This window comes from Escherichia sp. MAL-1 (assembly GCF_052948035.1).
Window position 1 is genome coordinate 3094257 of sequence record NZ_CM129609.1, and the last position, 230686, is coordinate 3324942.

General features: G+C 50.8%; 210 protein-coding genes, 2 tRNA genes and 11 pseudogenes (2 of these 223 only partly in view). 104 read left to right on the forward strand and 119 right to left on the reverse strand.

The annotated features are described in order from the left end of the window. On the reverse strand, positions 1-938 hold the 5' portion of the coding sequence (hyaA, locus tag ACU8XX_RS15505; protein WP_001058323.1) for a hydrogenase 1 small subunit. Its footprint begins 181 nt before the window's first position; the window shows 938 of its 1119 coding nt (coding positions 1-938); the start codon lies at positions 936-938; its stop codon lies beyond the left edge, outside the window. A gap of 426 nt (positions 939-1364) precedes the next feature. On the opposite strand from hyaA, the gene ACU8XX_RS15510 reads away from it, so the two are divergent. From ACU8XX_RS15510 to tusE, 3 genes are all read left to right on the forward strand, one after another. After that, positions 1365-1452: transfer RNA gene (locus ACU8XX_RS15510), tRNA-Ser, on the forward strand. Between the two features lie 206 nt (positions 1453-1658). Then, positions 1659-2318 carry an FtsH protease modulator YccA gene (yccA, locus tag ACU8XX_RS15515; RefSeq protein WP_000375136.1) on the forward strand — a complete coding sequence of 220 codons (660 nt, stop codon included), beginning with the start codon at positions 1659-1661 and terminating at the stop codon, positions 2316-2318. A gap of 90 nt (positions 2319-2408) precedes the next feature. Then, on the forward strand, positions 2409-2738 hold the full coding sequence (gene tusE, locus ACU8XX_RS15520) for a sulfurtransferase TusE (RefSeq protein ID WP_000904442.1): 330 nt from the start codon (positions 2409-2411) through the stop codon (positions 2736-2738). Here tusE and yccX read toward each other — a convergent pair. Then, on the reverse strand, positions 2735-3013 hold the full coding sequence (yccX, locus tag ACU8XX_RS15525) for an acylphosphatase (protein ID WP_000048252.1): 279 nt from the start codon (positions 3011-3013) through the stop codon (positions 2735-2737). The two genes, tusE and yccX, sit on opposite strands and share 4 nt — an antisense overlap. A gap of 94 nt (positions 3014-3107) precedes the next feature. Here yccX and rlmI point away from each other — a divergent pair, with 94 nt between their 5' ends. Continuing rightward, a complete protein-coding gene (gene rlmI / locus ACU8XX_RS15530) occupies positions 3108-4298 on the forward strand; it encodes a 23S rRNA (cytosine(1962)-C(5))-methyltransferase RlmI (RefSeq protein ID WP_000116297.1) in 1191 nt (396 codons plus the stop codon). A gap of 57 nt (positions 4299-4355) precedes the next feature. Continuing rightward, positions 4356-4673, forward strand: a complete 318-nt coding sequence (gene hspQ, locus ACU8XX_RS15535) for a heat shock protein HspQ (RefSeq protein ID WP_001295356.1) — start codon at positions 4356-4358, stop codon at positions 4671-4673. A 44-nt stretch (positions 4674-4717) separates the two neighbouring features. Here hspQ and ACU8XX_RS15540 read toward each other — a convergent pair whose 3' ends face one another. Continuing rightward, entirely contained in the window at positions 4718-5131 is a 414-nt protein-coding gene (locus ACU8XX_RS15540; protein ID WP_000665217.1) for a CoA-binding protein, read from the reverse strand. 172 nt (positions 5132-5303) lie between these two features. On the opposite strand from ACU8XX_RS15540, the gene ACU8XX_RS15545 reads away from it, so the two are divergent. After that, positions 5304-5966, forward strand: coding sequence for a DUF2057 family protein (locus ACU8XX_RS15545; RefSeq protein WP_000847785.1), 663 nt, complete (start codon positions 5304-5306; stop codon positions 5964-5966). Between the two features lie 95 nt (positions 5967-6061). Further along, the gene (mgsA, locus tag ACU8XX_RS15550) at positions 6062-6520 is read left to right on the forward strand and encodes a methylglyoxal synthase (RefSeq protein ID WP_000424181.1); all 459 of its coding nucleotides are present in this window, start codon (positions 6062-6064) and stop codon (positions 6518-6520) included. A 31-nt stretch (positions 6521-6551) separates the two neighbouring features. On the opposite strand, the gene helD is transcribed toward mgsA, so the two are convergent. Further along, positions 6552-8606: a DNA helicase IV gene (gene helD, locus ACU8XX_RS15555; protein ID WP_240765526.1), complete on the reverse strand. Its 2055-nt coding sequence runs from the start codon at positions 8604-8606 to the stop codon at positions 6552-6554. 122 nt (positions 8607-8728) lie between these two features. On the opposite strand from helD, the gene ACU8XX_RS15560 reads away from it, so the two are divergent. Continuing rightward, positions 8729-9175, forward strand: a complete 447-nt coding sequence (locus ACU8XX_RS15560) for a YccF domain-containing protein (RefSeq protein ID WP_001261235.1) — start codon at positions 8729-8731, stop codon at positions 9173-9175. 9 nt (positions 9176-9184) lie between these two features. Beyond that, the gene (gene yccS, locus ACU8XX_RS15565; protein ID WP_000875061.1) at positions 9185-11347 is read left to right on the forward strand and encodes a YccS family putative transporter; all 2163 of its coding nucleotides are present in this window, start codon (positions 9185-9187) and stop codon (positions 11345-11347) included. Here the strand turns inward: yccS and sxy are convergent. Further along, positions 11310-11939 (reverse strand): CRP-S regulon transcriptional coactivator Sxy, encoded by a 630-nt coding sequence (gene sxy, locus ACU8XX_RS15570; protein ID WP_000839153.1) that lies wholly within the window; start codon positions 11937-11939, stop codon positions 11310-11312. The two genes, yccS and sxy, sit on opposite strands and share 38 nt — an antisense overlap. Positions 11940-12157: 218 nt before the next feature. Here sxy and sulA point away from each other — a divergent pair, with 218 nt between their 5' ends. Next, on the forward strand, positions 12158-12667 hold the full coding sequence (gene sulA / locus ACU8XX_RS15575; protein ID WP_000288710.1) for an SOS-induced cell division inhibitor SulA: 510 nt from the start codon (positions 12158-12160) through the stop codon (positions 12665-12667). Positions 12668-13023: 356 nt separating this feature from the next. Further along, positions 13024-14064, forward strand: a complete 1041-nt coding sequence (ompA, locus tag ACU8XX_RS15580; protein WP_000750416.1) for a porin OmpA — start codon at positions 13024-13026, stop codon at positions 14062-14064. Between the two features lie 75 nt (positions 14065-14139). Here the strand turns inward: ompA and matP are convergent, their stop codons facing one another. Continuing rightward, positions 14140-14592 carry a macrodomain Ter protein MatP gene (matP, locus tag ACU8XX_RS15585; protein WP_000877161.1) on the reverse strand — a complete coding sequence of 151 codons (453 nt, stop codon included), beginning with the start codon at positions 14590-14592 and terminating at the stop codon, positions 14140-14142. Between the two features lie 185 nt (positions 14593-14777). Here matP and ACU8XX_RS15590 point away from each other — a divergent pair, with 185 nt between their 5' ends. After that, the gene (locus tag ACU8XX_RS15590; RefSeq protein WP_000156518.1) at positions 14778-16538 is read left to right on the forward strand and encodes an AAA family ATPase; all 1761 of its coding nucleotides are present in this window, start codon (positions 14778-14780) and stop codon (positions 16536-16538) included. A 68-nt stretch (positions 16539-16606) separates the two neighbouring features. Further along, positions 16607-17125, forward strand: a complete 519-nt coding sequence (gene fabA / locus ACU8XX_RS15595; protein WP_000227927.1) for a bifunctional 3-hydroxydecanoyl-ACP dehydratase/trans-2-decenoyl-ACP isomerase — start codon at positions 16607-16609, stop codon at positions 17123-17125. Positions 17126-17194: 69 nt separating this feature from the next. On the opposite strand, the gene rmf is transcribed toward fabA, so the two are convergent. From rmf to rlmKL, 6 genes are all read right to left on the reverse strand, one after another. Beyond that, a complete protein-coding gene (rmf, locus tag ACU8XX_RS15600) occupies positions 17195-17362 on the reverse strand; it encodes a ribosome modulation factor (RefSeq protein WP_000828648.1) in 168 nt (55 codons plus the stop codon). Between the two features lie 255 nt (positions 17363-17617). After that, positions 17618-18181, reverse strand: a complete 564-nt coding sequence (gene pqiC / locus ACU8XX_RS15605; RefSeq protein ID WP_032173938.1) for a membrane integrity-associated transporter subunit PqiC — start codon at positions 18179-18181, stop codon at positions 17618-17620. Further along, on the reverse strand, positions 18178-19818 hold the full coding sequence (pqiB, locus tag ACU8XX_RS15610) for an intermembrane transport protein PqiB (protein ID WP_000445533.1): 1641 nt from the start codon (positions 19816-19818) through the stop codon (positions 18178-18180). Before pqiB ends, pqiC begins: the two co-directional genes overlap by 4 nt. 4 nt (positions 19819-19822) lie before the next feature. Then, positions 19823-21076, reverse strand: a complete 1254-nt coding sequence (gene pqiA / locus ACU8XX_RS15615) for a membrane integrity-associated transporter subunit PqiA (protein ID WP_000333176.1) — start codon at positions 21074-21076, stop codon at positions 19823-19825. 129 nt (positions 21077-21205) lie between these two features. Continuing rightward, entirely contained in the window at positions 21206-23113 is a 1908-nt protein-coding gene (locus ACU8XX_RS15620; RefSeq protein ID WP_000053099.1) for an ABC transporter ATP-binding protein, read from the reverse strand. An 11-nt stretch (positions 23114-23124) separates the two neighbouring features. Further along, complete coding sequence (gene rlmKL / locus ACU8XX_RS15625; protein ID WP_001086539.1) at positions 23125-25233, reverse strand: bifunctional 23S rRNA (guanine(2069)-N(7))-methyltransferase RlmK/23S rRNA (guanine(2445)-N(2))-methyltransferase RlmL; 2109 nt, start codon at positions 25231-25233, stop codon at positions 23125-23127. Between the two features lie 243 nt (positions 25234-25476). Here rlmKL and ycbX point away from each other — a divergent pair, with 243 nt between their 5' ends. Then, positions 25477-26586 carry a 6-N-hydroxylaminopurine resistance protein YcbX gene (gene ycbX, locus ACU8XX_RS15630; RefSeq protein ID WP_000212426.1) on the forward strand — a complete coding sequence of 370 codons (1110 nt, stop codon included), beginning with the start codon at positions 25477-25479 and terminating at the stop codon, positions 26584-26586. On the opposite strand, the gene zapC is transcribed toward ycbX, so the two are convergent. From zapC to ACU8XX_RS15675, 9 genes and pseudogenes are all read right to left on the reverse strand, one after another. Next, positions 26583-27125, reverse strand: coding sequence for a cell division protein ZapC (gene zapC / locus ACU8XX_RS15635; protein ID WP_001295353.1), 543 nt, complete (start codon positions 27123-27125; stop codon positions 26583-26585). The two genes, ycbX and zapC, sit on opposite strands and share 4 nt — an antisense overlap. 173 nt (positions 27126-27298) lie before the next feature. Continuing rightward, a complete protein-coding gene (pyrD, locus tag ACU8XX_RS15640) occupies positions 27299-28309 on the reverse strand; it encodes a quinone-dependent dihydroorotate dehydrogenase (protein WP_001295352.1) in 1011 nt (336 codons plus the stop codon). A gap of 110 nt (positions 28310-28419) precedes the next feature. Beyond that, positions 28420-29157, reverse strand: coding sequence for a fimbrial chaperone (locus ACU8XX_RS15645; RefSeq protein WP_001111465.1), 738 nt, complete (start codon positions 29155-29157; stop codon positions 28420-28422). Next, a complete protein-coding gene (locus ACU8XX_RS15650) occupies positions 29123-29638 on the reverse strand; it encodes a fimbrial protein (protein WP_000919497.1) in 516 nt (171 codons plus the stop codon). Before ACU8XX_RS15650 ends, ACU8XX_RS15645 begins: the two co-directional genes overlap by 35 nt. Before the next feature lie 7 nt (positions 29639-29645). After that, positions 29646-30188: a fimbrial protein gene (locus tag ACU8XX_RS15655; protein ID WP_000730614.1), complete on the reverse strand. Its 543-nt coding sequence runs from the start codon at positions 30186-30188 to the stop codon at positions 29646-29648. 11 nt (positions 30189-30199) lie between these two features. Then, complete coding sequence (locus tag ACU8XX_RS15660) at positions 30200-31270, reverse strand: fimbrial protein (protein WP_016242025.1); 1071 nt, start codon at positions 31268-31270, stop codon at positions 30200-30202. Next, positions 31261-33861 carry a fimbrial biogenesis usher protein gene (locus tag ACU8XX_RS15665; RefSeq protein ID WP_016242024.1) on the reverse strand — a complete coding sequence of 867 codons (2601 nt, stop codon included), beginning with the start codon at positions 33859-33861 and terminating at the stop codon, positions 31261-31263. The genes ACU8XX_RS15660 and ACU8XX_RS15665 overlap by 10 nt, the downstream gene beginning before the upstream one ends. Before the next feature lie 24 nt (positions 33862-33885). Then, positions 33886-34587 carry a fimbrial biogenesis chaperone gene (locus ACU8XX_RS15670; protein ID WP_016242023.1) on the reverse strand — a complete coding sequence of 234 codons (702 nt, stop codon included), beginning with the start codon at positions 34585-34587 and terminating at the stop codon, positions 33886-33888. Positions 34588-34669: 82 nt separating this feature from the next. Further along, positions 34670-34942 (reverse strand): annotated as a pseudogene (locus ACU8XX_RS15675) (fimbrial protein); the annotation flags it as partial. Positions 34943-34995: 53 nt separating this feature from the next. On the opposite strand from ACU8XX_RS15675, the gene ACU8XX_RS15680 reads away from it, so the two are divergent. Then, the gene (locus tag ACU8XX_RS15680; protein ID WP_001254932.1) at positions 34996-36147 is read left to right on the forward strand and encodes an IS30-like element IS30 family transposase; all 1152 of its coding nucleotides are present in this window, start codon (positions 34996-34998) and stop codon (positions 36145-36147) included. 6 nt (positions 36148-36153) lie between these two features. Here the strand turns inward: ACU8XX_RS15680 and ACU8XX_RS15685 are convergent. Further along, positions 36154-36432 (reverse strand): annotated as a pseudogene (locus ACU8XX_RS15685) (fimbrial protein); the annotation flags it as partial. Between the two features lie 355 nt (positions 36433-36787). On the opposite strand from ACU8XX_RS15685, the gene ssuE reads away from it, so the two are divergent. From ssuE to ssuB, 5 genes are read left to right on the forward strand one after another with little or no spacing between them, the layout of a single operon-like run. Continuing rightward, positions 36788-37363, forward strand: coding sequence for an NADPH-dependent FMN reductase (gene ssuE, locus ACU8XX_RS15690; protein WP_446908306.1), 576 nt, complete (start codon positions 36788-36790; stop codon positions 37361-37363). After that, the gene (gene ssuA / locus ACU8XX_RS15695) at positions 37356-38315 is read left to right on the forward strand and encodes an aliphatic sulfonate ABC transporter substrate-binding protein SsuA (protein ID WP_001244342.1); all 960 of its coding nucleotides are present in this window, start codon (positions 37356-37358) and stop codon (positions 38313-38315) included. The genes ssuE and ssuA overlap by 8 nt, the downstream gene beginning before the upstream one ends. Beyond that, positions 38312-39457, forward strand: coding sequence for an FMNH2-dependent alkanesulfonate monooxygenase (gene ssuD / locus ACU8XX_RS15700; RefSeq protein WP_000056006.1), 1146 nt, complete (start codon positions 38312-38314; stop codon positions 39455-39457). Before ssuA ends, ssuD begins: the two co-directional genes overlap by 4 nt. Positions 39458-39467: 10 nt before the next feature. Then, on the forward strand, positions 39468-40259 hold the full coding sequence (gene ssuC, locus ACU8XX_RS15705) for an aliphatic sulfonate ABC transporter permease SsuC (RefSeq protein WP_000235203.1): 792 nt from the start codon (positions 39468-39470) through the stop codon (positions 40257-40259). After that, positions 40256-41023, forward strand: a complete 768-nt coding sequence (ssuB, locus tag ACU8XX_RS15710; protein WP_001090506.1) for an aliphatic sulfonates ABC transporter ATP-binding protein — start codon at positions 40256-40258, stop codon at positions 41021-41023. Before ssuC ends, ssuB begins: the two co-directional genes overlap by 4 nt. A 42-nt stretch (positions 41024-41065) precedes the next feature. Here ssuB and pepN read toward each other — a convergent pair whose 3' ends face one another. Further along, a complete protein-coding gene (pepN, locus tag ACU8XX_RS15715) occupies positions 41066-43678 on the reverse strand; it encodes an aminopeptidase N (protein WP_000193841.1) in 2613 nt (870 codons plus the stop codon). A 265-nt stretch (positions 43679-43943) separates the two neighbouring features. Between pepN and pncB the strand changes: the two genes are divergently transcribed. The 4 genes from pncB (at position 43944) to aspC (ending at position 49780) form a co-directional block, all read left to right on the forward strand. Beyond that, positions 43944-45146, forward strand: coding sequence for a nicotinate phosphoribosyltransferase (gene pncB, locus ACU8XX_RS15720; RefSeq protein ID WP_240765203.1), 1203 nt, complete (start codon positions 43944-43946; stop codon positions 45144-45146). 168 nt (positions 45147-45314) lie between these two features. Next, a complete protein-coding gene (gene asnS, locus ACU8XX_RS15725; protein WP_000117881.1) occupies positions 45315-46715 on the forward strand; it encodes an asparagine--tRNA ligase in 1401 nt (466 codons plus the stop codon). A gap of 601 nt (positions 46716-47316) precedes the next feature. Beyond that, positions 47317-48405 carry a porin OmpF gene (ompF, locus tag ACU8XX_RS15730; RefSeq protein ID WP_000977907.1) on the forward strand — a complete coding sequence of 363 codons (1089 nt, stop codon included), beginning with the start codon at positions 47317-47319 and terminating at the stop codon, positions 48403-48405. A 184-nt stretch (positions 48406-48589) separates the two neighbouring features. Then, positions 48590-49780: an aspartate transaminase gene (gene aspC, locus ACU8XX_RS15735; protein WP_000462687.1), complete on the forward strand. Its 1191-nt coding sequence runs from the start codon at positions 48590-48592 to the stop codon at positions 49778-49780. Positions 49781-50001: 221 nt separating this feature from the next. Here the strand turns inward: aspC and gloC are convergent, their stop codons facing one another. From gloC to cmoM, 7 genes are all read right to left on the reverse strand, one after another. Further along, a complete protein-coding gene (gloC, locus tag ACU8XX_RS15740) occupies positions 50002-50649 on the reverse strand; it encodes a hydroxyacylglutathione hydrolase GloC (RefSeq protein ID WP_001109486.1) in 648 nt (215 codons plus the stop codon). Positions 50650-50675: 26 nt separating this feature from the next. Continuing rightward, positions 50676-51224: a YcbK family protein gene (locus ACU8XX_RS15745; protein ID WP_001295932.1), complete on the reverse strand. Its 549-nt coding sequence runs from the start codon at positions 51222-51224 to the stop codon at positions 50676-50678. A gap of 180 nt (positions 51225-51404) precedes the next feature. Next, the gene (gene ldtD / locus ACU8XX_RS15750) at positions 51405-53252 is read right to left on the reverse strand and encodes a L,D-transpeptidase (protein ID WP_000925985.1); all 1848 of its coding nucleotides are present in this window, start codon (positions 53250-53252) and stop codon (positions 51405-51407) included. Positions 53253-53512: 260 nt separating this feature from the next. Then, complete coding sequence (gene mukB, locus ACU8XX_RS15755; RefSeq protein ID WP_000572670.1) at positions 53513-57973, reverse strand: chromosome partition protein MukB; 4461 nt, start codon at positions 57971-57973, stop codon at positions 53513-53515. Beyond that, positions 57973-58677 (reverse strand): chromosome partition protein MukE, encoded by a 705-nt coding sequence (gene mukE, locus ACU8XX_RS15760; protein WP_001295347.1) that lies wholly within the window; start codon positions 58675-58677, stop codon positions 57973-57975. Before mukE ends, mukB begins: the two co-directional genes overlap by 1 nt. Further along, entirely contained in the window at positions 58658-59980 is a 1323-nt protein-coding gene (mukF, locus tag ACU8XX_RS15765; protein WP_001288850.1) for a chromosome partition protein MukF, read from the reverse strand. The genes mukE and mukF overlap by 20 nt, the downstream gene beginning before the upstream one ends. Then, complete coding sequence (gene cmoM / locus ACU8XX_RS15770; protein ID WP_001298300.1) at positions 59977-60762, reverse strand: tRNA uridine 5-oxyacetic acid(34) methyltransferase CmoM; 786 nt, start codon at positions 60760-60762, stop codon at positions 59977-59979. Before cmoM ends, mukF begins: the two co-directional genes overlap by 4 nt. 135 nt (positions 60763-60897) lie before the next feature. Between cmoM and elyC the strand changes: the two genes are divergently transcribed. Next, positions 60898-61677, forward strand: a complete 780-nt coding sequence (gene elyC / locus ACU8XX_RS15775) for an envelope biogenesis factor ElyC (RefSeq protein ID WP_000899600.1) — start codon at positions 60898-60900, stop codon at positions 61675-61677. Here the strand turns inward: elyC and ACU8XX_RS15780 are convergent. The 14 genes from ACU8XX_RS15780 to ACU8XX_RS15845 form a co-directional block, all read right to left on the reverse strand. Then, on the reverse strand, positions 61654-62547 hold the full coding sequence (locus ACU8XX_RS15780) for a YcbJ family phosphotransferase (RefSeq protein WP_000436922.1): 894 nt from the start codon (positions 62545-62547) through the stop codon (positions 61654-61656). The two genes, elyC and ACU8XX_RS15780, sit on opposite strands and share 24 nt — an antisense overlap. Before the next feature lie 153 nt (positions 62548-62700). Next, the gene (kdsB, locus tag ACU8XX_RS15785; RefSeq protein WP_000011603.1) at positions 62701-63447 is read right to left on the reverse strand and encodes a 3-deoxy-manno-octulosonate cytidylyltransferase; all 747 of its coding nucleotides are present in this window, start codon (positions 63445-63447) and stop codon (positions 62701-62703) included. Beyond that, complete coding sequence (gene ycaR / locus ACU8XX_RS15790; protein WP_000350058.1) at positions 63444-63626, reverse strand: protein YcaR; 183 nt, start codon at positions 63624-63626, stop codon at positions 63444-63446. The genes kdsB and ycaR overlap by 4 nt, the downstream gene beginning before the upstream one ends. Positions 63627-63677: 51 nt before the next feature. Further along, positions 63678-64910: a crosslink repair DNA glycosylase YcaQ gene (ycaQ, locus tag ACU8XX_RS15795; protein ID WP_000056538.1), complete on the reverse strand. Its 1233-nt coding sequence runs from the start codon at positions 64908-64910 to the stop codon at positions 63678-63680. A 36-nt stretch (positions 64911-64946) separates the two neighbouring features. Continuing rightward, positions 64947-65933: a tetraacyldisaccharide 4'-kinase gene (lpxK, locus tag ACU8XX_RS15800; protein WP_000570540.1), complete on the reverse strand. Its 987-nt coding sequence runs from the start codon at positions 65931-65933 to the stop codon at positions 64947-64949. Continuing rightward, the gene (gene msbA / locus ACU8XX_RS15805) at positions 65930-67678 is read right to left on the reverse strand and encodes a lipid A ABC transporter ATP-binding protein/permease MsbA (protein ID WP_000551270.1); all 1749 of its coding nucleotides are present in this window, start codon (positions 67676-67678) and stop codon (positions 65930-65932) included. Before msbA ends, lpxK begins: the two co-directional genes overlap by 4 nt. A 36-nt stretch (positions 67679-67714) precedes the next feature. Continuing rightward, entirely contained in the window at positions 67715-69979 is a 2265-nt protein-coding gene (locus ACU8XX_RS15810; protein WP_000705764.1) for a ComEC family protein, read from the reverse strand. A gap of 207 nt (positions 69980-70186) precedes the next feature. After that, a complete protein-coding gene (gene ihfB, locus ACU8XX_RS15815; RefSeq protein ID WP_000167336.1) occupies positions 70187-70471 on the reverse strand; it encodes an integration host factor subunit beta in 285 nt (94 codons plus the stop codon). A 159-nt stretch (positions 70472-70630) separates the two neighbouring features. After that, positions 70631-72304 (reverse strand): 30S ribosomal protein S1, encoded by a 1674-nt coding sequence (rpsA, locus tag ACU8XX_RS15820; protein WP_000140327.1) that lies wholly within the window; start codon positions 72302-72304, stop codon positions 70631-70633. A gap of 110 nt (positions 72305-72414) precedes the next feature. Next, positions 72415-73098: a (d)CMP kinase gene (gene cmk, locus ACU8XX_RS15825; protein ID WP_000125016.1), complete on the reverse strand. Its 684-nt coding sequence runs from the start codon at positions 73096-73098 to the stop codon at positions 72415-72417. A gap of 172 nt (positions 73099-73270) precedes the next feature. After that, positions 73271-74035 carry a metallopeptidase YcaL gene (ycaL, locus tag ACU8XX_RS15830; protein ID WP_001295345.1) on the reverse strand — a complete coding sequence of 255 codons (765 nt, stop codon included), beginning with the start codon at positions 74033-74035 and terminating at the stop codon, positions 73271-73273. Between the two features lie 168 nt (positions 74036-74203). Next, positions 74204-75487: a 3-phosphoshikimate 1-carboxyvinyltransferase gene (gene aroA, locus ACU8XX_RS15835; protein WP_000445231.1), complete on the reverse strand. Its 1284-nt coding sequence runs from the start codon at positions 75485-75487 to the stop codon at positions 74204-74206. A gap of 70 nt (positions 75488-75557) precedes the next feature. Then, positions 75558-76646, reverse strand: a complete 1089-nt coding sequence (gene serC / locus ACU8XX_RS15840; protein WP_000057138.1) for a 3-phosphoserine/phosphohydroxythreonine transaminase — start codon at positions 76644-76646, stop codon at positions 75558-75560. Between the two features lie 198 nt (positions 76647-76844). Then, positions 76845-77537 carry a DUF421 domain-containing protein gene (locus ACU8XX_RS15845; RefSeq protein ID WP_016242021.1) on the reverse strand — a complete coding sequence of 231 codons (693 nt, stop codon included), beginning with the start codon at positions 77535-77537 and terminating at the stop codon, positions 76845-76847. 129 nt (positions 77538-77666) lie between these two features. Between ACU8XX_RS15845 and ycaO the strand changes: the two genes are divergently transcribed. The 4 genes from ycaO (at position 77667) to pflA (ending at position 83959) form a co-directional block, all read left to right on the forward strand. Continuing rightward, entirely contained in the window at positions 77667-79427 is a 1761-nt protein-coding gene (gene ycaO, locus ACU8XX_RS15850; protein WP_001295344.1) for a 30S ribosomal protein S12 methylthiotransferase accessory factor YcaO, read from the forward strand. 405 nt (positions 79428-79832) lie between these two features. Continuing rightward, positions 79833-80690, forward strand: coding sequence for a formate transporter FocA (focA, locus tag ACU8XX_RS15855; RefSeq protein ID WP_000642546.1), 858 nt, complete (start codon positions 79833-79835; stop codon positions 80688-80690). Positions 80691-80744: 54 nt separating this feature from the next. Continuing rightward, complete coding sequence (gene pflB / locus ACU8XX_RS15860) at positions 80745-83027, forward strand: formate C-acetyltransferase (RefSeq protein WP_001292822.1); 2283 nt, start codon at positions 80745-80747, stop codon at positions 83025-83027. A gap of 191 nt (positions 83028-83218) precedes the next feature. Then, positions 83219-83959, forward strand: coding sequence for a pyruvate formate lyase 1-activating protein (gene pflA, locus ACU8XX_RS15865; protein ID WP_000111043.1), 741 nt, complete (start codon positions 83219-83221; stop codon positions 83957-83959). Between the two features lie 81 nt (positions 83960-84040). On the opposite strand, the gene ACU8XX_RS15870 is transcribed toward pflA, so the two are convergent. Next, positions 84041-84631: an NAD(P)H oxidoreductase gene (locus ACU8XX_RS15870; RefSeq protein ID WP_001190363.1), complete on the reverse strand. Its 591-nt coding sequence runs from the start codon at positions 84629-84631 to the stop codon at positions 84041-84043. Between the two features lie 99 nt (positions 84632-84730). Between ACU8XX_RS15870 and ACU8XX_RS15875 the strand changes: the two genes are divergently transcribed. Then, complete coding sequence (locus ACU8XX_RS15875; protein ID WP_001242671.1) at positions 84731-85639, forward strand: LysR family transcriptional regulator; 909 nt, start codon at positions 84731-84733, stop codon at positions 85637-85639. On the opposite strand, the gene ACU8XX_RS15880 is transcribed toward ACU8XX_RS15875, so the two are convergent. Further along, positions 85640-87070 carry an APC family permease gene (locus ACU8XX_RS15880; protein ID WP_112033963.1) on the reverse strand — a complete coding sequence of 477 codons (1431 nt, stop codon included), beginning with the start codon at positions 87068-87070 and terminating at the stop codon, positions 85640-85642. 209 nt (positions 87071-87279) lie between these two features. Continuing rightward, positions 87280-88428, reverse strand: coding sequence for an MFS transporter (locus ACU8XX_RS15885; RefSeq protein ID WP_000109295.1), 1149 nt, complete (start codon positions 88426-88428; stop codon positions 87280-87282). Between the two features lie 313 nt (positions 88429-88741). Between ACU8XX_RS15885 and ycaC the strand changes: the two genes are divergently transcribed. Next, complete coding sequence (gene ycaC, locus ACU8XX_RS15890) at positions 88742-89368, forward strand: isochorismate family cysteine hydrolase YcaC (RefSeq protein WP_000165879.1); 627 nt, start codon at positions 88742-88744, stop codon at positions 89366-89368. Positions 89369-89402: 34 nt separating this feature from the next. On the opposite strand, the gene dmsC is transcribed toward ycaC, so the two are convergent. From dmsC to lrp, 8 genes are all read right to left on the reverse strand, one after another. After that, positions 89403-90266: a dimethyl sulfoxide reductase anchor subunit DmsC gene (gene dmsC / locus ACU8XX_RS15895; RefSeq protein WP_000534637.1), complete on the reverse strand. Its 864-nt coding sequence runs from the start codon at positions 90264-90266 to the stop codon at positions 89403-89405. Between the two features lies 1 nt (position 90267). Beyond that, positions 90268-90885 carry a dimethylsulfoxide reductase iron-sulfur subunit DmsB gene (dmsB, locus tag ACU8XX_RS15900; protein ID WP_000213098.1) on the reverse strand — a complete coding sequence of 206 codons (618 nt, stop codon included), beginning with the start codon at positions 90883-90885 and terminating at the stop codon, positions 90268-90270. 10 nt (positions 90886-90895) lie between these two features. After that, positions 90896-93340 carry a dimethylsulfoxide reductase subunit A gene (gene dmsA / locus ACU8XX_RS15905; protein WP_000850303.1) on the reverse strand — a complete coding sequence of 815 codons (2445 nt, stop codon included), beginning with the start codon at positions 93338-93340 and terminating at the stop codon, positions 90896-90898. A gap of 238 nt (positions 93341-93578) precedes the next feature. Next, a complete protein-coding gene (gene serS, locus ACU8XX_RS15910) occupies positions 93579-94871 on the reverse strand; it encodes a serine--tRNA ligase (RefSeq protein WP_000886683.1) in 1293 nt (430 codons plus the stop codon). 90 nt (positions 94872-94961) lie between these two features. Continuing rightward, entirely contained in the window at positions 94962-96305 is a 1344-nt protein-coding gene (gene rarA / locus ACU8XX_RS15915; RefSeq protein WP_000067755.1) for a replication-associated recombination protein RarA, read from the reverse strand. A 10-nt stretch (positions 96306-96315) separates the two neighbouring features. Then, positions 96316-96927: an outer membrane lipoprotein chaperone LolA gene (lolA, locus tag ACU8XX_RS15920; protein WP_001295343.1), complete on the reverse strand. Its 612-nt coding sequence runs from the start codon at positions 96925-96927 to the stop codon at positions 96316-96318. Positions 96928-97081: 154 nt separating this feature from the next. Continuing rightward, entirely contained in the window at positions 97082-101032 is a 3951-nt protein-coding gene (ftsK, locus tag ACU8XX_RS15925; protein WP_016241999.1) for a DNA translocase FtsK, read from the reverse strand. Between the two features lie 134 nt (positions 101033-101166). Further along, positions 101167-101661 carry a leucine-responsive transcriptional regulator Lrp gene (lrp, locus tag ACU8XX_RS15930; protein ID WP_000228473.1) on the reverse strand — a complete coding sequence of 165 codons (495 nt, stop codon included), beginning with the start codon at positions 101659-101661 and terminating at the stop codon, positions 101167-101169. Between the two features lie 544 nt (positions 101662-102205). Here lrp and trxB point away from each other — a divergent pair. The 6 genes from trxB to ACU8XX_RS15960 all read left to right on the forward strand — a co-directional run bounded on the left by trxB (position 102206) and on the right by ACU8XX_RS15960 (position 108372). Next, a complete protein-coding gene (trxB, locus tag ACU8XX_RS15935) occupies positions 102206-103171 on the forward strand; it encodes a thioredoxin-disulfide reductase (RefSeq protein ID WP_000537418.1) in 966 nt (321 codons plus the stop codon). Between the two features lie 122 nt (positions 103172-103293). Then, positions 103294-105060 (forward strand): heme ABC transporter permease/ATP-binding protein CydD, encoded by a 1767-nt coding sequence (cydD, locus tag ACU8XX_RS15940; protein WP_001043575.1) that lies wholly within the window; start codon positions 103294-103296, stop codon positions 105058-105060. Next, entirely contained in the window at positions 105061-106782 is a 1722-nt protein-coding gene (gene cydC, locus ACU8XX_RS15945) for a heme ABC transporter ATP-binding protein/permease CydC (RefSeq protein WP_016241998.1), read from the forward strand. A gap of 41 nt (positions 106783-106823) precedes the next feature. After that, a complete protein-coding gene (gene aat / locus ACU8XX_RS15950; RefSeq protein WP_001241678.1) occupies positions 106824-107528 on the forward strand; it encodes a leucyl/phenylalanyl-tRNA--protein transferase in 705 nt (234 codons plus the stop codon). A 284-nt stretch (positions 107529-107812) separates the two neighbouring features. Continuing rightward, on the forward strand, positions 107813-108031 hold the full coding sequence (gene infA, locus ACU8XX_RS15955; RefSeq protein ID WP_001040187.1) for a translation initiation factor IF-1: 219 nt from the start codon (positions 107813-107815) through the stop codon (positions 108029-108031). A 253-nt stretch (positions 108032-108284) separates the two neighbouring features. Beyond that, a tRNA-Ser gene (locus ACU8XX_RS15960) sits at positions 108285-108372 on the forward strand. A 399-nt stretch (positions 108373-108771) separates the two neighbouring features. Here the strand turns inward: ACU8XX_RS15960 and clpA are convergent. The 3 genes from clpA to yljB form a co-directional block, all read right to left on the reverse strand. Then, positions 108772-111048, reverse strand: a complete 2277-nt coding sequence (clpA, locus tag ACU8XX_RS15965) for an ATP-dependent Clp protease ATP-binding subunit ClpA (protein WP_000934040.1) — start codon at positions 111046-111048, stop codon at positions 108772-108774. Between the two features lie 30 nt (positions 111049-111078). Continuing rightward, positions 111079-111399: an ATP-dependent Clp protease adapter ClpS gene (gene clpS / locus ACU8XX_RS15970; RefSeq protein ID WP_000520792.1), complete on the reverse strand. Its 321-nt coding sequence runs from the start codon at positions 111397-111399 to the stop codon at positions 111079-111081. Between the two features lie 98 nt (positions 111400-111497). After that, the gene (gene yljB, locus ACU8XX_RS15975; RefSeq protein WP_001406719.1) at positions 111498-111572 is read right to left on the reverse strand and encodes a protein YljB; all 75 of its coding nucleotides are present in this window, start codon (positions 111570-111572) and stop codon (positions 111498-111500) included. Positions 111573-111721: 149 nt separating this feature from the next. Here yljB and cspD point away from each other — a divergent pair, with 149 nt between their 5' ends. Next, positions 111722-111946: a cold shock-like protein CspD gene (gene cspD / locus ACU8XX_RS15980; RefSeq protein WP_000410785.1), complete on the forward strand. Its 225-nt coding sequence runs from the start codon at positions 111722-111724 to the stop codon at positions 111944-111946. Between the two features lie 72 nt (positions 111947-112018). Here cspD and macB read toward each other — a convergent pair whose 3' ends face one another. Further along, positions 112019-113965, reverse strand: coding sequence for a macrolide ABC transporter ATP-binding protein/permease MacB (macB, locus tag ACU8XX_RS15985; RefSeq protein WP_000188180.1), 1947 nt, complete (start codon positions 113963-113965; stop codon positions 112019-112021). Next, positions 113962-115077: a macrolide transporter subunit MacA gene (macA, locus tag ACU8XX_RS15990; RefSeq protein WP_103745117.1), complete on the reverse strand. Its 1116-nt coding sequence runs from the start codon at positions 115075-115077 to the stop codon at positions 113962-113964. Before macA ends, macB begins: the two co-directional genes overlap by 4 nt. Before the next feature lie 150 nt (positions 115078-115227). On the opposite strand from macA, the gene ACU8XX_RS15995 reads away from it, so the two are divergent. Beyond that, positions 115228-116184: a VirK/YbjX family protein gene (locus tag ACU8XX_RS15995; protein ID WP_001355621.1), complete on the forward strand. Its 957-nt coding sequence runs from the start codon at positions 115228-115230 to the stop codon at positions 116182-116184. Here ACU8XX_RS15995 and ACU8XX_RS16000 read toward each other — a convergent pair. Continuing rightward, complete coding sequence (locus ACU8XX_RS16000) at positions 116181-117839, reverse strand: ATP-dependent endonuclease (protein ID WP_000599806.1); 1659 nt, start codon at positions 117837-117839, stop codon at positions 116181-116183. The genes ACU8XX_RS15995 and ACU8XX_RS16000 overlap by 4 nt on opposite strands. 425 nt (positions 117840-118264) lie before the next feature. Here ACU8XX_RS16000 and aqpZ point away from each other — a divergent pair, with 425 nt between their 5' ends. The 8 genes from aqpZ to ACU8XX_RS16040 all read left to right on the forward strand — a co-directional run bounded on the left by aqpZ (position 118265) and on the right by ACU8XX_RS16040 (position 128572). Next, positions 118265-118960 carry an aquaporin Z gene (aqpZ, locus tag ACU8XX_RS16005; RefSeq protein WP_001298299.1) on the forward strand — a complete coding sequence of 232 codons (696 nt, stop codon included), beginning with the start codon at positions 118265-118267 and terminating at the stop codon, positions 118958-118960. Positions 118961-119454: 494 nt separating this feature from the next. Next, positions 119455-120354 (forward strand): L-lysine exporter LysO, encoded by a 900-nt coding sequence (gene lysO, locus ACU8XX_RS16010; RefSeq protein ID WP_000491142.1) that lies wholly within the window; start codon positions 119455-119457, stop codon positions 120352-120354. A gap of 143 nt (positions 120355-120497) precedes the next feature. Continuing rightward, entirely contained in the window at positions 120498-122150 is a 1653-nt protein-coding gene (gene hcp, locus ACU8XX_RS16015) for a hydroxylamine reductase (RefSeq protein WP_000458809.1), read from the forward strand. 11 nt (positions 122151-122161) lie between these two features. Beyond that, positions 122162-123130 (forward strand): NADH oxidoreductase, encoded by a 969-nt coding sequence (hcr, locus tag ACU8XX_RS16020; protein ID WP_000178677.1) that lies wholly within the window; start codon positions 122162-122164, stop codon positions 123128-123130. A 132-nt stretch (positions 123131-123262) separates the two neighbouring features. After that, entirely contained in the window at positions 123263-124981 is a 1719-nt protein-coding gene (gene poxB, locus ACU8XX_RS16025) for a ubiquinone-dependent pyruvate dehydrogenase (RefSeq protein WP_000815362.1), read from the forward strand. A 36-nt stretch (positions 124982-125017) separates the two neighbouring features. Next, positions 125018-126019: a low-specificity L-threonine aldolase gene (ltaE, locus tag ACU8XX_RS16030; protein ID WP_000566372.1), complete on the forward strand. Its 1002-nt coding sequence runs from the start codon at positions 125018-125020 to the stop codon at positions 126017-126019. 10 nt (positions 126020-126029) lie between these two features. After that, positions 126030-127460, forward strand: a complete 1431-nt coding sequence (locus ACU8XX_RS16035) for an SDR family oxidoreductase (protein ID WP_001136559.1) — start codon at positions 126030-126032, stop codon at positions 127458-127460. Positions 127461-127558: 98 nt separating this feature from the next. Then, positions 127559-128572 carry an NAD-dependent epimerase/dehydratase family protein gene (locus tag ACU8XX_RS16040; protein WP_001338420.1) on the forward strand — a complete coding sequence of 338 codons (1014 nt, stop codon included), beginning with the start codon at positions 127559-127561 and terminating at the stop codon, positions 128570-128572. Here ACU8XX_RS16040 and amiD read toward each other — a convergent pair. Further along, on the reverse strand, positions 128569-129399 hold the full coding sequence (amiD, locus tag ACU8XX_RS16045; protein WP_001255167.1) for an N-acetylmuramoyl-L-alanine amidase AmiD: 831 nt from the start codon (positions 129397-129399) through the stop codon (positions 128569-128571). The genes ACU8XX_RS16040 and amiD overlap by 4 nt on opposite strands. Then, complete coding sequence (locus ACU8XX_RS16050; RefSeq protein WP_001160737.1) at positions 129396-129719, reverse strand: heavy metal-binding domain-containing protein; 324 nt, start codon at positions 129717-129719, stop codon at positions 129396-129398. Before ACU8XX_RS16050 ends, amiD begins: the two co-directional genes overlap by 4 nt. 125 nt (positions 129720-129844) lie before the next feature. Between ACU8XX_RS16050 and ACU8XX_RS16055 the strand changes: the two genes are divergently transcribed. The 6 genes from ACU8XX_RS16055 (at position 129845) to artJ (ending at position 134468) form a co-directional block, all read left to right on the forward strand. Next, positions 129845-130360 (forward strand): lipoprotein, encoded by a 516-nt coding sequence (locus ACU8XX_RS16055; protein ID WP_001270735.1) that lies wholly within the window; start codon positions 129845-129847, stop codon positions 130358-130360. A 217-nt stretch (positions 130361-130577) separates the two neighbouring features. Next, positions 130578-131306 carry an arginine ABC transporter ATP-binding protein ArtP gene (artP, locus tag ACU8XX_RS16060; RefSeq protein WP_000027205.1) on the forward strand — a complete coding sequence of 243 codons (729 nt, stop codon included), beginning with the start codon at positions 130578-130580 and terminating at the stop codon, positions 131304-131306. 17 nt (positions 131307-131323) lie between these two features. After that, on the forward strand, positions 131324-132055 hold the full coding sequence (gene artI, locus ACU8XX_RS16065) for an arginine ABC transporter substrate-binding protein ArtI (protein ID WP_000756569.1): 732 nt from the start codon (positions 131324-131326) through the stop codon (positions 132053-132055). Between the two features lie 6 nt (positions 132056-132061). Further along, entirely contained in the window at positions 132062-132778 is a 717-nt protein-coding gene (gene artQ / locus ACU8XX_RS16070) for an arginine ABC transporter permease ArtQ (RefSeq protein WP_001001691.1), read from the forward strand. Beyond that, a complete protein-coding gene (gene artM, locus ACU8XX_RS16075; protein ID WP_000464491.1) occupies positions 132778-133446 on the forward strand; it encodes an arginine ABC transporter permease ArtM in 669 nt (222 codons plus the stop codon). Before artQ ends, artM begins: the two co-directional genes overlap by 1 nt. A gap of 290 nt (positions 133447-133736) precedes the next feature. After that, entirely contained in the window at positions 133737-134468 is a 732-nt protein-coding gene (gene artJ, locus ACU8XX_RS16080) for an arginine ABC transporter substrate-binding protein ArtJ (protein ID WP_001295339.1), read from the forward strand. 198 nt (positions 134469-134666) lie between these two features. On the opposite strand, the gene rlmC is transcribed toward artJ, so the two are convergent. From rlmC to ACU8XX_RS16130, 10 genes are all read right to left on the reverse strand, one after another. Next, positions 134667-135794: a 23S rRNA (uracil(747)-C(5))-methyltransferase RlmC gene (rlmC, locus tag ACU8XX_RS16085; protein WP_016241995.1), complete on the reverse strand. Its 1128-nt coding sequence runs from the start codon at positions 135792-135794 to the stop codon at positions 134667-134669. Between the two features lie 40 nt (positions 135795-135834). Beyond that, positions 135835-136323: a YbjO family protein gene (locus ACU8XX_RS16090; protein ID WP_000389260.1), complete on the reverse strand. Its 489-nt coding sequence runs from the start codon at positions 136321-136323 to the stop codon at positions 135835-135837. A gap of 59 nt (positions 136324-136382) precedes the next feature. After that, on the reverse strand, positions 136383-137228 hold the full coding sequence (gene potI, locus ACU8XX_RS16095) for a putrescine ABC transporter permease PotI (RefSeq protein ID WP_001061665.1): 846 nt from the start codon (positions 137226-137228) through the stop codon (positions 136383-136385). Further along, positions 137225-138178, reverse strand: coding sequence for a putrescine ABC transporter permease PotH (potH, locus tag ACU8XX_RS16100; RefSeq protein WP_000105444.1), 954 nt, complete (start codon positions 138176-138178; stop codon positions 137225-137227). The genes potI and potH overlap by 4 nt, the downstream gene beginning before the upstream one ends. 9 nt (positions 138179-138187) lie before the next feature. Then, positions 138188-139321 (reverse strand): putrescine ABC transporter ATP-binding subunit PotG, encoded by a 1134-nt coding sequence (gene potG / locus ACU8XX_RS16105; RefSeq protein ID WP_240765206.1) that lies wholly within the window; start codon positions 139319-139321, stop codon positions 138188-138190. 94 nt (positions 139322-139415) lie between these two features. Beyond that, complete coding sequence (gene potF / locus ACU8XX_RS16110; RefSeq protein WP_000126069.1) at positions 139416-140528, reverse strand: spermidine/putrescine ABC transporter substrate-binding protein PotF; 1113 nt, start codon at positions 140526-140528, stop codon at positions 139416-139418. Between the two features lie 350 nt (positions 140529-140878). After that, entirely contained in the window at positions 140879-141355 is a 477-nt protein-coding gene (locus tag ACU8XX_RS16115) for a type III secretion system chaperone family protein (protein ID WP_000203025.1), read from the reverse strand. 87 nt (positions 141356-141442) lie between these two features. Beyond that, positions 141443-142345 (reverse strand): 30S ribosomal protein S6--L-glutamate ligase, encoded by a 903-nt coding sequence (rimK, locus tag ACU8XX_RS16120; protein ID WP_000684321.1) that lies wholly within the window; start codon positions 142343-142345, stop codon positions 141443-141445. A gap of 60 nt (positions 142346-142405) precedes the next feature. After that, positions 142406-143128, reverse strand: coding sequence for a nitroreductase NfsA (gene nfsA, locus ACU8XX_RS16125; RefSeq protein ID WP_000189162.1), 723 nt, complete (start codon positions 143126-143128; stop codon positions 142406-142408). Further along, a complete protein-coding gene (locus ACU8XX_RS16130; protein ID WP_001201560.1) occupies positions 143112-143399 on the reverse strand; it encodes a DUF1418 family protein in 288 nt (95 codons plus the stop codon). Before ACU8XX_RS16130 ends, nfsA begins: the two co-directional genes overlap by 17 nt. Positions 143400-143558: 159 nt before the next feature. On the opposite strand from ACU8XX_RS16130, the gene grxA reads away from it, so the two are divergent. Beyond that, positions 143559-143816 (forward strand): glutaredoxin 1, encoded by a 258-nt coding sequence (grxA, locus tag ACU8XX_RS16135; protein ID WP_001195225.1) that lies wholly within the window; start codon positions 143559-143561, stop codon positions 143814-143816. A 29-nt stretch (positions 143817-143845) separates the two neighbouring features. Here the strand turns inward: grxA and ACU8XX_RS16140 are convergent, their stop codons facing one another. After that, the gene (locus ACU8XX_RS16140) at positions 143846-144223 is read right to left on the reverse strand and encodes an inner membrane protein YbjM (RefSeq protein WP_000681108.1); all 378 of its coding nucleotides are present in this window, start codon (positions 144221-144223) and stop codon (positions 143846-143848) included. 269 nt (positions 144224-144492) lie between these two features. On the opposite strand from ACU8XX_RS16140, the gene ACU8XX_RS16145 reads away from it, so the two are divergent. Then, positions 144493-146178 (forward strand): aspartate:alanine antiporter, encoded by a 1686-nt coding sequence (locus ACU8XX_RS16145; RefSeq protein ID WP_001024876.1) that lies wholly within the window; start codon positions 144493-144495, stop codon positions 146176-146178. A gap of 235 nt (positions 146179-146413) precedes the next feature. Here ACU8XX_RS16145 and ACU8XX_RS16150 read toward each other — a convergent pair whose 3' ends face one another. The 4 genes and pseudogenes from ACU8XX_RS16150 to ACU8XX_RS16165 all read right to left on the reverse strand — a co-directional run. Further along, positions 146414-146632, reverse strand: a complete 219-nt coding sequence (locus ACU8XX_RS16150) for an ogr/Delta-like zinc finger family protein (protein ID WP_000972391.1) — start codon at positions 146630-146632, stop codon at positions 146414-146416. Positions 146633-146722: 90 nt separating this feature from the next. Further along, entirely contained in the window at positions 146723-147823 is a 1101-nt protein-coding gene (locus ACU8XX_RS16155) for a phage late control D family protein (protein WP_001593256.1), read from the reverse strand. Next, entirely contained in the window at positions 147820-148305 is a 486-nt protein-coding gene (locus ACU8XX_RS16160) for a phage tail protein (protein ID WP_001593255.1), read from the reverse strand. Before ACU8XX_RS16160 ends, ACU8XX_RS16155 begins: the two co-directional genes overlap by 4 nt. Next, positions 148302-148997, reverse strand: a pseudogene (locus ACU8XX_RS16165) (phage tail tape measure protein); the annotation flags it as partial. The gene ACU8XX_RS16160 and the pseudogene ACU8XX_RS16165, both read right to left, overlap by 4 nt. On the opposite strand from ACU8XX_RS16165, the pseudogene ACU8XX_RS16170 reads away from it, so the two are divergent. Together ACU8XX_RS16170 and ACU8XX_RS16175 are read left to right on the forward strand one after the other, a co-directional pair. Further along, positions 148993-150423: pseudogene (locus ACU8XX_RS16170) on the forward strand (terminase large subunit domain-containing protein); the annotation flags it as partial. The pseudogenes ACU8XX_RS16165 and ACU8XX_RS16170 overlap by 5 nt on opposite strands. Beyond that, entirely contained in the window at positions 150423-151448 is a 1026-nt protein-coding gene (locus tag ACU8XX_RS16175; RefSeq protein ID WP_089571426.1) for a phage portal protein, read from the forward strand. The pseudogene ACU8XX_RS16170 and the gene ACU8XX_RS16175, both read left to right, overlap by 1 nt. A gap of 84 nt (positions 151449-151532) precedes the next feature. On the opposite strand, the gene ACU8XX_RS16180 is transcribed toward ACU8XX_RS16175, so the two are convergent. Genes ACU8XX_RS16180 through ACU8XX_RS16190 form a run of 3 tightly spaced genes read right to left on the reverse strand, consistent with a single transcriptional unit; the run spans position 151533 to position 153411 of the window. Beyond that, complete coding sequence (locus ACU8XX_RS16180) at positions 151533-152021, reverse strand: hypothetical protein (protein WP_130723475.1); 489 nt, start codon at positions 152019-152021, stop codon at positions 151533-151535. 5 nt (positions 152022-152026) lie between these two features. Beyond that, complete coding sequence (locus tag ACU8XX_RS16185) at positions 152027-152347, reverse strand: STAS-like domain-containing protein (protein ID WP_042005410.1); 321 nt, start codon at positions 152345-152347, stop codon at positions 152027-152029. Then, positions 152344-153411, reverse strand: coding sequence for a hypothetical protein (locus ACU8XX_RS16190; protein ID WP_052928646.1), 1068 nt, complete (start codon positions 153409-153411; stop codon positions 152344-152346). The genes ACU8XX_RS16185 and ACU8XX_RS16190 overlap by 4 nt, the downstream gene beginning before the upstream one ends. A gap of 688 nt (positions 153412-154099) precedes the next feature. On the opposite strand from ACU8XX_RS16190, the gene ACU8XX_RS16195 reads away from it, so the two are divergent. Next, entirely contained in the window at positions 154100-154906 is an 807-nt protein-coding gene (locus ACU8XX_RS16195) for a DUF6694 family lipoprotein (RefSeq protein WP_001580535.1), read from the forward strand. Between the two features lie 108 nt (positions 154907-155014). Then, positions 155015-155314, forward strand: coding sequence for a hypothetical protein (locus ACU8XX_RS16200; RefSeq protein WP_001580534.1), 300 nt, complete (start codon positions 155015-155017; stop codon positions 155312-155314). Between the two features lie 67 nt (positions 155315-155381). On the opposite strand, the gene ACU8XX_RS16205 is transcribed toward ACU8XX_RS16200, so the two are convergent. The 9 genes from ACU8XX_RS16205 to ACU8XX_RS16245 form a co-directional block, all read right to left on the reverse strand. After that, positions 155382-155570 carry a hypothetical protein gene (locus ACU8XX_RS16205; protein WP_001580533.1) on the reverse strand — a complete coding sequence of 63 codons (189 nt, stop codon included), beginning with the start codon at positions 155568-155570 and terminating at the stop codon, positions 155382-155384. Between the two features lie 153 nt (positions 155571-155723). Then, positions 155724-158138: a replication endonuclease gene (locus tag ACU8XX_RS16210; RefSeq protein ID WP_240765208.1), complete on the reverse strand. Its 2415-nt coding sequence runs from the start codon at positions 158136-158138 to the stop codon at positions 155724-155726. Next, positions 158135-158992 carry a DNA adenine methylase gene (locus ACU8XX_RS16215; RefSeq protein ID WP_047204267.1) on the reverse strand — a complete coding sequence of 286 codons (858 nt, stop codon included), beginning with the start codon at positions 158990-158992 and terminating at the stop codon, positions 158135-158137. The genes ACU8XX_RS16210 and ACU8XX_RS16215 overlap by 4 nt, the downstream gene beginning before the upstream one ends. Next, on the reverse strand, positions 158989-159216 hold the full coding sequence (locus ACU8XX_RS16220; RefSeq protein ID WP_000752610.1) for a TraR/DksA family transcriptional regulator: 228 nt from the start codon (positions 159214-159216) through the stop codon (positions 158989-158991). The genes ACU8XX_RS16215 and ACU8XX_RS16220 overlap by 4 nt, the downstream gene beginning before the upstream one ends. Next, positions 159216-159449 (reverse strand): DUF2732 family protein, encoded by a 234-nt coding sequence (locus tag ACU8XX_RS16225; RefSeq protein WP_167775766.1) that lies wholly within the window; start codon positions 159447-159449, stop codon positions 159216-159218. The genes ACU8XX_RS16220 and ACU8XX_RS16225 overlap by 1 nt, the downstream gene beginning before the upstream one ends. A gap of 67 nt (positions 159450-159516) precedes the next feature. Then, complete coding sequence (locus ACU8XX_RS16230) at positions 159517-159858, reverse strand: DUF5347 domain-containing protein (RefSeq protein WP_001504055.1); 342 nt, start codon at positions 159856-159858, stop codon at positions 159517-159519. Next, the gene (locus ACU8XX_RS16235; RefSeq protein ID WP_001504054.1) at positions 159822-160022 is read right to left on the reverse strand and encodes a phage filamentation protein Fil family protein; all 201 of its coding nucleotides are present in this window, start codon (positions 160020-160022) and stop codon (positions 159822-159824) included. The genes ACU8XX_RS16230 and ACU8XX_RS16235 overlap by 37 nt, the downstream gene beginning before the upstream one ends. 7 nt (positions 160023-160029) lie before the next feature. Beyond that, positions 160030-160539 carry a phage regulatory CII family protein gene (locus tag ACU8XX_RS16240; RefSeq protein WP_000460891.1) on the reverse strand — a complete coding sequence of 170 codons (510 nt, stop codon included), beginning with the start codon at positions 160537-160539 and terminating at the stop codon, positions 160030-160032. 32 nt (positions 160540-160571) lie between these two features. After that, positions 160572-160793 (reverse strand): hypothetical protein, encoded by a 222-nt coding sequence (locus ACU8XX_RS16245; protein ID WP_001247707.1) that lies wholly within the window; start codon positions 160791-160793, stop codon positions 160572-160574. 125 nt (positions 160794-160918) lie between these two features. On the opposite strand from ACU8XX_RS16245, the gene ACU8XX_RS16250 reads away from it, so the two are divergent. The 3 genes from ACU8XX_RS16250 (at position 160919) to ACU8XX_RS16260 (ending at position 162936) form a co-directional block, all read left to right on the forward strand. Then, complete coding sequence (locus ACU8XX_RS16250) at positions 160919-161488, forward strand: phage repressor protein CI (protein ID WP_001047320.1); 570 nt, start codon at positions 160919-160921, stop codon at positions 161486-161488. 15 nt (positions 161489-161503) lie between these two features. Beyond that, positions 161504-161695: a hypothetical protein gene (locus ACU8XX_RS16255; RefSeq protein ID WP_001513672.1), complete on the forward strand. Its 192-nt coding sequence runs from the start codon at positions 161504-161506 to the stop codon at positions 161693-161695. A 188-nt stretch (positions 161696-161883) separates the two neighbouring features. Beyond that, positions 161884-162936, forward strand: a complete 1053-nt coding sequence (locus ACU8XX_RS16260; protein WP_000290937.1) for a phage integrase — start codon at positions 161884-161886, stop codon at positions 162934-162936. A 104-nt stretch (positions 162937-163040) separates the two neighbouring features. On the opposite strand, the gene rcdA is transcribed toward ACU8XX_RS16260, so the two are convergent. Beyond that, positions 163041-163577 carry a DNA-binding transcriptional regulator RcdA gene (gene rcdA, locus ACU8XX_RS16265; protein ID WP_001297003.1) on the reverse strand — a complete coding sequence of 179 codons (537 nt, stop codon included), beginning with the start codon at positions 163575-163577 and terminating at the stop codon, positions 163041-163043. Between the two features lie 83 nt (positions 163578-163660). Between rcdA and ACU8XX_RS16270 the strand changes: the two genes are divergently transcribed. From ACU8XX_RS16270 to ybjH, 5 genes and pseudogenes are all read left to right on the forward strand, one after another. Next, complete coding sequence (locus tag ACU8XX_RS16270; RefSeq protein ID WP_000217864.1) at positions 163661-164869, forward strand: MFS transporter; 1209 nt, start codon at positions 163661-163663, stop codon at positions 164867-164869. After that, positions 164869-165465: pseudogene (ybjI, locus tag ACU8XX_RS16275) on the forward strand (5-amino-6-(5-phospho-D-ribitylamino)uracil phosphatase); the annotation flags it as partial. The gene ACU8XX_RS16270 and the pseudogene ybjI (ACU8XX_RS16275), both read left to right, overlap by 1 nt. Before the next feature lie 55 nt (positions 165466-165520). Next, a protein-coding gene (locus ACU8XX_RS16280; RefSeq protein ID WP_103215986.1) for an IS1-like element IS1A family transposase occupies positions 165521-166218 on the forward strand; the annotation gives its coding sequence in 2 pieces (ribosomal slippage) (positions 165521-165770 and positions 165770-166218; 699 coding nt in all). Between the two features lie 15 nt (positions 166219-166233). Then, a pseudogene (gene ybjI / locus ACU8XX_RS16285) lies at positions 166234-166461 on the forward strand (5-amino-6-(5-phospho-D-ribitylamino)uracil phosphatase); the annotation flags it as partial. A gap of 85 nt (positions 166462-166546) precedes the next feature. Further along, positions 166547-166831 (forward strand): protein YbjH, encoded by a 285-nt coding sequence (gene ybjH / locus ACU8XX_RS16290; protein ID WP_000605478.1) that lies wholly within the window; start codon positions 166547-166549, stop codon positions 166829-166831. A 40-nt stretch (positions 166832-166871) separates the two neighbouring features. Here ybjH and mdfA read toward each other — a convergent pair whose 3' ends face one another. Beyond that, positions 166872-168104: a multidrug efflux MFS transporter MdfA gene (mdfA, locus tag ACU8XX_RS16295; RefSeq protein ID WP_001180090.1), complete on the reverse strand. Its 1233-nt coding sequence runs from the start codon at positions 168102-168104 to the stop codon at positions 166872-166874. A 284-nt stretch (positions 168105-168388) separates the two neighbouring features. Between mdfA and ybjG the strand changes: the two genes are divergently transcribed. Further along, positions 168389-168985 carry an undecaprenyl-diphosphate phosphatase gene (gene ybjG / locus ACU8XX_RS16300; RefSeq protein ID WP_001295291.1) on the forward strand — a complete coding sequence of 199 codons (597 nt, stop codon included), beginning with the start codon at positions 168389-168391 and terminating at the stop codon, positions 168983-168985. A gap of 57 nt (positions 168986-169042) precedes the next feature. Beyond that, positions 169043-169801: a DNA-binding transcriptional repressor DeoR gene (gene deoR, locus ACU8XX_RS16305; protein WP_000450121.1), complete on the forward strand. Its 759-nt coding sequence runs from the start codon at positions 169043-169045 to the stop codon at positions 169799-169801. A 46-nt stretch (positions 169802-169847) separates the two neighbouring features. Here the strand turns inward: deoR and dacC are convergent, their stop codons facing one another. Then, positions 169848-171050 (reverse strand): serine-type D-Ala-D-Ala carboxypeptidase, encoded by a 1203-nt coding sequence (gene dacC / locus ACU8XX_RS16310; protein WP_001300708.1) that lies wholly within the window; start codon positions 171048-171050, stop codon positions 169848-169850. A gap of 246 nt (positions 171051-171296) precedes the next feature. Between dacC and gstB the strand changes: the two genes are divergently transcribed. Further along, complete coding sequence (gene gstB / locus ACU8XX_RS16315; RefSeq protein ID WP_016241992.1) at positions 171297-171923, forward strand: glutathione S-transferase GstB; 627 nt, start codon at positions 171297-171299, stop codon at positions 171921-171923. Here gstB and yliI read toward each other — a convergent pair. Together yliI and bssR are read right to left on the reverse strand one after the other, a co-directional pair. Next, on the reverse strand, positions 171920-173035 hold the full coding sequence (gene yliI / locus ACU8XX_RS16320) for an aldose sugar dehydrogenase YliI (RefSeq protein WP_000555031.1): 1116 nt from the start codon (positions 173033-173035) through the stop codon (positions 171920-171922). The genes gstB and yliI overlap by 4 nt on opposite strands. Before the next feature lie 110 nt (positions 173036-173145). Next, positions 173146-173529 (reverse strand): biofilm formation regulator BssR, encoded by a 384-nt coding sequence (gene bssR, locus ACU8XX_RS16325; protein WP_000497137.1) that lies wholly within the window; start codon positions 173527-173529, stop codon positions 173146-173148. A 212-nt stretch (positions 173530-173741) separates the two neighbouring features. On the opposite strand from bssR, the gene rimO reads away from it, so the two are divergent. From rimO to ACU8XX_RS16340, 3 genes are all read left to right on the forward strand, one after another. Continuing rightward, positions 173742-175067 carry a 30S ribosomal protein S12 methylthiotransferase RimO gene (gene rimO, locus ACU8XX_RS16330; RefSeq protein WP_000049367.1) on the forward strand — a complete coding sequence of 442 codons (1326 nt, stop codon included), beginning with the start codon at positions 173742-173744 and terminating at the stop codon, positions 175065-175067. Positions 175068-175292: 225 nt separating this feature from the next. Then, the gene (locus ACU8XX_RS16335) at positions 175293-175679 is read left to right on the forward strand and encodes a type II toxin-antitoxin system RelE/ParE family toxin (RefSeq protein ID WP_000539521.1); all 387 of its coding nucleotides are present in this window, start codon (positions 175293-175295) and stop codon (positions 175677-175679) included. Continuing rightward, on the forward strand, positions 175669-175998 hold the full coding sequence (locus ACU8XX_RS16340; RefSeq protein WP_001280945.1) for a helix-turn-helix domain-containing protein: 330 nt from the start codon (positions 175669-175671) through the stop codon (positions 175996-175998). The genes ACU8XX_RS16335 and ACU8XX_RS16340 overlap by 11 nt, the downstream gene beginning before the upstream one ends. Before the next feature lie 69 nt (positions 175999-176067). Here ACU8XX_RS16340 and ACU8XX_RS16345 read toward each other — a convergent pair. The 4 genes and pseudogenes from ACU8XX_RS16345 to ACU8XX_RS16360 all read right to left on the reverse strand — a co-directional run. Then, a pseudogene (locus tag ACU8XX_RS16345) lies at positions 176068-177102 on the reverse strand (diguanylate cyclase); the annotation flags it as partial. A gap of 6 nt (positions 177103-177108) precedes the next feature. Then, a protein-coding gene (locus tag ACU8XX_RS16350; RefSeq protein ID WP_103215986.1) for an IS1-like element IS1A family transposase occupies positions 177109-177806 on the reverse strand; the annotation gives its coding sequence in 2 pieces (ribosomal slippage) (positions 177109-177557 and positions 177557-177806; 699 coding nt in all). A gap of 36 nt (positions 177807-177842) precedes the next feature. Next, a pseudogene (locus ACU8XX_RS16355) lies at positions 177843-178172 on the reverse strand (hypothetical protein); the annotation flags it as partial. A gap of 7 nt (positions 178173-178179) precedes the next feature. Next, a pseudogene (locus ACU8XX_RS16360) lies at positions 178180-179757 on the reverse strand (cyclic diguanylate phosphodiesterase); the annotation flags it as partial. Between the two features lie 54 nt (positions 179758-179811). On the opposite strand from ACU8XX_RS16360, the gene ACU8XX_RS16365 reads away from it, so the two are divergent. Then, positions 179812-180509 (forward strand): IS1-like element IS1A family transposase gene (locus ACU8XX_RS16365; RefSeq protein ID WP_240765212.1). Its coding sequence is split into 2 segments (ribosomal slippage): positions 179812-180061 and positions 180061-180509, totalling 699 coding nucleotides; the frame shifts between segments, so codons are not numbered across the junction. A 15-nt stretch (positions 180510-180524) separates the two neighbouring features. Here ACU8XX_RS16365 and ACU8XX_RS16370 read toward each other — a convergent pair. The 6 genes and pseudogenes from ACU8XX_RS16370 to iaaA form a co-directional block, all read right to left on the reverse strand. Then, a pseudogene (locus ACU8XX_RS16370) lies at positions 180525-180671 on the reverse strand (hypothetical protein); the annotation flags it as partial. A 171-nt stretch (positions 180672-180842) separates the two neighbouring features. After that, a complete protein-coding gene (gene gsiD, locus ACU8XX_RS16375) occupies positions 180843-181754 on the reverse strand; it encodes a glutathione ABC transporter permease GsiD (protein ID WP_052915802.1) in 912 nt (303 codons plus the stop codon). A gap of 2 nt (positions 181755-181756) precedes the next feature. Beyond that, complete coding sequence (gene gsiC, locus ACU8XX_RS16380; protein WP_240765214.1) at positions 181757-182677, reverse strand: glutathione ABC transporter permease GsiC; 921 nt, start codon at positions 182675-182677, stop codon at positions 181757-181759. Positions 182678-182694: 17 nt separating this feature from the next. After that, a complete protein-coding gene (gene gsiB, locus ACU8XX_RS16385) occupies positions 182695-184233 on the reverse strand; it encodes a glutathione ABC transporter substrate-binding protein GsiB (protein WP_032173922.1) in 1539 nt (512 codons plus the stop codon). A 19-nt stretch (positions 184234-184252) separates the two neighbouring features. Then, complete coding sequence (gene gsiA, locus ACU8XX_RS16390) at positions 184253-186124, reverse strand: glutathione ABC transporter ATP-binding protein GsiA (protein WP_012135848.1); 1872 nt, start codon at positions 186122-186124, stop codon at positions 184253-184255. Continuing rightward, complete coding sequence (iaaA, locus tag ACU8XX_RS16395) at positions 186111-187076, reverse strand: beta-aspartyl-peptidase (RefSeq protein WP_000513788.1); 966 nt, start codon at positions 187074-187076, stop codon at positions 186111-186113. Before iaaA ends, gsiA begins: the two co-directional genes overlap by 14 nt. 203 nt (positions 187077-187279) lie before the next feature. On the opposite strand from iaaA, the gene moeA reads away from it, so the two are divergent. Then, positions 187280-188515, forward strand: coding sequence for a molybdopterin molybdotransferase MoeA (moeA, locus tag ACU8XX_RS16400; RefSeq protein WP_000397372.1), 1236 nt, complete (start codon positions 187280-187282; stop codon positions 188513-188515). Beyond that, positions 188515-189264, forward strand: a complete 750-nt coding sequence (gene moeB, locus ACU8XX_RS16405) for a molybdopterin-synthase adenylyltransferase MoeB (RefSeq protein WP_000829242.1) — start codon at positions 188515-188517, stop codon at positions 189262-189264. Before moeA ends, moeB begins: the two co-directional genes overlap by 1 nt. A 75-nt stretch (positions 189265-189339) precedes the next feature. On the opposite strand, the gene fsa is transcribed toward moeB, so the two are convergent. Next, a complete protein-coding gene (fsa, locus tag ACU8XX_RS16410; RefSeq protein WP_001301278.1) occupies positions 189340-190002 on the reverse strand; it encodes a fructose-6-phosphate aldolase in 663 nt (220 codons plus the stop codon). 130 nt (positions 190003-190132) lie between these two features. Between fsa and ACU8XX_RS16415 the strand changes: the two genes are divergently transcribed. From ACU8XX_RS16415 to ybiV, 3 genes are all read left to right on the forward strand, one after another. Then, complete coding sequence (locus ACU8XX_RS16415; RefSeq protein WP_001338400.1) at positions 190133-191032, forward strand: glycyl-radical enzyme activating protein; 900 nt, start codon at positions 190133-190135, stop codon at positions 191030-191032. Positions 191033-191037: 5 nt separating this feature from the next. Beyond that, a complete protein-coding gene (locus tag ACU8XX_RS16420) occupies positions 191038-193470 on the forward strand; it encodes a glycyl radical protein (protein ID WP_000209325.1) in 2433 nt (810 codons plus the stop codon). A gap of 139 nt (positions 193471-193609) precedes the next feature. Continuing rightward, positions 193610-194425, forward strand: a complete 816-nt coding sequence (gene ybiV / locus ACU8XX_RS16425) for a sugar-phosphatase YbiV (protein WP_000114293.1) — start codon at positions 193610-193612, stop codon at positions 194423-194425. Positions 194426-194453: 28 nt separating this feature from the next. Here the strand turns inward: ybiV and ACU8XX_RS16430 are convergent. Further along, a pseudogene (locus ACU8XX_RS16430) lies at positions 194454-194579 on the reverse strand (hypothetical protein); the annotation flags it as partial. A 115-nt stretch (positions 194580-194694) separates the two neighbouring features. Between ACU8XX_RS16430 and ACU8XX_RS16435 the strand changes: the two are divergent. Both ACU8XX_RS16435 and ACU8XX_RS16440 read left to right on the forward strand, forming a co-directional pair. Then, the gene (locus ACU8XX_RS16435) at positions 194695-194976 is read left to right on the forward strand and encodes a hypothetical protein (RefSeq protein WP_000546456.1); all 282 of its coding nucleotides are present in this window, start codon (positions 194695-194697) and stop codon (positions 194974-194976) included. A 44-nt stretch (positions 194977-195020) separates the two neighbouring features. Beyond that, positions 195021-195410, forward strand: a complete 390-nt coding sequence (locus ACU8XX_RS16440; RefSeq protein ID WP_000402513.1) for a DUF6960 family protein — start codon at positions 195021-195023, stop codon at positions 195408-195410. 47 nt (positions 195411-195457) lie between these two features. Here ACU8XX_RS16440 and ACU8XX_RS16445 read toward each other — a convergent pair whose 3' ends face one another. After that, on the reverse strand, positions 195458-197050 hold the full coding sequence (locus tag ACU8XX_RS16445) for an ABC-F family ATPase (RefSeq protein WP_000961458.1): 1593 nt from the start codon (positions 197048-197050) through the stop codon (positions 195458-195460). Between the two features lie 218 nt (positions 197051-197268). On the opposite strand from ACU8XX_RS16445, the gene ldtB reads away from it, so the two are divergent. Then, on the forward strand, positions 197269-198189 hold the full coding sequence (ldtB, locus tag ACU8XX_RS16450) for a L,D-transpeptidase (protein WP_001056384.1): 921 nt from the start codon (positions 197269-197271) through the stop codon (positions 198187-198189). Between the two features lie 58 nt (positions 198190-198247). On the opposite strand, the gene ACU8XX_RS16455 is transcribed toward ldtB, so the two are convergent. Both ACU8XX_RS16455 and mntR read right to left on the reverse strand, forming a co-directional pair. Further along, positions 198248-199366, reverse strand: coding sequence for an anion transporter (locus tag ACU8XX_RS16455; RefSeq protein WP_000056442.1), 1119 nt, complete (start codon positions 199364-199366; stop codon positions 198248-198250). Continuing rightward, positions 199363-199830 carry a manganese-binding transcriptional regulator MntR gene (mntR, locus tag ACU8XX_RS16460; protein WP_000091016.1) on the reverse strand — a complete coding sequence of 156 codons (468 nt, stop codon included), beginning with the start codon at positions 199828-199830 and terminating at the stop codon, positions 199363-199365. Before mntR ends, ACU8XX_RS16455 begins: the two co-directional genes overlap by 4 nt. Positions 199831-200015: 185 nt before the next feature. Here mntR and mntS point away from each other — a divergent pair, with 185 nt between their 5' ends. Both mntS and opgE read left to right on the forward strand, forming a co-directional pair. Next, positions 200016-200144, forward strand: coding sequence for a manganase accumulation protein MntS (gene mntS, locus ACU8XX_RS16465; protein WP_001001761.1), 129 nt, complete (start codon positions 200016-200018; stop codon positions 200142-200144). A gap of 271 nt (positions 200145-200415) precedes the next feature. Further along, positions 200416-201999: a phosphoethanolamine transferase gene (opgE, locus tag ACU8XX_RS16470; RefSeq protein ID WP_001054678.1), complete on the forward strand. Its 1584-nt coding sequence runs from the start codon at positions 200416-200418 to the stop codon at positions 201997-201999. Positions 202000-202047: 48 nt separating this feature from the next. On the opposite strand, the gene ompX is transcribed toward opgE, so the two are convergent. Together ompX and ACU8XX_RS16480 are read right to left on the reverse strand one after the other, a co-directional pair. Next, on the reverse strand, positions 202048-202563 hold the full coding sequence (gene ompX / locus ACU8XX_RS16475; RefSeq protein ID WP_001295296.1) for an outer membrane protein OmpX: 516 nt from the start codon (positions 202561-202563) through the stop codon (positions 202048-202050). Positions 202564-202615: 52 nt separating this feature from the next. Further along, positions 202616-202681 carry a protein YliM gene (locus ACU8XX_RS16480; RefSeq protein WP_120795379.1) on the reverse strand — a complete coding sequence of 22 codons (66 nt, stop codon included), beginning with the start codon at positions 202679-202681 and terminating at the stop codon, positions 202616-202618. Between the two features lie 234 nt (positions 202682-202915). Between ACU8XX_RS16480 and rhtA the strand changes: the two genes are divergently transcribed. The 6 genes from rhtA to ybiO all read left to right on the forward strand — a co-directional run bounded on the left by rhtA (position 202916) and on the right by ybiO (position 209758). Next, on the forward strand, positions 202916-203803 hold the full coding sequence (rhtA, locus tag ACU8XX_RS16485; protein ID WP_001295297.1) for a threonine/homoserine exporter RhtA: 888 nt from the start codon (positions 202916-202918) through the stop codon (positions 203801-203803). Between the two features lie 298 nt (positions 203804-204101). Continuing rightward, the gene (gene dps / locus ACU8XX_RS16490; RefSeq protein ID WP_000100800.1) at positions 204102-204605 is read left to right on the forward strand and encodes a DNA starvation/stationary phase protection protein Dps; all 504 of its coding nucleotides are present in this window, start codon (positions 204102-204104) and stop codon (positions 204603-204605) included. A 403-nt stretch (positions 204606-205008) separates the two neighbouring features. Beyond that, positions 205009-205755, forward strand: a complete 747-nt coding sequence (gene glnH, locus ACU8XX_RS16495; RefSeq protein ID WP_000843866.1) for a glutamine ABC transporter substrate-binding protein GlnH — start codon at positions 205009-205011, stop codon at positions 205753-205755. A 138-nt stretch (positions 205756-205893) separates the two neighbouring features. Next, positions 205894-206553 (forward strand): glutamine ABC transporter permease GlnP, encoded by a 660-nt coding sequence (gene glnP / locus ACU8XX_RS16500; RefSeq protein ID WP_001159065.1) that lies wholly within the window; start codon positions 205894-205896, stop codon positions 206551-206553. Then, a complete protein-coding gene (gene glnQ, locus ACU8XX_RS16505; RefSeq protein WP_000569083.1) occupies positions 206550-207272 on the forward strand; it encodes a glutamine ABC transporter ATP-binding protein GlnQ in 723 nt (240 codons plus the stop codon). Before glnP ends, glnQ begins: the two co-directional genes overlap by 4 nt. A gap of 260 nt (positions 207273-207532) precedes the next feature. After that, complete coding sequence (gene ybiO / locus ACU8XX_RS16510) at positions 207533-209758, forward strand: mechanosensitive channel protein (protein ID WP_001267253.1); 2226 nt, start codon at positions 207533-207535, stop codon at positions 209756-209758. Here the strand turns inward: ybiO and rlmF are convergent. Then, positions 209755-210681, reverse strand: coding sequence for a 23S rRNA (adenine(1618)-N(6))-methyltransferase RlmF (gene rlmF / locus ACU8XX_RS16515; protein ID WP_001295299.1), 927 nt, complete (start codon positions 210679-210681; stop codon positions 209755-209757). The two genes, ybiO and rlmF, sit on opposite strands and share 4 nt — an antisense overlap. Before the next feature lie 275 nt (positions 210682-210956). Between rlmF and mcbA the strand changes: the two genes are divergently transcribed. The 6 genes from mcbA to ybiJ all read left to right on the forward strand — a co-directional run bounded on the left by mcbA (position 210957) and on the right by ybiJ (position 216697). Continuing rightward, positions 210957-211217, forward strand: a complete 261-nt coding sequence (mcbA, locus tag ACU8XX_RS16520) for a DUF1471 family periplasmic protein McbA (protein ID WP_000710619.1) — start codon at positions 210957-210959, stop codon at positions 211215-211217. A 264-nt stretch (positions 211218-211481) separates the two neighbouring features. Continuing rightward, a complete protein-coding gene (locus ACU8XX_RS16525; protein ID WP_000430057.1) occupies positions 211482-213764 on the forward strand; it encodes a catecholate siderophore receptor Fiu in 2283 nt (760 codons plus the stop codon). Between the two features lie 76 nt (positions 213765-213840). Beyond that, on the forward strand, positions 213841-214953 hold the full coding sequence (locus tag ACU8XX_RS16530; RefSeq protein WP_016232034.1) for an IS4-like element IS421 family transposase: 1113 nt from the start codon (positions 213841-213843) through the stop codon (positions 214951-214953). 201 nt (positions 214954-215154) lie between these two features. After that, positions 215155-215832, forward strand: a complete 678-nt coding sequence (gene ybiX, locus ACU8XX_RS16535; protein ID WP_000990177.1) for a PKHD-type hydroxylase YbiX — start codon at positions 215155-215157, stop codon at positions 215830-215832. A 73-nt stretch (positions 215833-215905) separates the two neighbouring features. Further along, positions 215906-216172 carry a C4-type zinc finger protein YbiI gene (ybiI, locus tag ACU8XX_RS16540; protein ID WP_000146343.1) on the forward strand — a complete coding sequence of 89 codons (267 nt, stop codon included), beginning with the start codon at positions 215906-215908 and terminating at the stop codon, positions 216170-216172. 264 nt (positions 216173-216436) lie between these two features. After that, positions 216437-216697 (forward strand): DUF1471 family protein YbiJ, encoded by a 261-nt coding sequence (ybiJ, locus tag ACU8XX_RS16545; RefSeq protein WP_000849301.1) that lies wholly within the window; start codon positions 216437-216439, stop codon positions 216695-216697. Positions 216698-216799: 102 nt separating this feature from the next. On the opposite strand, the gene ybiE is transcribed toward ybiJ, so the two are convergent. The 4 genes from ybiE to dinG all read right to left on the reverse strand — a co-directional run bounded on the left by ybiE (position 216800) and on the right by dinG (position 221292). Then, on the reverse strand, positions 216800-216859 hold the full coding sequence (ybiE, locus tag ACU8XX_RS16550) for a protein YbiE (RefSeq protein WP_211180490.1): 60 nt from the start codon (positions 216857-216859) through the stop codon (positions 216800-216802). Positions 216860-216925: 66 nt separating this feature from the next. Beyond that, positions 216926-218011, reverse strand: a complete 1086-nt coding sequence (gene hcxB, locus ACU8XX_RS16555) for a hydroxycarboxylate dehydrogenase HcXB (protein ID WP_000443530.1) — start codon at positions 218009-218011, stop codon at positions 216926-216928. A gap of 140 nt (positions 218012-218151) precedes the next feature. Beyond that, complete coding sequence (ybiB, locus tag ACU8XX_RS16560) at positions 218152-219114, reverse strand: DNA-binding protein YbiB (protein WP_000386551.1); 963 nt, start codon at positions 219112-219114, stop codon at positions 218152-218154. Positions 219115-219141: 27 nt separating this feature from the next. Continuing rightward, positions 219142-221292, reverse strand: a complete 2151-nt coding sequence (dinG, locus tag ACU8XX_RS16565) for an ATP-dependent DNA helicase DinG (protein WP_001300645.1) — start codon at positions 221290-221292, stop codon at positions 219142-219144. A 119-nt stretch (positions 221293-221411) separates the two neighbouring features. Between dinG and ybiA the strand changes: the two genes are divergently transcribed. Then, complete coding sequence (gene ybiA, locus ACU8XX_RS16570) at positions 221412-221894, forward strand: N-glycosidase YbiA (RefSeq protein WP_001145126.1); 483 nt, start codon at positions 221412-221414, stop codon at positions 221892-221894. A gap of 231 nt (positions 221895-222125) precedes the next feature. Here ybiA and rhlE read toward each other — a convergent pair whose 3' ends face one another. Beyond that, a complete protein-coding gene (gene rhlE, locus ACU8XX_RS16575) occupies positions 222126-223490 on the reverse strand; it encodes an ATP-dependent RNA helicase RhlE (protein WP_000007101.1) in 1365 nt (454 codons plus the stop codon). 228 nt (positions 223491-223718) lie between these two features. On the opposite strand from rhlE, the gene cecR reads away from it, so the two are divergent. Genes cecR through ACU8XX_RS16600 form a run of 5 tightly spaced genes read left to right on the forward strand, consistent with a single transcriptional unit; the run spans position 223719 to position 229360 of the window. Continuing rightward, on the forward strand, positions 223719-224390 hold the full coding sequence (gene cecR / locus ACU8XX_RS16580) for a DNA-binding transcriptional regulator CecR (RefSeq protein WP_096251882.1): 672 nt from the start codon (positions 223719-223721) through the stop codon (positions 224388-224390). Between the two features lie 2 nt (positions 224391-224392). Next, positions 224393-225388: a secretion protein HlyD gene (gene hlyD, locus ACU8XX_RS16585; protein WP_000743444.1), complete on the forward strand. Its 996-nt coding sequence runs from the start codon at positions 224393-224395 to the stop codon at positions 225386-225388. Further along, positions 225381-227117 carry an ATP-binding cassette domain-containing protein gene (locus ACU8XX_RS16590; protein ID WP_000996107.1) on the forward strand — a complete coding sequence of 579 codons (1737 nt, stop codon included), beginning with the start codon at positions 225381-225383 and terminating at the stop codon, positions 227115-227117. The genes hlyD and ACU8XX_RS16590 overlap by 8 nt, the downstream gene beginning before the upstream one ends. Next, positions 227110-228243: an ABC transporter permease gene (locus tag ACU8XX_RS16595; protein WP_000070131.1), complete on the forward strand. Its 1134-nt coding sequence runs from the start codon at positions 227110-227112 to the stop codon at positions 228241-228243. Before ACU8XX_RS16590 ends, ACU8XX_RS16595 begins: the two co-directional genes overlap by 8 nt. A 10-nt stretch (positions 228244-228253) precedes the next feature. Then, positions 228254-229360 carry an ABC transporter permease gene (locus tag ACU8XX_RS16600; protein ID WP_000469031.1) on the forward strand — a complete coding sequence of 369 codons (1107 nt, stop codon included), beginning with the start codon at positions 228254-228256 and terminating at the stop codon, positions 229358-229360. On the opposite strand, the gene ACU8XX_RS16605 is transcribed toward ACU8XX_RS16600, so the two are convergent. Next, positions 229322-229732: a YbhQ family protein gene (locus ACU8XX_RS16605; protein ID WP_000871982.1), complete on the reverse strand. Its 411-nt coding sequence runs from the start codon at positions 229730-229732 to the stop codon at positions 229322-229324. The two genes, ACU8XX_RS16600 and ACU8XX_RS16605, sit on opposite strands and share 39 nt — an antisense overlap. A gap of 132 nt (positions 229733-229864) precedes the next feature. Here ACU8XX_RS16605 and ACU8XX_RS16610 point away from each other — a divergent pair, with 132 nt between their 5' ends. Next, positions 229865-230626: an endonuclease/exonuclease/phosphatase family protein gene (locus ACU8XX_RS16610; RefSeq protein WP_001113347.1), complete on the forward strand. Its 762-nt coding sequence runs from the start codon at positions 229865-229867 to the stop codon at positions 230624-230626. Beyond that, a protein-coding gene (gene clsB, locus ACU8XX_RS16615) for a cardiolipin synthase ClsB (RefSeq protein ID WP_000650314.1) crosses the window boundary here: on the forward strand, positions 230623-230686 show its beginning. Its footprint extends 1178 nt past the window's final position; the window shows 64 of its 1242 coding nt (coding positions 1-64); its start codon is at positions 230623-230625; the stop codon falls past the right edge of the window. The genes ACU8XX_RS16610 and clsB overlap by 4 nt, the downstream gene beginning before the upstream one ends.

Below are 230686 nucleotides of genomic sequence, written 5' to 3' on the forward strand. Positions count from 1 at the left end.
ACCACGCGGCTGTAGAACGAACCGCGATCCCAGAAACCATTTTCCGCACAGCCCAGGCAGCCGTGACCAGACTGGATTGGGAAAGAAACGCCATCATTCCAGCGTGTGGAGGAACAGGCGTTATAGGTGGTAGGCCCTTTGCAGCCCATTTTGTACAGGCAGTAACCTTTGCGGGCAGCGTCATCATCCCAACTCTGGACGAACTCTCCGGCGTCGAAGTGGGCGCGGCGATAGCATTTATCGTGGATTCGCTGACCATAGAACATCAGCGGACGGCCCATTCTGTCGACATCTGGCAAGCGATCAAAGGTCACCATGTAAGTAATGATGGCGCTCATCACATCCGGGATCGGCGGGCAGCCAGGTACTTTGATAATGGGTTTGTCGGTGATGACTTTGTCGATAGGCGTTGCCTGCGTCGGATTGGGCCGCGCGGCCTGCACGCAGCCCCAGGACGCGCAGGTTCCCCAGGCGATAATCGCGCTGGCTCCGGCAGCGGCACGTTTGAGTTTCTCAATAAACGGTCGACCGCTGCTGATACAGAACATCCCCTGCTCGCCCAGCGGCGGATTACCTTCTACTGCGAGGATATATTTGCCATTGTATTGCGTGATGATGTCTTCGAAGACTTCTTCCGCCTGGGTTCCGGCGGCAGCCATCAGGGTATCGTCATAATCGAGGGAAATCAGGGAAAGGATGACGTCCTTCGCCAGTGGGTGAGCGGAGCGGATAAAAGATTCGGTACAGCAGGTGCATTCCAGACCGTGGATCCATACCACCGGAATGCGGGGTTTGTTCTCCAGCGCCCAGGCAATCTTTGGTGCCATTCCCGCGCCTAATCCCAGCGACGTGGCAGCCAGACTACAATATTTGAGAAAGCTGCGCCGGGTAACGCCCTGACGCCGCATGGCCTGGTAAAATGTTTCCTCGTTATTCATATCGCACGTCTCTTCTCCTAGCAACACCGGCAGGACACCGGGCGCTTATGGTCGGCAAGCGACGTCCCTGTAGCAAGGCAAACCATCGCTTCACGTGAGATGCTGAAAACGAAAGCTCATCCTTCTGCACTGGCACACGTCGCCAGAAAGTATTGTTAATAAAGCGTAGTGAAACTTTTGCACAAAACAATACAAACTGTGTGGATTTATCTTTTAGCGATAAAAATGGACCTATTTTTCTTTTTGCCGGGCGGTGGGGATGTTTAGCCGGTTGCTAAACGAGTAAAAGAGAAGGAATCCATGGTGATGAAATGATCAATCTGCTGTTATTTCACGCTATCAATGCACTTTTGGCTGTTTTTCAGGCAAACAAACAAATTAGGGGTTTACACGCCGCATCGGGATGTTTATAGTGCGCGTCATTCCGGAAGTGTGGCCGAGCGGTTGAAGGCACCGGTCTTGAAAACCGGCGACCCGAAAGGGTTCCAGAGTTCGAATCTCTGCGCTTCCGCCAAATAAGATAAGGGGTTAGCTAAATGCTAACCCCTTTTTCTTTTGCCTGTCGAAATTCTCAGGGCGTTATATTTGCTTAATGACCTGATAATCCGCTGTTAAACCTGTTCCAGATCAAATGCGTAAAGATGGGTAAAACTTCTGGGTGCCCTTACGCATTATCATTATGCTGCTTAATTAATTACATCTGTCATAGAGAGTGACTCAATGGATCGTATTGTTAGTTCTTCACATGACCGTACATCACTGCTTAGCACCCATAAGGTGCTGCGTAATACCTATTTTCTGCTGAGCCTGACGCTGGCCTTTTCGGCGATTACCGCAACTGCCAGTACGGTGCTGATGCTGCCATCTCCGGGTCTGATTCTGACGCTGGTGGGTATGTATGGTTTGATGTTCCTGACCTATAAAACGGCGAATAAGCCGACCGGGATTATCTCCGCATTCGCCTTTACCGGTTTTCTGGGTTATATCCTCGGACCAATTCTGAACACCTATCTGTCTGCCGGAATGGGTGACGTAATCGCTATGGCACTGGGCGGAACGGCGTTAGTGTTCTTCTGCTGCTCTGCATATGTGCTGACCACCCGCAAAGATATGTCGTTCCTCGGCGGTATGCTGATGGCGGGTATTGTGGTGGTGCTGATTGGTATGGTTGCTAATATCTTCCTGCAGCTGCCTGCTCTGCATCTGGCGATCAGCGCGGTCTTCATTTTGATCTCCTCTGGCGCTATTTTGTTTGAAACCAGCAACATCATTCATGGCGGTGAAACGAACTATATTCGTGCCACGGTTAGCCTGTATGTTTCGCTGTACAACATCTTCGTCAGCCTGCTGAGCATTCTGGGCTTCGCTAGCCGCGATTAATCTCACCCGCTAACACTTTCATAGCCTCGCTTTATGCGGGGCTTTGTTTTTTGTTACACTGCCGCCAGTCTGATTAAGGTAGTAATAATTATGCTGATCTTCGAAGGTAAAGAGATAGAAACGGATACCGAAGGCTATCTCAAAGAAAGCAGCCAGTGGAGTGAGCCGCTGGCTGTGGTGATTGCAGAGAACGAAGGGATTTCGCTGTCACCGGAACACTGGGAAGTGGTGCGTTTTGTGCGTGATTTCTATCTGGAATTCAATACTTCTCCGGCGATTCGTATGCTGGTAAAAGCGATGGCGAATAAATTTGGCGAAGAAAAAGGTAACAGCCGCTATTTATACCGACTGTTTCCGAAAGGTCCGGCTAAGCAAGCCACCAAAATTGCTGGCCTGCCAAAACCGGTAAAATGTATTTAACGGATACGAAAATCGGTTAATTCCCCCGAGGGATGATGCGGCTCGCTGAGCACCCGTTCTACACGCGCAGAACGCGGGCCGCCACTCTTTAACCACTGCATTAATTTTTCCACCTGCCCTTCTTCACCGCAAGCAACCACTTCCACGCTGCCATCGTCAAGATTTTTGGCGTACCCGGTTAAACCCAGTCTTTTCGCTTCGTACTGTGTGGTGTAGCGAAATCCTACGCCCTGAACTCGCCCGTAAACCCAGGCAATTATGCAGACTTTCGACATTGCTGCTCTCCTTATCCTTAATGGACGCGTTGCAAATCCATGGAAAACTCCGGACAATGACGCCCATTTCTTTGCATCGACAGAAAAGTAAATTATGAGTGTACGTTTAGTGTTAGCCAAAGGGCGCGAAAAATCATTACTTCGTCGCCATCCGTGGGTCTTTTCCGGGGCCGTTGCCCGCATGGAAGGTAAAGCCAGCCTCGGTGAAACCATCGATATTGTTGATCATCAGGGAAAATGGTTAGCACGCGGCGCTTATTCGCCAGCTTCGCAAATCCGGGCGCGCGTCTGGACGTTTGACCCGTCTGAGTCTATCGACATTGCTTTTTTTTCCCGCCGTTTGCAACAAGCACAAAAATGGCGTGACTGGCTGGCGCAAAAAGATGGCCTCGACAGCTATCGTTTAATCGCCGGAGAATCTGATGGCCTGCCGGGTATTACTATCGATCGTTTCGGTAATTTTCTGGTGCTGCAACTGCTGAGTGCTGGGGCAGAATATCAGCGCGCGGCATTAATTAGTGCCCTGCAAACGCTGTACCCGGAATGTTCGATTTACGATCGCAGCGACGTCGCGGTACGTAAAAAAGAAGGAATGGAGCTGACCCAGGGCCCCGTCACCGGCGAGTTGCCACCTGCCCTGCTGCCGATTGAAGAACACGGAATGAAACTGCTGGTGGATATTCAGCACGGACACAAAACGGGCTACTACCTGGACCAGCGTGATAGCCGCCTGGCTACCCGCCGCTACGTTGAAAATAAACGTGTGCTGAACTGTTTCTCCTATACCGGTGGTTTCGCCGTATCGGCACTGATGGGCGGTTGCAGCCAGGTTGTCAGCGTTGATACCTCCCAGGAAGCGCTGGATATTGCACGGCAGAACGTTGAGCTGAACAAACTGGATCTGAGCAAGGCTGAGTTTGTCCGTGATGATGTCTTTAAATTGCTGCGTACTTATCGCGATCGCGGTGAAAAATTTGACGTTATCGTGATGGACCCGCCGAAGTTTGTTGAGAATAAAAGCCAGTTGATGGGCGCGTGTCGGGGCTATAAAGATATCAACATGCTGGCGATTCAGTTGCTGAATGAAGGCGGTATTCTCCTGACTTTCTCCTGTTCCGGTCTGATGACCAGCGATTTATTTCAGAAAATCATCGCGGATGCCGCAATTGATGCCGGCCGTGATGTACAATTTATAGAGCAGTTCCGTCAGGCAGCCGATCATCCGGTGATCGCTACCTACCCGGAAGGGCTATATCTGAAAGGGTTTGCCTGTCGCGTCATGTAACTTGAAATGTGGAATTTTACCCTTATATCAAAGGTAAAGATTTCCCGGGAGGTGACTATGATTGCCAGCAAATTCGGTATCGGCCAGCAGGTCCGCCATTCCCTGTTAGGTTATCTCGGAGTGGTCGTGGATATCGACCCGGTTTATTCGCTCTCTGAACCGTCGCCTGATGAGCTGGCGGTGAATGACGAGCTTCGCGCCGCTCCGTGGTATCACGTGGTGATGGAGGACGATAACGGCCTACCGGTTCATACCTACCTGGCTGAAGCCCAGCTAAGTAGCGAATTGCAGGATGAACATCCTGAACAGCCATCCATGGATGAGCTGGCGCAGACCATCCGCAAACAACTCCAGGCCCCGCGTCTGCGTAACTGATCCCTGAACGAATCCCCGGAAGGTTTTTGCCTTCCGGGGATTTTTTATTTGGCCAGGCCCAGGCGAGGGATCTCAATAGCCGGGCAGCGATCCATCACCACATTTAACCCGGCATCCCGTGCCAGTACTGCCGCTTGCTCATTAATCACCCCCAGTTGCATCCAGAGGGTTTTCGCGCCAATGGCGATAGCTTCCTGCGCCACGCCCCACGCAGCTTCTGAATTACGGAAAACATCGACCATATCGACTTTTTCCGGAACGTCTGCCAGCGTGCCATACCCCTGCTGGCCCAGCAGCGTTTTGCCGGCAACTTTTGGCGAAACCGGAATGACGTGATACCCCTGGTCGAGTAGATATTTCATCACGCGATAGCTGGGACGATCGGGTTTGTCGCTTGCCCCCACCAGCGCAATGGTGTGAGTGGACGTTAAAATACCTGCAATATCGGTTTCTTTCATTATTTCCTCCAGACTGTTTAACAAAGTGTACGACAAAGCCGACATGCCAACCATGCAGCTAATACGAATGAATGAGAGCAAAAGCGGGAAATATGTCTATATGTTAGTAAGTATGATTAAAGAAAAATTTTGACACATTATTATTCGGGCGGTCTTTTGACAGGAGCTACCTATGAAAACCGGCATCGTGACCACCTTGATTGCATTATGTTTGCCGGTATCCGTTTTTGCCACCACGCTGCGGCTTTCAACCGATGTCGATCTTCTGGTACTCGACGGCAAGAAGGTTTCCAGCTCTCTGCTGCGCGGTGCGGACAGCATTGAACTGGATAATGGACCGCATCAGTTAGTGTTTCGCGTTGAGAAGACGATTCATCTTTCCAATAGTGAAGAACGGCTGTATATCTCCCCACCGCTGGTGGTCAGTTTTAATACCCAGCTCATCAACCAGGTCAATTTTCGCCTGCCTCGCCTGGAGAATGAGCGGGAAGCTAACCATTTTGATGCCGCGCCGCACCTTGAATTGTTGGATGGCGATGCGACGCCAATTCCGGTAAAGCTGGATATTCTCGCCATTACCTCAACGGCAAAAACGATTGATTATGAGGTCGAGGTTGAACGCTATAACAAATCCGCGAAACGCGCTTCACTACCGCAATTTGCCACGATGATGGCAGATGACAGTACGCTGCTTTCGGGTGTTTCCGAGCTGGATGCTATTCCACCGCAGTCTCAGGTGCTCACAGAACAACGGCTGAAGTATTGGTTTAAACTGGCTGACCCACAAACGCGAAATACTTTCCTGCAGTGGGCGGAAAAACAACCATCTTCCTGAGATTTTTGTGCCTGTGCGCAGGCTTTTTCGGTCTTTATCTTGCAGCGATAAGTGCTTACAGTAATCTGTAGGAAAGTTAACTACGGATGTACATTATGGAACTGACGACTCGCACTTTACCTGCGCGGAAACATATTGCGCTGGTGGCACACGATCACTGCAAACAAATGCTGATGAGCTGGGTGGAACGGCATCAACCGTTACTGGAACAACACGTACTGTATGCAACAGGCACTACCGGTAACTTAATTTCCCGCGCGACCGGCATGAACGTCAACGCGATGTTGAGTGGCCCAATGGGGGGTGACCAGCAGGTTGGCGCATTGATCTCAGAAGGGAAAATTGATGTATTGATTTTCTTCTGGGATCCACTAAATGCCGTGCCGCACGATCCTGACGTGAAAGCCTTGCTGCGTCTGGCGACGGTATGGAACATTCCGGTCGCCACCAACGTGGCAACGGCAGACTTCATAATCCAGTCGCCGCATTTCAACGACGCGGTCGATATTCTGATCCCCGATTATCAGCGTTATCTCGCGGACCGTCTGAAGTAATATTGCACAGGTGGCAAACGCCACCTGTTTCTTACGGTTTTCTCGCCACCGGCACATCCAGATTTTTCAGTATTTCCACAAAGGGAGAGGGATTCTCTTTGTTAAACAGTGCCCATACCCGATGGCGTGCCCGGGTCAGCGCCACGTACATTAACCGCCGTTCTTCAGCGTCCGGGAAATCCTCAACCGGTGGCAGTAGCGCCTCTTCCATAATCGACTCCCGCGCCGCAGCCGGAAAACCATCACTTCCCTCCTGCAAGCCAACGATGATGACGTAATCCGCCTGTTGCCCTTTGCTGGCATGAATGGTCATAAAGTCGATTTGCAACTTCGGCCAGCGTGTTGCCGCTTTTTCCAGGCTGGCAGGCCTCATGTGATGGTAACGCGCCAGGATCAGAATGCGCTCTTCCGGTTTGGCATAACCAGAGAGCTTATCCAGCAAAGCGTCAAGTTGACTCTCATCCAATAACGTGACGGCTTTTTTGTCTCCATTGGTTAAGCTGTTTAGCGGCTTTTTCAGCTGGCCTGGGTTCTGCTGAATAAACCGGTTTGCCACCTCACCGATACGACTGTTAAAACGGTAAGTCGTGTCTAAATCACAGCGTTCGCCTTCACCAAAGTTTTCATGGAAAGCGGTGGTGAGCGACATTTGCGCACCGCTGAATCGGTAAATCGCCTGCCAGTCATCACCAACAGCGAACAACGTCGTCTGACTGTTTTGCTTGCGTAATGCCGCTAACAACGCTGCCCGCTGCGGCGAGATATCCTGAAATTCATCAACCAGAATATGCTTCCACGGGCTGATAAAGCGACCTTTCTCCAGAATCACAATCGCCTGATGAATAAGGCCCGAAAAATCGACAGCGTTTTCTGCCTTCAGCGCACCTTTCCAGGCTTTTAATAACGGGGCCATCAACTTGATACGTTTACTGAACAGATCGCGAATCTCTTCGGGTGCACTGGCAATCATTTCTGCCTGTGCACCACCGTGCATCCGCATCAGACTTACCCAGCGATCGAGGCGAGAGGCAAGGCGACGCTGTAATTTTTCATCATCCCAGAAGTTACCTTCTGGCACTGACCACTGCATTTCTTCCGTCAGCCATTGCCGCCAGCCCTTCGCCTGCGCTTTCTTTTCGCTGCATTGCTTGCGCCACTCAGCAATAAAGAGTTCATGACGGGCAGCGGTATCATTTTCCAGTTTGCTGACTATCGGAACTTTTTTGCTGCCCTGCTGAATAATATGCAGCGCCAGCGCATGAAACGTGCGTGCGGTAATGTCTTCGGTATGTAGCCGTTCGCGAATCCGCTCGTCCATCTCTTCAGCGGCTTTGCGACCAAACGCCAGCAATAAAATTTGCTCAGGGGACGCTTCACCACGCGCCAGCAACCAGCCTGCACGGGCCACCAGCACCGACGTTTTTCCGCTTCCTGCACCTGCCAGCACTAACAGAGAATGCTCGCCATTAACGACTGCCCGGGCCTGCGCCGGATTCAGCGGTGAAGACTCGACCTGGCGGAAAAAATCCGCATACTCGGTAAGCATGGCTTCGGTATACGCCTGGTTATGCTGCAACCGAGCGCTTTCAATATCTTTCAACCAGGCCTGACATTTACGCCACGCCTCACGGCAGTTATCGAATTCTTCCAGTCGGTTAACCGGCAACGGCAACGCCGACAAAGCCTGGCGGATTTGTTGCTGAACGCCAGAGGTTTGCTCACGCGTCAGCCATTTATTTTCTCCAGTGCGCGTGGCAATCAAATCCAGTTGCTGGCGTAAAACACCAGACGCAATTTCGCTCATCTCGCCACTCCACTGCCGCCAGTGAGCATCAAGATGATGGTAAAAACGCTGCGTCTCGCCCCATTCGGTGCCGTGCAGACGCACCACTTTTTCGTCCGGCAGTACAAATTCCAGCTCGCCCCATACCAGACCGCGCTTACAGTGAATCGCCAGTAATTGATTGAAAGGAATAAGGTATTCGTGGCGATCGCCGGAGACTTTAATCCCGGCATTGAGGATCACCGCCCGATCGTAAGGGTGCTGTGCCAGACGTTTTCCAAGCGTTGTCGCTTTCAGTTCCATGACTCTGTAGATCCACACGAAATTATTTCTTATCAGTGTAACCGTCAGAGAAAACGTGCTCCAGCCCAAAAAAACGTTACAATTGCCGCCCATTACTGAAAACCACAGTAAAGCGAGGTTTTATGCGTACCGTTTTGAACATTCTGAACTTTGTGCTTGGCGGATTTGCCACCACTCTGGGCTGGCTGTTGGCGACTCTGGTCAGTATTGTGCTGATTTTTACCTTACCGCTGACACGATCCTGCTGGGAGATCACTAAACTGTCTCTGGTGCCTTATGGCAATGAAGCTATTCATGTCGATGAACTGAACCCGGCTGGCAAAAATGTGCTGCTGAATACTGGCGGTACGGTATTGAATATTTTCTGGCTGATTTTCTTTGGCTGGTGGTTATGCCTGATGCACATTGCAACGGGCATCGCACAATGTATTTCAATCATTGGCATTCCTGTCGGCATTGCGAACTTTAAAATTGCCGCTATTGCACTATGGCCGGTTGGTCGTCGCGTGGTATCGGTAGAAACAGCGCAAGCTGCGCGTGAAGCCAATGCACGTCGTCGTTTTGAATAATCCACTAATATGGCCTTTATGCTAAGTCCTTTGCTCAAACGCTATACCTGGAACAGCGCCTGGCTGTATTACGCGCGTATTTTTATTGCGCTTTGTGGAACCACAGCGTTTCCGTGGTGGCTGGGTGATGTAAAACTGACGATTCCGCTAACGCTGGGGATGGTGGCAGCGGCGCTGACCGATCTCGATGACCGACTGGCGGGACGTTTGCGTAACCTCATCATTACGCTGTTCTGCTTTTTTATCGCCTCGGCCTCAGTAGAATTGCTGTTTCCCTGGCCCTGGCTATTTGCGATTGGCTTAACGCTCTCTACCAGCGGCTTCATTTTGCTCGGCGGTCTGGGTCAACGCTATGCAACAATTGCCTTCGGTGCATTGCTGATCGCCATTTACACTATGTTGGGAACATCACTGTATGAGCACTGGTATCAGCAGCCGATGTATCTGCTGGCCGGTGCCGTCTGGTACAACGTCCTGACACTTATTGGTCATCTGCTGTTCCCGGTCCGCCCGCTGCAGGACAACCTGGCGCGTTGCTATGAACAACTGGCGCGTTATCTTGAGCTCAAGTCGCGCATGTTTGATCCTGATATTGAAGATCAAAGCCAGGCACCGCTGTACGATTTGGCTCTCGCCAACGGTCTGCTGATGGCGACATTGAATCAGACGAAACTCTCGCTGCTGACCCGCTTACGTGGCGATCGTGGTCAACGGGGAACGCGTCGCACGCTGCATTATTACTTTGTCGCACAGGATATTCACGAGCGTGCCAGCTCTTCTCATATTCAGTATCAAACATTGCGTGAACATTTTCGCCACAGCGACGTGCTGTTCCGTTTTCAGCGGCTGATGTCGATGCAGGGCCAGGCGTGCCAGCAACTGTCACGCTGTATTTTGTTGCGTCAGCCTTATCAACATGATCCGCATTTTGAGCGCGCTTTTACGCATATTGATGCTGCGCTGGAGCGGATGCGCGATAACGGCGCACCCGCCGATTTACTCAAAACACTGGGATTTTTGCTGAACAATTTACGCGCCATTGATGCCCAACTGGCAACAATTGAATCAGAACAGGCCCAGGCACTACCCCATAATAATGACGAAAATGAGCTCGCTGATGACAGCCCGCACGGGTTGAGTGATATCTGGCTGCGTCTTAGCCGTCACTTCACGCCGGAATCCGCCCTCTTCCGTCATGCGGTAAGAATGTCGCTGGTGTTGTGCTTCGGCTACGCCATCATTCAGATAACCGGAATGCATCACGGGTATTGGATCTTGCTGACAAGTTTGTTTGTCTGCCAGCCAAACTATAACGCCACGCGCCACCGCCTGAAGTTAAGGATTATTGGTACGCTGGTAGGTATCGCCATTGGCATTCCTGTGCTGTGGTTTGTGCCATCACTGGAAGGGCAGCTGGTGCTGCTGGTTATTACCGGCGTGCTCTTTTTTGCCTTCCGTAACGTGCAATACGCTCATGCAACGATGTTCATCACACTTTTGGTGCTACTGTGTTTTAACTTACTGGGTGAAGGTTTTGAAGTAGCGTTACCTCGCGTAATCGATACGCTGATTGGTTGTGCCATTGCGTGGGCGGCAGTGAGCTACATCTGGCCTGACTGGCAGTTTCGCAATCTGCCGCGCATGCTCGAACGCGCCACAGAGGCCAACTGTCGGTATCTCGATGCCATACTGGAGCAATACCATCAGGGGCGTGATAACCGTCTGGCGTATCGTATTGCCCGCCGCGATGCACACAACCGTGATGCTGAGCTGGCGTCGGTGGTATCAAATATGTCCAGCGAGCCGAACGTTACCCCGCAAATTCGCGAAGCCGCGTTTCGGTTGCTGTGCCTTAACCATACGTTTACCAGCTATATCTCAGCCCTCGGTGCTCACCGGGAGCAGTTAACTAATCCTGAAATTCTGGCGTTTCTTGATGACGCAGTTTGCTATGTTGATGACGCGTTACATCATCAACCTGCTGATGAAGAACGCGTCAATGAGGCATTAGCTAGCCTGAAACAGCGGATGCAGCAACTTGAACCACGGGCAGACAGCAAAGAACCTCTGGTCGTACAACAAGTTGGATTATTGATTGCATTACTGCCTGAGATTGGTCGTCTGCAACGCCAGATTACTCAAGTTCCGCAGGAAACTCCTGTTTCGGCGTAAGAGAGTCAGCCCATTCTGCAAGCTCCTGGCGGCGTGCCACCGGGAGCGCAGCTTCATGAATGCCGATAATGGCACCTTCAAGCATAAACAGAATCTTTTCTGTCACCAGACTGTTTTGCTGCCGCAGTCGCAACCAACACATTTTTGCCCCAAGTATACGTAACGCCCGTACATCCTTAATCCCCACCTCCCCGAGAATCGCTTCCAGATGAAAAGACATATTGGGCAAATCTTTCAGTCTTTCCCGGGTATTGCGCGTGCTTTTCTCTTTCAGCGCTGCATCGAGAGAATATTTCGACAGACGCACCAGCTTCAGTTGATTTCGCCATAGACTTTCATCAACCCGATAGTAATTGAGGGTAACGGATCGGCCACACTTTTTATATGTCAGCCAGACAGGCGGATGTTTTACACAGTACTGTGCACTTTGCTCACAAGCCCGAAGATACAACTCACCATCAGAAACCATCGCAAACACCGTGTCGTCAACGGTCAGGCTGTAACTGCCAAACAATGATCGGTATTCAATTGTGCCCAACGTTGCCAGGTATTCTTGTGATTTATAGATCCGCTTATAGGAGAGGCTTTTCATAAAATTCCTTTTAAAATCATAACATAAAAGAATGATTCACATTAACGGATCCGTTAACTACGAAAATAGGCAACTTATTCTTAAGGGGCAAGATTAATTTATGTTTTCCCGTCACCAACGACAAAATTTGCGAGGCTCTTTCCGAAAATAGGGTTGATCTTTGTTGTCACTGGATGTACTGTACATCCATACAGTAACTCACAGGGGCTGGATTGATTATGTACACTTCAGGCTATGCACATCGTTCTTCGTCGTTCTCATCCGCAGCAAGTAAAATTGCGCGTGTCTCTACGGAAAACACTACAGCCGGGCTTATCAGTGAAGTTGTCTATCGCGAAGATCAGCCCATGATGACGCAACTTCTACTGTTGCCATTGTTACAGCAACTCGGTCAGCAATCGCGCTGGCAACTCTGGTTAACACCGCAACAAAAACTGAGTCGGGAATGGGTTCAGGCATCTGGGCTACCCTTAACGAAAGTAATGCAGATTAGCCAGCTCTCCCCTTGCCACACTGTGGAGTCAATGGTTCGCGCTTTACGCACGGGCAATTACAGTGTGGTGATCGGTTGGTTGGCAGATGATTTGACTGAAGAAGAGCATGCTGAACTTGTTGATGCGGCAAATGAAGGTAACGCTATGGGGTTTATTATGCGTCCGGTAAGCGCATCCTCTCACGCCACGAGACAACTTTCCGGGCTAAAAATTCACTCTAATTTGTATCATTAAGTAAATTTAGGATTAATCCTGGAACTTTTTTTGTCGCCCAGCCAATGCTTTCAGTCGTGACTAATTTTCCTTGCGGAGGCTTGTCTGAAGCGGTTTCCGCGATTCTCTTCTGTAAATTGTCGCTGACAAAAAAGATTAAACATACCTTATACAAGACTTTTTTTTCATATGCCTGACGGAGTTCACACTTGTAAGTTTTCAACTACGTTGTAGACTTTACATCGCCAGGGGTGCTCGGCATAAGCCGAAGATATCGGTAGAGTTAATATTGAGCAGATCCCCCGGTGAAGGATTTAACCGTGTTATCTCGTTGGAGATATTCATGGCGTATTTTGGATGATAACGAGGCGCAAAAAATGAAAAAGACAGCTATCGCGATTGCAGTGGCACTGGCTGGTTTCGCTACCGTAGCGCAGGCCGCTCCGAAAGATAACACCTGGTACACTGGTGCTAAACTGGGCTGGTCCCAGTACCATGACACTGGTTTCATCAACAACAATGGCCCGACCCATGAAAACCAACTGGGCGCTGGTGCTTTTGGTGGTTACCAGGTTAACCCGTATGTTGGCTTTGAAATGGGTTACGACTGGTTAGGTCGTATGCCGTACAAAGGCAGCGTTGAAAACGGTGCATACAAAGCTCAGGGCGTTCAACTGACCGCTAAACTGGGTTACCCAATCACTGACGACCTGGACATCTACACTCGTCTGGGTGGTATGGTATGGCGTGCAGACACTAAATCCAACGTTTATGGTAAAAACCACGACACCGGCGTTTCTCCGGTCTTCGCTGGCGGTGTTGAGTACGCGATCACTCCTGAAATCGCTACCCGTCTGGAATACCAGTGGACCAACAACATCGGTGACGCACACACCATCGGCACTCGTCCGGACAACGGCATGCTGAGCCTGGGTGTTTCCTACCGTTTCGGTCAGGGCGAAGCAGCTCCAGTAGTTGCTCCGGCTCCAGCTCCGGCACCGGAAGTACAGACCAAGCACTTCACTCTGAAGTCTGACGTTCTGTTCAACTTCAACAAAGCAACCCTGAAACCGGAAGGTCAGGCTGCTCTGGATCAGCTGTACAGCCAGCTGAGCAACCTGGATCCGAAAGACGGTTCCGTAGTTGTTCTGGGTTACACCGACCGCATCGGTTCTGACGCTTACAACCAGGGTCTGTCCGAGCGCCGTGCTCAGTCTGTTGTTGATTACCTGATCTCCAAAGGTATCCCGGCAGACAAGATCTCCGCACGTGGTATGGGCGAATCCAACCCGGTTACTGGCAACACCTGTGACAACGTGAAACAGCGTGCTGCACTGATCGACTGCCTGGCTCCGGATCGTCGCGTAGAGATCGAAGTTAAAGGTATCAAAGACGTTGTAACTCAGCCGCAGGCTTAAGTTCTCGTCTGGTAGAAAAACCCCGCTGCTGCGGGGTTTTTTTTGCCTTTAGTAAATTGAACTGACTTTCGTCAGTTATTCCTTACCCAGCAATGCCTGCAGATCCTGCTTCAGAGAAGACATTTTATTCGCGTATTTCTCTTTGTTTTCCGCATCTTCAATCAGCTGAACAATCGTTTCAGAAAGCGTTTTACCGCGACGCTGCGCAAGACCAGCCAGACGTTGCCAGACAATAAATTCCAGATCGATCGATTTTTTGCGCGTATGCTGGTGTTCCGCATTAAAATGGCGCTTTCGTCTTGCCCGAATGGTTTGCTTCATGCGATTGACCAGTTCCGGATTCATATGCTTGTCAATCCAGCCATTTACCAGCACGGGTTCATTTTCCAGCGAGAGCAACACATCGACGGCTTCCTGGGCGGCACTGGCTTCTATGTAACGGGTGATTAACTCCCCTTCGCGATGCTTCTTAACCAGATACTTCCATTTCCAACCGCTTTCAAGATTTTCAAGTTGTTGATATTTCATAGCGATCTCAATGTTACCGTGTAACTCTTTACAGAATATCAGCTTTTTAGGCCAGTGAAGAAAAGAATCTCCATCCTGTGAGCTTTAACGCCCATGCCAGGAGTATTGTCGGTGCTTTCTACGTGTGCTGTAGTGCCGGTTACGGTATAATCGCGGCTTTGACAACAGACTAAAAAACATCAACTTTGACCATTACGAAACTTGCATGGCGTGACCTGGTTCCTGATACCGATAGCTATCAGGAAATATTTGCTCAGCCACATTTGATTGACGAAAACGATCCTTTATTCAGTGATACTCAACCGCGGCTGCAATTTGCGCTGGAGCAGTTGCTGCATACGCGAGCATCCTCCTCTTTTATGCTGGCGAAGGCCCCGGAAGAGTCTGAGTATCTGAATCTTATTGCCAATGCCGCGCGTACGCTACAAAGCGATGCAGGCCAACTGGTGGGCGGTCACTATGAGGTTTCCGGCCACTCCATCCGCTTACGTCACGCAGTGAGTGCAGATGATAATTTTGCGACTTTAACGCAAGTTGTCGCTGCCGACTGGGTAGAAGCGGAGCAACTCTTTGGCTGCCTGCGCCAGTTTAATGGCGACATTACCCTGCAGCCTGGTCTGGTGCATCAGGCAAATGGCGGTATTCTCATCATCTCTTTGCGTACACTGCTGGCGCAACCTCTGCTGTGGATGCGGCTGAAAAATATCGTTAACCGCGAGCGTTTTGACTGGGTTGCGTTTGATGAGTCGCGCCCTCTCCCCGTCTCTGTGCCTTCGATGCCATTGAAGCTGAAAGTCATTCTGGTAGGCGAACGCGAATCATTGGCTGATTTCCAGGAGATGGAGCCAGAGCTTTCAGAGCAGGCTATTTATAGCGAATTTGAAGATACTCTGCAGATTGTCGATGCGGAGTCAGTAACCCAGTGGTGTCGCTGGGTGACATTTACCGCCAGACATAATCACTTACCTGCACCGGGAGCGGATGCCTGGCCGATACTTATCCGCGAAGCAGCACGCTACACCGGTGAACAAGAAACACTTCCGCTTAGCCCGCAGTGGATCCTCCGCCAGTGTAAAGAGGTCGCCTCCCTGTGTGATGGCGACACCTTCTCCGGCGAGCAGCTAAACTTAATGCTGCAGCAGCGTGAATGGCGCGAAGGTTTCCTCGCTGAACGTATGCAGGATGAGATCCTTCAGGAGCAAATCCTGATTGAAACCGAAGGCGAACGCATCGGGCAAATTAACGCCCTTTCGGTCATTGAATTTCCGGGTCATCCACGCGCTTTTGGCGAACCTTCTCGCATTAGCTGCGTTGTGCATATTGGCGATGGTGAATTCACCGACATCGAACGCAAAGCGGAGCTTGGCGGCAATATCCATGCGAAAGGGATGATGATCATGCAAGCGTTCCTGATGTCGGAACTACAGCTTGAGCAACAGATCCCCTTCTCAGCATCGCTGACATTTGAGCAGTCATACAGTGAAGTTGATGGAGATAGTGCCTCGATGGCTGAACTCTGCGCCCTGATAAGCGCCCTCGCCGATGTGCCGGTGAATCAGAGTATCGCTATCACAGGTTCAGTCGATCAGTTCGGTCGCGCCCAGCCGGTCGGTGGTTTAAATGAGAAAATCGAAGGCTTCTTTGCTATTTGCCAGCAACGTGAGTTAACCGGGAAACAAGGTGTCATTATCCCCACAGCTAACGTTCGCCATTTAAGTCTTCACAGTGAACTGGTGAAAGCGGTAGAAGAAGGCAAATTCACCATCTGGGCAGTAGACGATGTGACTGACGCACTGCCGTTATTATTAAATCTGGTGTGGGATGGCGAAGGCCAAACGACGCTGATGCAAACCATCCAGGAACGTATCGCGCAAGCATCGCAACAGGAAGGACGTCACCGTTTTCCATGGCCATTACGTTGGCTGAACTGGTTTATTCCGAACTGATCGGACTTGTTCAGCGTACACGTGTTAGCTATCCTGCGTGCTTCAATAAAATAAGGCTTACAGAGAACATGGTAGATAAACGCGAATCCTATACAAAAGAAGACCTTCTTGCCTCTGGTCGCGGTGAACTGTTTGGCGCTAAAGGCCCGCAATTGCCAGCACCGAACATGCTGATGATGGACCGTGTGGTCAAAATGACCGAAACGGGTGGTAACTTCGACAAAGGGTATGTTGAAGCAGAACTGGATATCAATCCGGATCTGTGGTTCTTCGGATGCCACTTTATTGGCGATCCGGTTATGCCGGGATGCCTGGGCCTGGACGCAATGTGGCAGCTGGTAGGGTTCTACCTCGGCTGGCTGGGCGGCGAAGGTAAAGGCCGCGCGCTGGGCGTTGGCGAAGTGAAATTCACTGGTCAGGTACTGCCGACAGCGAAAAAAGTGACCTACCGTATTCACTTTAAACGCATTGTTAACCGTCGTCTGATTATGGGCCTGGCGGATGGCGAAGTGCTGGTTGATGGTCGTCTGATCTATACCGCCAGCGACCTGAAAGTCGGTCTGTTCCAGGATACGTCTGCCTTCTGATTATAATCAGACAGAGTATCAAAAGGCGAAACCTCCGCAATGCGGAGGTTTCTTTTTAAAGAGACAGAATCAGGCCATTACTACCCTGTCCGCCATGGCTTCTCGCCAGCCTCCCAGCCATTGTGACCTTTGATTCAGCGTCTGATAGGGACACATTTCTTTTGAGCGTCCGGCGATGCCGGCCTGATAACCACGTTGATGTGCCCGTTCCAGGCGATCTCGTTTTTGTCTCTTCATGCCTCGTTTCCCTCATACTGGTTTCTGGTGGAAAAGAAAACAGTGATTACTAAATGTGCAATCACAGTTAAGCAATACCGCGAATCATAACTGCCGTCAATGCGCAAAATTCACGCCACTGTCATATTTGTGAGCTACACGGGCATGTCGGTTGTACAAAAAATGTGAAGAGGAACAAATTTTTCCGCACGTTAGAGACAAAAAAACCGCCTCAGGCAACATACCGGAGACGGTTATATTTACAAATCTTTATAATTAAGGTAGACGCTTTATCTCTTGTGCAATAGAAGCGGCTTCCTGACTCCAGACACCGGCCAGCACTTTAACCATCTCATCGTAACCATCCTGAGTTTGCACTCCTTCCAGACGGAACGGACGTTTGATCAGTTGTCCCTGGTGGTTCAACAGCCACTCACCACTGACAATGACCTTGCCATCATAGCGACCGTTAAACTCCGTTACGGTAACATTGAGCGTGTCCTGGGCGCTTCCCAGAGGCTGGGAGGCAACCACCCAGCCGGGCAGTTGCGTACTCAGGTTGGCAACCAGGGTGTTGCGCAACTGTTGATCCAACGGGCTGGCCCACAAGTTGTTGTTGGCAATCACATACTTCACATCACTGGTTTGATAAACCACACCATTCCCCGCCAGATAGTCAGGAACAGTGACCTGCTCTACCCATAACAGACGATTGCCCTGGCTGGCGGTACTTTGTGTACCGCTCTGCACCACAGGTAACTGGTAATAGTTTTTATTAATTTCGCCGGAGCTGCATCCGGCCAGCCACAGTGCTGAAATCGTCACTAGCCACTTTTTCATTGTTTCGCCCTCTTCGGCTCTGGATCTTTTTTGTCCTTCGCTTCAAATACCAGCGCGTTACTCTTCTCATTGAGCGTTTTCAGCACCGGTTGCAGTTCTCGCAACACCTGATCAAGGCGCTGCATATCCGCCACCATCTTGTTGTAGGCTGCGGAGCCAGGCTGGAAGCCCTGCATGCTGCGATTCAATTCACGCAACGTTGACTGCATATCCGTCGGCAACTGCTGCATCGACTGGCTAGCGAGGATCTTGTTCATGCTATCCAGCGTCGTTTGCAGGTTTTTCATTGTGCGCTGACTTTCAGAAAGCGTACTGGTTGCCTGTTCAATCATCGGATTCAATGGCAGTTTGTTGATCTTATCCAACGCTTCCATCAGTCGTTGCTGGATTTGCGCCAGGCCGCCGCTAACGGTCGGGATAATCTGATAACCATTAAATTCACGAATACCGGTTATTGCAGGCGTATTTGGATAGAAATCGAGATCAACATACAGTGCACCAGTGACCAGGTTTCCGGTTTTCAGCGATCCGCGTAAACCACGTTTCAACAATTCGCCAAGGTGCTCAACAACATCCGCATTTTCGCCAAGCTGCATTTTCAGCCGCTCTGGCTCGATACGAATCAGTACCGGAATACGGTAATCATCGTTAAATGTCTGACGCATATTCGGCGCAAAGAATGGCACTTTGCTTACGGTACCCAGGCGAATACCCCGGAACTCTACCGGAGCTCCCGGTTGCAGACCGCGTACCGAATCTTTAAAGAACATCAGATAATCAATGTGATCGGTGTACAACGAATCCTGAATGCTCTTCTGATCATCATACAAAACGAAAGCTGTTTTCGGTGCCACTGGCTGCCCTAAATCCAGACCTTCCGGCACATCAAAGCTGACACCGCCACTCAGCAGCGTTGTCAATGAGCCCATCTCCACACGCATCCCTGCTGACGTCAGATCAACCGCAATGCCACTATCTTTCCAGAAGCGAACATTGTTGGTCACCAGTCGGTCATAAGGTGCATTGATGAACAGTTGATAGCTGATATTGCGTTTTTGTGTATCGAAGGTGCTGGTTTCAACCGAACCTACCCGATAGCCACGGAACAGCACCGGATCTCCTGGCGAGAGCTGCCCGGCTTTTTTGCTATCGAGAATCACACGGATACCTTTCGCATCAGGCGGGGCCAACGGTGGCGAGTCCAGCAAATCGTATTTATCCATTTTGCTGCCTTTCGCGCCTGGCTGCAGTTCGATATAAACTCCAGACAGCAGCGTTCCCAGGCCGCTAATCCCTTCGCGACCAATCTGCGGTTTCACCACCCAAAAGACGGTGTCTTTATGCAGCAATTTTTCCATACCGGAATTCAGCCGCGCTTTGATTTCAACGTGCGTCAAATCATCAGCCAGTGTGGCGCTTTCAACCACGCCGACGTCAACGCTACGGCTTTTAATGGTGGTTTTGCCACCTTCAATTCCTTCCGCATTCGCGGTGATCAGGGTCACTTCCGGTCCCTGATGGCTGTAATGATAAAAAAGAACCCAGGCCCCAATGAGCGCCGTGACGATAGGAAATATCCACACGGGAGACCAGTTCTTCACTTTCTGGATTTTGGCTTCCCCATTATTAGATTCCATACTGTCAGGACTCCTCATGCTCTGATTCAGGTTGACGATCCCACGACAAACGCGGGTCAAACGTCATAGCAGAAAACATTGTCATTATGACGACTAAAGCAAACATTAATGCACCCATTGCCGGATAAATACTCATTAAACCTCCCATACGCACCAGCGCCGAGAGCACCGCGATAACGAAAACGTCAATCATCGACCAGCGGCCTACAAACTCAACAACTTCATAAATCAAATGCATTCTTTCACTGTCGCGCTTGCCATGCCCTTTGGCATCCCAACACAGCCACGCGATGGCGATCATCTTTAACGTTGGCACCATAATACTGGCCAGAAAGATCACCGCAGCGACGGGATAAGAGCCTTCGCTCCATAACAGAATGACCCCAGCGAGAATCGTCGACGGCATCTTCGAGCCTAATAAATCCGTCACCATGATGGGCAAAATATTAGCCGGAAGATACAGCATGATGGACGTTACAAGCAGCGCGAGTGTCCACTGCAGGCTGTTTCTACGCCGAACGTACCCTTTGGTACTACAACGCGGGCACACGGGTTCATCAGCAGGAAGGATTGCCGTACAACAGGAGCACGAACGCAGCCCCTGACGTATCCCCGTGACGCCTGGTTTTAGCGGCTGGCGCAGTTCTGGCATCGGGGCGATGTCGTCCCATAACCAGCGACGATCAACGCACTGAAAAGCGCGCAGTTGCAGGACACAAAATAAACACCAGGGGAGAAAGCTGCTGCCTACCCCAATGCTGCCGTAAGCCATCAGTTTAACGAAACTGACCAGCACACCAGCGAGGAAAATCTCCGCCATTCCCCAGGTTTTGAGTTGAAAAAGCACCCGTGCCAGTTGCTCTTTTAAACGGACCGGTAATTCCGCGCGATTCACCAGTAACAGAATGGTTATCAGACAAAACGCGGGAACCAGTTGCACAAACAACAGGAAAAAGGTGCCGAGGCTGGCGTAGTCCTCAGAAAAAAGCACGCCGGGAATTTCCAGTAATGTAATTTCACTGGTAACTCCTGCAACGTTCATATTCACAAAAGGAAACAAGTTGGACAGCAACAACATGAACAGTGCAGCCAACGCATAGGCGGTGGGACGCTGCCGAGGGGCATCCCACGCCACGGTTAACGTTGTGCCACACCGGGGACATGCCGCTTTCTGACCATGCTCAAGGCGCGGTAACGCCACCAGCATGTCACACTGCGAGCACAGGATGTGCTTCGCGGCATGATGATGTTCGCACATTGGTACTCCTTAATGATGCGCTATTTTACAGATGACTAACAAAGTGTTGGTTTTCATGCCTGATAAACCCAGTTCATCAGGCAATTTTACCGTTGTCAGCTGTCTCTGTTTAAATCGACTATTTTGCGATCAGCCACCATTTTTTAACGCTTCAAGATACTCCCAGCGTTCAAAGGCTTGCTCCAGCTCCTGCTCTGCAGCAGCCATATCAGCAAGCACTTTTTGCGTCTGCTCATGCGGCTGACTGAAGAAGGAAGCATCCGCCACTTGCGTCTGTAGGGCTTCCAGCTTCGCCTCCAGATCTTCGAGCAATTGCGGTAGCTGCTCCAGTTCGCGCTGCAATTTATAGCTTAGTTTGCTACTGCTGCGTTTTACAGTTTCTGCTTTTGCCGCGGCGGCTTCTTCGGTTTTTTTCACCGCAGGCTGTTTGAGCGCCACATACTGCTCTTGCTGACCACGGGCATCATGATAACCGCCGACATAACGACCAATTTTACCGCCGCCTTCGAAGATCCAACATTCTGTAACGGTGTTATCGACAAACTGACGATCGTGGCTAACCAGCAATACCGTGCCCTGATAGCTGTCGATCAGTTCTTCCAGCAGTTCCAGCGTTTCGACATCAAGATCGTTGGTCGGTTCGTCAAGAATCAATAAGTTGCTTGGTTTGAGGAACAAACGCGCCAGCAGCAAGCGGTTCCGCTCACCGCCAGAAAGCGCACGTACCGGCGTCATCGCCCGTTTCGGATGGAACAGAAAGTCCTGCAAATAGCCCAATACGTGGCGTGGCTTGCCGTTAACCATCACCTCTTGCTTACCTTCGGCAAGGTTATCCATCACCGTTTTATCGGGATCCAGTTCCGCGCGGTGCTGATCGAAATAAGCCACTTCCAGTTTGGTGCCAACGTGAATACGCCCGCTGTCCGCTTGAAGCTGACCGAGCATCAGTTTTAGCAGCGTGGTTTTGCCGCACCCATTCGGACCAATCAGGGCAATTTTGTCGCCACGTAGAACCTGGGCAGAAAAATCTTTCACCAGTTGCTTACCGTTAACCTGGTAGCAAACGTCTTCCATTTCGAAAACGATTTTACCGGAGCGGCTGGCCTCTTCCACCTGCATCTTTGCGGTACCCATCACTTCGCGACGTTCACCACGTTCGCGACGCATCGCTTTCAGGGCGCGTACGCGGCCTTCATTACGGGTACGGCGTGCTTTGATCCCCTGGCGGATCCACACCTCTTCCTGCGCCAGTTTGCGATCGAACTCGGCATTTTGTAATTCTTCCACGCGCAGGGCTTCTTCTTTTTCCAGCAGGTACTGGTCGTAATTCCCTGGATAGGTCACCAGCTTGCCGCGATCGAGATCAACAATGCGCGTCGCCATATTGCGGATAAACGAACGGTCGTGGGAGATGAAAATAATCGTCCCGTTGAAAGTTTTCAAAAACCCTTCCAGCCAGTCGATGGTTTCAATATCCAGGTGGTTTGTCGGTTCATCAAGCAACAGCACGCGCGGATTACTCACCAGCGCGCGTCCTAATGCCGCTTTACGCAACCAGCCGCCGGAAAGCGACGACAGCGCAACGTTAGGATCTAACCCCAGTTGCGCCAGCACTTCGTTGATGCGGTTTTCCAGCTGCCACAGGTTGTGGTGATCCAGCTGTTCCTGAACCTTCGCCAGTTCGTTGAGATTTTTCTCGCTCGGGTCGTTCATCACCAGGCGCGAAATATCGTGATAGCGTTTCAGATATTCCGCTTGTTCTTCAATGCCTTCGGCAACGAAATCATAAACGCTACCCTCAACGTTACGCGGCGGATCCTGTTGCAGACGCGCTACAATCAAATCTTGCTCGTAAATAATGCGACCGTCATCCAGCCCTTGTTCACGGTTGAGGATTTTCATTAACGTCGATTTGCCTGCGCCGTTGCGGCCCACCAGACAAACACGTTCGTTATCTTCGATATGCAGTTCTGCGTTATCGAGAAGCGGCGCGTCGCTGAACGACAGCCATGCGCCATGCATACTGATTAATGACATTACTATTCCTTTCAGGCTGCGGTAATCAGCCAGCAGTTGTGGATCTGGCGGTTACGGGCGAAATCCTGGGAGAGCGTTTTTTGCGTAATTTCTTGTGCTTTCAGTCCCAGTTTTGCCAGGCCGTCGAGATCCATACGGAAGCCACGTTTGTTGTTCGAGAACATGATCGTCCCACCTGCACGCAGCAGACGTTTCAAATCTTTCATCAGCGCCAGATGATCGCGCTGAACATCAAACGCATCTTCCATTCGTTTTGAGTTAGAGAAGGTTGGCGGATCGATAAAGATCAGATCGAACTGTTCATTTGCCTCACGCAGCCACGCCAGGCAATCGGCCTGAATCAGGCGATGCGCACGCCCGGTCAGGCCATTCAGACGCAGGTTGCGTTCTGCCCATTCCAGATAAGTACGCGACATATCCACGGTGGTGGTGCTGCGTGCACCGCCTAATCCCGCATGCACGGTGGCGCTGCCGGTATAAGAGAACAGGTTGAGGAAATCTTTGCCTTTGCTCATCTGACCGAGCATACGACGGGCGATGCGGTGATCGAGGAACAGACCAGTATCGAGATAATCCGTCAGGTTCACCCACAAGTGAGCGTTATATTCGGTAACTTCAAGAAACTCGCCCTTCTCGCCCAGTTTCTGGTATTGGTTTTTGCCCTTCTGGCGTTCACGGGTTTTCAGCACCAGTTTGTTTGGCGCAATCCCCAGTACCGAAATGGTTGCAGCGATAATATCGAACAGACGCTGACGCGCTTTGTGAGCATCAATAGTTTTTGGCGGCGCATACTCCTGCACCACCACCCAGTCGGCATAACGGTCAACGGCAACGTTATATTCTGGCAGATCGGCGTCATACAGGCGGTAACATTCAATCCCTTCCTGGCGAGCCCACTTCTCGAATTTTTTGAGGTTCTTACGCAGGCGGTTGGTGTAGTCTTCCGCTACCATCGCCGGTTTGCTGTCTGGAGTGCTTTCGGCAACGTGGTAATTTTTCTGTACGCAGTCCAGCGGGCCGTTTTTCGCCTTGTACTGTTTGTCTGCACGCAGCTGCAAGCAGCTTAGCAGATCCGGCGAGGCACTAAACAAAGAGAGATTCCAGCCACCAAACTGGTTTTTCATGATCCGACCCAGCAGGCTATGCAGCGCAATCAGCGCCGGTTCGCTGTCCAGACGTTCCCCGTATGGCGGGTTGCTCAACACTGTGCCGTACGGCCCTTTCGGCAGCGGATTGGTCAGTTGCGCGACATCTTTCACCTCAAAGGTGATCAGTTCACCAATCCCCGCAAGACGGGCGTTAGTGCGTGCACGTTGAATCACCCGTGCGTCGCTGTCCGAACCGTAAAAATGAGAGCTATACTCAGCCAGGCCTTTACGGGCGCGAGTTTGCGCTTCCGCTTTCACTTCCTGCCAGATAGCTTCATCATGCTGCGCCCAGCCGCTAAAGCCCCAACGCCCACGGTGCAAGCCTGGTGCGCGATCGGTCGCCAGCATCGCTGCTTCAATCAGCAACGTACCGGAACCACACATCGGATCGAGCAGCGGTGTTCCTGGCTGCCAGCCGGATCGCATCACAATAGCGGCTGCCAGGGTTTCTTTGATCGGCGCAATACCAGCACGATCGCGATAGCCACGCAGATGTAAACCATCACCACTCAGATCAAGAGCGATACTGGCGGTTTCTTTATGCAGCCAGACGTTAACGCGGATATCCGGCGCATCGCGATCAACATTTGGACGCGGCAGATTTTTCCGCGTGAAAGCATCGACGATCGCGTCTTTCACTTTCATCGCGCCGTACTGACTGTTGCGGATGGTGTCATTCAAACCACTGAAGTGGACAGCGAAGGTCGCGCCAGGATTAAACATCTCTGTCCAGTTGATCGCCTGAACACCGAGATAGAGGTCTAAATCGCTGTAAACCTTACACTCGCCCAGCGGCAACATAATACGCGAGGCCAGGCGGCTCCACATCAGGCTCTGGTAAACAAGCCGTGTGTCGCCCTTGAAATGGACCCCACCCTGAACCACCTGGCATTCAACGGCCCCCAGGTTTTCCAGTTCAGTTTTTAACAGCTCTTCCAGCCCACGGGCCGTACTGGCAAACAGAGAATTCATATCGTCACTTTTACTCTAAGAGCCTACCGCAGTAGGCGTAATTGTTGCAGTCAGTCTGGACATGGACAGCGCGGAGAAACCGGAGCGTACACAAGTACGTGAGGATTTCGAGCATAACCCAGGGCCAAACTGACAAATAAAATAGCCTAATGGGACAGGCGCTAAGAAAATTGTTGCGCATTATAGCTAATAAGCGCGTCATGTCATAAAGTTGAGGGCTTATTTTCATTTGAGGACCGCACCGTGGCGACATTAATCCGGCTTTTTATTCATCCTGTTAAATCGATGCGCGGCATTGGTCTTACACATGCTCTGGCAGATGTCAGTGGTCTGGCCTTCGATCGCATCTTTATGATCACGGAACCTGACGGTACGTTTATTACCGCTCGCCAGTTTCCCCAGATGGTACGGTTTACTCCTTCACCTGTGCATGATGGCTTGCATCTCACCGCACCAGATGGCAGTAGCGCATATGTTCGTTTTGCTGATTTCGCCACACAAGACGCACCAACCGAAGTTTGGGGCACACATTTTACCGCGCGAATTGCGCCAGACGCGATCAACAAATGGCTAAGTGGATTTTTCTCCCGCGAAGTGCAATTACGCTGGGTGGGGCCACAAATGACCCGGCGCGTGAAACGCCACAACACTGTACCTCTGTCATTTGCTGATGGCTATCCTTACCTTCTTGCTAACGAAGCCTCGTTACGTGATCTCCAACAACGTTGTCCGGCCAGTGTAAAAATGGAGCAATTCCGCCCCAATCTGGTGGTTTCCGGCGCGTCAGCCTGGGAAGAAGATCGCTGGAAAGTGATTCGCATTGGTGATGTGGTGTTTGATGTGGTTAAACCTTGTAGCCGCTGTATTTTCACCACCGTCAGCCCAGAAAAAGGGCAAAAACATCCGGCAGGCGAACCATTAAAAACATTGCAATCTTTCCGCACTGCCCAGGATAACGGCGATGTCGATTTTGGTCAGAATTTAATTGCCCGTAATAGCGGCGTGATTCGCGTTGGCGATGAGGTGGAAATTCTGGCAACGGCTCCGGCAAAAATTTACGGCGCAGCTGCCGCTGATGATACCGCCAACATCACGCAACAACCGGACGCAAATGTAGATATTGACTGGCAGGGACAGGCATTTCGTGGAAATAACCAACAGGTGTTGCTGGAGCAATTAGAAAATCAGGGAATTCGTATCCCTTATTCTTGCCGCGCGGGCATTTGTGGAAGTTGCCGTGTTCAGCTTTTAGAAGGCGAAGTCACGCCGCTGAAAAAATCAGCAATGGGCGATGATGGCACCATTCTTTGCTGTAGCTGTGTACCGAAGACTGCACTTAAGTTGGCGCGTTAGACTGCCTGTTCGAGGCTGAAGCTGTCAACATTAACCTGCGGTTTCAGCCTGTCGTTCATGATTTTAATGGCGTCGCCCAACTGCATCGCGCGACCCGCAATAACAACGCAGGGTTGTGCCAGCAGGCATAGTGCGGCATTTTCGCCAGATTCAACGACCAGCAAATTGACCTGCTCGTGAGTATCGCTCAACCAAACGCAGGCCGCATCGCCCGGCATGGGCACCCACATTTCACCATGGGAAACAAAATGCCAGCTTTTCGGCATTTGCGGTTTGAGATAGCGAATTGCTACCAGTGCATTCAGCACCAGTTCGGCTTTTTGTTCTTTAGATAAATTAAAATCGCGGCACTTTTCTTCAAAAGAGAAATAGAGCGCGGCGTCGTCAACGCAAAAGCCTGCGGGAGAAAAGGCATCTGGAGTCAACATCTTGCGCGCAAAACGTGAGCGAAATAGCATACCATTGGCTAAATCGAGCATCATTCGATCGTGCTCTTCATCGTAATACCAACGCCAGTTATCGTCTGGTTTAATTCGCATCTGCCTCTCCCCTACCCTATAAAACCGCAGCAACACAATCCATTGTCGCTTCGCTTAATAACCTCAACAATAAAAGTACAAAATGTCTAAATAAGCAACAGAGATGAATATAAAACAACCAGGGCTGAAAATAAAGCCCTGATTATCTTATAAAGAGGAATTCGAAGAAATAATTAGATATGGGTAACGATTTCTTTAATCAGCGGCGGACCTTTAAAAATAAAACCAGAATAAATTTGCACCAGTGAGGCACCCGCAGCAATCTTTTCACGCGCAGCGATAACCGAGTCGATGCCGCCAACACCGATGATCGGTAAGCGACCGTTTAATTCCAGTGACAAGCGGCGAATAATTTCGGTGCTTTTTAACTGAAGCGGACGACCACTTAAGCCACCGGTTTGATCGCAATTTTTCATTCCCTGAACAAGAGAACGATCGAGTGTGGTATTGGTTGCAATAACGCCATCAATATTATGGCGAACTAAACTATCGGCAACCTGGATCAATTCTTCTTCAGAAAGATCCGGCGCGATCTTCACTGCGATCGGCACATATTTATGGTGCATCGCTTGCAAATCATTTTGCTTATTTTTAATCGCGGTTAAGAGATCATCCAGCGCTTCACCATATTGCAGCGTGCGTAATCCTGGGGTATTCGGCGATGAAATATTGATGGCGATATATCCCGCATAGGCATAGATTTTTTCCATACAAATCAGATAGTCATCTTTGCCCTGCTCCACTGGCGTATCTTTATTTTTGCCGATGTTAATACCCAGGACGCCGTCATAATGGGCCTTTTTTACGTTCTCTACGAGGTTATCAACGCCAAGATTATTAAAGCCCATACGGTTGATCAAACCTTCGGCATCTACCAGACGAAAGAGACGCGGCTTGTCATTACCTGGCTGTGGACGTGGCGTGACGGTACCGATCTCGATCGATCCAAATCCCATCGCGCCTAACGCGTCAATGCACTCCCCGTCTTTATCAAGACCGGCTGCCAGACCAAGCGGATTTTTAAACGTCAGGCCCATGCAGTTAACAGGTTTCGCAGGCACTTTCTGCCGCACCAGTGCTTCAAACGGCGTTCCTGTAATACGGCGTAATTGCTGAAAAGTAAACTCATGAGCGCGCTCTGGATCGAGCTGGAAAAGGGCTTTACGAACGAAGGGGTAGTACATGAACTCTCCTGGATTCCCGGTGTGCAAACCGGGGGCGTATTATGTGCGAGTTCGGACCAAAAGGGAATTGACCTGCGGCAAAAAAAACGCAAACGTTTTCCGAACCTGTTTCAGGGCAGATTTTGCTCCTTCTTTGCACTCAACCCGCCGTAATCATTTATCGCCCGCCAGGCGACATGACACGGTGCGATTGCCTGACACCAGCTTGTCTGACGCTGGCTTTTAGGCGGCACAACTCCCACATTACTTAACGCTTTACCATTTACACTCACCTGAATCAGGTTAATGTAATAAGGCGTTGGGTTAGTGAGTTGTACACCCTGCGAATTCCGTGTCCAGCGTAATTGTTGATAAGCTTCCAGCGGGTCGCCCGGCAAACCTTCGGGTCGCCAGAACAGTTTAAATACCGAGCGCATCGCCACTTTTACGCTCTGATTTTCAACTTTGCCGGATGGCACGCTGGCAATGCTTAACTCAAATAGCGTTTCGCGATCCACAGGCAAGATGTCGCTTTCCGTTCTCAGCAAGCGCAACGTGCCTGTCGTACCGGGCTTCAGGAGAATAAGTGGCGGAGCGGCCAGTAATGGTGCTGGCACTGTCGACGCTTCCCCCCCGGCCCAACGCGTTGGGCGGTTGATTTTACTGTTAATAAGCCAGGATTCCTGACTGGTATTAGTCAGTAAAATAGATATCGATTCTCTGTCTGCCGGAAAGATAAATCGCGTTCCGCCGACCACCACTCCTGCCTGCAATTCACCCGCCACCAGCAGCGATAAAACGGCGAAAATCAAGAGCGCCAATCTGTTCCACGTATTAGTCATAATGAAGTACAAATGTCGCGCTGGCATTCACTTTACCCGACTGCACATCGCTATTGACAGGTCGCAATTGCGCATAAAAAGTTAATGGCACCTTACCGCTATGTAGGCTGTAGTCTTTACTCGCCTGGTTAAGCGGAATCAATATCTTCGCATCATCCAGAATCGCAATTGCCAGCCCGCTGGCTGCATCCGTACCACTTTCAATGGACAACATTTCGCTCTGCACTCCGTCGGGGGTTCCTGAAAAGGTGACGTCAACCGTGCTGACATCTGTTCCGCAATCCTGCAAATTAATGATGAAAGATTTCTCCGGGCCATAATTCCCATGAGAAAAACGTGTCAGCGAGACATCGCCTAACTGCACATTGATTTGCTTGCTATCCTGTGCCAGCACGCATGTATTACGGCGAAACGATCCGCTAATGTTGACCGTGCCATCATGGGCAAATAGCTCACAGCCCCACGTTAATCCCAATAAGAACAGAATCCAGATTATCCGTTTCAACATCACTCCTTCACTGGTAAACCAGATCAAAATAGAGAACCGCCGTCGCATTACCGCCCGTTGCTCCCGCCTTTGTGGACTTATAACGAAGTTGATATTTGAGTGTGTTATCCCCGGCTTTTAAGGGCGTAAGAGGCTGGACCTGATTGAGCGGGATTTCTTGCTGACTTTGCGCATCAAGAATTTGCACGGCAATCCCCGTTGCCATACCACCGCTTCCGCCTGTGTCAGTTAGTTTGAGCAGTGTCGGCGCAAGGGTGTCAGCCTCGCCGCTAAAAAGGACGTCCGCGCCAGTAATACCAGCGGCACAACCGGTGATATCGATATTCAAATCAGCAGCAGTGCTTACGGTATTCGCGGCCTGAAAATCACTGATATTAAAATCACCAATATGAATATTTTGTAATGCACTTTTGGTGGCGACATCACAGCCCTGATCGACCACATTCCCATAAATATGCATACTAACTTGTTCAGGCCCAGCCATCCCGACATGGATGTTAAGAATGCTAAAGAACAAGATAACGCACTGAAATATCGTTTTTTTCTTCATACGTTCACGCGTTAATCAAAATTTATTCTCACCGTTGCCGTGGCTTCAAATCGCCCGGTTTCTGGTGGTACACCTGTCGTGCTGACTGGATAGACATTCATTCGCGCGATACTGTCTGCATCATCAGGAATAGAGAGCGGTAATGTTCCACCAGCAGGGGAAATAATGTTGTTCTGGCTATCGGTCACCACCACGCCCACGCTAGGACGTGACGTCTTAATCGCCTGGGGATAGCTGGGGTCTGTGGTTGCCGTCAGACTCAGGTTGACATTAACTAATCCCGCGTTTCCCGTGTTACACCTGACTGGAATTGCAAGTTCTGCCGTTCTGGCCCCAAGAGGTTTATGCCCTACAACACGGAAATTGGCAGCGAAGACATCACCTAAATCAACTTCAATTGTCTCTCCGGCATTGACGGAACATGAGCCAAGTGAATTGATCGTACCAGACAGGTAATACACTAAAACCGGTGTACCTGTAGTCGTGCAGGAATCACCTGCGGGTATGTTGTAGCATTCATATAATCGCGCCAGCGCCATAGGAGGAATGACGACCGAGCCAACGAACGGCTGCAATATTTTCAGGGAAAAGCTACCGCTATTACCGCTTGCCCCCTGCCCACCTAAACGTTGACCGCCAGGGTCGCAAATATGCCATCGGGTATCCCCCCCTGTGCCCACGTTTTCGAAAGGAACCGCAGTAGGAGAACTGCCTTTAACCTGCAATAAAACTTTGGCGGCAAGATAGTCATTAATTTTGTACCAGTTGTCGCCTAAATAGACTAACGGTGAATCCGCGGCGAATGCCCATCGGCCACTTCTGACATTGTCTTTATCGCAATCACAGGAAACATAATAATCATTCGATTCGTTCCACTGATAAAATTTGTCTTTAACTACCCCTGCCGTATTTGCTTCTTCCTCCAGGGTTTTAACGCCAAAATTGACGCCAATATACGGATTCCCCTGAGTAGTATGACACTGCCCGCTATAAGCAGCGGTTTGAGCGCACCATAGCATTAAGACGGCGGCAAAAAATAGTCGTAGTAATGACACGCATTTTTCTCCAAAGATTATCTGCATATGGCATCCATTCGCGTAATCGCAGAGTTAATTTGTTGTTCGGTAAGCTCGTAATTGATATGACAAATTTGATCGGGAGCTTCGCCCCAGCGCACGCTTATTGTTCCCTTCGCCGGTAAACCCGCCATATAGAGCGAGCCATCATCATCAATTATGCCGCTATTAGCCTGTACGCCGTCCAGCGTCGCTATCGCGCCAAAACGCAGCGGTATACCCTGCTTTGATGTTTTCATTAATACCCTTGCACCCGCATGGGCATTGAACTCCGCCAGAACCAACGCCCCTTTGGTGGGAACCACGTTGACTACTGCATTTTCAAGATCCACGTTACGTTTTAACGACGCCGCATCAAGTGCGATTCGATTTTCCCGATAAGAAGTGGCATAAGGAACAACGGTATATCCGCGCCAGTCAGTTTTCAGCCCGGTGCTGTTCGCCACACGAGTATTCTCTGCGCCTGGTGCTGCAATCAGAACGTTAGTTTCCCCCAGCGATTGCCCCAGGGTAATGCCCTGTGAATGGGCAACTAAACTGCCTGAAAGAGCGTAGTTCAGTTGTTGTTGACTGCCGTTATCGCTGTAGTTGTAGCCCACTCGGGCATCCGCAAACGCCCCTTTGTAATCCATGCTGGCGCTACCATTAGCCGTTTTCCCCTCGCTGTTATATCCCTGTTGCACGCTGTAGCTCAGGTTACCGTCATCGAGTAATGTCTCCGTTAAACCCAGGTTTTGTGTAGTGTGCCCTTCGTTATCGATACTGGTGTTAGAGGTCATCCAGGCGTAATTTTTTTTCCTGGTATAGCTATCATTACTTCTGGGGAGCAACAGATTGAGCGGCAGGGAAAAATTTAGAGCAAACACCTGATCAGCATCAGGTTGACCACGGGACTTACTGTAGTTCCAGGAAATCCCCAGCGAAAGATCTTTAATTTGCGTGTTGTAGCCAAACTGTAATAGCCGATCCTGTTGATCCGTATGCCAGTAAGTTTGCTGGCTACCACTTAAATAAAACGAACCGTACTCGCCTAATTGCTGGGAGATATTGACCTGCAGTTTGCCACGTTTGGTGTAAAACAAATTGTAATAACGCGACCACATCGGCGTATCTTCATCATCACCGTCATTAAATTCGTAGCCATCCATATGTTTATACATGGTGTCGGAAAGGGTGTAGAAACCCGACGTCGAATAGCGATAGCCCATCAATTGAAAGTTAGTGCCCAAGTGGTTGAGCGTTTTGGCATACAGAAAACGATATGACTGACCTTTATGTTCGCTTTGATCTGCTAGCGTACTCTTCGCCTGGGTCGCATCGAACGAAATTGCTCCGAAATCGCCGAGGTTAAATCCCAGACCAAACATGGCGGCACGGTAATATTCAGCATATTGTCCACCACCATACCAGGTCGTTCCCCACGGTCCGCCCCACTGCAACGTGGCCTGGGCAAATTTGCTCTCCTGCTGTTCATTACTATTGGTTCTGTATTTCGCCAGTGTCACCGCGTATTTGATTCGCCCCTGACGCTGGAGTAATGGCACACTGGAGAACGGTACGCTGTAGCTATTGACGCTGCCGTCCGCTTCTTTGATTTCAACTAACAAATCACCGCTCGACGACGTGGAATAGAGATCACTAATTTCAAAAGCACCAGGCGATACATAAGTTTGGTAAATGGTGTAACCATTTTGCTTAATCGTTATCTGGGCATTGCTTTTGGCGATACCACGCACCACAGGCGCAAACCCTTTCAGGCTGTCTGGCAGCATGTTGTCATCTGACGCCAGCTGCACACCACGAAAGCTGACACTATCGAAAAAATCGCCTGCAGTATAATCATCACCTACGGTCAGTTCGCCTTTTAGTGGAATAACCGCCCGCTGCAAATAGCTGCTGAGATTCTTCCATTCTGCGGTTTGGCCACTACTGCGACTCCATGTTGAATTGTTGCGCAATCTCCATGGGCCTAAATTAACGCCACTGTTTAAATTCAGAAAATAGCTGTCGCCAGAATCACTGTCTGCGCTGCTATGAATACTGTTAGCCCCGCTAAACGAATATCCCAGTAATAGCGCGTTGATCCCTTCATCCCAACGTTCAGGGGGGACATAACCACGGGCATTACTTTTGATGGCGATTTGCGGTACTGAAATTTCCAGACGGAGTTTATTCACATTAAACGTTACGCTGGCATCCGGAATAATCTCCGCCAATGGCACACACGCTTGTTTGTCCAGTTGTTTAAAAGCCGGAAACGCATCAGTATTAACACCCATTGCATCCAGGCTTTCAGTCGTCAAACAGGCGGCAATCCCCTTCTCTGGCGTTAACTCAACAAAATTGACGTTGCGCGTATCTACAATTGTCTGATTCAGAACAATATCGACACGATAAACCCCTGGCGTTATTTTTTGTCCTTTTTCGAAACGAGACAAATCGGCCACCATTGAGGGATCATCTTTGAAAAAGGCAGGATCGAACCAGGTTTCAGCTTGTGCATTGAACGCTGCCGACACAAACACCACCAGCCCACCAATAAACGATGGCACTCCACCAGAGCTTAACAGGCTGTGTTGTCGGTGAGTTCTATACATCTCGCTCTCTTAACTGAAGACGAATTACGATTTACAGTTGAGTTGCGGCGTTTCCGCCCCGTAGTCATTGATGGTTCGATACGTTACGCTGCTATTTTTGGCACCCTTTGGCAGAGAGAATTGGTATTTATCAAAGGGGGAAATCATTTGATTTTTAACTACCTTTCCACCTATTTTCAGGTCTGTCAGGGTAATGAAATAAGGTGTTGGGTTACTGACCGTAACCATGTCAGCTGACGAAGTGCAACGCAGTTTCGCCGGAGCCTCGGCTAAGGGATACGCTAAACCTTTTGGTCGCCAGAAAAGTTTGATGACGCTTTGTGTGGCAATCTTCAGGGTATTTCCCTCTTCCCGCTTCGTTGTTGAAGGGACTGCCCGTACGCTAGTGAAGAAAAGGGTTTCTCTGTCTTTCGCCAACGGCGCTCCAATGTACATAATGCGTAACAGATTCTCATTTGCCGGATTCAGCACAAATAGCGGTGGTGTAATAATAAAGTCTGCTGATTTTTTATTATCTGGGGTCATCACCCATGACTGAATAAGATAAGGAACATCCGGACTGGTGTTACGTACACCCAGTGAAATTTGCTCTTCACCTTCTGAATAAACAAGACGTGTTGCTGCAAGTCCAATCCCGCCTTTACCTGCCGCCCATGCGGATGAGCAGCTGAGTAATATTGCCGTTAAACTTACGGTCACAATTCCCTTTGTTATGCAAGTTTTCATAAATAGTCACTCTTAAAAAATATGAATATCCCCTCCAGAACACTGGAGGGGTACTAATTAATAAAACAATTAATGAGTTCTATTAATAATAGTTAATATGGAAATTTGTTACCGCATTCACATTACCTGAAGTCGCTTTCCCCGTAGCGATATAATCAACTTTAAAAGTCAACGTCTGATCTCCATCCTGCAACAAAATGTTCCCGGTTTCTGTGTCTGGCGTGATGGCCGTTGTACCATCATTCATATACATTTGCAGGGCCACGTTTGTAGCAGCATCAGATGAGGCCTGGTTAGCAAACGCTGTAATCTGAGTAGTATCCGCAGTGCCATTAAAGGTGAACGTTGTAGATTCAATTGGTCAACGCAACAGTTATGTGAAAACATGGGGTTGCGGAGGTTTTTTGAATGAGACGAACATTTACAGCAGAGGAAAAAGCCTCTGTTTTTGAACTATGGAAGAACGGAACAGGCTTCAGTGAAATAGCGAATATCCTGGGTTCAAAACCCGGAACGATCTTCACTATGTTAAGGGATACTGGCGGCATAAAACCCCATGAGCGTAAGCGGGCTGTAGCTCACCTGACACTGTCTGAGCGCGAGGAGATACGAGCTGGTTTGTCAGCCAAAATGAGCATTCGTGCGATAGCTACTGCGCTGAATCGCAGTCCTTCGACGATCTCACGTGAAGTTCAGCGTAATCGGGGCAGACGCTATTACAAAGCTGTTGATGCTAATAACCGAGCCAACAGAATGGCGAAAAGGCCAAAACCGTGCTTACTGGATCAAAATTTACCATTGCGAAAGCTTGTTCTGGAAAAGCTGGAGATGAAATGGTCTCCAGAGCAAATATCAGGATGGTTAAGGCGAACAAAACCACGTCAAAAAACGCTGCGAATATCACCTGAGACAATTTATAAAACGCTGTACTTTCGTAGCCGTGAAGCGCTACACCACCTGAATATACAGCATCTGCGACGGTCGCATAGCCTTCGCCATGGCAGGCGTCATACCCGCAAAGGCGAAAGAGGTACGATTAACATAGTGAACGGAACACCAATTCACGAACGTTCCCGAAATATCGATAACAGACGCTCTCTGGGGCATTGGGAGGGCGATTTAGTCTCAGGTACAAAAAACTCTCATATAGCCACACTTGTAGACCGAAAATCACGTTATACGATCATCCTTAGACTCAGGGGCAAAGATTCTGTCTCAGTAAATCAGGCTCTTACCGACAAATTCCTGAGTTTACCGTCAGAACTCAGAAAATCACTGACATGGGACAGAGGAATGGAACTGGCCAGACATCTAGAATTTACTGTCAGCACCGGCGTTAAAGTTTACTTCTGCGATCCTCAGAGTCCTTGGCAGCGGGGAACAAATGAGAACACAAATGGGCTAATTCGGCAGTACTTTCCTAAAAAGACATGTCTTGCCCAATATACTCAACATGAACTAGATCTGGTTGCTGCTCAGCTAAACAACAGACCGAGAAAGACACTGAAGTTCAAAACACCGAAAGAGATAATTGAAAGGGGTGTTGCATTGACAGATTGAATCTACAGTTGCATTTTTTGTTACGGTAGTATCACAATCTTTTAATTCAATTGGCACATCAGTTTGCACGCCAGAAACCTGACCATTGGTTTGCAACTTCGTGGCACTAACATCTGGCAAAGTCACCACGGAATCTTTCGTCGCAGCTACCAGGGTACAAGCTGGAGCAATAACTTTACCATTAAATGTTACTGAGCCATCCGTGATAGCATTATCATCAGCAGCCATAACGCTGGACGTTACACATACCACAGTTATAAACGCCGTCAATACACTTTTTTTCATCGTTATCATCCTGATCTCTTCGTAAATATGATAATGCCTTTAAATGACATTAGACTTAATAATAACAATAATTGTCCGCCATTTAAATCAAGCATACTAAATCCAATAAGTGACAAATCTTTAATTTATAGATTTCATGAATATTTAAATATTAACTGAACGAGTAATTCATTGATTCAACATCTAATGACTATCCAACAAATAAATATGCGTGATATATAAAGCCCTTTCTTTAGTTTATTTTCAGAAAAAGATACACAAAATTTATATTTGGCATTTTCTTGTCTCTCCGACAGACTGACCGAATTGTTATCAATGTTAACAAAAAAAGAACAATTGGTTATAAGGAGAGAGTATGCGTGTCATCACCCTGGCGGGTAGTCCTCGCTTTCCTTCTCGCTCCAGCTCCTTGCTGGAATATGCGCGGGAAAAACTAAATGGCCTGGATGTAGAGGTTTATCACTGGAATCTGCAAAACTTCGCCCCGGAAGATCTGCTTTATGCTCGTTTCGATAGTCCGGCACTCAAGACCTTCACCGAACAGCTGCAACAGGCTGATGGACTGATAGTCGCTACACCTGTGTATAAAGCCGCCTATTCCGGCGCGCTGAAAACCCTGCTCGACCTGCTGCCAGAGCGCGCTTTGCAAGGCAAAGTGGTGCTACCGCTGGCGACGGGCGGTACCGTGGCCCATCTGCTGGCGGTCGATTATGCCCTTAAACCAGTTTTAAGCGCACTGAAAGCTCAGGAGATCCTGCACGGCGTGTTTGCCGATGACTCACAAGTAATTGATTACCATCACAGACCCCATTTCACGCCAAATCTGCAAACCCGTCTTGATACCGCGCTAGAAACTTTCTGGCAGGCATTGCACCGCCGCGATGTTCAGGTTCCTGACCTTCTGTCTCTGCGAGGTAATGCCCATGCGTAACATCATTAAACTGGCGCTGGTGGGATTGCTTAGCGTCTCTACGATTGCGGTTGCTGCAGAATCCTCGCCTGAAGCGTTACGTATAGGCTATCAGAAAGGCAGTATTGGTATGGTACTGGCAAAAAGCCACCAGTTACTGGAAAAACGCTATCCGCAATCAAAAATCTCCTGGGTGGAGTTCCCCGCGGGTCCGCAAATGTTGGAAGCGTTAAACGTTGGCAGTATTGATCTCGGCAGTACCGGGGATATTCCGCCAATCTTTGCCCAGGCTGCCGGGGCTGATTTGGTATATGTGGGCGTCGAGCCACCGAAGCCCAAAGCCGAAGTGATTCTGGTGGCAGAAAACAGCCCGATCAAAACCGTAGCCGATCTTAAAGGTCACAAAGTTGCCTTTCAGAAAGGTTCCAGTTCACACAACCTTTTACTGCGTGCACTGCGTCAGGCCGGACTTAAGTTTACCGATATCCAACCCACTTACCTGACGCCCGCTGATGCCCGCGCCGCGTTCCAGCAAGGTAACGTTGACGCCTGGGCTATCTGGGATCCCTACTACTCTGCTGCATTATTACAGGGCGGCGTGCGGGTGCTGAAAGACGGCACCGATCTCAATCAAACTGGATCGTTTTATCTGGCAGCTCGTCCCTATGCAGAAAAAAACGGCGCTTTTATTCAGGGCGTACTGGCAACCTTTAGTGAGGCCGATGCGTTAACCCGCAGCCAGCGCGAGCAAAGCATCGCTTTACTGGCAAAAACGATGGGCTTACCGGCACCGGTGATTGCCTCTTACTTAGATCATCGCCCTCCTACCACCATCAAACCGGTTAACGCCGAGGTTGCCGCCTTACAGCAGCAAACGGCAGATCTGTTTTATGAAAATCGTCTGGTGCCGAAAAAAGTCGATATTCGCCAGCGCATCTGGCAGCCCACTCAACTGGAAGGAAAACAATTATGAGTCTGAATATGTTCTGGTTTTTACCGACCCACGGTGACGGGCATTATCTGGGAACGGAAGAAGGTTCACGCCCGGTTGATCACGGTTATCTGCAACAAATTGCGCAAGCGGCGGATCGTCTTGGCTATACCGGTGTGCTAATTCCAACGGGGCGCTCCTGCGAAGATGCGTGGCTGGTTGCCGCATCGATGATCCCGGTGACGCAGCGGCTGAAGTTTCTTGTCGCCCTGCGTCCCAGCGTAACCTCACCTACCGTTGCCGCCCGCCAGGCCGCCACGCTTGACCGTCTCTCAAATGGACGTGCGTTGTTTAACCTGGTCACAGGCAGCGATCCACAAGAGCTGGCAGGCGACGGAGTGTTCCTTGATCATAGCGAGCGCTACGAAGCCTCGGCGGAATTTACCCAGGTCTGGCGGCGTTTATTGCAGAGAGAAACCGTCGATTTCAACGGTAAACATATTCATGTGCGCGGAGCAAAACTGCTCTTCCCGGCGATTCAACAGCCGTATCCGCCACTTTACTTTGGCGGATCGTCAGATGTCGCCCAGGAGCTGGCGGCAGAACAGGTTGATCTCTACCTCACCTGGGGCGAACCGCCGGAACTGGTTAAAGAGAAAATCGAACAAGTGCGGGCGAAAGCTGCCGCGCATGGACGCAAAATTCGTTTCGGTATTCGTCTGCATGTGATTGTTCGTGAAACTAACGACGAAGCGTGGCAGGCCGCCGAGCGGTTAATCTCGCATCTTGATGATGAAACTATCGCCAAAGCACAGGCCGCATTCGCCCGGACGGATTCCGTAGGGCAACAGCGAATGGCGGCGTTACATAACGGCAAGCGCGACAATCTGGAGATCAGCCCCAATTTATGGGCGGGCGTTGGCTTAGTGCGCGGCGGTGCCGGGACGGCGCTGGTGGGCGATGGTCCTACGGTCGCTGCGCGAATCAACGAATATGCCGCGCTTGGCATCGACAGTTTTGTGCTTTCGGGCTATCCGCATCTGGAAGAAGCGTATCGGGTTGGCGAGTTGCTGTTCCCGCTTCTGGATGTCGCCATCCCGGAAATTCCCCAGCCGCAGCCGCTGAATCCGCAAGGCGAAGCGGTGGCGAATGATTTTATCCCCCGTAAAGTCGCGCAAAGCTAAGGAAGAAATAATGGCAACGCCAGTGAAGAAGTGGTTATTGCGCGTTGCCCCCTGGTTTTTACCGGTGGGCATCGTGGCGGTGTGGCAACTGGCCTCCTCGGTTGGCTGGCTGTCGACGCGTATTTTGCCTTCACCGGAAGGAGTGGTGACGGCGTTCTGGACGCTCTCCGCCAGCGGCGAACTGTGGCAGCATCTGGCGATCAGCTCCTGGCGGGCGCTGATTGGCTTTTCAATTGGCGGATCGCTGGGGTTGATTTTGGGACTGATTAGCGGGCTATCTCGCTGGGGAGAACGGCTGCTGGATACCTCAATTCAGATGTTGCGCAACGTGCCGCATCTGGCGCTGATCCCGCTGGTGATTTTGTGGTTTGGCATTGATGAATCCGCAAAAATCTTTCTGGTGGCGCTCGGTACGCTATTCCCCATTTATATCAACACCTGGCATGGCATCCGTAATATCGATCGCGGGTTGGTGGAGATGGCGCGTAGCTATGGATTATCCGGCATACCGCTGTTTATCCATGTGATCCTGCCTGGTGCCCTGCCCTCAATTATGGTCGGCGTGCGTTTTGCGTTGGGCCTGATGTGGCTGACGCTGATTGTTGCCGAAACCATTTCTGCCAATTCAGGCATTGGTTATCTGGCGATGAATGCGCGGGAGTTTTTGCAAACGGACGTGGTGGTAGTCGCTATTATTCTTTACGCCCTGCTCGGCAAACTGGCTGACGTCAGCGCGCAGCTGTTAGAGCGCCTCTGGTTGCGCTGGAACCCGGCTTATCATTTGAAGGAGGCCACGGTATGAATACTGCTCGTCTGAACCAGGGCACGCCATTGTTGCTCAATGCAGTAAGCAAACATTACGCGGAAAATATCGTCCTGAACCAACTGGATTTACATATTCCGGCAGGTCAGTTTGTGGCGGTGGTGGGCCGCAGCGGTGGTGGCAAAAGTACCCTGCTGCGCCTGCTGGCAGGTCTGGAAACGCCAACCGCAGGCGATGTGTTAGCGGGCACCACACCGCTGGCTGAAATTCAGGAAGACACGCGAATGATGTTTCAGGATGCGCGTCTGCTACCGTGGAAATCGGTGATTGATAACGTTGGGTTAGGCCTTAAAGGCCAGTGGCGCGATGCCGCACGTCGAGCGTTGGCTGCGGTAGGACTGGAGAATCGCGCAGGGGAATGGCCTGCCGCACTTTCTGGCGGGCAGAAACAGCGAGTGGCGCTGGCAAGAGCGTTGATTCATCGACCGGGATTATTGTTGCTTGATGAACCGCTCGGGGCGCTGGACGCCTTAACGCGACTCGAGATGCAGGATTTGATTGTGTCACTTTGGCAGGAGCACGGCTTTACCGTACTGTTGGTGACGCATGATGTGAGCGAAGCGGTAGCGATGGCTGACCGGGTGCTGTTAATTGAAGAGGGAAAAATTGGTCTGGATTTGACAGTGGATATCCCCCGTCCGCGTCGATTAGGGTCGGTGCGATTAGCGGAGCTGGAAGCGGAGGTGTTGCAACGGGTGATGCAACGTGGTGAATCTGAAACTCGCCTGAGAAAACAGGGGTAAATTCCCCGAATGGCGGCGCTATTGCCGCCATTCGGTTATTTATCAAGCCAGTGCTTTAGTTATCTTCTCGTACAGATCGCCAGAGAGATTTTCCAGCCCTTTCAACTGTTCCAGCGCCGCGCGCATTTTCTCCTGACGTTTGGCATCGTAACGTTTCAGGCGAATCAGCGGTTCAATCAGACGTGAAGCCACCTGCGGGTTACGGCTGTTGAGGTCGGTAAGCATTTCCACCAGGAACAGGTAACCGCTGCCATCTTCGGCATGGAACGCTGCCGGATTGCTGCCCGCAAACGCGCCAATCAACGAACGAATACGGTTCGGGTTGCTCATGGTAAATGAGCGATGCTGCAACAGGCCGCGCACCGTCTCCAGCACATTCGCCGCCGGGCTGGTGGCTTGCAGGATAAACCATTTATCCATCACCAGACCGTTCTGATGCCACTTGTCGTCGTACTCCTGCATCAGCGCGTCACGGCAAGGCAGCTGTGCGGCAACCGCCGCAGAAAGCGCCGCCAGCGCATCAGTCATATTGTTTGCTTCGTGGAACTGCTTGCTCACCAGCACATCAGCCAGATGCGTTTCACCAAAAGCGAGGAAACGCAGGCAGGCATTACGCAGAGTGCGTTTTGCAATATCTTCATGCTCAACACGGTACTCGCTCTGGTAATTCGCGTTGTAAATAGCCAGTAGCTCATCCGCCAGTTCAGTCGCCAGAGTACGAGTGAGTGCTTCGCGTACTTCGGCAATAGCAATCGGGTCGATGATATCGAACAATTCAGCCATTTCATTGACAGAAGGCAGCGTCAGGATTTCTGCCGCCAGCGCTGGATCAATCTTCTCATCAAGCAGTACCGCGCGGAAAGCATCAGCCACATGCACCGGCAGAGACAGCGGCTGACCTTGCTGATGACGCGCGACGTTCAGCTTGATGTAGGTTGCCAGCAAACTTTGCGCCGCATCCCAGCGGGAGAAATCATTACGCGCATGACGCATCAGGAAGGTCAGTTGCTGATCGCTCCACTTATATTCCAGTTTCACTGGCGCAGAGAATTCGCACAGCAGCGCAGGCACCGGCTGGAAGTAGACATTATCAAAAACAAAGGTCTGTTCCGCCTGAGTGACGTTCAGCACGGAATTCACCGGATGACCGCCTTTCTGCAACGGGATCACTTTGCCTTCGTTATCATACAGTTCGATGGCAAACGGAATATGCAGCGGCTGTTTTTCTGCCTGATCCGGCGTAGCTGGCGTGCGCTGGCTGATGGTCAGGGTGTACTGCTCAGTTTCTGGATTGTAGTCGTCTTTGACGGTCACAATCGGTGTACCGGACTGGCTGTACCAACGGCGGAAATGGGAGAGATCGACATTCGACGCATCTTCCATCGCCTGCACAAAGTCGTCACAGGTCGCTGCACTACCATCATGACGCTCGAAATAAAGCTGCATCCCTTTCTGGAAGTTTTCTTCGCCAAGCAGGGTGTGGATCATGCGAATCACTTCCGCGCCCTTCTCGTAAACGGTCAGGGTGTAGAAGTTGTTCATCTCAATGACCATATCCGGGCGGATCGGGTGCGCCATCGGGCTGGCGTCTTCTGCAAACTGCAATCCGCGCATGGTGCGTACATTATTGATGCGGTTAACTGCGCGGGAACCAAGGTCAGAGCTGAACTCCTGATCGCGGAAGACGGTTAAACCTTCTTTCAGGCTGAGCTGGAACCAGTCGCGGCAGGTCACTCGGTTACCGGTCCAGTTATGGAAATATTCATGGCCGATAACGCGTTCAATATCGAGGTAATCTTTGTCGGTGGCGGTGTCGGTGCGGGCCAGCACATATTTGGAGTTAAAGATATTCAGACCCTTATTCTCCATTGCGCCCATATTGAAGAAATCCACCGCGACGATCATATAGATGTCGAGGTCATACTCCAGGCCAAAGCGTTCTTCATCCCATTTCATGGAGTTTTTCAGCGAGGTCATCGCCCACGGCGCGCGATCAAGGTTGCCGCGATCGACGTACAGCTCCAGTGCTACTTCGCGACCAGAACGCGTGGTAAAGGTATCGCGCAGTACATCAAAGTCGCCTGCCACCAGCGCAAACAGGTAGCACGGTTTCGGGAACGGGTCCTGCCACTGTACCCAATGGCGTCCGTTTTCCAGTTCGCCTTGCGCAACGCGGTTACCGTTGGAAAGCAGGAAGGGATATTTAATTTTATCGGCAATAATTTTGGTGGTAAAACGCGCCAGCACGTCCGGGCGGTCGAGATAATACGTAATATGGCGGAAACCTTCGGCTTCACACTGGGTGCAAAGCGCATCGCCTGACTGATAAAGCCCTTCCAGCGCCGTATTCGCCGCCGGGCTTATTTCATTAATGATCTTAAGCGTAAAACGCTCCGGCAAATTACTGATGACCAGTGCGCCCTCTTCTTCTTTCCAGGCGGTCCACGGCTCATCATTAATATGAACAGAAACCAGTTTGAGGTCTTCGCCGTTGAGACGAAGGGGAGCATCTGATGCACCATGACGGACAGCCTGGCTGACCGCGGTAACGACCGTCTTTTGCGCGTCGAGGTCAAAGGTCAAGTCAATATCAGTAATCTGGTAATCCGGCGCACGATAATCGTGACGGTATTTGGCTTGTGGCTGTTGAGTCATAAATAACCTTTAGCATCTTTTATAGAGTCTGGTGTTCAGTCTATTCCTGTTGCGTAAATCGCGCTATGCAGAATCTTCATCTTTTCAGGTACAAACGCCTTTATTGCTACATTTTTATAACATACACCGCGTAATGCCATCGACCAGAAAGGTGGCATATGGTGTGATCGGGGTTCAATAAATTGCGAAACAAGGTATACTCCAGCAGTTCCTGAAGATGTTTATTGTACTAAACGCTCCTGTACGAGGACGCTACTGCGCACCTATGACACAATTCGCTTCTCCTGTTCTGCACTCGTTGCTGGATACAGATGCTTATAAGTTGCATATGCAGCAAGCCGTGTTTCATCATTATTACGATGTGCATGTCGCGGCGGAGTTTCGTTGCCGAGGTGACGATCTGCTGGGTATTTATGCCGATGCTATTCGTGAACAGATTCAGGCGATGCAGCACCTGCGCCTGCAGGATGATGAATATCAGTGGCTTTCTGCCCTGCCTTTCTTTAAGGCCGACTATCTTAACTGGTTACGCGAGTTCCGCTTTAACCCGGAACAAGTCACCGTGTCCAACGATAATGGCAAGCTGGATATTCGTTTAAGCGGCCCGTGGCGTGAAGTCATCCTCTGGGAAGTTCCTTTGCTGGCGGTTATCAGTGAAATGGTACATCGCTATCGCTCACCGCAGGCCGACGTTGCGCAAGCCCTCGACACGCTGGAAAGCAAATTAGTCGACTTCTCGGCGTTAATCGCCGGTCTTGATATGTCGCGCTTCCATCTGATGGATTTTGGCACCCGTCGCCGTTTTTCTCGCGAAGTACAAGAAACCATCGTTAAGCGTCTGCAACAGGAATCCTGGTTTGTGGGCACCAGCAACTACGATCTGGCGCGTCGGCTTTCCCTCACGCCGATGGGAACACAGGCACACGAATGGTTCCAGGCACATCAGCAAATCAGCCCGGATCTAGCCAACAGCCAGCGAGCTGCACTTGCTGCCTGGCTGGAAGAGTATCCCGACCAACTTGGCATTGCATTAACCGACTGCATCACTATGGATGCTTTCCTGCGTGATTTCGGTGTCGAGTTCGCTAGTCGGTATCAAGGCCTGCGTCATGACTCTGGCGACCCGGTTGAATGGGGTGAAAAAGCCATTGCACATTATGAAAAGCTGGGAATTGATCCACAGAGTAAAACGCTGGTTTTCTCTGACAATCTGGATTTACGCAAAGCGGTTGAGCTATACCGCCACTTCTCTTCCCGCGTGCAATTAAGTTTTGGTATTGGGACTCGCCTGACCTGCGATATCCCCCAGGTAAAACCCCTGAATATTGTGATTAAGTTGGTAGAGTGTAACGGTAAACCGGTGGCGAAACTTTCTGACAGCCCTGGCAAAACTATCTGCCACGATAAAGCGTTTGTTCGGGCGCTGCGCAAAGCGTTCGACCTTCCGCATATTAAAAAAGCCAGTTAATATCATCAGGGAGCTAATCGGCTCCCTTTTTTTACCTTTAATTCCGAAATCTTTCGCTGCATTTGCGAATTCTGCTTGTCTGATTGCAGATGCCAGGTAACATAGGTATCCCCCCATTTACGGGTGGACAAGTGTTTATTTTTTCCGACTATTAACAGAGAGAATATTATGAGCGTTGTGCCTGTAGCCGACGTACTCCAGGGCCGCGTAGCCGTTGACAGCGAAGTCACCGTACGCGGATGGGTACGTACCCGCCGAGATTCAAAAGCTGGCATCTCCTTCCTCGCCGTTTATGACGGTTCCTGCTTTGATCCTGTACAGGCTGTCATCAATAATTCTCTGCCCAATTACAATGAAGACGTCCTGCGTCTGACCACCGGTTGCTCGGTCATTGTGACGGGTAAAGTCGTGGCGTCGCCGGGCCAGGGGCAACAATTTGAAATTCAGGCCAGCAAGGTTGAAGTTGCTGGTTGGGTTGAAGATCCAGACACTTACCCGATGGCGGCAAAACGCCACAGCATTGAGTATCTGCGTGAAGTCGCTCACCTGCGTCCGCGCACAAACCTGATTGGTGCCGTCGCGCGCGTTCGCCATACGCTGGCGCAGGCGCTGCATCGCTTCTTTAACGAGCAGGGATTCTTCTGGGTTTCAACGCCACTGATTACTGCGTCTGATACCGAAGGGGCTGGCGAAATGTTCCGCGTTTCTACGCTGGATCTGGAAAATCTGCCGCGTAACGATCAGGGCAAAGTGGATTTCGACAAAGACTTCTTTGGTAAAGAGTCTTTCCTGACCGTATCTGGCCAGTTGAACGGCGAAACCTACGCTTGCGCATTATCCAAAATTTATACCTTCGGCCCGACTTTCCGTGCTGAAAACTCCAACACCAGCCGTCACCTGGCGGAGTTCTGGATGCTGGAGCCGGAAGTGGCGTTTGCTAACCTGAACGATATCGCGGGTCTGGCTGAAGCCATGCTGAAATATGTCTTCAAAGCGGTTCTCGAAGAACGCGCAGACGACATGAAATTCTTCGCTGAACGCGTAGATAAAGATGCCGTTTCACGTCTGGAACGCTTCATTGAGGCCGATTTCGCGCAGGTGGATTACACCGACGCAGTGACCATTCTCGAAAACTGCGGCAGGAAGTTTGAAAACCCGGTTTACTGGGGCGTCGATCTCTCTTCTGAGCATGAGCGTTATCTGGCGGAAGAACACTTTAAAGCACCGGTAGTGGTTAAAAACTATCCGAAAGATATTAAAGCGTTCTATATGCGCCTCAACGAAGACGGTAAAACCGTTGCGGCTATGGACGTTCTGGCTCCGGGCATCGGTGAGATCATTGGTGGCTCCCAGCGTGAAGAACGTCTGGACGTTCTGGACGAGCGTATGCTGGAAATGGGCCTGAATAAAGAAGATTACTGGTGGTATCGCGATCTGCGTCGCTACGGTACTGTTCCGCATTCAGGTTTCGGTCTTGGTTTTGAACGCCTGATTGCTTACGTAACTGGCGTGCAAAACGTGCGTGATGTGATTCCGTTCCCACGTACTCCGCGCAACGCCAGCTTCTGATTTTCTTCCTCAAAGAGCCAGCGCCTGCTGGCTCTTTTTTATCCTTTCTGTCAAGTTATCTGTTTGTTAAGTCAAGCAATCTATTTGCAACCCCGCCATAACGATCATCCTGTTACGGAATATTACATTGCAACATTTACGCACAAAAAATAACCTGGATTCTTATTGCGGATTAGTTTTTTCTTAGCTGATAGCACAATTTTCATACTATTTTTTGGCATTCTGGATGTCTGAACGAGGATTTAGTGCCAGGTCGATAAAGTTTCCATCAGAAACAAAATTTCCGTTTAGTTAATTTAAATATAAGGAAATCATATAAATAGATAAAAATTGCTGTAAATATCATCACGCTTCTATGGAAATATGACGGTGTTCACAAAGTTCCTTAAATTTTACTTTTGGTTACATATTTTTTCTTTTTGAAACCAAATCTTTATCTTTGTAGCACTTTCACGGTAGCGAAACGTTAGTTTGAATGGAAAGATGCCTGCAGACACATAAAGACACCAAACTCTCATCAATAGTTCCGTAAATTTTTATTGACAGAACTTATTGACGGCAGTGGCAGGTGTCATAAAAAAAACCATGAGGGTAATAAATAATGATGAAGCGCAATATTCTGGCAGTGATCGTCCCTGCTCTGTTAGTAGCAGGTACTGCAAACGCTGCAGAAATCTATAACAAAGATGGCAACAAAGTAGATCTGTACGGTAAAGCTGTCGGTCTGCATTATTTTTCTAAAGACAATGGTGTAAACAGTTACGGCGGAAACGGCGACAAAACTTATGCCCGTCTTGGTTTTAAAGGGGAAACACAAATCAATTCCGATCTGACCGGTTATGGTCAGTGGGAATATAACTTCCAGGGTAACAACTCTGAAGGCGCTGACGCTCAAACTGGTAACAAAACGCGTCTGGCATTCGCGGGTCTTAAATACGCTGACATTGGTTCTTTCGATTACGGCCGTAACTACGGTGTGGTTTATGATGCACTGGGTTACACCGATATGCTGCCAGAATTTGGTGGTGATACTGCATACAGCGATGACTTCTTCGTTGGTCGTGTTGGCGGCGTTGCTACCTATCGTAACTCCAACTTCTTTGGTCTGGTTGATGGCCTGAACTTCGCTGTTCAGTACCTGGGTAAAAACGAGCGTGACACTGCACGCCGCTCTAACGGCGACGGTGTTGGCGGTTCTATCAGCTACGAATACGAAGGCTTTGGTATCGTTGGTGCTTATGGTGCAGCTGACCGTACCAACCTGCAAGAAGCTCAACCTCTTGGCAACGGTAAAAAAGCTGAACAGTGGGCTACTGGTCTGAAGTACGACGCGAACAACATCTACCTGGCAGCGAACTACGGTGAAACCCGTAACGCTACGCCGATCACTAATAAATTTACAAACACCAGCGGCTTCGCCAACAAAACGCAAGACGTTCTGTTAGTTGCGCAATACCAGTTCGATTTCGGTCTGCGTCCGTCCATCGCTTACACCAAATCTAAAGCGAAAGACGTAGAAGGTATCGGTGATGTTGATCTGGTGAACTACTTTGAAGTGGGCGCAACCTACTACTTCAACAAAAACATGTCCACCTATGTTGACTACATCATCAACCAGATCGATTCTGACAACAAACTGGGCGTAGGTTCAGACGACACCGTTGCTGTGGGTATCGTTTACCAGTTCTAATAGCACACCTCTTTGTTAAATGCCGAAAAAACAGGACTTTGGTCCTGTTTTTTTTATACCTTCCAGAGCAATCTCACGTCTTGCAAAAACAGCCTGAGTTTTCATCAGTAATAGTTGGAATTTTGTAAATCTCCCGTTACCCTGATAGCGGACTTCCCTTCTGTAACCATAATGGAACCTCGTCATGTTTGAGAACATTACCGCCGCTCCTGCCGACCCGATTCTGGGCCTGGCCGATCTGTTTCGTGCCGATGAACGTCCCGGCAAAATTAACCTCGGGATTGGTGTCTATAAAGATGAGACGGGCAAAACCCCGGTACTGACCAGCGTGAAAAAGGCTGAACAGTATCTGCTCGAAAATGAAACCACCAAAAATTACCTCGGCATTGACGGCATCCCTGAATTTGGTCGCTGCACTCAGGAACTGCTGTTTGGTAAAGGTAGCGCCCTGATCAATGACAAACGTGCTCGCACGGCACAGACTCCGGGGGGCACTGGCGCACTACGCGTGGCTGCCGATTTCCTGGCAAAAAATACCAGCGTTAAGCGTGTGTGGGTGAGCAACCCAAGCTGGCCGAACCATAAGAGCGTCTTTAACTCTGCAGGTCTGGAAGTTCGTGAATACGCTTATTATGATGCGGAAAATCACACTCTTGACTTCGATGCACTGATTAACAGCCTGAATGAAGCTCAGGCTGGCGACGTAGTGCTGTTCCATGGCTGCTGCCATAACCCAACCGGTATCGACCCTACGCTGGAACAATGGCAAACACTGGCACAACTCTCCGTTGAGAAAGGCTGGTTACCGCTGTTTGACTTCGCTTACCAGGGGTTTGCCCGTGGTCTGGAAGAAGATGCTGAAGGACTGCGCGCTTTCGCGGCTATGCATAAAGAGCTGATTGTTGCCAGTTCCTACTCTAAAAACTTTGGCCTGTACAACGAGCGTGTTGGCGCTTGTACTCTGGTTGCTGCCGACAGTGAAACCGTTGATCGCGCATTCAGCCAAATGAAAGCGGCGATTCGCGCTAACTACTCTAACCCACCAGCACACGGCGCTTCTGTTGTTGCCACCATCCTGAGCAACGATGCGTTACGTGCGATTTGGGAACAAGAGCTGACTGATATGCGCCAGCGTATTCAGCGTATGCGTCAGTTGTTCGTCAATACGCTGCAGGAAAAAGGCGCAAACCGCGACTTCAGCTTTATCATCAAACAGAACGGCATGTTCTCCTTCAGTGGCCTGACAAAAGAACAAGTGCTGCGTCTGCGCGAAGAGTTTGGCGTATATGCGGTTGCTTCTGGTCGCGTAAATGTGGCCGGGATGACACCAGATAACATGGCTCCGCTGTGCGAAGCGATTGTGGCAGTGCTGTAAGCATTAAAAACAATGAAGCCCGCTGAAAAGCGGGCTGAGACTGATGACAAACGCAACATTGCCTGATGCGCTACGCTTATCAGGCCTACGCGTCCCCTGCAATATTTTGAATTTGCACGATTTTGTAGGCCGGATAAGGCGCTCGTGCCGCATCCGGCATAAACAAAGCGCACTTTGCCAGAAATCCAGGCCCGCATTAAAAGCGGGCTTTTTTATGTGCCTTACCAGACGGGCATTTCGTCTTGCAGGAAGGGATTATGCAGGCGTTCATAACCAAGTGTGGATAATGGTCCGTGACCCGGAATAAATATCACGTCATCCCCCAGTGGCAGCAATTTATCTTTGATTGAAGAAATCAGTTGATTATGATCGCCACGCGGGAAGTCACTGCGCCCTACTCCGCCTTTGAAAATAACATCGCCAGAAATCAGCAGCTTTGCCCGATCATCAAAAAACACTACATGACCCGGCGTATGCCCAGGGCAATGTAACACCTGTAAAGTCACATTCCCTATGCTGATGGTATCGCCTTCGTTCAGCCAACGATCTGGCGTCAGCGGCTGGCACTCTTCCAGACCAAACATACGACTTTGCGCAGGCAAGCCTTGCAGCCAGAACTCATCTTCTTTTTCCGGGCCAAAAACTGGCACGCCGTAATGTTGCGCCAGTTCCGCCGCTGCGCCAACGTGGTCCAGATGACCATGCGTCAGCAGGATCTGCATCAGTGTCAGGCCGCTGTCATCAACTTCCTGTTTGATTTTTTCCGCATCGCCGCCAGGATCGACCAGTGCGGCCAGACGGGTTTGTTCACACCAGATTAATGAACAGTTCTGGGAGAATGCGGTGACCGGAATAATACGATAGTTCATACTGCCCCTGTTTCGTTAAGCGATTGCTACCAGTGCCGTGCTGGCCCGGTATCAATATGCACAAAGTTACTACGTGGGTAATATCCTACACCACCTGCGCGCATAGATAACGCGGCTTTGCGAATATTGCTTAACGCGATACCTTCAATATGGAAATCCATCGCCTGGCCTTTAGTGTGATAGCTTTTCTTCGCTACTCCACGGCTGCGGGCGCGTAGTTCATTGTTGGTATCAATAGAACGATAACCGGAAATGAGTTGCACCGGTTTGCGCGTGCCTAACAACCCTTGCAGGCGATACAACTGGTCGAATAATCCTGGGTCGATGGACTTTATTTTGTTCGCGCGGTAATCGCGGAAAAAATGGTTAAGTTTTGCCAATTCTTCCTGAATATAGCCTCTGCCATCGAAAAACTCCGCTTTGATTGACTCTCCGGTATGAAGATTATTGAGTGTCAAAATGCGCGGGCGTGGGGTAGAGAGTGTTGCAAACGCAGGGGTCGGCAGGATGGCGGCACCGAGTGCAACGCCACCAAGCGCCAGCAATTTGCGGCGATTAGCGTCGAATTTGTCCATGATAATCAAGTCTACAGGTCAATGTTATCGTTTATATGCACTTCTGGCGCACAAGAGGCACCTTAACCGCCCGTAAAGCAGACGTCAAGATGACTCAACCCCAGCAGTGACGGGGGCTGCAGAGAATCGCCCCCAATCATGCTAATTATTACGACAACTGATTTCCCCGAACTACTTCATTTACCTGATTAATTGTTCCGCTTTCGATACGATTTGCGAGCTGGATCGCGCAGGCAGATCATAATTGTAAATATCTGTACGATACTGGGTACGACCATCTGCACCAACAAAGGCCGTCAGGTAGTAGAGATTCACCGGAATCGACTGCCGAATATTGACGTAACGTGTATCACCCTGCTTCAGCGCATCAGAAATACGTTTGTCATTCCAGCCTGCATCCTGCAACAGCATATTCGCCAGATCGGAAGCTTTATTCACTCGTACACAGCCTGAGCTCAATGCGCGTGTATCACGCTTGAACAGATTGTGGTTCGGCGTGTCATGCAAATAAATGGCCTCTGAACTCGGCATATTGAATTTATAGCGCCCCAGCGAGTTCCGTGGGCCTGGAGCCTGCTGGAAGCGGAACGGTAAATTCGAGGCCGTGATTGTAGACCAGTCAACCTGCCATGGGTCAATCGCTTCTCTGCTGTTCCAGCCGCGCATCACCGTATAGCCATGGCTTTCGAGATATCCCGGATCGTTGCGCACTTTTGGCAGAATATCTTTGCGTGCCAGAGTTGGAGGTACGTTCCACGGCGGGTTTACCACTACGTTGTTAAGGGCACTGCTCATCATCGGCGTTTTGCGATCGGGGCGACCGACAATGACTCGCGAATCCAGCACCTGATTGCCGTTCTGATAGTAGACCAGCGAATAGGCCGGAATGTTAACCATGATCCCGGTAGAAAGCTCTGTTGGCAGCAAGCGCAATCGCTGGATGTTGAGAGCCAACACGCCAGCACGCTGGGCGGGCGTTACGTTTAACCAGTCACGTGTTGCCGGGCCAATAGCACCATCTGCCCCCAATCCTTGCCATGCCTGAAAACGTTTAACGGCTTCCACCAGTTCATTATCGTAGGCGGCGCGAACGGCAGGCGCAGGTTTACTACGAGACGTCGTTTGCTTATCCATCGGCTTAGTTTCTGCTGTTTCAACAGTAACAGCGGATGGGCTGACTACCGCGTCAGTTGGCGTGTCATCGCCAGGTAGAGTAATTTTCGGCCCCCCGTCCAACATGCCTGTGCGTTGCAATATTTCGCGCAACGCCGGTACGTCGTTACTCCACTGCCCTGGGCGCAACGTTGCTTTGCCGGTCAGTTGGGGCCACGGTTTGGTGTCACAGAGTAAGGCCAGTAACGATTCATGCATCGCCGCATATTGCGGATGCTGCGGTGCCAGTCCTGCAACAAACGTAGGCAATTGACCTTTATCCAGCGCCAGCTGCCATTGGTTAATCACCGAGAGCGGCGGCGTTGCAAGTGCATAAGGTTTACTGCTATATAGCCAGCGAGTGCCTTTGACCGGAATATTTGCAATGAAATGGAGATAGCCCATCATCGCATCAGAGAGCACCACGTCGCGTGCCATCCCGTTAACACCAGGATCGGTCAGTAACTCTACCCATTTATTAAACTGCGGCTGGAAACCGGCAATCGCCACCTCTGCCAGCTGTTGCTGGAAGGCTTTAACAGCATCACGGTTTTCCCACATGGGTTGCATATCGCGTGCGGCATACAACAGTTGAAGCTGGTTAAGATAAACCGGCTTGTAACCTGCGGGTAATTGAGATTCGATTTGCGTGCGGGCTTTTTCTGCCGCACCTTCAGGCAATGGCTGGATCCCCGCCATTATTGCCGTGGCTTGCGCCTGCGGCAGTGCCTCGCCCTGTTCACTGACAGCCACCGGGCTGTCGCCAGGGATTACTTCAGGCTCATCGGCCTGCGCATTGAACAGTGGAGCGAATGTTACGGCCAGGCACAAACTGATTGCCGACAGCCGACGACCACACATCATATTAAGCAACATCCCTTGCCCCCTGTTTTTATCATACTCTGAATAGCCAGGCTGTTATTTTACGACTTGCCTGTACAACGCCAATACTCACGAAAGTATGACGAGCAAGCCTGTTACTCATCAGGCTTATCTTCAGTATATAAACGCCGATACGTTTTTACATAACCTAATGTAAAGAAGTTTAAAGAAAAGCGCGCCGTAATGTGCCACTTTTTTAGTGCAGAAACGGAGTTTTCGGAAAAAGAAAAGGCGGCATTGCTGCCGCCTTAATTTTAACTCGCCTGAGAAGGCGCTTCGTCAGTTCCTGGAAGCGTTTCAGGGAGTTGCGGCGCAAATCCTCGCAGGCCGACGACATGAACGTGTTCGGTATTCTGGAAGACTTTACGCACCAGTTTATAGGTGGTGCCTTTCTCCGGGCTGATATTTTCCGGCGCTGCGATGATGAGTTGCATTTGCAAACGCTCACACAATTCAAACAGCGTGGCGATAGAACGAGCATCCAGTCGCGCTGCTTCATCGAGGAACAGCAGGCGGCAAGGAGAGATATCTTTACCGCGCAGGCGGCGAGATTCATCTTCCCAGCTTTGTACCACCATCACCAGAATCGACATACCGGTACCAATCGCCTCACCGGTCGACAATGCACCAGACTCTGCGCGCAGCCAGCCATCGGAACCACGGTTAACCTCAACTTCCATTTCCAGATAGTTGCGGTAATCCAGCAGTTCTTCACCGATGGTCTGCGGCGTGCGCTGCCCCATATCAATCTGCGGGTTAAGACGTTGATACAGTTTCGCCAGCGCTTCCGAGAAGGTCAAACGGTTGCTGTTAAACAGATCCTGATGCTGCTCGTGCTGTTCAGAGAGCACATCCAGTAGCATGGCGTGCGTTTCACGCACGTTCACGTTGAGACGCACGCTGTTCACCTGACCAAACGATACGTTCTGCAACCCCTGGTTGAGCATACGGATACGGTTCTGCTCGCGCTGAATGGTTTTGCGAATGATGTTCGCCACGCTGCGGGAACTGATCGCCAGTTTCTGTTCACGGGAGGTTAATTCTTCGGTCAGACGGCTAAGTTCAATCTCCATCTGTTCGATAGCTTCCACCGGATCATCGGTACGAATAATATCCTGACGAATACGTTCACGCAGATGCTGATAAACCGCCACGAAGAACTGAATTTTACGCTCCGGACGTTTCGGATCTTCCGACATGCGCAGCACGTCGCGCAGATGTTCGTTATCCGCCACCGCCAGACGCAGCGCACCTAACGCCTTATCCGACATGGAACGCAAATCATCAGCGGAGAGATAAGCCAGCTCACGACGGTGTAAGCGGCGCTCAACGCCGTTATCTTTCACCATGCGCATCACCGCACACCAGCCCGCTTTGGCGGTCACTACCTGCTCGCGCATCTCAAAGTAATCCCGCTCCAGCTTGCGCAGTTTGCGGGTCAGGTTGTCCATCTCCGCTTCGCAGAAGGTAAGCGCTTTTTCCAGTTGATTGCGGCGTGAACGGTTATTGCTCAGTTGCGCATGCAGCTCGTCACGGCGAATACGCGCCCGCTCTTCTGCCCCGCTATCAGCACGCACGCCGATATCCTGCAATTCACGTTGCAGATCGTTGAGTAGCTCTTTTTTGGTGTCGTAAGAACTTTTCAGCGAAGCCAGCACCTGGTTGTACTGACTCAACTGCGCTGCGTGACCGCGCAACGCTTCGCGAGCGCGGGTACGCTCCGCTTCCGCCTGTTCCAGACGTTCACGCAGTTTTTCGTTGAGATCGCTGTTACCGCTAAGCATTTCTGCCGAGTCAGAATAGCTAAAGTGCGCACGACGCTGCACCACTTCCGTCAGGGCAAACGCCTGCTGACGGGCATCGCGCTGCATCTGCTGAGAGTACGCGTAATCTTCTTTTAACTGTTCGAACTGTTCCGGGTCGCTCTGCAATACCGAAACAATCGGTTCCAGTTTCGCCAGTTGATTGCCAAACTGCTGAACAAAACGCGCGGCTTCCTGGGCTTCATCCAGACGTTCGCGGATTTCATCGACGCGATCCGCCAGGCTGTCATCAGCCAACAGGTTGAGACGCGGCAGAATGCGGTTCAGCGCCGTAACGCCCTCTTTCGCCTGCTCAAACTGAATACGCTGCTGCTGGTTATCATTTTCATGATTACTTAACGCCCGCTCCAGTTCGACGCGACGGCTGTTCAGTTGACGGATTTCTGCTTCCGGGTCAGACTCAAACGCAACCGCCAGATGACTGCCGATAAAGCGGCTGAACGCCTGATGCAGACGCTGAGTTTTCTGTACATCAAAGGAGAGCGTGGCGAAGCGTTCGGAAAGCACTTCACGCTCGGCATGGAGGCTTTCAATACGGCTTTCACGCGCAGCACGACCAAACAGCGGCACTTCCGGGAAACGTGAATAACGCCACTGACGATCGGCGATTTTCACCACTACCGCTTTTTCCAGCTCATCAACGCTGAACACGCTGTCATCGAATGACTGCGGATCTCCTTCGATCAGATAGAGATCTTCCGGGCAATCGGTCAAGCCTTCCAGGTGTTCAGTTACCTGTGACAGATCTGGCACCACGATGGCGTGGCGTGACGGGCCATACAGCGCTGAGAAGTACGGCGCATCTTCCAGGCTAACGTCGTCATAAATTTCTGACAGCAGCACACCACCAAAACGCTCCGCCAGCGCGTTCAGACGCTGATCTTCAGAGCCGCCAGGCTGGCTTAAACGTTCGATCTCTTCATCGACGGCGTTTTTGCGCGCGCCCACTTCATCGCGTTCAACAATCGCCTCTCGCTCACGCTCCAGCAACTGTTGCAGATATTCGGTGACGTCCTGGCTGGAGGTAAACTCTTCGCCGCACTGTTCGCTCAACTGGTTGAGACTGTTTTGCGCTGCCAGCCAAACCGGCGCACGCTGCATCAAACTCTGAATGCGAGACTGCAGCTGTTCCTGCTCCTGGCGCAGTGCCATGCGCTCTTCACGGGCGTTAGACACGCTATCGGAAAGAGAGGCAATGCGTGCTTCCAGTTCCTGATGCAGGGCTTCCAGTTCGTCGATATCAAAATTCTTGCCCTGACGTTTGCAGAAATCTGCCAGCAGACGCTCAGCTTCTTGCTGCTCGCGTAGACGCTGTTCCAGTTCGCTTAATCGCATCCGCAGCGGCTGAACCTGCTCTGCCAGGTGACGCTGATCGACCCCTTCGCGCAATAGTTCGCGAGCGACATCCCACGCCTCGTTACGCGCCAGTGGGCCGTTGATTGCCACCACCAGCTGATAAGCCTGCTCAAACTGGCTGTGCGCGGTTTGCGCCATGCTCATTTTCTGCTCAAGAGAGAGCATTTTTTCAGTCGCTTCCAGCTCTTTCGCCTGGAAGGTTTCCAGCCATTCGGCGGCGCTGTCGGCGGTTAAGTCCGGCAGATGGCACAGTTCTTTGGCACGATTAAGTGCAGCAATCGCCTGGTTATACTGGATCGCGCGCGTTTGCTGGACGTCCAGCGCCTGCTGGTAGTCAGCAAGCTGGCTTTTCAGCTCGTCCACTTCCAGTTCGGCAGCTTCCGCGCGAGCCTCGTTCTCTTCCTGGCGTTCGATGGCTTCTGCCACCACTTCGTTTTGCTCTTCCAGACGGATCTGCAGCTCATCGAGATCCGCTTCGTAGCGTTCGATCTTCTCCTGCTGACGCAGTGCGGTTTGCACCAGGTTCAGGTGATCGCTGGCCGCCTGATAATCCGCTTCCAGATCGCCTTCGGCACCGTTGTGCTCTGCCAGCTCACGCGCCATATCGACGTGTTTGTACTGCTCAGCCGCCAGTTGCTGACGCGAAGTATGTAACTCGCGACGAAACTCCAGGGCTTTGTCGAGATGGACACGGCGCTCGTTGGCGTGACGCATGTAGTCCGCCGCCACGTAGTTGGTAGCTTCGCTGATCAGATGCTTAAACAGGTCACGGTCCGACTGGGTGACACGAATCGCTTCCAGCGTCATGCGGTTTTCACGCAGCGCCGCTTCCATGTCCTGGAACGCTTTACGCACGCCGCTGTTTTCCGGCAACAGGTAGTCGCGCAGAGAACGGGTAATGGCACTGGAGATCCCGCCATACAGCGAAGCTTCGATCAGACGATAGAATTTGCTACGGTCAGATGCGGAGCGCAGACGACGCGCGATGATGCCCAGATCGAACATCAGCGAGTGGTAATCGGTAATGGAGTTGAACTGTTTAAACTGCACGCCTTCCATCGCCTCGAGCTTGTCTTTCAGCTCGTTAAGCGGCAGCACGCGCGCCTGGCGTTCGTTCAGGGTTTCGGTCACCAGCTGTGTCGGCTGCACCGACATCGGCAGTCCCTGAATGGCAAATGGTTTGATATCCACTTTACGATCGCGTCCGGCAACCTGTTGCAGACGCACACCGACCACCACGCGCTGGTGGCGCGAGTTAATGGTGTCGAGCATCGAATAACAGACACCCGCTTTCAGCTTACCGTGCAGACCTTTATCGCGCGAACCGCTGGTGGCCCCGGCTTCCGTAGTGTTACGGAAATGCAGCAGGGTCAGGTCGGGGATCAGCGCCGTAACGAACGCCGCCATGGTGGTGGATTTACCCGCCCCGTTACCGCCAGAAAGCGTCGTGACCAGCTCGTCAAGGTCAAAAGTTCGGGCAAAAAAGCCGTTCCAGTTAATCAGCGTCAGTGAGCGAAATTTACCGCGTTCAATCATTATTCTTCCTCTCCGCTATCTGGCTGATTCTCTTCGGTTTCATCGTTGAGTTGCAGATGATTTTCAATCGGCATTGCTTCGCCATCACGAATCAGGCGACGCTGTGCTTCACGGGGATCGTCGCCAGCACGCACATCGGCTCCGAAGCGGAACACCGATTCGGTAATGCGAAACTTGCTGCTGTCGTGGCCCATAAACCACACCATGCCTAAACGACGCAGACGGTTGAGCGAAGAACGTACTTTCTCCTGCAACTTCTGACGGTCAACGTCTGAACCGGTTGAACGGTTGTTCACCAGTTTCAGCAGTTTTGCTTCATCGGCCAGGGTGAGCAGTTCGTCGTACAGTTCCTGCTGGGTGAAAATCCCCTCATTCGCCAGCCGTTCCGGGCTGAGATAGAGATAACAGAGGATTTTCCCGACCATCATATCCAGTTCCGACAAGACGGAACGCGGGATAAGAGTGGTGGAACGTGGGCGTAAATAGAAGAACCCTTCCGGTGCGCGAATAAGCTCAACGTTATAACGCGCGTAAAACTCTTCCAGATATTCCTGAAAATCCATTAGGAATGCATGATTATCCAGTTCGTCGAGGCCAATATGGCGGCCTGAACGTAAGGCGCTGTCCAGCGCCGGAAATAACGGATTCGCCAGCGCCTGCGCCAGCTTAACCGGCATCACTTGTTCAATATTTGTCGATGACATGCGCCTGTACCTTGGCTCCGTAATCATTAATCGGCTGCCATTTCGCTGGCAGTCCGGTGAAATCTGCTTGCGCTACGCCAAGACGTACCGCCTGATCAATAACAATACGCGCAACGTCAAAGTGACGTGCACGCGGATACTGTGACAGATATTCGCGTACCACCAGACCAAGATCCAGCGGCACTTGTCTGGTTTTGTACACGGCAAGTTGTTCTTCGATGATCGCCGCCAGCTGTTCGCGGATCTCGTTAAACTCTTCGTATTCCAGATCCTCAGGAAGTTCCCCAGTCACTTCTTCATCGCGCAGTGCCATCTCTTCGTCACGCATATCCAGCAGACGATCGGCATTGGCATAAGTTAGCGCCCACGGCTCATCAAAATAGGTTTGTACCGACTGACGTAACCGCTGAGCAAAGACGCGGTTTTTATCCATATCGATCGCGGTACGAATAAATTTGTGTACGTGGCGGTCGTAGCCAATCCACAAGTCGATGGATTGCTGGCCCCAACTGATAATACGATCGAGTTTGCTCTGCAGATCGAACACCAGACGATCGACGAAATGCAGATCGTCATGGGTCATCGTCGCATCCTGAATGCGCAACAGATTAGCCTGCAATTTGTCGCCTGCCGCTTCCAGCGTATCCTGCAATTCACGCAGCGTTCCGGAAGTTTCCGAAAGCAACAATTCACAGCTGGAAATCGCCGCCCGCCAGTCTTTGTTCAGCAACTGGGCGATATCGTCCTTCACCTGCTGCTGCTGTTCGTCCATCAGACGTTGCGTCAGGTCGATACTGTCGAAAATTTCTGCTACCGAATATTTCAGTGGCGCATAGACATTACGGTGCCAGTGAAATTCATCACCGCCCTCTTCGGCGGCATCTGCTGCGCGTTTGAGCTCACCCGCCACAATCGACAACTGCATAGAAAGACGCAGCGTAGAAAACTCGCGCTGACGGATGTAGTAGTCAGTAATGCCGATGCCGAGCGGCGTCAGACGGTAAATTGCGTTCCCTTCCGCCTGCTCGCTGGTAAAGCGGTTCAGCAGACGTTGACGCACCATGTCGTTGATCGCGTTATTGGCGCGCACGCCGATGGTTTCGCTGGTTTGCTCAAACGCATCACTCACATGGCGGAATGCATCCACCAGCTCGCCTTCACTCATCTCACCATCCAGACGCTCGCCGTTCAGCGTGGCAACCGCCAGCAGAAAAGAGAGTCGGTCTACCGGCAGCGAGATGGAGAAGTCATTTTTTCTGGCCCAGGCAACCAGTTCGGGGACTGTCTGGGAAAATTCACTCATACTTTATCCTTGCTCTGCGGTTTGCGCGCGGTGACATGAATATAACGCCCCAGGGTAATATACGGTTCCTGACGGCAATAACGCGTTTCTAATTCAAGTAATGCTTCATAGCAGTCGCGCTGCTGGTGTTTCTCGCGCAGATAATCATGAAACACGCGAACGCCTGTCTTACCCATAATTTGCCAACCAGCTTCTTCCAGCCACAGATAAACCTGCGCCGGGTCGCGTGGATAATCTGGCGAAAGCGTCCGTTTTTTCTTTTTCGGCATTCCCGCCTGCACGTAATCAAAATTCCCGGCGACCATGTTATGCATCAACAAACCATGCGCATTGTAGAACATTAACGACAACACGCCGCCTGGACGCAACACTGACCACAGGGTCTGCAATACACTGCGGGGATCGGCCACCCACTCGAGCACCGCATGGAACAATATCAGATCAACGGGCGTTTCCAAATGCGAAGCAACATCCTGAGCGGCGCAATGTATAAATTGCATGTTGTCGCTCACACCTTTTGCTTCTGCCGCCTGTTTTGCGCGGTCGATCATCTGCGCAGAAAGATCGCATAAAATGACCTGATGCCCACGCTCGGCCATTTTGATTGCGGTCTGCCCTTCTCCACCGCCAGCATCCAGCACACGCAGTTTTTGCGGGCCCATTTCCGCCAGCACGCGATCGAGATCCTGCCACAGAATAGCCTGTCGAAGCTGCCCTTTGGTGGTGCCGTAAATGTTACGGGAAAACTTTTCCGCAATATCATCAAAATTGCGATCCTGCATTGCTTTCTCCACCGGTTGGCTAAGACGTTTTCTGATAAAGACGCTATTTTGTCACAGCCACGGCGAGAATGAACCCGTCTGGTGTAATATCGCTGGCGATCCCTTGCTATATGGTTAAAAAAGGAACCAGAAAGGATGCTTTTTACACTGAAAAAAGTGATTGGCAATATGTTGCTGCCACTTCCGCTGATGTTGTTGATTATTGGCGCTGGCCTGGCGCTGCTGTGGTTTAGCCGTTTTCAAAAAACCGGGAAGATTTTTATTAGCATTGGGTGGCTGGCACTCTTGTTATTGAGTTTGCAACCGGTAGCCGACCGCCTGCTGCGTCCCATCGAAAGCACCTATCCGACATGGAATAATTCGCAAAAAGTGGACTATATCGTGGTGCTCGGAGGTGGTTATACCTGGAACCCGCAGTGGGCACCGAGCTCTAATTTAATCAATAACAGTCTGCCACGCCTGAATGAAGGTATTCGCTTATGGCGCGAAAATCCGGGATCAAAACTGATCTTCACGGGAGGCGTAGCAAAAACCAATACGGTGAGTACAGCGGAAGTAGGTGCCAGAGTTGCGCAATCGCTGGGCGTGCCGCGCGAGCAAATTATCACCCTGGATTTGCCAAAAGATACCGAAGAAGAAGCTGCGGCAGTGAAACAGGCGATTGGTGACGCCCCTTTCCTGCTGGTGACCTCCGCATCACATCTGCCGCGGGCGATGATCTTTTTTCAGCAGGAAGGGTTAAATCCGCTACCAGCCCCGGCGAATCAGTTGGCCATCGACTCGCCGCTTAACCCGTGGGAACGGGCAATCCCTTCTCCGGTCTGGTTGATGCATAGCGATCGTGTTGGCTATGAAACGCTTGGCCGTATCTGGCAGTGGCTAAAAGGTTCGTCAGGCGAGCCACGGCAAGAGTGATTTTGATGCCAGATCGAAGTTGCGCCGACTAAATCGTCCGGTATTAACCAGTTGCGCAACTTCATCCCATAACACATACAACCAACGCCGCCAGATGAACGACTCCGCCACTGGCGCGCGTTGCAGGTAACTCCAGAGCAAATCTTCCGCCAGAGAATTATCCATTAGTCGGAACAGTTCGTATTCTCGCGGTGCCCAAAGCATTAGTCCCGGCCCGACCATCGCCAGTAACTGATCGCTGCGCGAATCTTTCAACATGCTGCGTAAACAGAAGTTACCGTGAATCAGCACACAATTGTCGTTAAAGCCTTCAAATAATGCCGGGAGACATTCGCGAGTGCGAAACAGGATCCGCTTATCCTGCATCGTCAGACCGGTGTTATTGAACTGATTGAGCGTGGTCCATAGCACTTCAACATGTTGCCGGTACCATGAGGGCCAGAAATTTTCCTGAGTATTGTCGACCGCGCCGACGCAACCGCGACTGTCCTGACGGTGCCAGGCCAGTAAGGCTTCAACGATTTGGTCTTTGAGTTGTTCCCAGCGTTCTGGTGTTCGGGCTGGTGCCTCCACCGAAACACCACGCATCCGCTCCAGTAGCAGGACATCGGGACCGGGGTGTTCTTCATGCGTCATCACACCATAAATAGTCGGCATACGGACAGTCCCACTTCTTGCCAGCATGGTGGTTTTCCATGCCAGTTGTCGGGCTTTTCCGGGCGTACTAAAGCTTCTTGCCATTAACGGCATTGGGTTTCCCTGGCTGTCATACAAAGCCCACAACGCCGTATCCGCTTTTTCATTGACGCACTCAATACGACTGAGTTTTTCGCCCAGTAAATGGCTTAATTCGGCACGCAGCTGTTCCATTCAGATTACCCTCATAAAAGCTACTGCTTTCATAATGAGCGCCAATATAAAAGATGTCACCTGAATGAGATCAATTGTTGAAAAGAAAAATTGAGGAAAATCGTAACGGTACGACACTCCTCCCAAAATTGGCTGAAGTGTCGTGAAGTGAAATTAGCGCATTTCAGCGCGAACGCGCTCAAGATCTTCAGGGGTATCCACACCTGTGCCAGGAACTTCCTGAGCAACAGCAACATGGATTTTTTCGCCGTACCACAGAACACGAAGCTGCTCTAACATTTCGATGTGTTCTAACGGACTTGGCTGCCAGTTGACGTAACGACGGATAAAGCCTGCACGGTAGCCATAAATACCAAGATGACGCAGGAAGTTATCGCCAACGGTTTCAAGGCCTTCTGCAAAACGATCACGATCCCAAGGAATGGTGGCGCGAGAGAAGTACAGTGCATACCCTTCAGCGTCGAGAACCACTTTCACCGCATTTGGGTTAAACGCTTCTTCCGCATTGTGGATTGGCACCGCCAGAGTCGCCATACCCACCTGACGCTGAGCGAGGTTATCAGCAACCTGACGAATGATTGTCGCAGGGATCATCGGTTCATCACCCTGCACATTAACGATCACCGTGTCGTCGCTGAATGCGCATTTTTCGACAACTTCCGCCAGACGTTCTGTTCCTGACTGATGATCGGCGCGCGTCATACATACTTCACCGCCAGCGGCTTCAACGGCGCGGGCAACATCCTCATGATCGGTTGCCACGATGATGCGCTCGGCACCTGATTCACGCGCGCGTTCAAGAACATGAACAATCATGGGTTTGCCGTTAATATCAACCAATGGTTTACCGGGCAGACGCGTGGACGCGTAGCGCGCGGGAATAATGACCACAAAACTCATGATTTACTCTCATCAGCAGTCAGCACGCGGGCTTCCGTTTCCAGCAACACTGGAATGCCATCACGCAGCGGGAAAGCGAGGTTGTCCAGTTTGCAAATAAGCTCTTGTTTTTCCTGGTTATACCAAAGTTTTCCGTTGCAAACCGGGCAGGCAATGATTTCAAGCAGACGATGATCCATAGTTCCTCCAGATGGATCGGGTTATGAATGCATAAATCTTATCATAATCATTTATGCGACGGGGTCTATTTCCCAGCCGGTGCGGCAATCAGTAAAGAGGCCTTGCGGGCAGCATCCTAATGTCACCCGCGTTGCCTGCTGCCAGTTAGCGAAATCAGTAATCGCCTGACGTAGTCCTTTTTGCAGCGTTGTCGTTGGTTTAATACCTTCCTGTAACCACAGAGAGATAACTTCAAGGATGCCTGTCTGGCGATGCATTTTGGCATCCATTCGCCCAACTAATTGCCCACGATGTAATAACGGCAGAACAAAATAGCCATACTGGCGTTTCGGCGCTGGGGTATAGCACTCCAGCCGGTAGCTAAAATCAAAAAGCTGCTCTGCGCGTTTGCGATCCCAGACAACAGGATCAAAAGGCGAAAGTACCGCGCTGTGCGTTGCAGTGAGCTTTCCGGCCAGCGCTCGCTCGAGTAGCGGCAGCAAATCATCATGCAGCCAAAGATTGCCCAATTTTTCAACATGCACAGCAATGATTTGCTGCTGTTCAGCCCTCGCTTCGCGCCACGCCGCCAGTGCCGGACGTTTCAGCCGATAGTAATCTGCCAGCCACTGTTCGCGGAATATTCCCAGGCTACGCGCACTGTTATCCAGCATGATGATTTCTGCTTCTGTTTGCGAAACGAGATCGCGCTCATCATCCCAGTCAGGCATGACACGGTGGGTTAAATCATAAACGCGCTGGAAGTTGCGCCGTTCAATCACCATCACCTTTCCGGCAGTAAATAAACCTTCCAGATGCCGTTTATGCGGCTTCCATTCCCACCAGCCGCTTGCACCTTTACGAGGATGCTCAAAATCGGCTGAACGTACCGGCCCCTTATCATGAATATGCTGAATTAACTGTGCAATTTCCGCCTCATGTTCCTGCATCCAGGCGTCTTTGTATTTCCAGCCCATTTTTTCAGGTGCCAGCATGCGGTGGCGAATAAGACGAAAGTCGCTACGCGGCATAAAGCAGGCTTCATGCGCCCAGTATTCCATTAATTCGCCACGCGCCAGAGACTCATCCAGCCACTGGGCAGGATAATTTCCCAGACGACTGAAAAGCACCAGATATGGACTACGGGCAACAATATTGATGGTATCGATTTGCAGCAAGGACATGCGGGAGATCGTTGCCGGAATATCCTCCAACGACGCTCGACGGCGGGGTTTGTTTAACAGGCCTTGTGCGGCAAGGTGAAGATTACGCGCATCAGCAAGGGAGAGGTGCGGCAGCGACATTCATGACTCCATCAATCGAACGCTGCCGCGGCGTAACTAGTTGCCAGAAGCCAGCGAGGTTAGTTGCGTAAGCAGTTTCGCTGGTTCATCACCTGAAAGCTGTGCGTCTACAGGCAAATACCACCAATTTTCTTCTGCAAAGGCCCGGCATTTCACCGCATCTTTTTCAGTCATTACCAGCGTTTGCCCGGCGCTTACCAACGCACTGACATCCGCATGGTTCAAAGACTGATGATCGGCCAGCGGTACACATTTTTCCGGTTGTACGCCACACATCTTCAGCGTGGCAAAAAAGCGCGGCGGATGCCCAATCCCCGCCATCGCCACTACATGTTCAAGCTGAGCAACGTCACAACGCGTACCGGTACGTAAATTCACCGCCTGACCCGGCAGCAGATGCATGGGGATTTCACCGCTGCGAGGGACACCGCCGTTGACGATTACCGCATCAACCGACTTTAAGCGCCCCGCTCGCTCACGCATTGGCCCCGCCGGCAACCACCAGCCATTGCCAAAGCGACGCACACCATCAATAACGACAATTTCCACATCACGCGCCAGACGGTAATGCTGTAAACCGTCGTCGGTTACGATGATCTGCACATCAGGGTGTTGCGCCAGAATGGCTTTTACCGCATCAGAACGAACGGGAGAAACCGCAACAGGCGCATCAGTGCGTTGATAAATCAACACAGGTTCATCACCCGCCTGTGCTGTTGTGGTATCTGCCGACAATAACAGCGGATAAGATTCAGCCTTACCACCATATCCCCGCGATACGACCCCCACGCGAATACCGCGCTGTTGCAACTGTTCCACCAGCCAGACAACGACCGGGGTTTTTCCGTTGCCGCCTGCGGTGAGATTACCAACCACGACAACCGGTACGGGGGCACGCCAGGCGCGCTTCAGTTTTAGTTTATAGCAAAGACGGATCGCGCCACTCACCAGGCCATACAACCAGGAGAGTGGCAGCAATAGCCGCCACAAAGGGGATTCACCAGACCAGATTTTTTCGATCATTGGCCAAACTGCATTTTGTGAAGTTGCGCGTAAACGCCGCGGTGCTCAAGCAAATCGTTATGCGTACCGCGTTCCACAATGACACCATCCTCGACGACCACGATTTCGTCTGCCTTTTCAATGGTAGACAAGCGGTGGGCAATCACCAGAGAGGTACGGTTTTTCTGCAACTCATCCAGTGCCGCCTGAATCGCACGTTCGGATTCGGTATCCAGAGCCGAGGTAGCTTCGTCCAGAATCAGAATCGGGCTATCACGCAACAAGGCTCGAGCGATAGCAATACGCTGACGCTGACCGCCAGAGAGCAGCACGCCGTTTTCACCAATCACTGTATCGAGACCGTTATCCATCTTATTGATGAAGTCCATGGCGTAGGCCATACGCGCCGCTTCTTCAATTTGCTCACGGCTGTACTGTTCAGTCCGTGCGTAAGCAATGTTGTTAGCAACCGTATCGTTAAACAGATGGACATTCTGCGACACCAGAGCAACCTGGTTACGTAACGACGCCAGGGTATACTCGCGCAGATCGTGACCATCCATCAGGATTTCGCCTTCATCAATATCGTAAAAACGCGTGATCAGGCTGGCGATGGTTGATTTACCCGAACCAGAGCGTCCAACCAGAGCAACCGTCTTCCCTGCCGGAATTTTCAGGTTGATGTTACGCAATGCAGGTACGTCACGTCCCGGATAAGTAAAGGTGACATTGCGGAATTCCACGTCGCCAGTCGCACGCTCGATCACGCGCTTACCTTCATCTTTCTCCTGCTCACTGTCCAGAATGGTAAACAGCGTCTGACAAGCCGCCATACCGCGCTGGAACTGGGCGTTAACGTTGGTCAGCGATTTCAGCGGACGCATCAGTGCAATCATTGAAGAGAAAACAACGGTAATCGTACCGGCAGTCAGGCTATCCATGACACTTGGGAAGCTCGCCGCATACAGAACAAACGCCAGCGCCAAAGAGGCGATCAGCTGAATGATCGGATCAGAGATGGAAGAGGCTGAAACCATTTTCATCCCCTGAAGACGCATTCGGTTGCTGACTTTATCAAAGCGTTTCGTTTCCACTTCCTGACCACCGAAAATCAATACTTCTTTGTGGCCCTTCAGCATTTGTTCTGCGCTGGTGGTCACCTGCCCCATGGTGTTCTGCATGTTTTTACTGATGTTGCGAAAACGCTTCGATACAACGCGAATCGCAATCGAAACAATCGGTGCCAGCACAATCAAAATGATCGACAGTTGCCAACTGTAATAGAACATCATGATGAACAGGCCGATGATCGACGCACCTTCACGCACAACAGTAATCAGTGCGCCGGAAGAAGAAGAAGCAACCTGTTCGGAATCGTAGGTAATACGTGACAACAGCGTACCCGTTGACTGTTTGTCAAAGAATGAAACTGGCATTCCCATCATGTGACCAAACAGGCGGCGACGCATGGTCATTACCACCTTTCCTGATACCCAGGAGATACAGTAGCTGGAGACATAGCTGGTGATACCACGTAAAATCATCAGCCCGATCACCACCAGCGGCATCCACACCAGCACGGAGCGATCTGTTTTACCAAAGCCATCATCAAGAAGTGGCTTAAGGAGCGATAACATGAAGGTATCGCTGGCTGCGTTGAGGATTAACGCTACGCCCGCCACGATCAGACCCGCTTTGAAAGGCGCAATGGTTGGCCACAGTCGGCGGAATGTCTGCCACGTAGAGAGATCTTTGTCGTTATGCATTCAAAAAACCAGCATTTGTTGAAATAGCCGCATATTCTACCCGTTATCCACTGGCACGCCAAACCACTGATGATACCAACGAGGTAAAATTTGCTCCCTGAGGCTGCTAATCCGCCAGCCTTGCGCTGAAAAATTGACCGTTGTTTGACCTTGATGTGGAGTATCAATCCATTGATATCCTTGCAGTTGATAGCGATGCTTAACTTTGTTAGAGGGCAGTCGCCATGCGTTATAGCGCGATGCCGATGCGAGTGCCACTTTTCCATTCACTCGCTGAATTAATGGCAACGATGATGAGGTATTACTGCCATGGTGAGGTACCTGAAGCAATGTTGCCTGCACTTGCTGCCAGTAACGGCTTAGCATCTTTTGTTCAGCTGGGGCTTCAATATCACCGGTTAGAAGAATGCTATTCGTCCCGTCATCAACCTTAACCACACAGGAATGGTTATTTCCTTTATCGTTGCTACCTTGTAAAGGCCAGTGCGCGCTGAAACGCAATCCTTGCCATTGCCACGCTTCGCCACGCACACAGGGCTGATGATGTTCCCAGTTTAACGGACTTCTGATCCATAACATCGGCCATATATGCAATATTGAATCCAGCCCTCCCCGGTGATCCAGATGTTCATGGCTCAGAATAACGCCTTCCGGTTCAAGATTATGCCAGTGGAGCCAGGGGATAATCAGTTGTTGCCCACTATCCCCTTCAGGCCAGGCCAGTCCTGTGTCATAGAGAATCGCTTTGCCGTTTCTGGCTATCACCATTGCCAGCCCTTGCCCGACATCAAGCATGTACAGCTGCCACTCGTCAGGTCGAGGTTTTTGCCACAGCGGCCAGCACATCAGCAAGCCTCCAGCCACACACATTGCTGGCAACGTTCGCCAGGCGTTTAATCGCCATACCACCAGTAAGAACCATGGGGAAAATGATAGCCATTGCCAACATTCAGCAATGTTGATCCACCCTTCCGGCAAACTCTTTAACCCCCAGAAAAGTAAAGCCAAAGACCGGTCGGCAAGAAACCATAACCCTTGCTCCAGGATTAACGGCCCGCTTAAATGCACAACCATCGCGGCGAGGATCAACGGAACCGTGATAAATGTCACCAAGGGAATTGCTAATAGATTTGCAATAAACGAGGTCAGACTAATGCCATGAAATATGACGATTTGCACGGGCATAAGCAGAAGTGTGATTCCCAGTTGCAGATGGATGAGGGAAACAACTGCACGCAATACCGGCGGCAGTTGCCACTCAGGACAGGGAAACCACTGATACCAAAATATCAATGCCGCGACCGCAGCGGCAGAGAGCCATAAACTTTGCGAGAGAATGGCAACAGGATCCATCAGCAAAATTGCCGCCAGACAACATATCCATACATCCCAGCCACTCCACTGTCGCCCACTTAACTTAAGCATTCCCCACGTAGCAAGCGCCACCATGGTACGCAATGCAGGAGGTTGCATTCCCGTCAACCAGGCATAAAAAGCAGCACAGCAGATTCCGCCAATTAATGGTATTTGCCAGTGGATCCAGCGCCCAGGCAGAAAAATTTGTCCACTGCGAATGAGTCCGGCAGCCAGCAACGCCGCAAAAGCGATGTGCAATCCCGATATCGCCATTAAATGCGCCGTTCCAGTATCGCGCATGATATTTTTGATTTCTTTGGGGACGGATAACCGTTCCCCCATACCTAAACCAAGAATAACCGCATTCCACGGATAGGGTTGCAGCGTTGTTTGTAGTGACGCCAGATACTGTGCACGCAGGCTACAATTCGGTTCAATGACACTTGCCTGCAGAAAACGGCCGGTGAGCGGCTGATGCTGGGCAATGGCATAACGCTGGCTATCAAAGCCGCCATCATTAAGTTGGCCATGAACTGCACGAACTTTGAGTTTCATTGACCATTGTTGTCCAGCACAAACCGCTTGCGGAAGATATTCGCCATACATCACGAGACCTGACGCAGGGAATATACGTCGACCTTGTAGATGAGTAATTTGACCGTAATGAGTGGTCATGCCGTCAGTTGCAGTGATCTCAACAATTGCATCCTGCGTCGCGCCAGTTAAGGTTTCTCCTGCCCACAAAATTTGCTTTGCTGATAATATGCCCCAAACGAAAAACAGCAACGTCAGCGCGATATAACGGACGGTTTTAACAGGGATAAATGCCAGTACGCAGGCGAAGAGAGTCAGAAACGCAAGGGTTAATGTCCCAGGCAATTGGGGCAAAATCAGCAACGGAAAAATTCCGCTAATTATGCATACACCGACTGTCGTTATTTTCATGCACCTCTCCCTGTTTATGGAAAGTGTGCAACTTTGTTGAGCGGTTGTCTGGTGGGAATTTTGCGTTCCCCGAGGCATATTCAGAAGAATTTAACGAAAGGGTGAAAACTGTTCAAAACTCTGCGAGGCAGCTTCCAGTTCCAGATTAGAGAAATGAAAAAAGCACCCGACAGGTGCTTTTCTCTCGTTCAAGTTTGAGTAAAAAACTTAACCGTAAATATTGGCGCGATCGCGCAGTTCTTTACCAGGTTTAAAGTGAGGAACGTATTTTCCTTCCAGTTCTACTTTATCGCCAGTCTTCGGATTACGTCCGGTACGTGGTGCGCGGTAGTGCAAAGAGAAACTGCCGAAACCGCGGATTTCAATACGCTCGCCCTGCGCAAGAGTCGAGGCCATATGCTCCAGCATCTCTTTTACTGCATCTTCAACCGTCTTGGCGGGAATGTGCGATTGCTGGGTGGCAAGTCTTTCTATCAATTCTGACTTGGTCATGATTCCTCCGGTTCCTTAAAGGCAAATTAAGCGGCTGCTGTTGCTGCATTGATTAAGGGCGGCCGTAGCCGCCCTTAGTGCTTGATTACAGGACGAAACCTGCAATCTGTCAAGTAAACTCAACAAACTTCGGAATAAAAATCCCGAAGAGTCAGAGAATTACTCGCCTTTAGCTGCTTTGAAAGCTTCAGCCATTGCGTTGTTGGAGAAGTTTGCATCTTCCTGTTTGTTAACAGTTGCGATTGCATCTTTCTCGTCAGCTTCGTCTTTCGCACGAACAGACAGGCTGATTGCGCGGTTTTTACGATCAACGCCGGTGAATTTAGCTTCAACTTCGTCGCCAACGCTCAGAACCAGGGTAGCGTCTTCAACGCGGTCACGGGATGCTTCAGAAGCACGCAGGTAACCTTCAACGCCGTCAGCCAGTTCTACGGTTGCGCCTTTAGCGTCAACTGCAGTTACTTTACCGGTTACGATAGCGCCTTTCTTGTTCAGAGCAACCCAGTTGTTGAACGGATCTTCTGCGAGCTGTTTAACGCCCAGGGAGATACGTTCACGTTCTGCGTCAACCTGCAGAACAACTGCAGCGATTTCGTCGCCTTTTTTGTATTCACGAACTGCTTCTTCGCCTGCAACGTTCCAGGAGATGTCAGACAGGTGAACCAGGCCGTCGATGCCGCCGTCCAGGCCGATGAAGATACCGAAGTCAGTGATAGACTTGATTTTACCTTCAACACGGTCGCCCTTGTTGTGGGTTTCCGCGAACTGCTGCCACGGGTTAGCTTTGCACTGTTTCAGACCCAGGGAGATACGACGACGTTCTTCGTCGATATCCAGAACCATAACTTCCACTACATCGCCAACGTTAACAACTTTGGACGGGTGGATGTTTTTGTTGGTCCAATCCATTTCGGAAACGTGTACCAGGCCTTCAACGCCTTCTTCGATTTCAACGAAGCAGCCGTAGTCGGTCAGGTTGGTCACGCGACCAGTCAGTTTGGTACCTTCCGGATAACGTTTAGCGATAGCTACCCACGGATCTTCGCCCAGCTGTTTCAGGCCCAGGGATACACGGGTACGTTCGCGGTCGAACTTCAGCACTTTAACAGTGATTTCGTCGCCCACGTTGACGATTTCGCTCGGATGCTTAACGCGTTTCCAGGCCATGTCAGTGATGTGCAGCAGGCCGTCAACGCCGCCCAGATCAACGAATGCACCGTAGTCAGTGAGGTTCTTAACGATACCTTTAACTTCCATGCCTTCCTGCAGGTTTTCCAGCAGCTGATCGCGCTCTGCGCTGTTTTCGGATTCGATAACGGCACGACGAGAAACAACAACGTTGTTGCGCTTCTGATCCAGCTTGATTACTTTAAATTCAAGCTCTTTGCCTTCCAGGTGCAGAGTGTCACGCACCGGACGAACGTCTACCAGAGAACCTGGCAGGAACGCACGAATACCGTTCAGCTCAACAGTGAAGCCGCCCTTAACTTTGCCGTTGATAACACCGGTAACAGTTTCAGCATCTTCGTAAGCTTTTTCCAGCGTGATCCAGGCTTCGTGACGTTTAGCTTTCTCACGGGACAGCAGAGTTTCACCGAAGCCGTCTTCTACTGCGTCCAGAGCAACGTCAACTTCGTCACCTACCTGGATTTCCAGCTCGCCCTGGGCGTTTTTGAACTGCTCAGCCGGGATGGCGGACTCAGATTTCAGACCAGCGTCAACCAGTACTACGTCTTTGTCGATAGCAACAACAACGCCACGAACGATAGAACCCGGGCGGGTTTCGATTTCTTTTAAGGACTCTTCAAAGAGTTGAGCAAAAGATTCAGTCATGTTTAATCTTCAGGTTTATATTTAACGTCCACCTGGCTCCATGCCGGATGGGGTTGTTTAACATACCCGCTGTCATTCCATTGCAACGGGGGTACTGCAAATTCGGTCGCTTATGCGAGAGCCAATTTCTGGCGCGCGTATTGTAGCGCTTTTTCAATCACTTGCTCAATGCTTAAGGTGGTGGAATCCAACACTAAAGCATCGGCTGCCGGAACCAGTGGCGCTACCGCTCGGTTACGATCGCGGTCGTCGCGTTCTTTGATCTCGGCCAAAAGGCGCTCAAAGTTAACACTAAAGCCCTTCTCCTGCAACTGTAGCATGCGGCGATGCGCACGTTCTTCCGAGGAGGCGTCAAGGAAAATTTTCACTGGTGCATCAGGGAATACCACCGTTCCCATGTCGCGGCCATCGGCAATCAGACCTGGTAATTCGCGAAACGCGCGTTGGCGACGCAATAATGCTTCACGAACGCGTGGGAATGCCGCGACTTGTGAAGCTGCATTCGCCACTTCCTGAGTACGAATTTCGCCGCTGACATCTTCCCCTTCGAGGATCACTTCCAGATTGCCATTGGTCGACACAAAACGTACATCCAGATGGGATGCCAGCGGTACCAGCGCATCTTCCGACGCAACATCAACATGGTGATGTAATGCCGCCAATGCCAGTACGCGATAAATTGCACCCGAGTCCAGCAGATGCCATTGCAACGCTTCCGCCATAGCCTTACACAAGGTGCCTTTCCCTGCACCGCTTGGGCCATCAATGGTAATAACCGGGGCAATTGCCGTCATCTTTATCTCCTTAAAACAGGCGTACCGTTAACATAACCGCGCGCATTATACGCGCCGACGCCACAAATCGTTAACGTTGTGTGCAAAAACCAGTTTTGTCTGTATTCAGATGGGGATTTATTGCGCAATTATAGCGGGCTGGCAGAAGACCAGCCCGAAAGATGACAATGATTTACTTACCAGAGGCGATACGATCACGGATGTGTTGCGCACGCTCTGTTGATGGTGGGTGAGAGTCAAACATGGACTGGGTGCGACCGCCATCCAGGCTAGCCAGTTTTTCAAAGCTGCCAACCAGCCCCTGGGTGCTGATGCCACGTTTCTTCAACAGATCAAAGGAGAAATCATCTGCTTCGGACTCTTTATCACGGGAGTATTTAGCATTGATAGCGCCTTCTGCGATATCACCTAATTGTGAGCGGGAAAGCTGGGAAGCCACACCGCTGGTAGCTGAAATGGCATCGCGTGCGGCAACGATCGCATAAGAAGCTTTCATTTCAGCCAGCGAGTGACCCAACGCGACGTGGCCCAGTTCATGGCCCAGAACGCCTTCAATTTCGTTGTCATTCATCATGTCCATCAGGCCACTGTAGACACGAACACAGCCGTTCGCCATCGCCCATGCGTTGACGTCGCTGGTCATATAAACCTTATAGTTGACCGGCGTGCCATTAATATTGTTACCCAATGCTTTGGCGATTTTTGCCAGACGTTTACCGTACTTGCTGGATTTACTTGCGACTTGATTGCCGCTGTCCATTTCGGCACAGCCCTGATTGGCAATCGCTTTTGCATCGGCATCGCTTAATGTTGCTGCTTTATAGGCATTTAAACCGGAGCTGATAGCCATATTGGTATCAATACCGTGGGTATTTTGACACCCTGTCAGTAATGCTGCAGAGGTCGCAATCGCCAGCAGTAATTTAGTATTCTTCATGTGAATCATCCGTTGATTAATCATATATAAATATTATGTATCAACAACTTACATTGACAAGCGACGCTACCATTAATCAAAATGACTCACAAGGTCCGAAAAAAAACGCCGACAATGTGCCGACGTTTTGATAAAGAAAGATTTGGCTATTTATTGCCCGTTGTTCATTCAGGCTGCCTGGCTAATCCGCGCCAGCTGCTCGAAATAATCCGGAAATGTTTTGGCCGTGCATTTGGGATCAAGAATCGTCACTGGTGTATCTGACAACGCCACCAGCGAGAAACACATCGCCATCCGGTGATCATTGTATGTCGCGATCTCGGCAAAGTTCAGTTTTTCCGGAGGAGTGATACGAATGTAATCGTGCCCCTCTTCCACTTCCGCGCCGACTTTACGCAGTTCTGTTGCCATCGCAAACAGGCGATCGGTCTCTTTAACACGCCAGTTATAGATATTGCGCAGCGTGGTGGTGCCTTTTGCAAATAACGCCGCCGTGGCAATAGTCATCGCCGCATCAGGAATATGGTTCATATCCATATCAATAGCGTTCAGTTCACCACGCGTGCAGGAAATATAATCATCGCCCCAGCAAATGGTCGCGCCCATTTTTTCCAGCACATCAGCAAAGCGAATATCACCCTGCATACTGTTACGTCCAATACCGGTCACTTTTACAGTGCCGCCTTTGATTGCTGCTGCTGCCAGAAAGTAAGAAGCCGAAGATGCATCGCCTTCGACCAAATAAGTACCCGGAGACTGATAAGACTGCCCGCCTTTTACGACAAATTGTTGATAGTGCTGATTTTCAATTTCAACACCAAACGTCTTCATCAGATTGAGTGTGATGTCGATATAAGGTTTAGAAACCAGATCGCCTTTAATACGAATCACCGTATCTTCCGGCGCAAGAGGCGCAGTCATTAACAGTGCGGTGAGGAATTGGCTGGAAACGGAGCCATCAACGTCAACGTTGCCGCCAGTAAAGCCGCCCTGTAAACGCAACGGCGGATAATTTTCTTGTTCCAGGTAAGTGATCTTCGCCCCGCCCAGGCGCAGCGCATCCACCAGATGACCAATCGGGCGTTCTTTCATACGCGGCTCACCGGTCAGCACAATATCATTGCTACCCAGACAAAGAGCTGCCGCCAGCGGACGCATTGCCGTTCCGGCGTTACCGAGGAACAACTCCAGGGCACCTTCTGCGTGTAATGGACCGCCGTTACCGATAATTTCGCAACGCGTACGATCGGCTGAAAGCGTATAGCTTACCCCTAACGCTGTTAATGCATTCAGCATATGGCGCACGTCATCGCTATCCAGCAGATTGGTTAATACTGTTTTGCCGTGTGCTAATGCCGCCAGCAATAAAGCGCGGTTAGAAACGCTCTTGGAACCGGGCAGATTAATAGTGCCATCGACACGAGCGATGGGTTGTAACGTCAGGGATTCCATGAACTCAACTCTCTACAACAGAAATAAAAACCCCACAGGCTGGCTGTGGGGATTAAGCAAAATTTCGGCATTAACCGTGACGGCGTTCGAACTCAACCATGAAGTCTGTCAGCGCTTTAACGCCTTCCAGCGGCATGGCGTTATAAATAGAAGCGCGCATTCCGCCGACCACACGGTGACCTTTCAGTGCATGAAGGCCAGCAGCAAAAGACTCTTCAAGGAACAATTTGTCAAGCGCACTGTCCGCCAACTGGAACGGCACGTTCATCCGCGAACGGTTAGCTTTCGCCACGTCATTGCGGTAGAAATCGCTGTTATCAATCACCCCATATAGCAGTTCTGCTTTTTGCTGATTGATTTTATCCATTTCAGCTACACCGCCGTTCGCTTTCAGCCATTTAAAGACCAGACCAGATAGATACCAGGCAAATGTCGGCGGCGTGTTAAACATGGAGCCGTTATCGTTGAGGATGGAATAATCCAGAATCGACGGACACGCGATATTCGCTTTGCCCAGCAAATCTTCACGAACGATGACGATTGTCAGGCCAGCCGGGCCGATATTTTTCTGCGCGCCAGCGTAAATTACACCATAACGGCTGACGTCAATCGGACGGGAAAGAATGGTTGAAGAGAAGTCAGCGGCGACCACCACATCTGCGCCGAAGTCTGGCGTTTCGTCGATGGCGATACCATCGATGGTTTCATTCGGGCAATAATGCATATAAGCAGCATTATCAGAGAGTTGCCATTCACGCATTGGCTTAACCGCGCGCAGACCATCAACAGTCACTTTGGCGTCAAAGACATTAGGCGTGCAGTATTTTTTCGCTTCTTTAATGGCACTTGCCGCCCAGTAACCGGCATCAACATAATCTGCGGTGGTTTTATCACCGAGAATATTCAGCGGTACCGCAGCAAACTGACCGCGACCACCGCCATGGCAGAATAATACCTTGTAGTTGGAGGGGACATTAAGAAGATCGCGAAAATCCTTCTCGGCTTCCTCTGCAACCTGAATGAACTCTTTGCCACGGTGACTCACTTCCATCACCGACGTACCAAGACCGTTCCAGTCGCGCAGTTCCTGTTGAGCCTGTTTAAGCACCTCTGCCGGTAGCATTGCCGGACCAGAACTAAAATTGAAGATTTGAGCCATTTCCCCTCACCACGTTGCGTTGCTATTAACCCGCGGTCAATCGATTGCGACCACAGGTAATACATTATTCCTGTGGCTATCGGTTTTATCATTCAGTGACACACATCGCAATGAGTAAAACCGTTGAGGGCAAAAATGTGGCTTGCATCACACAAAAGAATCTCTCGGATTATTAGCAAAAAGCCGATGTTTTTACTGTCAGGTCACCCGTTTTGCCCGACTTGCCTTCGTCCATTCTGGATTTGCACAGCGCGGACATAATTGTTTTTCCCCCGCTTTCATATGAATGATTTCACTACAACGAATACAGGCATATTCCGCCGACTCCGGCACCACTTTGTAACGCTGCGTACAATCACTGGGTAAAATAAGTAAACCCGGTTTCACCTTGTCATCTTCAAAGAAATAGACACTGATTTGCCCGTTGGTTTCGAGAATCGCCAGACGTACCTGCCCCAGCTGCTCCACGCCACGCAATCGTAGCTCCATAAAGAACTCAAATTCCGTCATGTTGGAGTTATTGAGTTTCGACCAGGCCAGCTCGCCATCTTCAATAATGACAACTGGCTTGCCTTCCAGAAGATCTTCCAGTTTTTCACTGTGCGCCATCAACCACATTACCAGGCGGTATAACAACGCCAGAGTAATAAAGACGATAAGTACCGGGACCATCGGCACATCATCATAAAACGCCACATCTCCCGCCGCTGATCCCAGCGTCAGAATGATTAAAACTTCAAACAGCGACATCTGCCGCACACCGCGTCTTCCGGTCATTTTGAGGAACAAAAAGACCAGTACAAAGGTATAAAGACTACGTAGTGCAACTTCGCCAAGGAAATCAAAAGGCACTTTATCAAATGCCATACGGTGGAGATCGAACGCCTTCATTTTTATGCTCTTAACGTGGTTTATCCGCTAAAAGCATAGTCAACAGTTCATCGGCATGGCGGCGGTGATAGCGCCTTTGAGATAAAACCCGTATTATTGCGCGCTTTCCGTACGACTAAAGTGATTTTCATGACGCAAACATTTATCCCCGGCAAAGATGCCGCTCTGGAAGATTCCATCGCTCGCTTCCAGCAAAAACTTTCAGACCTCGGCTTTCAGATTGAAGAGGCCTCCTGGCTGAATCCCGTGCCTAACGTCTGGTCTGTACATATTCGCGACAAAGAGTGCGCACTGTGTTTTACCAACGGTAAAGGCGCAACCAAGAAAGCGGCGCTGGCTTCTGCACTCGGTGAATATTTCGAGCGTCTCTCAACCAACTACTTTTTTGCGGACTTCTGGCTGGGCGAAACCATCGCCAACGGTCCGTTCGTGCATTATCCCAACGAAAAATGGTTCCCACTGACCGAAAATGACGATGTGCCAGAAGGGCTGCTCGATGACCGTCTGCGCGCGTTTTATGATCCGGAGAATGAACTGACCGGCAGCATGCTGATTGACCTACAATCCGGTAACGAAGATCGTGGTATTTGCGGCCTGCCGTTTACGCGTCAGTCCGACAATCAGACCGTTTATATTCCGATGAATATCATTGGTAACCTGTACGTCTCCAACGGTATGTCCGCAGGTAATACCCGCAACGAAGCACGCGTTCAGGGATTGTCTGAAGTTTTCGAACGCTACGTGAAAAACCGCATTATTGCTGAAAGCATCAGCCTGCCAGAGATCCCGGCAGACGTGCTGGCGCGTTACCCAGCAGTAGTTGAAGCCATCGAAACGCTGGAAGCGGAGGGTTTCCCAATCTTCGCTTATGACGGTTCGCTTGGCGGCCAGTATCCGGTGATTTGCGTGGTACTGTTCAATCCTGCTAACGGTACCTGCTTTGCCTCTTTCGGTGCGCATCCTGATTTTGGCGTAGCACTGGAACGTACCGTGACCGAGCTGCTGCAAGGTCGTGGCCTGAAAGATTTGGATGTGTTTACTCCGCCAACCTTCGATGATGAAGAAGTCGCTGAACATACCAACCTCGAAACGCACTTTATCGATTCCAGCGGTTTAATCTCCTGGGACCTGTTCAAGCAGGATGCCGATTATCCGTTTGTGGACTGGAATTTCTCCGGCACCACGGAAGAAGAGTTCGCCACACTGATGGCTATCTTCAACAAAGAAGATAAAGAAGTTTATATTGCCGATTACGAGCATCTGGGCGTTTATGCTTGCCGTATTATCGTGCCTGGCATGTCCGATATTTATCCGGCTGAAGATCTGTGGCTCGCGAATAACAGTATGGGCAGCCATTTACGTGAAACGATTCTTTCGCTACCAGGCAGCGAGTGGGAAAAAGAAGATTACCTGAACCTCATCGAGCAACTGGATGAAGAAGGTTTTGATGACTTTACCCGCGTGCGTGAGCTGTTGGGTCTGGCGACCGGGTCGGATAACGGTTGGTACACCCTGCGTATCGGTGAATTAAAAGCCATGCTGGCGCTGGCTGGTGGCGATCTGGAACAGGCTCTGGTCTGGACCGAATGGACGATGGAGTTTAACTCATCAGTATTTAGTCCGGAACGCGCCAACTATTATCGCTGCCTGCAAACGTTGTTATTACTGGCACAGGAAGAAGATCGCCAGCCGCTGCAATATCTGAATGCGTTTGTTCGCATGTACGGCGCAGATGCCGTAGAAGCCGCCAGTGCGGCAATGAGCGGCGAAGCGGCGTTTTACGGCCTGCAACCGGTAGATAGCGATCTGCACGCGTTTGCTGCACATCAGTCGTTGTTGAAGGCCTACGAAAAGCTGCAGCGCGCCAAAGCAGCATTCTGGGCAAAATAAAATCAAATAGCCTACGCAATGTAGGCTTAATGATTAGTCTGAGTTATATTACGGGGCGTTTTTTTAATGCCCCGCTTTACATATATTTGCATTAATAAAATAATTGTAATTATAAGGTTAAATATCGGTAATTTGTATTTAATAAATACGATCGATATTGTTACTTTATTCGCCTGATGCTCCCTTTTAATTAACTGTTTTAGCGGAGGATGCGGAAAAAATTCAACTCATTTGTTAATTTTTAAAATTTATTTTTATTTGGATAATCAAATATTTACTCCGTATTTGCATAAAAACCATGCGAGTTACGGGCCTATAAGCCAGGCGAGATATGATCTATATCAATTTCTCATCTATAATGCTTTGTTAGTATCTCGTCGCCGACTTAATAAAGAGAGAGTTAGTGTGAAAGCTGACAACCCTTTTGATCTTTTACTTCCTGCTGCAATGGCCAAAGTGGCCGAAGAGGCGGGTGTCTATAAAGCAACGAAACATCCGCTTAAGACTTTCTATCTGGCGATTACCGCCGGTGTTTTCATCTCAATCGCATTCGTCTTCTATATCACAGCAACCACTGGCACAGGCACAATGCCCTTCGGCATGGCAAAACTGGTTGGCGGCATTTGCTTCTCTCTGGGGCTGATTCTTTGTGTTGTCTGCGGAGCCGATCTCTTTACTTCCACCGTGTTGATTGTTGTTGCTAAGGCGAGTGGGCGCATCACCTGGGGTCAGTTGGCGAAAAACTGGCTAAATGTCTATTTTGGCAACCTGGTCGGCGCACTGCTGTTTGTACTTTTAATGTGGCTTTCCGGCGAGTATATGACCGCAAATGGTCAATGGGGACTAAACGTCCTACAAACCGCCGACCACAAAGTGCACCATACTTTTATTGAGGCCGTCTGTCTTGGTATCCTGGCAAACCTGATGGTATGTCTGGCAGTATGGATGAGTTATTCTGGCCGCAGCCTGATGGACAAAGCGTTCATTATGGTGCTGCCGGTCGCGATGTTTGTTGCCAGCGGTTTTGAGCACAGTATCGCAAACATGTTTATGATCCCGATGGGTATTGTAATCCGCGACTTCGCATCCCCGGAATTTTGGACCGCAGTCGGTTCTGCACCGGAAAATTTTTCTCACCTGACCGTGATGAATTTCATCACTGATAACCTGATTCCGGTTACGATCGGCAACATTATCGGTGGTGGTTTGTTGGTTGGGTTGACATACTGGGTCATTTACCTGCGTGAAAACGACCACCATTAATGGTTGTCGAAGTACGCAGTAAATAAAAAATCCACTTAAGAAGGTAGGTGTTACATGTCCGAGCTTAATGAAAAGTTAGCCACAGCCTGGGAAGGTTTTACCAAAGGTGACTGGCAGAATGAAGTAAACGTCCGTGACTTCATTCAGAAAAACTACACTCCGTACGAGGGTGACGAGTCCTTCCTGGCTGGCGCTACTGAAGCGACCACCACCCTGTGGGACAAAGTAATGGAAGGCGTTAAACTGGAAAACCGCACTCACGCGCCAGTTGACTTTGACACCGCTGTTGCTTCCACCATCACCTCTCACGACGCTGGCTACATCAACAAGCAGCTTGAGAAAATCGTTGGTCTGCAGACTGAAGCTCCGCTGAAACGTGCTCTTATCCCGTTCGGTGGTATCAAAATGATCGAAGGTTCCTGCAAAGCGTACAACCGCGAACTGGATCCGATGATCAAAAAAATCTTCACTGAATACCGTAAAACTCACAACCAGGGCGTGTTCGACGTTTACACTCCGGACATCCTGCGTTGCCGTAAATCTGGTGTTCTGACCGGTCTGCCAGATGCATATGGCCGTGGCCGTATCATCGGTGACTACCGTCGCGTTGCGCTGTACGGTATCGACTACCTGATGAAAGACAAACTGGCACAGTTCACTTCTCTGCAGGCTGATCTGGAAAACGGCGTAAACCTGGAACAGACTATCCGTCTGCGCGAAGAAATCGCTGAACAGCACCGCGCTCTGGGTCAGATGAAAGAAATGGCTGCGAAATACGGCTACGACATCTCTGGTCCGGCTACCAACGCTCAGGAAGCTATCCAGTGGACTTACTTCGGCTACCTGGCTGCTGTTAAGTCTCAGAACGGTGCTGCAATGTCCTTCGGTCGTACCTCCACCTTCCTGGATGTGTACATCGAACGTGACCTGAAAGCTGGCAAGATCACCGAACAAGAAGCGCAGGAAATGGTTGACCACCTGGTCATGAAACTGCGTATGGTTCGCTTCCTGCGTACTCCGGAATACGATGAACTGTTCTCTGGCGACCCGATCTGGGCAACCGAATCTATCGGTGGTATGGGCCTCGACGGTCGTACCCTGGTTACCAAAAACAGCTTCCGTTTCCTGAACACCCTGTACACCATGGGTCCGTCTCCGGAACCGAACATGACCATTCTGTGGTCTGAAAAACTGCCGCTGAACTTCAAGAAATTCGCCGCTAAAGTGTCCATCGACACCTCTTCTCTGCAGTATGAGAACGATGACCTGATGCGTCCGGACTTCAACAACGATGACTACGCTATTGCTTGCTGCGTAAGCCCGATGATCGTTGGTAAACAAATGCAGTTCTTCGGTGCGCGTGCAAACCTGGCGAAAACCATGCTGTACGCAATCAACGGCGGCGTTGACGAAAAACTGAAAATGCAGGTTGGTCCGAAGTCTGAACCGATCAAAGGCGATGTCCTGAACTATGATGAAGTGATGGAGCGCATGGATCACTTCATGGACTGGCTGGCTAAACAGTACATCACTGCACTGAACATCATCCACTACATGCACGACAAGTACAGCTACGAAGCCTCTCTGATGGCGCTGCACGACCGTGACGTTATCCGCACCATGGCGTGTGGTATCGCTGGTCTGTCCGTTGCTGCTGACTCCCTGTCTGCAATCAAATATGCGAAAGTTAAACCGATTCGTGACGAAGACGGTCTGGCTATCGACTTCGAAATCGAAGGCGAATACCCGCAGTTTGGTAACAATGATCCGCGTGTAGATGACCTGGCTGTTGACCTGGTAGAACGTTTCATGAAGAAAATTCAGAAACTGCACACCTACCGTGACGCTATCCCGACTCAGTCTGTTCTGACCATCACTTCTAACGTTGTGTATGGTAAGAAAACGGGTAACACCCCAGACGGTCGTCGTGCTGGCGCGCCGTTCGGACCGGGTGCTAACCCGATGCACGGTCGTGACCAGAAAGGTGCAGTAGCCTCTCTGACTTCCGTTGCTAAACTGCCGTTTGCTTACGCTAAAGATGGTATCTCCTACACCTTCTCTATCGTTCCGAACGCACTGGGTAAAGACGACGAAGTTCGTAAGACCAACCTGGCTGGTCTGATGGATGGTTACTTCCACCACGAAGCATCCATCGAAGGTGGTCAGCACCTGAACGTTAACGTGATGAACCGTGAAATGCTGCTCGACGCGATGGAAAACCCGGAAAAATATCCGCAGCTGACCATCCGTGTATCTGGCTACGCAGTACGTTTCAACTCGCTGACTAAAGAACAGCAGCAGGACGTTATTACTCGTACCTTCACTCAATCTATGTAATTAGATTTGACTGAAATCGTACAGTAAAAAGCGTACAATAAAGGCTCCACGAAAGTGGGGCCTTTTTTAGCGCGAGAGCCTTTTTTGTCAGCTATCTATACTTTAAGGTGACTGCCAAAACAGACTCGACGTAGCCTTCGAGCTGCGCACCAACACGGCCTCAGATGGGCCACATCTGGAGAAACACCGCAATGTCAGTTATTGGTCGCATTCACTCCTTTGAATCCTGTGGAACCGTAGACGGCCCGGGTATTCGCTTTATCACCTTTTTCCAGGGCTGCCTGATGCGCTGCCTGTATTGTCATAACCGCGACACCTGGGACACGCATGGCGGTAAAGAAGTTACCGTTGAAGATTTGATGAAGGAAGTGGTGACCTATCGCCACTTTATGAACGCTTCCGGCGGCGGCGTTACCGCATCCGGCGGTGAAGCAATCCTGCAAGCTGAGTTTGTTCGTGACTGGTTCCGCGCCTGCAAAAAAGAAGGCATTCATACCTGTCTGGACACCAACGGTTTTGTTCGTCGTTACGATCCGGTGATTGATGAACTGCTGGAAGTAACCGACCTGGTAATGCTCGATCTCAAACAGATGAACGACGAGATCCACCAAAATCTGGTTGGAGTTTCCAACCACCGCACGCTGGAGTTCGCTAAATATCTGGCGAACAAAAATGTGAAGGTGTGGATCCGCTACGTTGTTGTCCCAGGCTGGTCTGACGATGACGATTCAGCGCATCGCCTCGGTGAATTTACCCGTGATATGGGCAACGTTGAGAAAATCGAGCTTCTCCCCTACCACGAGCTGGGCAAACACAAATGGGTGGCAATGGGTGAAGAGTACAAACTCGACGGTGTTAAACCACCGAAGAAAGAGACCATGGAACGCGTGAAAGGCATTCTTGAGCAGTACGGTCATAAGGTAATGTTCTAATTTCCCCGTAAAGCGGCAACTTTATTGAGTTGCCGCTTTTTTATTCCGCGCTTCATTCTGCTACAGCGTTTTTAACACATCTTATAGTGCATCTACCATATCCCGTACCTGAGATAATAACGACTGATAATAGCTCGCGTGAAGTTCTTCCCCATCGAATACCACTGTATTACACAAGAAAGTGACATCGGCATCTTCAATACCAAGATAACTGCACATATTTTTTAAATAATCGCTTATATTTTTTTCCCAGCCCATCTGGACAAATGATTCTTTGTCTCCTCCAACCAGCGCCACCCAACGAACTTTATTGAATGGTAATTTGTGCCCATCTCCATAAGCCAGCCCATTATTCCATACTCTGTCAATATATCCTTTTAGCATTGCCGGGAAGCTGTACCACCAGAGAGGAAAAACCACCACTAACGTGTCATGTTCAAGCAGCTCTGAATAAAGCTGATGAACCTCTGGAGAATAACGTTTATCCATATTCTTCCAGTCTGGTTCATCTTCCGGCGTCATCACTGGGTTGAAATTACGCCGATATAAATCGAGTTCCGTCACCTGTATTTTCCGCTCCATTGCCCGCTGATGGATCGCATCAGCAATATGTGCGGTCAATGAATCATGACGAGGATGGGCCCATACCAAATAAATACGTTCAGACTGCATAATTTTACCTCCACGTTAAGTTCTGGAGCGCACTTTACGCAGGCGGCATAATCCTGTAAACGTGATGATTCAGGATGAGTTAATGAAGGATTTTCACTAATGCGGATGAATATGTCTGACTTTGCCACTTTCTTTGCCGTGGCCCGTAATCAAAGCTTTCGTGCAGCGGGCGATGAGTTAGGCTTATCCTCGTCCGCCATTAGCCATAGTATTAAAACACTGGAACAACGTCTTAAAATTCGCTTATTCAATCGGACAACCCGAAGCGTATCGTTAACGGAAGCGGGTTCTAATCTCTATGAACGATTGCGCCCAGCTTTCGACGAAATTCAGATCATGTTAGATGAGATGAATGATTTTCGTCTGACACCGACAGGAACGCTCAAAATCAATGCCGCCCGGGTAGCTGCACGTATATTTTTAATGCCTTTACTGGTTGGTTTCACACGTGAATATCCTGATATTAAAGTCGAGCTCACAACTGACGACTCTCTTGTCGATATCGTCCAACAGGGCTTTGACGCTGGCGTTCGACTTAGTTGCATCGTCGAAAAAGATATGATCAGCGTGGCGATCGGCCCGCCAGTGAAATTATGTGTAGCAGCAACGCCAGAGTACTTTGCAAGATATGGCAAACCCCGCCATCCTCATGATCTGCTTAATCATCAATGTGTTGTTTTTCGTTATCCCAGCGGCAAACCTTTCCACTGGCAATTTGCAAAGGAGCTGGAAATTGCTGTCGCAGGAAATATCATTCTGGATGATGTTGATGCTGAACTGGAGGCCGTTTTGATGGGTGCTGGTATCGGGTATCTGCTCTATGAACAGATCAAGGAGTACCTTGATACTGGTCGTTTAGAATGTGTACTGGAAGACTGGAGCACAGAGCGTCCAGGCTTCCAGATCTATTATCCAAACCGCCAGTATATGTCCTGCGGCTTGCGCGCATTTCTCGATTATGTAAAAACGGGTCAGATCTGCCAGAGTCAGCGTCACCGACCACAATAATTATTTACTATTCGCTTTACGCGCCAGCAGCGGGAATATCAGTCCTAATCCTACCAGCACAAACGGCGTTGCAACATTCAGCGCCAACTGGAAGGTCCACTCTGCAGTGAAGGCTTCCATTTTCGGGAAGATCCCCGTCAAACAGGCAAAGGCGGTAAAGGCAAAACACCAAATCCCGACGGTCATTGCCAGAGGCTTATTACGAATAAAGACATATTCTGGTTTATATTTCTGCGCCAAGCGAACGACTGCAATAAATGCAACAAATACCCATAAATAACGCAGCGGCATCACTACCGAATTAAGGTTCAACAGCCATTTATAGAGATTGTTCATATCACCAATGCCGAGAGTCGGCAGCATAATCAGAATCGCCACCAGTACCAGGATCAGAAAATAGCCATTAACGGGCGTACCAGAAGCGTTGGTACGACATAAACTGGCTGGAATATATTTGCTGTCAGCATCACCTAATAGCACTTTAAGCGGGGCATCAATCGAGAATACCAGCGCCGCTACTTGTCCCAGGGTATTCGCAATGGCGTAAATCACCATTAAAGTATTACCCATGTTGTAATACTCGCCCAGCTTCTGAAAGGCGTAATACTGACCGTTGGTCATTAAGTCATCCGGGATATTACGCGAATCAAACATCATCCCCATCGCCAGCGAGCCCAGAATGGCACAAACCGCAACCATCACCGCCAGGCATAACATCCCTTTTGGAAATTCTTTTCCTGGGTTGCGCGTTTGATTAACGTAAGGAGAAATCTTCTCTGCTCCGCCAACCGCGAAAACCAGCATTGAAATAGTGGTAATGTAGGTAAAGTCGATATGAGGAATGAACGTTTCCCAGGTAATGTTTGTGGTCGCAATATGCACTTCAGTAATTGCAGGCGCGGTTACCGCCATCGCCACATACAGGAGCGACATAACAAACATAGCAATCCCTGCCACAGAACCGACGATTTTCAGCGATTTCATACCGCGTGAAGCAACCCACATAAAGAAGATAAACAGCACCAGCGTTAACCCCTGTAACGCTACGACTGAATATTCTTTGATTAGCGAACCGTCGCCTTTCATCGCCCAACCGAGCGAAATCAGAATTGCCTGGGGTTTTTGTGCCAGATAGGGAATATGCACCACCCAGTAGGTCCACGCGGCGAGATAAGCCAGTCCGGGTCCCATCGTGTGTTTAATCCAGGTACTGACCCCGCCCTTCCCATCTTTGAAGGTCGAGCCTAACTGACCAACAATTAGCGCATAAGGTGTGAAATAGAGTGCAAAGATAAACACCCATGAAAAAACAACCACCAGCCCCTGGTTGGCATAGTTATTAACAACGTTGCCAAAACCCCAGACAGTGATAAAAGACATCAGCGCAATGTTGTACCATCGCAACTGTTTTTCCTGAACATTCCCAGCCATAGACAAATCCTTCGCCAAAATTAAAGGGGCATCTGTAAAACGAGGGATTATGCGCGGCAAATAAGAAGTGCGGAAATAGCGAAATGCAAAATTATAACCTGCTGCACATTTTATTTTTAAACGAATAAAATTTGGAATAAAGCAAGTCAGATAGAAGAAACAAAAAAGCAGAGTGTGAAACAGTAAGTTCACACTCTGCTTGAATTCATTTACACGTGAGCAACGGGTTTCGGCGTATGACCGGCGTTGCGCAGCAGCATCAGCAAATAGATAAACGATACGCTGGCGATCATGATAAACAATAAATTATCGGAGAAATTCTGCATTAGCATAGCGGTAAATGACGGGCCAAGCAGACTTCCCACAGTATAGCTCAACAGTAAGGCCTGGTTCATCGCCACCAGTTGATGATGTTCAACTTTCTCGCAAGCCCATGCCATCGCCACCGGATATAGCGTAAAGCCAGCGGCACCGAGGATGAATAACGCTGGGGCCATCGCCGCCTGGCTAAGCATCGCGATACTGCCGAGAATGACGACAAAGACCTGAACACGCAACACCAGCAGTCGACCAAACTTATCCGCCAGACGTCCAATCGGCCATTGTCCAAGGATACCCGCACTGACCAGTACCGCCATCCAGAAACCAATGCTGGCATTGCTCACCCCTTTGTGATTGAGGTACAGCGGCATCAGGCCATATAGAGATCCCAGAACGATTCCTGAGATAATGCAGCCATTCACGCCAAGCCGCGCCTGACGGAGTTTTAGCATTGACGTAATTGACGTCGAATCATGGTTTTCAGCCTGCTGATTCAGCACACGCGTAAACAACAGCGGTAAGATCCCTGCCAACGTCAAACCTGTAACCCACGGCAATACGGACATCAGCTCGGTTGAAACTTTGCTGACCAGTAACTGGCCTAAAAACGTTCCCACGTAATAAACCATCATATACGCAGCAAGCAAACGCCCACGGTTACGTGACGTCCCACTGCACATCAGCGCGCTCTCAACAACCACCCAAATCATGGCACAGCCGACGCCCGCGACAAAACGCCAAGCCAACCAGCTCCAGAATCCAATCATCAGGCCAAGGCCGGCACAGCCAGCGGCAAAAATGAAGGAGGCCAGATAATAGCTGCGGTTAAAGCCAATGCGCTTAATGACATACCCTGTCAGCAATGTACCGACAAGGTTGCCGGTAAAATAGGATGAGCTGACAACGCCTACCTGCCATGTGGACATGTGTTCCTGGGCGAGCCAAAGCGGCACGAGTGTATTTAACACCGCAATCGCCAGAGTCAACAAAAGCAGGCCAGACAGCAAAAGCATGACAGGCCGGGTATACGTGGACATGAATTAAAACCGTGAGGAAGTTCAAATTTCATGCGCATCATGCCACCGCCAAAAACATTGTCAATGGGTGAAAATACGCGATATCCCAGCGGCGGTATTATCGATTTATATTACTCATTCATAACGCTAATGCTGAAGAGATGATTAGTCTCATCTGATTGTTTTTATTGAACTAACACAAATTTCATACGCTTCGTTCAGTCGAAAAATTTCATGGTCACAGCAAACTCATATTTCCCGTCTATGCTTTCAGAGCAATGCATCGCGTCTGATCGATTTCAGACGTACCACTGACTCTCGAAAGGAGAAGAGGATGACCAAACCGTATGTTCGTCTTGATAAAAATGATGCTGCCGTTTTGCTTGTTGATCACCAGGCTGGTTTACTTTCCCTTGTACGGGATATCGAACCCGATAAGTTTAAAAATAACGTGCTGGCGCTGGGTGACCTGGCTAAGTATTTCAACTTACCAACTATTCTTACCACCAGTTTTGAAACCGGTCCTAACGGCCCATTAGTTCCAGAACTGAAAGCACAATTCCCCGATACACCTTACATTGCTCGCCCGGGAAATATTAACGCCTGGGATAACGAAGATTTTGTAAAAGCTGTCAAAGCGACAGGTAAAAAACAGTTAATTATTGCCGGTGTGGTAACCGAAGTTTGCGTGGCATTCCCGGCGCTTTCAGCCATTGAAGAAGGGTTTGACGTCTTTGTCGTGACTGACGCGTCAGGGACCTTTAATGAAATTACCCGGCATTCGGCATGGGATCGCTTGTCGCAAGCTGGTGCGCAATTGATGACATGGTTCGGCGTGGCGTGCGAGCTGCATCGCGACTGGCGTAATGATATTGAAGGACTGGCGACGTTGTTCTCTAACCACATTCCTGATTATCGTAATTTGATGACCAGTTATGACACGTTAACGAAGCAGAAATAAAAGAGAACCGGGGCCGAAACCCCGGTTGTTATGATTAGCTTGCGACGGCCATCCCCACGGTCATATGCAAACCATAGAATACGCCGCGACCGATTAATTCCCCTGCCAGAAGCAGAATGAATGATACAGAAAGTAGCGGAACCGCAGGCTGATAACCTTTTAGCTGTGGTGCAATCCACAAGCACAGGGCAACGGCCAAAAGCACGATCCGCCAGGACATCAGCGCACCATAGTCCGGCACCAGCGCTGCGGCCTGCTGCACAGAACTATGAATAGTCGCCAGCTCTGCGCCCTGCATCACTGACACCACGCCACTCACTACCAGTGCCAGTACAGAAATTGCTGGCAGCAGACGCATCGCCCAGCCATCGACGCCAGCCAGACTCAACAACAGGTAACCCAGTAACGGGCCGCCCATAAACATCGTCAGGAAGAAGCCCATCGGCGTCCAGATGCTGTACCAGGTCGGAACGGTATCAATGCTGTTATACACACGCACCATCATCCAGACAAAGATGACGCCAAGAACCATCGTCACTATCAGCCACAGCGTACGCAATGCCGGTGACAGCTTTTTCAGCATTGCCAGCAACCAGCCGATGCCGCCTACGGCAAAAAAGATCGAACCGCTGGCGATTTCGTTACTGAGTGCTGAAGCCCCTACCCGGTTGAGCGAGTTAAAAGCGCGCATTGGTGAACCAAGATGGAGCATAGAGGCGATAAAGCCAATGCCCATCAGCACCCATAAACCAAACATGCAGGCGATAACACGCTGCTGGGCTTCTGCTCGCAGGTCGCCTTTGAGCAGCGCCAAAGCCAGAACGATAAAACCACCTGCTACACATTGCCCGAAGACCGTGAAGATCATCAGCGGCCATTCATGCCATCCACTTCCCATCTCACACCTCCTTCGGGTTTGCCAGATAGCCAGTGGTATCCCCGGTCGGGCGGCTATTGGCATTGGGTTTGATCACAATATTCGGTTTGGTAAAGTGAGCTCGCGGCAACGGCGCAACGGCCGCCAGATCGCCATGTTTTTTACGCAGCTCGTCGATAGGGCCGAAATCCAGCGCCCGCAGCGGACAAGATTCAACACAGATCGGCTTTTTACCCTCCGCAACACGGTCATAACAACCATCGCATTTGGTCATATGGCCTTTCGTTTCGTTATATTGCGGTGCGCCATACGGGCAAGCCATATGGCAGTAGCGGCAGCCAATGCACACATCTTCATCGACCACAACAAAACCATCTTCACGTTTATGCATCGCACCGCTCGGGCAGACTTTAGTACAAGCCGGATCTTCGCAGTGGTTACATGAAATCGACAGATAGTAGGCAAACACGTTCTGGTGCCAGACACCGTTATCTTCCTGCCAGTCGCCGCCAGCATATTCATAAATGCGGCGGAAGCTGACTTCTGGCGTCAAATCTTTGTAGTCTTTACAGGCCAGCTCGCAGGTTTTGCAACCGGTGCAACGGCTGGAATCAATAAAAAATCCATACTGGGTTGTCATCGGTTACTCCTTACACCTTTTCAACCTGAACAAGGTTTGTATGTGACGGATTCCCCTTAGCGAGAGGAGACGGACGTTGAGTGGTCAGTACGTTAATACAACCACCCTTATCGACACGTTTTGCATCCGGGTCATACCAGGCACCTTCACCCAGTGCGACCACACCCGGCATCATTCGTGGCGTCACTTTCGCCTCAATATGAACCTCACCACGATCGTTAAAGATCCTGACTTTATCGCCGTTGTGGATACCGCGTTTTTGGGCATCAAGCGGGTTGATCCACATTTCCTGACGGCAAGCCGCTTTCAGCACATCAACGTTGCCGTAAGTTGAGTGAACGCGAGATTTATAGTGGAAACCTGTAAGCTGCAGCGGATACTGTTTGTTCAGCGGATCCTGATAACTTTCAAAGCCCGGCGTGTAGATCGGCAGTGGATCGATCACATCGCCTTCAGGCAATTCCCAGGTAGCGGCAATGTCAGCCAGCGCCTGCGAATAAATCTCAATTTTGCCCGATGGCGTAGTCAGTGGGTTTGCCTGCGGATCTTCACGGAAGGCTTTATAAGCAACGTGATGCCCTTGTGGGTCGCGCTTTTTAAAGATCCCCTGCTTGCGGAACTCTTCAAACGTTGGCAGTTCAGGAATCGCTTCCCGCGACTGGGCATACAGATGCCGCATCCACTCTTCCTGGGTACGGCCTTCAGTAAACTGTTGCTCAACGCCAAGACGTTTTGCCAGTTCGCTAGTCATTTCATAGATGGTCTTACATTCAAAGCGCGGTTTAATCACCTGATCGTTGAAAATCACGTAAGACATATTCCCGCAGGATGCATCCAGCGCAAAGTCCATCTGTTCGGAAGCGGTGCAGTCAGGCAGCAGGATGTCAGCATATTTCGCCGATGAGGTCATGTGGCAGTCGATAACCACAATCAGCTCGCACTTCTTATCATCCTGAAGGATTTCATGGGTACGGTTGATTTCAGAATGCTGGTTAATCAGGCAGTTACCGGCATAGTTCCAGATCATTTTGATCGGCACATCCAGCTTATCTTTCCCGCGTACACCATCACGCAGCGCCGTCATTTCCGGGCCACGTTCAATGGCATCGGTCCACATAAACATCGAAATGCTGGTCTGGATCGGGTTTTCCAAGGTCGGCATACGGACAAACGGTAAGCTGTATGAACCTTCACGCGCGCCGCTGTTGCCTCCGTTAATACCAACGTTACCGGTCAGAATCGCCAGCATCGAGATAGCACGGGTTGCGATTTCACCGTTAGCGTGACGCTGCGGGCCCCATCCCTGGCTGATAAACGCCGGTTTGGTACTACCGATTTCACGAGCCAATTTGATGATTTTGTCTGCCGGAACACCAGTGATTTGCGAGGCCCATTCCGGCGTTTTAGCCACGCCATCTGGCCCTTCACCCAGAATATAAGCTTTATAGTGGCCATTTTTCGGCGCACTGGCTGGCAGGGTTTTCTCATCGTAGCCAACGCAATATTTATCGAGGAATGCCTGATCCACCAGGTTTTCAGTGATCATGACGTACGCCAGACCGTTAACCAGTGCGGCATCTGTTCCCGGACGAATAGGGATCCACTCATCTTCGCGCCCGGCACCGGTGTCGGTATAGCGCGGATCGATGATGATCATGCGGGCATTAGATTTCTGGCGTGCCTGTTCAAGATAGTAAGTCACCCCACCGCCACTCATTCGCGTTTCGCCAGGGTTATTACCAAACAGCACTACCAGCTTACTGTTTTCGATATCCGACGGGCTGTTGCCATCTGCCCAGCCGCCGTAGGTATAGTTCAAACCTTCCGCAATTTGCGCGGAGGAGTAGTCGCCGTAATGGTTCAGATAGCCGCCGCAGCAGTTCATCAGCCGCGCGACCAGGGTATTTCCCGGCGGCCAGGAGCGGGTCATGGTGCCGCCCAGCGTACCGGTGCCATAGTTCAGATAGATAGACTCGTTGCCGTACTCTTTGATCAGGCGCTGCATATTGGTCGCGATGATGTCGTAGGCTTCTTCCCAGCTAATGCGCTCGAATTTGCCTTCACCGCGCGCCCCGACTCGTTTCATCGGATATTTCAGGCGGTCCGGATTGTAGACACGGCGACGCATGGAACGCCCACGCAGGCAGGCGCGAACCTGGTGCAGGCCGTCGTAATTGTCATCGCCGGTATTGTCCGTTTCGACATATTTGATTTCACCGTCCACGACGTGCATACGTAGCGGGCAGCGACTACCACAGTTAACTGTACAGGCGCTCCAGATAACCTTTTCGTCTGATTTTGTTGGAATGGCGCTATCGACAGCGTGCGCAATCCGACTAAAAGGTAATGTTAATGCGCTGCTGGCCATTGCCAGGCCGCCGATCGCTGTCGTTTTTACCAAACCACGGCGACTCACCTCAGCAGCCAATACCGCATCAGGGATTTTCGTTTTCATAATGGCTCACTCAAGCTTGCTCACGATTGATTCCAGTAACAAACCGTATTGTGTAATTATTTCTATAGCAGTTCGCTATATAGGCTTGTATACATCGAATAATTTGAAAATCAAAGAGATAGGTAGATTTTCACTCGAAAGTAGTATTACGTGTAAGTGAGGAGTAATTATTGTTCGGTATCAAAGGGAGACAAAAAAAGCGCCCGCAGGCGCTTTTTAGATTCAGAAAAATTGGGTATTAGCCAATATATTCCAGTCCGTTCATATACGGACGCAGAACTTCTGGTACTTCAATACGACCATCAGCCTGCTGATAGTTTTCCATTACTGCAACCAGCGTACGACCAACAGCCAGACCAGAACCGTTCAGGGTATGAACCAGACGGGTTTTCTTGTCCGACTTGCTGCGGCAACGTGCCTGCATACGACGTGCCTGGAAATCCCAAACGTTGGAGCAGGAAGAGATCTCACGGTAGGTGTTCTGTGCCGGGATCCATACTTCCAGGTCGTAAGTTTTGCAAGCGCCAAAGCCCATGTCGCCAGTGCAAAGGATGATTTTACGGTACGGCAGGCCCAGCAACTGCAGGACTTTTTCTGCATGACCAGTCATCTCTTCCAGCGCCGCCATTGAGTCTTCTGGGCGCACGATCTGCACCATTTCAACTTTGTCGAACTGGTGCATACGGATCAGACCACGGGTGTCACGACCATATGAACCGGCTTCAGAACGGAAGCATGGGGTGTGGGCGGTCATCTTAATTGGCAGATCATCTTCATCGATGATTTCACCGCGCACCAGGTTAGTCAGCGGAACTTCTGCCGTTGGGATCAGCGCATAGTTACTGGTGTCTGCTTCTTCTTCCAGCGGACGAGTATGGAACAGATCGCCAGCAAATTTCGGCAGTTGACCCGTACCGTACAGCGTGTCCTGGTTAACCAGGTACGGAACATAGTTCTCACTGTAGCCATGCTGTTCGGTATGCAGATCCAGCATAAACTGCGACAGTGCGCGGTGCATGCGAGCAATCTGCCCTTTCATTACCACAAAGCGGGAACCAGTCAGCTTAACTGCAGCTGCAAAGTCGAGGCCAGAGTGCATTTCACCCAGCGTCACGTGGTCACGAACTTCAAAGTCAAACTCACGCGGGGTACCCCAGCGGCTGACTTCAACGTTGTCATTTTCGTCTTTACCTACCGGCACTTCATCTGCAGGCAGGTTAGGGATGGTCAGCGCGATATCGCGAATTTCAGCCTGTAAAGCATCCAGCTCGGCTTTTGCTGCATCCAGCTCTTCGCCCAGTTTGTTCACTTCCAGACGTAAAGGCTCGATATCTTCCCCGCGCGCTTTCGCCTGGCCAATGGATTTCGATCGGGAGTTACGCTCCGCTTGCAGGTTTTCCGTTTTGACCTGCAATACTTTACGACGCTCTTCAAGAGCGCCCAGCTTATCTACATCCAGCTTAAAGCCCCGGCGTGCCAGTTTTTCAGCGACTGCGTCTGGCTCATTACGCAGCAGATTGGGATCGAGCATGCTTATCCTGTGCTTATCGAATTAAATGGGAGATGTGGCCACAGCCTGCGACCACAGGGATACAGTAACAACATTACCGCAACGATAACATTAACGGTAGCGTTTTATGGGGCTATTTTGATCCTGTTCAGCCAGCCAGGCGAGCTTTTCGCCAATCTTGCCTTCAAGGCCCCTGTTTGTCGGGAAATAATAGCGTGTTTGTGCTATTTCCGGCGGGAAGTAAACCTCACCGGCAGCATAAGCGTTTGCTTCATCATGAGCGTAACGATATTCCTGCCCGTAGCCCATTTCCTTCATTAATTTCGTCGGCGCATTACGCAAATGAACCGGCACGTCATAATCCGGGCGTTCGCGAGCATCGGCCAGCGCGGCTTTAAACGCAGTGTAGACAGCGTTGCTTTTTGGCGCGCAGGCCAGGTAAACAATCGCCTGAGCAATGGCGCGTTCACCTTCCGCCGGGCCAACGCGAGTAAAGCAATCCCAGGCCGCAATTGCCACCTGCATCGCCCGTGGATCGGCATTACCGACGTCTTCAGACGCAATCGCCAGACAGCGACGCGCGACATATAACGGATCGCCACCAGCGGTAATAATTCGCGCATACCAGTACAGCGCCGCATCGGGTGCGCTACCACGTACCGACTTATGCAGTGCGGAAATCAGATCGTAAAAGCGATCGCCTTTGTTATCAAAGCGGGCGCTACGTTCACCGGCGATTTCGGTCAGTAATTCAGGCTTCAGGACCCGCTTACCGCTATCATCGACTTCGGCCATATCCGCCATCATTTCCAGCGTATTTAACGCCCGGCGCGCGTCGCCATTCACCAGTTCAGCAATGGCGCGTCGTGTTTCATCTGGCAGAACAATATCCTGACCACCATAGCCACGGGTTTTGTCTTCCATCGCCTGAGTTAGTACTTGCTCAATATCCTCTGTACTCAGGGATTTCAACAGATAGACACGGGCACGGGAAAGCAGTGCCGAATTAAGCTCAAACGACGGGTTTTCAGTGGTTGCGCCAATAAAAGTGATGGTGCCGTCTTCAATATGTGGCAGAAATGCATCCTGCTGGCTTTTGTTGAAACGGTGAACTTCGTCAACAAAAAGAATAGTGCGGCGACCTGCATTGCGGTTTTGCCGGGCGCGCTCGATCGCCTCGCGAATCTCTTTCACGCCAGAGGTGACGGCAGAAATACGTTCCACATCAGCGTTCGCATAGCGGGCAATCACTTCAGCGAGAGTTGTTTTGCCGGTACCCGGCGGCCCCCAGAGGATCATAGAATGTAAATGCCCGGCTTCGATAGCGCGCGGCAACGGCTTCCCCGCAGCCAGCAAATGTTGCTGGCCGATATACTGTGCTAAATTTTCTGGCCGCATACGCGCGGCCAGAGGTTGAAAAGTATTATCCGAAAAATCGAGCGACAGATTGCTCACTCAGGTGCCTCTACTTACGTTGATCATCTACCGTGACGCCTTGCGGCGGGGTGAAGGTAAATTTCGCTGCATCCACAGCCCCATTTTGCTGGGATTTCAGTTGATAACTGCTGCGCTGATCGTCCTGCTCCACCGCGCTAAACTGATGGATTGTGCCATCACGTCCCACGTTAATGGTGAACTGCTTCAGATTGCCATTGCTGGCTTTCGGCGTCAGGACAAAGTCATCGCCATTCTGTTTGATATTGTACTGCTGCCAGTCGCTGGACTGGTTGCGGGCAATCAGCATAAACGGCGTATTACCGGTGGCATCTTTCAGCCAGGTTGCCGTAGCTTGCTCAACGAACGGGTTATAGAACCACAGTGTTTTACCGTCAGAAACCAGAATGCTTTCATCAGGTTGTGTCATATGCCAGTTGAATAAGTTTGGACGTTTCACCCACAGATCGCCCTGACCTTCCTGCACCGCCGCGCCGCTACCGTCAGTCACTTTTTGTGTGAAGCTGGCGTGGAAGCTGCTGACTTTATCCAGGCGGCTTTTCAGATCGCTTGCGGCATCAGCCCAAACGCTGCTTGCTACTAAGCTTGAGAGTAATGCACAGGTGATGGCAATTTTTTTCATCATTATTCCTCAAATTACGTCACTCCCGATCGGGAGTTCCCTCTACTCTCTATTCCAGGCTAATAATCAGCTTGAGGAAAGAAGAAAATACTGAATTTTCAGTTGATAGAGTGCCGGATGCGACGCTACCGCGCCTTATCCGGCAATGCATTAATTAGTCAAACGGCGGTGGGGCCAGCACTTCACGATTACCGTTGTGCCCCTGTTCGCTGACAATCCCCTGCGCTTCCATCTGTTCGATAATACGCGCTGCACGGTTATAACCAATGCGGAACTGACGCTGTACGCCAGAAATTGACGCTTTGCGTTTTTCAGTGACAAACTGCACCGCCTGATCGAACAACGGATCCAGTTCTTCAGCGCCATCGAAACCACCCGCACCACCTTCGCTTTCGCTGTCGGAGGTGATGCCATCAACATACTGTGGGCGACCACGCGCTTTCCAGTCCTGCACCACGGCATGAACTTCCTGATCGCGAACAAAAGCACCATGGACACGTACCGGCAACGTGGAGTTCGGCCCAGAGTAGAGCATATCCCCCATACCCAGCAGTGATTCCGCGCCAGCCTGATCAAGAATGGTACGTGAGTCAATCTTACTGGATACGGTAAAGGCGATACGGGTCGGAATATTCGCTTTAATCAGACCAGTAATAACATCAACCGATGGACGCTGAGTTGCCAGTACGAGGTGGATACCCGCGGCACGGGCTTTTTGCGCCAGACGTGCTATCAGCTCTTCCACTTTTTTACCTACCGTCATCATCAGGTCGGCAAATTCGTCAACCAACACCACAATGTATGGTTCTTTTTTCAGCACCGGATGCTGGGCATCCATACTGTCACCCGGCTTCCAGTACGGGTCTGGAATCGGACGCATCATGCGATCGGCTTCAGCAATTTTTTCGTTATAACCCGCCAGATTACGCACACCCAGCGCAGACATCAGTTTATACCGACGCTCCATCTCGTTAACACACCAGCGCAGCGCGTTGGCGGCATCTTTCATATCAGTAACGACTTCCGTTAACAGATGCGGAATGCCTTCATAAACCGAAAGCTCCAGCATTTTCGGGTCGATCATGATGAAACGCACATCTTCTGGCTGTGCTTTATAAAGCATGCTCAGGATCATCGCGTTCACACCGACAGATTTACCGGAACCGGTAGTCCCCGCAACCAACAAGTGCGGCATTTTCGCCAGATCGGCAACCACCGGCTCACCGGCGATATCTTTACCCAGCACCACGGTTAATGGCGACGGATTATCGCGGAATTTGGCGTTATCCAAAACTTCGCGCAGATAAACGGTTTGTCGTTTTTTATTCGGTAACTCCAGACCTACATAGGGTTTGCCAGGAATAACTTCAACGACACGCACCGCCACCGTCGAAAGTGAACGGGCAAGGTCCCGTGACAAGTTAGAAATGCGCGCCGCTTTTACGCCCGGTGCCAGGTTCAATTCAAAGCGAGTGATAACCGGCCCCGGAGAGTAATTGACGACATCGGCTTTAATACGGAAATCAGCCAGACGCGCTTCCACCAGGCGAGCCATTTGTTCAAGCGCAAAGGTATCTACCGGCTCCACTTCGCTCGGCGGCGGTGTCAGCAAATCCAGAGAAGGCAGCGGCGTCGTCGGTTTATGCAACGGACGGCTGTCGCCATTACGCATCAACAGCGGATGAAGCAGGGTATCCTGCGGTTGTGGCGCAACTGGCTGTTGTGGCTGCTGATACTGCTGCTGCGGCGCAACCGGTTGTTGCGGCTGCTGATATTGCTGCTGTGGCGCAACCGGTTGTTGCGGCTGCTGATACTGCGGCTGCGGCGGAACTGGTTGTTGCGGCTGCTGATATTGCTGCTGCGGTGCAACCGGTTGTTGCGGCTGCTGTACAGGTTCAACAATTGGCGTAAACAACGGTTCGTGTGGACCATCATCCAGCAACGCTTTCATTGGCGAAAATTCAAAATCATCCAGCGAGAACGGATTCGCCCCAGCCGGTTGTTCGCCGGAATAACGTTGTTGTTGAGTTTGCGCAAACTGACGAGCCAGTTCAGCCTCTGCCGCAGCATCTGCATCTTCTGCGTTTACGGGCACATCATGTTGATACTGTTCGCCATAGCGTTGCTGCTGTGTCTGGGCGAACTGACGTGCCAGTTCATCCTGCTGCATCGCATCGATTTCATCATCGTTGTACTGATCGCCAGAATCGTACTGATTGCGCTGGGCTTCACGGGCTTTTTCTTCCGCCGCACGCTGTGAGGGCAGCTTAATACCGTAAGACGCCAGTTCACGACGAGTTGGCACGCGGATACGTTTCGGTCGTGGCAACTGCGGACCAATCCCCTCTTTGACCTGAGGACGCGGTCCACCGCTATTTGCCAGACTGAAGACTGGCGCGGCAACGGTTGCGGCAGCCCCCGTCGCCAGTGTCGCTTTTTTCACGCCAGATGCCAGCGGGGAAACAGCGGCAGCGGCTTCTACTGGAGGTACTGCTGCAACAGAAGGTGCTTTCAGCGAAGATTTGATCGGTTCTGGTTCTTTAACCGGTTCTGGAATCGGTTGATACCAGGCCGCAAGTTGTTCACGTTCACGGGCTCGCTTCTCTTCAACTTCTTCAAAGTAGTAAAGCGGCGGACGCGCGGGTTTTGTCTCTTCTACAACGGGTTCAGGCTCCACAACAGGCTGCTGTTCAACGGGTTGCGGCTGTTGGTACAACGGCTCCTGAGCGGCTGGCTGCTGATAAGTTTGCTCAGTCTGGTATGTAGACTGTGGAGCAAAAGTGGATTGCTGCTCTTCGGCTTGCCAGGCGTTACCTGCCACCGGTTGTTCTGGCGCAGGGGCATAATACGGCTGTTGCGCAGGTTGTTCAGCTGCAGGTGCATAATACGGCTGCTGCGGCTGTACTGGTTGTTGCAGCGGCTCATTATATTGCACTGCAGGCTGCGCATATTGTGACTGCTGTGGGTAACCTTCCGGTGCAGGAGCAATAACCGGCTCTCCCGTTTGTGGACCCGGTACAGGCTGCCAGGCTACTGTAGGTTGCGCAGGTGGAACATCAACAGAGGCAACAGGCGGCGTCTGAGTCACAGGTTCAACCGGCGCAGCCCAGCTTTGTGTCGCCGTGGTAGCAGCAGCTGCTACAGCGACAGGTTCGGTAATTGGCGCACCGTTTAATAATGGATCGTATTCGTCATATTCTGGCTGCGTTGCACGATTGCCCGAAAATAGGACGTCGTCCGGGTCGGCAGCCACACCGCGTGCAGTGTAGGTAATCTCTTCGTCATCATCCATCCGCTTACCGGAGAACAACGCAGCGTCTGTTTGCCGCCCCATCGGATTAATGAATTTTTCCGCCAACCGTTTACGACGCGCTAGCGCGCCGCGAAGAATACGGGCACGGCGTGATTCATGCTGTTTGCCGTGATTTTCATCTTCATACTCTTCGTCGTCTTCATACTCATCTTCATCGACCCAGGTATCATCGCGACGGGTACGATTACTGGCGAAGGTGAGAATGTTTAAAATCCAGCCGCCGAGTTTTTCAGCAATGGTCACCCATGACCAACCGGTGAACAACGTCAGGCCCGCTGCCCAAACGCAGAGCAGCGCAATAGTTCCCCCGCTACTGTGTAGCAGTGGTTGTAGCGTAGTGCTTAGTAAGCTGCCAATGACGCCACCGGAGGCAAAATACCAGATATCGTCAGCGTTGATTGCCGCCAGACCACAGGAGGTAAGGATGAGCGCCAAAACGCCAATGATGCGTAGCGAAACGGCAAAATAATCAATGTATTCGTCGCTGGACTGATGACGCCAGGCAAACCAACAACCGCCGACAATAATGACGGGAATGGTGTAAGCCATCACGCCAAAAATAAAGAACAGCGTATCTGCCAACCACGCACCGGGCATCCCACCTAAATTATGGATAGGTTCATGCCAGGCCGTTTGCGACCAGCTGGGGTCCGAAGGGTTAAAGCTTAGTAAGGCAGCCATCAACCAGACGGCAAACAGGACAATAAGGATCAGCAACGCCTCCAGAAGGCGGCGGCCGCTACTTAACTTTGTCAATGTGACTTCTTTGTCTTCAGTGTATTCCTGGCTCAAGAAAGGCTCTCCAGGTTACAGGCTTTTCCTGCCCGATGCTAAAACGGACAACAGTACCAGGTTACCCCAGTACTGTTGCTGTATGGATTAACAGGAGTGTAATCAAAATACGCCGATTTTGCACCTGTTCCGTGTTAGCGCGTCTTAATAACCAGACGATTACTCTGCTTGACTTCTTCCATAACAACGTATGTCCGTGTGTCATTGACGCCAGGCAGACGCAGCAGGGTTTCCCCCAGCAACTTACGGTAGGCTGACATATCCGGCACGCGTGTTTTCAACAGGTAGTCGAAATCACCGGATACTAAATGACACTCCTGAATTTCTTCAAGTTTTTGTACAGCGGTATTGAATTGTTCAAACACATCCGGTGCGCCACGATTCAGAGTAATCTCAACGAATACCAGAAGTGATGCATCCAGATAATGGGGGTTAAGCAGCGCCGTATAGCCCTGAATAAACCCTTGTCTTTCCAGCCGACGCACACGCTCAAGGCACGGCGTTGGGGAAAGTCCCACACGTTTAGAAAGCTCGACGTTAGAAATACGCCCATCCTTTTGCAACTCATTAAGAATGTTACGATCGATACGGTCGAGATCTTTGCCAGGGCGCTTCTTGCTATCTACCATTATTATTGTCTCTCTGTATTCCTTCCCTACTCCTGTCTGACCCTGAAACATCACTGTTCAGAGTCGCTACCCGTCACGATAGACCGAAATCATGAAGATTCACGGCGCGCAATGCCTGGGTCTACGGTGAGAAGACCGTTGCCTTGTGGCAGCTATCGACATCACGAATGGCGTCTGTCCACGCCATACGTAGATTTCACTAGCACGGTAAACATGGTATTTACATGCATGGTTATGCGCATATAAGAATACTGTTTTTTTTCTTCCTCGAATGTTTTCGCAAAACACCAGGGGATTGTCAAAGCAAAACATCGATTTTTAGTACAACATGCCAGATATTCATTAACAGGGGCGTTTATTCATCATTTAATCGGCTTATAAAGCGGGAAATTTAAGTAGCAGAGGTGATAATGACGGGAGAATTTGACCTGCTTATCGATGCTGCCGATTGCACAAATTGTTAACAAAATCGTCATACTCTTTTTTTACGTCTGTAAATTCCCTACAATCCTGCCCATTGTCTGCCAACAACTATGGGGATCTCATGGGCACGACCAAACACAGTAAACTGCTTATCCTGGGTTCAGGCCCGGCGGGATACACCGCTGCTGTCTACGCGGCGCGCGCCAACCTGCAACCTGTGCTGATTACCGGCATGGAAAAAGGCGGCCAACTGACCACCACCACGGAAGTGGAAAACTGGCCTGGCGATCCAAACGATCTGACCGGTCCGTTATTAATGGAGCGCATGCACGAACATGCCACCAAGTTTGAAACTGAGATCATTTTTGATCATATCAACAAGGTGGATCTGCAAAACCGTCCGTTCCGTCTGAATGGCGATAACGGCGAATACACTTGCGACGCGCTGATTATTGCCACCGGAGCTTCTGCACGCTATCTCGGCCTGCCCTCTGAAGAAGCCTTTAAAGGCCGTGGGGTTTCTGCTTGTGCAACCTGCGACGGTTTCTTCTATCGCAACCAGAAAGTTGCGGTCATCGGCGGCGGCAATACCGCGGTTGAAGAGGCGCTGTATCTGTCTAACATCGCTTCGGAAGTGCATCTGATTCACCGCCGTGACGGTTTCCGCGCGGAAAAAATCCTCATTAAGCGCCTGATGGATAAAGTGGAGAACGGCAACATCATTCTGCACACCAACCGTACGCTGGAAGAAGTGACCGGCGATCAAATGGGTGTCACTGGCGTTCGTCTGCGCGATACGCAAAACAGCGATAACATCGAGTCACTCGACGTTGCCGGTCTGTTTGTTGCTATCGGTCACAGCCCGAATACTGCGATTTTCGAAGGGCAGCTGGAACTGGAAAACGGCTACATCAAAGTACAGTCGGGTATTCATGGTAATGCCACCCAGACCAGCATTCCTGGCGTCTTTGCCGCAGGCGACGTGATGGATCACATTTATCGCCAGGCCATTACTTCGGCCGGTACAGGCTGCATGGCAGCACTTGATGCGGAACGCTACCTCGATGGTTTAGCTGACGCAAAATAATTTTACAAATCAGTAACAAAAGTAAAGAAGGCGACACCATGCGACTATGGGTCGCCTTTATTTTTTCCCCGTTGTAACATTGCTCTGCAAATAATTCTGATAACTCACCTGCTAAGCGTGCAATGAATAAATCTCGTCAAAAAGAGTTAACCCGCTGGTTAAAACAGCAAAGCGTCATCTCCCAACGTTGGCTGAATATTTCTCGTCTGCTGGGCTTTGTGAGCGGCATATTGATCATTGCCCAGGCCTGGTTCATGGCGCGAATTCTGCAACATATGATTATGGAGAATATTCCCCGTGAAGCCCTGCTGCTTCCCTTTACGTTACTGGTTCTGACCTTTGTACTGCGCGCATGGGTGGTCTGGTTACGCGAACGGGTGGGTTATCACGCCGGGCAGCATATCCGCTTTGCCATCCGCCGTCAGGTTCTCGACCGTCTGCAACAAGCAGGGCCAGCGTGGATTCAGGGTAAACCTGCGGGGAGCTGGGCGACGCTGGTACTCGAGCAAATTGACGATATGCATGATTACTATGCACGCTATCTGCCGCAAATGGCGCTGGCAGTGTCGGTGCCGTTGCTGATTGTGGTGGCGATCTTCCCCTCTAACTGGGCTGCGGCGCTCATTCTGCTGGGCACAGCACCGCTAATTCCGTTGTTTATGGCGCTGGTTGGAATGGGGGCTGCCGATGCTAACCGACGTAACTTTCTCGCTCTTGCTCGCTTAAGTGGGCATTTCCTCGATCGCCTGCGCGGCATGGAAACATTGCGTATTTTTGGTCGTGGTGAAGCTGAAATTGAAAGTATTCGTTCTGCTTCGGAAGATTTCCGCCAACGGACAATGGAAGTGCTACGACTGGCGTTTTTATCCTCCGGCATTCTCGAATTTTTTACCTCGCTGTCAATTGCTCTGGTGGCGGTCTACTTTGGTTTTTCCTATCTCGGCGAGCTGGATTTTGGTCACTACGATACTGGCGTGACGCTGGCTGCGGGTTTTCTGGCCCTGATCCTTGCGCCAGAGTTTTTCCAGCCATTACGCGATCTCGGTACGTTTTATCATGCTAAAGCCCAGGCTGTTGGTGCAGCTGACAGTCTGAAAACGTTTATGGAAACCCCGCTCGCCCATCCGCAGCGCGGTGAGGCGGAATTAGCATTGACCGATCCGCTGACCATTGAGGCCGAGGATCTGTTTATCACGTCGCCGGAAGGTAAAACGCTGGCCGGACCGCTGAACTTTACTTTGCCAGCAGGCCAACGTGCAGTGTTGGTTGGTCGCAGCGGTTCAGGTAAAAGCTCACTGCTGAACGCGCTTTCTGGTTTTCTCTCATATCAGGGATCATTACGAATCAACGGGATAGAATTACGCGATTTATCACCAGAATCATGGCGTAAACATCTCTCCTGGGTTGGGCAAAACCCACAATTACCGGCAGCAACATTGCGGGATAACGTACTACTGGCGCGACCTGATGCCAGCGAACAAGAATTACAAGCAGCGCTGGATAACGCCTGGGTCAGCGAGTTTCTACCGCTCCTGCCACAAGGCGTTGATACGCCTGTTGGCGACCAGGCTGCCCGCCTTTCCGTGGGGCAGGCGCAGCGCGTGGCGGTGGCCCGTGCGTTACTAAATCCCTGTTCGCTATTACTGTTGGATGAACCCGCTGCCAGCCTTGATGCTCACAGTGAACAGCGCGTAATGGAGGCGCTGAATGCCGCCTCTCTGCGCCAAACAACGTTAATGGTCACCCACCAGTTAGAAGATCTTGCTGACTGGGATGTCATTTGGGTAATGCAGGATGGTCAGATTATTGAGCAAGGACGTTACGCGGAATTAAGTGTGACTGGTGGCCCATTCGCCACATTACTGGCCCATCGTCAGGAGGAGATTTAAATGCGCGCTTTGCTACCCTATCTGGCACTGTATAAACGTCATAAATGGATGTTAAGTCTTGGTATTGTGCTGGCAATTGTGACGCTGCTCGCCAGTATCGGTCTGTTGACACTTTCCGGCTGGTTCCTCTCGGCCTCAGCGGTTGCGGGGGTTGCCGGACTGTACAGCTTCAACTATATGCTACCCGCTGCGGGCGTGCGTGGTGCAGCAATCACCCGTACTGCCGGGCGTTATTTTGAACGTCTGGTAAGTCACGACGCGACTTTCCGCGTGTTGCAGCATCTGCGCATTTACACCTTCAGCAAATTGTTGCCCCTCTCCCCTGCCGGACTGGCGCGCTATCGTCAGGGCGAATTGCTCAACCGCGTGGTGGCGGATGTTGATACGCTCGATCATCTTTACCTGCGCGTTATCTCGCCGCTGGTGGGCGCTTTTGTGGTGATTATGGTGGTGACAGTCGGGTTAAGTTTCCTTGATTTCACCCTCGCCTTTACGCTGGGCGGCATTATGTTACTGACGCTTTTCCTGATGCCACCGCTGTTTTATCGTGCGGGAAAAAGCGCCGGGCAAAATATGACTCATCTTCGCGGGCAGTATCGCCAACAACTGACGGCCTGGCTGCAAGGGCAAGCTGAGCTGACCATTTTTGGTGCCAGCGATCGTTATCGCACGCAACTAGAGAATACAGAAATTCAATGGCTGGAAGCGCAACGCCGTCAATCTGAACTGACCGCATTGTCGCAAGCGATAATGCTGCTCATTGGCGCGTTAGCGGTGATCCTGATGCTGTGGATGGCGTCTGGCGGCGTTGGCGGCAATGCTCAACCCGGCGCGTTAATTGCCCTGTTTGTCTTCTGCGCGTTAGCCGCGTTTGAAGCACTGGCACCAGTAACAGGTGCATTTCAGCATCTGGGGCAAGTCATTGCCTCTGCCGTACGTATCTCTGACTTAACGGATCAAAAACCGGAGGTCACCTTTCCTGATACCCAAACTCGTGTTGCCGATCGCGTTTCGCTGACGTTACGGGATGTTCAGTTCACTTATCCGGAGCAATCTCAACAGGCACTTAAAGGGATTTCTCTTCAGGTAAACGCCGGGGAACATATAGCGATTCTCGGGCGAACCGGATGCGGCAAATCAACACTGTTACAACTGCTGACCCGCGCATGGGACCCGCAACAGGGCGAGATTTTGCTTAACGATAGCCCCATAGCCAGCCTGAATGAAGCGGCTCTACGACAGACCATCAGCGTTGTTCCTCAGCGAGTGCATCTGTTTAGCGCCACGCTGCGTGATAATCTTTTACTCGCCTCGCTTGGCAGTAGTGATGAGGCTCTGTCGGAGATCTTGCGTCGCGTTGGCCTGGAAAAGCTGCTCGAGGATGCAGGTCTCAACAGTTGGTTAGGTGAAGGCGGACGCCAGCTCTCCGGTGGTGAACTGCGCCGTCTGGCTATCGCCCGTGCGCTGTTACATGATGCGCCACTGGTGTTGCTGGATGAACCTACCGAAGGCTTAGATGCCACAACCGAAAGCCAGATCCTTGAATTGCTTGCAGAAATGATGCGTGAGAAAACGGTGTTAATGGTCACCCATCGACTTCGCGGACTCTCTCGTTTCCAACAAATAATAGTGATGGACAACGGGCAAATTATTGAGCAAGGTACTCACGCAGAACTGCTTGCCAGACAGGGGCGTTATTACCAGTTCAAGCAGGGTTTGTAAGCTATTATTGAACGATCCGACTTGCGTGGAGTTTTGCGGTCATGCGCCTGGTTCAGCTTTCTCGCCATTCAATAGCCTTCCCTTCCCCGGAAGGCGCATTACGTGAGCCTAACGGCCTGCTGGCACTTGGGGGCGATCTTAGCCCTGCGCGCCTGTTAATGGCTTATCAGCGTGGTATTTTTCCGTGGTTTTCTCCAGGCGACCCCATCCTCTGGTGGTCGCCCGATCCCCGCGCGGTGCTATGGCCAGAATCACTGCATATCAGCCGTAGTATGAAGCGATTTCATAAACGCTCGCCCTATCGTGTCACGATGAATTACGCTTTTGGTCAGGTCATTGAAGGCTGTGCCAGCGATCGCGAAGAAGGAACCTGGATCACGCGTGGCGTGGTCGAAGCCTACCATCGCCTTCACGAACTCGGTCATGCCCACTCCATTGAAGTCTGGCGTGAAGATGAGCTTGTCGGCGGTATGTACGGCGTGGCCCAGGGAACGCTATTTTGTGGCGAGTCCATGTTCAGCCGGATGGAAAATGCGTCTAAAACGGCGCTTCTGGTATTCTGTGAGGAATTTATCGGTCATGGCGGTAAGCTTATCGACTGCCAGGTCCTTAACGATCACACAGCATCGCTTGGTGCCTGCGAAATTCCCCGCCGGGATTACCTTAATTATCTCAATCAAATGCGCCTCGGACGATTGCCGAATAATTTCTGGGTACCACGGTGCTTGTTTTCACCACAAGAATGAATGTTTTCGGCACATTTCTCCCCAGAGTGTTATAATTGCGGTCGCAGAGTTGGTTACGCTCATTACCCCGCTGCCGATAAGGAATTTTTCGCGTCAGGTAACGCCCATCGTTTATCTCACCGCTCCCTTATACGTTGCGCTTTTGGTGCGGCTTAGCCGTGTGTTTTCGGAGTAATGTGCCGAACCTGTTTGTTGCGATTTAGCGCGCAAATCTTTACTTATTTACAGAACTTCGGCATTATCTTGCCGGTTCAAATTACGGTAGTGATACCCCAGAGGATTAGATGGCCAAAGAAGACAATATTGAAATGCAAGGTACCGTTCTTGAAACGTTGCCTAATACCATGTTCCGCGTAGAGTTAGAAAACGGTCACGTGGTTACTGCACACATCTCCGGTAAAATGCGCAAAAACTACATCCGCATCCTGACGGGCGACAAAGTGACTGTTGAACTGACCCCGTACGACCTGAGCAAAGGCCGCATTGTCTTCCGTAGTCGCTGATTGTTTTACCGCCTGATGGGCGAAGAGAAAGAACGAGTAAAAGGTCGGTTTAACCGGCCTTTTTATTTTGTGATATGTATGAAGTACTTTGGAAGTATAAGTCCATAACTTGTCTCGATGTAGATATACTGCACAAGTTGTTTACAGTATGAGCAAACAATAATTATCATTAAAATTCTTCTTGACCGTTTTACTCCAACTCCCTATAGTAGCGCCCCGTTGCCACCCATGAGGTTTGGCAGCAAAACAATTTGGTGAGGTGTCCGAGTGGCTGAAGGAGCACGCCTGGAAAGTGTGTATACGGCAACGTATCGGGGGTTCGAATCCCCCCCTCACCGCCATATTTAAAGAAGAGCTCGTACGAAAGTGCGAGCTTTTTTTTCGCATTTTATCTGTCTGTACGGCAGTGAACATGGTGGGTGGAGTATGTTACCTGTGAATTTCTAAGCTGCCTGTACGGCAGTGAACGTTCGCTGCAACCGCTAGCCAAGACGGTAGGTTTTTCTAAGCTGCCTGTACGGCAGTGAACTCAAATACTACACGTTTAGCCCGTTGTTAATAAAGCAAAACCATCCCATTCTCCTGCAGCACCCTTTTTTATCCTTACCTTCCAGCAGCACTAATTATCAACAACTTACCTTCACCTCCAAAAATAGGGTTTTCACCGTTCCACCCCATAAATAAAAAGTCCGTAACCTCTTTCGAGATTACGGACTTGACCAACCTACCTGACAATCAGATTAATGCGCTGCTTCCGCCTTGTGCTTTTGTGCACTCTGGAATCCGTAAGTCAGCTCATTTTTCGCTTTATCCAGTGCGACGGTGACCTGACCGCCGTCCACCAGCGAACCAAACAGCAGTTCGTTGGCGAGCGGTTTTTTCAGGTTGTCCTGGATGACACGCGCCATCGGACGAGCGCCCATTGCCCGGTCGTAACCTTTCTCGGCCAGCCAGTTACGCGCTTCCTGGCTCACTTCCAGAGAAACACCTTTCTGATCCAGCTGAACCTGCAACTCGACGATGAATTTATCCACCACCTGATGGATCACGTCGGTTGACAGATGATCAAACCAGATAATGTTGTCGAGACGGTTACGGAATTCCGGTGTAAAGATCTTCTTGATCTCTTCCATCGCATCGGTGCTGTTATCCTGGTGGATAAGACCAATGGATTTGCGCTCAGTTTCCCGTACCCCGGCGTTGGTGGTCATCACCAGCACCACGTTACGGAAGTCTGCTTTGCGTCCGTTGTTATCGGTCAGCGTACCGTTATCCATCACCTGCAACAGAATATTGAACACGTCCGGGTGCGCTTTCTCGATTTCGTCCAGCAGCAGCACCGCATGTGGATGCTTGATGACCGCATCAGTCAGCAAACCGCCCTGATCAAAACCAACGTATCCCGGAGGCGCACCAATAAGACGGCTGACGGTATGGCGTTCCATATACTCGGACATATCAAAGCGCAGAAGCTCAATGCCCAAAGCTTTCGAAAGCTGTACCGTCACCTCTGTTTTCCCGACCCCGGTAGGGCCGGCAAACAGGAACGAACCAACCGGTTTATGTTCGTGACCTAAACCTGCACGCGCCATCTTAATGGCTTCAGTCAGCGCCTCAATGGCTTTATCCTGACCGAAGACCAGCATTTTCAAGCGATCGCCGAGGTTTTTCAGGGTATCACGATCACTCTGAGAAACACTCTTCTCTGGAATGCGTGCAATACGGGCCACCACGGACTCAATATCCGCCACATTAACGGTTTTCTTGCGTTTGCTTACCGGCATCAGGCGTGCGCGAGCGCCCGCTTCGTCGATAACATCAATGGCTTTATCCGGCAGATGACGATCGTTAATGTATTTCACCGCCAGCTCTACCGCCGCACGCACCGCTTTTGCGGTATAACGCACGTCGTGGTGCGCTTCATACTTCGGTTTCAGGCCATTGATGATTTGAACAGTTTCTTCGATCGACGGTTCAGTAATATCAATTTTCTGGAAGCGACGCGCCAGAGCACGGTCTTTCTCGAAAATGTTGCTGAACTCCTGATAGGTTGTCGAACCAATTACACGAATTTTACCGCTGGAGAGCAACGGTTTGATTAGGTTAGCCGCATCGACCTGACCACCAGACGCTGCACCCGCACCGATAATGGTGTGGATCTCATCAATAAACAGGATGCTGTTAGTGTCCTGCTCCAGCTGCTTGAGCAACGCTTTAAAACGTTTTTCAAAGTCGCCGCGATATTTTGTGCCCGCTAACAGAGAACCGATATCGAGAGAGTAAATCGTACAGTCAGCCATCACTTCCGGCACATCGCCCTGAACAATTCGCCAGGCAAGACCTTCCGCAATCGCGGTTTTACCGACACCAGATTCCCCCACCAGCAGCGGGTTGTTTTTACGGCGACGGCAGAGAACCTGAATAGCACGCTCCAGCTCCTTCTCACGACCAATCAGTGGGTCGATTCCGCCCACGCGCGCAAGCTGATTCAGGTTCGTCGTGAAATTCTCCATACGTTCCTCCCCACCAGCTTGTTCTTCGCTGTTTGGCTGGCTGCCAGGATCAGAAGACTGTGTCGGCTCGTCTTTACGCGTGCCATGAGAGATAAAGTTCACCACATCGAGACGGCTGACTTCATGTTTACGCAACAGATATGCCGCCTGCGACTCCTGTTCGCTAAAGATAGCGACCAGAACGTTTGCACCGGTAACCTCATTGCGACCGGAGGACTGGACATGGAAGACCGCACGTTGCAGTACACGCTGAAAACTCAGCGTCGGCTGTGTGTCGCGCTCCTCTTCACTGGCAGGCAGAACGGGTGTGGTTTGTTCAATAAAGGCTTCCAGTTCCTGACGGAGCGCAACCAAATCCACAGAACACGCTTCCAGCGCCTCCCGGGCAGATGGGTTACTGAGCAGCGCCAGTAACAAGTGCTCGACGGTCATAAACTCATGACGGTGCTCGCGCGCTCTGGCGAAAGCCATATTTAAACTGAGTTCCAGTTCTTGATTGAGCATAGGCACCTCCCCCAATTTTTATGCCTGCATTCAGGCTTTTTCTAGCGTACACAGCAATGGATGCTCATTCTCCCTCGCGTACTTGTTCACCATCGCCACTTTGGTTTCTGCAACCTCGGCGGTAAAGACTCCGCAAATGGCCTTCCCCTGGTAGTGAACAGCGAGCATCAATTGCGTTGCACGTTCTACATCATAAGAAAAGAATTTTTGTAACACGTCAATAACAAACTCCATCGGAGTGTAATCATCATTGACTAATATCACTTTATACATAGATGGCGGTTTTAGCGCGTCGCGAACTTTTTCTTCCGCCAGTTGTTCAAAGTCCAGCCAGTCGTTCGTTTTACCCATTGTCAGTTATCATCTTCGGTTACGGTTATCGGCAGAACGCCCTGCCGCTGACAAGAGCTTATTTGCCTGACCAATCTACTCCACATGATAGATAACTATCATCTATCGTTGGCATCAGCGACATCTGTCACATTCCTGTCAATAGCGTTAACTGCTTCAAATTTTTGATTCATACCTGCCCCTTGTCCCCTGTCAAATGCTTGACGGCTCGCCCTAATTCTCTAAATTGTATTTCTAGAGTTGGCGAGGTTTTGAACAGCCCCCTCTCTGACCCCGGTTTATTCCATCTTACTTGTATAAGATTTGCGAAGGATGTCGAAGCATGGAAAAGGGTACTGTTAAGTGGTTCAACAATGCCAAAGGGTTTGGTTTCATCTGCCCTGAAGGCGGCGGCGAAGATATTTTCGCTCATTATTCCACCATTCAGATGGATGGTTACAGAACGCTAAAAGCTGGACAATCCGTTCAGTTTGATGTCCACCAGGGGCCAAAAGGCAATCACGCCAGTGTTATTGTGCCCGTCGAAGTAGAAGCGGCAGTCGCATAGCTCTTCTGTCTCATTGTGTACATCCTAAAGGCAAAATGCCAGCCCGATCGGCTGGCATTTTTATCTCAAAAATTACTCTCGTGCCAGAGCATCTACTGGATCCAGTCGTGCCGCATTTCGTGCGGGTAACCAGCCAAATAAAATCCCGGTGACCGTCGAGCAGAGAAACGCCAGCAGCAGCGCCAACGGTGAAAAACCAATCTCCCAGCCGGGTAAGAAAAGCTGCAAGGTGAAAGCAATTAACAGTGACAGTGTTATTCCCAACGCGCCACCGACCAGGCAAACCAGTACGGCTTCGATCAGGAACTGTTGCAAAACATCGCTTGCTCGCGCACCTACAGCCATGCGAATGCCAATTTCCCGCGTCCGCTCGGTCACTGACACCAGCATAATATTCATTACACCAATACCGCCCACCACCAGCGAAATCACCGCCACCAGCGTCAGAAACAGTTGTAAAGTACGTGTGGTCTTTTCAACAGTTTTCAAGACGCCGTCCATGTTCCAGGTAAAGAAATCCTTCTTTCCGTGGCGCAGTGAAAGTAAACGCGTGAGTTGCTGTTCCGCCTCGGCGCTGTCAAATCCTTCTTTCACCCTGACAGTAATGGAGTTAAGCCACGACTGGCCCATAACTCGCCCGGACATCGTGCTGTAAGGTAGCCAGACACGCAGCACTTTACTGCTACCAAACATCGACTGTTTTTCTTCCGCCACACCAATGACTCTGGCGGGCATATTGCCGACCAGAATCACCTCGCCAACCACATCTGCTTTATGGGGGAAAAGCTGGCGGCGAGTATTACTGTCGAGAACCACGACCTGCGCACGACCGTTCAGCTGCTCCTGATTAAAGGTGTTCCCTTCACTGAAGGTCATGCCATAGACATTAAAATAATCGCCGCTCACGCCATTGGCACTGGCAGCAACATCAACATTGTTATAACGCAGGCGCAGGTTTTGCGAGACGGCAGGTGTGGCTGAGGCGACCCACGGTTGTTTTTGGATGGCGATTAAGTCGTCGTACTTCAGCGCCTGTTGATATTGCGGATCGTCATCGCCAAAATCTTTCCCGGGATAGACATCAATAGTATTCGTACCAATAGAACGAATATCCGCCAGCACCATTTGTTTGGCGGCGTCACCCACCACGACAATGGAAACCACCGACGCAATACCGATAATAATCCCCAGCATGGTCAGTAAAGTACGCATTTTATTCGCTGCCAGCGCCCGCCATGCCATCGTCAGCGCCTCGTTAAAACCGCTGACAAACTGCCGCCAGCCAGACACCGTGTTGACAACAGGCTCCGTCCCGCCAGCAACATTCACTTTTTCAATGGCGGGAGGATTGCGCACAATTTCGCCGTCGCGAATTTCGATCACCCGCTCGGCCTGAGCAGCGACCTGCGGATCGTGGGTGACGATAATCACCGTATGCCCGCGATCGCGCAGCTGATGCAGGATCGCCATCACCTCTTCGCCAGAATGGCTGTCCAGTGCGCCGGTTGGTTCATCGGCAAGAATTACCTGACCGCCGTTCATCAATGCCCGCGCGATGCTGACGCGCTGTTGCTGACCACCCGAAAGCTGTGCCGGATAATACTCTGTACGGTCTTCCAGCCCCAGCCGTTGCAGCAACTCCTGGGCGCGAAGCAGCCGCTGTTTCCGCTCAAGACCAGCATAGACGGCGGGAACTTCAACGTTCTGCTCGGCGGTTAAATGCGAAAGCAAATGGTAACGCTGGAAAATAAAGCCGAAATGCTCGCGGCGCAGTTGCGCCAGCGCATCGGCGTCCAGCGTGGCAACATCCTGACCGGCGACGCGATAGGTGCCGCTGGTGGCCTTATCCAGACAGCCGAGAATATTCATCAGGGTCGATTTACCGGAACCCGAAGCGCCAACAATCGCCACCATCTCACCCGCATAAATATCGAGGGTGATGCCCTTCAACACCTCAACCTGCTCATCACCGGCAGGATAGCTGCGACGAATATCCTTTAATTCGAGCAAAGGCGTCATTGTGCAGCTCCTGGTTTGGCCTCACCAATCACCACTTCATCGCCCGCTTCCAGCCCTTTGACAATCTCAACATCGGTATCGTTACGTGCGCCAATCGTCACTTCACGCTCGCGTGTTTCACCATTACGCAACAATTTGACTTTATAACGATTATCGCCAACCGGATCGCCTAACGCCGACAGAGGGATCGTCAGCACATTTTTCACATCGGTGAGCTGAATATGCACTTGCGCAGTCATATCCAGCCGCAGCAAACCATTGGGGTTGGGGACTTCAAAACGGGCGTAATAGAAAATAGCGTCGTTAACCTTTTCCGGCGTCGGTAGTACATCCTTGATTTGCCCCTCGTAGCGCGTCAGTGGATCGCCAAGTACCGTAAACCAGGCTTTTTGCCCCGGCTTCAGGTGGATTACATCCGCTTCAGAAACCTGCGCTTTTACCAGCATGGTGCTCATATCTGCCAGCGTCAGAATGTTCGGTGCTTGTTGTGCGGCAATCACCGTCTGGCCTTGCAGAGTGGTGATTTGCGTGACTTCCCCGGCCATCGGGGCAACGATGCGAGTGTAATCGAGATTGGTTTTAGCCGTATCGAGAGAAGCCTGATTGCGCTTGATTTGCGCGTCAATGGTGCCAATTTGCGCCTGTTTCACAGCCATCTCCGTCGCGGCGGTGTCGAGATCCTGCTGTGAAACCGCCTGCGTTTGTGCCAGACGTTGCTGACGGGAATACGTCACCCGCGCCAGTTTCAGCTCCGCTTCCGCCTGCTGCCGCTGCGCGCGTAGCTCCATCAGCGTTGCTTCGACCTCCTTGATCTGGTTTTCAGCCTGTTTAGGATCAATGACCCCTAAAAGCTGGTCTTTTTTTACTTTATCGCCAATCGCCACCGACAGCGTTTTCAACTGACCGCTGACCTGCGCGCCCACGTCAACCTTACGCAGCGCGTCCAGCTTTCCGGTCGCCAGCACGCTTTGCTGTAAATCACCGGGGCGCACAATCAGTGTCTGATAAGTCGGCACGGGTGCGTTAAGAATTCTCCATAACGTAATCAGTCCGGCGATGACTATCACCAGCGCAATAACGTAACGCTTCTTCACGGTTTTCCGCTTTTTCATAAATATTCTGAATACTCCATATGCCAATCCGGGTCATTAACTTCAACGAAATATCAACAAACCCCTAAAATTTACGTTAGTAATCACACTATTGATGTTTGGTTAAGATACGCAATGGTGAAATCGACGTCATGTATAACCATTGATTTCATGAATATGTCGCAGCTAACTGAACGGACCTTTACGCCATCTGAATCTCTCAGCAGCCTGTCACTTTTTCTTAGTCTGGCACGTGGACAGTGTCGGCCGGGTAAATTCTGGCATCGCCGTAGTTTTCGCCAGAAATTTTTGCTGCGCTCGTTGATTATGCCGCGTTTAAGCGTTGAGTGGATGAACGAACTTTCCCACTGGCCTAATCTCAATGTATTGTTAACGCGCCAGCCGCGACTGCCTGTGCGTCTGCATCGCCCTTACCTTGCGGCGAATCTTAGCCGTAAGCAATTGCTGGAGGCGTTACGTTACCATTATGCGTTACTCCGCGGATGTATGTCGGCGGAAGAATTCAGCTTATATTTGAATACCCCCGGGCTGCAACTGGCGAAGCTGGAAGGCAAAAACGGCGAGCAGTTCACGCTTGAGCTGACCATGATGATCTCAATGGATAAAGAAGGTGACAGCACAATCCTGTTCCGCAACAGCGAAGGTATTCCTCTGGCAGAGATCACGTTTACCCTGTGTGAATATCAGGGGAAAAGAACGATGTTTATTGGCGGACTGCAAGGCGCAAAATGGGAAATTCCACATCAGGAAATCCAGAATGCGACGAAAGCCTGCCACGGGCTATTTCCCAAACGCCTCGTGATGGAAGCGGCCTGTCTGTTTGCCCAACGTTTGCAGGTAGAGCAGATTATTGCCGTCAGCAATGAAACGCATATTTACCGCAGCCTGCGTTATCGCGATAAAGAAGGCAAGATCCACGCTGATTACAACGCTTTCTGGGAATCGGTTGGCGGCGTATGTGATGCTGAACGCCATTACCGCCTTCCAGCACAGATAGCACGAAAAGAGATTGCCGAAATCGCCAGTAAAAAACGGGCTGAATACCGTCGGCGCTATGAGATGCTCGACGCTATTCAGCCACAAATGGCCACGATGTTTCGCGGTTAATCCGCGCGACCGCGCGCCAGCCACAGCACGCGTGAGAACATTTTTTTCAGCAGCGTCGGTACGGAGTCCACACCACGACGTCCTGCCTCCATTGCCACTTCAATGGCAAGATCGGGTTTGGAAGAGCGATGGATCGCTTTCGAGATAATTTTGCGTAGATTCATCGGTACATTTTCCGGGATTTGCGCCACGCGGTGGAACACATCGGAAAATCCCTGGCGATACATAAAATGTTCCATATCCAGCGCCGGTAACGCCGTTAAATGTTCTCGTTCGGCTTCCCGATCGTTATTCAACAGGCTGCGTACCGTAGCGGCATATTTCTTCCCTGCTTCATCGCCATCGACCAGTACATGCCATTCAATCCCCATTCGGCGGGCAAATTTAACCAGTGGCTTTAGCCCGGACTGGGCAAACTCAATGACCTTGATCCCTTCGGCATCAAAATGATGTCCGCACTGACGCGCCAGTTCATTGATAACCCAGGTTTCCGTTTCCCCTTCCACCAGCAACCAGCAGCGTGCAAACAGCGATGACGGACGGTTAAAACGAATGTGAAAGGATATGCGTCGGCTATCTTCGGTACTCAAGCCACTCGGCCCCAGACGCCAGGCGGCAACGCGCGAGGACTCACGTACCAGTCGGCAAACATGCTCTACCGGCGTTAACGAAAGCAACTCACCCGAGTTGGTGGTGGCAATGCGCTGCAATGGCAGAAGATTCAACAGATGCCAGGCAACTGAAAGCATAATGGGGTGTAAACGGGTTTCTGGATCTTCGATCAGCAACAATGGACGGGCGTCTTTATCCAGTCGCAATGTGCCTTTTGCCTGCAACAAAGTAGCAAACAGGCCGAGCAAAATAACCCGATACGAGCGCCCACCAGGTCGGTCAATCATCCGGTTGATGATATCCAGATAGCGCCAGCTTCGTTGCTCATTGCTGGCTCGCCGCCGCATTAAACGATATCGCGCCTGTCCGGCCCCCTGCTCAGAGAAATAATGCTCAAGCAGCTGTACCATTGCGGAAAGTCCCTGACGAATCTGCCCATCAGAGAGATTTTGCGGATGTGAGGATAACTCACGGGCGAGGAAATCGAGCTGGCGCGCGGTGACTTCCACATTAGGAACATTTGGCACCGTGCCGTTACGAATACGGCGCATAAAACGGGCATCACGCAAGCGCAGCACCGGCATTAAACGCACCAGATGGCGTGCCTGATCGTTAATATCCTCGACATCAATCGGATGTCCGTCTTTATCGAGAAAACTGCGCAGTGTCATCACGCTGCCGTCTTCCGCACTCTCCCCTTCCAGACGATAAAAAATACGGTGATAGCCATCGGTGCATGGCGTCCAGCACGCTTCCAGCGGCCGATAACGGCGAACCCGATGTCGGCCTGGCAGCGATTCGCGGAAGGTCAAAATAATATGCAGATGATGTTCTCGCCCGTTGATATCTCCCGGCGGGAACCAGAAATCGTCGCGCTCAAAATGGTAGAGATCTGATTCTGGCGATAGCAGCAGGGTTAAGGCGTCCAGCAAGCTGGATTTACCCCACGCGTTCTCCCCAATCAGGACGTTGTTTTGTTCCAGCATCAACGACAAACGGTTGATACCGCGAAAACCCACAATTTCAACGCGCTCAAGAATCATATCCCCTCCAGAAATATGTGACTTATCCTTTACGCTGGCAGTATAACGGGAAAGGCCTTGCTAATACGTGATGACATCACATTTAAGCATGGCAAATGTCTGAAAAATGAGCGAATAATCGCGTTATACTCCCTCTTGCTGATAAGTCTGCAAAAACAACAAAATCAAATAATTAGCATGATAAATTATTTTTTATTACGCCTAAAGGATTAAATCTTTTGCGTGCACTACACTGTCAATCAGACAAATGACTATATGGGGCAACCCGCTGTTGCCCTAAATCAAATTTACTGGATTTATTTATCTGGTGAATGACTCGCCTTCGTTTTTAAAATAGCCGCGCATTATTTCCGTCGTCACTTTTTTACGACGACCCTATAAAACGACCATATTTTTCACAGGGTCAATTTTTAATTGAGGTGGATATGTTCAGAAAATTAGCAGCTGAATGTTTTGGTACTTTCTGGCTTGTTTTTGGTGGCTGTGGTAGTGCTGTACTGGCCGCAGGCTTCCCGGAATTAGGCATTGGTTTTGCCGGCGTGGCGTTGGCGTTCGGTCTGACCGTTCTGACGATGGCCTTTGCTGTTGGTCATATTTCTGGTGGTCATTTTAACCCGGCGGTCACTATTGGTTTATGGGCTGGCGGACGTTTTCCGGCAAAAGAAGTCGTTGGCTACGTAATTGCCCAGGTTGTCGGCGGTATTGTTGCAGCGGCGCTGCTGTATTTAATTGCCAGTGGTAAAACGGGTTTTGACGCGGCAGCCAGCGGTTTTGCTTCTAACGGTTATGGCGAGCATTCACCAGGCGGTTATTCCATGCTTTCCGCGCTGGTAGTTGAACTGGTATTGAGTGCAGGTTTCCTGTTGGTGATCCACGGCGCAACCGACAAATTCGCGCCGGCAGGTTTTGCGCCGATCGCTATTGGTCTGGCCTTAACCCTGATTCACTTAATTAGTATTCCGGTGACTAACACTTCTGTTAACCCGGCGCGCAGCACCGCGGTTGCTATCTTCCAGGGCGGCTGGGCATTAGAACAACTGTGGTTCTTCTGGGTGGTGCCAATTGTCGGCGGCATTATCGGTGGTCTGATTTACCGGACCCTGCTGGAAAAGCGTGATTAATTAACGCAGAAGGCCTGGCGTAATGTCAGGCCTTTTTTTAAGATGTTGTTATATGTTGATTCATCATCTTGTTGCGCTCCTTTCATGAGCTAAGCAACATATTGCCACTGGCGCAAGGAGCGCGCAGGGGGCGGCCAATCGCCGCCGCCCCCTGCACCCCCGGGCTCTGGCGAACAAAATCGCCGCTGCGCGGTGCCCTCGACTTATCCCTTACGGCTACCGGGTCGGGCGCGAGGTAACATCCCTGTAAAACGCGCCCTCAGCCCACATCCATGTGGGCTGCCCCGGCCTTCAGGGAACGCCTCGGCGATTTTGACGCCACCAACATCGGTGCAGTTTGTAATTAAAGCGCAAGAATATCTTTAAATGAAAACGAATACTCTACTGCTCCTTATGCATAACATTTCCTTTTAATTGCAACTTTACTCGTCCTTCCGCTTTCAGTAGTGTGTCATCGCGCATTTCGACTTCATCTTTGCAAGGACTGGGTTTTCATGTTTTCTGGGCTGTTAATCATTCTGGTTCCCCTGATTGTGGGTTACCTCATTCCGCTTCGCCAACAAGCTGCGTTAAAAGTTATTAATCAGCTATTAAGCTGGATGGTTTACCTTATTCTCTTTTTTATGGGTATCAGTCTGGCGTTTCTCGATAACCTCGCCAGTAACCTGTTGGCGATTCTGCATTATTCTGCCGTCAGTATTACCGTTATTTTACTGTGTAATATTGCCGCCCTGATGTGGCTGGAGCGAGGCCTGCCGTGGCGCAACCACCATCAGCAAGAAAAACTCCCGTCGCGTATTGCGATGGCGCTGGAGTCGCTAAAACTGTGCGGCGTAGTAGTGATTGGTTTTGCCATTGGTCTGAGTGGACTGGCTTTCTTACAACACGCGACCGAAGCCAGTGAATACACGTTAATTTTGCTACTTTTCCTCGTTGGTATTCAGTTGCGCAATAATGGCATGACCTTAAAGCAGATTGTCCTTAATCGCCGGGGAATGATTGTCGCCGTGGTGGTGGTTGTCAGTTCATTAATTGGTGGTTTAATTAACGCCTTTATTCTTGATCTCCCCATCAATACCGCGCTGGCAATGGCCTCCGGTTTCGGCTGGTATTCTCTTTCCGGTATTTTATTGACCGAATCTTTTGGTCCGGTAATCGGGAGCGCGGCGTTTTTTAATGATCTGGCCCGTGAACTGATTGCTATTATGTTGATCCCTGGGCTGATTCGCCGCAGCCGCTCTACTGCACTGGGCTTATGCGGTGCCACATCAATGGATTTCACCCTGCCCGTTCTTCAACGTACTGGCGGGCTGGATATGGTCCCGGCGGCAATTGTTCACGGTTTTATTCTTAGCCTGTTAGTGCCGATCCTCATCGCCTTTTTCTCTGCGTAATACCTCTCTGGCGGTAGATCCCTGCCGCCAAAATTGCGCTAAATCAATCTCCCTTAAAGTTGCATGAAAAATCCCTTTTATCCCCGCGTTAAGCGTCTTAACCTTAAACATGTATATTAAATATAACTTTAAAAGGTGTGATCATGTTTTGTGTGCAATGTGAACAAACTATCCGTACTCCGGCAGGAAACGGCTGCTCATACGCGCAGGGGATGTGTGGTAAAACGGCGGAAACTTCTGACCTTCAGGATTTACTCATCGCGGCGCTGCAAGGGCTTTCTGCCTGGGCGGTAAAAGCGCGTGAATACGGCATCATCAACCACGATGTTGACAGCTTCGCGCCACGTGCCTTTTTCTCAACCCTGACCAACGTTAACTTCGATTCTCCGCGTATTGTCGGCTACGCTCGTGAAGCGATTGCCCTGCGCGAGGCGCTGAAAGCGCAATGCCTGGCTGTAGATGCCAACGCGCGCGTCGATAACCCGATGGCTGACCTGCAACTGGTGAGCGACGATCTCGGCGAGCTGCAACGTCAGGCAGCAGAATTTACCCCTAACAAAGATAAAGCGGCGATTGGCGAAAACATTCTCGGCCTGCGTCTGCTGTGCCTGTATGGCCTGAAAGGTGCGGCGGCCTATATGGAACACGCGCATGTTCTCGGTCAATACGACAACGATATTTATGCCCAGTACCATAAAATCATGGCGTGGCTGGGGACCTGGCCTGCCGATATGAACGCGCTTCTTGAGTGTTCAATGGAAATCGGCCAGATGAACTTCAAAGTGATGAGCATTCTGGATGCAGGCGAAACCGGTAAATACGGTCACCCGACGCCAACCCAGGTCAACGTCAAAGCGACGGCGGGTAAATGCATTCTGATTTCCGGTCACGATCTCAAAGATCTCTACAACCTGCTGGAACAGACCGAAGGCACGGGCGTTAATGTCTACACCCACGGCGAAATGCTGCCTGCGCATGGCTACCCGGAGCTGCGTAAATTCAAGCATCTGGTCGGTAACTACGGCAGCGGCTGGCAGAATCAGCAAGTGGAGTTCGCTCGTTTCCCTGGCCCCATCGTGATGACCTCGAACTGCATCATCGACCCAACCGTAGGCGCTTATGACGATCGTATCTGGACCCGCAGCATTGTTGGCTGGCCTGGCGTGCGTCATCTGGACGGTGATGATTTCTCTGCGGTTATCACCCAGGCGCAACAGATGGCAGGCTTCCCGTACAGCGAAATTCCGCACCTTATCACCGTGGGTTTTGGTCGCCAGACGCTGCTTGGCGCTGCTGATACGCTGATTGATCTGGTGAGCCGTGAAAAACTGCGTCATATCTTCCTGCTTGGTGGCTGTGACGGCGCACGCGGCGAGCGCCACTACTTCACCGATTTCGCCACCAGCGTGCCGGATGACTGCCTGATCCTGACCCTCGCCTGTGGTAAATATCGCTTTAACAAACTTGAGTTTGGCGATATCGAAGGTCTGCCGCGTCTGGTAGATGCAGGTCAATGTAACGATGCTTACTCAGCGATTATTCTGGCTGTCACTCTGGCAGAGAAACTGGGCTGCGGTGTCAACGATCTGCCGCTGTCGCTGGTGCTCTCCTGGTTTGAACAGAAAGCGATCGTCATTCTGCTGACGCTGCTTTCTCTGGGCGTGAAAAATATCGTCACCGGCCCGACTGCACCTGGTTTCCTGACACCAGACCTGCTGGCGGTGCTGAACGAGAAATTCGGCCTGCGTTCTATCACCACTGTTGAAGAAGACATGAAGCAACTGTTGAGCGCGTAAGGAGTTTGTCGATGACGATGCCAACGAATCAATGCCCGTGGCGGATGCAGGTTCATCACATTACGCAAGAAACGCCGGATGTGTGGACGATTTCCCTGATTTGCCACGATTACTACCCATATCGCGCCGGGCAATATGCACTGGTCAGCGTGCGAAACTCAGCGGAAACGCTGCGTGCTTACACCATTTCCTCCACGCCAGGCGTGAGTGAATATATCACCCTGACCGTGCGGCGGATTGATGACGGTGTCGGCTCCCAGTGGCTGACGCGCGATGTAAAACGCGGTGATTATCTCTGGCTTTCGGACGCGATGGGGGAATTTACCTGCGACGATAAAGCAGAAGATAAATTCCTGTTGCTGGCGGCAGGCTGCGGCGTCACGCCGATTATGTCGATGCGTCGCTGGCTTGCGAAGAACCGTCCACAGGCCGATGTGCGGGTGATCTACAACGTGCGTACGCCGCAGGATGTTATTTTCGCCGATGAGTGGCGTAACTATCCGGTAACGCTGGTGGCAGAAAATAACGTTACCGAAGGCTTTATCGCTGGTCGTCTCACTCGCGAACTGCTGGCAGGTGTACCTGACTTAGCTTCACGTACCGTGATGACCTGCGGCCCGGCTCCGTATATGGATTGGGTAGAGCAGGAAGTGAAAGCGCTCGGCGTGACGCGTTTCTTTAAAGAGAAATTCTTCACCCCAGTAGCAGAAGCGGCGACCAGCGGTCTGAAATTCACCAAACTGCAACCGGCACGAGAATTTTACGCCCCGGTTGGCACCACGCTACTGGAGGCGCTGGAAAGCAATAACGTTCCGGTTGTCGCTGCCTGCCGTGCGGGTGTTTGCGGCTGCTGTAAGACAAAAGTGGTTTCCGGTGAATATACGGTGAGCAGCACAATGACGCTGACCGACGCCGAAATCGCTGAAGGTTACGTACTGGCCTGCTCCTGCCATCCGCAGGGGGATTTGGTTCTCGCATAATCGCCTTATGCCCGATGATATTCCTTTCATCGGGCTATTTAACCGTTAGTGCCTCCTTTCTCTCCCATCCCTTCCCCCTCCGTCAGATGAACTAAACTTGTTACCGTTATCACATTCAGGAGATGGAGAACCATGAAACAAACGGTTGCAGCTTATATCGCCAAAACACTCGAATCGGCAGGGGTGAAACGCATCTGGGGAGTCACAGGCGACTCTCTGAACGGTCTTAGTGACAGTCTTAATCGCATGGGCACCATCGAGTGGATGTCCACCCGCCACGAAGAAGTGGCGGCCTTTGCCGCTGGCGCTGAAGCACAACTTAGCGGAGAACTGGCGGTCTGTGCCGGATCGTGCGGCCCCGGCAACCTGCACTTAATCAACGGCCTGTTCGATTGCCACCGCAATCACGTTCCGGTACTGGCGATTGCCGCTCATATTCCCTCCAGCGAAATTGGCAGCGGCTATTTCCAGGAAACCCACCCACAAGAGCTATTCCGCGAATGTAGTCACTATTGCGAGCTGGTTTCCAGCCCGGAGCAGATCCCACAAGTGCTGGCAATTGCTATGCGCAAAGCAGTGCTTAACCGTGGCGTTTCCGTTGTTGTGTTACCGGGTGACGTGGCGTTAAAACCTGCGCCAGAAGGAGCAACTACCCACTGGTATCATGCGCCACAGCCAGTTGTGACGCCGGAAGAAGAAGAGTTACGCAAACTGGCGCAACTGCTGCGTTATTCCAGCAATATCGCCCTGATGTGTGGCAGCGGCTGCGCGGGGGCGCATAAAGAGTTAGTTGAGTTTGCCGGGAAAATTAAAGCACCTATTGTTCATGCCCTGCGCGGTAAAGAACATGTCGAATACGATAATCCGTATGATGTTGGAATGACCGGGTTAATCGGCTTCTCGTCAGGTTTTCACACTATGATGAATGCCGATACGTTAGTGCTGCTCGGCACGCAATTTCCCTACCGCGCCTTCTACCCGACCGATGCCAAAATCATTCAGATTGATATCAATCCAGCCAGCATCGGCGCGCATAGCAAGGTAGATATGGCGCTGGTCGGCGATATCAAATCAACCCTGCGTGCATTGCTGCCACTGGTGGAAGAAAAAGCCGATCGCAAATTTCTGGATAAAGCGCTGGAAGATTACCGCGATGCCCGCAAAGGGCTGGACGATTTAGCTAAACCGAGCGAGAAAGCCATTCACCCGCAATATCTGGCGCAGCAAATTAGTCATTTTGCCGCCGATGACGCAATCTTTACCTGTGACGTCGGCACGCCAACAGTATGGGCAGCGCGTTATCTAAAAATGAACGGCAAGCGTCGCCTGTTAGGTTCGTTTAACCACGGTTCGATGGCTAACGCCATGCCGCAGGCGCTGGGTGCGCAGGCGACAGAGCCAGAACGTCAGGTGGTCGCCATGTGCGGCGATGGCGGTTTTAGCATGTTGATGGGCGATTTCCTCTCAGTAGTGCAGATGAAACTGCCAGTGAAAATTGTCGTCTTTAACAACAGCGTGCTAGGCTTTGTGGCGATGGAGATGAAAGCTGGTGGCTATTTGACTGACGGCACCGAACTACACGACACAAACTTTGCCCGCATTGCCGAAGCGTGCGGCATTACGGGTATCCGTGTAGAAAAAGCGTCTGAAGTTGATGAAGCCCTGCAACGCGCCTTCTCCATCGACGGTCCGGTGCTGGTGGATGTGGTGGTCGCCAAAGAAGAGTTAGCCATTCCACCGCAGATCAAACTCGAACAGGCCAAAGGATTTAGCTTGTATATGTTGCGCGCAATCATCAGCGGACGCGGCGATGAAGTGATCGAACTGGCGAAAACGAACTGGCTAAGGTAAAAAGGGTGGCATTTCCCGTCATAATAAGGACATGCCATGATTGATTTACGCAGTGATACCGTTACCCGACCGAGCCGCGCCATGCTCGAAGCGATGATGGCCGCCCCGGTTGGGGACGACGTTTACGGAGACGACCCTACCGTTAATGCTCTGCAGGACTATGCAGCAGAGCTTTCCGGTAAAGAAGCCGCCATTTTTCTGCCTACCGGCACTCAGGCCAACCTGGTCGCTCTGCTCAGTCACTGCGAACGTGGCGAAGAGTATATTGTCGGTCAGGCCGCGCATAACTATCTGTTTGAAGCCGGTGGCGCAGCGGTGCTGGGCAGTATTCAGCCGCAACCCATCGACGCGGCTGCCGACGGCACGCTACCGCTGGATAAAGTGGCGATGAAAATCAAACCCGACGATATCCATTTCGCCCGCACCAAATTACTCAGTCTGGAAAACACCCACAACGGCAAAGTGCTGCCGCGTGAATACCTGAAAGAAGCATGGGAATTTACCCGCGAGCGCAATCTGGCGCTGCATGTTGACGGTGCGCGCATCTTTAATGCCGTGGTGGCTTACGGCTGCGAACTGAAAGAGATCACGCAATATTGTGATTCGTTCACCATTTGCCTGTCGAAAGGTCTTGGGACGCCAGTCGGTTCATTACTCGTCGGTAATCGTGATTACATTAAACGTGCCATCCGCTGGCGGAAAATGGCCGGTGGCGGGATGCGTCAGTCCGGGATTCTGGCTGCCGCCGGGATGTATGCCCTGAAAAATAACGTCGCACGGTTGCAGGAAGATCACGACAACGCCGCCTGGATGGCGGAGCAACTGCGTGAAGCAGGCGCGGATGTGATGCGTCAGGACACTAATATGCTGTTTGTTCGCGTCGGGGAAGAAAATGCTGCCGCGTTAGGCGAATACATGAAAGCGAGAAACGTGCTGATTAACGCCTCGCCGATTGTCCGCCTGGTGACGCATCTTGACGTCTCGCGCGAACAACTGGCGGAAGTCGCCGCCCACTGGCGCGCATTCCTGGCGCGTTAAGGAGAGAGACGTGCCGCAACGCATTTTAGTTCTCGGTGCCAGTGGCTACATTGGTCAGCATCTGGTGCGCACACTCAGCCAGCAAGGGCATCAGATCCTGGCGGCGGCACGTCATGTCGACAGGCTTGCAAAGCTGCAACTGGCAAACGTCAGTTGCCATAAAGTCGATCTCAGCTGGCCGGATAACCTTCCGGCCCTGTTGCAGGATATCGATACCGTCTATTTTCTGGTGCACAGCATGGGCGAAGGCGGCGATTTTATCGCTCAGGAGCGCCAGGTGGCTCTCAACGTCCGCGATGCGCTACGTGAAGTACCAGTTAAGCAATTAATCTTTCTCAGTTCGTTGCAGGCCCCGCCACATGAGCAGTCGGATCATCTGCGTGCTCGTCAGGCTACGGCGGACATTCTTCGTGAAGCGAATGTACCTGTGACCGAACTTCGGGCCGGAATTATCGTTGGCGCAGGTTCAGCGGCGTTCGAAGTCATGCGCGATATGGTCTACAACCTGCCAGTGTTAACGCCGCCACGCTGGGTACGTTCACGCACCACGCCCATCGCGCTGGAAAACTTGCTGCACTATCTGGTGGCGTTGTTAGATCATCCGGCCAGCGAACACCGCATCTTCGAAGCCGCCGGACCAGAGGTGCTCAGTTATCAGCAACAGTTTGAACATTTTATGGCGGTGAGCGGTAAGCGCCGCTGGTTGATCCCCATCCCCCTCCCCACCCGCTGGATTTCGGTGTGGTTTCTCAATGTGATTACTTCCGTACCGCCCACCACCGCCAGGGCGTTGATTCAGGGGCTGAAACACGATCTGCTGGCGGATGATACCGCGCTACGTGCACTCATCCCACAACGGCTGATCGCTTTCGATGACGCGGTACGTAGCACGTTGAAAGAGGAAGAAAAACTGGTCAACTCCAGCGACTGGGGCTACGACGCTCAGGCCTTTGCCCGCTGGCGACCGGAGTACGGTTATTTCGCCAAACAGGCGGGGTTTACCGTTAAAACGTCCGCCAGCCTTGCGGCTTTATGGCAGGTGGTGAACCAAATCGGCGGTAAAGAGCGTTATTTCTTTGGCAATATTTTGTGGCAGACACGGGCGTTGATGGACCGCGCGATCGGTCATAAGCTGGCGAAAGGCCGCCCGGAGCGCGAATATTTACAGACCGGCGATGCGGTGGATAGCTGGAAAGTGATTGTCGTTGAACCGAAAAAGCAACTTACGTTGTTATTTGGCATGAAAGCGCCGGGGCTGGGACGACTGTGTTTTACCCTGGAAGATAAAGGTGACTATCGTACTATTGATGTCCGCGCTTTCTGGCATCCGCACGGTATGCCGGGGCTGTTTTACTGGTTATTGATGATCCCCGCGCATCTGTTTATTTTTCGCGGAATGGCAAAACAAATCGCCAGACTGGCAGAACAAAGCACAGATTAATCGACAAAACCTGCGTTATTCTTTCATGTTTCCCATTGCATCATGGGGGAAATCACGGAAGAATGCGCACGTCATTTTCTCAACAACAGTGGATTGATATGAAGGTACTGGTTACCGGCGCCACCAGCGGCTTAGGTCGAAACGCGGTAGAGTTTTTATGCCAGAAAGGCATCAGCGTGCGAGCGACCGGTCGCAACGAGGCAATGGGTAAATTGCTGGAAAAAATGGGCGCAGAGTTTGTTCCGGCGGATCTGACCGAGCTGGTTTCATCACAAGCTAAAGTGATGCTCGCGGGCATTGATACGCTGTGGCACTGCTCCAGCTTTACCTCACCCTGGGGGACACAACAGGCTTTCGATCTGGCTAACGTTCGCGCCACTCGCCGCCTGGGTGAATGGGCTGTCGCCTGGGGTGTGCGTAACTTTATTCATATCTCTTCCCCCTCCCTGTACTTCGATTATCACCACCATCGCGATATTAAAGAAGATTTTCGCCCTCACCGCTTCGCCAACGAGTTTGCCCGCAGCAAAGCAGCCAGCGAAGAAGTGATCAATATGCTTTCGCAGGCGAATCCACAAACGCGCTTTACTATTCTGCGCCCACAAAGTCTGTTCGGACCGCACGATAAAGTCTTTATTCCCCGTCTGGCGCATATGATGCACCACTACGGCAGTATTCTGTTACCGCATGGCGGCAGTGCGCTGGTCGATATGACCTACTATGAAAATGCCGTGCACGCAATGTGGCTGGCAAGCCAGGAAGCCTGCGATAAGCTACCTTCCGGGCGTGTGTACAACATCACCAACGGCGAGCATCGCACACTGCGCAGCATCGTGCAGAAGCTGATCGACGAGTTGAATATTGACTGTCGTATTCGTTCCGTCCCCTACCCGATGCTGGATATGATCGCCCGCAGCATGGAGCGTTTAGGCCGCAAGTCAGCAAAAGAGCCGCCGCTGACCCACTACGGCGTCTCCAAGTTGAATTTTGACTTTACGCTGGATATTACGCGTGCGCAGGAAGAGTTAGGTTATCAGCCGGTCATCACCCTGGATGAAGGTATCGAGAAAACTGCCGCCTGGCTACGCGACCACGGAAAACTGCCGCGCTAATCCTGCCCGTATTTCTCCAGCAATGCTTCGGCAATCGCCTGAGTTTCTGCATCCGCTTCGCCGTTATATAACGTCGGGCGGAAATGCATCTGGAATGCCATAATCACGCGCCGCTGCTCGCGCGGTGTCATATCAGGTTTAACGTCATAACCGTAGCGCGCCAAAAGCTCCAGCAATGACGCGGTATCTACCGGTGTGTGCGGCGCGCGCCCGGCAAGGTAAAAGTTAACCCGCTGCGCATCCGGCCAGGCACCAATCCCCTGCTGCGCCAGTTGCTGCCAGGGAAATAATGGCCCCGGATCGTCTTTGCGCTGCGGTGCGATATCCGCATGTGCCACTACGTTTTCCGGCTTGATGTGATAACGGGCAATAATATCTTTCGCCAGTGGAATAAGCGCCTGAATCTGTGCCGGTTCAAACGGGGCAAAATATTTCACTCCGGCCGATTTTTGCCAGCCACGGTTTTCCAGCTCAATGCCAATAGAGGTGTCGTTAAGGCGCGTTGCCCCGCGCCAGGCGCTAATCCCCGCATGCCAGGCCAGTTCTTGTTCCGGCACCAGTTGCCAGATGCGCGGTTTACCGTTGTATCGCGGTGGTACCGCAGGGACCAGATAATGCGAGCTGACCTGCTTATCGGTCAGTGTCGCCAGCGAGCTATCAAAATCATCTGCGGTGTAGTGGATCACCAGCACTTTAATGCGCGGATACGCCGCCTGCGCCTGGCGTCGGGTATCAAGCTGATATCCCTCTTTCTCGACAATGCCTTTTTCGCCTGCACACCCTGCCAATAACAGAGCGGCAGCGACCAGCCAGAAGACTCTTCTCATCGACGCGTTTTCACCGCCGTACCGCTGACGCTAACCATCAGCATACTGCCGTTTTGCCCGACCGTTTCGTAGTCGATATCAATACCGACGACGGCATCGGCCCCCAGCGCCCGCGCCTGGGAGCCTAATTCCTCAAAGGCGATCTCCCGTGCTTTACGCAGTTCTTTTTCATACGCACCGGAACGTCCGCCAACGATATCGCGGATACCGGCAAAGAAATCACGGAAAATATTGGCACCTAAAATCGCTTCGCCGGTCACCACACCGCAATATTCAACGATGGTCTGGCCTTCCAGAGTTGGGGTTGTAGAAAATTGCATGATCGATCTCCTTGTTTGCTAAGCCTTCGATCTCAAAAGCATTATCAGACTGATACGCTATTATTGAAAGGATATCATTATTATCGTAGAACGCTTTCAGAGCGATCGCTTATAAGGAAATCATTATGCGCTACAGCAAATTGACAATGCTTATCCCCTGCGCACTGCTCCTCAGTGCCTGCACCACAGTCACTCCAGCTTATAAAGATAACGGCACACGCAGTGGTCCTTGCGTTGAAGGAGGCCCGGATAACGTGGCCCAGCAATTTTATGACTACCGCATTTTGCACCGCAGCAACGACATCACCGCCTTGCGCCCTTATCTGAGCGACAAACTGGCGACACTGCTTAGCGATGCCTCCCGGGATAATAACCATCGGGAACTACTGACCAACGATCCATTCTCCAGTCGAACCACCTTGCCAGACAGCGCCCACGTTGCCAGTGCATCGACTATCCCTAATCGTGATGCCCGTAACATTCCTTTGCGCGTGGATCTTAAACAGGGTGACCAGAGCTGGCAGGATGAAGTGTTAATGATTCAGGAAGGCCAGTGTTGGGTCATCGACGATGTGCGTTACTTAGGCGGTAGCGTTCATGCCACGGCGGGTACGCTCCGTCAGTCCATCGAGAATCGCTAACGCCTTGATCAACCAATAAACCCCGTAAATTGTCCGGCATTTCGTGAGGAATGCCGACATTTATGCTCGCCGACCACCGCCCCCGTTATTTTGTGCTATGTTTATTGAATAATGCGCTTTGCTTTTAACTTTTAAAGCAGAAATATTGCATAATTATTCTGTCAAAGGTACTATCTTCGACCTCAATAGCTATCAGACTGCCAGTATACGAGTGTCAATGAGTATTCAATTAAACGGCATTAATTGCTTCTACGGCGCGCATCAGGCGCTGTTCGATATCACGCTGGATTGCCCACAGGGCGAAACGCTGGTGTTACTTGGCCCCAGCGGCGCGGGTAAAAGCTCGCTGCTGCGTGTACTCAATCTGCTTGAGATGCCGCGCTCCGGTACGCTCAACATTGCAGGCAACCATTTCGATTTCACCAAAACACCCTCTGACAAAGCGATTCGCGATTTGCGTCGTAACGTTGGCATGGTGTTTCAGCAATACAACCTGTGGCCGCATCTGACCGTGCAGCAAAACCTGATTGAAGCGCCCTGCCGTGTACTGGGGTTGAGTAAAGATCAGGCGCTGGCCCGTGCAGAAAAACTGCTGGAACGTCTGCGTCTCAAACCTTATAGCGATCGTTACCCGCTGCATCTTTCTGGTGGTCAGCAGCAGCGTGTTGCTATTGCCCGTGCGTTGATGATGGAACCGCAGGTACTGCTGTTCGATGAACCGACCGCCGCACTGGACCCGGAAATTACGGCACAAATCGTCAGCATCATTCGTGAGCTGGCAGAAACGAATATTACCCAGGTGATCGTCACCCACGAAGTTGAAGTGGCGCGTAAAACCGCCAGCCGAGTGGTGTATATGGAAAATGGTCATATCGTAGAACAAGGCGACGCGAGCTGCTTTACCGAGCCGCAAACCGAAGCATTTAAAAACTATCTCTCTCACTAAGATTCGGGATAACAACAATGAAAAAAGTTCTGATTGCCGCGTTAATTGCAGGTTTTAGTCTTTCCGCCACAGCTGCCGAAACCATTCGTTTTGCTACCGAAGCCTCCTATCCTCCGTTTGAATCGATTGATGCAAACAACCAGATCGTTGGTTTTGACGTCGACCTGGCACAAGCGCTGTGTAAAGAGATTGATGCAACCTGCACTTTCTCTAACCAGGCGTTTGACAGCCTGATCCCAAGCCTGAAATTCCGTCGCGTAGAAGCCGTGATGGCGGGCATGGATATCACTCCGGAGCGTGAAAAGCAGGTGCTGTTTACCACCCCGTACTATGACAACTCTGCCCTGTTTGTGGGTCAGCAAGGCAAATACACCAGTGTTGATCAGCTGAAAGGCAAAAAAGTCGGCGTACAGAACGGGACGACACACCAGAAATTCATTATGGATAAGCACCCGGAAATCACTACCGTTCCGTATGACAGCTACCAGAACGCAAAACTGGATCTGCAAAACGGGCGTATCGACGGCGTCTTCGGTGACACCGCAGTGGTCACTGAGTGGCTGAAAGATAACCCGAAACTGGCGGCGGTGGGCGACAAAGTGACCGATAAAGATTACTTCGGCACTGGCCTCGGCATCGCGGTACGTCAGGGCAACACTGAGCTGCAGCAGAAACTCAACACTGCGCTGGAAAAAGTGAAGAAAGATGGCACTTACGAAACCATCTACAACAAATGGTTCCAGAAGTAATTCCTGATGAATGAATTTTTTCCTTTAGCAAGCGCCGCCGGGATGACCGTCGGCCTTGCCGTTTGTGCATTGATTGTCGGGCTGGCGCTGGCGATGTTCTTTGCGGTATGGGAGTCGGCAAAATGGCGTCCTGTCGCGTGGGCAGGTTCAGCGCTGGTAACCATTCTGCGTGGCCTGCCAGAAATTCTGGTGGTGCTGTTTATCTATTTTGGCTCCTCGCAGCTGCTGCTGACGCTTTCGGATGGCTTCACTATCAATCTTGGGTTCGTGCAGATCCCAGTGCAGATGGACATTGAGAACTTCGACGTTAGCCCGTTCCTTTGTGGTGTCATCGCTCTGTCACTGCTGTATGCCGCCTATGCCTCGCAAACGCTTCGGGGCGCGTTGAAAGCGGTGCCGGTGGGTCAGTGGGAGTCTGGTCAGGCGCTGGGGCTGTCGAAATCGGCTATCTTTTTCCGTCTGGTGATGCCGCAGATGTGGCGTCATGCGCTGCCTGGCCTCGGTAACCAGTGGCTGGTGCTGCTGAAAGATACCGCGCTGGTCAGTTTGATTAGTGTGAATGATTTAATGCTGCAAACAAAAAGCATCGCTACTCGTACCCAGGAACCATTTACCTGGTACATTGTGGCGGCGGCGATTTACCTGGTGATCACCCTGCTCAGTCAGTACATTCTCAAACGCATTGACCTGCGCGCGACACGTTTTGAGCGGAGGCCCAGCTAATGTTTGAGTATTTACCCGAACTGATGAAAGGGCTACACACCAGCCTGACGCTAACCGTTGCCTCGCTGATTGTGGCACTGATTCTGGCATTGATTTTTACCATCATCCTGACGCTGAAAACGCCGGTGCTGGTGTGGCTGGTGCGGGGTTATATCACGCTGTTTACCGGTACGCCGCTGCTGGTGCAGATCTTCCTGATTTATTACGGGCCGGGCCAGTTTCCGACTTTGCAGGAGTATCCGGCACTGTGGCATTTGTTGTCAGAACCGTGGTTATGTGCGCTGATTGCGTTGTCGCTGAATAGTGCGGCGTATACCACGCAGCTGTTTTACGGTGCAATTCGTGCGATCCCGGAAGGTCAGTGGCAGTCCTGTAGCGCCCTGGGAATGAGCAAAAAAGATACGCTGGCGATCCTGCTGCCGTATGCCTTTAAACGCTCGCTCTCTTCTTATTCCAACGAAGTGGTGCTGGTATTCAAAAGTACCTCTCTGGCATACACCATTACGCTGATGGAAGTGATGGGATACAGCCAGTTGTTGTACGGACGCACCTACGATGTAATGGTGTTCGGTGCGGCAGGGATTATTTACCTGGTCGTTAACGGCCTGCTGACGCTGATGATGCGTCTGATCGAGCGCAAAGCGCTGGCATTCGAACGGCGAAATTAATGTGGCTGCGTACATTCGCCGGGGGGTTTTGTAGGTCTGATAAGACGCGCCAGCGTCGCATCAGACATCAGCACGGTGCCTGTGCCGGATGCGGCGGGGACGCCTTATCCGGCCTACATAGTGCATAAATTCTTATAATGAAGACGGACAACCCACTAAGTTGTCCGTCTTTTTTATTTCATTTAAATTATTTAATCATGTTTATTGCATATAAATTCACTTGATGGCATTGTTATCCCATGCCGCAGACACGGCCAAAAATCATAAGATTGACAGACGGGAGTTCCATCATGAAAAAGTTAGTTCTTGCCGCTTTACTTGCTTCCTTTACTTTCGGTGCTTCTGCCGCAGAGAAAATCAATTTTGGCGTTTCAGCCACCTATCCACCCTTTGAATCTATAGGTGCTAATAATGAGATTGTCGGCTTTGATATCGATCTGGCAAAAGCCTTGTGCAAACAAATGCAGGCAGAATGTACTTTTACTAATCACGCGTTCGACAGCCTGATCCCGTCCCTGAAATTCAGAAAATATGACGCCGTAATCTCCGGTATGGATATCACCCCGGAGCGTAGCAAACAGGTATCGTTTACCACGCCCTACTATGAAAACTCAGCCGTCGTGATTGCCAAAAAAGATACCTACAAAACGTTTGCCGATCTGAAAGGCAAACGTATTGGGATGGAAAACGGTACTACGCACCAGAAATATATTCAGGATCAGCACCCGGAAGTGAAAACTGTCTCTTATGACAGTTATCAGAATGCCTTTATCGATCTGAAAAATGGTCGTATTGATGGGGTATTTGGTGACACAGCGGTGGTAAACGAATGGCTGAAAACCAATCCACAACTTGGTGTTGCTACTGAGAAAGTGACCGATCCGCAATATTTTGGCACCGGCCTGGGCATCGCTGTACGTCCGGATAACAAAGCCCTGCTGGAAAAACTGAATAACGCGCTGGCAGCAATTAAAGCTGACGGTACTTATCAAAAAATCAGTGACCAGTGGTTCCCACAGTAAGATTCAGAAAGCCGCAACCGCGGCTTGAGACTGATGACAAAGGTAAAATTGCCTGATGCGCTACGCTTATCAGGCCTACATGGCCCATGCAATGTATTGAATTTGCACGCTTTTGTAGGCCGGATAAGGCGTTTACGCCGCATCCGGCATAAACAACGCGCACTTTGTCAGCAATCTGAAGCCGCACATGCGGCTTTTTTATTGCTTCACCAGCAGCGTCAGCACTTCATAGTGCGCGGTATGCGGGAACATATCGAAAAGCTGCACCCGTTCAATACGAAACCCAGGCAGTTCGCGGATATCTTTCGCCATGGTTTGGGCGTTACAGCTGGAGTAGATGATAAAACGCGGTGCCATCGTTGAGAGATAATCACACAGCGGTTTACCAATGCCGCGGCGCGGCGGGTTAACCAGCACCAGCTCCGGCACCTCCCCCTGAGCAGTGGCAAACTGAGTGGAGTCCAGCGCCTGAAATTGCAAACGCGTTAAGCCCAGTTCAGCGGCTGACTGCTTTGCACAGGCAATGGCCTCTGGCGCAATTTCGATCCCGGTTAACTGCATGTCAGGCGTCGCGCAGTGTAAACCAAAGCCCCCCACGCCACAGAACAGATCCCACATATGTTTAACCGGCAGCTGTCGTACCCAGTCGCGCGCGGTAGCGTACAGCTGGCTGGCGACCGCCGGATTAGTCTGGAAGAAACTTTGCGGACGGACCCACAGCGGCACATCGTTAAAACGCTCCGCCAGTGCCTGTTGTTCGGTCAGGTAGATCTCCGTCTCCCCTTCCATAATCGCCATATGTACCGGCTGAATATTGACGGTAATAACTTTTAGCTGCGGTAGTTGTTCCTGTAACCACGGTAGCGCCTTACGCAGTTGCGCCAGTTTGGTTTCGGAACGCAACACAAAACGCAGCATCATGCCGCCATCGCTCTGGCTTTCAGTCAGCAAAATGTATTTCAGTTCGCCACGCTTACGCGCCACGTTGTAGGGCGTTAACCCCGCTCGGGCGATAAACGGTTTTAGCGCCGCAAAAACGGGCGCAAATGAGGCAGGATAAAGCGGGCAGTCACAAAGGTCTTCCGGTGTGCCGTCTCGATGCAGCATACCGAGCAGTGGTTTTTCAACGCTACCACTCACCACCATTTTGGCTTTATTACGAAACCCTTGTTCCGGGCCTGACACCGGCGCGCACCATTCCTCAACCGGAAAGTCGGCGAGCAGATTTTTAAGATCGGCGGTTTTAGCGGAGAGTTGCTCTGGAATCGGCTGCGTTATCCACTGACAGGAACGACAGCGACCCGCGTCGTAAAGTGCGCACTGCATACATTGACCTTCACATCATCAGGGGCGACGATTATACACATTATTGCAACTGGAAGAACCGCCGACTGGTCGAGGGAACGAACAGCAGCATCAGGATGAGCATATCCGGCAGCTTCTGCAGCATCAGGCTATGGAAGATTTCACGTTTTGATTCACCGGGAATGCTGAACAGCTCCGGATAACCATACCCCAGCGAAGCCGCCCACAAGTAACTTGCGGCGGTGATTTGTGTCAGCAGATATAGCCAGCGCGCCCAGCGACGCCCTTTCACCAGTGAAAACGCACACCAGATCTCGATAAAAACCAGCACCAGACTGCTTAAAAAGACCAGCGTTAAGCTCCAGGTTTGTACGCTGCGATGAATGAACTCGCCAATACCGCGCACGCCCAGCGTATTGAAAATCATCAGCACGTCGAGGCCACGGATCATAATAATGGCGAGCGCCGCTACCTGCACCAGCGCAGGCACATTCAGGCGAGCATGAGATGAAGATGTTTTCTTAAAAAATCCCAACGTTTCGTCTTCCATGAAAACAATGCCGCGGCATGCGCGGCATTATGTAGCCAGGTTGGCAAATTTTAGTGTCTTCAGCCACGTCTTGCACGCTGGATATCGCGTATCCGCTGTTTTTCTGCGCGAGCCATCAGATACCAGGCGATAAATCCGACAATTCCGACCGCACCGAGAATTAACGTTGCAAGGGCGTTGATTTCCGGATTCACCCCCATCCGCACGCTGGAAAAGACCAGCATCGGTAACGTGGTGGCTCCCGGCCCAGAAACAAAGCTGGCGATCACCAGATCATCAAGCGACAAAGTAAAAGCCAGTAACCAGCCAGAAATGATCGCGGGCATGATCATCGGTAGCGTAATGACGAAAAATACTTTCAGCGGCGTCGCACCGAGATCCATCGCTGCTTCTTCTATCGAGCTATCCAGTTCCCGCAGACGCGACGAAATAACGACTGCCACATAAGCCGTACAGAACGTGACATGCGCCAGCCAGATGGTAAGCATCCCGCGGTCCGCAGGCCAGCCAATGGCATGAGCAAGCGCGACGAATAACAACAACAGCGACAAGCCCGTGATGACATCTGGCATCACCAGCGGCGCGGTGATCATAAAGGCAAAGCCATTTGATCCGCGAAACCTGCCAAAGCGCACCAGCACCACCGCCGCAATAGTCCCGAGGATCGCCGCCGCCGTTGCCGCACAGGCAGCAATTGTCAGGCTTAAACCAACCGCACTCATCATCGCGTCATCGCGCAATAACTCACCATACCAGCGCGTTGACCAGCCGGCCCACACCGTCACCAGTTTCGAGCTGTTGAATGAATAGATCACCAGCATCAGCATTGGCGCGTAGAGAAAGGTGAAGCCCAACAGCAAAATCACAATCCGCCAGGGCGAACGAACTACCGGTAAATTATTCATCCGTGTTCTCCCACGCTTTTTTGCTGGTGTTTGTGAAACCACATTATCGGCACAATTAGCAGCAGCAACATGATGATCGCTACCGCCGAGGCCACCGGCCAGTCGCGGTTGTTAAAGAACTCCTGCCACAGCACGCGCCCGATCATGATGCTGTCCGGGCCACCGAGCAGTTCCGGGATCACAAACTCGCCCACAGCCGGGATAAACACCAGCATCGATCCGGCAATAATCCCACCTTTAGTCAGCGGCACGATCACAGTAAAGAACGTTTTCAGCGGTCGTGCACCGAGATCCAGCGCTGCTTCCACCAGCGAATAATCAATACGAATCAACGCGGTATAAATCGGCAGTACCATAAACGGCACGTAAGCGTAAACAATGCCGATATAAACGGCCAGATTGGTATGCAGAATGGTCAGCGGTTGATCGATAACCCCCAGCCACAGCAGAAAATTATTCAGCACACCGTTGTTTTTTAATATTCCCATCCAGGCATAAACGCGGATCAGAAACGAGGTCCACGACGGCAGGATCACCAGTAGTAATAAAATATTACGGGTCGAAGGCTTACTGTGCGCCACCGCCCACGCCAGCGGATAGCCGATCAGTAAACAGCAAATAGTCGAAATCGCCGCCACCTGTAACGACTGGAGATAAGCATCAAAATAGAGCGGATCGTCGGTCAGTTGCAGAAAATTACCGAGATTAAGAGTGATGGAAAGTTGCCCGTCAGCCCACTCCATCAGCTCGGTATAAGGTGGAATAGCGCGCGCCATCTCTCCCAGGCTTATTTTAAAGACAATCAGAAATGGCAGCAGAAACAGCAAGATCAACCAGATATATGGCAACGCAATGACCAGTTTGCGCCCATGCTTCATTTGCAGCTGCGACAACCACAGCTTAAATCCGCCCGGCGGTTTCGACTGGGCAGCAGGTTCAAGTGTACTCATCTTTGCTCCTTAAACCGTCAGCACCACACAGCTGTCCACTTCCCAGCACAAACGCACTTCGTCGCCCCAGGTCGGTAACCCTTTACGATGACGATGGGCGTTTTGTAGCTGGGCGCTGATCATCTGCCCACTTTTCAGTCGAACGTGATACACCGAAAGATCGCCGAGATAGGCAATGTGTATCACCTCCCCCACCGCGAAGTTACAACCATTGGCGGGCGGCTCTTCGCAAAGCATGATTTTTTCCGGGCGCAGCGCTACGTGTACCGGCACGTTATCGACCACTGAAGCATCCGCATCGACTTTCAGTGGATGCACCAGCCCCGGCGAATCAAGCACCAAGCCATCTTCCTGACGCTCTTTGAGTACACCTTCAAAGACATTAACCGAACCGATAAATTCAGCGCTGTAGCGGGTAGTTGGATGCTCGTAGATCTCTTCCGGCTCGCCAATCTGGACAATTTTCCCGCGATTCATAATGGCGATACGCCCCGCCATGGTCATCGCCTCTTCCTGATCGTGGGTGACCATCACACAAGTCACACCGACGCGCTCCAGAATATCCACCACTTCAAGCTGCATCCGGTCACGCAGCTTTTTATCCAGCGCGCCCATCGGCTCATCGAGCAGTAATAGTTTCGGGCGTTTGGCAAGGCTTCGGGCCAGGGCCACACGCTGTCGCTGACCACCGGAAAGCTGATGCGGTTTGCGTTTGGCGAACTCCTGCATGTGCACCAGGCCGAGCATCTCATTGACCCGACTGGCAATTTCCGCTTTCGGTAGTTTGTCCTGTTTCAGGCCAAAAGCGATGTTCTGTTCCACGGTCATATGCGGAAACAGCGCGTAAGACTGAAACATCATATTGATGGGGCGCAGGTAAGGCGGAACCTGTGACAAATCGACGCCATCAAGCATTATCTGTCCGGCAGAAGGTTGTTCGAAACCTGCCAGCATACGCAGCAGCGTGGACTTGCCACAGCCGGATGCGCCCAGCAGCGCGAAGATTTCACCTTTGTAGATAGTCAGGCTGACATCATCCACCGCATGTTGACCATCGTAGGATTTGGTGAGGTTGCGGATTTCTAATAGCGGCGTCAGCGCCTTACGGGTTTTCGCCTGCGGGCGAGGGATAGCGTCATTCACGGCTGCTCTCCGGCATTGAATGTGTGCAAGCGCACCATGATGGTGCGAATTGCCGGCGTGTGTGGTGCACCCGTCCGGCATCTACGACTGCGGATTATTTTCCGCTCTTCACTTTGGTCCACGCGCGGGTGCGCACACGGTCGATTTTCGGGTCCTGCACTTTCAGAGTGAACAGCTTCGCACGGACATCCGCAGGCGGATAAATACCCGGGTTATCACGAACTTCCGCACTCACCAGCGGCGTGGCTGCTTTATTGGCGTTAGCATAGAACACATGGTCAGAGATATGTGCCACCACATCCGGACGCAGCAGGTAATTCAGGAACTGATAGGCTTCGTCTTTATTTTTGGCATCGGCAGGCATGGCGAATACATCAAAGAACGCCATCGCCCCTTCTTTTGGAATCGAGAACGAGACATTCACGCCATTCTTCGCTTCCTTCGCGCGGTTTGACGCCTGCCAGACATCACCTGCCCAACCAATCGCCACGCAGATGTCACCATTCGCCAGGTCATTAATATATTGAGATGAATGGAAATAACGAATGTTCGGGCGCAGCTTTAACAGCAGATCGGTAGCAGGTCCGGTGTAATCATCCGCTTTAGTGCTGTTGGGATCTTTGCCGAGATAATTCAGCACGGTAGCAAAAACTTCTTCTGGCGCATCGAGGAAAGAGACACCGCAGCTTTTCAGTTTTTCCAGATTTTCAGGCTTGAGGATCAAGTCCCAGCTATCGACGGGCGCGTTTTCGCCCAGCACCGCTTTGACTTTATCGACGTTATAGCCAATCCCGGTCGTCGCCCACATATAGGGCATAGCAAATTTATTGTCGGGATCGTGTTTGGCGACCAACTTCAGCAGTTCCGGGTCGAGATTCTTCCACTCCGGCAATTTGCTTTTATCCAGCGGCTGGAAAACTCCCGCTGTCAGCTGGCGTTCAAGAAAGCTTGCTGACGGCACCACCAGGTCAAAGCCGGTGCTCCCGGCCATTAATTTGCCTTCCAGTACTTCGTTAGAGTCGAAAACATCGTAGACGACTTTAATACCGGTTTCTTTTTCAAAGTTAGCCACCGTGTCGGGGGCGATATAATCAGACCAGTTATAAATGTGGAGTGTTTTTTGTTCAGCCGCGAGCGTGCCGACAGAGACGGCCATCAGAGCACCCGCAACCAGACCCGAAAGCCATTTTTTATTTAAGGCGGTCATATCTCTTTCCTTCTGAAAGTTCGTTAACAAACGAACAAAAGTTGTCACACTGAAAGATATGCAATAAACGTGCATATTTTTTATCGGCGCGGTGTAAGAAAAGAGAACTCTCTCCCGGCCAGCACTGCTCGCTATATAAAAGCATCGCAAGAATAACTTTAGCCAGGGTTTGAGACTATAGCTCGGATTAAAAAACGGTATTTAACAAATTTTTATGCGTATTTGCTCTATGTGATAAAGCCAAATCGACACAAGAGAAGTGAAATAATCTTTAAGAAAAGGTTAAAAACAGCAGATAATTTTGCAGCGCGCAGCCACTGCACCAGCGACTGCGTGCTCGAAAGGAGTTATCAGTGGAGGAAATAGTTTTCGGTAACGTTGTTTTGCCCTTCATCGTCAGTCGGTAACAGCAGTTGATGGGCATTAGCTTCAAGAATGACCATCGAAATCTGCTCTTCGCTCTGACGCACGAACCATGCAAACTGCTCATAGGTTACGCCCTGCATAACGGATAAAGACTGGCAAACCACCAGCTTTGGCAGATTATCATCCTGCATATCAAGAAATGCTTTCACGGTCAGCGAACTGGCATTGATGGCAGATAAATCCGCCGCCAGCGGCAATACGGCTGAAGGTCGGACTTCCGCCATGGCAGAAAACAGGATCGTGTTATCGATCAGATCGATTTTGGCATCAAAGACACCGTCGAAATTCTGCATATGGGGCAGATGCAGAGCCTGACAGTTATCACATTCAAAAAAACTCATCCCCAGGTCATCGAGCCATTGACGCAGCGTATCCAGACCAGGAACGACCAGCGATGTCATAATTTTGTACAACCTCTTTCGATAAAAAGACCGGCACAGCTTACGCAAAAAGCGCAGGCAAAACCATGATCAGTAATGTGATTGCGACTAACCACCCGTTTTCAGGCAATATTCTGTCGTAGCGTGGCGTTCGATCCAGCGGATCATTTTACCCGCGATGTCGATACCAGTGGTTTTTTCTATTCCTTCCAGCCCCGGCGACGCATTCACTTCCATCACCAACGGCCCGCGATTAGCACGCAGAATATCCACACCAGCAACGTCCAGCGCCATCGTTCGCGCGGCTTTTATCGCGATTTCACGCTCCTGTGGTGTGATACTGGCGACGCTTGCCGCGCCGCCACGATGCAAATTGGAACGAAAATCGCCCTCTTTCGCCCGCCGTTCAATCGCAGCGACCACTTCATCGCCAACAACCAGACAGCGGATATCGCACCCTTGCGCCTCTTTGATATATTCCTGCACCAGAATATGCGCGTTCAGACCGCGGAAAGCGTCAATCACGCTTTCCGCCGCCTGACGCGTCTCCGCCAGCACGACGCCAATTCCCTGCGTGCCTTCAACCAACTTGACCACCAGCGGCGCACCACCGACCATGTCGATTAAATCGCTGGTATCATCCGGCGAATGCGCAATGCCCGTGACAGGCAGGTCGATGCCCTGACGCGCCAGCAGTTGCATGGAACGCAATTTGTCACGCGCCCGGGCAATGGCGACCGACTCATTGAGCGGATAGCTCCCCAGCATCTCGAACTGGCGCAGTGCCGCCGTCCCATAAAAGGTAATGGCGGTGCCAATACGCGGGATCACTGCGTCAAAATGGGGTAACTTGCGGCCTTTGTAGTGAATAGAAGACGCCGCAGGATTTATGTTCATGTAGCAAGAAAGCGGATCAAGAATTTCAACCAGGTGACCGCGCTGTATAGCGGCTTCACGCAGCCGCTTACACGAATAGAGCGTTCCATCCCGGGACAATATGGCAATTTTCACCCTGCACCTCTCTGTCAGACCTGGTCAAAAGCCCGCGTATCATACATCGACGTGGCGGTTTTAGCGCGTCGCCCAACCCTGTTTGTGCAAATAATCCAGAATAAATGGGCGGCTTTCTTTAATGATTGTTCGGCGGATATGATCGCTCCAGGTATCCCGGCGATTATTGCTGCCACGGGTGAGGTAATATTCAGCCAGTTGTTCGTCATACTGCGCCAGTGCGTCTTTATCCAGCGGTTGATAGCTGTTTTCATGCACCAAAATGGAGGACGGTAAACGCGGCTTAAGATCCGGATTATCCGCAGGCCAGCCAAGGCACAGCCCAAACAGCGGCAGAACATGCTGCGGTAATTTCAGCAGTTTCGTCACCGCTTCAATATTATTGCGCAGGCCGCCGATATATACGCCGCCCAATCCCAGCGATTCCGCTGCGATTAATGCATTCTGCGCCATCATTGCCGTATCAACGACACCGAGCAACAGTTGTTCCGCCAGGCCGAGCTGAGCATCCGGACAGATCTGTAAATGGCGGTTAAAGTCGGCACAGAACACCCAGAACTCCGCCGCTTGCGCTACGTGTTTTTGCCCGCCGGTCAGCGTCACCAGTTCTTCACGTAACGCTTTGTCGGTAATGCGAATAATGCTACTGCACTGCAAAAAACTGGAACTGGACGTCGCACGGGCGCTGTTAATAATCGCCTCACGCTGCGCTTCGGAAATGGGTTCATCAGTGAAATGGCGAATGGAGCGATGGCCACAAATAAGTTCAATGGTTGGCGTCATTATCTTTTTCTCTTTCTGAACGTGAATATTGCGGTGGACGGTTCATCAGCTGTGGGGCAAGACGTTTTGCCACCTGAAGAATAACCACCACCGCAGCGGGAAGCATGAGCAAAACACCGAGAAAAATCATCAGAATCTGCACTTCTGGCCGAGAAAATGGCTCAGGCAGCGACAGGGAGTCACTTACCGACAGCAGCGCCACCGCCAGTAGCATCATTCCGATAAATTCCAGTATCAACACGCCTTTAGGCAATTTACCGATCGCGCGCATACGCTTCCCTCTGCAAAGTGAGCCTTCAGTCTAAAACTTTTCACTGTATTGTGTTTAACAGTTATAGCTTTTAGCAATTAATGCAACAGGTTAAACCTACTTTCAGCGAATACATTTTAGCGTGATCATTACAGGCATAAATCTATGAGGAGAGAAATAATGCAAACCGTTATTTTTGGTCGTCCGGGTTGCCCTTACTGTGTGCGTGCAAAAGATCTGGCTGAGAAATTGAGCAATGAACACGATGATTTTCAGTATCACTATGTAGATATTCGTGCGGAAGGGATCACTAAAGAAGATCTACAACAAAAGGCAGGTAAACCCGTAGAAACCGTGCCGCAGATTTTTGTCGATCAGCAACATATCGGCGGCTATACCGATTTTGCTGCATGGGTGAAAGAAAATCTGGACGCCTGATCGTCTGACAAGCCCTCGCGTTGAGGGCTTTACTGATTTTTTCTGTGCTGTGGTTTAAACAAACTACTGATAAATAAGAAACACAGTGCCCCCAGCGCACACCAGAACACCGCACTTAATAACCATGCCAGCTCTTGCCAGAATGAGCGCGTCGGTGAAAAAAACAGCCGCATAATGAGCATCGAACAGGGTGCCGCCAGCATTGCGCCAAACAGAGGTTTCAGGACTTCTCTACGCTGTGAAAAGAAGCTGGCGACTGCTCCAGGAAGAATGAAAAATAGCAAGCCGATTTCAGGATGCCCGGCAGCCCGAAAAGCGCCTTTCATGTGCGTCGCCAGAAAAAGGCACACCACAATGAAGAGGACAAAACAGCAGATTGCCCCCGCCCAACGTTGTTTATGTTTCACTCGTTCCTCCTGACACTGCGTCTATCGAACACATTTTTCGCCAGTGTGGCGTTCAGTAAGATAAAGCCGCTTCGCATTCCATGCTAATATAGGCCAACGCAATTCATATAGCCGTTGATACCTAATGTGATTACACTAGTAAAATATATTGTTACTTTACTATCGTTTAGGTGCGCTGAATGAATCTGCGCCCTGAATTCTGGTAAAAAACATTATCGTAAATTACCATTTCTTTCAACAGCTTACTAGTAAACAAGAAGTTAGCCTCCGTGAATATAAACGTCGCCGAATTGTTAAATGGGAATTACATTCTGTTATTATTTGTGGTCCTCGCGCTTGGGCTATGTCTCGGAAAGTTACGACTTGGTTCGATCCAACTGGGTAATTCCATTGGCGTTTTAGTCGTATCGCTGTTATTAGGCCAACAACATTTCAGCATTAACACCGATGCGCTTAATCTTGGCTTTATGCTGTTTATTTTCTGTGTTGGGGTTGAAGCCGGACCGAACTTTTTTTCCATTTTTTTTCGCGATGGGAAAAATTACCTAATGTTAGCACTGGTGATGGTTGGCAGTGCGCTGGTGATCGCCTTAGGGTTAGGTAAGCTGTTTGGCTGGGATATTGGCCTGACGGCCGGTATGTTAGCAGGCTCTATGACGTCGACACCGGTTCTGGTCGGTGCTGGCGATACACTGCGTCATTCCGGCATGGAAAGCAGGCAGCTCTCACTGGCACTGGATAATCTGAGCCTCGGGTATGCCTTAACCTATTTAATCGGTCTGGTGAGTTTGATTGTTGGTGCGCGTTACTTGCCGAAATTGCAGCATCAGGACTTACAGACCAGCGCCCAGCAAATCGCCCGCGAACGTGGCCTGGACACTGATGCCAACCGTAAGGTTTATTTACCGGTGATCCGCGCCTATCGCGTCGGCCCGGAGCTGGTGGCCTGGACCGACGGCAAAAATCTGCGTGAACTGGGTATTTATCGACAAACCGGCTGCTACATTGAACGTATTCGACGTAACGGGATTCTGGCAAATCCAGACGGTGATGCCGTGCTACAAATGGGCGATGAAATAGCGTTGGTAGGCTATCCCGACGCCCATGCCCGACTCGATCCCAGCTTCCGTAACGGTAAAGAAGTTTTCGATCGTGACCTTCTCGACATGCGTATCGTCACTGAAGAAGTGGTCGTTAAAAACCATAACGCTGTAGGTAAACGTCTCGCACAACTGAAGTTGACCGATCACGGTTGCTTCCTTAACCGCGTCATTCGTAGCCAGATTGAGATGCCGATAGATGACAACGTCGTGCTTAACAAAGGTGACGTTTTACAAGTCAGCGGTGATGCCCGTCGCGTAAAAACCATCGCCGATCGCATCGGCTTTATCTCGATTCACAGCCAGGTCACTGACCTGCTGGCATTTTGCGCCTTCTTTGTTATTGGGCTGATGATCGGGATGATCACCTTCCAGTTCAGCACATTCAGTTTCGGCATGGGGAACGCTGCCGGGTTGTTATTCGCCGGAATTATGCTGGGCTTTATGCGTGCTAACCACCCGACCTTCGGTTACATTCCGCAGGGTGCATTAAGCATGGTGAAAGAGTTCGGCTTGATGGTGTTTATGGCAGGCGTTGGTCTGAGCGCCGGTAGCGGTATTAATAACGGCCTGGGCGCGATTGGCGGTCAGATGTTGATTGCCGGATTGATTGTCAGTCTGGTGCCCGTGGTTATCTGTTTCTTGTTCGGTGCTTATGTATTGCGAATGAACCGCGCGCTGTTGTTCGGCGCAATGATGGGCGCACGTACCTGCGCGCCGGCAATGGAGATCATCAGTGATACAGCTCGCAGTAACATCCCGGCGCTGGGCTATGCGGGCACCTATGCAATCGCCAACGTCCTGCTGACGCTGGCAGGGACAATCATCGTCATGGTATGGCCAGGATTAGGATAAAACTGAAGTTGCCCTGAAAATGAAATTTTTTTGCACAACCGCAGAACTTTTCCGCAGGGCATCAGTCTTAATTAGTGCCACTGCTTTTCTTTGATGTCCCCATTTTGTGGAGCCCATCAACCCCGCCATTTCGGTTCAAGGTTGATGGGTTTTTTGTTGCCTGAAATTTATACCTTTTAAAATCATGATGTTAGAAGCACTGCTTTTTAACGATGGCGACAAAATGGCGGCAGCGTCAAAGAGAGAGCGCCACCTGTCCTGATTTCATTGGATGCGGCTGAACCGGATTTGACTCTTTTGGCGTTGCAATCGAACGAACAAAAGTTTCATGGGTAACAAAAGTATGGCTGCAGTTAATGTTCTGGCACTGGTTGTAACGCTCTTTGGTCAATGAAGATACCTGAAAACTGCTGCGAGTATGGGCGGCACTTCCACACAGTGGGCAAATCATCATTTTTCGAGTTCTCCCCATTTTTGCTAAATTCACAATAATGATACCGTATTATTCCATTTTGCAAACTTAAAAGTTCTCCATTGCGAAGAATCATTCCATTTCGAAATCATCAATCCTCACTTCAAGCTCCAGACTGGTCGTAAAACCGTTATCCGGGCTGACGGTATGTGTCAGAGTCGTAATGGTCCATTCCGCATCATCTATCGGCTGTTTAAAACCACTGACTTTCACTGGCATTTCCGTGTAGAGATCTGCCCGACCTTCCGCCAGTTGTAGCGAGAATGACGCAACGCCGCGTTGCAGGCGTTCCCACTGCATTTTCGCCGCTCGTTCGGCGTTGCTCCGGTTGGCATAAGTGCGATTAAGTACCAGCACGTTTTCATCCGTACCCACCAGGTAATCGCCCTGCTTCGCTTCCGGCTCTTTCGTCTGCTTCTTAGTCCTGCGCTTACGCTTCACCGTGGTGCTTTCTTTCTTCGAGGGTTCGCGAGTATGCAACCAGCTGGCAATTACGCCCGTGTAAGCTCCGCGATCTGCCAGGGTAAAGCGGTGACTGTCGCCGTCCTTACGTGTGATAGTGATCACCGGTAGTGGTTTACCGCTGGCGCTTTTACCCTGTCCCTGTCGGATGAATAACAGATTGCCATTTTTCACCGACGCAATAGCACCGTACTGGCGCGCCAGCCGCATCAGAAAACTGCCGTCACTCTCATTGGTCTGGTCTAAATGTTCCACGGTTTTATCTGACAGGTCTTTACCCAATGCCATCTTCAGTTTGTGCCGCGCAGCTATTTCCTTCACCACTTCCCCAACGGTGGTCTTGTGCCACGACTTTTCACGGCGGGTATTCAGCGTTTCACGAAAATCAGCACTTCGCGCCCGGATAGTCAGGCGGTCCGGTGCGCCAGTGTGTTCAATCTCGTCCACCGTGAATGTCCCTTTCGGGAAAAGCGGCTGCCCCTTCCAGCCCAGCGCCAGCGTAATGACCGCACCACGGCGCGGCAGCACGATTTTTCCGTCGGCGTCGTCCAGCTCCAGATCAAGCTGGTCCGCTTCAAAGCCCCGATTGTCCGTCAGCGTCAAACTCATCAGGCGGTTATCCAGCACAGTGGTGATATCCCTGCCCTCAATACTGATGCTGAATGCGGGAGTTTTGTTGCCTTTGTTAAGCAGTTCAGAGCTGAAATTCACGACAGCAGCCCTCCCACCGTTTTACTGATATCGCTTAAAGCAGACGTTGCCATGTCCTGCAGATTATTCAGTTGCGCACTGAGATCACCGAACATATCGGACAGGGATTCATCCACCCGTTTGAGCGACAGGGTGAACTCAATCCGGCGCGGCATACCGTCGCGGAAAAACTCCGTTTTAGTCTGATTCAGTCCCTCAATCACATACATGCCATAAATCGTGCCGCTGCCTTCAATCAGGGGCCATGCTTTCCCCTGTTCTGCCATCTGCTCCAGCGCCAGCAGCGACAGCCTGCCACCTGTTATCTCCGGCATAAGAACACCGGAAAGCGTCAGCATGTCGTTGTCCGGTCCCAGAAACTGCGTGGACGGACGTCGGTTTACCCGGCTGTTTGCCGCATGTCGCCAGTTGCGTTGATACTGCAGCTCCTGATACGGCACGGTGCGCAGCATAAACACGTACAATCCCAGCACCATCATCATGCGTCGTATCCCCCCTGATCGCTGTAGTTACTCCTGGCTTTTGCCTTCAACCTGCGTTCACGTTCATCAAGCTGGCGGGCCACCTCCCGCGCAATATCCTGCGCACTTTGTCCTGGCTGCGTCTGGATGATGATCTGCGTCGGTGCCTCAATCCTGTAAACGGGCGGCACAGTGGCTGCGCGACTCACAATTGCTTCTCCACCTTTCGCGGGAAGTGCCAAAGGGTGCAACGGTGGAAGCTCTGCTGGTGCGGCAGCAACGCCCATCATTCCGGCAACAACGGCAGCCAGTGCAGCTGTATTTCTCCGGCTAGTCACATTTGCCGGGCCGTTAACAATTTCCGGCCCGTTTTCACCGACGATGCCAAACTGCCCGCGCGGGATATACCCGCCGCTGTCATACATCCCCGCAAAGCCATATCCCCATGATGGAAAACCACCCGATGGCATCATCACTTTACCGTCTGCATTCACCGTCGCAGGTTGCTGACGCGTCACGCTTTCCGGCAGTTTTGCCTTTGCGGCCTCTTTACTGACAATGCCGAGCTTCTCCAGCAACCAGGAAACGCCGGATTTCAGGGAGTCCAGCGGATGCATGACCATATTCAGCCCTTCCGCCAGTGCCTCCCCGAATCTCCGCCCCATTGCCGCTGCACTCTGCAGTTCGGCAGAGGTCGACTTAACGGGCGTCAACCGTAACAAAGGCCCGCGCCGTCAGCCGGAAAAGAACGTTTTCACCGATGAACAGATTGAGAAGCTGGAAGAAATCTTCCATTCCTCCATGTTCAACTACCAGCGCCACTGGTGGGAAGCCGGAAAAACCAACCGCATCCGCAACCTGCTGAAGTCACGCCAGATCGGCGCGACCTTCTATTTTGCCCGTGAAGCCCTGATTGACGCCCTGCTAACCGGGCGTAACCAGATTTTCCTTTCCGCCAGCAAGGCTCAGGCCCACGTCTTTAAGCAGTACATCATCGACTTCGCCAAAGAAGTGGAGGTGGAGCTGAAAGGCGATCCGATGGTGCTTCCTAACGGGGCCACGCTTTACTTCCTCGGCACCAATGCCCGCACTGCCCAGAGTTATCACGGCAACCTGTATCTGGATGAATATTTCTGGATACCGAAATTCCAGGAGCTGCGCAAAGTGGCTTCCGGTATGGCTATTCACAAGAAATGGCGACAAACCTATTTTTCCACGCCATCCAGCCTGACTCATAGTGCTTATCCGTTCTGGTCCGGTGCGCTGTTCAACCGTGGGCGCAACAAAGCCGATAAGGTGGACATCGACCTGTCCCACAGCAATCTGGCCCCCGGCCAGCTGTGCGCCGACGGGCAATACCGCCAGATAGTCACCGTGGAAGATGCGGTGCGCGGCGGCTGTAACCTGTTCGACCTTGACCAGTTGCGCATGGAGTACAGCCCGGACGAATACCAGAACCTGCTGATGTGCGAGTTTGTGGACGATCTCGCGTCCGTGTTTCCGCTCAGCGAGCTGCAGGCGTGCATGGTGGACAGTTGGGAAGTCTGGACCGACTTTCATGCTCTGGCCCTGCGCCCATTTGGCTGGCGCGAAGTGTGGATCGGTTATGACCCGGCAAAAGGTACGCAGAACGGCGACAGCGCCGGATGCGTGGTGGTGGCACCGCCAGCCGTGCCAGGCGGTAAGTTTCGCATTCTCGAGCGTCACCAGTGGCGCGGGATGGACTTCCGTGCCCAGGCGGACGCAATCAAAAAACTGACCGAGCAGTACAACGTGACCTACATCGGCATCGACTCAACCGGCGTTGGTCACGGGGTTTACGAGAACGTGAAAGCGTTCTTTCCTGCCGTCCGGGAGTTTGTCTACAACCCCAACGTTAAAAACGCCCTGGTACTCAAGGCCTACGACATTATCAGCCACCGCCGTCTGGAGTTTGACGCCGGACACACCGACATAGCGCAGTCCTTTATGGCAATCCGTCGCTCCACCACCGCCAGTGGCAACCGCCCGACCTATGAAGCCAGCCGCAGCGAAGAAGCCAGCCACGCCGATCTGGCATGGGCAACGATGCACGCACTGTTTAACGAACCGCTGCAGGGCGAATCCGCCAATACCAGCAATATTGTGGAGATTTTTTGATGGGAAAGAGTAAGAAAAACCGCGCAGCGGCGATGAATCAGATCCAGCATAAAAGCCAGACTTCAGCCGAAGCATTCAGCTTCGGCGATCCCGTTCCTGTTCTGGACCGTCGCGAACTGCTGGACTATGTGGAATGCGTACAGATGGACCGCTGGTATGAGCCGCCTGTGAGTTTCGACGGCCTGGCGCGAACATTCCGCGCCGCCGTACACCACAGCTCACCGATTGCAGTAAAGTGCAACATTCTGACCAGCACCTATATCCCTCACCCACTGCTCAGCCAGCAGGCTTTTTCACGTTTTGTGCAGGACTATCTGGTATTTGGTAACGCCTACCTGGAGAAACGCACGAACCGCTTCGGTGAAGTTATCGCCCTTGAACCTGCGCTGGCAAAATACACCCGACGCGGGTTAGACCTGGATACCTACTGGTTTGTGCAATACGGCATGACTACGCAGCCGTATCAGTTCACGAAAGGCAGCATCTTTCATCTGATGGAACCGGATATCAACCAGGAGATCTACGGCCTGCCCGGTTATCTTTCTGCCATTCCGTCAGCCCTGCTCAACGAGTCCGCCACGTTGTTCCGCCGTAAGTATTACATCAACGGCAGCCATGCAGGCTTCATCATGTACATGACCGATGCCGCGCAGAATCAGGAGGATGTGAACAACCTCCGCAACGCGATGAAAAGCGCCAAAGGTCCAGGCAACTTCCGCAACCTGTTTATGTACTCACCTAACGGCAAAAAAGACGGGCTTCAGATCATCCCATTGTCAGAAGTCGCGGCGAAGGATGAATTTCTTAACATCAAGAACGTGAGTCGGGATGACATGATGGCAGCGCACCGCGTGCCGCCGCAAATGATGGGGATTATGCCGAATAATGTTGGGGGGTTTGGGGATGTGGAGAAAGCAAGTAAAGTGTTTGTACGAAACGAACTTATACCATTACAAAAACGCTTAGGAGAGATAAATGAATGGCTTGATAAAAAAATAATAGAATTTGAAATATATTCATTCTGATACATTTACATAACTTAATAGGACATCCATCGCTCAACACATAATAAGAAAAAAACTACGGCACTACCGTGCCGTAACAAATTATCACTTTAAGAATTTTTTCTGATAAGACTCATCAATTAGAGATTTAATTATTTTCGCCCTTTTTGACACTAATACACTAATTCTTGTCCTTTGACTTTTATCATACTCCTGTGCTTTTTCAATATTAGATGTAGCATCTTTGAATAAATCAGCAATCAAAGGTTTATAGTCACCTTCGATATTAATGCGTTGTTTTAGATGATTCAACCACCGCTCGGTCTCCGCAAGAAGTGCTGTTATCTCATTTTGAAATGACATTGCATCAATTTCTTTTGAATCTCCCGGTATCCAAAACTTTCTTGATGCAGATTCAATTTCCTTTAAATTATCTGAAACATTTTTTACAATTGCCCATGTTTCACTCCTCTTTTGCAACGCACGGGAGTTTCTATAAACAAAAACCCAACCAATCAAGGCTGTTAGAATTGCAATCACACCTGAACTAGCAAGGTATTGTAATAACCGCAGATAAACCGGAAGTTCATCCATGAACATCACTCCTTTTTAGCATCAGAAATATATCCCCATATACTATCCTTGAGGAAATCCAAATCAGTAAATATTTTTAATTTTTTCCTAATTATAGCTTTATCTATATTATTTGTTCTATAAAGTCCACCAAACGCCTCTTCCAAGAATGAAGAACCATAACCCATAGCACCATCAAGGTACACGTGCACCTCATCATAATCTTGGATGGCTTTCAAAAGATACTTTTCACGGAAACGTTGTCCATTATCAGGACCATCCTCATCATAGCGGCCATAGGGAACATCTGAAAAATCTTCAGCAACATGTATCTCTTTGATTTTCATTCAGCACCTCTCAAACTTACATTCCATTGAATAAGGGTTCCACCTATGGAGTATGGCAGATCAAATTTATCTTCAACATTATTTTCAGCATCATAAGAATATCGTCCCATTCCACTAAAAATATGTAACTGCCCCTCAGGGTTATCTACAACATACCTTTTCATATCAGGTAATCCTTTACCATGCTTCTGACTATTCATTCTTGTCTCACCATACTGTACAGCCGCGAATATTTTATCAGAATCCGTCTTAGGATTAAATATCTGAGCGATAAATGTGAAAAAGTCTTTTTTAACCAATGTAACTGGGATACCTTCTCCCATATCATACACCATCAAAAATAGTTGTTCTTCGACTTTGTGTGCCAATATCCACCATCTTTTACCAATGTCCTCAATAAATTCAGAGAACTGTTCTTCATTTGAATACGCATGTAGACCAACATTGCTAATAGATTCAGTTAAGGCTGCATATAATTTCACACCATCCGAAGCGGAAATCTTACCTTCATAAATGGTATCTTTTATATAACGTAGAATATTTTTAATTTTTTGTCTTGCTTCGGCACTTTCATGATCATCTCTAGTTTTGCCTGCAACAGCGGAAACAATTTCCATTGAATTAAGCTTATCTGCAGCTATACGCTGAAACCCTGTAATCCCCCAAATACCACATATTTTAAACCAGTTATTTGCCCTGGATGAACCGCACGTAGTAATAGAAATTATATTTTTATCTTTTGTTTGCCTTTGTAAAAAGTCAATATGTGCATACAATACGATTACTGCACATGCTTTCAGAGATTTTGTATTTCTGAAATCTATTAAAATTTTCTCACCATCATTGATGTAATCTCTGATTAAAGTGATAAACTCTATAAATAGTTTGTAATTTTTAGTATTAAATAAGTCCAATGACGCAGGCGCGGGTATTCTCACACGAGAGAATACCCGCATGGGCTGTAGCATCCGTCTTCCACCAGAAAGCTTTCTTGACTCCCGCTTCGCAATCTTCCTTGCTCTGATCAAAGAATGTTCAATTTGTTCTTCAGTTAGCCGCTTCATATCCTTTCCTCGATAGTTGTTGAAGCTTATCAGTTCACGCAACAACTACAAACATCTACCTGCTATCTTAAAGCAACAATTTGAAAGAACATTGAAAATCATAGTATCTGTTTGTAAACAAACGACTGTTTCTATACCTTGCGCGCGCTCGTATCCCCGCCACGCCTGCCCGCTTTATGTAGTAGTTTTCATGCACCTGCATGACATGAGCAAAAGCCCGCCAGTTCTGGCATGTCTTAGCCAAACCGATCCTCAAACGATCATGCGAACCCATGCAGCATAGACATGCATGACATGAAAATCGGTCAAACCTTGAAACCAGTCATAAATATGAGCCAGCTTAATACACACTAAATAGCTGCGTCTAATACTGCTACACCTGCCGTTTACTGACATGTGGCATGTCGCGTAAGGACAACATACTGTAGGCCAGATACAGCAGGATCAGGCGAAGAAAACGGCCCCACGCCTTACCCAGCAAGGGCCAAGGGCTAACCGAAAGTGGAGCATTATTCCGCGCAGTTATTTAGTGTCAGCTCTTTTGAGCTAAAATCAAGTTTCAACATGAGGGTCTGTGCAGGCTTTCTCATCCCGCTAATTTATACAGCACACCTATATGGCTATGAGTTTGTCATGCCCGCTAATCCTGTTAGGATTAGCCTTGTTTTTTTACGATTGGGATAGGGATATGAAGAAATTAACTGGCGTAATTGCTTTTGCTCTGCTGCTTACTGCTTGTGACAAACCGAAGATCGATGCATCAAGCGATCAGTCGATGAAAGAGTCCATTCAAAAAGTAAGAGAGTCCTTACCTGCAGATAAAAAAGCTCAGTTTGATGATGCAGTTAAAGTCGTTGCCTTTAGCCAAATCAACATGAGAGAGCTAATGCAGGCTGGAACGTCTTCTGGGGACGTCTACGAAACAAAAATTAAGTCAGCGTTGGAAGGTAAAACTGGTGATGAGGTTATAAATTACGCACAAACTATTCGCCTTGAGCGTGAGAAGAGAGAGAAAGAACAGGCTCTGCAAGAAATAAAAGAACTGGAAGCCAAACAAACCTCTGCAACACAGGCTGCGGAAAAAATGAAAGCCTTCAAGGTCGAACGTTCCCGTTTTTATTTCCAGAAAGAGGATTACGGCAATGATCAGCCAATTCTGGATATTAGCGTTGAAAACGGAACAGACAAAGCGGTTGCCAGAGTATTCTTCAAAGGAGTTATTGCCAGCCCAGGAAGAAGCGTCCCTTGGTTCTCTGACGTCTTCAACTATAAAATTTCTGGAGGTCTGGAACCAGGTGAGAAAGCCAACTGGAAATTAGCCCCTAATAGATACTCTGATTGGGGAAAACTTAAAGTTCCGGCTGATGCTATATTTACCGTCACAGTCATTGGCCTTGAAGACGCAGATGGGAAATCGATCTATGGTGACGCCGAGTTTTCAGAACGCGATGCTGACAGACTGAATCAACTTAGAGATAAGTACCTTTCTAAATAATCAAAATTAAAGCTACTTCAGCATAGTCCCTGAGAATATATATCAGGGACTACCAAATCACGGCAGATACCCCTTAGTTAAATAATGCTAAACGCTTAGAAAGAGACCATGAAACGTATAACTTTCTCCTTTACGTTAGTAGCAATCATCATAGCCTTAGCTGGATGTGCTTTGCCAGATAAAGACGGCGACTTCGGAGCTTATGTTCATGCCTGTCAGCAATATGCATACGGAAAATCCTATGCCTTTGAGAATAGAGACTTCGCGTATAAGGTCTGTAAGGACGCGGCGAAACTGTGGAGTGAAGAAGTTCCTGGCTATATCATCAGGCAAATTCAACTACATCCTGAAATACCCAGCGAAGAAATTAAATATGCAGCCATGGCCGGCTCTTTGGGTAACAACTAAATCAACTTATGAGAAAGGGGCTTAATGCCCCTTTTCGGTTCCCTTATCAAGTCCTAACGAAACAAGCTCAACTGATTACATCCATCGACCTACTGTATTCATGGCTTCGAATTTTCGCCATCAACTCATCAGTCAATTCAGAAACCCACTGCAGAGCTAGCCCCTTCTCTTCATCACTACACTCACTAGCCGCTACAAGCTTAAGAAAAAAATCAATGCGCTGGAGCTTCAAAGACTCCAAAAAATAGTCCTGCATCTTTCCTCCTATAACACCATACGCAATACTGTACATATAACCACTGTTTATATTTACAGTATATAATAATCTTACTGATGTAAAACGTTTTTTTACGTTCATCAGCCTGATATGCCTGGTATTATTAAGAGCACGAATTGTTAACCCGCGTGATTAATACAGGTTCCGCCACTTATCATCTTCCTGCAAACGCTGGTTCCGATAGAAGATACGCAGGCCTGCTCCTGACGGAATACTGCCACCGCAAAGGAGCAAATCGACCTCTTTCTCGCTGCCATCAAATCCTCTGGACTTCAGTTCATAGACGAGCTGCTGACGCTGATACTCTGTAATTCGCTGTTTGTAGTCTTTACGCCGTTTCGGTTTAACCAGGCGCAATCTTGCTGCCAGTTCCCGGCGCTCTTTTTTGCTCATACTGTGCAGGTAATCGTGCAATTCCTTGTCATCCATGCAGGTAATGTCCGTTCTGGTATCCCCATCTGCTGATTCATCTTTCTCATGTTGGTTCAAATTTTCAGCAAGGGGACAGTTATTGCCACGAGTCCAAGGGGCGCAAGCGCCCTGGTCGGCTGCCGCCTCCTGAACGTCAACGGCTTTACGAACCATTTTCCACTTCACTGCATGAGTGCAGATCTTGCCCTCTGCAATGGGTGACCAGATGCCATAAATACGAATGCCGTGATCGCCATAGGCGGTCGGCTCTTCGTTGATTTCATAAGCGGTTCTGATGAGGTGATATTTACGGGGAACCAGTACGCCGCCCTGTTTCATGATGTAGGTGGCAAAACAACCAGCATCAGCAGCAGCCAGAATGGCATCAAGACGCGGGTTATCCAGTACCGGCGCACCTGCTTTTTTGTCACCCTGTTGCCTTGCCGCCTGACCAGCCAGCAAGCGAAGTTCACGGTAAGCCTGACGCCCCGGAATACCAAAGAAGCGGAATTGCTGAACACGATGCAGAGACGCCCAGGCATTCACGTATTCAGCGTTATCACGCAGAGATTTACCCGTTTCCTTGCTGATCTCGCCAACCAGACCACGACCGTCAATGTTCTTACTGATATATTTCGCGATGTAGCTTGTCGGCGTTCCTTTGCGCGGGTTAATCAACTCAGACTTAAAGCGCGGCCCAGTGTTATTGCCCAGCTCCTCGCGGTCTTCACGGATGGCAAACTTACGCAGTAATGCAGTGATGGCACGGCGGTCTTTTTTGCGCATGAAACACAACAGGTGCCAGTGAACTGTGCCATCATGATGCGGCTCAGCCACCCGCACGCCATACCAGCGCAACCCGGCTTTGTGCATCGCCTTACGAAATGCAGCAAACATGCCGACCAGATAATCGCTGCTTTGTCTTACCGTCGCGTTTGTCCAGGTCGGGTTTGGTCTGCCGTTATTTAGCGTGGAATGGAAACGCGACGGACAGGTGATAGTGTAGAAAACGGCGCAGTCACCGCGCATTTCCGCGATAAGCTCCAGACCTTTAACACAGGCCATCATCTCATTGCGGCGATGCGCAGGGTTGCTGCTGCTGGCGTTTACCACATCCTCCATGTCCAGCGTGTCGCCGTCTTCGTTCACCAGTTCATGAGAACGGAAAAACTCCAGCGACTTACGGCGCTGCTCACGTTTATGCATCACGGCTTCATAGCTGACATAAGGAGATGCTTTTTTGCTGACCAGGCAAACAGCGCGCAACTGCTCTTCCCGCCATTCGCAACGCATCTTCCATAATTTCCGATACCACCAGTCGGCGCACAACATACGCGCCAGCGAACCCGGAATGAGTTCATAGGGCACGGGTTTGCGGCGGTTTCTTTTCCGACGGAGTTGCTCAAACGCAGGTGGGATGACATCCAGACGCAGGGTTTCCGCTGCCACCTTTTCCCATGTCTTGCGGATTTCTTCTGGCTTAACGTCATCGGTGGCATACAAATCACCACAAGCTGCATCAAGGCACATACTCATATGCGCAGCTACCAGGGTGGACAGGCGTTTCACCTGATCCTGACTCATTTCAGGCAGGATCAGCAGGCCGTCCAGCCCTTCATGGCTTGCCATAAAGCGAAAAGATGCAGATAGCTGACTGTCGCGTACATGCTCCAGTCGTTCCAGACATGGCTTAATCGTCTCACGTAAATAGCGGGAATAAGCCTTTGGCCTGCCCAGGCTGCTGAAGTATTCAATACGTTGCATCAGCGGCTTGCTGATATGGGAAGGCTGGGCGTTGACGTCCGCCAGAATGACCATGTCTGAATTAAAACGCTGCTGCTCATGCGCCAGCTTTGCCCGGCTAATGAGCTTATCCTGCTCCATTTCGCGCTGGACAGGATCACGTGATTCATTAAAGAAATAACGCTCCCAGACCTGATCACTCAGTGCCTCGCGGCGCAACTGTTCCTGCTCGTTATCGGCAGCGTACAGAGTGATCAGGTTTGAAAGCGTAGAAACCGGCGCAACTTCCGCCGGGTCCAGATAAGGGTTAATGGCCTTTTTCGGGCTGTTCCATGAGAATGCTGCGGCAGCCTCGTTAAAGCCGCAGCAGTTGTTCATATCGGCATGACTCATGCACGTACTCCGTACACGGCAGAACTATCCACGCCACGCGAATAATCAAATCCCATCCAGCAGCGCGGCCCGGAAACAGCAATGATTTCTGTTGCTGATTTACCCTCGCCAGCTGCCACACCGATGCTGCGTTTTACCTTGATATAGTGGTGAGTAAAATTGCGATACAGCGAACGGATCAGGGATGTGTCACTGTTAGAAACAATGACCGGATGTCCTTCTGATGACCGATGTTCAAGAACGGATGCCAGGTGATACTGGTCATCTTCAGTGAAACCATCAGTGTGATAACCGGAAAACGTACCGTCATATGGCGGATCGCAATACACCACATCTCCCGCCTTCAACATCGTCAGCGTTTCATCAAAGCTGGCGCAGATAAACGTTGCTCGCTGGGCTTTTTCTGCAAATGTGCGAAGTTCTTTTTCAGGGAAATACGGATTTTTATAATTACCGTAGGGAATGTTGAAATGCCCGCTCTTGTTATAGCGACATAAACCACGGTAACCGTGACGATTGAGATACAGGAAATATACCGCTTTCATGAAATCAGTAATTTCAGTTGAGCAGTTAAACTCCTGCCTTATGTTGTAATAAGCCACCTCCCTGTTTGCGATCTCAAATAAAACTCTGGCGCGAGATATAAACGATTCACAATCAGCGGCAACCTTTTTATAGAGGTTGATTAAATCAGGATTAATATCCGCAACCAGATAGCTGGGATAATCCGTTTCCATCATCACAGCACAGGAACCCGCGAAAGGTTCAACCAGTCGCGGGCCAGCAGGAAGGTATTTTTTCAGTTCTGGCATAATGGCGGTTTTATTTCCCGCCCATTTCAGGATGGTGCTCATACAGCACCTCCGTTGTAATGTTTGCCTTTCAGTTCTGCGATTTCCTGACAGGTAATGCAAAGCTGCACTCCCGGAATGGCGCGGCGTCGTGCTGGCGGAATTGGCGCTTCACATTCAATGCAAAGTACGCGTGACACGCCCGGTGATTTGGCACGGGCTGCACGGATATGGCGCTGGCGTTCTTCTTCAACGCGCTGCTGTACGAGATCCATTGCATCAGCCATTAGTGGATCTCCTGCGCTTCGTTCTGGATTGCTTCAGCAGTCACGCGCAGCAGTTCTGCCGCTTCCACGTGGTTTAGCTGGCGGGATGAGATATAACACGCCAGGCTATCAAGGCGAGCAGCCATTGCTTCAGCCCTTGCCCGGCGTTCTTCCAGACGAGCCTCTGTCAGTAAAATATTAAGCCCTGCGTCATCCGGTCCGGTTTTAGTCATGAGGGTTTCAATATTACGCATAATCAATTCTCCTGAATTTAGATAAAGGGATGCCCGGCGGGTTTACGCCATTAATTTCATTAGTTGGTTAATTCGGCATGGTTAGCCGTCTGGGAAATAAGCTCACCACTGCACGAAAATGATTCATTGCTTTAATCAACTCCCGCTTTTCGTCAGTGGTCAGCTCATTAATGCTGATGCTATGACGTTCAGCTGGAATTTTTGCCATAAAGAATATGGCAGCCAGTGCCCTTTTATTTTGTTCATTATTGATATCCCATGGATCACGCATATCTTTAATAAACCGCTCAAGCTCTGACTCAATATTCAGGCCAAAAACTTTCGCCCTTAACTCCGCAATGTGATTAAGTCCATTCAGGCGTTCACCGGGGCTTAATGGAACAGTTGCTGCAGTGCCTTCAATAGCCATTTGTTCCCCCGTTTTTTCGTAGATAGTTCTGCCAGCAATTCATCTTGTGAACGGCACGGATGCCAGCGTTTACCATCCTCCCCCATGATCCAGCCGTGACCGTAATGCATTGCCGGGCTTTGTTTAACCAGCAGCGATGCAAATGATGGTTCTTTCGTCAGCATAAGCACCTCACAGCAAACCAAATGAAGCACCGAGGCCAGTCACGGTATCAACTGCACTCGCCATCGCAGGATTAGCCTGTAAACGGGCCTGCAATGAAACAGCCGCCAGCGCCATCAGTCGTGTTACAGAGTTAATGCTGCTGATAGCATCACGACGACCGGCACAGGTTTTTACATCGCCAGACACCGCACCTGCAGCAACACGCCCGATCTCTGCGGTTGCACTCATGACGTAATGTGGCAGTTTCTCTTTTGCCACCTCATTAATCGGTACACATGGCAGACAATGAATCTGTGCCAGAAAACCATCTACCAGCGTTGAATCTTCAGTCAGATCGGTAAGCAGCCAGATTTCTGGTGCGGTTAATAAATGAGGCTGAGCTGGGTTCAGCTTGTTCCGCAGAATCTGCACATTCATGCCTGCACGTTCTGCCAGTTGCACCAGATTGTGGCGCAGTGCAAATGCACGACAGGCTTCATCAAAATGTGGATGTTTGGAAACTTGGTAATCAAACATGGTCAATGCCTCTGATGTATTTCAGAATCGAACTAATTAAGGTTTAGATTGCATTCTGAAAGCGCATCAACGGTCATTGCTGCTATGTTGATCATCACTTTTTCGCGTTTTTTATCTTTGCGCAGACGGTGACGGATAAGGCGTCCATCAGCCAACATATCATTGATGGTATCGATGGATAGCCCTGTCAGCTCGCTATAGCGTTCAATAGTCACATGAGGCGTGGTAAGAGTGATTGAAATGTTAGGTCTCATGATGCAACATTCCTCGTTTAATGATGATTAATCAGGACGAATACGGATCGTTTGTATTTTGTGAACACCATAAACATACGATCGCACAGTGAAATCGTCAAGATAAAAGTTCACTTGGAGTGACCATGAATTTGGAGAAAGGCGGACGAGGCGCCATAGAGCGCATGGTAGAAGCTTATGGATTCAAGACTCGACAGGCGTTGTGCGATCATTTAGGAATCTCTAAAAGTACACTCGCCACACGCTACATGCGTGACTCATTCCCAGCAGAATGGGTAATCCAGTGCGCCCTTGAAACAGGCACCTCGCTTAATTGGCTCACAACCGGGCATGGTTCAAAGCAAACTTCAGGTAATACAAATACTATGGAAGTTGCTAAATATGTATTATCTGATGGGGCCTTGTGTGAAGACGGTTTTTATATTTTCGATAGAGAATTTCTACCGTCGGCATTCAAGAATCTTTTTGTAATCACAGATAATAATTCTGAATTTATTTGTGATAAGGAATTTGATGATATACGTGATGGTAAATGGGTAATAAGTATTGATGGCGAAATAACGATCCGTGACATTACTCGTTTACCCGGTGGAAGAATCTTCGTCGAGGGTGGAAACAGAGCCTTCGAATGTAAGATAGAAGACATTGAAATAATTGGTAAAATTATAAGTTTAACAGTCAAGTATGTTAAATAGTACCGGGAGGAAATTATGCTTGGTAAGGTATTTTTTGTGGTTTTGTCATGTTCTTTGTTATTAAACCCACTAGCTACCTATGCTAGAAATTATCCCTGCTCAGGGAAAAAGGGAGGTGTTTCTCACTGTACCTCTGATGGCAAATTCGTTTGCAATGATGGAACTATTAGTAAATCCAAAAAAATCTGTACTAAAAACTCACGATAACTTTTGCTTTTATATCTGCGCCTAAAATAAAAATGAGCCACAGGTTAACCGCAAAAGTTACATGATCACATAGCAAAAAGAATAGCCTACTTCATTATGGCTTCAGTGAGATGTATGGTCGCAGGATTTCATACATTGACACTGGTTATACATACAGTAAAAATGCTCTCTATTGGAGGGCATTTTTTATGGCTGTACGAAAACTCACCACAGGAAAATGGCTTTGCGAATGTTACCCCGCCGGACGTAGTGGGCGTCGTGTGCGTAAACAATTCGCCACCAAAGGCGAAGCACTGGCTTTTGAGCGTCACACGATGGAAGAAACCGAAGCAAAGCCCTGGCTAGGTGAATCAGTGGATCGTCGAACACTGAAAGACGTGGTTGAGCTATGGTTCAAACTACATGGTAAATCACTGACTGCTGGGCAGCATGTCTATGACAAATTGCTGCTGATGGTTGACGCTCTGGGCAATCCCCTTGCAACTGATCTCACCTCTAAAATGTTTGCCCACTATCGAGATAAACGCCTGACAGGTGAGATCTACTTCAGCGAGAAATGGAAGAAAGGAGCAAGCCCGGTCACCATTAACCTGGAGCAAAGCTATCTAAGTAGTGTTTTTAGCGAACTATCCCGCCTGGGCGAATGGTCGTATCCGAACCCACTGGAGAACATGCGAAAATTCACCATCGCAGAAAAAGAGATGGCATGGCTTACCCATGAGCAGATTGTTGAATTACTGGCTGATTGCAAACGTCAGGACCCAATTCTGGCACTGGTAGTTAAGATATGCTTAAGCACAGGCGCACGCTGGCGAGAAGCCGTAAATCTTACTCGTTCACAGGTGACCAAATACCGAATTACCTTTGTAAGAACGAAGGGGAAGAAAAACAGAAGCATCCCTATCAGTAAAGAGCTTTACGAAGAGATCATGGCGCTTGATGGGTTCAATTTCTTCACAGACTGCTATTTTCAATTTTTATCCGTGATGGAAAAAACGTCTATCGTGCTCCCTCGCGGTCAACTCACACACGTTCTGCGCCATACGTTTGCGGCGCACTTCATGATGTCGGGTGGAAACATTCTGGCCTTACAAAAAATTCTCGGACACCACGATATAAAAATGACTATGCGTTACGCACATCTGGCACCGGATCATCTGGAAACGGCGCTCCGTTTCAATCCTCTGGCAACGCTGCCAAGTGGCGACAAAGTGGCGGCAGCGGTTGGCATTACCCCGTAATAACCACCACTGACCACCAACCTAATTTATTGATTATCTTGCAAGTCGTTGTTTTCACTAACCCATTTACATAAATGGGTTTTTTGTTATCTAAAATTTATCTACTACCCTGCAACCCTCTCAACCATCCTCAAAATCTCCTCGCGCGATAGCGGCTTACGGTCGGTGACAAAATGCAGCGTCATCCCCTCAATAAACGCATCAAGCGCGCGGGCGGTTCCGGGTTCAAACCATTGTTCGAGCGTTTGCTGACTGCGCTGCATCCAGTTTTGCATTACCGTTTTTAATAGCGGTTTTCGGCTAGCCAGCGCGTAGAGCTGGTACATCAGCTCCATATTATCCGGCGTTGCAACCTGTGAGCTGTAGATCATATCGGTGATAGCCTGGCATGCGCCTTGAGCATCACTAACATCGCTAAAAAATGCCTGATATTGCCGGGACATAATCTCAGTAAAACTGCTGAACGCCTCCAGCAACAACTCATCAATTCCTGAAAAATAGTAGGTCATCGATCCCAACGGTACCCCGGCAAGGGTAGCAATTTTGCGGTGCGTAACAGCATGTATTCCGTAAAGTTTCACCGCCTCCAGCGTGGCCTGGATAATTTTTTCTCGCCGTTGCGGATCGTTAGCGCGACGCATGTCATTTCCTCTGTCTGCAATTGTGTACAAATGTACACAACCTTGCTAATGTTGTCTTCCCTCTTCTTATTTTGACGTGATCTATGACCGTAAATTCTTCACGTAATGCATTGAAACGCCGAACCTGGGCGCTGTTTATGTTCTTCTTTTTGCCAGGCCTGTTAATGGCGTCCTGGGCAACCCGTACGCCTGCTATCCGCGATATTCTCTCTGTCTCGATCGCTGAAATGGGCGGTGTTCTCTTTGGTCTGTCGATCGGTTCGATGAGCGGTATTCTCTGCTCGGCGTGGTTAGTGAAACGCTTTGGGACACGTAATGTCATCCTGGTCACGATGTCCTGCGCATTGATCGGGATGATGATATTAAGTCTGGCACTCTGGCTGACATCGCCCCTGCTCTTTGCCGTTGGTCTCGGCGTCTTTGGGGCAAGTTTTGGTTCTGCGGAAGTGGCGATAAACGTTGAAGGTGCCGCCGTTGAGCGAGAAATGAATAAAACGGTTTTGCCGATGATGCACGGTTTTTATAGCCTGGGCACGCTGGCAGGCGCTGGTGTCGGGATGGCACTGACGGCCTTTGGCGTTCCGGCAACGGTGCACATTTTATTGGCGGCGCTGGTAGGTATCGCGCCTATTTATATCGCCATTCAGGCAATCCCTGACGGTACGGGCAAAAATGCTGCCGATGGCACCCAGCATGGCGAAAAAGGCGTACCTTTTTATCGCGATATCCAGTTGCTGCTGATTGGTGTTGTGGTGCTGGCGATGGCCTTTGCCGAAGGTTCTGCCAACGACTGGTTACCCTTATTAATGGTTGACGGTCACGGTTTTAGCCCCACTTCCGGCTCGCTGATTTATGCCGGTTTTACCCTGGGGATGACCGTTGGACGCTTCACTGGCGGTTGGTTCATCGACCGTTACAGTCGCGTTGCCGTGGTTCGGGCCAGTGCGCTAATGGGGGCGTTGGGTATTGGGCTGATTATTTTTGTCGATAGCGCCTGGGTCGCTGGGGTGTCTGTTGTACTCTGGGGAATGGGTGCCTCGCTGGGCTTCCCGCTGACCATTTCTGCCGCCAGCGATACCGGCCCCGATGCACCAACCCGCGTCAGTGTGGTAGCAACGACCGGTTATCTGGCTTTCCTCGTCGGGCCGCCGCTGCTGGGCTATCTCGGCGAACATTATGGATTACGTAGTGCAATGCTGGTTGTACTGGCGCTGGTTATTCTCGCGGCTATTGTCGCGAAAGCCGTCGCCAAACCCGATACCAAAACGCAGACGGCGATGGAGAATAGTTGATGAGCATTAAATTAATTGCGGTAGACATGGATGGTACTTTCTTAAGCGATCAAAAAACCTATAACCGTGAGCGGTTTATGGCTCAGTATCAGCAAATGAAAGCACAAGGCATTCGCTTTGTGGTCGCCAGCGGGAATCAATATTATCAGTTGATCTCTTTCTTCCCTGAAATTGCTAATGAAATTGCCTTTGTGGCTGAAAACGGCGGCTGGGTAGTGAGTGAAGGCAAAGATGTTTTTAATGGCGAGCTGTCGAAGGATGCCTTTACTACTGTCGTGGAACATTTGCTGACGCGCCCGGAAGTGGAAATTATTGCCTGCGGAAAAAATAGCGCCTATACGCTCAAAAAATATGACGATGCCATGAAAACGGTGGCGGAAATGTATTATCACCGTCTGGAATACGTCGATAACTTTGACAACTTAGAAGATATTTTCTTTAAGTTTGGCCTGAATCTTTCCGATGAACTGATTCCACAAGTACAAAAAGCATTACATGAGGCCATCGGCGATATTATGGTGCCAGTCCACACCGGCAACGGCAGCATCGATCTGATTATCCCCGGCGTACATAAAGCCAATGGCCTTCGCCAACTGGGTGATGCTGCCAACTTACTGATTTAGTGTATGATGGTGTTTTTGAGGTGCTCCAGTGGCTTCTGTTTCTATCAGCTGTCCCTCCTGTTCAGCTACTGACGGGGTGGTGCGTAACGGCAAAAGCACCGCCGGACATCAGCGCTATCTCTGCTCTCACTGCCGTAAAACATGGCAACTGCAGTTCACTTACACCGCTTCTCAACCCGGTACGCACCAGAAAATCATTGATATGGCCATGAATGGCGTTGGATGCCGGGCAACAGCCCGCATTATGGGCGTTGGCCTCAACACGATTTTACGTCACTTAAAAAACTCAGGCCGCAGTCGGTAACCTCGCGCATACAGCCGGGCAGTGACGTCATCGTCTGCGCGGAAATGGACGAACAGTGGGGCTATGTCGGGGCTAAATCGCGCCAGCGCTGGCTGTTTTACGCGTATGACAGGCTCCGGAAGACGGTTGTTGCGCACGTATTCGGTGAACGCACTATGGCGACGCTGGGGCGTCTTATGAGCCTGCTGTCACCCTTTGACGTGGTGATATGGATGACGGATGGCTGGCCGCTGTATGAATCCCGCCTGAAGGGAAAGCTGCACGTAATCAGCAAGCGATATACGCAGCGAATTGAGCGGCATAACCTGAATCTGAGGCAGCACCTGGCACGGCTGGGACGGAAGTCGCTGTCGTTCTCAAAATCGGTGGAGCTGCATGACAAAGTCATCGGGCATTATCTGAACATAAAACACTATCAATAAGTTGGAGTCATTACCCGCCAACTGCAGAAATTATGGGGAATAGACGACAGCGAAGTGGTGGTCTTTGGCGATGGCGGTAACGATATTGAGATGCTGCGTCAGGCAGGCTTTAGTTTTGCAATGGAAAATGCCGGCAGCGCGGTCGTCGCAGCGGCAAAATACCGGGCAGGCTCCAATAACCGTGAAGGCGTACTGGATGTGATCGATAAAGTGCTTAAATACGAAGCGCCATTTGACCAATAAAAACGGCAGCACGCCCGGCAACACAATACCTGAATGAAGGCTGCATAATTCGCGGAAATTAACCCGCTGCATTATTTCAGGCGAAATGATTATGAAAAATTGTCTACTGTTGGGCGCGCTTTTAATGGGCTTTACTGGTGTGGCGATGGCGCAAAGTGTCACCGTCGATGTGCCGAGTGGATACAAAGTGGTTGTAGTTCCTGATTCAGTCAGCGTTCCACAAGCGGTCAGCGTCGCGACTGTGCCGCAAACCGTCTATGTGGCTCCTGCGCCAGCTCCGGCTTACCGCCCGCATCCTTATGCTCGCCATCTTGCCAGCGTAGGTGAAGGGATGGTTATCGAACACCAGATTGACGACCATCACCATTAATTCGAGAATGCCTGATCGCACAAAGCAGTCAGGCATTTTTTTACCCTTCGTGAGAATTTCCCATCTGTTTATCTTTTAAAAAGATAACCATCAGCGACAGCCACAAAATTCCGTTGACAAGGTTGAAGAGATTAAACTGTCCGTTGCCCCCGTTCAGCCAGGCATGTTTGCTGATTTCAATACCAACGGTAAAGATCAGCATTTGCAGCATTCCCATCGCCGCAGAAACCGTACCTTTACTCATATCGCTGGCAAACAGGGTTAATCGCACCAGTCCCGCATTCGCCAGACCAATACCGAAAGCATAAATACTTAACCCGGCAGTCATCCATAAATACGCGTGCGATGAGATAACCGTTGCCGCAGCAGCGACCAACAGACCAATCATAATCGGCCAGCCGCCCATAATTATCAGCGAACGTACGGTGCGGCGCGAGGTCAGACGCGCTAACAGCAAGTTACCCGCAATTAACGCCCCGAAAATAGGCACTTGCAGCAAGCCATATTCATAGCTGCTCAACTGCTCGCCGGTAATGATGATAATCGGCGACTGGGCGATCCACGCCAGCAATGGCAGGCTAACGAATCCCAGCGCCAGCGCCCCCGCCACAAAGCGGCCGTTCTTCAGCACCAGCTTATAGTCACGACCGAGTTCTTTCAGTGACAGTTTCTCGCCTATACGCGTGGCGGTTTCAGGCATGGCTCGTTGCAGACCGAAAAAGGAGATCGCTGCCAATGCGGCAAACAAAACAAACATCCCCTCCCAGGGCAGCACATGGATCCACGCCGCGCCCACCAGCGGACCAAGTAGCGGAGCAATCAGCGCCACGTTCGCCATCAGCGCGGTGATCTTGATACAAACCGCCTCTTCGAAGGATTCCTGAATTGCGGCGTATCCCACAGCGCCAATGAAACAGAGGCTTATGCCCTGCAAGAAGCGCAACAGGGTGAATTGTTCAATGTTTTGCGCCAGCAATATTGCCAGACAGGTGACGATAAACCACACCACTCCCGCCAGCATCACCGGACGGCGACCAATACGATCCGACAGCGGCCCCAGCAGCCATTGTAAAAACATCCCGCCCGCCAGATACGCGGTCATCGAAGTAGGAACCCAATCAATGCCCGCCTGATATTGTTCCACCACGGCCAACATACCGGGTTGAATCATATCGTTGCCGATATAGGTTGAAAATTCGTAAAGCACCAGACAGAGAGGGAAAAGTAACGCCTGACGTCCAAGCCTGGCACCGGAAGCTAATTTATTTTGCATGCAATTTCTTCGCCAATAATAATCGCGCAGAGTTTAATAAAAGCGCAGCTAACGAGAAAGCGAATTTTGTAGCTGAAACCACGGTTAAGCACATTCTTACATTATTGCGAGTATAGCTACGCTTTCTTTAAGTTTTATTTAACCTATGCCCGTTACAATCACCCACCGTAAACAGGCCGCTTGAGGGAAATAAGACGATGCCGCTTTACCCAGTTTAACCTGCACTTTATTCTCAACGACTTGCCTGTATTGGCTCCCTTTTAATCACTTTGCGTCGGGAAGTTATGCTGGAAAATTTGAATCTCTCTCTATTCTCTCTTATTAACGCGACGCCAGACTCGGCTCCGTGGATGATCTCGTTGGCGATTTTTATTGCTAAAGATTTGATTACCGTGGTGCCGTTGCTGGCCGTGGTACTTTGGTTGTGGGGGCTTACAGCACAACGGCAACTGGTGATAAAAATCGCTATCGCGCTGGCGGTCAGCCTGTTTGTGTCCTGGACGATGGGACATCTTTTTCCGCACGACCGACCCTTTGTCGAAAATATCGGCTATAACTTCCTGCATCATGCGGCGGATGACTCATTCCCAAGCGATCACGGTACGGTGATTTTCACCTTTGCACTGGCATTTTTATGCTGGCATCGCCTGTGGTCCGGCTCACTTTTAATGGTGCTGGCCGTCGTCATTGCCTGGTCGCGCGTTTATCTTGGCGTCCACTGGCCGCTGGATATGCTCGGTGGATTGCTGGCAGGTATGATTGGCTGCCTTAGTGCCCAGATTATCTGGCAAGCGATGGGGCATAAACTCTATCAACGTCTGCAATCGTGGTATCGCGTCTGTTTTGCATTACCGATCCGCAAAGGCTGGGTGCGTGACTGATCTCTGCTAAAAAGTGTAGTATTGAGCGGCTCGCTTCAATAACTATTCAGAGGGATTATGGAAACACGTCGCGAAGAGCGTATCGGGCAGCTGCTGCAAGAATTAAAACGCAGCGATAAGTTACATCTTAAAGACGCCGCCGCCCTGCTTGGGGTTTCGGAGATGACGATTCGTCGCGATCTGAACAACCACAGTGCGCCCGTCGTTTTGCTCGGCGGCTATATTGTTCTGGAACCGCGCAGTGCCAGCCATTACCTGTTAAGCGATCAAAAATCCCGCCTGGTGGAAGAAAAACGCCGGGCGGCAAAACTGGCTGCGACGCTGGTAGAACCCGATCAGACCCTCTTTTTTGACTGTGGCACCACCACGCCGTGGATTATTGAAGCGATTGATAATGAAATCCCTTTTACCGCCGTTTGTTATTCGCTAAATACCTTTCTGGCGCTGAAAGAGAAACCCCATTGCCGCGCGTTTCTTTGCGGTGGTGAATTTCACGCCAGCAACGCCATTTTCAAACCCATCGATTTTCAGCAAACGCTGAATAATTTTTGCCCGGATATCGCTTTTTATTCTGCGGCGGGCGTGCATGTCAGTAAAGGCGCTACCTGTTTTAATCTTGAAGAGTTGCCGGTAAAACACTGGGCCATGTCGATGGCGCAAAAGCATGTGCTGGTTGTCGACCACAGTAAATTTGGCAAGGTGCGTCCGGCGCGCATGGGTGACCTGAAACGCTTTGATATTGTGGTGAGCGATTGTTGCCCGGAAGATGAGTATGTGAAGTACGCGCAGACGCAGCGCATTAAGTTGATGTATTAATGACGTATAACCGGATGACGTTTCGCGCCATCCGGTTATCAGAAGATTAAGAGAACCAGCTGCCGAACCACTGATGGAATTTCATCATCACGAAATCCCACACCCGACCAAAGAATCCGCCCTCTTCCACATTTTCCATCACGATCAGCGGACGCTGCTCAATGGATTTACCGTTAAGCTGGAAATCAATGGTCCCGACAACCTGACCTTTTTTCAGCGGTGCGGTAAGCTGCGGTTCCGTTAACGTATAACTCGCTTTCAGGTTTTTCAGCTGCCCACGCGGTATGGTCACGGAGCCCGCTTCGCCTGCCCCGAGATTCACTTCGCTCTTATCACCAAACCAGACGCGCTGAGTCACAAAGGTGGCATCAGGTTTAATTGGCGTCACAGTTTCAAAGAAGCGGAAACCCCAGGTCAATAATTTCTCAGACTCATTAAAACGGATACGGTCGGTTTTCGCCCCCAGCACTACGGAGATTAAACGCATATCGCCCTGGGTAGCCGAAGCAACCAGATTATATCCCGCGCCTGCCGTGGTTCCTGTCTTCATGCCATCAACATTCAGATTGCTGCTCCACAGCAGACGGTTACGGTTAGGCTGACGAATTTTGTTGAAGGTGAACTCTTTCTCTTTATGAATGGCGTACTCTTCCGGCACATCGTGGATCAATGCTTTGCCCAGCAATGCCATATCGCGCGCGGTACTGAACTGCCCCGGCGCATCCAGACCGTGCACCGTCTGGAAGGTAGTGTTGGTCAGACCCAGTTTTTTGGCATAACCATTCATCAAACCAATAAATGACTCCTGGCTCCCGGCAACGTAATCGGCCAGCGCAATACAGGCGTCATTACCGGACTGGATAATCACACCTTTGTTCAAGTCTGCCACCGAAACCTGATCGCCCGGTTTGAGGAACATTACCGATGAACCACGCAGTGCCGGATTTCCCGTCGCCCAGGCATCTTTACCGACCGTCACCATATCGGTGAGTTTAATCTTATCGGCCTTAAGCGCCTGCCCAACCACATAGCTGGTCATGATTTTAGTCAGGCTCGCGGGATCCAGTTTCTCATCCGCGTTGCCTTCTGCCAGCACTTTACCGCTGGCGTAATCCATTAAAATCCATGCACGCGCATCCACGCTCGGCGCTTCAACGGTTTGTTCCGCCGCGAATGCCGTTGGGGCAAAAAGGAATAAAAATGCAGAACCCGCTGCAAGACCACGAAGGAGAGAGGAGTATTGCGTCATAAATGCCACCCGAGTATCCATTCAAAAAAAATACGTTATATCGCCGTATGATAAGTTCGGTGATTAATAACGCACACACAAACTTAAAGAAACCGTAAGTTGGTAAAGTTTTTAAAGTTTATGCAATATCCTGCCGCTTCGCTGCTTCTGGTGTCATTTTTTTGCCAGCTGTTGCTTAAAAGTTAACTTTACTTCACCATCGGAGTCCTGTTCAGCCTGTGGCTGCCTGTCGGAAAAGGGGTGAGTATGATTACGCTGTGGGGTCGGAATAATTCAACTAACGTAAAAAAAGTATTGCTGACGCTCGAAGAACTGGAACTACCTTATGAGCAAATTCTCGCGGGCCGTGAGTTTGGGATAAATCACGATGCTGATTTTCTGGCGATGAACCCTAACGGGCTGGTGCCGTTGTTGCGTGACGACGAAAGTGATCTCATTCTTTGGGAATCAAACGCCATTGTCCGCTATCTGGCGGCACAGTACGGGCAAAAACGCCTGTGGATCGACTCACCGGCACGTCGTGCGGAAGCGGAAAAATGGATGGACTGGGCAAACCAGACGCTCAGTAATGCTCATCGCGGGATCCTGATGGGATTAGTCAGAACACCATCGGAAGAGCGCGATCAGGCCGCCATTGATGCCAGTTGCAAAGAGTGCGACGCCCTGTTTGCCCTGCTCGATGCGGAACTGGCAAAAGTAAAATGGTTCTCTGGCGACGAGTTTGGTGTGGGCGATATCGCTATCGCACCGTTCATCTACAATTTGTTTAACGTTGGCCTGACCTGGACACCGCGTCCAAATCTGCAACGCTGGTATCAGCAACTCACTGAACGCCCCGCAGTGCGCAAAGTGGTGATGATTCCCGTTAGCTAATTGCGTGGGCTAACTTTAAGTAATTCCCCACTGGACTCGTCGGTGAGAACGTATAAATAACCGTCGGGTCCAGTGCGAACATCACGAATTCGCTGCCCTCTGTCCGTTAAAATACGGCCATCTTCTGTCACTTTGTCGCCGTTGACGCTCATCACAATGACATCTTTATCTTTCAGCGCGCCAATAAATAATTTTTGCTGCCACTGGGGGAATTTATCGCTGTTATAGAAGGCCATGCCGCTCACAGCGGGCGAATCTTTCCAGTAAAAAACAGGTTGCTCGGTCCCGGCGACGATCTCCCCTTTCGCTTCCGGTATCTTAAAGCCTGAATAGTTGATTCCCCAGGTTGCCAGCGGCCAGCCGTAGTTTTTGCCTTTTTGCGGGATATTAATTTCATCACCACCGCGCGGGCCATGTTCATTCAGCCACAGTGCATTACTCCACGGATTCATCGCCATTCCTTGCGGATTACGAATGCCATAAGACCAGATCTCGGCGCGCGCACCGGATTCCTTTATAAAAGGATTATCATCCGGGATTTCGCCCTGGTCGGTCAGACGCACCAGTTTGCCCTGTAATTTATCCAGATCCTGCGCCGTCGGGCGCTGATTGTTTTCGCCCAGAGCAATAAAAAGATAACCTTTACCGTCGAATACCAGCCGCCCGCCAAAATGGTTGCCGGTTGACAGTTTTGGCATCTGGCGAAAGACGGTGCGGAAGTCGGTCACTTTTGAGAGATCATCACTTAAGCGGCCATAACCCACAGCAGTTCCGGCTTTGCCATCATCGCCAACTTCGGAATAACTTAACCAGATGCGGCGAGACTGAGCAAAATCAGGCGCTAAAACCACGTCCAGCAGGCCGCCCTGCCCGTGCGCCCAAACGTCCGGAACTCCGGAAAGCGGCGCAGATAATCCTTTTCCTGCTTGCCAGTGACGCAACTCGCCGCCGCGCAGAGTGATTAACATACCGTGATTATCGGGTAAAAAGGCCAGTGCCCAGGGATGGTCGAGTTTGTCTTGCAGTACTTCGACATTTACCGTTGCAGGAGCCGCCCAGAGAGCGGAAGAAAGACAAATAAGGGGCACAAGGAAAAAGGATTGTCGATGCATAACGCCTCCGGATTGACTCTGGCTTAAAGCGTAGTCAGTGGAGGAGATAACAAATTCATTTTTACAAAAACTTAAACATGAAGGGGGAGACGCTTTCTCCCCCTTAGTTTTCAGGCCTTCTCAAGCATGGCGTGCTTCTGCAGGCTCTGGATACTCAGCGTTAAGCTCATCAGACAATTTTCAAGCTTATCGGCGTTGACGGTAATAACAGTCGGGCAATCATGGTGCCCACTCATCAAACATACTGCGGCTGTCGCTAATGCTTCTTCAGCATGATGAAGAGCACTCCACTCTTCCTGATCCAGATGAAGATTCAACCGCAGCGATTTATCGTGCAGTTCGCGATTCAGTTTAAAAAAGTTATCTCGTAGATGATTGCTTTCGCTGACGGACATGTATCCTTTTGCCTTCCTCAGTTGCACGTATGCGGCGAGGTCAACGCGTGCGTCGATCAACCGGTTCAGCAGATCGATTCGCTGTCTGTCAACGAACATACTTCGATCCTCCTCTTCCCAGCCTTGTTGCAATTAAATAGTATGGCTATTTTTTGAGCAAAATGCTGTCCAGGATCAATTCTTCACGCCGAATTAACAAAATTTACATTTCCTTCGCCTCCGCCAGCGAATGAGATTGCGATACAAATTTTATCCAGAACTCTGTAGAATCCCTGCCCTGACCTTTCCTGTAACTGAATATTTTTTAAGCTATGAGCAAAGTAACTCCCCAGCCGAAAATCGGCTTTGTTTCCCTTGGCTGTCCGAAAAACCTTGTTGATTCAGAGCGTATTCTCACCGAACTCCGCACTGAAGGTTATGACGTGGTACCGAGCTATGACGATGCGGACATGGTGATCGTCAACACCTGCGGCTTTATTGACAGCGCGGTACAAGAATCACTGGAAGCCATTGGTGAAGCGTTGAATGAAAACGGCAAGGTTATTGTGACCGGTTGTCTGGGGGCAAAAGAAGATCAGATCCGCGAAGTCCACCCGAAAGTGCTGGAAATCACCGGGCCTCATAGCTATGAGCAGGTTCTGGAGCACGTTCATCACTACGTGCCAAAACCGAAACACAACCCATTCCTGAGCCTGGTGCCAGAACAAGGTGTGAAACTGACGCCGCGTCATTATGCCTATCTGAAAATTTCTGAAGGCTGTAATCACCGCTGCACCTTCTGCATTATTCCGTCTATGCGCGGCGACCTGGTGAGCCGTCCGATTGGCGAAGTGTTAAGTGAAGCGAAACGTCTGGTAGATGCGGGCGTTAAAGAGATTCTGGTGATCTCGCAGGATACTTCCGCCTATGGCGTTGATGTTAAACATCGTACTGGCTTCCACAACGGCGAGCCGGTAAAAACCAGCATGGTCAGCCTGTGCGAACAGTTATCGAAACTGGGGATCTGGACACGTCTGCACTACGTTTACCCTTATCCGCATGTGGACGACGTCATCCCACTGATGGCAGAAGGCAAAATCCTGCCGTATCTGGACATTCCGTTGCAGCACGCCAGCCCGCGCATTCTCAAACTGATGAAGCGTCCGGGTTCTGTAGATCGCCAACTGGCGCGCATCAAACAGTGGCGCGAAATCTGCCCGGAACTGACCCTACGCTCAACCTTTATTGTCGGCTTCCCTGGCGAGACAGAAGAAGATTTCCAGATGCTACTCGACTTCCTGAAAGAAGCGCGTCTGGATCGCGTTGGCTGCTTTAAATACAGCCCGGTTGAAGGTGCAGACGCCAATGCCCTGCCTGACCAGGTTCCGGAAGAAGTTAAAGAAGAACGCTGGAACCGTTTCATGCAGCTGCAGCAGCAGATTTCCGCCGAGCGCCTGCAAGAGAAAGTGGGCCGTGAAATTCTGGTGATTATCGACGAAGTGGACGAAGAAGGCGCGATTGGTCGCAGCATGGCAGATGCACCGGAAATCGACGGCGCGGTTTATCTCAATGGTGAAACCAACGTTAAGCCGGGTGATATCCTGCGTGTGAAAGTCGAGCACGCCGATGAGTACGATTTGTGGGGTAGCCGGGTTTAATTAATCTAAAGGCAGATCTAACAAGGATATTGTTCGTCGATCTGCCTCTACTACCCTTCCCGATGTCCTACCCTTACGCACAAAATCCCCTGACGCATAAATCGAGAAAAATGAATCGTACTCGAGGCAACTCTCACTTTTTCACACCAAATTAAAGTTTTGATCGCAATTACTTGAAATAAGCGTAATGGTTACTATAGTAAACATTACCACAAGGATGGATGTATGGGTGTGTATAAGGCAAGGCGATTCAGCCAAAGCACGAAAAAACTTGGTATTCACGATAAAGTTCTCATGGCTGCCGCTGAAGAAGTGATGCAAGGCATATGGGAGGCTGATTTAGGTAGCGGTGTCATCAAAAAACGGTTACCCCTCCAACAAGGAAAGAGTGGTGGAGCCAGAACAATTATCTTTTTTAAATCAGCAAATCATGTGTTTTTTTATGATGGTTGGTCCAAGAGTGGTCTAAGCAGTAAAGGAACCAAAGAAATCGAAGATGATGAACTGGCAGCCTACAAAAAAATGGCAAATGCATTTCTGGCCTTTAGCAATAAGCAAATAGAGGATTTGATCGAAACTGGCTTCTTGATTGAGGTGAAAAATGAGCGATAAATTACAAATGATGCTGGAAGATGCAAAGGAACTGAATGCATTGGGCCTGATGTCTGATAGTGAGGTTGATGCCATTGCCGTCATGGTCAAAGCCCGTGAAGTCAGCGCCCGTATAGCCAAAGTCAAATCAATGACGGGTGAAGAGATCAAAGCCATCCGCACCCGATACGGCATGTCACAATCCGTGCTGGCACATACAATGGGAATGTCAAAAGAAAGTGTCTCGAAATGGGAACGTAATGAAATAAAACCGAGCGGCCCGGCACTACGTATTTTGAATACATTGGCAATAAAAGGGCCGGAAGTTTTTGCAAAGTAAAATGTTTGCAAATGATTTACCACATTCATTAGTACCCCTTGATTCAGGGGTACTAACACTATTCTAATTCTACTGCCAGCTAATCTGAGCCCTGCCGTTTTTCTTACTCTTATACAGTCGCTCATCCGCCAGCATTTTCAAGCGTTCGACGGTAGTACATTCATTTGAATGCGCTACACCGATACTGGTGCTTAAATTAATGCTTCCCACCTGGAAATGAACGATTTCTTTTAGTATCGATAGCAACTCTTCCAGCGTGCCGCCAGTATAAATCACCGCAAATTCGTCACCGCCGAAGCGGTAGACTTTACCTTTATCTACCGGGATCTGTGATTTAAGGATTTTCACCACTTTCATCAACACTTCATCGCCCAGCAAATGACCGAAGGTGTCGTTAATATTTTTGAATTTATCGACGTCAAACAGGCACAAATAACCGCCTTTTTCCGGCAGCGCTTTTAAATCTTCGTCAAAGGATTTTCTGCCCATTGCTTTGGTCAGGTCGTCCAGGAACGCCGAGTTATACATACTGTAGAGTTTTTTGACATCGGCAGCCGAAAAGAAAAGCCCGCCATCCAGTACGCGTTCAAAATGGTTATTAATAATGGCTTCTTTCTCCACAATACCACGATTAATCACTCTGCGTACCAGATAGAGGCAACTGGCACCCGATATCACTGCCACCAATGCGGCAAAGAAAATGATCAATGTACAAACCCGCAAATAAACATCTTTTTTATACGCAAATACGTACAATCCGGTCGGCAAATAGGCAAAGTGCTCCATCGCTTCCGAAACGGTGAAAATGGTGTTTTTAGCATTAAATTCATCACCGGTCACCGGTTTACCGTTCTTAAACAGAGAGAACATCAGGTTCTCGCTATCCATCGCCAGAGATTTTGACAGTAAAGAAAAACGCTCCAGACCAAGCAAAAATATCAGACTACGATTGTGAGTTACCGGATAGAGGTAATAGACGAAGGTTTTACCGTCAAAAGAGATAAACCCTGTATTTTTGACATGTCGATACTTCACAACCTGCATAATATCTGCACAATAATTTTTCTCGAACTCCTTTACCTGAATACATTCGTCGGTAATGACTCTAACTTATTGATAGTGTTTTATGTTCAGATAATGCCCGATGACTTTGTCATGCAGCTCCACCGATTTTGAGAACGACAGCGACTTCCGTCCCAGCCGTGCCAGGTGCTGCCTCAGATTCAGGTTATGCCGCTCAATTCGCTGCGTATATCGCTTGCTGATTACGTGCAGCTTTCCCTTCAGGCGGGATTCATACAGCGGCCAGCCATCCGTCATCCATATCACCACGTCAAAGGGTGATAGCAGGCTCATAAGACGCCCCAGCGTCGCCATAGTGCGTTCACCGAATACGTGCGCAACAACCGTCTTCCGGAGCCTGTCATACGCGTAAAACAGCCAGCGCTGGCGCGATTTAGCCCCGACATAGCCCCACTGTTCGTCCATTTCCGCGCAGACGATGACGTCACTGCCCGGCTGTATGCGCGAGGTTACCGACTGCGGCCTGAGTTTTTTAAGTGACGTAAAATCGTGTTGAGGCCAACGCCCATAATGCGGGCTGTTGCCCGGCATCCAACGCCATTCATGGCCATATCAATGATTTTCTGGTGCGTACCGGGTTGAGAAGCGGTGTAAGTGAACTGCAGTTGCCATGTTTTACGGCAGTGAGAGCAGAGATAGCGCTGATGTCCGGCGGTGCTTTTGCCGTTACGCACCACCCCGTCAGTAGCTGAACAGGAGGGACAGCTGATAGAAACAGAAGCCACTGGAGCACCTCAAAAACACCATCATACACTAAATCAGTAAGTTGGCAGCATCACCCATTCGTCACTGGAAATCAGATAAGGACCGACATCGTACAAGTAAGAGGGTGAAACCGAGTCAGCGTAAGCTGTGCGTAAGCCAACCAACAGCTGTTCCTCCGTGGGATTTAGCGTGTTGATAAGATCAATTGCCACGCTACGCCGATATTCAGCAATATTTGCCACCGCAAAAGCAGTATCAATAACGGACTGTTTCAGGCCATACACCCGTTCCTTTACCATTTGAGTGTAGATCCCGCAGGCAACTGCTGAAATCATGATAAAAATCAGCAGACTGACTGTAAGTACGAACTTATTGATTCTGGACATACGTAAACTACTCTTTTACTAATTTTCCACTTTTATCCCAGGCGGAGAATGGCATGGGTTTCTGGTACAGATACCCCTGAGCCTGAACACATCCTAATTTGATTAATTCGCGCGCAACGTCTTCGCTCTCTACGCCTTCCGCAATCACCGGGATCCGGTTATAGCGTGCCAGGTCGAAAATAATGCGCACAATTTTTCCCGCAGTACCGAAAATATCGCCGGTAAATTGCGAGTCCACCTTTATGCTATCTGGATTAATTTCATAAAAACGTTTCAGGTTTGACAAACCGGTGCCAAAGTCATCAATCGATATCCGTACCCCTTGTTTACGCAGTTGTTCAATATTGAGATAAAAATGTTCATTAATTCGCTCGATCACGGTTTCAGTGATCTCAACACAGAGGCTGTTCGCCTTCAGGCCATTTTCTTTCATGATGGTGGTAAAACGCTCATGAAAGTGCGGTTCGTTTAACTGCCATGGCGAAATATTAATATGCAGTAAGAAATCATCCTTCAGCGACGCACGCTGACTAAAATGTCTGAATTCACCCATTGCCGTTTTAATAATCTGATAACCCAGCTCATTGATAAACCCGATATCTTCAGCAATGGTAATGAACTTCAGCGGTGAAATGATCCCCCGCTCCGCAGACACCCAACGGCACAACGCCTCCGCGCCCAGAATGGCGCGGGTGTTAATATCAACGATCGGTTGATAGACCAGGAATAGTTCGCCAATTTCCATTGCATGGCGAATATTACGCGCAATCCAGATATTCTCTTCTATTTCGTTGAGTTTCGCGTCATCACAGAAAATAAACTCTGAGAACATATGGTCACGGATACTGGAAATCGCCAGTTTCAGTTTTTCTGCGTAACTCCAGGCGTTTTCCCCCTGCAAAGGTTCACAAATGGCAGACTTATGGATGCGCAGATTACGGTAGCCAAAGCTGCTGTCAAAATCGTTTACCATCGCTATTTTACGGGTAAATGTCTGTACATTTTCCCGGCACAGAAGTAAATAGAGATCGGCATTGAATGTCACGATATCGCAGCATTGCGCATATTTTTCGGCAATTCGCTGACACAATTTCCTGACGATTTTATTGCGTTCATCAACACCAAACACCGCTTCCACGGCTTCCAGACCACACAGTTTGATGATCCCCACAGCCAGATACTGATTATTGTTGGACTCAATAATCGCCATATTTTTAATAAAACCGCTTTCCTGATCGTAAGAGATCAGTGAGAGCAATTTATTTGACCGTTCAATTTCGGCATCTTTCATTTCCGCGATCGAATTTTTAATGCTGATAATCTCTTTCGCATCGCCTTCGCGAATTTTCAGAGCCTCGATTTGATCCGTTGAGTCGGGCAAAAATGCCAGCGTATTAACCAGCTCTGTCATTTCAGAAAATTGCCGACGGAACACACGAGTGGTCATTAAATAAACCACCAGCAATACGATAATAATGAACGCAAACGGCAGATAAAAAAGTTTATCTGAGGCGTTCAATAAATTACCGCCAGGATAATAAAAATAGATTTCGAACAATGCATTATTTGGCACTGCTGATGTCTGGTGATCCTGCCAACTTACTGATTTAGTGTATGATGGTGTTTTTGAGGTGCTCCAGTGGCTTCTGTTTCTATCAGCTGTCCCTCCTGCTCAGCTACTGACGGGGTGGTGCGTAACGGCAAAAGCACCGCCGGACATCAGCGCTATCTCTGCTCTCACTGCCGTAAAACATGGCAACTGCAGTTCACTTACACCGTTTCTCAACCCGGTACGCACCAGAAAATCATTGATATGGCCATGAATGGCGTTGGATGCCGGGCAACAGCCCGCATTATGGGCGTTGGCCTCAACACGATTTTACGTCACTTAAAAAACTCAGGCCGCAGTCGGTAACCTCGCGCATACAGCCGGGCAGTGACGTCATCGTCTGCGCGGAAATGGACGAACAGTGGGGCTATGTCGGGGCTAAATCGCGCCAGCGCTGGCTGTTTTACGCGTATGACAGGCTCCGGAAGACGGTTGTTGCGCACGTATTCGGTGAACGCACTATGGCGACGCTGGGGCGTCTTATGAGCCTGCTGTCACCCTTTGACGTGGTGATATGGATGACGGATGGCTGGCCGCTGTATGAATCCCGCCTGAAGGGAAAGCTGCACGTAATCAGCAAGCGATATACGCAGCGAATTGAGCGGCATAACCTGAATCTGAGGCAGCACCTGGCACGGCTGGGACGGAAGTCGCTGTCGTTCTCAAAATCGGTGGAGCTGCATGACAAAGTCATCGGGCATTATCTGAACATAAAACACTATCAATAAGTTGGAGTCATTACCAAAGCGGCTATCGGCACGTTTTACCGCGCGTTCCGATACCAGTTGATAGTTAATGATGAAAAAAAGACCAATAAATGACAGTGCTGCCAATAAAAATAAAATTATCAGCCTTATCTTTATCTTTTCGTATAAACTCAGCATGTTAATACATTTAACAAAATAACTGTCTGAACGCTGTGCCGCTGCAAAAATAGTCCCTTGCTGCGGCTTTTTAACCAAATTACCCGATTCTACAAAATCAGCAGAAAGTTACAACACTTGCTTAGGGCAATAATTTCCTGTGAGGTGATTACCCTTTCAAGCAATATTCAAACGTAACTATCCTTTAATTTTCGGATCCAGCGCATCGCGTAAACCATCGCCCAACAAATTGAACGCCAGTACGGTCAGAAAAATAGCCAGGGCCGGAAAAATAGCGACATGCGGCGCGATAACCATATCCGCTCGTGCCTCATTGAGCATTGCTCCCCACTCTGGTGTCGGCGGTTGAGCACCGAGGCCGAGAAATGACAGGCTGGCGGCAGAGATAATCGAGGTGCCAATGCGCATGGTGAAAAACACCACGATAGACGAGACGGTCCCAGGCAAGATATGACGCAATAAAATGGTCATATCGCTGGCACCAATACTGCGTGCTGACTCAATAAAGGTTTGCTGTTTCAACACCAGCGTGTTGCCGCGCACCAGTCGGGCAAACGCGGGGATGGAAAAAATGGCGACTGCGATAATCACGTTAGCAATGCCGCTTCCCAACACCGCAACAACAGCGATCGCCAGTAAAATACCCGGGAAGGCAAACAGCACATCGCAAATGCGCATGATCAGCCGATCCCACCAGCCTTCATAATATCCAGCCAGCAAGCCCAGCAACGTCCCGATCGCCGCACCGATAAACACGGCAAACACGCCCGCCGCCAGCGAGATTTGCGCACCAACCAGGACACGGCTGAAAATGTCACGCCCCAGTGAATCGACGCCAAACCAGTGCTGCAAAGAAGGTCCGTTATTCAGATTGTCATAATCAAAATAATTTTCGGCGTCATAGGGAGCGATCCAGCGTGCAAAAATAGCCATCACAATCAATAAAATAACGAACAATGCGGCGGTCATCGCCATATGCTGACGGCGAAATCGTCGCCAGAATTCATGCCACGGTGTACGTACCTGGTCAGGTTTGACCAGTGGCATGGCGTTTAACACCGCCTGACGTCGCCAGTTAAATAGTCGCATCCTTACTTGTACCTGATAGCCGGGTTAATGGCGGCGTAAAGCATATCCACCACTAAGTTGATAAGAATAAATTCCAGCGAGAAAAGCAGAATTTCCGCCTGAATCACCGGGTAATCGCGCATTTCTACGGAGTCAACGAGTAAGCGTCCAAGTCCGGGCCAGTTGAAAACTTTCTCCACCACGATAGAACCACCGAGCAAAAAGCCAAACTGTAAGCCCATCATGGTCACTACCGGGATCATCGCGTTGCGTAGCCCGTGTTTGAGGACAACCCAGGTTTCGCTCACCCCTTTCGCCCTCGCGGTACGCATATAATCTTCGCTTAAAACGTCGACAAACGACGCGCGGGTAAAGCGCGCCATCACGGCGGCCACTGCCGCGCCGAGCGTCAGGGAGGGTAAAATGTAGTGCTGCCAACTGTCTGCTCCCACGGTAGGCAGCCAGCCCAGTTCAACGGAGAATACCTGAATTAAAAGCATCCCCAGAGCAAATGCCGGAAACGAGATCCCCGACACCGCAATGGTCATACTCAATCGATCCGGCCAACGATTACGCCAGACGGCGGCGATAATTCCCGCCGCCATACCAAATATCACCGCCCAGACCATACTGGTTATGGTCAGCCACAGCGTTGGCATAAAGCGGCTGGCAATCTCATCGGCAACCGGACGACGCGACACCATCGACAGGCCAAAATCCCCCTGCACAGCATTGCTGATATAGTGCCAGAACTGGTGATACAGCGGCTGATCCAACCCCAGCTGCTGACGCACCAGTTCTATAACCTGCGCATCAGCTTCGGGCCCGGCAATCAATCGCGCCGGATCGCCGGGCAGCATATGCACAAATAAAAACACCAGCACCGAGACGATAAACAGCGTTGGAATCAACCCCAGTAAGCGTTTGATAACGTAATTAAGCATTCCACTCCCTGCGTTGCTTATTGCAAATCCGCGTCTTCAAAGCTGAAGCCGGTGTCTGGCATGATCCAAAAACCGGTCAGGTTTTTACTGTGTGCCGACACCAGTTTTTCTACCACCAGCGGGATCCACGGCGATTCTTGCCAGATGATATCCTGCGCCGCCTTATATAAGCGGGTCTTTTCCACCGGATCATTCGTTTTCAGTGCCTGATCCAGGAAGTCATCCACCTGTTTATTGCTGTAAAACGCGGTATTAAACAGCGTCGGTGGCCAGTTTTGCGATGCAAACAGCGGCGATAGTGCCCAGTCAGCTTCGCCGGTTGAAGCCGACCAGCCAGTGTAGAACATCCGCACGCCGCTCTCTTTTTGCCCTTTACCTTCAACTTCTGCCGCCCGCTGTCCGGCATCCATCGCAGTCACCTGGGCTTTAATCCCGACCTGCGCTAACTGCTGCTGGGTAAATTGCAGCACTTTCTGCGCGGTGCTGTGGTTATGTGACGACCACAGCGTGGTACTGAAACCGTTGGGATATCCCGCCTCTTTCAGTAATTCGCGCGCTTTCACTGGATCGTAAGGCCACGGTTTATAACTTTGCGCGTAGGCGATACTCGGCGGTACCACACCAGTAGCTGGCGTTGCATAGCCCGCGAAGGCTACTTTCACCAGCGCCGGGCGGTTAATGGCGTAATTCAGCGCCTCACGGACCTTCGGGTTATCGAACGGTTTTTGCGTCACGTTCATACTGATATAACGCTGCATAATTGACGGACTGGCCATCAACTCGATATTTTTGTTTTTCTCCAGCAGTGCGGCCTGCTCGTAAGGAATGGGGAAAGCAAACTGCGCTTCACCGGTTTGCAGCATTGCCGCGCGGGTGTTGTTATCCGCCACCGGACGCCAGGTTATGCTGTCCAGTTTGGGCAATCCTGGCTGCCAGTAACCCGCGAATTTTTTCACCTTCACAAAATCGGTCTGATTCCAGGTATCCAGTTCATACGGTCCGGTTCCCACCGGATGAAAACCAATCTCCTTGCCATATTTTTCCAGCGCTGCCGGTGAAATCATCGCGGTCGCCGGATGGGCAAGAATATTAATAAACGCTGAAAACGGCTGTTTGAGAGTAATCTTTACCGTTGTCGGATCGATCGCCTCCGTTTTGGCAATATTCTTATACAGGTTATAGCGTTTAAGATGATTCGCCGGATCGCTGGCCCGGTCCAGATTCGCTTTTACTGCCGCTGCGTTGAAATCGGTGCCATCCTGGAATTTAATGCCTTCCCGCAATTTCACGGTGTATGTAAGGCCGTCATCGGAAACGGTATAACTCTCCGCCAGCACGTTTTTCAGTTTCATCTCGTTATCCAGACCAAACAGCCCCTGGTAAAACGATTTCGCTACGGCCTGAGATAACGTGTCATTTGCGTCATACGGATCGAGCGTGGTGAAGTTCGATCCTACCGCCACCACCACATCTTTGGCAGCGAATGCACAAGATGCCATCAACGCTGTCGCAATGCCCAGCGCCACTAACCCACTACGGTGTACAGCTCTTGCCATTTTATTCTCCGCCTGAATGTTATCTACGCATGAATGCGTATTCTGATTGTGGTTGTGCGACGTAATGCCCCGGCCCGACGCATTGCAACGAGACGCCTGCCACCTCTTCGCCACGCAGATGAATATTGCTGGGAAGATCGTCCGACAGCAGTACACGCTGCGGTCGTTGTCGGGACGGTTCAGCGACCGGAACTGCCGCCAGTAATTTACGCGTATAAGGATGCTGCGGGTTTTCGAAGACCGCGCGCCGTGGGCCAATTTCAACAATTTGCCCGAGATACATCACCGCCACACGATGACTAATCCGCTCTACCACGGCCATATCGTGGGAGATAAACAGATACGCAATGCCGAAATCACGCTGGAGATCGAGCAACAAGTTGATAATCTGCCCGCGAATAGAAACATCCAGCGCCGAAACGGCTTCGTCGGCAATGATCACTTTTGGATTCAATGCCAACGCGCGAGCAATGCAGATGCGCTGGCGCTGACCGCCGGAAAACTCATGCGGGTAACGCCAGGCATGTTCAGGTAACAGGCCCACGCGCTCCAGCAACCACGCAACGCGTGCAGCCGCGTCTTTACCTGGCAATAAACCGTGTACGCGCAGCGGTTCGATAATCGAATCACCGATGGTCTGACGTGGGTCCAGCGAAGCGTAAGGGTCCTGAAAAATAAACTGAATATCCCGGCGTAATGCCTGAAGTTTGCCGGGTGACAAGGTATCGATTCGCTGACCGTTAAAGATAATTTCGCCGCCCTGCGATTCGACCAGGCGCAGCAACGCCCGCCCGGTAGTGGATTTACCGCTGCCAGACTCGCCCACCAGCGATAGCGTTTCGCCAGGCCAGAGATCAAAACTGACTTTCTCAACGGCATGCACTTCCCGCGTTACGCGATTCAACAAACCGCTGCGCAAAGGGAAACGGGTGACAAGATTACGCACCCGTAAAACAGGTTCGCCATCCACCACCGTTTTCTGCTCGATGGGGGGTTCCTGTTTCGCTGGATGTTCAAGCGATATCAATGGGAAACGTCGGGGATAATCTAACCCTTTCATCGCACCAAGTTGCGGAACAGCAGCTAACAGCGCACGGGTGTAAGGATGTTGCGGTGCATGAAAAATCTGTTCGACGGTACCCGTTTCCACCGCCTCGCCCTGATACATCACCAGTACCCGATCGGCAATCTCTGCCACCACGCCCATATCGTGAGTGATAAAGATAACGCCCATCGACATCTCTTTTTGCAATACTTTGATTAATTGCAGGATCTGCGCCTGAATAGTGACATCCAGCGCGGTGGTTGGCTCATCGGCAATCAGCACCGCCGGGCGGCATGACAGCGCCATCGCAATCATCACTCGCTGGCGCATCCCGCCAGAGAGTTGATGCGGATAACGTGAAAGAATGGTTTGTGCCTCCGGAATGCGTACCTGATCCAGCATCCGCTTCGCCTCGACCATCGCTTCTTCACGACTGGCGTTCTGATGCAGACGAATTGATTCGGCAATCTGTTCACCCACAGTAAATACTGGGTTCAGCGATGTCATCGGCTCCTGAAATATCATCGCCATATCCGCACCGCGCACATGGCGCATTTGTGCAGCGCTCTGCTCGCTAAGTTCAATCACTTCACGACTGCGCCGCCGCAACAGCATTTTATCGCACTGTACTAAACCGCCCGCCTGTTCCAACAGACGCATCAATGCCAGCGCAGTCACTGACTTACCGGAGCCGGATTCGCCAACAATGGCCAGCGTCTCACCGCGTTGAAGGCTAAAAGAGAGATTGCGGACCGCAGCTATTTTCTGCTGGTCCTGCATAAAGGCAATTTTCAGATTTTCAACCGCCAGCACATCACCGGCATCAAGTTCATCACTGTGTGGCAACGGTGTCCCCTTTTTCACGGTAGATACCGGTGGTTGGCGTATCGCCTGCGTAGCCCCAGGCGCGATACATTCCTTCGGTGTTAAACGGTAGCGCGACATTCCCTTCATGGTCGATAGCGATTAAGCCACCGCTACCGCCAAGCGCAGGGAGTTTTTCCATTACTACCCGCTCGCAGGCTTCCGCGAGACTTAATCCGCCGTAATCCATTAACGCGGCGATGTCATATGCCGCCAGCGCGCGGATGAAGACTTCGCCCGTGCCGGTACAAGAAACCGCCACACTGGCGTTATTGGCGTAGCATCCGGCACCCACTAAGGGACTATCGCCAACTCGTCCGGGTAATTTATTGGTCATTCCGCCTGTGGACGTGGCTGCCGCCAGATTGCCGTCTAAATCCAACGCCACGGCCCCCACGGTGCCCATTTTCTGTTTTTCATCCAGTGGCGCACCGCTATGGTCGAGGACTGTTGCCCCTTCCTCGCGCGCTGCCAGTAGTTGTTCATAACGCAAAGGCGTGGAGAAAATCTCCGGTGAGACGCGCTCCATGCCATGAGCAAACGCAAAATTTTCTGCCCCTTCGCCAATCATCATCACATGCGGGCTTTGCTCCATCACCAGCCGGGCGGCAAGAACCGGATTACGCAGATGACTAACGCCCGCCACCGCACCGGCTTTCAGGGTGTTACCATCCATCACACTGGCGTCCAGTTCATGGGTTTCATCACGCGTAAAGACAGCGCCAATTCCGGCGTTAAACAGTGGACACTCTTCCAGCAGACGCACCGCTTCCGTCACCACATCCAGCGCACTTTCGCCCGCTTCCAGCATTTTCTGCCCGGTTTCAACAATGGCAGACAACGCCTCAATGTAGCGTAATTCCTGTTGCAGACTCATCTGCGCGCGGCTAATTGCACCTGCGCCACCATGAATTGCAATGACTGCTTTGCCCATAGTATTCGTCCATTAAGGGTGGCTCGCCACTTTTGCTATAAATATCAGAATTTTTATGAATTACTCATTCAATTTTTGAATATAGAAAGATGGATATGGCATGTAAAGGCAGGACCCAGCGCTACGCCCGAGGTGGCATACAGTCTGTGGCGTTTTTCTGACATAATAGGCAAATTCGATTTTGCCTCCGCAGGAGTGTTTTCATGGAATTTACCACCGGATTGATGTCGCTCGACACCGCGCTTAATGAGATGCTTTCTCGCGTCACCCCACTGACCGCCCAGGAAACGCTGCCACTGGTACAGTGTTTTGGTCGTATTCTGGCGAGCGATGTCGTTTCGCCACTGGATGTCCCGGGGTTTGATAACTCCGCTATGGACGGCTACGCGGTGCGTTTAGCCGATATTGCCTCCGGGCAACCGCTGCCCGTTGCCGGGAAATCGTTTGCCGGTCAGCCGTATCATGGTGAATGGCCTGCGGGCACCTGCATTCGTATTATGACCGGTGCGCCGGTGCCGGAAGTCTGCGAAGCGGTGGTGATGCAGGAGCAGACTGAACAAACGGACAATGGCGTGCGTTTTACTGTTGAAGTGCGTAGCGGGCAAAATATTCGCCGTCGCGGTGAAGATATCTCTGCGGGTGCGGTTGTTTTCCCGGCGGGAACTCGCCTGACTACCGCAGAGCTGCCAGTAATTGCTTCACTGGGGATTGCCGAAGTTCCGGTGATTCGTAAAGTGCGTGTAGCGCTTTTTTCTACCGGTGATGAACTCCAGTTGCCAGGCCAGCCGCTGGGCGACGGCCAAATCTACGATACCAACCGTCTCGCCGTACACCTGATGTTAGAACAGCTGGGATGCGAGGTAATCAACTTAGGGATTATCCGCGACGATCCACATGCCCTGCGCGCCGCATTTATTGAAGCCGACAGCCAGGCGGATGTGGTGATCAGTTCCGGTGGTGTTTCGGTTGGTGAGGCGGATTACACCAAAACCATTCTCGAAGAACTGGGCGAAATTGCTTTCTGGAAACTGGCGATTAAACCGGGCAAACCGTTCGCGTTTGGTAAACTCAGCAATAGCTGGTTCTGCGGCCTGCCGGGCAACCCGGTTTCAGCGACGCTGACCTTCTATCAACTGGTACAGCCTTTGCTGGCAAAACTAAGCGGTAACACCGCCAGCGGCCTGCCCGCGCGCCAGCGCGTACGCACAGCGTCCCGCCTGAAAAAAACGCCAGGACGTCTTGATTTCCAGCGCGGCGTGCTGCAACGCAACGCCGATGGCGAACTGGAAGTGACGACCACCGGACATCAGGGTTCACATATATTCAGCTCCTTTAGCCTCGGCAACTGCTTTATCGTGCTGGAACGCGATCGCGGCAATGTGGACGTGGGCGAATGGGTGGAAGTAGAACCGTTTAACGCGTTGTTCGGAGGCCGGTAATGGCGGAACTCAGCGATCAGGAGATGCTGCGCTACAACCGGCAAATCATTCTGCGCGGTTTTGATTTTGACGGTCAGGAGGCACTAAAAGATTCTCGTGTGCTGGTAGTCGGCCTCGGTGGACTCGGCTGCGCAGCCTCGCAGTATCTGGCAAGCGCCGGTGTCGGCAACCTGACGCTGCTCGACTTCGACACGGTTTCGCTCTCGAATCTGCAACGCCAGACGCTGCACAGTGATGCTACGGTCGGGCAACCGAAGGTGGAATCCGCCCGTGACGCCCTGGCGCGGATCAACCCACATATCGCGATTACGCCAGTCAATGCACTGCTGGATGACGCAGAACTTGCAGCATTGATTGCTGAACACGATCTGGTGCTCGACTGTACGGATAACGTTGCGGTACGTAATCAACTGAACGCAGGCTGTTTTGCCGCGAAGGTGCCGCTGGTTTCCGGCGCGGCAATTCGTATGGAAGGTCAAATCACGGTCTTCACTTATCAGGACGGCGAGCCTTGCTATCGCTGCCTCAGCCGTTTGTTTGGCGAGAACGCGTTAACCTGCGTAGAAGCAGGCGTGATGGCACCGTTGATCGGCGTAATTGGTTCGTTGCAGGCAATGGAAGCGATCAAACTGCTGGCAGGTTATGGCAAACCGGCCAGCGGGAAAATCGTCATGTACGATGCGATGACCTGTCAGTTTCGCGAAATGAAACTGATGCGCAATCCGGGGTGTGAGGTGTGCGGGCAGTAATTGCCACCTCCAGGCCTGATAAGACGCGGCACTCCGCCACGTCATCAGCAATTTATGAGGATGCAGAACGTCCGGTTAAATCGACGTTCTGCCAAACGCCCCCAGCCAGTCCTGCTCAAACTTCGCCACCGCGGCATCGACAGCCGGATAGCTAATCATCTGTTGTGCCACATCCAGTGGCAGAGTAATTGATTCACATCCTGCCAGTAAGCAGTCCAGCGCCTGACGCGGGGTTTTGAAACTCGCTGCCAGCACTTTCGCCTGCGGCGCATGCATTTTCAATAACTGGTGTAAGTCGGTCACAGTCTGAATGCCGCTACCGCCCTGAGCATCAATACGGTTGACGTAAGGCGCAACATATTCCGCACCTGCCAGCGCCGACAGCAGCCCTTGTGCCGCGCCATATACCGCGGTTCCCAGCGTCGTAATCCCTTCCGCTTTTAACATCTTAATCGCTGCCAGCCCCTCGGCGGTCACCGGAACTTTCACCACGATATCCGCAATAATAGAACGCAGCTTAAGCGCGTCATTAACCATCCCTTCGGCAGTGGTAGCCATTACCTGGGCAAACAGACGCCCCTGACCGCCCATCGCTTCATGAAGTTCCGGAAGCACAACATCCAGCGGTTTTTTACCCGCGGCGATAATGCTTGGGTTAGTGGTCACACCCGCCAGCGGAAAAATACGTGACAGCGCCTTCACCGCAACAACGTCTGAAGTATCCAGATACAGTTCCATAACCATCCTCAAAATGTACTTTTTGTCTGAATGTAGACTATCACGGGAAAACTCTCTGAACAGTTGACGCACATCAATCTAACTTTCATTCGAAAGTATTTTAATGCTTGAACGAAACAGAGAGGCAACTATGATTTTCAATATTCAGCGCTACTCGACCCATGATGGCCCCGGTATCCGCACGGTCGTATTTCTTAAAGGCTGTTCGCTGGGCTGCCGCTGGTGTCAGAACCCGGAAAGCCGCGCCCGCACGCAGGATCTGCTGTATGACGCACGACTGTGTCTGGAAGGCTGCGAGCTGTGCGCTAAGGCCGCGCCGGAAGTGATTGAGCGCGCGCTGAATGGTTTGCTTATTCATCGGGAAAAGTTAACCCCGGAGCATCTGACGGCGTTAACCGACTGCTGTCCGACACAGGCGTTAACCGTGTGTGGTGAAGTGAAAAGCGTTGAGGAGATCATGGCGACCGTTTTGCGCGATAAACCGTTTTACGATCGCAGCGGCGGCGGCTTAACGCTTTCGGGTGGTGAACCCTTTATGCAGCCGGAGATGGCGACGGCGCTACTGCAAGCCAGCCACGAGGCAGGCATTCATACTGCAGTAGAAACCTGTCTGCATGTGCCGTGGAAATATATCGCCCCTTCTCTGCCCTATATCGATCTGTTTCTTGCCGATTTAAAACACGTTGCCGACGCGCCGTTTAAACAGTGGACCGACGGTAACGCCGCCAGAGTGCTGGATAACCTGAAAAAACTCGCCGCAGCGGGCAAAAAAATCATTATCCGCGTGCCGCTGATTCAGGGCTTTAATGCCGACGAAACCTCTGTAAAAGCCATTACCGATTTTGCCGCCGACGAGCTGCACGTTGGCGAAATTCATTTCCTGCCCTACCACACGCTGGGCATCAACAAATATCACTTACTTAATCTGCCCTATGACGCCCCGGAAAAACCGCTTGATGCGCCAGAACTGCTCGATTTTGCCCAGCAGTATGCCTGCCAGAAAGGGTTAACCGCGACCTTACGAGGATAACAACCATGACCACACTGAAACTGGACACGCTCAGCGACCGCATTAAAGCGCACAAAAATGCGCTGGTGCATATTGTGAAACCGCCAGTCTGTACCGAGCGCGCGCAGCACTATACCGAGATGTATCAACAACATCTCGATAAGCCGATCCCGGTACGTCGCGCGCTGGCACTGGCGCATCACCTGGCGAATCGCACTATCTGGATCAAGCACGATGAGTTGATCATTGGCAACCAGGCAAGCGAAGTTCGCGCCGCGCCGATCTTCCCGGAATATACCGTCTCCTGGATCGAAAAAGAGATTGATGATCTGGCAGATCGTCCGGGTGCTGGTTTTGCAGTGAGCGAAGAGAACAAACGTGTTCTGCATGAAGTGTGCCCTTGGTGGCGCGGTCAGACGGTACAGGATCGTTGCTACGGCATGTTTACCGATGAGCAAAAAGGTCTGCTGGCGACCGGAATCATTAAAGCGGAGGGCAATATGACTTCCGGCGATGCGCACCTGGCGGTCAATTTCCCGCTGCTGCTGGAAAAAGGGCTTGATGGTCTGCGCGAGAAAGTGGCGGAACGTCGCTCGCGCATCAACCTGACGGTGCTGGAAGATTTGCACGGCGAGCAGTTCCTGAAAGCGATTGATATCGTGCTGGTGGCAGTCAGTGAACACATTGAACGTTTCGCTGCCCTGGCGCGTGAAATGGCCGCGACCGAAACCCGCGAAAGCCGTCGCGATGAACTGCTGGCGATAGCAGAAAACTGCGATCTTATCGCCCACCAGCCGCCGCAGACTTTCTGGCAGGCGCTGCAACTGTGTTACTTCATCCAGTTGATATTGCAGATCGAATCTAACGGTCACTCGGTATCGTTTGGTCGTATGGACCAGTATCTCTACCCGTACTATCGTCGTGATGTTGAACTGAAACAGACGCTGGATCGCGAACACGCCATCGAATTACTGCATAGCTGCTGGTTGAAATTGCTGGAAGTGAACAAAATCCGCTCCGGCTCGCACTCGAAAGCCTCTGCGGGAAGTCCTCTGTATCAGAACGTCACCATTGGCGGACAAAATCTGGTTGATGGTCAACCAATGGACGCGGTGAATCCACTCTCTTACGCGATCCTTGAGTCCTGCGGCCGTCTGCGTTCGACTCAGCCTAACCTCAGCGTGCGCTACCACGCGGGAATGAGCAACGATTTCCTCGACGCCTGCGTACAGGTGATCCGCTGCGGCTTCGGGATGCCGGCGTTCAACAACGACGAAATCGTGATCCCGGAATTTATTAAACTCGGTATTGAACCGCAGGACGCTTATGACTACGCAGCGATTGGTTGTATAGAAACCGCCGTCGGTGGCAAATGGGGCTATCGCTGTACCGGCATGAGCTTTATCAACTTCGCCCGCGTGATGCTGGCGGCGCTGGAAGGCGGTCGTGATGCCACCAGCGGCAAAGTGTTCCTGCCACAAGAAAAAGCGTTGTCGGCAGGTAACTTCAACAACTTCGATGAAGTGATGGACGCGTGGGATACGCAAATCCGTTACTACACCCGCAAATCAATCGAAATTGAGTATGTCGTTGACACCATGCTGGAGGAGAACGTGCACGATATTCTCTGCTCGGCGCTGGTGGATGACTGTATTGAGCGAGCAAAAAGTATCAAGCAAGGCGGCGCGAAATATGACTGGGTTTCTGGCCTGCAGGTCGGCATTGCCAACCTCGGCAACAGCCTGGCGGCAGTGAAGAAACTGGTGTTTGAACAGGGCGCGATTGGTCAGCAACAGCTGGCTGCCGCACTGGCGGATGACTTCGAAGGCCTGACTCATGAGCAACTGCGTCAGCGGCTGATTAACGGTGCGCCGAAGTACGGCAACGACGATGATACCGTCGATATGCTGCTGGCTCGCGCTTATCAGACCTATATCGACGAACTGAAACAGTACCATAACCCACGCTACGGTCGTGGTCCGGTTGGCGGCAACTATTACGCGGGTACGTCGTCTATCTCCGCTAACGTACCGTTTGGCGCGCAGACTATGGCAACGCCGGACGGACGTAAAGCCCACACCCCGCTGGCAGAAGGCGCAAGCCCGGCCTCCGGTACTGACCATCTCGGCCCTACCGCGGTCATTGGCTCAGTGGGTAAACTGCCTACGGCAGCGATCCTCGGCGGCGTGTTGCTCAACCAGAAACTGAATCCGGCAACGCTGGAGAACGAATCTGACAAGCAGAAACTGATGATCCTGCTGCGTACCTTCTTCGAGGTGCATAAAGGCTGGCATATTCAGTACAACATCGTTTCCCGCGAGACGCTGCTGGAGGCGAAAAAACATCCCGATCAGTATCGCGATCTGGTAGTGCGTGTCGCGGGCTATTCCGCCTTCTTCACCGCGCTCTCTCCTGACGCACAGGACGATATCATCGCCCGTACTGAACATATGCTGTAACCCCCTCAGCCCGGTAACGGTTGTTGCCGGGCGAAAATAATCATCCCATCGATATTATTTTAATCCGAAATAAATTTGTGCTCCGCGTCACATTGTCATTACACTGTGGCGGTTTGCATTCATTGTCAGGAGCACATCTATGAGCGTAAAAGTTATCGTCACAGACATGGACGGTACTTTTCTGAGCGACGCCAAAACGTACAACAATGAGCGTTTTATGGTGCAATATCAGGAACTTAAAAAGCGCGGCATTGAGTTCGTTGTCGCCAGCGGTAATCAGTATTACCAGCTTATTTCGTTCTTTCCTGAGCTAAAGGATGAGATCTCTTTTGTCGCGGAAAACGGCGCGCTGGTTTACGAACATGGCAAGCAACTGTTCCACGGCGAATTAACCCGACATGAATCGCGAATTGTTATTGGCGAATTGCTGAAAGACAAGCAACTCAATTTTGTCGCCTGCGGTTTGCAAAGCGCGTATGTCAGCGAAAACGCCCCCGAAGCATTCGTCGCACTGATGGCAAAACACTACCATCGCCTGAAACCTGTAAAAGATTATCAGGAGATTGACGACGTACTGTTCAAATTTTCGCTCAACCTGCCGGATGAACAAATCCCGTTAGTGATCGACAAACTGCACGTAGCGCTCGATGGCATTATGAAACCCGTCACCAGCGGCTTTGGCTTTATCGACCTGATTATTCCCGGCCTGCATAAAGCGAATGGTATTACGCGGTTACTGAAACGCTGGGATCTGTCACCGCAAAATGTGGTAGCGATTGGCGACAGCGGTAACGATGCGGAGATGCTGAAAATAGCGCGTTATTCCTTTGCGATGGGCAATGCTGCGGAAAACATTAAACAAATCGCCCGTTACGCTACCGGTGATAATAATCATGAAGGCGCGCTGAATGTGATTCAGGCTGTGTTGGATAATAAAGCGCCGTTTACTCTTTAACGAAAGTCGGGGCAATTGCCCCGATTTCTCAATGAACATTACACTCATCTTGTTCAATCAGTTCTGCCACTAATGTGGTTCCAGGCCCCTGTAAGTAATATTCATCGTCAAGGGGATCGCGCAGTTTCATAAACGTTTTTTCACCAACTTGCATAATGTTACTCATCAGATCGAAGGCTGGGAAGTCAATACAGGGCATGCTAACATCTCCACACCTTTAGAAAGGGATACGATAGGTTTTGATCTAACATTATTTGAGGGTTATCAAAATGCATCATCTGGAAAGATATTATTCAGGGAATGAGAATTGGATTGTTTTCTCAAAATTATATGAAGCGTATAAAGACATTGAAAAAGTACAAGGATTAGCAAGGAAATTTAATGATGATTTAATATTAGCAAGTGTCATTTATGGGAGGATTGGTGATGAGTATTATCTTACCTGGATTGAGAATAAAATTCCGGCTCTGGACCATTTAACGCCTTTGGATTGCAATAACGATATATCCCTTATAAACAGATTAAAAGAAATGTTAATGAGAATGCCATAAAGTTAAAACATAATTTAAATTAAAAAATTCAGGATATACATATTATGGAGATTATAGAGCGTTATGGTATATGTAACTGGTATCCTGAACATGGAAGCCATTTAGTCTCGCCTGATCATTTCTTAGAGTTTATCAATTTAAAACCAGCAGGAAAGATATTTAAATGTATAAGTATTGATGATAAATGGTGTTCAGTAATCTATGGCGAGAAAACATTTAAAATCGATCCAGTGATATATCACATCGTGCCGGATTTGAAATTTTATATTGGTCAATCTGTGTGGGTTAAAACAAAGAACAGTGTGGGAACAATTATTGATGTTTTTTGGCATTTTAAAAATGAGATGCCTGTTTATTTTATAAACTTTGAAGGTAAACGCTCATCCAGGCGATATTCAGAGAGTGAGTTGTCTCACCCACATAATATACTTTGAATGTAGCGCGGCCCCACAGAGATTACCTCTGTAGAGCCAGCATAATATTACTCGATCCCTTTACTACGCAGGTAATCTTCATAATTACCGCTAAAGTCGATCACGCGTTCCGGGGTGATTTCCAGAATACGGGTCGCCAGGGAGCTTACAAACTCACGGTCGTGAGAAACAAAGATCAGCGTGCCCTGATACAGTTCCAGTGCCATGTTCAGCGACTCAATGGATTCCATATCCAGGTGGTTGGTCGGTTCGTCCATGATCAGAATGTTCGGCTTCTGCATCATTAACTTACCAAACAGCATCCGCCCTTTTTCCCCACCGGAAAGCACTTTAGCTGGCTTTTTGATGTCGTCCTGGCTGAACAGCAAACGACCGAGAATGCTGCGTACCGCCTGCTCGTCATCGCCTTCCTGCTTCCACTGGCTCATCCATTCGAACACGGTCAGATCATTTTCAAACTCATATTCGTGGTCCTGAGCATAGTAACCAATGCGCGCGTTCTCAGACCATTTTACGGTGCCGCTGTCCGGTTGCAGATCGCCCACCAGCGTTTTCAGCAGCGTTGATTTACCGACGCCGTTGGTACCCAGTACCGCCAGTTTTTCACCCACTTCCAGCAGCAGGTTGAGATTTTTAAACAGCGGACCGTTATCAAACCCTTTGGTCAGACCTTCCACTTCCAGCGCGTTACGGAACAGTTTCTTATCCTGTTCAAAACGGATGAACGGGTTCTGACGGCTGGAGGCTTTCACCTCTTCCAGTTTGATTTTATCAATCTGGCGCGCGCGCGAAGTTGCCTGGCGAGATTTCGAGGCGTTGGCGCTAAAGCGGCTAACGAAAGATTGCAACTCAGCAATCTGCGCTTTCTTCTTGGCGTTATCGGCCAGCAGACGTTCACGCGCCTGGGTCGCCGCCGTCATGTACTCATCGTAGTTACCCGGATAAACGCGCAGCTCGCCGTAATCCAGATCCGCCATGTGGGTACAGACCATGTTAAGGAAGTGACGGTCGTGCGAGATGATGATCATGGTGCTGTCACGCTCGTTCAGCACCTGTTCCAGCCAGCGAATGGTGTCGATGTCGAGGTTGTTGGTCGGTTCGTCGAGCAGGAGAATATCCGGATCAGCAAACAGCGCCTGCGCCAGAAGCACACGCAGCTTCCAGCCAGGAGCAACTTCACTCATCGGGCCGTAGTGCTGTTCCACTGGAATTCCCACGCCAAGCAACAGTTCACCGGCGCGAGCTTCCGCAGAGTAACCGTCCATTTCGCCGTATTTAACTTCCAGATCGGCCACTTTATAGCCGTCTTCTTCACTCATTTCCGGCAAAGCATAGATGCGGTCGCGCTCCTGCTTCACTTCCCACAACTCTTTATGCCCCATGATCACCGTATCCAGCACAGTGAACTCTTCAAAGGCAAACTGATCCTGACGCAGTTTACCAATGCGCTCGTTGGGATCGAGGGAAACGTTACCCAGCGTCGGCTCAAGGTCGCCGCCGAGGATCTTCATAAAGGTGGATTTACCACTACCGTTCGCGCCAATCAGGCCGTAACGGTTGCCGCCGCCAAATTTGACGGAAATGTTTTCAAACAACGGCTTACTGCCGAACTGCATGGTGACGTTACTGGAAACTAACACAGGCGTATCCTGAAAAGAGATATGACAAACCGCGCATTATGCCATAAGTCTGAAAGAAGATCCTGCTCCTCGCTTAAGGTCTACACTCAAGCCAAAGGCAAAAAATGTGATTTCGTACACATCTGATTTCACTGTGAGCTGGAATGAACTTATAATGCGCTTCCAATACTCTAATATTCTCAACCCAATGGCCTGCCAGGCACAAAATCTCGCTTAACATGAATATGAAATTGAAAACATTATTCGCAGCGGCCTTCGCTGTTGTCGGCTTTTGCAGTACCGCCTCTGCGGTAACTTATCCTCTGCCAACCGACGGGAGTCGCCTGGTTGGTCAGAATCAGGTGATCACCATTCCTGAAGGTAACACTCAGCCGCTGGAGTATTTTGCCGCGGAGTACCAGATGGGGCTTTCCAATATGATGGAAGCGAACCCGGGTGTGGATACCTTCCTGCCGAAAGGCGGTACTGTACTGAACATTCCGCAGCAGCTGATCCTGCCGGATACCGTTCATGAAGGCATCGTCATTAACAGTGCAGAGATGCGTCTGTATTACTATCCGAAAGGGACCAACACCGTTATCGTGCTGCCGATCGGCATTGGTCAGTTAGGCAAAGATACGCCTATCAACTGGACCACCAAAGTTGAGCGTAAGAAAGCAGGCCCGACCTGGACGCCGACCGCCAAAATGCACGCAGAGTACCGCGCTGCGGGCGAACCGCTTCCGGCTGTCGTTCCGGCAGGTCCGGATAACCCGATGGGGCTGTATGCACTCTACATCGGTCGCCTGTACGCTATCCATGGCACCAACGCCAACTTCGGTATCGGCCTGCGTGTAAGTCATGGTTGTGTGCGTCTGCGTAACGAAGACATCAAATTCCTGTTCGAGAAAGTACCGGTCGGTACCCGCGTACAGTTTATTGATGAGCCGGTAAAAGCGACCACCGAGCCAGACGGCAGCCGTTATATTGAAGTCCATAACCCGCTGTCTACCACCGAAGCCCAGTTTGAAGGTCAGGAAATTGTGCCAATTACCCTGACGAAGAGCGTGCAAACAGTGACCGGTCAGCCAGATGTTGACCAGGTTGTTCTTGATGAAGCGATTAAAAACCGCTCCGGGATGCCGGTTCGTCTGAATTAATCTTCAAAACTTAAAGCAAAAGGCGGACTCATAATCCGCCTTTTTTATTTGCCAGACCCTAGTTGGCCGGGAGTATAACTAACAAAACATATCCCACCAACGCCGCCCACAACAGCATCGGTATTGAATAGAGATGGAAACGCCACCAGATGCGGCGATCGTTCGCCATACGTAGCGCAATCAAATTTGCCAGCGATCCGGGTAATAACCCAAAGCCACCTACGTTTACCGCCCATACCAGTAATAAAGACGGCGGCACATAGTTCAGCAACAATATGGTACTCGGCACGTTACTGATCACCTGCGATAAACCGATTGCCGTTAACCATAACCCGGGTTCAGATAGATGACTCACGTTACCCAACACGCCTTGCAACGCTGGAAGCTGGGTCAGTAAATGGACGTCGATAAACATCGCCATAAACACCAGCAGCAGCGTCCAGTCCACACTGAGCACCACGCGACGTGCCAGCAGCGCAAAGCCTGCCGCCACAATCACCAGTCCCCACAGCTCTTGTTTGAACTCCAGCGCCGTCAGAAAGACGATATACAGCCCCAGACAACTCCACACCAGCCGCGGTTTCCACTCCGGTGTTTGCACCCCCGTATGGTATTGCAGCGCCTTTCCAGGGAAACAACACCAGCACAGGAGCAGGAGCGTCAGCATCATTGCGCCAGCCAGCGGTGCCATTTGGGCAATAAATCCGGCAAACGAAAGACCAGAACGTCCCCAGATAAGAATATTTTGCGGGTTGCCAATTGGCGTCAGTAGCGAACCAGCGTTGACTGCCAGCGCCTCAAAAATAATCAGCCGATTAACCGGGATCTCACACAGTCTTTTTAGCGTGATAGTCAGCGGAACAACAATAAACAGCGCGACATCGTTGGTCAGAAAGGTAGAAAGCAGCGCCGCCGCCAGCACCATAAACATCGCCAGCCGACGCTCCGTAGCAAAGCGGCGCACCATTTTGCGCCCCAGCACATCAAAATAACCGCTTAACTCCACACCTTTGGTCAGCAGCATCAGGCCGCTTAAGGTGATGATGGTGTGCCAGTCGATAGCAGCAGGCCAGGATTTCGGTGCAAAGGGCACGAAAAAGCTTAATCCGATACCAACAAGAATTAATAACTGAAAAAAACGATCGCCTTGCAGCGTGCGTAAAAAAGGCAGGCTCATTTGGCACCGTGTTTCTGGGTAAACAAACGAAAAGCGTCGAGCGTCTCTTCACTAACATGGTGCTCCATGCCTTCCGCGTCGCGACGGGCGATTTCCGGACTGACGCCCAACACCAACAAGAAATTTTCGACTATCTGATGTCGCTCGCGGCTTTCCTGCGCCAGCTTCTCTCCTTCTGCCGTTAAAAACACGCCACGCCAGGGGATCATTTCAATCAGCCCCATGGTTGCCAGCCGCTTAAGCATTTTAGCCACCGTCGGTTGCGAAACTCCCAGACGAGCAGCCATGTCCACCTGACGAGCTTCCCCCACTTCCCTGATCAAGTCAGAAATCAGCTCAACGTAATCATCAATAAGCTCGCGCCGATGCGCCTCTCTGACCTGGCGGAACCCTTCAACGTGCTCTTCCACGTTCACTAACTGCGTCACTTTTTTTGCTGTTGGCGTACCTGCGCGACGACTCATTGTGCTTCCTCATTATGGTGACGCATACATAGCGTTCTCATTTCGTGCGCACATTGTAAACCAGAGTTGCGAAGGTACAAAAAATTAACGTTTTAGCAATAGCTATATAATATAGCCTGTGCTATATCTGTATGTAATGCAATCATCCCTCAAGGATCGACGGGATTAGCAAGTCAGGAGGTCTTATGAATGAGTTCAAGAGGTGTATGCGCGTGTTTAGTCATTCTCCCTTTAAAGTACGGTTAATGCTGCTCTCTATGTTGTGCGATATGGTCAACAACAAACCGCAGCAAGATAAACCTTCCGATAAATAGCGGCGTCGCGGTACGCCGCTTCACTCCTGCTTTCATGCAGGCATAACGCGTTTTGGTCTGAAAAACCCCACTTTTTGTCGGATTTGCAATCCCCTTCGCAAAAGATTTGTTCGTCAGTAGTTGACCTGAACGGCGGCTCGCTCTATCTTCTTGCAGCCCTGCGTATATTGCGGCTCGCGGATGCGGACCCCTTTCCACTCTTCACGCACTCTTGCAGGTATTGACCCTTGACGCCAGGGTAAGCACATGGCGTTTGTTACGATAGTGGCATATGAATTTAACCCTCAAAGAATCGCTTGTTACCCGTAGCCGGGTATTTAGCCCGTGGACTGCGTTCTACTTTTTACAGTCGCTATTAATTAACCTCGGCTTAGGTTACCCCTTCAGTTTGCTCTACACCGCTGCGTTTACGGCTATTTTGCTTTTGCTATGGCGAACATTGCCTCGCGTACAAAAAGTTCTGGTCGGTGTCAGTTCGCTGGTGGCGGCTTGTTATTTCCCTTTTGCTCAGGCCTACGGCGCGCCTAATTTCAATACATTGCTGGCATTGCACTCCACCAATATGGAAGAGTCGACCGAAATCCTGACGATTTTTCCGTGGTACAGCTACCTGGTCGGCTTATTTATTTTTGCGCTCGGCGTAATAGCAATCAGGCGAAAAAAAGAGAATGAAAAAGCGCGCTGGAATACCTTCGACAGCCTGTGTCTGGTATTCAGTGTGGCGACATTTTTTGTTGCTCCCGTGCAAAACCTGGCCTGGGGTGGCGTATTTAAACTGAAAGATACTGGCTATCCGGTATTTCGTTTTGCTAAGGATGTCATCGTCAATAATAACGAGGTGATTGAAGAGCAAGAACGGATGGCAAAACTTTCCGGAATGAAAGATACCTGGACGGTCACTGCCGTTAAGCCGAAGTATCAGACCTATGTGGTGGTGATCGGTGAAAGCGCGCGTCGCGATGCCCTCGGTGCCTTTGGCGGTCACTGGGACAATACCCCGTTTGCCAGCAGCGTTAACGGTTTGATATTTGCTGACTACATTGCCGCCAGTGGCTCCACGCAGAAATCGCTTGGCTTAACGCTCAATCGCGTTGTCGATGGCAAACCACAGTTTCAGGATAACTTTGTCACCCTGGCAAATCGCGCGGGCTTCCAGACCTGGTGGTTTTCCAACCAGGGTCAAATCGGCGAATACGATACCGCTATCGCCAGCATCGCCAAACGAGCAGATGAAGTGTACTTCCTGAAAGAAGGTAATTTTGAAGCAGATAAAAACACCAAAGACGAAGCGTTACTGGATATGACCGCTCAAGTGCTGGCGCAAGAGCACTCGCAACCGCAGCTGATTGTTCTACATCTGATGGGCTCACATCCGCAGGCCTGCGACAGGACACAAGGAAAATACGAAACCTTTGTGCAATCGAAAGAAACGTCGTGCTATCTCTATACCATGACGCAAACGGACGATTTACTGCGCAAGCTGTACGATCAGTTACGCAACAGCGGCAGCAGCTTCTCGCTGGTTTACTTTTCTGACCACGGTCTGGCCTTTAAAGAGCGCGGTAAAGACGTGCAATACCTTGCCCATGATGATAAATATCAGCAAAATTTCCAGGTGCCTTTTATGGTCATTTCCAGCGACGATAAAGCGCATCGTGTGATTAAAGCCCGCCGCTCAGCCAATGACTTCTTAGGCTTTTTCTCCCAGTGGACGGGGATTAAAGCGAAGGAAATTAACATCAAATACCCGTTTATATCTGAGAAGAAAGCCGGGCCGATATACATCACCAACTTCCAGTTACAGAAGGTGGATTACAACCATCTCGGAACCGATATTTTCGACCCGAAACCTTAAAAACAAAAATCCGCCCCGAGAGGCGGATTTTTTATATCACCAAAGTGATTAGAAGCGGTAACCAACACCGGCAATCCAGGTGCCTACGTCAACGCTACGAATACGGCTCTGCTCGTAAGAGAAGTCCAGAGCAACGTTTTCCATCGGGTTGAACTGCAGACCCGCACCGTAGGAGAAACCGTAGTCGCTGGTGTCGTGTTTGTAGGTCGGGTATTCAGTGGTCTGGAATTTACCATAACCCACACCCACTACACCGTAGATGCTTGCCCAGTCGTTAATGCGGTAAGCCGGACCAGCAGTGATGCCGTAGTACTGGTTTTTGTTGTAGTCACCAGAGCTTGCAGTACGGCTTTTCTCGGTGTAAGTGAAAGAACCGATCACACCCAGCGGGCTGTTGTCTTCTTCATAGCGGTATTTCAGGTTGAAACCGCCCATTTTGTTCATTTGGCCCTGAGCGTCGCTCTGTGCGTAACCGCCAGTTACAGTAGAAGTCGCAGCTACGGAAGTACCTGCGGTGAAAGCCAGAACTGCGGCCAGTGCTGAAAGACATGCAATTTTTTTCATAACCACCTCAAATGTGATTCAAATAAGTCCTAAGTTTTAAATATATCAAAAATTAATGGGAAACTCTTCGCGATTTGTGATGTCTAACGGGCCATTTCATGTAACAGAACGTTTCCATACACCGCTATCCATCTAAATTTAAATCACTTTTTCAGAGAACTGCGTAAGTATTACGCATGTTTTCCCTGTCATTCATCCAGATTATTCCTAATCACCAGGCTAATGATTCCATCAATCCTGGTGCATTTTAGTCAAAACGGGGGAAAATTTTTTCAACAAATGCTCAACCAGCATTGGGTATATCCAGTACACTCCACGCTTTACTTAAGTCTAGATATTTGTGGGAGAAAGGATGCCTGGTTCATTACGTAAAATGCCGGTCTGGTTACCAATAGTCATATTGCTCGTTGCCATGGCGTCTATTCAGGGTGGAGCCTCGTTAGCTAAGTCACTTTTTCCTCTGGTGGGCGCACCGGGTGTCACTGCGCTGCGTCTGGCATTAGGAACGCTGATCCTCATCGCGTTCTTTAAGCCATGGCGACTGCGCTTTGCCAAAGAGCAACGGTTACCGCTGTTGTTTTACGGCGTTTCGCTGGGTGGGATGAATTATCTTTTTTATCTTTCTATTCAGACAGTACCGCTGGGTATTGCGGTGGCGCTGGAGTTCACCGGACCACTGGCGGTGGCGCTGTTCTCTTCTCGTCGCCCGGTAGATTTCGTCTGGGTTGTGCTGGCGGTTCTTGGTCTGTGGTTCCTGCTACCGCTGGGGCAAGACGTTTCCCATGTCGATTTAACCGGCTGTGCGCTGGCACTGGGGGCCGGGGCTTGTTGGGCTATTTACATTTTAAGTGGGCAACGCGCAGGAGCGGAACATGGCCCTGCGACGGTGGCAATTGGTTCGTTGATTGCAGCGTTAATTTTCGTGCCAATTGGAGCGCTTCAGGCTGGTGAAGCACTCTGGCACTGGTCGGTTATTCCATTGGGTCTGGCTGTCGCTATTCTCTCGACCGCTCTGCCTTATTCGCTGGAAATGATTGCCCTCACCCGTTTGCCAACACGGACATTTGGTACGCTGATGAGCATGGAACCGGCGCTGGCTGCCGTTTCCGGGATGATTTTCCTCGGAGAAACACTGACACCCATACAGCTACTGGCGCTCGGCGCTATCATCGCCGCTTCAATGGGGTCTACGCTGACAGTACGCAAAGAGAGCAAAATAAAAGAATTAGACATTAATTAAATTTACATTTCTGCATGGTTATGCATAACCATGCAGAATTTCTCGCTACTTTTCCTCTACACCGTCTTTATATATCGAATTATGCAAAAGCATATTTATTCCGAAAATTCCTGGCGAGCAGATAAATAAGAATTGTTCTTATCAATATATCTAACTCATTGAATCTTTATTAGTTTTGTTTTTCACGCTTGTTACCACTATTAGTGTGATAGGAACAGCCAGAATAGCGGAACACATAGCCGGTGCTATACTTAGTCTCGTTAATTACTGGGACATAACATCAAGAGGATATGAAATTATGAGTACCGCTAAATTAGTTAAATCAAAAGCGACCAATCTGCTTTATACCCGCAACGATGTCTCCGACAGCGAGAAAAAAGCAACAGTAGAGTTGCTGAATCGCCAGGTTATCCAGTTTATTGATCTTTCTTTGATTACCAAACAAGCGCACTGGAACATGCGCGGCGCTAACTTCATTGCCGTACATGAAATGCTGGATGGCTTCCGCACCGCACTGATCGATCATCTGGATACCATGGCAGAACGTGCAGTGCAGCTGGGCGGTGTAGCTCTGGGGACCACTCAAGTTATCAACAGCAAAACCCCGCTGAAAAGTTACCCGCTGGACATCCACAACGTTCAGGATCACCTGAAAGAACTGGCTGACCGTTACGCAATCGTCGCTAATGACGTACGCAAAGCGATTGGCGAAGCGAAAGATGACGACACCGCAGATATCCTGACCGCCGCGTCTCGCGACCTGGATAAATTCCTGTGGTTTATCGAGTCTAACATCGAATAAATCCATCGCTGATGGTGCAGAACTTTAGTACCCGATAAAAGCGGCTTCCTGACAGGAGGCCGTTTTGTTTTGCAGCCCACCTCAACGCACTTATTTAGTGCATCCATCTGCTATCTCCAGCTGATTAAGTAAATTTTTTGTATCCACATCATCACACAATCGTTACATAAAGATTGTTTTTTCATCAGGTTTTACGCTAAATAATCACTGTGTTGAGTGCACAATTTTAGCGCACCAGATTGGTGCCCCAGAATGGTGCATCTTCAGGGTATTGCCCTATAAATCGTGCATCACGTTTTTGCCGCATCTCGAAAAATCAAGGAGTTGCAAAACTGGCACGATTTTTTCATATATGTGAATGTCACGCAGGGGATCGTCCCGTGGATAGAAAAAAGGAAATGCTATGAAGTCTGTATTAAAAGTTTCACTGGCTGCACTGACCCTGGCTTTTGCGGTTTCTTCTCATGCCGCGGATAAAAAATTAGTTGTCGCGACGGATACCGCCTTCGTTCCGTTTGAATTTAAACAGGGCGATAAATATGTGGGCTTTGACGTTGATCTGTGGGCTGCCATCGCTAAAGAGCTGAAGCTGGATTACGAACTGAAGCCGATGGATTTCAGTGGGATCATTCCGGCACTGCAAACCAAAAACGTCGATCTGGCGCTGGCGGGCATTACCATCACCGACGAGCGTAAAAAAGCGATCGATTTCTCTGACGGCTACTACAAAAGCGGCCTGTTAGTGATGGTGAAAGCTAACAATAACGATGTGAAAAGCGTGAAAGATCTCGACGGGAAAGTGGTTGCTGTGAAGAGCGGTACTGGCTCCGTTGATTACGCGAAAGCAAACATCAAAACTAAAGATCTGCGTCAGTTCCCGAACATCGATAACGCCTATATGGAACTGGGCACCAACCGCGCAGACGCCGTTCTGCACGATACGCCAAACATTCTGTACTTCATCAAAACCGCCGGTAACGGTCAGTTCAAAGCGGTAGGTGACTCTCTGGAAGCGCAGCAATACGGTATTGCGTTCCCGAAAGGTAGCGACGAGCTGCGTGACAAAGTCAACGGCGCGTTGAAAACCCTGCGCGAGAACGGAACTTACAACGAAATCTACAAAAAATGGTTCGGTACTGAACCGAAATAATAACGCTACACCTGTAAAACGCACTGGCAGTTCCCTCTCCCCTATGGGGAGAGGATTAGGGTGAGGGGCGCAAACCCGCTCCGGGGCCATTAATTACCCTGAATTTGATTATTTACACCACGGTAACAGGAACAACATATGCAGTTTGACTGGAGTGCCATCTGGCCTGCCATTCCGCTTCTGATTGAAGGTGCCAAAATGACCCTGTGGATTTCGGTCCTCGGTCTGGCAGGCGGTCTGGTAATCGGATTGCTGGCAGGTTTTGCACGCACCTTCGGAGGTTGGATAGCCAACCACGTCGCGCTGGTCTTTATTGAAGTGATCCGCGGCACACCTATCGTCGTCCAGGTGATGTTTATTTATTTCGCCCTGCCGATGGCGTTTAACGACTTACGCATCGACCCATTTACTGCGGCGGTGGTCACCATCATGATCAACTCCGGCGCGTATATTGCGGAAATCACGCGTGGTGCGGTGCTGTCTATCCACAAAGGTTTTCGTGAAGCAGGACTGGCGCTCGGTCTTTCACGTTGGGAAACCATTCGCTACGTCATTTTACCGCTGGCACTGCGTCGTATGCTGCCGCCGCTGGGTAACCAGTGGATCATCAGCATTAAAGACACCTCGCTGTTTATTGTGATCGGCGTGGCGGAACTGACCCGTCAGGGGCAAGAAATTATTGCCGGTAACTTCCGCGCCCTTGAGATCTGGAGCGCCGTGGCGGTGTTCTATCTGATTATTACCCTGGTGCTGAGCTTTATTCTGCGTCGTCTGGAAAGAAGGATGAAAATCCTGTGATTGAATTTAAAAACGTCTCCAAGCACTTTGGCCCAACCCAGGTGCTGCACAATATCGATTTGAACATTGCCCAGGGCGAAGTCGTGGTGATTATCGGGCCGTCCGGTTCCGGTAAATCGACCCTGCTGCGCTGCATCAACAAACTGGAAGAAATCACCTCCGGCGATCTGATTGTCGATGGCCTGAAGGTTAACGATCCGAAAGTTGACGAGCGCCTGATTCGCCAGGAAGCAGGTATGGTGTTCCAGCAGTTTTACCTCTTCCCGCATCTGACGGCGCTGGAAAACGTCATGTTTGGCCCGCTACGCGTGCGTGGCGCGAACAAAGAAGAGGCGGAAAAACTGGCACGTGAGCTGCTGGCGAAAGTCGGTCTGGCAGAACGTGCACATCACTACCCTTCCGAACTTTCTGGTGGTCAACAGCAGCGTGTGGCGATTGCCCGCGCGCTGGCGGTGAAGCCGAAAATGATGCTGTTTGATGAACCGACTTCCGCTCTTGACCCGGAACTGCGCCATGAAGTGCTGAAGGTTATGCAGGATCTGGCTGAAGAAGGGATGACGATGGTGATCGTGACCCACGAAATCGGTTTTGCCGAGAAAGTAGCTTCGCGGCTGATCTTTATCGACAAAGGCCGGATTGCGGAAGATGGCAATCCGCAGGTGTTGATCAAGAACCCGCCGAGCCAGCGCTTGCAGGAATTTTTGCAGCACGTCTCTTAATAAGACACATTGCCTGATGCGCTACGCTTATCAGGCCTACAGGATATCTGGCAACTTATTAAAATTGCATGAACTTGTAGGACGGATAAGGCGTTCACGCCGCATCCGGCAAAAAAGCCCGCACGTTGTCAGCAACCTGCTTAATATCCCTTCCTCCCTTTCACCCGAAAGGGAGGCACACCAGATTCCTCTCATTTAAAATCGCCCCTCCTCCAGCATCTATACTTATCTTTTTGCTCTATTTTCTCACTGGAGGAGTCATGCGGTGGATCCTGTTCATCCTCTTCTGCCTGCTGGGCGCACCTGCCCACGCGGTATCCATACCCGGCGTTACAACCACAACGACAACGGACTCAACGACTGAACCGGCCCCGGAACCGGATATCGAACAAAAAAAAGCGGCCTATGGCGCACTGGCGGATGTGCTGGATAATGACACCTCGCGTAAAGAGTTGATCGACCAGTTGCGCACCGTTGCCGCTACGCCCCCTGCTGAACCGGTACCAAAAATAGTGCCGCCGACGCTGGTCGAAGAGCAAACCGTGCTGCAAAAGGTCACCGAAGTCAGCCGCCATTATGGTGAAGCCCTTTCCGCCCGCTTCGGGCAACTTTATCGCAATATCACCGGCTCCCCGCATAAGCCGTTTAATCCACAAACCTTCAGCAATGCGCTGACCCATTTTTCAATGTTAGCGGTATTAGTGTTTGGTTTTTACTGGCTGATTCGCCTGTGCGCACTGCCGCTGTATCGCAAAATGGGTCAGTGGGCGCGGCAAAAAAATCGTGAGCGCAGCAACTGGTTGCAGCTTCCGGCGATGATTATCGGGGCGTTTATTATCGACCTGCTGTTACTGGCCCTGACATTATTTGTCGGCCAGGTATTAAGCGACAACCTGAATGCAGGCAGTCGCACCATCGCTTTCCAACAAAGTTTGTTTCTCAACGCCTTTGCCCTCATTGAATTTTTCAAAGCCGTACTACGCCTGATTTTTTGCCCAAACGTGGCGGAGCTGCGCCCGTTCACGATTCAGGACGAGAGCGCCCGTTACTGGAGTCGTCGCCTGAGCTGGTTAAGCAGTTTGATAGGTTATGGCCTGATTGTGGCCGTGCCGATTATCTCTAATCAGGTGAATGTACAGATAGGTGCGCTGGCGAACGTCATCATTATGCTGTGCATGACCGTCTGGGCGTTGTACCTGATCTTTCGTAATAAAAAAGAGATTACCCAGCATTTGCTCAACTTCGCGGAGCATTCGCTGGCCTTTTTCAGCCTGTTTATCCGCGCCTTTGCGCTGGTGTGGCACTGGCTGGCAAGCGCCTATTTTATCGTGCTGTTTTTCTTTTCGTTGTTCGATCCGGGCAACAGCCTGAAATTTATGATGGGTGCAACGGTGCGCAGCCTGGCGATTATTGGTATCGCAGCGTTTGTTTCCGGTATGTTTTCCCGCTGGCTGGCGAAAACCATCACTCTCTCGCCACATACTCAGCGTAACTATCCGGAGCTGCAAAAACGGTTGAATGGCTGGCTGTCGGCGGCGCTGAAAACGGCGCGTATTCTGACAGTCTGCGTGGCGGTAATGTTGCTGTTGAGCGCATGGGGATTGTTCGATTTCTGGAACTGGCTGCAAAACGGCGCGGGGCAGAAAACCGTAGATATCCTGATCCGTATCGCACTCATTCTTTTCTTCTCGGCGGTTGGCTGGACGGTGCTCGCCAGTTTGATCGAAAACCGGCTGGCTTCGGATATTCATGGCCGCCCGCTACCCAGCGCCCGCACGCGTACCCTGCTTACGCTGTTTCGTAACGCGCTGGCGGTGATTATCAGTACCATCACCATCATGATTGTGTTGTCGGAAATCGGCGTCAATATCGCGCCATTGCTGGCAGGTGCCGGGGCATTAGGTCTGGCTATCTCGTTTGGTTCGCAAACGCTGGTGAAAGATATTATCACCGGGGTATTTATTCAGTTTGAAAACGGCATGAACACTGGAGATTTGGTGACTATCGGGCCGTTGACCGGCACAGTGGAACGGATGTCGATTCGCTCCGTGGGCGTACGCCAGGATACCGGGGCGTATCACATCATTCCGTGGTCTTCGATAACCACCTTTGCTAACTTTGTCCGCGGCATTGGTTCGGTGGTGGCAAATTATGATGTTGATCGCCATGAAGATGCTGATAAAGCCAATCAGGCACTGAAAGATGCGGTAGCGGAATTAATGGAAAACGAAGAAATTCGCGGGCTGATTATTGGTGAACCGAATTTTGCCGGGATTGTCGGCTTAAGCAATACCGCGTTTACACTGCGTGTTTCGTTCACCACGCTGCCACTCAAACAGTGGACGGTACGCTTTGCCCTCGACAGCCAGGTGAAAAAACATTTCGACCTGGCGGGCGTTCGCGCGCCAGTGCAGACTTATCAGGTGCTGCCTGCTCCGGGCGCGACCCCGGCTGAACCGTTACCGCCGGGGGAACCAACGCTTTAACGCTGGCGATTGACAAAACGGCGGCGCTGCTCGTCGTTCATAAAGGTCCAGGCAATAAAGCGACTCTGCTTTTGCCCCTGGGCCATCTCTTTTTTAACCACCTTCACCGCGCCCACGTCCGTCAGGGCACGATACAACGGCGGTAAGTTTTCACCACGAGATACCAGTGATGTAAACCACATCACCTGCTTCGCGAAGCCTTTGCTCTCTTCAATCATCTTTTTGATAAAGGTGACTTCACCGCCTTCACACCACAACTCCTGTTGCTGGCCGCCAAAGTTCAGTGCATCGTCTTTGTTCAGCCCCAGGTTACGGCGTTTACGCTCACTACCTGCCCGTGCCGCAGCGGCGGAATCGTGGAATGGCGGGTTACACAAGGTCGCGTCGTATTGCTCGTTTTTATGGATGATGCCGTTAAAAATCGCCCCACTCTCTTTTTGCCGACGCAGACGAATGGCGCGGTTAAGCCCCGGATTAGAACTGATAATCGCCTGCGCACTGCTTAACGCCTGGCTGCTGGTTTCACTACCGGTAAAACGCCAGCCATATTCATGTACGCCAATCAGCGGATAAATACAGTTCGCACCAACGCCGATATCCAGAATGCTGGCATTCGCTGGAATTGTTCCGCTTGCTTCTGCCAGTAAATCGGCAAGGTGATGAATATAATCCGCCCGGCCCGGTACTGGTGGGCAGAGAAAACCGTCGGGGATATCCCAGTTCGCTACGGCGTAAAAATGGGCCAGCAACGCCTTATTGAGCGCCTTCACCGCCAGCGGATTGGCAAAGTCTACGCTTTGCTCCCCGGCGGGTGTAAGCGTGAGGAATTGCCTGAGTTCAGGATTGACCTGACAAAGCGTGGCGAGATCGTAGCGGCTGTGATGACGGTTGCGCGGATGCAACCCCGGTTTCTGGGCGGACATAGCATTCTCCTTTAAGCAGCGGCGTAAGATACCCGCATAACGCGACAGGGTAAATATCTGGCTGCGTTTATCATTCCCCAAAACCTTAACATGGCTATGGTTTATGGCAATTCATCATAAAAATCAGCATTATGCATGTCATTGATTTGTCTTATTTTGTAAAATTATATCGTTCAAAAAATAAGCACATCTCTGTCAATTTTTTGCGTCATTTGCATCGCGCAGGCGACCTACACTTATCAGGCACTACCCGTTGTATTTATGAGGATGTCATTATGAAAAAGTGCCTCACACTACTGATTGCCACCGTCCTGAGCGGAATCTCTCTCACGGCTTATGCCGCGCAACCGATGAGTAACCTGGACAGCGGTCAGCTACGGCCCGCCGGTACCGTTTCGGCAACTGGCGCATCAAACCTAAGCGATCTGGAGGATAAACTGGCAGAAAAAGCGCGCGAACAAGGCGCGAAAGGTTATGTCATTAATTCCGCAGGCGGAAATGACCAGATGTTCGGTACTGCAACCATCTACAAATAACCCCACCAACGTAACTGCATTCGCCTCTGGATGCAGTTTTCGTCTGTTTTGTAATCAAAAAACATCAAATATGAACTCAATGTAAATAAATGTATTTCTTTTTCGCGCAATGGGTGATAGAAAATCGCTCCAAGTGATAATGCTTATCAAAATTATTATCACTTTCACGAGCACTATCACGGGATTAACAGTGGCATCGCATCCGCAGAGATGCTTTCTCGTGGCAGTGAAAATTTCAACATATAAGAAAAAGTCACCTGCAAAATGGAAAACAATCGCAATTTCCCTGCCAGACAATTTCATTCGCTCACGTTCTTTGCCGGTCTTTGTATTGGCATCACGCCTGTGGCTCAGGCACTCGCCGCCGAAGGGCAAACTAACGCGGATGACACGCTGGTTGTCGAAGCATCAACGCCTTCGCTTTATGCGCCACAACAATCTGCCGATCCGAAATTCTCGCGTCCGGTAGCGGATACTACCCGCACGATGACGGTAATTTCTGAACAAGTGATTAAAGATCAGGGCGCAACCAACCTTACCGACGCGCTCAAAAACGTCCCCGGCGTGGGTGCGTTTTTTGCGGGTGAGAACGGTAACTCCACCACTGGCGACGCCATTTATATGCGTGGTGCCGATACCTCTAACAGTATTTATATTGATGGCATTCGCGATATCGGCAGCGTCTCGCGCGACACCTTCAATACCGAGCAGGTCGAAGTGATTAAAGGGCCGTCCGGCACCGACTACGGGCGCAGCGCACCGACAGGCTCGATCAATATGATCAGCAAGCAGCCGCGCAATGATTCCGGCATTGACGCCTCCGCCAGTATTGGCAGCGCCTGGTTCCGCCGCGGCACGCTGGACGTCAATCAGGTCATTGGTGATACCACCGCGGTGCGCCTGAATGTAATGGGCGAAAAAACGCACGATGCCGGACGCGACAAAGTCAAAAATGAGCGTTACGGCGTCGCCCCTTCTGTCGCTTTTGGCCTTGGTACAGCGAATCGTTTGTATCTTAATTATCTGCATGTCACCCAGCACAACACGCCAGACGGCGGCATTCCGACCATCGGTTTGCCGGGCTATTCTGCCCCATCTGCGGGAACGGCGGCCCTGAATCATTCCGGAAAAGTTGATACTCATAACTTTTACGGCACGGATTCCGATTACGACGATTCGACCACCGACACCGCCACCATGCGTTTTGAGCACGACATCAACGATAACACCACCATTCGCAATACTACCCGTTGGTCGCGCGTAAAGCAGGATTACCTGATGACGGCGATTATGGGCGGGGCGTCGAATATTACTCAGCCCACCAGCGATGTGAATAGCTGGACCTGGTCACGCACGGCGAATACCAAAGATGTGAGTAATAAAATTCTCACCAACCAGACCAACCTGACCTCGACGTTCTATACCGGTTCTATCGGTCATGATGTCAGTACCGGCGTGGAATTTACCCGTGAAACGCAGACTAACTACGGCGTTAATCCGGTGACGTTACCCGCGGTAAATATTTATCATCCTGACAGCAGCATTCATCCCGGCGGCCTGACGCGCAACGGCGCAAACGCCAATGGTCAGACGGATACCTTCGCAATTTACGCCTTTGATACGCTGCAAATCACCCGTGATTTTGAGCTGAACGGCGGGATCCGTCTGGATAATTATCATACTGAATATGACAGTGCCACCGCCTGCGGCGGCAGCGGACGCGGTGCCATCACCTGCCCAACTGGTGTGGCAAAAGGTTCTCCGGTCACCACCGTCGACACCGCCAAGTCGGGCAATCTGATGAACTGGAAAGCCGGGGCGCTGTATCACCTGACGGAAAACGGCAATGTCTATATTAACTATGCCGTTTCCCAGCAGCCTCCGGGCGGCAACAACTTCGCCCTTGCGCAGTCTGGCAGCGGTAACAGTGCCAACCGCACCGATTTTAAACCGCAAAAAGCCAACACCAGCGAGATTGGCACCAAATGGCAGGTTCTGGATAAACGTCTGTTGCTCACCGCCGCGCTGTTCCGCACTGATATCGAAAATGAAGTTGAGCAAAATGATGACGGAACTTACTCGCAATACGGTAAGAAACGCGTCGAAGGCTATGAGATATCCGTGGCCGGGAATATCACTCCCGCGTGGCAGGTGATTGGCGGCTATACCCAGCAAAAAGCAACCATCAAAAACGGCAAAGATGTTGCCCAGGATGGTTCCTCATCGCTGCCGTATACCCCGGAGCACGCCTTCACCTTATGGAGCCAATATCAGGCAACCGACGATATCTCTGTTGGCGCGGGCGCACGCTATATCGGCAGTATGCATAAAGGTTCAGACGGCGCGGTGGGAACGCCAGCGTTTACCGAAGGTTACTGGGTCGCCGATGCCAAACTGGGGTATCGAGTTAATCGCAATCTCGACTTCCAGCTAAACGTTTACAACCTGTTTGATACCGATTACGTCGCCTCAATCAACAAGAGCGGCTACCGTTATCACCCGGGCGAGCCAAGAACCTTCTTGCTCACAGCCAATATGCATTTCTGAATCAGATGTGGGGCGCAGGCCCATAAGCGCTAACTTAAGGGTTGTGGTATTACGCCTGATATGATTTAACGTGCCGATGAATTACTCTCACGATAACTGGTCAGCAATTCTGGCCCATATTGGTAAGCCCGAAGAACTGGATACTTCGGCACGTAATGCCGGGGCTCTAACCCGCCGCCGCGAAATTCGTGATGCTGCAACTCTGCTACGTCTGGGGCTGGCTTACGGCCCCGGGGGGATGTCATTACGTGAAGTCACTGCATGGGCTCAGCTCCATGACGTTGCAACATTATCTGACGTGGCTCTCCTGAAGCGGCTGCGGAATGCCGCCGACTGGTTTGGCATACTTGCCGCACAAACACTTGCTGTACGCGCCGCAGTTACGGGTTGTACAAGCGGAAAGAGATTGCGTCTTGTCGATGGAACAGCAATCAGTGCGCCCGGGGGCGGCAGCGCTGAATGGCGACTACATATGGGATATGATCCTCATACCTGTCAGTTCACTGATTTTGAGCTAACCGACAGCAGAGACGCTGAACGGCTGGACCGATTTGCGCAAACGGCAGACGAGATACGCATTGCTGAGCGGGGATTCGGTTCGCGTCCCGAATGTATCCGCTCACTTGCTTTTGGAGAAGCTGATTATATCGTCCGGGTTCACTGGCGAGGATTGCGCTGGTTAACTGCAGAAGGAATGCGCTTTGACATGATGGGTTTTCTGCGCGGGCTGGATTGCGGTAAGAACGGTGAAACCACTGTAATGATAGGCAATTCAGGTAATAAAAAAGCCGGAGCTCCCTTTCCGGCACGTCTCATTGCCGTATCACTTCCTCCCGAAAAAGCATTAATCAGTAAAACCCGACTGCTCAGCGAGAATCGTCGAAAAGGACGAGTAGTTCAGGCGGAAACGCTGGAAGCAGCGGGCCATGTGCTATTGCTAACATCATTACCGGAAGATGAATATTCAGCAGAGCAAGTGGCTGATTGTTACCGTCTGCGATGGCAAATTGAACTGGCTTTTAAGCGGCTCAAAAGTTTGCTGCACCTGGATGCTTTGCGTGCAAAGGAACCTGAACTCGCGAAAGCGTGGATATTTGCTAATCTACTCGCCGCATTTTTAATTGACGACATAATCCAGCCATCGCTGGATTTCCCCCCCAGAAGTGCCGGATCCGAAAAGAAGAACTAACTCGTTGTGGAGAATAACAAAAATGGTCATCTGGAGCTTACAGGTGGCCATTCGTGGGACAGTATCCCTGACAGCCTACAAAACGCAATTGAAGAACGCGAGGCATCGTCTTAACGAGGCACCGAGGCGTCGCATTCTTCAGATGGTTCAACCCTTAAGTTAGCGCTTATGGGCGCAGGCCCCACTTTTTGGAGAAATTGTATGATGTACCACATTCCCGGCGTGTTATCGCCACAGGACGTCGCTCGTTTTCGCGAACAACTGGAACAAGCCGAATGGGTGGATGGACGCGTCACCACCGGCGCACAAGGTGCGCAAGTTAAGAACAATCAACAGGTCGACACCCGCAGCACGTTATACGCCGCCCTGCAAAATGAGGTGCTGAACGCGGTTAACCAACATGCTTTATTCTTTGCCGCGGCCTTGCCGCGTACCCTTTCCACGCCGCTGTTTAATCGCTATCAGAACAATGAAACCTATGGTTTCCATGTGGATGGCGCAGTACGCAGCCATCCACAAAACGGCTGGATGCGTACTGACCTTTCTGCCACGCTGTTTTTAAGCGATCCACAAAGCTACGACGGCGGCGAACTGGTCGTTAATGACACCTTCGGACAACATCGGGTAAAACTCCCGGCAGGCGATCTCGTGTTGTATCCCTCCAGCAGCCTGCATTGCGTGACACCCGTAACCCGCGGCGTACGAGTGGCATCATTTATGTGGATCCAGTCGATGATCCGCGATGATAAAAAGCGCGCCATGCTGTTTGAACTGGACAACAATATTCAGTCGCTGAAAAGCCGCTACGGCGAAAGTGAAGAGATCCTGTCGCTGCTTAATCTTTATCATAATCTGCTGCGGGAATGGTCGGAGATCTGATGCTTGAACTGCCCGAGTTCGTCCCTGGATTAGCTACACTTAACTGTACAAGTATTGATATGGGGAGGTCGATATGGCATCCGGTTGGGCTAACGATGACGCCGTCAACGAACAGATCAACAGTACAATTGAAGATGCGATTGCCCGCGCTCGGGGTGAAATTCCGCGCGGCGAAAGCCTGGATGAATGTGAAGAGTGCGGTGCCCCCATCCCGCAGGCCCGTCGGGAAGCCATTCCTGGCGTGCGCTTATGTATTCATTGTCAGCAGGAGAAAGATTTACAAAAACCAGCTTATACAGGATATAATCGCAGAGGTTCGAAAGACAGCCAGTTACGTTAACTACAACTGGCGAGATGCATAGCGAGTATAATTTGTATTTTGCGTGTCATTCCGTGCCTTTAACGCTGCTGTGACTGCCACGCGGTATAAAACAAGTTCATAAGTACAACAAATAAATGGTTTATCAGTAGGTTAGATATCAATCAATTTATTTGAACAAGGCGGTCAATTCTCTTCGATTTTATCTCTCGTAAAAAAACGTGATACTCATCACATCGACGAAACAACGTCACTTATACAAAAATCACCTGCGAGAGATTAATTATGAAAACTATCAATACTGTTGTTGCTGCTATGGCTCTTTCAACTCTGTCATTTGGCGTGTTCGCGGCGGAACCGGTAACGGCATCCCAGGCACAGAACATGAATAAAATCGGCGTGGTTTCTGCCGATGGCGCATCCACCCTCGATGCCCTGGAAGCGAAACTGGCTGAGAAAGCCGCGGCAGCCGGTGCCAGTGGATACAGCATCACTTCCGCCACCAACAACAATAAATTAAGCGGTACTGCGGTAATTTATAAGTAATTCGTAGGACGGATAAGGCGTTTACGCCGCATCCGGCAACAGATGCCTGATGCGACGCTACCGCGTCTTATAAGGCCTACAAAATCCGAACCGTTGGACGGATCAGGCGTTTACGCTACGTCCAGCACAAGTATTTCCCTGTCTGTTTGCCGACAGACGCATATGCTCTAACCCTCATTGATCCTATGTTACCCTTGTTTGCCCGTCCGCCACTGGACGGGCTTTTTTTTAGCTGGCTAACTGCTGACAGAAAGCCTGCAACGTCTCTTCCGGCATACCAATCTGCCGCGCTGCATCACAAATGGCCTGCCAGCTTCCCGCATCCAGTGGAATCCCCTGCTTCTGCCGTTCGCGACGCGTGTTCACTTCCCACTCGCCCGGTAGCAAAATCGGCTTATCATCATCATGCGGCGAGGCTTTCACCCACTCGGCAAAGGCTTCGGTCTGCGCGTTACAATCCGGCGCGCCGAAGAGTTCCGGGTTGATGATGATAGTGGTCATGCAGTTAAGAATGGCATCGGGACTGGTTTGTAACGTTTCCTGATGCGTCGTTTTACCGCCGGAAAGCGCCCCGCCAAGAATTTCACACATCGCTGCAAGGGCGTAGCCTTTATGTTCGGCAAAGGTCAACAGCGAACCCAACGGCGACTCCTGCATTACCGCCGGATTGGTCGTCGGCACGCCGTTAACGTCAATCAGGCAACCTGGCGGCACGGGGACGCCTTTATGCCAGGCGACGCGGGTTTTGCCAAATGCAATGGCGCTGGTGGCGTAATCAAGCAACAGCGGGAAATTATCTTTACGAGGGAAAACCACACAGAACGGATTGGTGCCAAAGCGGCTGTCGCGACCGTGGAACGGCGCGACCATTGGAATACCGACCACGCTAACAAAGTGGATAGAGACAAACCCCGCCGCTGCACACTGCTCCGCCCAGTAACCGATACGGCCGATATGATGCGAGTTATGTAGCGCCACGGCGGCAATACCGTGCTGATGCGCTTTCTCAATCCCCAGCGCCATCGCTTCATGTGCCGCGACCTGACCAAATGCGCGATCGCCATCGAGCGTGACCGCCGCCCCCGCCTCTTTAACGGTTTTGGCATGATGGTTAATTTGCAGGTGCCCCTGACTCCAGGAGCGTACATAGCTTGGGATCATGCCAATACCATGTGAATCATGCCCTGCCAGGTTTGCCGCGATTAAATGATCGGCAACTAATTTCGCTTCTTGTTCCTCGCTACCCATCTGACGAAATACAGCCTGAATAAAACTGTGCAGCGTCTGAGCATCAAAGCGATGACCACTTTCCATGGTTAACTCCTGTTTATGTTATGTGTTTGTTGTATTTTTATGCTGCACGCCGGGCGTGGGAAGGTCAATAAAGATGCAGGAATTTCATATTGCGGTGGGGTAAAAGCCGGATGACATGGCTCATCCGGCTGAGAAAAGAATTAAAATGCCTGATTAACGCGCGCCAGGCCGTCGCTGATAGTTGCCGCTTCACCCGTAGCCACCAGGCAGCAAGCCATCTGGATTTTCAGCGATTCGGGAATCGGTTCGCTGCCAGCAAGGCAACGCTCAATCCACTGCGCCGTGGTTTCCGGATCTTTTGCTTGTGGCAGTAACTCGCTACCAGCAGTGTCCTGTTTTTCATACAGCACCCGCATCCCTTCACGGTCAATGAGATTGATCTGCGGGCAGCGCTGCGGATTAGCATACACTTCACCTTCAGTACCATGCATTAGTAGCGCCCGCCCGCCGATATCGCTAAAGAACTTCGCGACGCGTCCAATGTATTCCGGATGCGAAACGCTGGAAAGACGCAGCGCCTCACCTTCGGCAAATGGCGTCGCCAGTTTCGCCAGGGTATGTGCACTGTTACGCACGCCCATCCGCCAGCGCATCGCCAGTTGTTTTTCCAGCGGCGGGCAAAACGCGCCGACTGGCATAAACACCGGTTGATGTTCGTCGAGCTTCGCCTGCGCCTGCCCGCCGTGCAACGTTGGCGTAATACCCATCAATTCAAAAATGGTTTCAGTCAGCACGCGGGTTGGATCTTCGCTAACCCCGTGAACCACCACAGGAAAACCGAGTTTGTGCAGGAGAATCGCCAACAACGGCGTCAGGTTGGCCTGTTTACGCGCGCCGTTGTAACTGGGGATGACAATCGGCATCGGCTTGCCTGCTGGCGGCGTCAGCTTGATGGTGTGATTTTGCATGGCTTCGTAAAAGCCGAGCATCTCTGCTTCCCCTTCTCCTTTGATACGCAGCGCAATCAATACGCCGCCCAACTCAAGGTCAGGGACTTCACCATTGAGCATATGAGCATACAGACCGCGCGCAGTATCCCGGTCTAAATCGCGCGCGTGGTTTTTCCCGCGCCCGATCTCTTTAATGATTTTGCGATAGTCCATTTACGACTCCTTACCTGACTCACATCATTAACGCCGCCGACGGCGTGGGGATTTCGTTTTTTCTTTCTTTTTAACTATACCTTCAGGGACTTCCGGTTGCTCTATCGGAAATACCGGTAATGCATCCAGTAGTCGCTTGCCATAATTTTTGGTCAGCAAGCGTTTGTCGTAGATAACCACTTCGCCCCAGCAACCGTGGCTTCGAATCAGTCGCCCAACCTGCTGAATCAGGTTAAACGAGGCGCTCGGCAGGCTTTGCACCTCAAACGGATAGCGGTTGAGGCTTTTCAGCCATTCCCCTTCGGTGATCACCACCGGGCTGTCGATGGGCGGAAAAGCGATTTTGTGGATATGCACCTGGCTGAGCAGATCACCTTTCAAATCAAGCCCTTCGGCAAATGACTGTAAGCCCACCAGCACGCTGCGCTCACCGTTGGCGACGCGTTTGCGGTGCAGTTCAACTAAACGGTAACGCGGCTGATCGCCCTGAACCAGCAACATCAGACGTAAATCCGTCACATAGTCGAGAAAGCGCTGCATCGCCCGTCCGCTGGCAAACAGTACCAACATACCGAGATGTTTTTTGCTCTCCACCTGCTTACGGAAAAAGGCCGCCATTTCGGCAATATGCTGCTCTTCGTTGTCGATGGAAGGCTCAACGCGCATCCGGGGAATAACAATTTTGCCCTGTTCGCAGTGGTTAAAGGGGGAATCCAGCGCCACAAAACGGTCGCCCGCTTTCTCTTTCAGACCACTCATCTCCTGCAAACGCGAAAAACTGTTCAGCGAACGCAAGGTTGCGGAGGTGACAATAATGTGCGGAATACTGCGCCACAGCAGCCTTTCCAGCTGATCGCTGACACGTATTCCCACGCAGTGAAACCAGAGGTGTAGCTGCCCTTCGCGCTCTTCCCGCGTCGCCCATTTGGTCACCGGTGCACCGGAAGATTGCGCCAGCGAAGCCAGCCGCCAGAGTTTGCTTTGCGCCTCGAACATCCCCAACGCGCGGTTCATCTGCAAAATCAACCGATGCAGACGTACAATGTCATGGCTGCCGGTTTTCTCACTTAAATCGTTAAGAAATAACTCCGCCAGGCCACGCAGCATCTCGGTGAGTTTTGCCAGCCGCTGGCAGATCTCCAGCACTTCATCTGGCAGTTCGCCCATCGCAAAACGGTGCTCTGCCTCCTGCCCGGCAGGCATGTAGAGATTGAGAATGTTGTTTAACGAGGCGATAAGCTCATACAACTCTTCACAATGCGCATTCAAACGTTCAGGGATCGCCAGCGGTGGGATGGTCTTCGGGCGAAACTGCTCCATGCAGGTAGCGACCAGTTTCGTGAACAAGTCCAGCTGTAGCCGATACCACGGCGCGGTGATTTCGGCGCTCATCTCAAGCGCATCCCGCGCCACATCCGGCAGGTGATGGCCTTCGTCCAGCACCAGCAGTAAATTTTTCGGGTCAGGCAATACCGCTTCGCTTTCCATCGCCGCCATCACCAGCGCATGGTTTGCCACCACCACTTCCGCTTCCTGAATCTCCCGACGAGCGACAAAAAACGGGCATTCACGATAGTAGTAACAATTGCGGTTGAGGCAGCTGGCTTTGTCGGTACTTAAACGACGCCAGAGATCGTCATCTATAGCGATATCAGTATGATCGCGCAGACCATCCCATTTATAAGTATCGAGATCGCCCTTCAGCTTCGCACAACGTTTTTGCTCTTCCTGATTGTTCGGCGTCAGTTCGTCGTCAAGAAACGCCAGCAGATCCTGTTGCGTGGGTACAGTACTGGCGAGCGCCGTCAGATTACGCGGACAAACGTAGCGCCCACGCCCAAAAGCGGCAGTGAATTTAAGATCGGGAATGATCTTTTTCAGCAGCGGTAAATCTTTGCTGTAAATCTGATCCTGCAATGCCACGTTGGCGGTACTCACCACCAGCGTTTTTTGCTCTTCGCGGGCAATGGCGATGCCGGGAATCAAATAAGAGAGCGTTTTCCCAACGCCGGTGGGGGCTTCAATCGCCAGATGTCGCCCTTCTTCTCCGGCCAGCGTTTTGGCGACGTCCGCAATCATCTGCCGCTGCGGCGCACGGGGAATAAAGTCGGGGATCTGTTCCTGAAGCGCCTTATACCAGGCGGCAATTTGCGCTTTAAGCGCGGCGGTTAATGCCATGAGAAAACCTGAAATACTGTATAAACAGCCAATATTGTGGCATTTTTCGGTTTTCAGGGGTAATGGTTTTTCTGTTTCTGGAAAGCGGCTCGCAATAACCACCAACATAATGCGGTTTAATGCCCGTTCGAGCACAAAGGATCCAACACGTCATGCAAGACACCATCATAAATTTCTACAGCACCAGCGATGACTACGGTGATTTTTCTAACTTTGCCGCCTGGCCCATCAAGGTTGACGGGAAAACCTGGCCCACCTCAGAACACTATTTTCAGGCACAAAAATTCCTTGATGAAAAATACCGCGAAGAGATCCGTCGGGTTTCTTCCCCTATGGTCGCCGCACGCATGGGGCGCGATCGTTCTAAGCCTCTGCGTAAAAACTGGGAGTCGGTCAAAGAACAGGTGATGCGAAAAGCACTTCGCGCTAAATTCGAACAGCATGCAGAACTGCGTGCGCTCTTGCTGGCAACCGCGCCCGCAAAACTGGTTGAGCATACGGAAAACGATGCTTACTGGGGAGACGGTGGTCATGGTAAGGGCAAGAATCGACTGGGCTACCTTTTAATGGAGTTGCGCGAACAATTGGCTATAGAGAAGTAACGTCTCGGTGGCTTATGGGCGGTAAAACAGATAAATTTTTTCCCGTGTTCTCAAATTGCTGACAAGTGCTTGTTGTGAAATGCCGGATGCGGCGTAAACGCCTTATCCGGCCTACAAAAGCATGCAAATTCAATATATTGCAGAGTTCACGTAGGCCTGATAAGCGTAGCGCATCAGGCAGTTTTGCGTTTGTTCATCAGCCTGATGCCGGGCATAGCCCGGCATAAAAGATTACTGCGCAGCGGCAGGTTTACGCGGACGGCGGCGACGTTGTTGTTCGCCTGCCGGTTTGGCATCGCCGAGGCGGCGAGACGGTTTTTCTGCAGGTTTCGCGCTTGCAGATTTTGCGCCACCTTCCCCACGGCGTGGTTGCTGTTGACCGCGACCACCACCTTGCCCACGACCGCCGCCGCCACGTTGCTGGCGACCGTTCTGGATCGGTTCGGCTTTGATTGACGGGTCCGGCTCATAGCCCGGAATCGCAATGCGCGGGATCTCTTTTTTCAGCAGTTTTTCGATATCACGCAGCAGTTTGTGTTCATCAACACACACCAGCGACAACGCTTCACCGGTAGCAGCCGCACGACCGGTACGCCCGATACGGTGGACATAATCTTCAGGTACGTTTGGCAGTTCATAGTTGACGACGTGCGGCAGCTCTTCAATATCCAGGCCGCGCGCAGCGATGTCAGTTGCCACCAGTACACGAATATCGCCCGATTTAAAATCAGCCAGCGCACGAGTACGCGCACCTTGCGATTTATTGCCGTGGATCGCCGCACTACGGATGCCATCTTTATTGAGCTGTTCAGCCAGATGGTTAGCGCCGTGTTTGGTACGGGTAAACACCAGCACCTGCTGCCAGTTCCCTTTCCCAATCATGTGCGACAGCAATTCGCGTTTGCGTTTCTTATCGACAAAGTGAACGTGCTGGGTCACCTGATCAGACGCGGTATTGCGGCGTGCCACTTCGATTTCCAGCGGGTTGTGCAACAGTTTTTCCGCCAGGGCTTTAATATCGTCAGAGAAGGTCGCGGAGAATAACAGGTTCTGGCGCTTCGCAGGTAGTTTTGTTAACACGCGACGGATATCGTGGATAAAGCCCATGTCGAGCATGCGGTCAGCTTCATCGAGGACGAGGATTTCAACCTGATCCAGCTTCACTGCATTCTGATGTTCCAGGTCCAGCAAACGTCCCGGGGTTGCCACCAGCACATCAACGCCGCCACGCAGTTTCATCATCTGCGGGTTAATACTCACACCACCAAACACCACCAGCGAACGAATGTTCAGGTATTTGCTGTAATCACGGACGTTTTCGCCAATCTGCGCCGCCAGTTCACGGGTCGGGGTAAGAATGAGCGCACGTACCGGACGACGCCCTTTGGCGTGCGGCTGGCGAGTGATCAGGTGTTGCAACAGCGGCAGCGTAAAGCCCGCTGTTTTGCCGGTGCCGGTCTGGGCGCTAGCCATCAGGTCGCGGCCTTCCAGCACCGCAGGGATCGCCTGCTGCTGAATAGGGGTGGGTTCACGGTAACCCTGCTCGGCAACGGCGCGCAGGATATCAGGGCTTAAACCCAAAGAATCGAAAGACATAACTACTCCGAACCGCCCCGACCGTTACCGGTGTAGTTTTCAGGGAGATACTGAAAAGGAAAATGACAAAAACCACAATGTCATGAGGGAGCGGAGTGTAGCAGTTTTTGTGACGCAGCGCATAAATTATCCCTGTGACTGGCGTTGCTAAAATTCTTAGCCATACTGGACAACTCCCCTATGGAGTCATAATCTTAATCAATCATTTGATTAAGAATGGACTGTGCGATGAATAATCCTGCCATGACAATCAAGGGTGAACAGGCGAAAAAACAGCTGATTGCTGCCGCACTGGCGCAGTTTGGTGAATATGGAATGAACGCCACCACTCGCGAGATAGCCGCCCAGGCCGAGCAGAATATCGCTGCCATCACCTACTACTTCGGTTCGAAAGAAGATTTGTACCTCGCCTGCGCCCAGTGGATTGCCGATTTTATTGGCGAGCAGTTCCGTCCGCATGCCGAGGAAGCCGAACGCTTGTTCGCGCAACCACAGCCTGATCGGGCTGCCATCCGTGAACTGATCCTTCGCGCCTGCAGGAACATGATTAAGCTGCTCACCCAGGATGACACCGTCAACCTCAGCAAGTTTATCTCCCGTGAGCAGCTCTCTCCCACGGCAGCCTACCACCTGGTGCACGAACAGGTGATTAGTCCGCTACACAGCCACCTGACACGCCTGATTGCCGCCTGGACCGGCTGCGACGCCAATGACACCCGCATGATCCTTCATACCCATGCGTTGATTGGTGAGATTCTGGCGTTCCGTCTTGGCAAAGAAACAATTCTGTTACGTACCGGCTGGACCGCGTTCGATGAAGAAAAGACCGAACTGATCAACCAGACGGTGACCTGTCATATCGACCTGATTTTGCAAGGATTATCGCAAAGGAGTTTGTAGTGATGAAAAAACCTGTCGTGATCGGATTGGCGGTAGTGGTACTTGCCGCCGTGGTTGCCGGAGGCTACTGGTGGTATCAAAGCCGCCAGGATAACGGCCTGACGCTGTATGGCAACGTGGATATTCGTACGGTAAATCTTAGTTTCCGTGTTGGGGGGCGCGTTGAATCGCTGGCGGTGGACGAAGGTGATGCTATCAAAGCGGGCCAGGTGCTGGGCGAACTGGATCACAAGCCGTATGAGATTGCCCTGATGCAGGCGAAAGCGGGTGTTTCGGTGGCACAGGCGCAGTATGACCTGATGCTTGCCGGGTATCGCGATGAAGAAATCGCTCAGGCCGCCGCAGCGGTGAAACAGGCGCAAGCCGCCTATGACTATGCGCAGAACTTCTATAACCGCCAGCAAGGGTTGTGGAAAAGCCGCACTATTTCGGCAAATGACCTGGAAAATGCCCGCTCCTCGCGCGACCAGGCGCAGGCAACGCTGAAATCAGCACAGGATAAATTGCGTCAGTACCGTTCCGGTAACCGTGAACAGGACATCGCTCAGGCGAAAGCCAGCCTCGAACAGGCGCAGGCGCAACTGGCGCAGGCGGAGTTGAATTTACAGGACTCAACGTTGATAGCCCCGTCTGATGGCACGCTGTTAACGCGCGCGGTGGAGCCAGGCACGGTCCTCAATGAAGGTGGCACGGTGTTTACCGTTTCACTAACGCGTCCGGTGTGGGTGCGCGCTTATGTTGATGAACGTAATCTTGACCAGGCCCAGCCGGGGCGCAAAGTGCTGCTTTATACCGATGGTCGCCCGGACAAGCCGTATCACGGGCAGATTGGTTTCGTTTCGCCGACTGCTGAATTTACCCCGAAAACCGTCGAAACGCCGGATCTGCGTACCGACCTCGTCTATCGCCTGCGTATTGTGGTGACCGACGCCGATGATGCGTTACGCCAGGGAATGCCAGTGACGGTACAATTCGGTGACGAGGCAGGACATGAATGATGCCGTTATCACGCTGAACGGCCTGGAAAAACGCTTTCCGGGCATGGACAAGCCCGCCGTCGCGCCGCTCGATTGTACCATTCACGCCGGTTATGTGACGGGGTTGGTGGGGCCGGACGGTGCAGGTAAAACCACGCTGATGCGGATGTTGGCGGGATTACTGAAACCCGACAGCGGCAGTGCCACGGTGATTGGCTTTGATCCGATCAAAAACGACGGCGCGCTGCACGCCGTGCTCGGCTATATGCCGCAGAAATTTGGTCTGTATGAAGATCTCACGGTGATGGAGAACCTCAATCTGTACGCGGATTTGCGCAGCGTCACCGGCGAGGCACGTAAGCAAACTTTTGCTCGCCTGCTGGAGTTTACGTCTCTTGGGCCGTTTACCGGACGCCTGGCGGGCAAGCTCTCCGGTGGGATGAAACAAAAACTCGGCCTGGCCTGTACCCTGGTGGGCGAACCGAAAGTGTTGCTGCTCGATGAACCCGGCGTCGGCGTTGACCCTATCTCACGGCGCGAACTGTGGCAGATGGTGCATGAGCTGGCGGGCGAAGGGATGTTAATCCTCTGGAGTACCTCGTATCTCGACGAAGCCGAGCAGTGCCGTGACGTGTTACTGATGAACGAAGGCGAGTTGCTGTATCAGGGAGAACCAAAAGCCCTGACACAAACCATGGCCGGACGCAGCTTTCTGATGACCAGTCCACACGAGGGCAACCGCAAACTGTTGCAACGCGCCTTGAAACTGCCGCAGGTCAGCGACGGCATGATTCAGGGGAAATCGGTACGTCTGATCCTCAAAAAAGAGGCCACACCAGACGATATTCGCCATGCCGACGGGATGCCGGAAATCAACATCAACGAAACTACGCCGCGTTTTGAAGATGCGTTTATTGATTTGCTGGGTGGTGCCGGAACCTCAGAATCGCCGCTGGGTGCAATATTGCATACGGTAGAAGGCACACCCGGCGAGACGGTGATCGAAGCGAAAGAACTGACCAAGAAATTTGGTGATTTTGCCGCCACCGATCACGTCAACTTTGCCGTTAAACGTGGGGAGATTTTTGGTTTGCTGGGGCCAAACGGCGCGGGTAAATCGACCACCTTTAAGATGATGTGCGGTTTGCTGGTGCCGACTTCCGGCCAGGCGCTGGTGCTGGGGATGGATCTGAAAGAGAGTTCCGGTAAAGCGCGCCAGCATCTCGGCTATATGGCGCAAAAATTTTCGCTCTACGGCAACCTGACGGTCGAACAGAATTTACGCTTTTTCTCTGGTGTGTATGGCTTACGCGGTCGGGCGCAGAACGAAAAAATCTCCCGTATGAGCGAGGCATTTGGCCTGAAAAGTATCGCCTCCCACGCGACCGATGAACTGCCATTAGGTTTTAAACAGCGGCTGGCGCTGGCCTGTTCGCTGATGCATGAACCGGACATTCTGTTTCTCGACGAACCAACGTCCGGCGTTGATCCCCTCACCCGCCGCGAATTTTGGCTGCATATCAACAGCATGGTAGAGAAAGGCGTCACGGTGATGGTCACCACTCACTTTATGGATGAAGCAGAATATTGCGACCGCATCGGCCTGGTGTACCGTGGGAAATTAATTGCCAGCGGCACGCCGGATGATTTGAAAGCGCAGTCGGCCAACGACGAGCAACCCGATCCCACCATGGAGCAAGCCTTTATTCAGTTGATCCACGACTGGGATAAGGAGCATAGCAATGAGTAACCCGATCCTGTCCTGGCGTCGCGTACGGGCGCTGTGCGTTAAAGAGACGCGGCAGATCGTTCGCGATCCGAGTAGCTGGCTGATTGCGGTAGTGATCCCGCTGCTACTGCTGTTTATTTTTGGTTACGGCATTAACCTCGACTCCAGCAAGCTGCGGGTCGGGATTTTACTGGAACAGCGTAGCGAAGCGGCGCTGGATTTCACCCACACCATGACCGGTTCGCCCTACATCGACGCCACCATCAGCGATAACCGTCAGGAACTGATCGCCAAAATGCAGGCGGGGAAAATTCGCGGTCTGGTGGTTATTCCGGTGGATTTTGCGGAACAGATGGAGCGCGCCAACGCCACCGCACCGATTCAGGTGATCACCGACGGCAGTGAGCCGAATACCGCTAACTTTGTACAGGGGTATGTCGAAGGGATCTGGCAGATCTGGCAAATGCAGCGAGCGGAGGACAACGGGCAGACTTTTGAACCGCTTATTGATGTACAAACCCGCTACTGGTTTAACCCGGCGGCGATAAGCCAGCACTTTATTATCCCGGGTGCGGTGACCATTATCATGACGGTCATCGGCGCGATTCTCACCTCGCTGGTGGTGGCGCGAGAATGGGAACGCGGCACCATGGAGGCTCTGCTCTCTACGGAGATTACCCGCACGGAACTGCTGCTGTGTAAGCTGATCCCTTATTACTTTCTCGGGATGCTGGCGATGCTGCTGTGTATGCTGGTGTCAGTGTTTATTCTCGGGGTGCCGTATCGCGGTTCGCTGCTTATTCTGTTTTTTATCTCCAGCCTGTTTTTACTCAGTACCCTGGGGATGGGGCTGCTGATTTCCACGATTACCCGCAACCAGTTCAATGCCGCTCAGGTCGCCCTGAACGCCGCGTTCCTGCCGTCGATTATGCTTTCCGGCTTTATTTTTCAGATCGACAGTATGCCCGCGGTGATCCGCGCGGTGACGTACATTATTCCCGCTCGTTATTTCGTCAGCACCCTGCAAAGCCTGTTCCTCGCCGGGAATATTCCAGTGGTGCTGGTGGTAAACGTGCTGTTTTTGATCGCTTCGGCGGTGATGTTTATCGGCCTGACGTGGCTGAAAACCAAACGTCGGCTGGATTAGGGAGAAGAGCATGTTTCATCGCTTATGGACGTTAATCCGCAAAGAGTTGCAGTCGTTGCTGCGCGAACCACAAACCCGCGCGATTCTGATTTTACCTGTGCTTATTCAGGTGATCCTGTTCCCGTTCGCCGCCACGCTGGAAGTGACTAACGCCACCATCGCCATCTACGATGAAGATAACGGCGAGCATTCGGTGGAGCTGACCCAACGTTTTGCCCGCGCCAGCGCCTTTACCCATGTGCTGCTGCTGAAAAGCCCACAGGAGATCCGCCCAACCATCGACACACAAAAGGCGTTACTACTGGTGCGTTTCCCGGCTGACTTCTCGCGCAAACTGGATACCTTCCAGACCGCGCCGTTGCAGTTGATCCTCGACGGGCGTAACTCCAACAGTGCGCAAATTGCCGCCAACTACCTGCAACAGATCGTCAAAAATTATCAGCAGGAGCTGCTGGAAGGAAAACCGAAACCTAACAACAGCGAGCTGGTGGTACGCAACTGGTATAACCCGAATCTTGACTACAAATGGTTTGTGGTGCCGTCGCTGATCGCCATGATCACCACTATCGGCGTAATGATCGTCACTTCACTTTCCGTCGCCCGCGAACGTGAACAAGGTACGCTCGATCAGCTACTGGTTTCGCCGCTCACCACCTGGCAGATCTTCATCGGCAAAGCCGTACCGGCGTTAATTGTCGCCACCTTCCAGGCCACCATTGTGCTGGCGATTGGTATCTGGGCGTATCAAATCCCCTTCGCCGGATCGCTGGCGCTGTTCTACTTTACGATGGTGATTTACGGTTTATCGCTGGTGGGATTCGGTCTGTTGATTTCATCACTCTGCTCGACACAACAGCAGGCGTTTATCGGCGTGTTTGTTTTTATGATGCCCGCCATTCTCCTTTCCGGTTACGTTTCTCCGGTGGAAAACATGCCAGTATGGCTGCAAAACCTGACGTGGATTAACCCTATTCGCCACTTTACGGACATTACCAAGCAGATTTATTTGAAGGATGCGAGTCTGGATATTGTGTGGAATAGTTTGTGGCCGCTACTGGTGATAACGGCCACGACAGGGTCAGCGGCGTACGCGATGTTTAGACGTAAGGTGATGTAACTTCTTATCTTTCGCCAGCAAAGACACTACCGCCGGGCCAGCAAGGATCGCCAGCCCTGCAATTGCCAGCAAAAAGTTGTTTTCCAGTACGCGGGACAACAGCCACAGCACAATCAGCGCTGCGCCAAAATACCAGGTCGTGGTCAGCTCTTCCAGCACGTCTGCCACCTCACGCCAGCGTTGCTCGGGGTGGCGCTGAAACACCAGCATCATCACTACCGTGACACAATACAGTGCGCATAATCCCACGCCGACGTGAACCAGAGTCTTACTCATCCAGCCCACCACCAGCAGCGCCACTACCAGTAAATGCAACATAATCTGCCAGCAACTTAGACCCGTTGCGACACGAACACGTTGTTGCCACTTCATGGCTTCTCTCCTGAAGAATTTATCTCTACTTACTCAGAGTACCGAACTTTACGGAAAATTCCGTAAGACCGCACCTTTTTGTGACGCCGACTACACTATTTCAATGAGATAAGAGGCAAAGACAGGAAAATTATGCCCGATCAAACACAACAATTTTCGTTCAAGGTGCTCACCATCAATATTCACAAAGGCTTTACCGCGTTTAACCGACGCTTCATTTTGCCGGAACTTCGCGATGCCGTGCGTACCGTCAGCGCCGATATTGTTTGCCTGCAGGAAGTGATGGGCGCGCACGAAGTTCATCCGCTGCATGTGGAAAACTGGCCCGATACCTCGCACTACGAGTTTCTCGCCGACACTATGTGGAGCGATTTTGCCTACGGTCGCAATGCCGTATACCCGGAAGGGCATCACGGCAACGCCGTACTGTCGCGTTATCCCATTGAACATTATGAGAATCGCGATGTTTCGGTCGATGGTGCGGAAAAGCGCGGCGTGCTCTACTGCCGCATTGTGCCGCCGATGACCGGAAAAGCGATTCATGTGATGTGCGTACATCTGGGCCTGCGTGAGGCGCACCGTCAGGCGCAGCTTGCGATGCTCGCCGAATGGGTCAATGAGCTGCCGGACGGCGAACCAGTATTGGTGGCGGGTGATTTCAACGACTGGCGGCAAAAAGCTAATCATCCGTTAAAAGTGCAGGCCGGGCTGGATGAGATATTTACCCGCGCCCACGGACGCCCGGCGCGCACGTTTCCGGTGCAATTTCCTCTACTACGTCTGGACAGGATCTACGTCAAAAATGCCAGCGCCAGCGCGCCAACCGCGTTGCCGCTGCAGACATGGCGACACCTTTCTGATCATGCCCCTTTAAGTGCGGAGATTCATTTATGAAATGTAGCTGGCGTGAAGGCAATAAGATCGAGTTGCTGGAAAACGGCGAGCAATATTATC

Excerpts from the sequence above, each read along its gene's own strand:
- yccA (WP_000375136.1), top strand. The coding sequence starts at position 1,659 with ATGGATCGTATTGTTAGTTCTTCACATGACCGTACATCACTGCTTAGC.
- tusE (WP_000904442.1), top strand. The coding sequence starts at position 2,409 with ATGCTGATCTTCGAAGGTAAAGAGATAGAAACGGATACCGAAGGCTAT.
- yccX (WP_000048252.1), bottom strand. The coding sequence starts at position 3,013 with ATGTCGAAAGTCTGCATAATTGCCTGGGTTTACGGGCGAGTTCAGGGC.
- rlmI (WP_000116297.1), top strand. The coding sequence starts at position 3,108 with ATGAGTGTACGTTTAGTGTTAGCCAAAGGGCGCGAAAAATCATTACTT.
- hspQ (WP_001295356.1), top strand. The coding sequence starts at position 4,356 with ATGATTGCCAGCAAATTCGGTATCGGCCAGCAGGTCCGCCATTCCCTG.
- ACU8XX_RS15540 (WP_000665217.1), bottom strand. The coding sequence starts at position 5,131 with ATGAAAGAAACCGATATTGCAGGTATTTTAACGTCCACTCACACCATT.
- ACU8XX_RS15545 (WP_000847785.1), top strand. The coding sequence starts at position 5,304 with ATGAAAACCGGCATCGTGACCACCTTGATTGCATTATGTTTGCCGGTA.
- mgsA (WP_000424181.1), top strand. The coding sequence starts at position 6,062 with ATGGAACTGACGACTCGCACTTTACCTGCGCGGAAACATATTGCGCTG.
- helD (WP_240765526.1), bottom strand. The coding sequence starts at position 8,606 with ATGGAACTGAAAGCGACAACGCTTGGAAAACGTCTGGCACAGCACCCT.
- ACU8XX_RS15560 (WP_001261235.1), top strand. The coding sequence starts at position 8,729 with ATGCGTACCGTTTTGAACATTCTGAACTTTGTGCTTGGCGGATTTGCC.
- yccS (WP_000875061.1), top strand. The coding sequence starts at position 9,185 with ATGGCCTTTATGCTAAGTCCTTTGCTCAAACGCTATACCTGGAACAGC.
- sxy (WP_000839153.1), bottom strand. The coding sequence starts at position 11,939 with ATGAAAAGCCTCTCCTATAAGCGGATCTATAAATCACAAGAATACCTG.
- sulA (WP_000288710.1), top strand. The coding sequence starts at position 12,158 with ATGTACACTTCAGGCTATGCACATCGTTCTTCGTCGTTCTCATCCGCA.
- ompA (WP_000750416.1), top strand. The coding sequence starts at position 13,024 with ATGAAAAAGACAGCTATCGCGATTGCAGTGGCACTGGCTGGTTTCGCT.
- matP (WP_000877161.1), bottom strand. The coding sequence starts at position 14,592 with ATGAAATATCAACAACTTGAAAATCTTGAAAGCGGTTGGAAATGGAAG.
- fabA (WP_000227927.1), top strand. The coding sequence starts at position 16,607 with ATGGTAGATAAACGCGAATCCTATACAAAAGAAGACCTTCTTGCCTCT.
- rmf (WP_000828648.1), bottom strand. The coding sequence starts at position 17,362 with ATGAAGAGACAAAAACGAGATCGCCTGGAACGGGCACATCAACGTGGT.
- pqiC (WP_032173938.1), bottom strand. The coding sequence starts at position 18,181 with ATGAAAAAGTGGCTAGTGACGATTTCAGCACTGTGGCTGGCCGGATGC.
- pqiB (WP_000445533.1), bottom strand. The coding sequence starts at position 19,818 with ATGGAATCTAATAATGGGGAAGCCAAAATCCAGAAAGTGAAGAACTGG.
- pqiA (WP_000333176.1), bottom strand. The coding sequence starts at position 21,076 with ATGTGCGAACATCATCATGCCGCGAAGCACATCCTGTGCTCGCAGTGT.
- ACU8XX_RS15620 (WP_000053099.1), bottom strand. The coding sequence starts at position 23,113 with ATGTCATTAATCAGTATGCATGGCGCATGGCTGTCGTTCAGCGACGCG.
- rlmKL (WP_001086539.1), bottom strand. The coding sequence starts at position 25,233 with ATGAATTCTCTGTTTGCCAGTACGGCCCGTGGGCTGGAAGAGCTGTTA.
- zapC (WP_001295353.1), bottom strand. The coding sequence starts at position 27,125 with ATGCGAATTAAACCAGACGATAACTGGCGTTGGTATTACGATGAAGAG.
- pyrD (WP_001295352.1), bottom strand. The coding sequence starts at position 28,309 with ATGTACTACCCCTTCGTTCGTAAAGCCCTTTTCCAGCTCGATCCAGAG.
- ACU8XX_RS15645 (WP_001111465.1), bottom strand. The coding sequence starts at position 29,157 with ATGCCAGCGCGACATTTGTACTTCATTATGACTAATACGTGGAACAGA.
- ACU8XX_RS15650 (WP_000919497.1), bottom strand. The coding sequence starts at position 29,638 with ATGTTGAAACGGATAATCTGGATTCTGTTCTTATTGGGATTAACGTGG.
- ACU8XX_RS15655 (WP_000730614.1), bottom strand. The coding sequence starts at position 30,188 with ATGAAGAAAAAAACGATATTTCAGTGCGTTATCTTGTTCTTTAGCATT.
- ACU8XX_RS15660 (WP_016242025.1), bottom strand. The coding sequence starts at position 31,270 with ATGCAGATAATCTTTGGAGAAAAATGCGTGTCATTACTACGACTATTT.
- ACU8XX_RS15665 (WP_016242024.1), bottom strand. The coding sequence starts at position 33,861 with ATGTATAGAACTCACCGACAACACAGCCTGTTAAGCTCTGGTGGAGTG.
- ACU8XX_RS15670 (WP_016242023.1), bottom strand. The coding sequence starts at position 34,587 with ATGAAAACTTGCATAACAAAGGGAATTGTGACCGTAAGTTTAACGGCA.
- ACU8XX_RS15680 (WP_001254932.1), top strand. The coding sequence starts at position 34,996 with ATGAGACGAACATTTACAGCAGAGGAAAAAGCCTCTGTTTTTGAACTA.
- ssuE (WP_446908306.1), top strand. The coding sequence starts at position 36,788 with ATGCGTGTCATCACCCTGGCGGGTAGTCCTCGCTTTCCTTCTCGCTCC.
- ssuA (WP_001244342.1), top strand. The coding sequence starts at position 37,356 with ATGCGTAACATCATTAAACTGGCGCTGGTGGGATTGCTTAGCGTCTCT.
- ssuD (WP_000056006.1), top strand. The coding sequence starts at position 38,312 with ATGAGTCTGAATATGTTCTGGTTTTTACCGACCCACGGTGACGGGCAT.
- ssuC (WP_000235203.1), top strand. The coding sequence starts at position 39,468 with ATGGCAACGCCAGTGAAGAAGTGGTTATTGCGCGTTGCCCCCTGGTTT.
- ssuB (WP_001090506.1), top strand. The coding sequence starts at position 40,256 with ATGAATACTGCTCGTCTGAACCAGGGCACGCCATTGTTGCTCAATGCA.
- pepN (WP_000193841.1), bottom strand. The coding sequence starts at position 43,678 with ATGACTCAACAGCCACAAGCCAAATACCGTCACGATTATCGTGCGCCG.
- pncB (WP_240765203.1), top strand. The coding sequence starts at position 43,944 with ATGACACAATTCGCTTCTCCTGTTCTGCACTCGTTGCTGGATACAGAT.
- asnS (WP_000117881.1), top strand. The coding sequence starts at position 45,315 with ATGAGCGTTGTGCCTGTAGCCGACGTACTCCAGGGCCGCGTAGCCGTT.
- ompF (WP_000977907.1), top strand. The coding sequence starts at position 47,317 with ATGATGAAGCGCAATATTCTGGCAGTGATCGTCCCTGCTCTGTTAGTA.
- aspC (WP_000462687.1), top strand. The coding sequence starts at position 48,590 with ATGTTTGAGAACATTACCGCCGCTCCTGCCGACCCGATTCTGGGCCTG.
- gloC (WP_001109486.1), bottom strand. The coding sequence starts at position 50,649 with ATGAACTATCGTATTATTCCGGTCACCGCATTCTCCCAGAACTGTTCA.
- ACU8XX_RS15745 (WP_001295932.1), bottom strand. The coding sequence starts at position 51,224 with ATGGACAAATTCGACGCTAATCGCCGCAAATTGCTGGCGCTTGGTGGC.
- ldtD (WP_000925985.1), bottom strand. The coding sequence starts at position 53,252 with ATGTTGCTTAATATGATGTGTGGTCGTCGGCTGTCGGCAATCAGTTTG.
- mukB (WP_000572670.1), bottom strand. The coding sequence starts at position 57,973 with ATGATTGAACGCGGTAAATTTCGCTCACTGACGCTGATTAACTGGAAC.
- mukE (WP_001295347.1), bottom strand. The coding sequence starts at position 58,677 with ATGTCATCGACAAATATTGAACAAGTGATGCCGGTTAAGCTGGCGCAG.
- mukF (WP_001288850.1), bottom strand. The coding sequence starts at position 59,980 with ATGAGTGAATTTTCCCAGACAGTCCCCGAACTGGTTGCCTGGGCCAGA.
- cmoM (WP_001298300.1), bottom strand. The coding sequence starts at position 60,762 with ATGCAGGATCGCAATTTTGATGATATTGCGGAAAAGTTTTCCCGTAAC.
- elyC (WP_000899600.1), top strand. The coding sequence starts at position 60,898 with ATGCTTTTTACACTGAAAAAAGTGATTGGCAATATGTTGCTGCCACTT.
- ACU8XX_RS15780 (WP_000436922.1), bottom strand. The coding sequence starts at position 62,547 with ATGGAACAGCTGCGTGCCGAATTAAGCCATTTACTGGGCGAAAAACTC.
- kdsB (WP_000011603.1), bottom strand. The coding sequence starts at position 63,447 with ATGAGTTTTGTGGTCATTATTCCCGCGCGCTACGCGTCCACGCGTCTG.
- ycaR (WP_000350058.1), bottom strand. The coding sequence starts at position 63,626 with ATGGATCATCGTCTGCTTGAAATCATTGCCTGCCCGGTTTGCAACGGA.
- ycaQ (WP_000056538.1), bottom strand. The coding sequence starts at position 64,910 with ATGTCGCTGCCGCACCTCTCCCTTGCTGATGCGCGTAATCTTCACCTT.
- lpxK (WP_000570540.1), bottom strand. The coding sequence starts at position 65,933 with ATGATCGAAAAAATCTGGTCTGGTGAATCCCCTTTGTGGCGGCTATTG.
- msbA (WP_000551270.1), bottom strand. The coding sequence starts at position 67,678 with ATGCATAACGACAAAGATCTCTCTACGTGGCAGACATTCCGCCGACTG.
- ACU8XX_RS15810 (WP_000705764.1), bottom strand. The coding sequence starts at position 69,979 with ATGAAAATAACGACAGTCGGTGTATGCATAATTAGCGGAATTTTTCCG.
- ihfB (WP_000167336.1), bottom strand. The coding sequence starts at position 70,471 with ATGACCAAGTCAGAATTGATAGAAAGACTTGCCACCCAGCAATCGCAC.
- rpsA (WP_000140327.1), bottom strand. The coding sequence starts at position 72,304 with ATGACTGAATCTTTTGCTCAACTCTTTGAAGAGTCCTTAAAAGAAATC.
- cmk (WP_000125016.1), bottom strand. The coding sequence starts at position 73,098 with ATGACGGCAATTGCCCCGGTTATTACCATTGATGGCCCAAGCGGTGCA.
- ycaL (WP_001295345.1), bottom strand. The coding sequence starts at position 74,035 with ATGAAGAATACTAAATTACTGCTGGCGATTGCGACCTCTGCAGCATTA.
- aroA (WP_000445231.1), bottom strand. The coding sequence starts at position 75,487 with ATGGAATCCCTGACGTTACAACCCATCGCTCGTGTCGATGGCACTATT.
- serC (WP_000057138.1), bottom strand. The coding sequence starts at position 76,646 with ATGGCTCAAATCTTCAATTTTAGTTCTGGTCCGGCAATGCTACCGGCA.
- ACU8XX_RS15845 (WP_016242021.1), bottom strand. The coding sequence starts at position 77,537 with ATGAAGGCGTTCGATCTCCACCGTATGGCATTTGATAAAGTGCCTTTT.
- ycaO (WP_001295344.1), top strand. The coding sequence starts at position 77,667 with ATGACGCAAACATTTATCCCCGGCAAAGATGCCGCTCTGGAAGATTCC.
- pflB (WP_001292822.1), top strand. The coding sequence starts at position 80,745 with ATGTCCGAGCTTAATGAAAAGTTAGCCACAGCCTGGGAAGGTTTTACC.
- pflA (WP_000111043.1), top strand. The coding sequence starts at position 83,219 with ATGTCAGTTATTGGTCGCATTCACTCCTTTGAATCCTGTGGAACCGTA.
- ACU8XX_RS15870 (WP_001190363.1), bottom strand. The coding sequence starts at position 84,631 with ATGCAGTCTGAACGTATTTATTTGGTATGGGCCCATCCTCGTCATGAT.
- ACU8XX_RS15875 (WP_001242671.1), top strand. The coding sequence starts at position 84,731 with ATGCGGATGAATATGTCTGACTTTGCCACTTTCTTTGCCGTGGCCCGT.
- ACU8XX_RS15880 (WP_112033963.1), bottom strand. The coding sequence starts at position 87,070 with ATGGCTGGGAATGTTCAGGAAAAACAGTTGCGATGGTACAACATTGCG.
- ACU8XX_RS15885 (WP_000109295.1), bottom strand. The coding sequence starts at position 88,428 with ATGTCCACGTATACCCGGCCTGTCATGCTTTTGCTGTCTGGCCTGCTT.
- ycaC (WP_000165879.1), top strand. The coding sequence starts at position 88,742 with ATGACCAAACCGTATGTTCGTCTTGATAAAAATGATGCTGCCGTTTTG.
- dmsC (WP_000534637.1), bottom strand. The coding sequence starts at position 90,266 with ATGGGAAGTGGATGGCATGAATGGCCGCTGATGATCTTCACGGTCTTC.
- dmsB (WP_000213098.1), bottom strand. The coding sequence starts at position 90,885 with ATGACAACCCAGTATGGATTTTTTATTGATTCCAGCCGTTGCACCGGT.
- dmsA (WP_000850303.1), bottom strand. The coding sequence starts at position 93,340 with ATGAAAACGAAAATCCCTGATGCGGTATTGGCTGCTGAGGTGAGTCGC.
- serS (WP_000886683.1), bottom strand. The coding sequence starts at position 94,871 with ATGCTCGATCCCAATCTGCTGCGTAATGAGCCAGACGCAGTCGCTGAA.
- lolA (WP_001295343.1), bottom strand. The coding sequence starts at position 96,927 with ATGAAAAAAATTGCCATCACCTGTGCATTACTCTCAAGCTTAGTAGCA.
- lrp (WP_000228473.1), bottom strand. The coding sequence starts at position 101,661 with ATGGTAGATAGCAAGAAGCGCCCTGGCAAAGATCTCGACCGTATCGAT.
- trxB (WP_000537418.1), top strand. The coding sequence starts at position 102,206 with ATGGGCACGACCAAACACAGTAAACTGCTTATCCTGGGTTCAGGCCCG.
- cydD (WP_001043575.1), top strand. The coding sequence starts at position 103,294 with ATGAATAAATCTCGTCAAAAAGAGTTAACCCGCTGGTTAAAACAGCAA.
- cydC (WP_016241998.1), top strand. The coding sequence starts at position 105,061 with ATGCGCGCTTTGCTACCCTATCTGGCACTGTATAAACGTCATAAATGG.
- aat (WP_001241678.1), top strand. The coding sequence starts at position 106,824 with ATGCGCCTGGTTCAGCTTTCTCGCCATTCAATAGCCTTCCCTTCCCCG.
- infA (WP_001040187.1), top strand. The coding sequence starts at position 107,813 with ATGGCCAAAGAAGACAATATTGAAATGCAAGGTACCGTTCTTGAAACG.
- clpA (WP_000934040.1), bottom strand. The coding sequence starts at position 111,048 with ATGCTCAATCAAGAACTGGAACTCAGTTTAAATATGGCTTTCGCCAGA.
- clpS (WP_000520792.1), bottom strand. The coding sequence starts at position 111,399 with ATGGGTAAAACGAACGACTGGCTGGACTTTGAACAACTGGCGGAAGAA.
- cspD (WP_000410785.1), top strand. The coding sequence starts at position 111,722 with ATGGAAAAGGGTACTGTTAAGTGGTTCAACAATGCCAAAGGGTTTGGT.
- macB (WP_000188180.1), bottom strand. The coding sequence starts at position 113,965 with ATGACGCCTTTGCTCGAATTAAAGGATATTCGTCGCAGCTATCCTGCC.
- macA (WP_103745117.1), bottom strand. The coding sequence starts at position 115,077 with ATGAAAAAGCGGAAAACCGTGAAGAAGCGTTACGTTATTGCGCTGGTG.
- ACU8XX_RS15995 (WP_001355621.1), top strand. The coding sequence starts at position 115,228 with ATGAATATGTCGCAGCTAACTGAACGGACCTTTACGCCATCTGAATCT.
- ACU8XX_RS16000 (WP_000599806.1), bottom strand. The coding sequence starts at position 117,839 with ATGATTCTTGAGCGCGTTGAAATTGTGGGTTTTCGCGGTATCAACCGT.
- aqpZ (WP_001298299.1), top strand. The coding sequence starts at position 118,265 with ATGTTCAGAAAATTAGCAGCTGAATGTTTTGGTACTTTCTGGCTTGTT.
- lysO (WP_000491142.1), top strand. The coding sequence starts at position 119,455 with ATGTTTTCTGGGCTGTTAATCATTCTGGTTCCCCTGATTGTGGGTTAC.
- hcp (WP_000458809.1), top strand. The coding sequence starts at position 120,498 with ATGTTTTGTGTGCAATGTGAACAAACTATCCGTACTCCGGCAGGAAAC.
- hcr (WP_000178677.1), top strand. The coding sequence starts at position 122,162 with ATGACGATGCCAACGAATCAATGCCCGTGGCGGATGCAGGTTCATCAC.
- poxB (WP_000815362.1), top strand. The coding sequence starts at position 123,263 with ATGAAACAAACGGTTGCAGCTTATATCGCCAAAACACTCGAATCGGCA.
- ltaE (WP_000566372.1), top strand. The coding sequence starts at position 125,018 with ATGATTGATTTACGCAGTGATACCGTTACCCGACCGAGCCGCGCCATG.
- ACU8XX_RS16040 (WP_001338420.1), top strand. The coding sequence starts at position 127,559 with ATGAAGGTACTGGTTACCGGCGCCACCAGCGGCTTAGGTCGAAACGCG.
- amiD (WP_001255167.1), bottom strand. The coding sequence starts at position 129,399 with ATGAGAAGAGTCTTCTGGCTGGTCGCTGCCGCTCTGTTATTGGCAGGG.
- ACU8XX_RS16050 (WP_001160737.1), bottom strand. The coding sequence starts at position 129,719 with ATGCAATTTTCTACAACCCCAACTCTGGAAGGCCAGACCATCGTTGAA.
- ACU8XX_RS16055 (WP_001270735.1), top strand. The coding sequence starts at position 129,845 with ATGCGCTACAGCAAATTGACAATGCTTATCCCCTGCGCACTGCTCCTC.
- artP (WP_000027205.1), top strand. The coding sequence starts at position 130,578 with ATGAGTATTCAATTAAACGGCATTAATTGCTTCTACGGCGCGCATCAG.
- artI (WP_000756569.1), top strand. The coding sequence starts at position 131,324 with ATGAAAAAAGTTCTGATTGCCGCGTTAATTGCAGGTTTTAGTCTTTCC.
- artQ (WP_001001691.1), top strand. The coding sequence starts at position 132,062 with ATGAATGAATTTTTTCCTTTAGCAAGCGCCGCCGGGATGACCGTCGGC.
- artM (WP_000464491.1), top strand. The coding sequence starts at position 132,778 with ATGTTTGAGTATTTACCCGAACTGATGAAAGGGCTACACACCAGCCTG.
- artJ (WP_001295339.1), top strand. The coding sequence starts at position 133,737 with ATGAAAAAGTTAGTTCTTGCCGCTTTACTTGCTTCCTTTACTTTCGGT.
- rlmC (WP_016241995.1), bottom strand. The coding sequence starts at position 135,794 with ATGCAGTGCGCACTTTACGACGCGGGTCGCTGTCGTTCCTGTCAGTGG.
- ACU8XX_RS16090 (WP_000389260.1), bottom strand. The coding sequence starts at position 136,323 with ATGGAAGACGAAACGTTGGGATTTTTTAAGAAAACATCTTCATCTCAT.
- potI (WP_001061665.1), bottom strand. The coding sequence starts at position 137,228 with ATGAATAATTTACCGGTAGTTCGTTCGCCCTGGCGGATTGTGATTTTG.
- potH (WP_000105444.1), bottom strand. The coding sequence starts at position 138,178 with ATGAGTACACTTGAACCTGCTGCCCAGTCGAAACCGCCGGGCGGATTT.
- potF (WP_000126069.1), bottom strand. The coding sequence starts at position 140,528 with ATGACCGCCTTAAATAAAAAATGGCTTTCGGGTCTGGTTGCGGGTGCT.
- ACU8XX_RS16115 (WP_000203025.1), bottom strand. The coding sequence starts at position 141,355 with ATGACATCGCTGGTCGTTCCTGGTCTGGATACGCTGCGTCAATGGCTC.
- nfsA (WP_000189162.1), bottom strand. The coding sequence starts at position 143,128 with ATGACGCCAACCATTGAACTTATTTGTGGCCATCGCTCCATTCGCCAT.
- ACU8XX_RS16130 (WP_001201560.1), bottom strand. The coding sequence starts at position 143,399 with ATGCGCGCGATCGGTAAATTGCCTAAAGGCGTGTTGATACTGGAATTT.
- grxA (WP_001195225.1), top strand. The coding sequence starts at position 143,559 with ATGCAAACCGTTATTTTTGGTCGTCCGGGTTGCCCTTACTGTGTGCGT.
- ACU8XX_RS16150 (WP_000972391.1), bottom strand. The coding sequence starts at position 146,632 with ATGATGATTTGCCCACTGTGTGGAAGTGCCGCCCATACTCGCAGCAGT.
- ACU8XX_RS16160 (WP_001593255.1), bottom strand. The coding sequence starts at position 148,305 with ATGATGATGGTGCTGGGATTGTACGTGTTTATGCTGCGCACCGTGCCG.
- ACU8XX_RS16175 (WP_089571426.1), top strand. The coding sequence starts at position 150,423 with ATGGGAAAGAGTAAGAAAAACCGCGCAGCGGCGATGAATCAGATCCAG.
- ACU8XX_RS16180 (WP_130723475.1), bottom strand. The coding sequence starts at position 152,021 with ATGGATGAACTTCCGGTTTATCTGCGGTTATTACAATACCTTGCTAGT.
- ACU8XX_RS16185 (WP_042005410.1), bottom strand. The coding sequence starts at position 152,347 with ATGAAAATCAAAGAGATACATGTTGCTGAAGATTTTTCAGATGTTCCC.
- ACU8XX_RS16190 (WP_052928646.1), bottom strand. The coding sequence starts at position 153,411 with ATGAAGCGGCTAACTGAAGAACAAATTGAACATTCTTTGATCAGAGCA.
- ACU8XX_RS16195 (WP_001580535.1), top strand. The coding sequence starts at position 154,100 with ATGAAGAAATTAACTGGCGTAATTGCTTTTGCTCTGCTGCTTACTGCT.
- ACU8XX_RS16200 (WP_001580534.1), top strand. The coding sequence starts at position 155,015 with ATGAAACGTATAACTTTCTCCTTTACGTTAGTAGCAATCATCATAGCC.
- ACU8XX_RS16205 (WP_001580533.1), bottom strand. The coding sequence starts at position 155,570 with ATGCAGGACTATTTTTTGGAGTCTTTGAAGCTCCAGCGCATTGATTTT.
- ACU8XX_RS16210 (WP_240765208.1), bottom strand. The coding sequence starts at position 158,138 with ATGAGTCATGCCGATATGAACAACTGCTGCGGCTTTAACGAGGCTGCC.
- ACU8XX_RS16215 (WP_047204267.1), bottom strand. The coding sequence starts at position 158,992 with ATGAGCACCATCCTGAAATGGGCGGGAAATAAAACCGCCATTATGCCA.
- ACU8XX_RS16220 (WP_000752610.1), bottom strand. The coding sequence starts at position 159,216 with ATGGCTGATGCAATGGATCTCGTACAGCAGCGCGTTGAAGAAGAACGC.
- ACU8XX_RS16225 (WP_167775766.1), bottom strand. The coding sequence starts at position 159,449 with ATGCGTAATATTGAAACCCTCATGACTAAAACCGGACCGGATGACGCA.
- ACU8XX_RS16230 (WP_001504055.1), bottom strand. The coding sequence starts at position 159,858 with ATGGCTATTGAAGGCACTGCAGCAACTGTTCCATTAAGCCCCGGTGAA.
- ACU8XX_RS16235 (WP_001504054.1), bottom strand. The coding sequence starts at position 160,022 with ATGCTGACGAAAGAACCATCATTTGCATCGCTGCTGGTTAAACAAAGC.
- ACU8XX_RS16240 (WP_000460891.1), bottom strand. The coding sequence starts at position 160,539 with ATGTTTGATTACCAAGTTTCCAAACATCCACATTTTGATGAAGCCTGT.
- ACU8XX_RS16245 (WP_001247707.1), bottom strand. The coding sequence starts at position 160,793 with ATGAGACCTAACATTTCAATCACTCTTACCACGCCTCATGTGACTATT.
- ACU8XX_RS16250 (WP_001047320.1), top strand. The coding sequence starts at position 160,919 with ATGAATTTGGAGAAAGGCGGACGAGGCGCCATAGAGCGCATGGTAGAA.
- ACU8XX_RS16255 (WP_001513672.1), top strand. The coding sequence starts at position 161,504 with ATGCTTGGTAAGGTATTTTTTGTGGTTTTGTCATGTTCTTTGTTATTA.
- ACU8XX_RS16260 (WP_000290937.1), top strand. The coding sequence starts at position 161,884 with ATGGCTGTACGAAAACTCACCACAGGAAAATGGCTTTGCGAATGTTAC.
- rcdA (WP_001297003.1), bottom strand. The coding sequence starts at position 163,577 with ATGCGTCGCGCTAACGATCCGCAACGGCGAGAAAAAATTATCCAGGCC.
- ACU8XX_RS16270 (WP_000217864.1), top strand. The coding sequence starts at position 163,661 with ATGACCGTAAATTCTTCACGTAATGCATTGAAACGCCGAACCTGGGCG.
- ybjH (WP_000605478.1), top strand. The coding sequence starts at position 166,547 with ATGATTATGAAAAATTGTCTACTGTTGGGCGCGCTTTTAATGGGCTTT.
- mdfA (WP_001180090.1), bottom strand. The coding sequence starts at position 168,104 with ATGCAAAATAAATTAGCTTCCGGTGCCAGGCTTGGACGTCAGGCGTTA.
- ybjG (WP_001295291.1), top strand. The coding sequence starts at position 168,389 with ATGCTGGAAAATTTGAATCTCTCTCTATTCTCTCTTATTAACGCGACG.
- deoR (WP_000450121.1), top strand. The coding sequence starts at position 169,043 with ATGGAAACACGTCGCGAAGAGCGTATCGGGCAGCTGCTGCAAGAATTA.
- dacC (WP_001300708.1), bottom strand. The coding sequence starts at position 171,050 with ATGACGCAATACTCCTCTCTCCTTCGTGGTCTTGCAGCGGGTTCTGCA.
- gstB (WP_016241992.1), top strand. The coding sequence starts at position 171,297 with ATGATTACGCTGTGGGGTCGGAATAATTCAACTAACGTAAAAAAAGTA.
- yliI (WP_000555031.1), bottom strand. The coding sequence starts at position 173,035 with ATGCATCGACAATCCTTTTTCCTTGTGCCCCTTATTTGTCTTTCTTCC.
- bssR (WP_000497137.1), bottom strand. The coding sequence starts at position 173,529 with ATGTTCGTTGACAGACAGCGAATCGATCTGCTGAACCGGTTGATCGAC.
- rimO (WP_000049367.1), top strand. The coding sequence starts at position 173,742 with ATGAGCAAAGTAACTCCCCAGCCGAAAATCGGCTTTGTTTCCCTTGGC.
- ACU8XX_RS16335 (WP_000539521.1), top strand. The coding sequence starts at position 175,293 with ATGGGTGTGTATAAGGCAAGGCGATTCAGCCAAAGCACGAAAAAACTT.
- ACU8XX_RS16340 (WP_001280945.1), top strand. The coding sequence starts at position 175,669 with ATGAGCGATAAATTACAAATGATGCTGGAAGATGCAAAGGAACTGAAT.
- gsiD (WP_052915802.1), bottom strand. The coding sequence starts at position 181,754 with ATGCGACTATTTAACTGGCGACGTCAGGCGGTGTTAAACGCCATGCCA.
- gsiC (WP_240765214.1), bottom strand. The coding sequence starts at position 182,677 with ATGCTTAATTACGTTATCAAACGCTTACTGGGGTTGATTCCAACGCTG.
- gsiB (WP_032173922.1), bottom strand. The coding sequence starts at position 184,233 with ATGGCAAGAGCTGTACACCGTAGTGGGTTAGTGGCGCTGGGCATTGCG.
- iaaA (WP_000513788.1), bottom strand. The coding sequence starts at position 187,076 with ATGGGCAAAGCAGTCATTGCAATTCATGGTGGCGCAGGTGCAATTAGC.
- moeA (WP_000397372.1), top strand. The coding sequence starts at position 187,280 with ATGGAATTTACCACCGGATTGATGTCGCTCGACACCGCGCTTAATGAG.
- moeB (WP_000829242.1), top strand. The coding sequence starts at position 188,515 with ATGGCGGAACTCAGCGATCAGGAGATGCTGCGCTACAACCGGCAAATC.
- fsa (WP_001301278.1), bottom strand. The coding sequence starts at position 190,002 with ATGGAACTGTATCTGGATACTTCAGACGTTGTTGCGGTGAAGGCGCTG.
- ACU8XX_RS16415 (WP_001338400.1), top strand. The coding sequence starts at position 190,133 with ATGATTTTCAATATTCAGCGCTACTCGACCCATGATGGCCCCGGTATC.
- ACU8XX_RS16420 (WP_000209325.1), top strand. The coding sequence starts at position 191,038 with ATGACCACACTGAAACTGGACACGCTCAGCGACCGCATTAAAGCGCAC.
- ybiV (WP_000114293.1), top strand. The coding sequence starts at position 193,610 with ATGAGCGTAAAAGTTATCGTCACAGACATGGACGGTACTTTTCTGAGC.
- ACU8XX_RS16435 (WP_000546456.1), top strand. The coding sequence starts at position 194,695 with ATGCATCATCTGGAAAGATATTATTCAGGGAATGAGAATTGGATTGTT.
- ACU8XX_RS16440 (WP_000402513.1), top strand. The coding sequence starts at position 195,021 with ATGGAGATTATAGAGCGTTATGGTATATGTAACTGGTATCCTGAACAT.
- ldtB (WP_001056384.1), top strand. The coding sequence starts at position 197,269 with ATGAATATGAAATTGAAAACATTATTCGCAGCGGCCTTCGCTGTTGTC.
- ACU8XX_RS16455 (WP_000056442.1), bottom strand. The coding sequence starts at position 199,366 with ATGAGCCTGCCTTTTTTACGCACGCTGCAAGGCGATCGTTTTTTTCAG.
- mntR (WP_000091016.1), bottom strand. The coding sequence starts at position 199,830 with ATGAGTCGTCGCGCAGGTACGCCAACAGCAAAAAAAGTGACGCAGTTA.
- mntS (WP_001001761.1), top strand. The coding sequence starts at position 200,016 with ATGAATGAGTTCAAGAGGTGTATGCGCGTGTTTAGTCATTCTCCCTTT.
- opgE (WP_001054678.1), top strand. The coding sequence starts at position 200,416 with ATGAATTTAACCCTCAAAGAATCGCTTGTTACCCGTAGCCGGGTATTT.
- ompX (WP_001295296.1), bottom strand. The coding sequence starts at position 202,563 with ATGAAAAAAATTGCATGTCTTTCAGCACTGGCCGCAGTTCTGGCTTTC.
- rhtA (WP_001295297.1), top strand. The coding sequence starts at position 202,916 with ATGCCTGGTTCATTACGTAAAATGCCGGTCTGGTTACCAATAGTCATA.
- dps (WP_000100800.1), top strand. The coding sequence starts at position 204,102 with ATGAGTACCGCTAAATTAGTTAAATCAAAAGCGACCAATCTGCTTTAT.
- glnH (WP_000843866.1), top strand. The coding sequence starts at position 205,009 with ATGAAGTCTGTATTAAAAGTTTCACTGGCTGCACTGACCCTGGCTTTT.
- glnP (WP_001159065.1), top strand. The coding sequence starts at position 205,894 with ATGCAGTTTGACTGGAGTGCCATCTGGCCTGCCATTCCGCTTCTGATT.
- ybiO (WP_001267253.1), top strand. The coding sequence starts at position 207,533 with ATGCGGTGGATCCTGTTCATCCTCTTCTGCCTGCTGGGCGCACCTGCC.
- rlmF (WP_001295299.1), bottom strand. The coding sequence starts at position 210,681 with ATGTCCGCCCAGAAACCGGGGTTGCATCCGCGCAACCGTCATCACAGC.
- mcbA (WP_000710619.1), top strand. The coding sequence starts at position 210,957 with ATGAAAAAGTGCCTCACACTACTGATTGCCACCGTCCTGAGCGGAATC.
- ACU8XX_RS16525 (WP_000430057.1), top strand. The coding sequence starts at position 211,482 with ATGGAAAACAATCGCAATTTCCCTGCCAGACAATTTCATTCGCTCACG.
- ACU8XX_RS16530 (WP_016232034.1), top strand. The coding sequence starts at position 213,841 with ATGAATTACTCTCACGATAACTGGTCAGCAATTCTGGCCCATATTGGT.
- ybiX (WP_000990177.1), top strand. The coding sequence starts at position 215,155 with ATGATGTACCACATTCCCGGCGTGTTATCGCCACAGGACGTCGCTCGT.
- ybiI (WP_000146343.1), top strand. The coding sequence starts at position 215,906 with ATGGCATCCGGTTGGGCTAACGATGACGCCGTCAACGAACAGATCAAC.
- ybiJ (WP_000849301.1), top strand. The coding sequence starts at position 216,437 with ATGAAAACTATCAATACTGTTGTTGCTGCTATGGCTCTTTCAACTCTG.
- hcxB (WP_000443530.1), bottom strand. The coding sequence starts at position 218,011 with ATGGAAAGTGGTCATCGCTTTGATGCTCAGACGCTGCACAGTTTTATT.
- ybiB (WP_000386551.1), bottom strand. The coding sequence starts at position 219,114 with ATGGACTATCGCAAAATCATTAAAGAGATCGGGCGCGGGAAAAACCAC.
- dinG (WP_001300645.1), bottom strand. The coding sequence starts at position 221,292 with ATGGCATTAACCGCCGCGCTTAAAGCGCAAATTGCCGCCTGGTATAAG.
- ybiA (WP_001145126.1), top strand. The coding sequence starts at position 221,412 with ATGCCCGTTCGAGCACAAAGGATCCAACACGTCATGCAAGACACCATC.
- rhlE (WP_000007101.1), bottom strand. The coding sequence starts at position 223,490 with ATGTCTTTCGATTCTTTGGGTTTAAGCCCTGATATCCTGCGCGCCGTT.
- cecR (WP_096251882.1), top strand. The coding sequence starts at position 223,719 with ATGAATAATCCTGCCATGACAATCAAGGGTGAACAGGCGAAAAAACAG.
- hlyD (WP_000743444.1), top strand. The coding sequence starts at position 224,393 with ATGAAAAAACCTGTCGTGATCGGATTGGCGGTAGTGGTACTTGCCGCC.
- ACU8XX_RS16590 (WP_000996107.1), top strand. The coding sequence starts at position 225,381 with ATGAATGATGCCGTTATCACGCTGAACGGCCTGGAAAAACGCTTTCCG.
- ACU8XX_RS16595 (WP_000070131.1), top strand. The coding sequence starts at position 227,110 with ATGAGTAACCCGATCCTGTCCTGGCGTCGCGTACGGGCGCTGTGCGTT.
- ACU8XX_RS16600 (WP_000469031.1), top strand. The coding sequence starts at position 228,254 with ATGTTTCATCGCTTATGGACGTTAATCCGCAAAGAGTTGCAGTCGTTG.
- ACU8XX_RS16605 (WP_000871982.1), bottom strand. The coding sequence starts at position 229,732 with ATGAAGTGGCAACAACGTGTTCGTGTCGCAACGGGTCTAAGTTGCTGG.
- ACU8XX_RS16610 (WP_001113347.1), top strand. The coding sequence starts at position 229,865 with ATGCCCGATCAAACACAACAATTTTCGTTCAAGGTGCTCACCATCAAT.